Annotated in this window: 188 protein-coding genes (2 of these 188 running past the window's edge); 134 read left to right on the forward strand and 54 right to left on the reverse strand. The window is 46.3% G+C overall.

Annotated elements, in window-relative coordinates; translation table 11 throughout:
• The 3 genes from NST33_RS04720 to NST33_RS04730 form a co-directional block, all read left to right on the forward strand.
• Positions 1-708 carry the 3' portion of a fatty acid--CoA ligase family protein gene (locus NST33_RS04720; RefSeq protein ID WP_221818868.1) on the forward strand. 672 nt of this gene lie to the left of the window's left edge, so 708 of the gene's 1,380 nt are visible here — the last part of the coding sequence; its start codon lies beyond the left edge, outside the window; it ends in the stop codon at positions 706-708.
• A 175-nt stretch (positions 709-883) separates the two neighbouring features.
• Positions 884-1,201 (forward strand): transposase, encoded by a 318-nt coding sequence (locus tag NST33_RS04725; RefSeq protein WP_221818869.1) that lies wholly within the window; start codon positions 884-886, stop codon positions 1,199-1,201.
• Positions 1,202-1,212: 11 nt separating this feature from the next.
• On the forward strand, positions 1,213-2,076 hold the full coding sequence (locus NST33_RS04730) for an IS3 family transposase (protein WP_339306984.1): 864 nt from the start codon (positions 1,213-1,215) through the stop codon (positions 2,074-2,076).
• A gap of 167 nt (positions 2,077-2,243) precedes the next feature.
• Here the strand turns inward: NST33_RS04730 and NST33_RS04735 are convergent, their stop codons facing one another.
• Together NST33_RS04735 and NST33_RS04740 are read right to left on the reverse strand one after the other, a co-directional pair.
• Positions 2,244-4,016: an alpha-glycosidase gene (locus tag NST33_RS04735; RefSeq protein ID WP_221818870.1), complete on the reverse strand. Its 1,773-nt coding sequence runs from the start codon at positions 4,014-4,016 to the stop codon at positions 2,244-2,246.
• Positions 4,017-4,278: 262 nt separating this feature from the next.
• Positions 4,279-4,860, reverse strand: coding sequence for a hypothetical protein (locus tag NST33_RS04740; RefSeq protein WP_076213307.1), 582 nt, complete (start codon positions 4,858-4,860; stop codon positions 4,279-4,281).
• A 424-nt stretch (positions 4,861-5,284) separates the two neighbouring features.
• Between NST33_RS04740 and NST33_RS04745 the strand changes: the two genes are divergently transcribed.
• The 13 genes from NST33_RS04745 (at position 5,285) to NST33_RS04805 (ending at position 25,151) form a co-directional block, all read left to right on the forward strand.
• Positions 5,285-6,298: an iron-siderophore ABC transporter substrate-binding protein gene (locus tag NST33_RS04745; RefSeq protein ID WP_339306987.1), complete on the forward strand. Its 1,014-nt coding sequence runs from the start codon at positions 5,285-5,287 to the stop codon at positions 6,296-6,298.
• A gap of 97 nt (positions 6,299-6,395) precedes the next feature.
• Positions 6,396-7,409, forward strand: a complete 1,014-nt coding sequence (locus NST33_RS04750; protein ID WP_339306989.1) for an iron ABC transporter permease — start codon at positions 6,396-6,398, stop codon at positions 7,407-7,409.
• Positions 7,406-8,449, forward strand: a complete 1,044-nt coding sequence (locus NST33_RS04755) for an iron ABC transporter permease (RefSeq protein ID WP_339306991.1) — start codon at positions 7,406-7,408, stop codon at positions 8,447-8,449. The genes NST33_RS04750 and NST33_RS04755 overlap by 4 nt, the downstream gene beginning before the upstream one ends.
• A 13-nt stretch (positions 8,450-8,462) precedes the next feature.
• The gene (locus NST33_RS04760; protein ID WP_339306993.1) at positions 8,463-9,284 is read left to right on the forward strand and encodes an ABC transporter ATP-binding protein; all 822 of its coding nucleotides are present in this window, start codon (positions 8,463-8,465) and stop codon (positions 9,282-9,284) included.
• Positions 9,285-9,864: 580 nt separating this feature from the next.
• On the forward strand, positions 9,865-10,881 hold the full coding sequence (locus NST33_RS04765) for a hypothetical protein (protein ID WP_339306995.1): 1,017 nt from the start codon (positions 9,865-9,867) through the stop codon (positions 10,879-10,881).
• A gap of 85 nt (positions 10,882-10,966) precedes the next feature.
• The gene (locus NST33_RS04770; RefSeq protein ID WP_339306997.1) at positions 10,967-12,331 is read left to right on the forward strand and encodes a diaminobutyrate--2-oxoglutarate transaminase; all 1,365 of its coding nucleotides are present in this window, start codon (positions 10,967-10,969) and stop codon (positions 12,329-12,331) included.
• Between the two features lie 11 nt (positions 12,332-12,342).
• Positions 12,343-13,758 (forward strand): MFS transporter, encoded by a 1,416-nt coding sequence (locus NST33_RS04775; protein WP_339182262.1) that lies wholly within the window; start codon positions 12,343-12,345, stop codon positions 13,756-13,758.
• A complete protein-coding gene (locus NST33_RS04780; protein WP_339308608.1) occupies positions 13,736-15,523 on the forward strand; it encodes an IucA/IucC family protein in 1,788 nt (595 codons plus the stop codon). Before NST33_RS04775 ends, NST33_RS04780 begins: the two co-directional genes overlap by 23 nt.
• Complete coding sequence (locus NST33_RS04785; RefSeq protein WP_339306999.1) at positions 15,498-17,480, forward strand: IucA/IucC family protein; 1,983 nt, start codon at positions 15,498-15,500, stop codon at positions 17,478-17,480. Before NST33_RS04780 ends, NST33_RS04785 begins: the two co-directional genes overlap by 26 nt.
• A complete protein-coding gene (locus tag NST33_RS04790; protein ID WP_339307001.1) occupies positions 17,477-18,253 on the forward strand; it encodes an aldolase/citrate lyase family protein in 777 nt (258 codons plus the stop codon). The genes NST33_RS04785 and NST33_RS04790 overlap by 4 nt, the downstream gene beginning before the upstream one ends.
• Positions 18,250-19,563 (forward strand): type III PLP-dependent enzyme, encoded by a 1,314-nt coding sequence (locus NST33_RS04795; RefSeq protein WP_339307003.1) that lies wholly within the window; start codon positions 18,250-18,252, stop codon positions 19,561-19,563. The genes NST33_RS04790 and NST33_RS04795 overlap by 4 nt, the downstream gene beginning before the upstream one ends.
• The gene (locus tag NST33_RS04800; RefSeq protein ID WP_339307005.1) at positions 19,523-21,370 is read left to right on the forward strand and encodes an IucA/IucC family protein; all 1,848 of its coding nucleotides are present in this window, start codon (positions 19,523-19,525) and stop codon (positions 21,368-21,370) included. Before NST33_RS04795 ends, NST33_RS04800 begins: the two co-directional genes overlap by 41 nt.
• A 298-nt stretch (positions 21,371-21,668) precedes the next feature.
• Complete coding sequence (locus NST33_RS04805) at positions 21,669-25,151, forward strand: glycoside hydrolase family 2 TIM barrel-domain containing protein (protein ID WP_339307007.1); 3,483 nt, start codon at positions 21,669-21,671, stop codon at positions 25,149-25,151.
• A 266-nt stretch (positions 25,152-25,417) separates the two neighbouring features.
• On the opposite strand, the gene sstT is transcribed toward NST33_RS04805, so the two are convergent.
• Positions 25,418-26,647 carry a serine/threonine transporter SstT gene (gene sstT, locus NST33_RS04810; RefSeq protein WP_237176813.1) on the reverse strand — a complete coding sequence of 410 codons (1,230 nt, stop codon included), beginning with the start codon at positions 26,645-26,647 and terminating at the stop codon, positions 25,418-25,420.
• Between the two features lie 503 nt (positions 26,648-27,150).
• Between sstT and NST33_RS04815 the strand changes: the two genes are divergently transcribed.
• From NST33_RS04815 to NST33_RS04845, 7 genes are all read left to right on the forward strand, one after another.
• A complete protein-coding gene (locus NST33_RS04815) occupies positions 27,151-27,495 on the forward strand; it encodes a PadR family transcriptional regulator (RefSeq protein ID WP_237176811.1) in 345 nt (114 codons plus the stop codon).
• Positions 27,482-28,372: a permease prefix domain 1-containing protein gene (locus tag NST33_RS04820; protein WP_339307009.1), complete on the forward strand. Its 891-nt coding sequence runs from the start codon at positions 27,482-27,484 to the stop codon at positions 28,370-28,372. The genes NST33_RS04815 and NST33_RS04820 overlap by 14 nt, the downstream gene beginning before the upstream one ends.
• A 352-nt stretch (positions 28,373-28,724) precedes the next feature.
• On the forward strand, positions 28,725-29,555 hold the full coding sequence (locus NST33_RS04825; RefSeq protein ID WP_339307011.1) for a DUF4183 domain-containing protein: 831 nt from the start codon (positions 28,725-28,727) through the stop codon (positions 29,553-29,555).
• Positions 29,556-29,637: 82 nt separating this feature from the next.
• Positions 29,638-29,922 (forward strand): DUF4183 domain-containing protein, encoded by a 285-nt coding sequence (locus NST33_RS04830; RefSeq protein ID WP_339307013.1) that lies wholly within the window; start codon positions 29,638-29,640, stop codon positions 29,920-29,922.
• A 255-nt stretch (positions 29,923-30,177) separates the two neighbouring features.
• Complete coding sequence (locus NST33_RS04835) at positions 30,178-31,431, forward strand: WXG100 family type VII secretion target (protein ID WP_339307015.1); 1,254 nt, start codon at positions 30,178-30,180, stop codon at positions 31,429-31,431.
• An 18-nt stretch (positions 31,432-31,449) separates the two neighbouring features.
• Positions 31,450-31,929, forward strand: a complete 480-nt coding sequence (locus NST33_RS04840) for a hypothetical protein (protein ID WP_339307016.1) — start codon at positions 31,450-31,452, stop codon at positions 31,927-31,929.
• Between the two features lie 212 nt (positions 31,930-32,141).
• A complete protein-coding gene (locus NST33_RS04845; RefSeq protein WP_339307018.1) occupies positions 32,142-35,279 on the forward strand; it encodes a DUF3427 domain-containing protein in 3,138 nt (1,045 codons plus the stop codon).
• A 435-nt stretch (positions 35,280-35,714) separates the two neighbouring features.
• Here NST33_RS04845 and NST33_RS04850 read toward each other — a convergent pair whose 3' ends face one another.
• Positions 35,715-35,999: a helix-turn-helix transcriptional regulator gene (locus NST33_RS04850; RefSeq protein ID WP_339307020.1), complete on the reverse strand. Its 285-nt coding sequence runs from the start codon at positions 35,997-35,999 to the stop codon at positions 35,715-35,717.
• A gap of 257 nt (positions 36,000-36,256) precedes the next feature.
• Between NST33_RS04850 and NST33_RS04855 the strand changes: the two genes are divergently transcribed.
• The 8 genes from NST33_RS04855 (at position 36,257) to NST33_RS04890 (ending at position 52,513) form a co-directional block, all read left to right on the forward strand.
• Complete coding sequence (locus tag NST33_RS04855) at positions 36,257-37,144, forward strand: DUF4007 family protein (protein ID WP_339307022.1); 888 nt, start codon at positions 36,257-36,259, stop codon at positions 37,142-37,144.
• Positions 37,145-37,146: 2 nt separating this feature from the next.
• Positions 37,147-40,623 carry a hypothetical protein gene (locus NST33_RS04860; protein WP_339307024.1) on the forward strand — a complete coding sequence of 1,159 codons (3,477 nt, stop codon included), beginning with the start codon at positions 37,147-37,149 and terminating at the stop codon, positions 40,621-40,623.
• 4 nt (positions 40,624-40,627) lie between these two features.
• On the forward strand, positions 40,628-41,503 hold the full coding sequence (locus tag NST33_RS04865; RefSeq protein ID WP_339307026.1) for a hypothetical protein: 876 nt from the start codon (positions 40,628-40,630) through the stop codon (positions 41,501-41,503).
• 136 nt (positions 41,504-41,639) lie between these two features.
• Positions 41,640-43,484 (forward strand): hypothetical protein, encoded by a 1,845-nt coding sequence (locus tag NST33_RS04870; protein WP_339307028.1) that lies wholly within the window; start codon positions 41,640-41,642, stop codon positions 43,482-43,484.
• Entirely contained in the window at positions 43,474-45,018 is a 1,545-nt protein-coding gene (locus tag NST33_RS04875) for a hypothetical protein (protein WP_339307030.1), read from the forward strand. The genes NST33_RS04870 and NST33_RS04875 overlap by 11 nt, the downstream gene beginning before the upstream one ends.
• Positions 45,015-50,339, forward strand: coding sequence for an FtsK/SpoIIIE domain-containing protein (locus NST33_RS04880; RefSeq protein ID WP_339307032.1), 5,325 nt, complete (start codon positions 45,015-45,017; stop codon positions 50,337-50,339). Before NST33_RS04875 ends, NST33_RS04880 begins: the two co-directional genes overlap by 4 nt.
• A gap of 13 nt (positions 50,340-50,352) precedes the next feature.
• Positions 50,353-51,618, forward strand: a complete 1,266-nt coding sequence (locus tag NST33_RS04885; protein ID WP_339307034.1) for a DUF262 domain-containing protein — start codon at positions 50,353-50,355, stop codon at positions 51,616-51,618.
• Between the two features lie 16 nt (positions 51,619-51,634).
• On the forward strand, positions 51,635-52,513 hold the full coding sequence (locus tag NST33_RS04890; protein WP_339307036.1) for a protein kinase: 879 nt from the start codon (positions 51,635-51,637) through the stop codon (positions 52,511-52,513).
• A gap of 303 nt (positions 52,514-52,816) precedes the next feature.
• Here the strand turns inward: NST33_RS04890 and NST33_RS04895 are convergent, their stop codons facing one another.
• The 3 genes from NST33_RS04895 to NST33_RS04905 are packed head-to-tail and all read right to left on the reverse strand — an operon-like array spanning position 52,817 to position 55,792.
• Complete coding sequence (locus NST33_RS04895) at positions 52,817-53,575, reverse strand: MerR family transcriptional regulator (protein WP_339307038.1); 759 nt, start codon at positions 53,573-53,575, stop codon at positions 52,817-52,819.
• The gene (locus tag NST33_RS04900) at positions 53,550-54,476 is read right to left on the reverse strand and encodes a DUF2268 domain-containing protein (RefSeq protein ID WP_339307040.1); all 927 of its coding nucleotides are present in this window, start codon (positions 54,474-54,476) and stop codon (positions 53,550-53,552) included. Before NST33_RS04900 ends, NST33_RS04895 begins: the two co-directional genes overlap by 26 nt.
• A gap of 59 nt (positions 54,477-54,535) precedes the next feature.
• Positions 54,536-55,792, reverse strand: coding sequence for an MFS transporter (locus NST33_RS04905; RefSeq protein WP_339307042.1), 1,257 nt, complete (start codon positions 55,790-55,792; stop codon positions 54,536-54,538).
• A gap of 276 nt (positions 55,793-56,068) precedes the next feature.
• On the opposite strand from NST33_RS04905, the gene NST33_RS04910 reads away from it, so the two are divergent.
• Together NST33_RS04910 and NST33_RS04915 are read left to right on the forward strand one after the other, a co-directional pair.
• A complete protein-coding gene (locus NST33_RS04910) occupies positions 56,069-57,367 on the forward strand; it encodes a galactokinase family protein (protein WP_339307044.1) in 1,299 nt (432 codons plus the stop codon).
• A gap of 227 nt (positions 57,368-57,594) precedes the next feature.
• Positions 57,595-57,876: a hypothetical protein gene (locus NST33_RS04915; RefSeq protein WP_339307046.1), complete on the forward strand. Its 282-nt coding sequence runs from the start codon at positions 57,595-57,597 to the stop codon at positions 57,874-57,876.
• Positions 57,877-57,978: 102 nt separating this feature from the next.
• On the opposite strand, the gene NST33_RS04920 is transcribed toward NST33_RS04915, so the two are convergent.
• Both NST33_RS04920 and NST33_RS04925 read right to left on the reverse strand, forming a co-directional pair.
• Positions 57,979-58,515 (reverse strand): hypothetical protein, encoded by a 537-nt coding sequence (locus NST33_RS04920; RefSeq protein WP_339307048.1) that lies wholly within the window; start codon positions 58,513-58,515, stop codon positions 57,979-57,981.
• Positions 58,516-58,656: 141 nt separating this feature from the next.
• Positions 58,657-58,986 carry a hypothetical protein gene (locus tag NST33_RS04925; RefSeq protein WP_339308609.1) on the reverse strand — a complete coding sequence of 110 codons (330 nt, stop codon included), beginning with the start codon at positions 58,984-58,986 and terminating at the stop codon, positions 58,657-58,659.
• Between the two features lie 101 nt (positions 58,987-59,087).
• On the opposite strand from NST33_RS04925, the gene NST33_RS04930 reads away from it, so the two are divergent.
• Complete coding sequence (locus NST33_RS04930) at positions 59,088-59,459, forward strand: hypothetical protein (protein WP_339307050.1); 372 nt, start codon at positions 59,088-59,090, stop codon at positions 59,457-59,459.
• Positions 59,456-59,959: a hypothetical protein gene (locus NST33_RS04935; RefSeq protein WP_339307051.1), complete on the forward strand. Its 504-nt coding sequence runs from the start codon at positions 59,456-59,458 to the stop codon at positions 59,957-59,959. Before NST33_RS04930 ends, NST33_RS04935 begins: the two co-directional genes overlap by 4 nt.
• A gap of 83 nt (positions 59,960-60,042) precedes the next feature.
• Here the strand turns inward: NST33_RS04935 and NST33_RS04940 are convergent, their stop codons facing one another.
• Genes NST33_RS04940 through NST33_RS04950 form a run of 3 tightly spaced genes read right to left on the reverse strand, consistent with a single transcriptional unit; the run spans position 60,043 to position 63,798 of the window.
• Positions 60,043-61,206, reverse strand: a complete 1,164-nt coding sequence (locus NST33_RS04940; RefSeq protein WP_339307052.1) for a Ger(x)C family spore germination protein — start codon at positions 61,204-61,206, stop codon at positions 60,043-60,045.
• Positions 61,203-62,705, reverse strand: coding sequence for a spore germination protein (locus NST33_RS04945; RefSeq protein ID WP_339307053.1), 1,503 nt, complete (start codon positions 62,703-62,705; stop codon positions 61,203-61,205). The genes NST33_RS04940 and NST33_RS04945 overlap by 4 nt, the downstream gene beginning before the upstream one ends.
• Positions 62,677-63,798, reverse strand: coding sequence for an endospore germination permease (locus tag NST33_RS04950; RefSeq protein WP_339307055.1), 1,122 nt, complete (start codon positions 63,796-63,798; stop codon positions 62,677-62,679). The genes NST33_RS04945 and NST33_RS04950 overlap by 29 nt, the downstream gene beginning before the upstream one ends.
• A 195-nt stretch (positions 63,799-63,993) precedes the next feature.
• On the opposite strand from NST33_RS04950, the gene NST33_RS04955 reads away from it, so the two are divergent.
• From NST33_RS04955 to NST33_RS05055, 21 genes are all read left to right on the forward strand, one after another.
• Complete coding sequence (locus NST33_RS04955; protein WP_339307057.1) at positions 63,994-64,887, forward strand: NAD(P)-dependent oxidoreductase; 894 nt, start codon at positions 63,994-63,996, stop codon at positions 64,885-64,887.
• Positions 64,888-65,165: 278 nt separating this feature from the next.
• Positions 65,166-65,897, forward strand: coding sequence for a nuclease-related domain-containing protein (locus NST33_RS04960; protein ID WP_036606252.1), 732 nt, complete (start codon positions 65,166-65,168; stop codon positions 65,895-65,897).
• A 266-nt stretch (positions 65,898-66,163) separates the two neighbouring features.
• Positions 66,164-67,054 (forward strand): hypothetical protein, encoded by an 891-nt coding sequence (locus NST33_RS04965; RefSeq protein ID WP_339307061.1) that lies wholly within the window; start codon positions 66,164-66,166, stop codon positions 67,052-67,054.
• A gap of 227 nt (positions 67,055-67,281) precedes the next feature.
• Positions 67,282-69,057 carry a histidine kinase gene (locus tag NST33_RS04970; protein WP_339307064.1) on the forward strand — a complete coding sequence of 592 codons (1,776 nt, stop codon included), beginning with the start codon at positions 67,282-67,284 and terminating at the stop codon, positions 69,055-69,057.
• Positions 69,054-70,118 carry a response regulator gene (locus tag NST33_RS04975; protein ID WP_339307066.1) on the forward strand — a complete coding sequence of 355 codons (1,065 nt, stop codon included), beginning with the start codon at positions 69,054-69,056 and terminating at the stop codon, positions 70,116-70,118. Before NST33_RS04970 ends, NST33_RS04975 begins: the two co-directional genes overlap by 4 nt.
• A 271-nt stretch (positions 70,119-70,389) precedes the next feature.
• The gene (locus tag NST33_RS04980; protein WP_339308611.1) at positions 70,390-71,307 is read left to right on the forward strand and encodes an ABC transporter permease subunit; all 918 of its coding nucleotides are present in this window, start codon (positions 70,390-70,392) and stop codon (positions 71,305-71,307) included.
• A 13-nt stretch (positions 71,308-71,320) separates the two neighbouring features.
• Positions 71,321-72,190 (forward strand): carbohydrate ABC transporter permease, encoded by an 870-nt coding sequence (locus NST33_RS04985; RefSeq protein ID WP_036606256.1) that lies wholly within the window; start codon positions 71,321-71,323, stop codon positions 72,188-72,190.
• A 60-nt stretch (positions 72,191-72,250) separates the two neighbouring features.
• A complete protein-coding gene (locus NST33_RS04990; RefSeq protein ID WP_221818916.1) occupies positions 72,251-73,906 on the forward strand; it encodes an extracellular solute-binding protein in 1,656 nt (551 codons plus the stop codon).
• A gap of 343 nt (positions 73,907-74,249) precedes the next feature.
• Positions 74,250-74,696 (forward strand): tellurite resistance TerB family protein, encoded by a 447-nt coding sequence (locus NST33_RS04995; protein WP_221818917.1) that lies wholly within the window; start codon positions 74,250-74,252, stop codon positions 74,694-74,696.
• Between the two features lie 35 nt (positions 74,697-74,731).
• Positions 74,732-75,325 carry a TerD family protein gene (locus tag NST33_RS05000; protein ID WP_221818918.1) on the forward strand — a complete coding sequence of 198 codons (594 nt, stop codon included), beginning with the start codon at positions 74,732-74,734 and terminating at the stop codon, positions 75,323-75,325.
• 91 nt (positions 75,326-75,416) lie between these two features.
• Positions 75,417-75,992, forward strand: coding sequence for a TerD family protein (locus NST33_RS05005; protein ID WP_221818919.1), 576 nt, complete (start codon positions 75,417-75,419; stop codon positions 75,990-75,992).
• Between the two features lie 93 nt (positions 75,993-76,085).
• Positions 76,086-76,667, forward strand: a complete 582-nt coding sequence (locus NST33_RS05010) for a TerD family protein (protein ID WP_221819295.1) — start codon at positions 76,086-76,088, stop codon at positions 76,665-76,667.
• A gap of 25 nt (positions 76,668-76,692) precedes the next feature.
• Positions 76,693-77,949, forward strand: coding sequence for a TerD family protein (locus NST33_RS05015; RefSeq protein WP_339182368.1), 1,257 nt, complete (start codon positions 76,693-76,695; stop codon positions 77,947-77,949).
• Between the two features lie 136 nt (positions 77,950-78,085).
• Positions 78,086-79,288 (forward strand): HpcH/HpaI aldolase/citrate lyase family protein, encoded by a 1,203-nt coding sequence (locus NST33_RS05020; RefSeq protein ID WP_076213453.1) that lies wholly within the window; start codon positions 78,086-78,088, stop codon positions 79,286-79,288.
• A gap of 67 nt (positions 79,289-79,355) precedes the next feature.
• Complete coding sequence (locus NST33_RS05025) at positions 79,356-80,651, forward strand: phosphoribosyltransferase family protein (protein ID WP_339185335.1); 1,296 nt, start codon at positions 79,356-79,358, stop codon at positions 80,649-80,651.
• A complete protein-coding gene (locus NST33_RS05030; protein WP_339182371.1) occupies positions 80,648-81,799 on the forward strand; it encodes a cysteine protease StiP family protein in 1,152 nt (383 codons plus the stop codon). Before NST33_RS05025 ends, NST33_RS05030 begins: the two co-directional genes overlap by 4 nt.
• Entirely contained in the window at positions 81,799-82,647 is an 849-nt protein-coding gene (locus NST33_RS05035) for a hydrolase (RefSeq protein ID WP_339185337.1), read from the forward strand. The genes NST33_RS05030 and NST33_RS05035 overlap by 1 nt, the downstream gene beginning before the upstream one ends.
• Complete coding sequence (locus tag NST33_RS05040) at positions 82,648-83,697, forward strand: ATP-grasp domain-containing protein (RefSeq protein ID WP_339182372.1); 1,050 nt, start codon at positions 82,648-82,650, stop codon at positions 83,695-83,697.
• Between the two features lie 266 nt (positions 83,698-83,963).
• Entirely contained in the window at positions 83,964-84,728 is a 765-nt protein-coding gene (locus NST33_RS05045; RefSeq protein ID WP_339182373.1) for a hypothetical protein, read from the forward strand.
• Positions 84,729-84,739: 11 nt separating this feature from the next.
• Positions 84,740-85,843, forward strand: a complete 1,104-nt coding sequence (locus NST33_RS05050) for a toxic anion resistance protein (protein ID WP_036606281.1) — start codon at positions 84,740-84,742, stop codon at positions 85,841-85,843.
• A gap of 138 nt (positions 85,844-85,981) precedes the next feature.
• Complete coding sequence (locus tag NST33_RS05055; protein ID WP_339182374.1) at positions 85,982-86,548, forward strand: hypothetical protein; 567 nt, start codon at positions 85,982-85,984, stop codon at positions 86,546-86,548.
• Positions 86,549-86,611: 63 nt separating this feature from the next.
• Here NST33_RS05055 and NST33_RS05060 read toward each other — a convergent pair whose 3' ends face one another.
• From NST33_RS05060 to NST33_RS05070, 3 genes are all read right to left on the reverse strand, one after another.
• On the reverse strand, positions 86,612-87,274 hold the full coding sequence (locus tag NST33_RS05060) for a hypothetical protein (protein ID WP_036606285.1): 663 nt from the start codon (positions 87,272-87,274) through the stop codon (positions 86,612-86,614).
• Positions 87,275-87,287: 13 nt separating this feature from the next.
• Positions 87,288-88,634 (reverse strand): arsenic transporter, encoded by a 1,347-nt coding sequence (locus NST33_RS05065; RefSeq protein ID WP_315371678.1) that lies wholly within the window; start codon positions 88,632-88,634, stop codon positions 87,288-87,290.
• Between the two features lie 191 nt (positions 88,635-88,825).
• Positions 88,826-89,557 carry a hypothetical protein gene (locus NST33_RS05070; protein WP_339182376.1) on the reverse strand — a complete coding sequence of 244 codons (732 nt, stop codon included), beginning with the start codon at positions 89,555-89,557 and terminating at the stop codon, positions 88,826-88,828.
• Positions 89,558-89,901: 344 nt separating this feature from the next.
• Here NST33_RS05070 and NST33_RS05075 point away from each other — a divergent pair, with 344 nt between their 5' ends.
• The 4 genes from NST33_RS05075 (at position 89,902) to NST33_RS05090 (ending at position 95,439) form a co-directional block, all read left to right on the forward strand.
• Complete coding sequence (locus tag NST33_RS05075) at positions 89,902-90,954, forward strand: CotH kinase family protein (protein WP_339307071.1); 1,053 nt, start codon at positions 89,902-89,904, stop codon at positions 90,952-90,954.
• 244 nt (positions 90,955-91,198) lie between these two features.
• The gene (locus NST33_RS05080) at positions 91,199-93,007 is read left to right on the forward strand and encodes an ABC transporter ATP-binding protein (protein WP_221818926.1); all 1,809 of its coding nucleotides are present in this window, start codon (positions 91,199-91,201) and stop codon (positions 93,005-93,007) included.
• Positions 92,988-94,826 carry an ABC transporter ATP-binding protein gene (locus NST33_RS05085; RefSeq protein WP_339307074.1) on the forward strand — a complete coding sequence of 613 codons (1,839 nt, stop codon included), beginning with the start codon at positions 92,988-92,990 and terminating at the stop codon, positions 94,824-94,826. The genes NST33_RS05080 and NST33_RS05085 overlap by 20 nt, the downstream gene beginning before the upstream one ends.
• Before the next feature lie 277 nt (positions 94,827-95,103).
• Positions 95,104-95,439, forward strand: coding sequence for a hypothetical protein (locus NST33_RS05090; protein WP_339307076.1), 336 nt, complete (start codon positions 95,104-95,106; stop codon positions 95,437-95,439).
• Positions 95,440-95,541: 102 nt separating this feature from the next.
• Here NST33_RS05090 and NST33_RS05095 read toward each other — a convergent pair whose 3' ends face one another.
• Entirely contained in the window at positions 95,542-97,146 is a 1,605-nt protein-coding gene (locus NST33_RS05095) for a bifunctional UDP-sugar hydrolase/5'-nucleotidase (protein ID WP_339307078.1), read from the reverse strand.
• A gap of 273 nt (positions 97,147-97,419) precedes the next feature.
• Between NST33_RS05095 and NST33_RS05100 the strand changes: the two genes are divergently transcribed.
• From NST33_RS05100 to NST33_RS05120, 5 genes are all read left to right on the forward strand, one after another.
• On the forward strand, positions 97,420-98,403 hold the full coding sequence (locus NST33_RS05100; RefSeq protein ID WP_076213496.1) for a phosphate/phosphite/phosphonate ABC transporter substrate-binding protein: 984 nt from the start codon (positions 97,420-97,422) through the stop codon (positions 98,401-98,403).
• 175 nt (positions 98,404-98,578) lie between these two features.
• On the forward strand, positions 98,579-99,376 hold the full coding sequence (gene phnC / locus NST33_RS05105; protein WP_062837418.1) for a phosphonate ABC transporter ATP-binding protein: 798 nt from the start codon (positions 98,579-98,581) through the stop codon (positions 99,374-99,376).
• The gene (phnE, locus tag NST33_RS05110; protein ID WP_036672541.1) at positions 99,373-100,224 is read left to right on the forward strand and encodes a phosphonate ABC transporter, permease protein PhnE; all 852 of its coding nucleotides are present in this window, start codon (positions 99,373-99,375) and stop codon (positions 100,222-100,224) included. Before phnC ends, phnE (NST33_RS05110) begins: the two co-directional genes overlap by 4 nt.
• Positions 100,221-101,027 carry a phosphonate ABC transporter, permease protein PhnE gene (gene phnE / locus NST33_RS05115; RefSeq protein ID WP_101314703.1) on the forward strand — a complete coding sequence of 269 codons (807 nt, stop codon included), beginning with the start codon at positions 100,221-100,223 and terminating at the stop codon, positions 101,025-101,027. The genes phnE (NST33_RS05110) and phnE (NST33_RS05115) overlap by 4 nt, the downstream gene beginning before the upstream one ends.
• Before the next feature lie 363 nt (positions 101,028-101,390).
• Positions 101,391-101,594: a hypothetical protein gene (locus NST33_RS05120; protein ID WP_339307081.1), complete on the forward strand. Its 204-nt coding sequence runs from the start codon at positions 101,391-101,393 to the stop codon at positions 101,592-101,594.
• A gap of 96 nt (positions 101,595-101,690) precedes the next feature.
• Here the strand turns inward: NST33_RS05120 and NST33_RS05125 are convergent, their stop codons facing one another.
• Together NST33_RS05125 and NST33_RS05130 are read right to left on the reverse strand one after the other, a co-directional pair.
• Positions 101,691-104,438, reverse strand: coding sequence for a DUF5689 domain-containing protein (locus tag NST33_RS05125; RefSeq protein ID WP_339308614.1), 2,748 nt, complete (start codon positions 104,436-104,438; stop codon positions 101,691-101,693).
• Positions 104,439-104,699: 261 nt separating this feature from the next.
• The gene (locus NST33_RS05130) at positions 104,700-105,176 is read right to left on the reverse strand and encodes an RNA polymerase sigma factor (protein WP_076213502.1); all 477 of its coding nucleotides are present in this window, start codon (positions 105,174-105,176) and stop codon (positions 104,700-104,702) included.
• Positions 105,177-105,391: 215 nt separating this feature from the next.
• Between NST33_RS05130 and NST33_RS05135 the strand changes: the two genes are divergently transcribed.
• The 8 genes from NST33_RS05135 (at position 105,392) to NST33_RS05170 (ending at position 118,034) form a co-directional block, all read left to right on the forward strand.
• Positions 105,392-106,105: a response regulator transcription factor gene (locus NST33_RS05135; RefSeq protein WP_036606313.1), complete on the forward strand. Its 714-nt coding sequence runs from the start codon at positions 105,392-105,394 to the stop codon at positions 106,103-106,105.
• Positions 106,102-107,568, forward strand: coding sequence for a HAMP domain-containing sensor histidine kinase (locus NST33_RS05140; protein WP_339182393.1), 1,467 nt, complete (start codon positions 106,102-106,104; stop codon positions 107,566-107,568). Before NST33_RS05135 ends, NST33_RS05140 begins: the two co-directional genes overlap by 4 nt.
• Entirely contained in the window at positions 107,565-108,728 is a 1,164-nt protein-coding gene (locus NST33_RS05145; RefSeq protein WP_339182395.1) for a hypothetical protein, read from the forward strand. Before NST33_RS05140 ends, NST33_RS05145 begins: the two co-directional genes overlap by 4 nt.
• Positions 108,729-108,947: 219 nt before the next feature.
• Positions 108,948-109,631, forward strand: a complete 684-nt coding sequence (locus tag NST33_RS05150) for an ABC transporter ATP-binding protein (RefSeq protein WP_221818935.1) — start codon at positions 108,948-108,950, stop codon at positions 109,629-109,631.
• Between the two features lie 18 nt (positions 109,632-109,649).
• Positions 109,650-111,020 carry an ABC transporter permease gene (locus NST33_RS05155; RefSeq protein WP_221818936.1) on the forward strand — a complete coding sequence of 457 codons (1,371 nt, stop codon included), beginning with the start codon at positions 109,650-109,652 and terminating at the stop codon, positions 111,018-111,020.
• A 28-nt stretch (positions 111,021-111,048) separates the two neighbouring features.
• The gene (locus NST33_RS05160; RefSeq protein ID WP_339182398.1) at positions 111,049-112,125 is read left to right on the forward strand and encodes an efflux RND transporter periplasmic adaptor subunit; all 1,077 of its coding nucleotides are present in this window, start codon (positions 111,049-111,051) and stop codon (positions 112,123-112,125) included.
• Between the two features lie 570 nt (positions 112,126-112,695).
• Positions 112,696-115,140, forward strand: a complete 2,445-nt coding sequence (locus tag NST33_RS05165) for a glycoside hydrolase family 6 protein (RefSeq protein WP_221818938.1) — start codon at positions 112,696-112,698, stop codon at positions 115,138-115,140.
• 557 nt (positions 115,141-115,697) lie between these two features.
• On the forward strand, positions 115,698-118,034 hold the full coding sequence (locus NST33_RS05170; RefSeq protein WP_221819300.1) for a rhamnogalacturonan lyase: 2,337 nt from the start codon (positions 115,698-115,700) through the stop codon (positions 118,032-118,034).
• Between the two features lie 202 nt (positions 118,035-118,236).
• On the opposite strand, the gene NST33_RS05175 is transcribed toward NST33_RS05170, so the two are convergent.
• Positions 118,237-118,863 (reverse strand): histidine phosphatase family protein, encoded by a 627-nt coding sequence (locus tag NST33_RS05175; RefSeq protein ID WP_221818939.1) that lies wholly within the window; start codon positions 118,861-118,863, stop codon positions 118,237-118,239.
• A 181-nt stretch (positions 118,864-119,044) separates the two neighbouring features.
• On the opposite strand from NST33_RS05175, the gene NST33_RS05180 reads away from it, so the two are divergent.
• The 5 genes from NST33_RS05180 (at position 119,045) to NST33_RS05200 (ending at position 125,704) form a co-directional block, all read left to right on the forward strand.
• Positions 119,045-120,061 carry an AraC family transcriptional regulator gene (locus NST33_RS05180; RefSeq protein ID WP_339307085.1) on the forward strand — a complete coding sequence of 339 codons (1,017 nt, stop codon included), beginning with the start codon at positions 119,045-119,047 and terminating at the stop codon, positions 120,059-120,061.
• A gap of 283 nt (positions 120,062-120,344) precedes the next feature.
• Positions 120,345-121,196, forward strand: a complete 852-nt coding sequence (locus NST33_RS05185) for a PRD domain-containing protein (protein WP_221818941.1) — start codon at positions 120,345-120,347, stop codon at positions 121,194-121,196.
• 197 nt (positions 121,197-121,393) lie between these two features.
• Entirely contained in the window at positions 121,394-123,235 is a 1,842-nt protein-coding gene (locus tag NST33_RS05190) for a beta-glucoside-specific PTS transporter subunit IIABC (protein WP_221818942.1), read from the forward strand.
• A 27-nt stretch (positions 123,236-123,262) separates the two neighbouring features.
• The gene (locus NST33_RS05195) at positions 123,263-124,027 is read left to right on the forward strand and encodes a ChbG/HpnK family deacetylase (RefSeq protein ID WP_221818943.1); all 765 of its coding nucleotides are present in this window, start codon (positions 123,263-123,265) and stop codon (positions 124,025-124,027) included.
• Positions 124,028-124,198: 171 nt separating this feature from the next.
• Complete coding sequence (locus NST33_RS05200; protein ID WP_339307087.1) at positions 124,199-125,704, forward strand: alpha-glucosidase/alpha-galactosidase; 1,506 nt, start codon at positions 124,199-124,201, stop codon at positions 125,702-125,704.
• A 190-nt stretch (positions 125,705-125,894) separates the two neighbouring features.
• Here NST33_RS05200 and NST33_RS05205 read toward each other — a convergent pair whose 3' ends face one another.
• Positions 125,895-126,266, reverse strand: coding sequence for a hypothetical protein (locus NST33_RS05205; RefSeq protein WP_339307089.1), 372 nt, complete (start codon positions 126,264-126,266; stop codon positions 125,895-125,897).
• Between the two features lie 167 nt (positions 126,267-126,433).
• Between NST33_RS05205 and NST33_RS05210 the strand changes: the two genes are divergently transcribed.
• The 7 genes from NST33_RS05210 to NST33_RS05240 all read left to right on the forward strand — a co-directional run bounded on the left by NST33_RS05210 (position 126,434) and on the right by NST33_RS05240 (position 131,412).
• Complete coding sequence (locus NST33_RS05210) at positions 126,434-126,793, forward strand: PadR family transcriptional regulator (protein ID WP_221818946.1); 360 nt, start codon at positions 126,434-126,436, stop codon at positions 126,791-126,793.
• Positions 126,790-127,485, forward strand: a complete 696-nt coding sequence (locus tag NST33_RS05215) for a permease prefix domain 1-containing protein (protein WP_339182409.1) — start codon at positions 126,790-126,792, stop codon at positions 127,483-127,485. Before NST33_RS05210 ends, NST33_RS05215 begins: the two co-directional genes overlap by 4 nt.
• Complete coding sequence (locus tag NST33_RS05220; RefSeq protein ID WP_339307091.1) at positions 127,482-128,039, forward strand: DUF4825 domain-containing protein; 558 nt, start codon at positions 127,482-127,484, stop codon at positions 128,037-128,039. The genes NST33_RS05215 and NST33_RS05220 overlap by 4 nt, the downstream gene beginning before the upstream one ends.
• A gap of 132 nt (positions 128,040-128,171) precedes the next feature.
• On the forward strand, positions 128,172-128,942 hold the full coding sequence (locus tag NST33_RS05225) for an amino acid ABC transporter substrate-binding protein (RefSeq protein ID WP_237176757.1): 771 nt from the start codon (positions 128,172-128,174) through the stop codon (positions 128,940-128,942).
• A gap of 112 nt (positions 128,943-129,054) precedes the next feature.
• Positions 129,055-129,714 (forward strand): amino acid ABC transporter permease, encoded by a 660-nt coding sequence (locus tag NST33_RS05230; RefSeq protein ID WP_221818950.1) that lies wholly within the window; start codon positions 129,055-129,057, stop codon positions 129,712-129,714.
• 33 nt (positions 129,715-129,747) lie between these two features.
• Positions 129,748-130,503: an amino acid ABC transporter ATP-binding protein gene (locus NST33_RS05235; protein ID WP_339182415.1), complete on the forward strand. Its 756-nt coding sequence runs from the start codon at positions 129,748-129,750 to the stop codon at positions 130,501-130,503.
• A gap of 567 nt (positions 130,504-131,070) precedes the next feature.
• Positions 131,071-131,412 carry a DUF4190 domain-containing protein gene (locus NST33_RS05240; RefSeq protein WP_237176756.1) on the forward strand — a complete coding sequence of 114 codons (342 nt, stop codon included), beginning with the start codon at positions 131,071-131,073 and terminating at the stop codon, positions 131,410-131,412.
• A gap of 124 nt (positions 131,413-131,536) precedes the next feature.
• Here NST33_RS05240 and NST33_RS05245 read toward each other — a convergent pair whose 3' ends face one another.
• Together NST33_RS05245 and NST33_RS05250 are read right to left on the reverse strand one after the other, a co-directional pair.
• Positions 131,537-133,723: a YhgE/Pip domain-containing protein gene (locus NST33_RS05245; protein ID WP_339185341.1), complete on the reverse strand. Its 2,187-nt coding sequence runs from the start codon at positions 133,721-133,723 to the stop codon at positions 131,537-131,539.
• Between the two features lie 76 nt (positions 133,724-133,799).
• Positions 133,800-134,378: a TetR/AcrR family transcriptional regulator gene (locus tag NST33_RS05250; RefSeq protein ID WP_062837398.1), complete on the reverse strand. Its 579-nt coding sequence runs from the start codon at positions 134,376-134,378 to the stop codon at positions 133,800-133,802.
• 650 nt (positions 134,379-135,028) lie between these two features.
• Here NST33_RS05250 and NST33_RS05255 point away from each other — a divergent pair.
• The 3 genes from NST33_RS05255 to NST33_RS05265 all read left to right on the forward strand — a co-directional run bounded on the left by NST33_RS05255 (position 135,029) and on the right by NST33_RS05265 (position 136,861).
• Positions 135,029-135,289, forward strand: a complete 261-nt coding sequence (locus NST33_RS05255; RefSeq protein WP_100528578.1) for an AbrB/MazE/SpoVT family DNA-binding domain-containing protein — start codon at positions 135,029-135,031, stop codon at positions 135,287-135,289.
• 2 nt (positions 135,290-135,291) lie between these two features.
• Positions 135,292-135,690 (forward strand): PIN domain-containing protein, encoded by a 399-nt coding sequence (locus NST33_RS05260; RefSeq protein ID WP_221818954.1) that lies wholly within the window; start codon positions 135,292-135,294, stop codon positions 135,688-135,690.
• Positions 135,691-136,084: 394 nt separating this feature from the next.
• Positions 136,085-136,861 carry a hypothetical protein gene (locus NST33_RS05265; RefSeq protein WP_339307094.1) on the forward strand — a complete coding sequence of 259 codons (777 nt, stop codon included), beginning with the start codon at positions 136,085-136,087 and terminating at the stop codon, positions 136,859-136,861.
• Positions 136,862-137,038: 177 nt separating this feature from the next.
• Here the strand turns inward: NST33_RS05265 and NST33_RS05270 are convergent, their stop codons facing one another.
• Entirely contained in the window at positions 137,039-138,775 is a 1,737-nt protein-coding gene (locus tag NST33_RS05270; protein WP_221819304.1) for a HAMP domain-containing methyl-accepting chemotaxis protein, read from the reverse strand.
• A gap of 457 nt (positions 138,776-139,232) precedes the next feature.
• Between NST33_RS05270 and NST33_RS05275 the strand changes: the two genes are divergently transcribed.
• From NST33_RS05275 to NST33_RS05285, 3 genes are all read left to right on the forward strand, one after another.
• On the forward strand, positions 139,233-141,191 hold the full coding sequence (locus NST33_RS05275; protein WP_339307096.1) for a CotH kinase family protein: 1,959 nt from the start codon (positions 139,233-139,235) through the stop codon (positions 141,189-141,191).
• A 371-nt stretch (positions 141,192-141,562) separates the two neighbouring features.
• A complete protein-coding gene (locus tag NST33_RS05280; RefSeq protein WP_339307098.1) occupies positions 141,563-143,251 on the forward strand; it encodes a methyl-accepting chemotaxis protein in 1,689 nt (562 codons plus the stop codon).
• Positions 143,252-143,286: 35 nt separating this feature from the next.
• On the forward strand, positions 143,287-143,931 hold the full coding sequence (locus NST33_RS05285) for a Vat family streptogramin A O-acetyltransferase (RefSeq protein WP_339307100.1): 645 nt from the start codon (positions 143,287-143,289) through the stop codon (positions 143,929-143,931).
• A 340-nt stretch (positions 143,932-144,271) separates the two neighbouring features.
• Here NST33_RS05285 and NST33_RS05290 read toward each other — a convergent pair whose 3' ends face one another.
• Both NST33_RS05290 and NST33_RS05295 read right to left on the reverse strand, forming a co-directional pair.
• Complete coding sequence (locus NST33_RS05290; RefSeq protein WP_036606368.1) at positions 144,272-144,544, reverse strand: HU family DNA-binding protein; 273 nt, start codon at positions 144,542-144,544, stop codon at positions 144,272-144,274.
• Positions 144,545-144,647: 103 nt separating this feature from the next.
• A complete protein-coding gene (locus NST33_RS05295; protein WP_017690333.1) occupies positions 144,648-144,848 on the reverse strand; it encodes a cold-shock protein in 201 nt (66 codons plus the stop codon).
• Positions 144,849-145,017: 169 nt separating this feature from the next.
• On the opposite strand from NST33_RS05295, the gene NST33_RS05300 reads away from it, so the two are divergent.
• From NST33_RS05300 to mglC, 7 genes are all read left to right on the forward strand, one after another.
• On the forward strand, positions 145,018-145,920 hold the full coding sequence (locus NST33_RS05300) for a tyrosine-type recombinase/integrase (RefSeq protein WP_339307102.1): 903 nt from the start codon (positions 145,018-145,020) through the stop codon (positions 145,918-145,920).
• 332 nt (positions 145,921-146,252) lie between these two features.
• Positions 146,253-147,986 carry a response regulator gene (locus tag NST33_RS05305; protein WP_339307104.1) on the forward strand — a complete coding sequence of 578 codons (1,734 nt, stop codon included), beginning with the start codon at positions 146,253-146,255 and terminating at the stop codon, positions 147,984-147,986.
• Positions 147,983-149,806 carry a sensor histidine kinase gene (locus NST33_RS05310; protein WP_339307106.1) on the forward strand — a complete coding sequence of 608 codons (1,824 nt, stop codon included), beginning with the start codon at positions 147,983-147,985 and terminating at the stop codon, positions 149,804-149,806. The genes NST33_RS05305 and NST33_RS05310 overlap by 4 nt, the downstream gene beginning before the upstream one ends.
• Positions 149,787-150,959 (forward strand): substrate-binding domain-containing protein, encoded by a 1,173-nt coding sequence (locus tag NST33_RS05315; protein ID WP_339307108.1) that lies wholly within the window; start codon positions 149,787-149,789, stop codon positions 150,957-150,959. The genes NST33_RS05310 and NST33_RS05315 overlap by 20 nt, the downstream gene beginning before the upstream one ends.
• A gap of 171 nt (positions 150,960-151,130) precedes the next feature.
• Entirely contained in the window at positions 151,131-152,192 is a 1,062-nt protein-coding gene (locus tag NST33_RS05320) for a galactose ABC transporter substrate-binding protein (RefSeq protein WP_036606548.1), read from the forward strand.
• 74 nt (positions 152,193-152,266) lie between these two features.
• Positions 152,267-153,772 (forward strand): sugar ABC transporter ATP-binding protein, encoded by a 1,506-nt coding sequence (locus NST33_RS05325; protein ID WP_339307110.1) that lies wholly within the window; start codon positions 152,267-152,269, stop codon positions 153,770-153,772.
• A 15-nt stretch (positions 153,773-153,787) separates the two neighbouring features.
• Positions 153,788-154,807 carry a galactose/methyl galactoside ABC transporter permease MglC gene (mglC, locus tag NST33_RS05330; RefSeq protein WP_339299534.1) on the forward strand — a complete coding sequence of 340 codons (1,020 nt, stop codon included), beginning with the start codon at positions 153,788-153,790 and terminating at the stop codon, positions 154,805-154,807.
• A 240-nt stretch (positions 154,808-155,047) separates the two neighbouring features.
• Here the strand turns inward: mglC and NST33_RS05335 are convergent, their stop codons facing one another.
• Entirely contained in the window at positions 155,048-155,383 is a 336-nt protein-coding gene (locus tag NST33_RS05335; protein WP_339307112.1) for a hypothetical protein, read from the reverse strand.
• A gap of 415 nt (positions 155,384-155,798) precedes the next feature.
• On the opposite strand from NST33_RS05335, the gene NST33_RS05340 reads away from it, so the two are divergent.
• Entirely contained in the window at positions 155,799-157,214 is a 1,416-nt protein-coding gene (locus NST33_RS05340) for an ATP-binding protein (RefSeq protein WP_221819310.1), read from the forward strand.
• A gap of 325 nt (positions 157,215-157,539) precedes the next feature.
• Here the strand turns inward: NST33_RS05340 and NST33_RS05345 are convergent, their stop codons facing one another.
• The 7 genes from NST33_RS05345 to NST33_RS05375 form a co-directional block, all read right to left on the reverse strand.
• Positions 157,540-159,372 (reverse strand): ABC transporter ATP-binding protein, encoded by a 1,833-nt coding sequence (locus NST33_RS05345; RefSeq protein ID WP_339307115.1) that lies wholly within the window; start codon positions 159,370-159,372, stop codon positions 157,540-157,542.
• Positions 159,365-161,155, reverse strand: coding sequence for an ABC transporter ATP-binding protein (locus NST33_RS05350; protein WP_339307117.1), 1,791 nt, complete (start codon positions 161,153-161,155; stop codon positions 159,365-159,367). The genes NST33_RS05345 and NST33_RS05350 overlap by 8 nt, the downstream gene beginning before the upstream one ends.
• An 83-nt stretch (positions 161,156-161,238) precedes the next feature.
• Positions 161,239-161,673: a MarR family transcriptional regulator gene (locus NST33_RS05355; RefSeq protein WP_339182447.1), complete on the reverse strand. Its 435-nt coding sequence runs from the start codon at positions 161,671-161,673 to the stop codon at positions 161,239-161,241.
• 267 nt (positions 161,674-161,940) lie between these two features.
• Positions 161,941-162,888 carry an iron-hydroxamate ABC transporter substrate-binding protein gene (locus tag NST33_RS05360; RefSeq protein WP_339307119.1) on the reverse strand — a complete coding sequence of 316 codons (948 nt, stop codon included), beginning with the start codon at positions 162,886-162,888 and terminating at the stop codon, positions 161,941-161,943.
• Between the two features lie 60 nt (positions 162,889-162,948).
• On the reverse strand, positions 162,949-163,965 hold the full coding sequence (locus tag NST33_RS05365; protein WP_339307121.1) for an iron ABC transporter permease: 1,017 nt from the start codon (positions 163,963-163,965) through the stop codon (positions 162,949-162,951).
• Between the two features lie 2 nt (positions 163,966-163,967).
• Positions 163,968-165,041: an iron ABC transporter permease gene (locus NST33_RS05370; protein WP_339307123.1), complete on the reverse strand. Its 1,074-nt coding sequence runs from the start codon at positions 165,039-165,041 to the stop codon at positions 163,968-163,970.
• Between the two features lie 99 nt (positions 165,042-165,140).
• Positions 165,141-166,871 (reverse strand): AraC family transcriptional regulator, encoded by a 1,731-nt coding sequence (locus NST33_RS05375; RefSeq protein ID WP_339307124.1) that lies wholly within the window; start codon positions 166,869-166,871, stop codon positions 165,141-165,143.
• A gap of 496 nt (positions 166,872-167,367) precedes the next feature.
• Here NST33_RS05375 and NST33_RS05380 point away from each other — a divergent pair, with 496 nt between their 5' ends.
• Both NST33_RS05380 and NST33_RS05385 read left to right on the forward strand, forming a co-directional pair.
• Entirely contained in the window at positions 167,368-168,369 is a 1,002-nt protein-coding gene (locus NST33_RS05380) for a Gfo/Idh/MocA family oxidoreductase (RefSeq protein WP_339307125.1), read from the forward strand.
• A 20-nt stretch (positions 168,370-168,389) separates the two neighbouring features.
• Positions 168,390-169,013 carry a pyroglutamyl-peptidase I gene (locus NST33_RS05385; protein WP_339307127.1) on the forward strand — a complete coding sequence of 208 codons (624 nt, stop codon included), beginning with the start codon at positions 168,390-168,392 and terminating at the stop codon, positions 169,011-169,013.
• Between the two features lie 836 nt (positions 169,014-169,849).
• On the opposite strand, the gene NST33_RS05390 is transcribed toward NST33_RS05385, so the two are convergent.
• The 3 genes from NST33_RS05390 to NST33_RS05400 all read right to left on the reverse strand — a co-directional run bounded on the left by NST33_RS05390 (position 169,850) and on the right by NST33_RS05400 (position 172,138).
• Positions 169,850-170,692 carry a 1,4-dihydroxy-6-naphthoate synthase gene (locus NST33_RS05390; RefSeq protein ID WP_036672450.1) on the reverse strand — a complete coding sequence of 281 codons (843 nt, stop codon included), beginning with the start codon at positions 170,690-170,692 and terminating at the stop codon, positions 169,850-169,852.
• Complete coding sequence (locus NST33_RS05395; RefSeq protein WP_339307129.1) at positions 170,689-171,594, reverse strand: futalosine hydrolase; 906 nt, start codon at positions 171,592-171,594, stop codon at positions 170,689-170,691. Before NST33_RS05395 ends, NST33_RS05390 begins: the two co-directional genes overlap by 4 nt.
• 325 nt (positions 171,595-171,919) lie before the next feature.
• Positions 171,920-172,138, reverse strand: a complete 219-nt coding sequence (locus tag NST33_RS05400) for a hypothetical protein (RefSeq protein ID WP_221818977.1) — start codon at positions 172,136-172,138, stop codon at positions 171,920-171,922.
• 683 nt (positions 172,139-172,821) lie between these two features.
• Here NST33_RS05400 and NST33_RS05405 point away from each other — a divergent pair.
• The 11 genes from NST33_RS05405 (at position 172,822) to NST33_RS05455 (ending at position 184,756) form a co-directional block, all read left to right on the forward strand.
• A complete protein-coding gene (locus NST33_RS05405; protein ID WP_036606399.1) occupies positions 172,822-173,211 on the forward strand; it encodes a GntR family transcriptional regulator in 390 nt (129 codons plus the stop codon).
• Positions 173,204-174,106 (forward strand): ABC transporter ATP-binding protein, encoded by a 903-nt coding sequence (locus NST33_RS05410; protein WP_339307131.1) that lies wholly within the window; start codon positions 173,204-173,206, stop codon positions 174,104-174,106. The genes NST33_RS05405 and NST33_RS05410 overlap by 8 nt, the downstream gene beginning before the upstream one ends.
• Positions 174,081-176,135 carry a hypothetical protein gene (locus NST33_RS05415; protein ID WP_339307133.1) on the forward strand — a complete coding sequence of 685 codons (2,055 nt, stop codon included), beginning with the start codon at positions 174,081-174,083 and terminating at the stop codon, positions 176,133-176,135. Before NST33_RS05410 ends, NST33_RS05415 begins: the two co-directional genes overlap by 26 nt.
• A gap of 286 nt (positions 176,136-176,421) precedes the next feature.
• The gene (locus NST33_RS05420) at positions 176,422-177,525 is read left to right on the forward strand and encodes a hypothetical protein (RefSeq protein WP_339307135.1); all 1,104 of its coding nucleotides are present in this window, start codon (positions 176,422-176,424) and stop codon (positions 177,523-177,525) included.
• A gap of 80 nt (positions 177,526-177,605) precedes the next feature.
• Positions 177,606-178,625 carry an alpha/beta hydrolase gene (locus NST33_RS05425; RefSeq protein ID WP_339307137.1) on the forward strand — a complete coding sequence of 340 codons (1,020 nt, stop codon included), beginning with the start codon at positions 177,606-177,608 and terminating at the stop codon, positions 178,623-178,625.
• Between the two features lie 52 nt (positions 178,626-178,677).
• Positions 178,678-179,211, forward strand: coding sequence for a nickel-responsive transcriptional regulator NikR (gene nikR / locus NST33_RS05430; protein ID WP_339307139.1), 534 nt, complete (start codon positions 178,678-178,680; stop codon positions 179,209-179,211).
• A 284-nt stretch (positions 179,212-179,495) separates the two neighbouring features.
• The gene (locus NST33_RS05435) at positions 179,496-181,154 is read left to right on the forward strand and encodes an ABC transporter substrate-binding protein (protein WP_339307141.1); all 1,659 of its coding nucleotides are present in this window, start codon (positions 179,496-179,498) and stop codon (positions 181,152-181,154) included.
• Positions 181,155-181,196: 42 nt separating this feature from the next.
• Positions 181,197-182,192, forward strand: coding sequence for an ABC transporter permease (locus NST33_RS05440; RefSeq protein WP_339307143.1), 996 nt, complete (start codon positions 181,197-181,199; stop codon positions 182,190-182,192).
• On the forward strand, positions 182,189-183,196 hold the full coding sequence (locus NST33_RS05445; RefSeq protein WP_339307145.1) for an ABC transporter permease: 1,008 nt from the start codon (positions 182,189-182,191) through the stop codon (positions 183,194-183,196). The genes NST33_RS05440 and NST33_RS05445 overlap by 4 nt, the downstream gene beginning before the upstream one ends.
• 2 nt (positions 183,197-183,198) lie before the next feature.
• Entirely contained in the window at positions 183,199-184,155 is a 957-nt protein-coding gene (locus NST33_RS05450; protein WP_339307147.1) for an ABC transporter ATP-binding protein, read from the forward strand.
• Positions 184,145-184,756: an ATP-binding cassette domain-containing protein gene (locus NST33_RS05455; protein WP_339307149.1), complete on the forward strand. Its 612-nt coding sequence runs from the start codon at positions 184,145-184,147 to the stop codon at positions 184,754-184,756. The genes NST33_RS05450 and NST33_RS05455 overlap by 11 nt, the downstream gene beginning before the upstream one ends.
• A 183-nt stretch (positions 184,757-184,939) precedes the next feature.
• Here the strand turns inward: NST33_RS05455 and NST33_RS05460 are convergent, their stop codons facing one another.
• Positions 184,940-186,133 (reverse strand): MalY/PatB family protein, encoded by a 1,194-nt coding sequence (locus tag NST33_RS05460; RefSeq protein WP_339307151.1) that lies wholly within the window; start codon positions 186,131-186,133, stop codon positions 184,940-184,942.
• Between the two features lie 410 nt (positions 186,134-186,543).
• Here NST33_RS05460 and NST33_RS05465 point away from each other — a divergent pair, with 410 nt between their 5' ends.
• Positions 186,544-187,236, forward strand: coding sequence for a stalk domain-containing protein (locus NST33_RS05465; RefSeq protein WP_339307153.1), 693 nt, complete (start codon positions 186,544-186,546; stop codon positions 187,234-187,236).
• A gap of 131 nt (positions 187,237-187,367) precedes the next feature.
• On the opposite strand, the gene NST33_RS05470 is transcribed toward NST33_RS05465, so the two are convergent.
• Entirely contained in the window at positions 187,368-189,377 is a 2,010-nt protein-coding gene (locus NST33_RS05470; protein WP_339307155.1) for a S9 family peptidase, read from the reverse strand.
• A 394-nt stretch (positions 189,378-189,771) separates the two neighbouring features.
• On the opposite strand from NST33_RS05470, the gene NST33_RS05475 reads away from it, so the two are divergent.
• The 6 genes from NST33_RS05475 (at position 189,772) to NST33_RS05500 (ending at position 193,953) form a co-directional block, all read left to right on the forward strand.
• Positions 189,772-190,329: an STM3941 family protein gene (locus NST33_RS05475; protein ID WP_339307157.1), complete on the forward strand. Its 558-nt coding sequence runs from the start codon at positions 189,772-189,774 to the stop codon at positions 190,327-190,329.
• Positions 190,330-190,372: 43 nt separating this feature from the next.
• The gene (locus NST33_RS05480; RefSeq protein ID WP_339307159.1) at positions 190,373-191,239 is read left to right on the forward strand and encodes an aldo/keto reductase; all 867 of its coding nucleotides are present in this window, start codon (positions 190,373-190,375) and stop codon (positions 191,237-191,239) included.
• 218 nt (positions 191,240-191,457) lie between these two features.
• Positions 191,458-191,844 (forward strand): GntR family transcriptional regulator, encoded by a 387-nt coding sequence (locus NST33_RS05485; protein WP_026081254.1) that lies wholly within the window; start codon positions 191,458-191,460, stop codon positions 191,842-191,844.
• Positions 191,837-192,535: an ABC transporter ATP-binding protein gene (locus NST33_RS05490; protein ID WP_339307161.1), complete on the forward strand. Its 699-nt coding sequence runs from the start codon at positions 191,837-191,839 to the stop codon at positions 192,533-192,535. The genes NST33_RS05485 and NST33_RS05490 overlap by 8 nt, the downstream gene beginning before the upstream one ends.
• Entirely contained in the window at positions 192,532-193,272 is a 741-nt protein-coding gene (locus NST33_RS05495; protein WP_339307163.1) for a hypothetical protein, read from the forward strand. Before NST33_RS05490 ends, NST33_RS05495 begins: the two co-directional genes overlap by 4 nt.
• A gap of 180 nt (positions 193,273-193,452) precedes the next feature.
• Positions 193,453-193,953, forward strand: coding sequence for a hypothetical protein (locus NST33_RS05500; protein ID WP_339307165.1), 501 nt, complete (start codon positions 193,453-193,455; stop codon positions 193,951-193,953).
• 144 nt (positions 193,954-194,097) lie between these two features.
• Here NST33_RS05500 and NST33_RS05505 read toward each other — a convergent pair whose 3' ends face one another.
• Together NST33_RS05505 and NST33_RS05510 are read right to left on the reverse strand one after the other, a co-directional pair.
• Positions 194,098-194,982 carry a WYL domain-containing protein gene (locus NST33_RS05505; protein ID WP_339307167.1) on the reverse strand — a complete coding sequence of 295 codons (885 nt, stop codon included), beginning with the start codon at positions 194,980-194,982 and terminating at the stop codon, positions 194,098-194,100.
• Positions 194,930-196,285, reverse strand: a complete 1,356-nt coding sequence (locus NST33_RS05510) for a WYL domain-containing protein (RefSeq protein WP_339307169.1) — start codon at positions 196,283-196,285, stop codon at positions 194,930-194,932. Before NST33_RS05510 ends, NST33_RS05505 begins: the two co-directional genes overlap by 53 nt.
• A gap of 262 nt (positions 196,286-196,547) precedes the next feature.
• Between NST33_RS05510 and NST33_RS05515 the strand changes: the two genes are divergently transcribed.
• The 3 genes from NST33_RS05515 (at position 196,548) to NST33_RS05525 (ending at position 201,567) form a co-directional block, all read left to right on the forward strand.
• Positions 196,548-197,348 carry a nucleotidyltransferase domain-containing protein gene (locus NST33_RS05515; protein ID WP_221818998.1) on the forward strand — a complete coding sequence of 267 codons (801 nt, stop codon included), beginning with the start codon at positions 196,548-196,550 and terminating at the stop codon, positions 197,346-197,348.
• A 59-nt stretch (positions 197,349-197,407) separates the two neighbouring features.
• Positions 197,408-198,892, forward strand: a complete 1,485-nt coding sequence (locus NST33_RS05520) for a 3' terminal RNA ribose 2'-O-methyltransferase Hen1 (RefSeq protein ID WP_221818999.1) — start codon at positions 197,408-197,410, stop codon at positions 198,890-198,892.
• A gap of 65 nt (positions 198,893-198,957) precedes the next feature.
• Entirely contained in the window at positions 198,958-201,567 is a 2,610-nt protein-coding gene (locus tag NST33_RS05525) for a polynucleotide kinase-phosphatase (RefSeq protein ID WP_339308617.1), read from the forward strand.
• A gap of 140 nt (positions 201,568-201,707) precedes the next feature.
• Here NST33_RS05525 and NST33_RS05530 read toward each other — a convergent pair whose 3' ends face one another.
• Entirely contained in the window at positions 201,708-202,100 is a 393-nt protein-coding gene (locus NST33_RS05530; RefSeq protein ID WP_221819000.1) for a RidA family protein, read from the reverse strand.
• A 276-nt stretch (positions 202,101-202,376) separates the two neighbouring features.
• Between NST33_RS05530 and NST33_RS05535 the strand changes: the two genes are divergently transcribed.
• A complete protein-coding gene (locus NST33_RS05535; protein WP_036606446.1) occupies positions 202,377-202,628 on the forward strand; it encodes a hypothetical protein in 252 nt (83 codons plus the stop codon).
• A gap of 61 nt (positions 202,629-202,689) precedes the next feature.
• Here the strand turns inward: NST33_RS05535 and NST33_RS05540 are convergent, their stop codons facing one another.
• Positions 202,690-203,610, reverse strand: coding sequence for an AEC family transporter (locus NST33_RS05540; RefSeq protein ID WP_017690279.1), 921 nt, complete (start codon positions 203,608-203,610; stop codon positions 202,690-202,692).
• Positions 203,611-203,731: 121 nt separating this feature from the next.
• On the opposite strand from NST33_RS05540, the gene NST33_RS05545 reads away from it, so the two are divergent.
• From NST33_RS05545 to NST33_RS05555, 3 genes are all read left to right on the forward strand, one after another.
• Positions 203,732-204,247, forward strand: coding sequence for a mismatch-specific DNA-glycosylase (locus NST33_RS05545; RefSeq protein ID WP_339307171.1), 516 nt, complete (start codon positions 203,732-203,734; stop codon positions 204,245-204,247).
• Positions 204,248-204,506: 259 nt separating this feature from the next.
• Positions 204,507-205,082 carry a sigma-70 family RNA polymerase sigma factor gene (locus tag NST33_RS05550; protein WP_339307173.1) on the forward strand — a complete coding sequence of 192 codons (576 nt, stop codon included), beginning with the start codon at positions 204,507-204,509 and terminating at the stop codon, positions 205,080-205,082.
• The gene (locus NST33_RS05555) at positions 205,060-206,685 is read left to right on the forward strand and encodes a hypothetical protein (RefSeq protein ID WP_339307175.1); all 1,626 of its coding nucleotides are present in this window, start codon (positions 205,060-205,062) and stop codon (positions 206,683-206,685) included. Before NST33_RS05550 ends, NST33_RS05555 begins: the two co-directional genes overlap by 23 nt.
• A 235-nt stretch (positions 206,686-206,920) precedes the next feature.
• Here NST33_RS05555 and NST33_RS05560 read toward each other — a convergent pair whose 3' ends face one another.
• Positions 206,921-207,979 carry a LacI family DNA-binding transcriptional regulator gene (locus tag NST33_RS05560; RefSeq protein WP_339307177.1) on the reverse strand — a complete coding sequence of 353 codons (1,059 nt, stop codon included), beginning with the start codon at positions 207,977-207,979 and terminating at the stop codon, positions 206,921-206,923.
• Between the two features lie 114 nt (positions 207,980-208,093).
• Here NST33_RS05560 and NST33_RS05565 point away from each other — a divergent pair, with 114 nt between their 5' ends.
• Positions 208,094-209,413: a glycoside hydrolase family 125 protein gene (locus tag NST33_RS05565; protein ID WP_221819004.1), complete on the forward strand. Its 1,320-nt coding sequence runs from the start codon at positions 208,094-208,096 to the stop codon at positions 209,411-209,413.
• A 306-nt stretch (positions 209,414-209,719) separates the two neighbouring features.
• Here NST33_RS05565 and NST33_RS05570 read toward each other — a convergent pair whose 3' ends face one another.
• A complete protein-coding gene (locus NST33_RS05570) occupies positions 209,720-210,775 on the reverse strand; it encodes a Gfo/Idh/MocA family oxidoreductase (RefSeq protein ID WP_339307179.1) in 1,056 nt (351 codons plus the stop codon).
• 48 nt (positions 210,776-210,823) lie between these two features.
• On the reverse strand, positions 210,824-211,711 hold the full coding sequence (locus NST33_RS05575) for a sugar phosphate isomerase/epimerase (RefSeq protein ID WP_076214488.1): 888 nt from the start codon (positions 211,709-211,711) through the stop codon (positions 210,824-210,826).
• Between the two features lie 129 nt (positions 211,712-211,840).
• On the opposite strand from NST33_RS05575, the gene NST33_RS05580 reads away from it, so the two are divergent.
• Complete coding sequence (locus NST33_RS05580) at positions 211,841-212,737, forward strand: AraC family transcriptional regulator (RefSeq protein ID WP_339307181.1); 897 nt, start codon at positions 211,841-211,843, stop codon at positions 212,735-212,737.
• Positions 212,738-212,889: 152 nt separating this feature from the next.
• Here NST33_RS05580 and NST33_RS05585 read toward each other — a convergent pair whose 3' ends face one another.
• Positions 212,890-213,573, reverse strand: coding sequence for a serine/threonine protein kinase (locus tag NST33_RS05585; protein WP_339307183.1), 684 nt, complete (start codon positions 213,571-213,573; stop codon positions 212,890-212,892).
• Between the two features lie 414 nt (positions 213,574-213,987).
• Between NST33_RS05585 and NST33_RS05590 the strand changes: the two genes are divergently transcribed.
• Positions 213,988-214,905, forward strand: a complete 918-nt coding sequence (locus tag NST33_RS05590; protein WP_339308619.1) for a PD-(D/E)XK nuclease family protein — start codon at positions 213,988-213,990, stop codon at positions 214,903-214,905.
• 166 nt (positions 214,906-215,071) lie between these two features.
• On the opposite strand, the gene ald is transcribed toward NST33_RS05590, so the two are convergent.
• A complete protein-coding gene (gene ald / locus NST33_RS05595; protein ID WP_339307184.1) occupies positions 215,072-216,205 on the reverse strand; it encodes an alanine dehydrogenase in 1,134 nt (377 codons plus the stop codon).
• Between the two features lie 189 nt (positions 216,206-216,394).
• Here ald and NST33_RS05600 point away from each other — a divergent pair, with 189 nt between their 5' ends.
• Positions 216,395-218,065, forward strand: a complete 1,671-nt coding sequence (locus tag NST33_RS05600; protein ID WP_339307186.1) for a PucR family transcriptional regulator ligand-binding domain-containing protein — start codon at positions 216,395-216,397, stop codon at positions 218,063-218,065.
• Between the two features lie 59 nt (positions 218,066-218,124).
• Here the strand turns inward: NST33_RS05600 and NST33_RS05605 are convergent, their stop codons facing one another.
• Positions 218,125-218,415: a hypothetical protein gene (locus NST33_RS05605; protein WP_221819011.1), complete on the reverse strand. Its 291-nt coding sequence runs from the start codon at positions 218,413-218,415 to the stop codon at positions 218,125-218,127.
• A 319-nt stretch (positions 218,416-218,734) separates the two neighbouring features.
• Here NST33_RS05605 and NST33_RS05610 point away from each other — a divergent pair, with 319 nt between their 5' ends.
• Entirely contained in the window at positions 218,735-220,804 is a 2,070-nt protein-coding gene (locus NST33_RS05610; protein WP_221819012.1) for an ATP-binding protein, read from the forward strand.
• Between the two features lie 47 nt (positions 220,805-220,851).
• On the opposite strand, the gene NST33_RS05615 is transcribed toward NST33_RS05610, so the two are convergent.
• Positions 220,852-222,561: a sigma 54-interacting transcriptional regulator gene (locus tag NST33_RS05615; RefSeq protein WP_221819013.1), complete on the reverse strand. Its 1,710-nt coding sequence runs from the start codon at positions 222,559-222,561 to the stop codon at positions 220,852-220,854.
• Positions 222,562-222,798: 237 nt separating this feature from the next.
• Here NST33_RS05615 and NST33_RS05620 point away from each other — a divergent pair, with 237 nt between their 5' ends.
• A complete protein-coding gene (locus tag NST33_RS05620; RefSeq protein WP_221819354.1) occupies positions 222,799-222,954 on the forward strand; it encodes a hypothetical protein in 156 nt (51 codons plus the stop codon).
• Between the two features lie 137 nt (positions 222,955-223,091).
• Here the strand turns inward: NST33_RS05620 and NST33_RS05625 are convergent, their stop codons facing one another.
• From NST33_RS05625 to NST33_RS05640, 4 genes are all read right to left on the reverse strand, one after another.
• The gene (locus tag NST33_RS05625) at positions 223,092-223,967 is read right to left on the reverse strand and encodes an SDR family oxidoreductase (protein ID WP_221819014.1); all 876 of its coding nucleotides are present in this window, start codon (positions 223,965-223,967) and stop codon (positions 223,092-223,094) included.
• Positions 223,968-223,996: 29 nt separating this feature from the next.
• Entirely contained in the window at positions 223,997-224,476 is a 480-nt protein-coding gene (locus NST33_RS05630) for a hypothetical protein (RefSeq protein ID WP_221819015.1), read from the reverse strand.
• A gap of 127 nt (positions 224,477-224,603) precedes the next feature.
• On the reverse strand, positions 224,604-225,161 hold the full coding sequence (locus NST33_RS05635; RefSeq protein WP_221819016.1) for a MarR family transcriptional regulator: 558 nt from the start codon (positions 225,159-225,161) through the stop codon (positions 224,604-224,606).
• A 165-nt stretch (positions 225,162-225,326) separates the two neighbouring features.
• Positions 225,327-226,250 carry a proline dehydrogenase family protein gene (locus tag NST33_RS05640; protein ID WP_339307190.1) on the reverse strand — a complete coding sequence of 308 codons (924 nt, stop codon included), beginning with the start codon at positions 226,248-226,250 and terminating at the stop codon, positions 225,327-225,329.
• Between the two features lie 293 nt (positions 226,251-226,543).
• On the opposite strand from NST33_RS05640, the gene pruA reads away from it, so the two are divergent.
• Both pruA and rpoN read left to right on the forward strand, forming a co-directional pair.
• Complete coding sequence (pruA, locus tag NST33_RS05645) at positions 226,544-228,091, forward strand: L-glutamate gamma-semialdehyde dehydrogenase (protein WP_076251309.1); 1,548 nt, start codon at positions 226,544-226,546, stop codon at positions 228,089-228,091.
• Positions 228,092-228,177: 86 nt separating this feature from the next.
• On the forward strand, positions 228,178-229,482 hold the full coding sequence (gene rpoN, locus NST33_RS05650) for an RNA polymerase factor sigma-54 (protein WP_339307192.1): 1,305 nt from the start codon (positions 228,178-228,180) through the stop codon (positions 229,480-229,482).
• A gap of 122 nt (positions 229,483-229,604) precedes the next feature.
• Here rpoN and NST33_RS05655 read toward each other — a convergent pair whose 3' ends face one another.
• Positions 229,605-230,686 carry the 3' portion of an aspartate ammonia-lyase gene (locus tag NST33_RS05655; RefSeq protein ID WP_221819019.1) on the reverse strand. Its footprint extends 352 nt past the window's final position, so only the last 1,082 of its 1,434 coding nucleotides appear in the window; the start codon falls outside the window, past its right edge; its stop codon occupies positions 229,605-229,607.

The following is a 230,686-nucleotide window of genomic DNA, read 5'->3' on the forward strand; positions in this document are numbered from 1 at the left end:
AATCTGTTGCTGCTGGGCAGAAATGATGAGGGGTATGATCTATCCAGTCTTGAAGTTGTGTCATACGGATCGGAAGTGATGCCAGAATCCGTACTGGCAGCTTGGAACCGGAGATTTCCACAACTAAGGACGATACAAGCCTATGGCATGTCTGAACTGGGCATTCTGCCAACCCGCTCCAAAGAGCCAGGCTCGTTGCTGTTTTCCATTCAAGACGAGGGAGTCAAGTACCGGGTAGTGGAAGGAGAATTGCAGATTCATACAGCAACAGCGATGATTGGATATCTGAATGCACCATCGCCCTTTACAGAGGATGGGTGGCTGCGAACAGGTGATGAAGCTGTGCTGGAAGAGGGATACATTCGTATTCTGGGACGTCGTTCCGAGATCATTAACGTAGGGGGACGGAAAGTGTATCCTGCCGAGGTCGAGGGTGTTCTGGAAGAGATGGAATGTATTGAAGCGGCCGTAGTTTCGGGAGATCACAGCGGTATCATCGGTCAGAGGGTGAAGGTGACGATCCGGCTGGCTACAGAATGTACTCTCACCGATCTGCGGCGATCCATCTGGGAATATTGTCGGGACAAGCTGCCTTCATACAAGATTCCGCAGAAAATCGTAATTACACAGGAAGCTCTCGTAAGTTCAAGAATGAAAAAAATACGAAAACCAATGACTTCGACACCCTTCGCCTCGGCTGGGAAATAGGTCGCTGCCATCAATGAGTTTTATCTCAATTGAATCGCTATCGCTAACGAACCTCAAACATCGTATTGAGGGGATAATTAAGAAAAGTAAAACCTAACGAATCTCATGGAGCTAGAATAAAAAGTGGACACCCGTTAACGGACGGAAGGATAATAAGACTAACGGAGGTGTCCACATGGGAGAACAGCGGCAACGATATAACGAAGAATTCAAGAAACAAACGGTCAAATTCATTCAAGAGCAGACGAAGACACTTGGAGATTTGGCAGAAGAACTCAACATTCCAAAAAGTACGTTGCACCAATGGATGAGTAAGTACCGCGAACTAAAACATGAGCCTGTTGCCAGCGTAGATCGAGTGAAGGAACTGGAAGCAGAGCTCCAAGAGATGCGCCGGTTGCTTCAAGAGAAAGAGCACACGCTTGCGGATACACAAGAAAAACTGGCGATTGTAAAAAAAGCAGTGCACATCTTCAGCAAACCAAAGAGCTAAGATTTCAGTTTGTGGAAGACCATCGCTCCGAGTTTTCTTTGGAGAAGATGTGCAGAACCTTTCAAGTGTCACGGAGCGGATATTACAGATGGCGAATGGACCGAACCAGCAAGCGGCAGAACCGCAAAGACGAGGTCATGAAGCGTATTCGGTATCATTTTTACGACCACCAGATGCGGTGTGGAAGCCCTAAAATTACGTATCTGCTCCATTTAGAAGGGTTGCGAATCTCTTCCCGTACCGTCAGTATCTACATGCGTCAAATGAATCTACGTTCTGTGGTCATGCCCAAATATCGCGTTCAGACGACGGATTCCAAACACGACCATCCCCTTGCGCCAAATACGCTGAATCAGCAATTTAAAACGTCCAAACCGAATACGGTATGGGTTACCGACATCACCTACATTCCTTGCCGAGGAGGTCGTCTATATCTCGCCAGCGTTCTGGATTTGTGCACACGTGAAATTGTAGGCTGGCGTCTATATAACCATATGGAAACCAGTTTGGTGATGGGTGCACTGGAGGAAGCTTACAAGGCCAAACGCCCTGCTCCGGAATTTCTCCATCACTCGGATCGCGGCTCTCAATACACGTCAAAAGAAAACGTGGAGCAACTAAAATCATACGGAATGGAATCAAGCATGAGCCGACGAGGAAACTGTTATGATAACGCCTGTATTGAGTCATGGCACAGTATTTTAAAGAAGGAACTCATTTACTGCAACCCTCGTTTTAAGACGCCGGAGGAGGCTTATACTGCCATCTACCAGTACATTGAGTTCTATTACAACCGCAAGCGAATGCATGGCGCGCTAGGGTATCTTTCCCCTGCTCGTTTTGCGATGAAATTTACGGACAAACCCGCGGCGTAGTGTCTACTTTTTTGACATAGGTCCAATAAGGTCTCTCTGATTCGTTAGGATATGACGTATAAGATGCATCAGACGTATAAGATGCAGGAGAGGCTGTTCCCCGGTCGTCAATATGACCTAGGGGACAGCCTCTTTGAAGTTATTTTCCCTTGTTAGCCGTATTCATATCAGGCTTTCGCGGGTTGTTTGGCCTCCATTTGCAGTAAGGAGAATCCGTATGCTTCCAGATCGAGGGTCAGTTTATTTTGCCGAGCTTCCACGGTGTTTGATGTGAACAGATTTCGCCAGACGTTACGATCTGCCAAAGGGAGTTCAAGGGTACACGGCTCATCACCCGCATTCAGCACAAGAAGCATACGCTCGCCCGAATTCGAATCCAATCGTTCAATGGCAAGACAGGGATCTCCGGCTTTTGCATATACAATCTTCAGTTCCGTGCTGCGCAGGGCAGGGTGCTGTTTGCGCAGGGCAATCGTACGGGTGAAGAATTCCAGAAGCCCGCGGTTCTGCTTGGTCTCATCCCACTCCATACACTTGCGGCAACCCGGATCATATCCGCCATCAAGTCCCACTTCGTCTCCATAATAGATACATGGTACACCTGGATACGTAAGTAGTAACGTAACGGCAAGCTTCATCTTGCGCTCATCTCCATCACACAAGGACAGCAGTCTGGGTGTATCATGACTTCCAAGCAGATTGAAGGCGGCTTCCGTTACAGGCTGTGAATAGGCTGCAAGCAGTTTGCCGATCTCATTGGCGAATCCAAGTCCATCGAGCTTGCCATGCACCGTATAGTCCAATACCGAATTGGTAAACGGATAATTCATCACGGCATCGAACTGGTCTCCCTGAAGCCACATGAGCGAGTCATGCCAGATCTCACCAAGCAAATAGGCGTCAGGCTTGATGGCTTTTACCGTCTGACGGAATTCGCGCCAGAACTGATGATCCACCTCGTTGGCTACATCGAGCCTCCAGCCGTCAATGTCCATCTCTTCAATCCAGAAACGTCCTACCTCCAGCAGATATGCCTTCACCTCAGGGTGTTCTGTATTTAGCTTCGGCATAAGCGGTTCAAAGGCAAAAGTGTCATAAGTCGGTATGCCATCCTCCACACGTGGCGGCCAGTCCTTGATATAGAACCAGTCTGCGTAAGGGGAAGAGGCTCCATTCTTCATGACATCGACAAAAGGAGGGAACTCTCTGCCGGAATGGTTGAACACCGCATCCAGAACGACACGTATGCCGCGCTGATGACAGGCGTCCACGAACGCCTTGAACTGTTCATTGGTTCCAAAGTGAGGATCAACTTTCATGTAATCGCCTGTATTGTATTTGTGATTCGTCGTGGCCTCGAACAGCGGACAGAAGTAAATGGCATTGATGCCAAGCTGACTTATATGATCCAGATGATCCAGCACACCTTGGAGATCACCGCCGAAGAAGTTCACCGGTGTAGGTTTTCCTCCCCAGGGTTCTGCATTTTTGGGACTGATGGATGGATCGCCATTGGCATAACGTTCAGGGAAAATCTGATAAAACACAGCGTCCTTAACCCAGGCAGGCGGTTCAAAAATGTCGACTGGATTCATAAATGGAAAATCAAAGAATTCAAGTGGATGATCAGGCAGCGCCTGCTCGAATCCGCGTTCTGTCATCCAGACCGATTCCTCTCCCTGAATCAGTTGGAATCCATACCGCAATCTGCGATAGGGAGGTGAAGTCTCGGCTTCCCAATAATCGAACATTTCATCCCGGGCAAAGATGTGCATAGGGATATGTGTGATCGTCCGATCCCAGGCATATTTGTCACCGGTAATGGCAATCACCGCATCCAGATCCCCACGTTTGGACCGAAGTCGGAGGTGCATAGTCGAGCGGTCATAAGCATAAGACCAATTGAGTTTGGGGCGGTGGTAGATGGCTTCAAGAATCATGTAAATCACTCCTCGTCAGATGATGAAATTCAGATAAAAGCGGCCATTAAACGCAAAAAAGGCACAACCTCAATTGTTCACGAGGTTGTACCTTTCGGCAGCATAGCCTTTTGATTATAGTGCTATTATACGAACTAACTCAGCAAAAGAAAACACTTTTTTTCCTTAAATTTCAAAAATTCTTAAAAAGGATAAAACGATGATTCCATTCACACGTGAACGCCAGAATAGTGCAGTCTGACGTTATACATGTGTGGCTGTTTTACATTTGGTAGCCGAGTTTTTCGCCATAGGCTCTGATTTCAGCATGGTATTGTTGAATGCTTTTGATTCCTAATGCAATCTTGTCATTACCTTGTTTAAGCAGCTTGCTGTTTACTTTCGTTTTGGCAACAGACTTTTTGAACAATTGATATCCTTCAAGCTGAGCATAGCTGCCTTTGATCAGTTTGGCATGGATTTTTTTCAGTTCAGCGTTCTCCGGTTTGATCTGTTTCAGCATGGAGACATACTTGGTGTAGTTAGGGATAGCTGTATTGTTCAGTTTCAGATAGAAGGATTTGCGATTGGAAGATGTGATGTACGTGCTGCCACCCACTGCATTCAACGCTTTCTTCTCGTATACGGCAGGATCAGTCAATGCATCCAGATAGTTGAGGAAATCTTCTTCTTCGACTGTAGGAATCGGTTCTTGTTCTGACGTGTCAACTTCTTCATAGTATTCGTCTTCCGAATATGTAGTGGTTGAGTCATCCGCAGCAGCGGCATAGGACCCTGCAGGTGCGAACACCCCGCCGAGCAATACAAAACTCATAATAAATGATAAAATCCAAGATTTTTTCACGTTAAAAATTCCCCTATCTATAGATGTGATTTTATTCCAATGGATAATCTAACATAGTACGACAAGAAATTACAGGAATTGTTTTACAGTTGACTCATCAGTTAAACGCATATGAATGAATAATGATTCACTATCCAAAAGGACATGTATTAGATGAAGCTACAAGTAAGAAGAGAAATGTGCATGTTAAGTTATAGAGAAAAAATTACATATATGGTTTATGTGGAGGCGTATTGTATTCATATATATTGTATTGGTTGGGTTAATATATCTTTATTTGATGTTGTTTTATGAAGTTACAGAGTTCGACAGGGAGTGAGAAGTTTTTCCAAATAAAATGCTTGTATAATGATTTCATCTCCATTACAATACAATTGATAATGAGATTCAATATCAATTAGGTAAAAAAGGGGAGACGGATTTCATGTATAAAGTAAAGAAAAAGCTATATATTTATGCAGCACTTATTCTGATGATTTCACTACTTGCTGGTTGTGCTTCGGGTGGAAGTGCCGAGACAACGAATACGTCCAGCCAAGCTGCAAGCAGCAATGAGAGCAATAATGAAAGTGATACAACCGCCAGTGCGACTGAAGATCAGACCCGAGTGATCAAACATGCCATGGGCGAAACCACAATCAAGGGAACCCCGCAAAAGATAGTGACACTGTTCCAGGGTGCAAATGATGTCGTTGTTGCACTTGGCGTGAAACCGACAGGCGTGGTGGAATCATGGGTTCAGCAGCCGGTATATGAATATCTGAGAGCAGATCTGGATGGAGTAACCCAAGTGGGTCAGGAATCCCAGCCCAATCTGGAGGAGATCAACAAGTTGAAACCGGACTTGATTATTGCTACGAAGATCAGACATGAAGAAATCTATGAGCAACTGTCGCAGATCGCACCAACGGTAGTGACGGAGACGCTTTTTGACTGGAAAGAAACGGTGAAAACTGTTGGGGAAGCGATGAATATGGTTGAGCAATCGGATAAATTGTTGTCTGATTGGGATGGCCGTGTAGCTGATTTTAAAGAGAAAATGGGGGATCGTCTGCCGATTGAAGCAACCATCACGAACTTTAGAGCCGATCAGGTTCGTATTTTCTACATGGGATACGCAGGTAAGATTCTGAAAGAACTTGGGTTCACGAGACCTGCGGGACATGACGCAGACACATGGGGAGTTGAATTGACTTCCAAAGAAAACATTCCGGATATGAATGCAGACATGATCTTTAACTTCAACTCAGGTACAGAAACCGATGCCATTCAGAAAAATTATGATGATTGGACCAGCAGTCCACTGTGGAAAAACCTTGATGCAGTCAAGAACAACCAACTGGTTCAGGTCGATGAAGTGGCCTGGAACATGGCAGGTGGATACACATCGGCCAACATGATGCTGGACGATCTATATAAGCAGTTCAACCTGAACTAACTAACAGGAGCAGGACCTGCCATGCACCAGGACATTCGTTAACGAAGTGTATGGGCAGGCAGGTCTTTTATCATTTTACAGATGAAAGAGTGAGAGTATGTTTCCCCTTTTTACAAAGGCAAGCGCCAAGATCTATGGACTGGCTGGTTTATTCATATTATTTCTACTTGCTTGCCTAGCCAGTATGATTCTGGGACGTACACATATCACGTTTCAGATGGCATGGGAAGCACTGCAATTCTATGACGAGAGTTCTGTGGAACATGTGGTTCTGCTGACGGAACGGTTGCCACGTACAGTTATTGCTGCCGTTGTGGGAGCAAGTCTGGCCGTGGCGGGTGGACTCATGCAGGCATTGACACGTAACCCGCTGGCATCGCCAAGTGTGTTCGGGATCAATGCCGGGGCGATCTTTTTTATTGTCATTGCCATTGTTGTATTGTCCGTATCTTCGCTAACCACCATGATGTGGTTTGGTTTTGCAGGGGCTGCCGTTGCGGCGGCAATTGTATATGGGCTAGGTTCCCTCGGTCGTGATGGCCTGACACCGATCAAAATTGTACTGGCGGGTACGGCTATCTCAGCATTGTTTGCCTCGTTCACACAGGCCATTCTGGTGCTGGATGGAACCGGATTGCAGGATGTATTGTTCTGGCTTGCCGGTTCAGTTAGCGGGCGGACATTGGATATGTTATATCCTGTTCTGCCTTACATGACAGCCGCAGCTATTGTCTCTTTGTTCATGGGCAGAGCCATCAATCTGTTGTTGACGGGTGATGATATCGCCAAAGGCATGGGACAGAATGTACTTCTGGTCAAGGTGCTCATGGGAGTGGTTACGGTATTACTGGCGGGTGGTTCAGTTGCCGTAGCCGGTTCGATCGGGCTCGTTGGTCTGGTTGTCCCACATATCATGCGTGCACTGGTGGGCAATGATTACCGATGGCTCGTTCCTTACTCTATTGTAGGGGGAGCGATTCTGCTGTTGTCTGCGGATGTGGTTGCAAGGCTGGTGATTATGCCGCAGGAAGTTCCACTTGGTGTCATGACTGCACTGATTGGCGGACCCTTCTTCGTGTACATTGCCCGCAAGGGGGTTACGAAGATATGAGGAAGCTGTTGACTTTCCGCAACAAAAAAGACACCGTTTCGGTGCAAATGGAACGAAAATCATTGGTTGTCATTGGTATATGTATCCTTCTGTTCTTAGTGGCAGGGGTTGTCGGTACCAGTGTGGGTAGTGACTTTATCTCTCCGCTGGATGTGCTTCGAACGATATTCGGTCTGAATGAAGGGGAGCATGACTTCGTCGTGCTGACCTTAAGACTGCCACGGGTGTTATTATCTCTGCTCGTAGGAGCAGCCCTCGGTATGTCTGGCGCACTTCTGCAAGGTATTATCCGTAATCCGCTGGCCTCACCGGATGTGATCGGCATCACCGGCGGTGCGGCCGTTGCAGCTGTAGGTTTTGTTACGTTGCTGGGTGGAGCGGTAAGTATCAAGGTGTTGCCATTGTTCGCCATCGCTGGTGCAATTGTGACGGCATTGATCATCTACGTGCTTGCCTGGAAAAAGGGAGTCAGTCCGATCCGTCTGGTGCTGATCGGGATTGGAGTATCGGCCATTACCGGGGCTGGGACGACCTTTATGTTAATTCTTAGTCCGTTCTACACGGCAGGTCAAGCCTATATCTGGCTGACAGGAAGTATATACGGAGCGTCGTGGACCGATGTCCAAACGATTCTACCGGTTATCGTGATTGTTGTACCGCTGGCAATCTGGTTCGCTCGCAGTCTGAATGCACAGGAGTTCGGGGATGATCTGGCCACAGGGCTGGGTGTAACTGTGCAGCGGCATCGTTCAGCGTTGTTGTTATGCAGTGTATTGCTGGCGGGAATTGCCGTTGCGGTTGCGGGAACCATTGGGTTTGTTGGCCTAATCGCTCCACACATAGCCCGGAAGCTGGTCGGCCGGATGTTTGGCAGTATGCTGATTGTGTCTGGACTAGTTGGTGCTTTGCTTGTATTTGCTGCAGATCTCATAGCTCGTACAGCCTTCCTACCGCTTGATGTTCCCGCAGGGGTATTCACCGCAGGCGTAGGCGCACCGTTTTTCCTGTATTTGTTGTTCAAGAATCGAAATCAGTTTTGAGGAGGAGAGAGCTGTGAGTATTCTGGAAGCCAAGGAGCTTACGATCTCCTATGGAGCAGATCCCATTATTGAAAATTTAAACCTGACCATTCCGAAGGGACAGATTACCGTCCTGATTGGCAGCAACGGCTGTGGTAAATCTACGCTGCTGCGTACGATGGCTCGGTTGCTGAAATCCAGCTCCGGTTCGGTGCTGCTGGATGGCGAAGAGATTGCAAAGTTGCCGACCAAGGAAATTTCAAGACGCATGTCCATCCTGCCACAGGGCCCGACCGCTCCGGAAAGCTTGACGGTGAACCAACTGGTTAAGCAAGGACGTTATCCACATCAAACATGGCTGAAGCAATGGTCACGAGAGGATGAGCGTATGGTCAAGCTGGCACTGGAGTCCACACATCTGACAGAACTCGCGGATCGGCCTGTGGATGCACTGTCCGGTGGACAGCGTCAGCGTGCCTGGATTGCGATGACACTTGCGCAGGGTACCGAAACGCTACTATTGGATGAACCTACAACCTATCTGGATATGACACATCAGATTGATATCCTCGATCTGTTGTTTGAGTTGAACGAACGGGAAGGACGCACGATTGTCATGGTACTTCATGATCTGAATCTGGCATGTCGTTATGCGCATCACATTGTGGCTGTTCACAACAAGTCCATCTACGCAGAAGGTAATCCGGAAGATATTGTTACACAGGACATGGTCCGTAAAGTCTTCCAGATGGAGTGTGAGATTGCAGTTGATCCACTCTTTGGCACACCAACCTGTATCCCGCACGGACGGGGAAGGAAGCTGAATGGGGAACAGCGTTATACACAATTGGCTTGAAGATCAACAAGTCCGCTTTTGATTCGTTCAAAAGTTATTCAAAACTCCACATCAACTCCATTGTATGATCATACAGATGACAAATTAGGCAAGCCGTTGGTAAAACCATGTCCCAGGCTTGCCCGGTTTGTTGTGCCTATTATTCGATAAAAGCATACCTGCATCGACTCAAACCCACACTAAATTAAATCTTATTTTTCCTTAAAAGTTTATTATTGACAAAATAAATCGAATTGCCATAAAATAGATTTTATATGATATTGATAATCATTATCAATATTAAATTACAATAAAAATTGATGAACGTATGAGCAAAATAAGTTGAATTAATCATTTACATGCGACGGAGAGGACAGAAAAAACCTGAAAAAGCGGAGCTACAAGCTTTCTGCAAGAAAGCTGCTTCGTAAGCATAAGCTTCGCCTTTATCACCGGATTTCCCCTTTGTATAAGGGATTCAAAAAATCTGGTGATAACAGCGATTGGAAGGTTGTTCTGTCATTGTAGTTTCGGTGTAAATAATCCTTAATTCAACTTATATAGGAGCGAGTACCTTCATTCGAATCGAGGAGGATTTTCAGTGTTTCCGAAAGGGATTCATAATCTGCAAAACCGACTCATTATAAGCAAAGCGAGAGAAATGGGCATCACCTGTGAGCCACTTCTTGAGGGATGCGAAGATTTTCTGAAGCTGTCTGTAGGGGACAAGCAGATCATCATTAACAAAACCAGATCTCATCGTCTGCCGTTAATCGCTGGACTGCTCGCGAAGAACAAGCAGGCATGCAATATGTTGCTGCATGAGCAGGGGATGCCTGTACCATCGTTTATCGTGATCCCAGAGATGGGGAGCAATGCAGCAGCTTTTCTGAATAGATACCGCTCCATTGTGGTGAAACCGCTGGATGCGAGCAGCAGCATGGGCGTGACTCTGGATGTGCGTACCGAAGATGAACTGAAGGCAGCCATTCATCTTGCGAGTGTCCACGGCAGCAGCATCATGTTGCAGCAATATGTAACCGGAATCGATTACAGAGTGCTGATCATTAACGGTGAAGTGGCGGCTGTGAACCAGTATCGGCCTGTCTATGTCGAGGGAGACGGAACTTCAACCGTTCGGGCATTGATAGAGCAGTTGAATCAGGATCGAATCGAGATGACGCACATTGGCGAGTATGAAGCGTTCCCCGAGGTTAATGCAGAAGCGGAACGACTGCTGGAGGTATTACATGCACAAGGGACAACACTTGATGAAGTTCCTGCCGCGGGAAAAGAAATCGAGCTATACGATCTCCGCAATTCTGCCGCCGGAAAAATCAGTGAATTCTACAAGGATTGTACCGAAATTATTCATCCTGAAAATGCCCGAATGATCACTCAGGCGGCAAAGACTCTTCAGATCGATGTAGCAGGGGTCGATGTTCGTTGTTGTGATATCCGCAATCCAATCTCTAGAGAACAAGGGGGCATCCTGGAAGTGAACGCCTTGCCAGATATGACACACCACGTCTTTCCCCATGGTGGAACAACTCGTGATGTGGTTCGGTTATACCTGGAATACCTGTGTCAGGAGCAACTTGAGCATAAAGGAATATAGCTGATAACAACGGATAAAAGATGCAGAACGAGAAACACAGGCAGCAGGTTCAGCCTGAATCGATTATAAGGAGCGTTAGAGGGCTATGTCAGTAGAGGTGCAAGAGGTGCAGACGGAATATCTGAAGCTGCAAAATGAGAAGGAATCCAATGCAAGATCGTACCCCAGACATTTCCCGCTAGTCATTAGCAAGGCCCATGGGGTGAAGATTACCGATACGGAAGGCCGCGTATTCTACGACTGCCTGGCTGGTGCAGGAACATTGGCGCTGGGACATAACCATGACACGGTGATCAACGCCATTCGCGATGTGCTGGATCAGCAGATTCCGCTACATACACTGGATTTGGCAACACCGCTGAAGCTTTCATATATGCAAGAACTATTCTCCATTCTTCCGGAAGAGATGCGAGATAAAGCCAAGATTCAGTTCTGTGGTCCAACCGGGGCCGATGCGGTAGAAGCTGCCATTAAGCTGGTCAAACATGCTACAGGTGGTAAATCCATTCTTGCTTTTCAAGGTGGTTATCACGGTTCGACCCAAGCGACGATGTCGATGAGTGGCAACCTGAGCAAGAAACAACATCTGCAAAGCCTGCTACCGGATGTTCATTTCCTGCCGTTTCCTTATGAATACCGCTGCCCATTTGGTGTTGGTGAAGGCATGACGGCCCGGTTGAGCGCACAGTATATCGAGAACCTGCTCGATGATTGCGAGAGCGGTATTGCCGCACCGTGTGGGGTCATTGTGGAGACGGTACAGGGTGAAGGTGGAGCCATTCCGGCAGATATTGAATGGCTTAGGGAGCTGCGCCGAATCACGGCAGAGCGAAGCATTCCGCTTATCATCGACGAAGTGCAGACAGGCATCGGACGGACAGGGCGAATGTTTTCGTTCGAACATGCCGGGATTGTACCTGATGTAATCATCTGCTCCAAAGCAGTTGGCGGAAGTCTGCCCATGTCTGTCGTCATCTATAAGGAAGAGTTGGATCAATGGCAACCTGGTGCACACACAGGCACGTTCCGTGGCAATCAACTAGCCATGGCAGCGGGACTTGCGACACTTCGTTATATTCGGGAACAGGATGTTTTACACAACGTGCATCTACGCAGTGAGCAGTTCATGAATCAACTGAATGCAATGAAAGAGCGGTATGCAGAGATTGGTGATGTGCGAGGTAGAGGACTGATGATTGGCGTTGAGGTGGTTGATCCAATGGGACGCAAGGATCGTCTGGGTCATTATCTGCCTAATGGTGCGCTGGCTGAGTCTATTCAGCGTGAATGTTTCAAGAATGGATTAATTGTAGAACTGGGCGGGCGTCATTCAGCTGTTGTTCGTTTTCTGCCGCCGCTGAATATTACGGAACAAGAATCGGGTGCAATCCTTGCGATCTTTGAGAAATCGGTAGCTGAAGCGATTGCTTTAGCAACGGCTGCATGTTGAAGCTATCCCTGATGAAGAGGCATGCAGTATTACTCGCGATTCTGATCGGTGCCTTTTCGCTGGTGCTGACCAACAGTGCATTTAACCTGCTGCTGCCTTATTTTGTGCAATATTATCAGATCTCTACGACAGCAGGAGGATGGATCATCGCGCTGTACATGCTGGCTATGACGTTAACAATGCCGCTGGCTTCCCTGATTGTGGACCGACTAGGGCGTAAGCAGACGTATATGTTGGGCATCAGTATCTATGGACTGTTCTCGGTAGCAGGTGCGTTGTTTTATCACTCTATTGAAGTACTGTTGCTGGTTCGTTTCATGCATGGCGTTGCCGCGGGGCTGATGATTCCGTTATCCCTTGTGCTGTTGTTTGATGTATACGGCCCGGAGGTACGAGGGCGAATTACCGGAGCGTGGGGTTTGCTGCTTATGCTCGCTCCGGCTGCCGGACCAACACTGGGGGGCTTCATCATTCAGTATGGACGGCTTGAAATGTTGTTCTGGCTTAACGTGCCACTGGCTATATTCTCGTTGATCGGGTGCGGTCGAGTCATTCAGACCTATATCCCTGCCCGTAGGAAAAAATGGCATCCATCCAGTGTCATGCTGCTGATCAGTGCTGTAGGTGCTCTTAGTCTGGGGGTACAGTTGTACGCGAGTCCAGTTGTGGTGGTATGGGTACCTTGGCTGCTGATTGCACTGGGTGTGGGATTACTCATTCGTTTTATCCAGACAGAGAACGGTCGCAAGGAACCATTGATCCGATACCAGTTGCTGCGGCGTAATGCCGTCTTTCCGCTGACCGTGCTGATCTCGACGATTCAGGATTGTGTGATGTTTGGCGTGATCTTTGCATTGCCATTGTTGTTCCAGGATGTCTTCCACTTGTCACCAGCCATGTCCGGTGCGCTGTTCATTCCCTTATCCATCTGCACAAGTCTGTTCATGTGGATTGGCGGCAGCTTGCTGGACCGAGGTCGGTCCATACATTTTATCGCATGGGGCACGTTGCTGGTGTCGATATCCATTCTGTCGTTTGCGGTTCTACCCATGGGAGCATCGATCTGGATCATCGGTATGCTCATGGCGTGCCGGGGAATTGGCGTTGGTCTGTCAGGCATGAGTATCTCTGCTATTGGTTTACAGGCTTTACCGGAGGAAGACATGCATGAAGGCTCGGTGTTATCGACCACAATTGAGCGGCTCGCTTCTTCGTTTGCGGTGATGGGCTTGACCCTATATTACGATATGCGTTGGCAATGGCTTGCCGGGGCAGGAACGTCCATGGAGATGGCCAAATGGGGAGCGCTCAAAGAGATTTGTATCGGACTTGGCTGCGCCATACTGCTTACACTTCCCCTGGTCTTACTTATAACCCGAAAGAAGGTTGGCATCATTGTTCGAGATGGAAAACAAGCTCCGGTCTGAGGCTGAGCAGCAGGCCCATGAACATTCATGCAAACTGCTGATGAACTGTTACATCCGTGAGCTTGCACTAGAGAAGGAAAACGATATTCGGATCAATCCAAATACGCTGACGTACGCTGTTGCTTTTCAAGCCAGCGGGGTGACGGTGACAGGACGCTTGTCTTATTACTCTGCCATGGGGGAGCATGAATACCTCAGCATGGAATCTGGCAGGGAAGTGGTGCATTATCGTGACCTTGTTCGTTGGATCACATCTGAGCTAAGCGGGAATGGGAAACAGGGAGCGAGTTCGGACCAACATGGAATGAAGAAAAGTGTGATGGAAATGAAGCGTTCACTTGAGGTGGATATTGCACATCCAAAGGGCGAGAATACGAATCGTGTAGATGCGACGTATGCCAAAGATTTTGCACAAAAGGTAGATAACAGTGTCGGTAACCTTACGTTGTATATCGAACAAGCAGCCGGTCTCGACATCCACGATTATCGCACATCGGAACAGTCACTGTTGTATGGTCATCCGTTTCACCCTTTCCCGAAGAATTCCAAAGGCTTTAGCGAGCAGGATGTTCAGAACTACAGTCCGGAGTTACGGACATCGTTTCAACTCTGTTATATCGCCGTGAGGCAGGACGTCTACGTGCAGGAATGGGTGGATGATGAGGCGGTAATGGATTTGCATGATCTCCTGCGGAGCCATGTGGAGCCTATTTTAAAAGAAAAAAGTGGAATGTATGGGCTGCTGCCTGTCCATCCATGGCAATACGCATACATATCACGGTTGTCAGAGGTACAGCACTATATTCGAGATGAAAAATTAATCCTACTCGGTAGTGCGGGGCCTACCGTCTATCCAACCTCTTCGGTCCGTACAGTTTATGTTCCCGAATGGAACTGCAATATCAAGCTGTCACTGAATATGCAGATCACCAACATGATTCGCACTAACAGTGCTGAGCAGATGCGCAGAACACTGGATGCCTCCAAGTACGTCAGGCAGCATGACTGCTTCGGCGCCGAACCGAACACGTATATTGCGTATGAGACAGGTGTTGCGACTTGTGCTTTTGAAGATGAAGAGTTAACCAGTCTGTTTACGATAGCTTATCGGCCCATTGAGTTTGATGTCGAGAATACGTATGTCTTATCCAGTCTAGTAGAAGCACCGCTTCCCAGGATGCGGTCGAGACTGATGACGATGCTGGGTGGTGGACGTGACATAGCTGAGCGTTGGTTGGATCGTTATCTGAAATGTTCTCTGCTGCCGATTGTACGGGCGGCGGGAGAGAAAGGTATTCATTTTGAAGCTCATTTGCAGAATACCCTTGTGACCTTAAAGGATGGGTTGCCTGTTGATTTTATCGTCCGCGATCTGGAAGGGGTCAGTGTGGATGAGGAACTTATCCTTGAGCAGGATCGTGCTGCGTCCGATTTATTATTTTATTCGCGAGAGAAAGCCTGGGCGCGGACTTCTTACTATTTTATCGTCAATCATCTGGGTTCTCTAATTCATGCCATGGCGCGAGATGTGAACGTATCCGAGGAGCATTTCTGGAAACAGGTACGTGAGGTACTTGTAGATGAACTGGAACGAACGGGCAATGCATATGTGCAACATCTGCTGACAACGGATGCTTTTCTGGCCAAACAAAACTTGGTGAGTTGTCTAAGAGGGATCAGCCAGACCCCGGCCTACGTGCCGGTGAGCAATGTAATGAAACGAATGGGGAGTGAAGTACGTGGGAGTCGTGGGATACAGGGCTGAAGCAGGCGGCAGGACAGAAGCAGTCTACGTGGGTGTACAGGAACGGATCATGCGGCAGACGTTGGAGGCGATGTGGTTCGAAGGCATTCTGGACAGTCATGTAAGTGGGAGCGAATGGCGAACCGAGGGACTTACATCGTCAGGAAAACCTGTGGCGTACACATGTGAAGCCGAACGGAAGTTTTCATTTGGCCGGGTGAAGGTGAAGAAGGGTTCGATCCAAAGAGAAGGCGTACCTTGCACCGATCTGGATCTGTTTTTGGAAGAAATGGTGTTGAATGCTTTGAAAGGTGCAAATGTCACGGCTTTTATCCAGGAACTGCTCGAAACGATGGCAAAGGATAGTCAGTGCCGGGCGATATTACCTTCGAACATTCCGAGTGAGGATCGGCATTATGATGCGCTTGAAAGTCATATGACTGACGGTCATCTGTACCATCCGAGTTATAAGTCGAGGCTGGGATTTTCTTTGAAAGACAATCTGGCCTATGGCCCTGAATTTAACACGGAGGTTGCATTAGTCTGGGTTGCTGTGAAAAAAGAATTGGCTCAGACCGCTGTATCCGCAGGGTATAGCTCTGAAGAATTGGTAGGGCAACATCTGACCGTAGAGGATATGCAGCGATTTCAACAGATCCTGCAACAACAAGGTCGTGCGGACATGGGCGAAAACGTCAACGCATATGCGACGAGTGCAGATCAGCTTGAGAGCAGTGCCGAGGTTGGTGAAATAACAGCGGTTCAAGATAGCTCAATAGGCTCTAGCGTTGGCAGCAAAGACAGCAAGGTGGATGGGGAAATGGGAGGTTCTGACGCGGATGATCGCTATGTGTTCATTCCAGTTCATCCATGGCAGTGGGAGCATCAGTTGGAGTCGGTATATGCCCGTCAACGGATGGATGGGGACATCGTGTATCTTGGACTATCGTCTTCGCCCTATCGTGCGCAGCAGTCGATCCGTTCACTCTCGAACCGGATAAATCCGGAAGCCCCTTACATCAAGCTGGCCCTCAGTATTACCAACACGTCGAGTACGCGCATTCTGGCACAGCATACAACCCAGAACGCACCGCTGATCAGCGATTGGCTGGAAGAACTCATTCGTGAGGATGAGCTGTTGCAACAGGTGCAGTTTGGCATTTTGAAAGAAATCATGGGACTGTCATTTCGTTATGAGCAGTTGCCTGCAACCCAATATGGACGGGCCTACGGTACACTCGGTGCCATCTGGCGGGAGAATGTTTCTGTTCACCTGAAGCAAGGTGAGACGGCATGGCCGCTGAATGCGTTGATGTTGGTGCAGCCCAATGGTGTTCCGTTTATCCAGGATGCTGTAGAACGACATGGTGTGGAAAAGTGGAGCGAGGCCCTTGTTCGCACAGTTACACTGCCGATTATTCATCTGCTCTATGCACACGGGATTGCGCTGGAATCTCATGCTCAGAATATTATTTTGGTACTGGAAGGCGATCTGCCGAAACGAATCATTATCAAGGATCTGCATGATGGTGTCCGCTACGTACCGGATCAACTGATGTACCCGGAAAGGGCACCGAAGCTGAACCCCGAGCCGGAAACCCATCGCAAGTTCAATCGGTATTCCTTCATCTATGCGGGAGATGTGTCGGAAGTCCGGGACTATACGTATGATGCATTCTTTTTTATCTGTATGACGGATATTGCGCTGGCTTTGGAGAAGTTTGGGTTGTCGGAGGAAGCGTTCTGGCAGCTGTGCGCAGGTGTAATTGTGGATTATCAGCGAGAGCACCCGGAGTACAAGGAGCGCTTCGCTGCATTTGACCTTTTTGCCGAAGATGCACTGATCGAAGAGATGACCAAGCGCCGTCTGTATGGGGATGGGGAGTTATATTTCCGCAAAGCGAGCAATCCGCTCAAGATATCGAAGGATGCACTTGAATCAAAGAGAACACCCGAGTTAAAGGGAATCGTCGAATGAGAATTAACACGCTGAAGGAAAAAATTGCACGCAAACAGCCCGTCTATGGCCTTTTTGTATCCATACCACACCCGGTGATCATTGAGATGATCGGACATGCGGAATATGACTTTGTCATTATTGATCTGGAACATGCCGCAATATCGATGGAGCAGGTGGAAGAGTTGGTCCGTGCGGCGGAACTGGTCGGCCTAACCCCGCTGGTTCGGATCTCGAAGGTGGAGAGAGCGGAGATTCTTAAGGTGCTGGACTGTGGCGCACAAGGTATCGTCATTCCGCATGTCGAGCAATTGGAGCAGGTGGAGGAAGCGGTTCGTCACGCCTACTATCATCCGGTTGGTATGCGGAGCTTGAATAGCGGTCGTCCCGGTGTATTCGGGAAATATCCGCTCACGGGATACATTGGGGAAGCGAACGAACAATTGATGGTTGTACCCATGATCGAAAGTGTGGAGGGCGTTCGGCAGAGTGCACAGATTCTGTCTCACCCTCAGGTGAGTTTTGTATTGGAAGGGGCGGCGGATCTGTCGCAATCACTCGGTGTGCCATGGCAGACTGAGCATCCGGATGTGAGACGTGCGCTGGATGAATTGCATGCTACCGCCCAGCAGTGCGGAATACCTTATGCAACGGTCACCAGAGGTGTGGAGGATATGTCGCTCTGGGCTGAGCGGGGAGTACATATATACGTGCTTGGTGATGATCGGAATACGGCGTTTCGGGCATATGCCCAAAAACGGAATGACTACAGGGATGCGGGTGGGCAGATATGAAACCTAGTGTATGGCATGCGATTGATGAACTGCAACGCGGGATGGAAGAACCGGTATGTGCGTACGTTTACGACCTGGCTGGCATTCAGGAACAAGTACGTCAGATGTTAGGCTGTATGCCCGGAAACACACAGTTGTTTTACGCCATCAAGGCGAATCCAGATCCGCGCATCATTGAGGCGTTGCTTCCATTCGTGAAGGGCTTTGAAGTGGCTTCAATTGGAGAGGTGCTGAAGGTTAGAGATGTAAGCCGAGAGGTTCCGATTCTGTTTGGAGGTCCGGGTAAAAAGGAGAGCGAACTGCGTTTGGCGATGGAACATGGCGTGAGCTACATTCATGTGGAGAGTCTGTTGGAGCTGCGGCGCATTATTGCGATTGCGAAAGAGAGAGCGATGGAGCAGGTGCATGGGAGCAGGCAGAAGGAAGAGTGGGAGCAGAATCCGGAGCAAGCGCAGGAAGTGCGCATACTGCTCCGAATCAACCTGCGAAGCAGTACGCTACCCCAGGCGAAGATTGTCATGGGCGGTGGGCCGAGTCCTTTTGGCATCGATGAAGAGGCGGTGGAAGAAGCCATCGAACTCATTCGTGTGGAAGGCGCGGGTGTGGTTCGGTTAAGCGGGTTCCATTTCCATTCCTTGTCCAACAATATGGATGCCAGGCTGCACGCCGAGATGATTGAGCTGTATTTGCAAAAGGTGGAGCAGTGGCAGCAGCAGTATGATCTACCTGTGGAAGTGGTGAATGCAGGAGGTGGATTCGGTGTCACGTATGATGGCAGTCCCGGATTCGACTGGCCATTATTCACTTCTCTGCTGGAGCAAAGTGAAGCCAGACAGCGCCTTGTTTCACGCGGAGGCCAGCTGTATTTTGAATCGGGTCGACTGCTGGTGGCAGACCACGGATATTACGCAGCAGAGGTTACGGATATCAAAACTTCTCATGATCAGTATTTTGCCGTGTTAAGGGGAGGTACGCATCACAATCGTCTGCCTGCTTCATGGGGACATAACCATCCATTTCAGATTATGGGGACAGACCGTTGGAAGCATTCATTTGCCCGGCCAGAGGTAAGAGGTCGTCGAGTCCATATCGTAGGTGAGCTATGCACACCCAAAGATCGCATGCATGCTGATGCGGAGGTAGCATTGCTGCGCGTGGGAGATATTATTTTGTTTGAAAAGTCTGGAGCTTATTGCTGGACCATCTCGCATCATGATTTTCTGGGGCATCCGCACCCGGCATTCCATTATTTGACGGAGGACAATGATCATGTCAACACTGATGAAGCGTACCAGTCTGCAAGCCGCTGAACGCCGGATTATGGCGGATCTGATGAACGCCTTCTTGTCGGAGCAATTGCTTCCATTAGAAGGTTATTCGTTCAATGATTTTGCTAAGGCCCCTGCACCGTTCCGTCGATTGTATAAGGAATATGACAGCGAAGAGCACAATCATAATGTAGCTTCTCGCTATAGATTACACACTCAAGGCGTGCTGTGTTTGGTTGAAACAGGAGTAAGACAGGGGACTCAATGGGTTCAGGGTTCACCAATCTACGAGGAGAAACCAGATGGAAGCTGGGTTCTCCTTGATTCTCCGGTAGAGGTTGGACGTGCCGTGTTACAGAAGGCTTTGTCGGATGAGGCCTATGCGCAGCCCGGAGTGGCGGAGTTTCTTGCTAGTCTGGACATTGCTGTGGAGCAGTATGCTCTGGGCTGGGAACAAGTCCAGTATCTGTCCACCAACGTCCCAGCTTCTGCTTATGAATGGTTTATCAAGGGGGAGCGCGTTGCGGCATTACGGGATCGTCCATTTCACCCATCGTCCAAAGCCAAAGTGGGATTCAATGCAGAGGATGTCACACGGTATGCAGCGGAATTCGGGAAGGCGATTTCGCTGCGCTGGGTGGCTATACGGTTGGATGCAGTGCAGCAAGGTTGCGAAGATGGGATGTCCATTTTGGACGTGTTAGACGATGTTCAGCGTGGAGTAGTGGAAGCCGAGTTTACCCGCAAAGGGATCACGTTGGACGAATATCTGCCGATGCCTGTTCATCCATGGCAATTGGAACATGTGATCCTGCCCCGTTTCACTGGAGAGGTCGAGGAAGGCAGCATTGTCGTATTGGATGTAGAAGGGGGCGACGTACAGGCCACATCCTCTCTGCGCTCGATGGCTCCGTCAACCGAATCTACCCTAATGTTCAAGCTACCGGTTAGTGTGCTGTCGCTGGGGGCAGCTCGCTATCTTCCGGTAGTGAAGCTGCTGAATGGTCTTGCTGGAGAACGGATGCTAAGGCAAGCTGTAGCTTGTGACGAGACGTTGAAGGACAAGGTGTATATGTGCGAAGAGCAGAACTGGTGGGGTTTCATGCCGGAATCCATGGGACTGTTCGATGATCATCCCCGCCACCTGGCTGCACAGATTCGTGTGTATCCCTCTGAGTTGTTGGATGATGATTATAAAGTCATTCCAATGGCTGCACTGGGTGTGAATCTGGAAGGGCATCATCTATTGACGGACATTCTGGGTGATAACCCGAGCAGTACGGACGTGGTAGATTTCTACAATAATATAGCTACGACGTTCTATGATATCGTGATGCGTTTGTTCAAGGTGGGCGTTGTACCCGAGATTCATGGTCAGAACTGCTGTCTGGTGTTACGGGATAATCAGGTAAAGGGTCTTTTGTTCCGCGATCATGATTCGGTGCGTTTGCATCAGCCTTATCTGGACAAGCATGGCATTGCAGACCCTGCCTACCATATTCGACCTGGCTACTCGAACAGCTTGTATAATGAGACGGTTCAGAAGCTGATCTTCTATGTGCAGTCTTTGGGGACGCAGGTGAATCTGGCTGCGATCATGAAGGCATTGAGCGAGGTGTATCACATTCCGGAAACGAAGTTATGGGAGATCACAGAGCAGGCTTGGAAGGAAGCGCTGCAACATGTGCAGCTTCCCGAATCCGATCGGGCCGAGCTCGCTCATGCGATATTCGAGAGCAGGGAGTGGCCCGTGAAGTTAGTTGTCCGTCCGCTGCTTGAAGCGGATGGGGTGCCAGGCGCGATGCCATCGGGCAAAGGCATAGGGTGGAACCCTTTTTACAAGGGATAGAGGTTAAGTAGTGTTGAGAGAAGAAGTGGCGTGCTAAAGGATTGATATAGAAGGTGACCCGTTAGACGGGTTGCCTTTTTGGTTTGTGGTTATTGAGTTCGAATGCCAGAAGGGAATAAAATGTTCATCATTATGGCTAAAAAATCTTGCGAAATGGAGGTATAGGGAAGAGACTGGTGGTATAATCGGGTTATGTGTTACAGTCATACTTGAATACTTCCGAAAAGGTTTTCGTAAAAAGCGATATTTAGTGTTGTAACCGTAATCATAATTTATTTCAAGAAAGTGAGAATCTACCATGAATCAGAAGAGACTTTTTAATGATGGATGGCAATTTGCGAAAAGTAAGCTGGATGTTACGGAACCTGCGGGTCTGGTATATGAACCTGTGGAACTCCCCCATGATTGGCTGATATATAATACGCTCGAACTGTATGAAGACAGCATTGGATGGTACCGTAAGACGTTCCACTACACGAAGGATGAGCAGCAGCTTTTGCTCTGTTTTGATGGCGTATACATGGATTCTTCGGTGTATGTGAACGGGCAGTTGGTTGGGGAGTGGAAGTATGGCTATTCCGCTTTTGAGCATGAGATCACGAATGCACTAGTGGAAGGCGACAATGAGATTGTAGTCAAAGTGGTGCATCAGAGCCCGAACAGCAGATGGTATTCCGGAGCCGGAATCTTTCGCCATGTGTGGCTGAAAACGAGAGACCGTAACCATATTGTAACGGATGGAACGTATGTATCGATTCAGCAGCAGCCGGATGGCTGGCAGGTGGAAGTGGATACCGAGCTCAACCTGGAACAGAATCAGCAGGCAGAGCTGGTGCATACGATCTTGTATGAAGGTCAGGTGGTGGCATCCAGCCAAGCGAATGTTACGGCTTCGGTGGTTGAAGAAGCGGTTGCAGCGACAGATAGCCAACAACTTATTGTTGTGAATCCTAACCTGTGGAGCCCGGATGCACCGCATCTGTATGAACTGGTGACGGAGCTGCGATTGACCTCGGATGATCAGGAACATCGGACAATTGAATCGGTATCACAGCGCATTGGATTCCGGGATATCAAGCTGGATGCCAATGAAGGGTTCCACCTGAACGGAGTCAAGATGAAGCTGAACGGCGTGTGTGAACACCATGATCTCGGTGCGCTGGGAGCTGCTTTTAACCTGACGGCATTGCGTAGAAGATTTGTTTTGCTCAAAGAAATGGGTGTTAACGCCATCCGCACCGCACATAATATGCCTGCCAAAGAGTTCATGGAACTTGCGGATGAGATGGGTATGCTGGTTGTGTCTGAAGCCTTCGATATGTGGGAACGTGCCAAAACGCCATACGACTATGCGAGATTTTTCCCAGAGTGGGTGCATACCGATGTGAAGAGTTGGGTGAAGCGCGACCGTAACCATGCCAGCCTGATCATGTGGAGTATCGGGAATGAAATCTATGATACCCATGCGGATGAGCGTGGACAGGAAGTAACCCGGATGCTGATGGATTATGTGCTGGAGTTTGATCCAAAAGGCAATGCAGGTGTGACGATTGGTTCCAACTACATGCCATGGGAAAATGCACAAAAATGCGCGGATATTGTGAAGCTGGCAGGCTACAACTACGCGGAAAAATATTACGACAAACATCATGAAGAACATCCAGATTGGATCATCTATGGTAGTGAAACGTCTTCTGTGGTACAGAGTCGTGGTATCTATCACTTCCCATTCGAACAGCCGATTCTGGCAGATGATGATGAGCAGTGCTCGGCTTTGGGTAACAGTACGACGAGCTGGGGTGCGAAGTCGGCAGAATACTGCATTTTGGCAGAGCGGGATACGCCTTATTCACTGGGCCAGTTCCTGTGGACCGGATTCGATTATATCGGAGAGCCGACACCGTATCATACGAAGAATTCGTATTTTGGACAGCTGGATACAGCAACGTTCCCGAAAGACTCCTATTACATCTACCAAGCGGCTTGGACGGATTATAAGAAAAGTCCGATGGTTCACTTGTTCCCTTACTGGGATTTCAGCCCGGGTCAGATCATTGATGTACGCGTGTGCAGCAACGCACCGAAGATTGAGCTACAACTCAATGGTAAAACGATTGGCACGTACGATATCGATCATGCCAATGGAACACAGCTGTCTGGCTGGTGGAAAGTGCCGTACGAAGAGGGCGAGCTGAAAGCGATCGCCTATGATGAGAACGGGCAGATCATTGCAACCGATGTGCAAAGATCCTATACGGATGCGAAGAAAATTCGTCTGCAAGCAGATCGGGAGCAGCTGCAAGCGAATGGTACAGACCTCATTTTTGTAGAAATTGATGTGGAAGATGAGGCGGGTAATCCGGTTCACAATGCGAACAATCGCGTACAAGTTCAGGTGACGGGTGCAGGACGATTGCTGGGTCTGGATAACGGGGACAGCACGGACTACGATCCATATAAAGGTTTGAGCAGAAGACTGTTCAGCGGCAAACTGATGGCGATCATCGGAGCGACGAATGAACCTGGAACGGTGCGGATTGAAGTTTCTTCCGAAGGGTTGGAAGGGGCTGTAGCTGAGTTTGAATCGCGTATTGTGGATGCGGAACTGGTTGATGAGAAACTAGCGAAAGCTGTCTTCATGAACAATGAAGAACGTCCGGTGCTAACGGGGAATGCTCAGGAGATTCCTTTGCGGAAAATTGAGATCATCAGTAAAGCAGGACAGTTGCTCGATCCATCTAACCCGGAGCTAGTCGTAACCGCCAAGCTGTACCCGGAGAACACTTCCTACCGTGATATCGAGTGGGCTGTTGTGAATGATGCGGGGATCGAGTCCAACATTGCCAAGGTGGAAGCTGTTCAAGCAGAAACGGGCGACAACGGTGAGCATCAACATGCGGTGAAGGTATCGGCTATAGGTGACGGAGAGTTCCGTCTTCGCGCAACCAGCACCAACGGTACGGATAAAACGAAACTCATCTCCCAGCTGGAGTTCAAGGCGGAAGGTCTCGGCACAGCATACAAAGATCCATACGGTTTCATTACGGGCGGACTGTACGATTACACCAAAGGTGAGGTTGGTAACGGCAACGAACGTGGGGTAGCGACAAGTCGCGACGGAGAGACGCATGTAGGCTTCCGTAATATTGACTTCGGACCATACGGCTCCGATACCATTACGATTCCTATTTTCACGCTATCTAGTGAGGATTACTTCATTCAGATTTGGGAAGGTATGCCGGATGAAGAAGGAAGTACGATGATCGCGGATGTGGTGTATGACAAAGAGTCCATCTGGAATGTATACCAGGAAGAGACGTACCAATTGTCCAAACGTCTTAGCGGAATTACGTCGATCTGTTTTGTACTGAAGCAGAAGATTCATATTAAAGGCTTCTCCTTCGAACGTCAGAGTCGGGCCTTCGAGCAGAATGCGGCTGCATCCTGTGACCATCTCTACGGAGATACGTTTAAAATTGAGGGTGACCGTGTTGAAGGTATCGGGAACAACGTGTCGTTGGAGTTTGAAAACATGGACTTTACGGCAGAAGGCACGTCGAAGCTCGTGATCTACGGCCATTCACCGATTGATAAGAATACGATTCATATTCGCTTCGCAGGTGCGGACGGACAGAGCAACCAGCTGGTTGAGTTCACACAGTCGAGTGGATACGAAGAACGGGTGTTTGAGCTTGAACAGGTGAAAGGTGAACAGAAAGTAAGCTTTATCTTCCTGCCAGGCAGTCAGTTTGACTTCGGCTGGTTCCGATTCGAGAAGTAGAGTACAGATCAATCCCCTTCAAGTAAACGGTGTTCGTTCAGAACATGTGGTTACTTGAAGGGGATTTTTTAATAATGTGTAACGCTGATGCAAGAAACGGAGCGCTCATGCCTTCTTCTATGGAGAAAAAATGTTGCAGAAGTTATTGTTCCATTTTACGTTGTAATGAAGAAATCCCCTCGGGTCCACGGTGTTGATCGCATGTCATCATGTGATCTTTTTTCACTGTAACCAGGAGGGGATATGGTAGGCCAACTGCTGTTGGTTTAGAGTTGAACTGCTGTTTTCTTACCTTCTTTACGTTTCTTAGCGTATTCTGCTGTAGCGGTAAACAAGACATCCGAGGATGAATTCAGGGACGTTTCAAATGAGTCTTGCAACACTCCGATGATGAAGCCAACCCCAACGACTTGCATCGCAATATCATTCGATATGCCGAACAAGCTGCATGCCATAGGAATAAGAAGAAGAGAGCCACCCGCCACGCCCGAGGCACCTGTAGCAGCTACAGCGGATAACACGCTGAGAATCAGCGCTGTTCCAAAATCCACTTGAATACCCATCGTATGAACAGCTGCAAGGGATAAGACCGATATGGTAACGGCTGCCCCCGCCATATTAATCGTAGCGCCCAACGGGATGGATACCGAATACGTATCCTTGTCCAATCCTAACTTTTCACATAATCTCATATTGACTGGAATGTTCGCCGCAGAACTTCGTGTAAAGAATGCCGTAATTCCGCTTTCTCTTAAGCACTGAAAGACGAGGGGGTATGGATTCTTACGAATGTTCAGATATACGATTAGCGGATTGACAACAAGCGCGGTGAACACCATACATCCAACAAGAACGGAAAGTAATTTGCCGTATCCCAACAAAGATGAAAGTCCGCTTGTTGTAATGGAGTCAAAAATAAGACCCATAATTCCGAACGGTGCAAACTGGATTACCCATTTCACAATCTTCGATACAGCTTCCGAGAATTGAGTAATCAGGTTTTTAGTGTTATCACTCGAGCTTTTGAGAGCAACACCTAGCAGCAAGGCCCAAGCCAGAATACCGATATAGTTAGCGTTCATCAGTGCACTTACCGGATTATCAACCAACTTCAATAACAAGCTCTTCAGGACCTCAACAATGCCATCAGGTGGAGTCAATTCTTGCACATCCGATACCAATGTCAATGTAACCGGAAATAGGAAACTTGCCACAACCGCGAGTAGCCCAGCCAGAAAGGTACTCATAACGTAAAGGACGATAATCCTTTTCATATTGGTTTGAACACCTTTTCGATGGTTGGATATAGCGGCCATCACCAAAAGTAACACTAAGATTGGAGCAACCGCCTTTAATGCTGAGACAAATAAGGAACCGAAAAGTGCAATTCCTGTTGCACCGGGCACGATCAGGGCCAAGACAATCCCCAAGACAATTCCTAGTAAAATTCGTTTAATAAGACTCATTCGGTTCCATTTCGTTAATGCCGTTCTCATCCATATTCCTCCGAGTTTCAATATAAAATCTTATCAAGCAACGCATCGTCGCTGTAATGGAGCATAGCGTTAGTTTATCACGGAATTTGTCTCTTGTGTGGTGTGGTAATATTTGTATTATAGATTGTCCCATCCCCCGCTGTCCTTCTGCAAGCCAGAAGACATTTACATAATATGCACTAATGCGTAACTATGAAGTGCAACACCTACTGAAAATAAATAAAAATGGCCCATGGCGGGATTCGTGTAGAATGAATTCACCACAACAATCGTACCGATGGTCGGCATACGGTCTCTTTCAAAATGAAGATTTCGCCCATTCACTCGATCTAATGAATCACAGACCACAAAAATGCTTGGGTTGGAGAATCCTCACGAATCTTTTATAGAAGAACTGTCGCCTTTCATATGACAATCCGTTCAAAAGAAAAGGATTGTCGTGTTGCTTTTTACAATATTTGTTTGTTATACTTAACTACATAGAATTGCATAGTAGGTGGTGTGTGAAGCTGAGAAACGAAATGATTAAAGGATACATCGATGGAATTGTACTGTCTGTACTGAATAAGCAGGATGCATACGGATACGAAATATCCAGAACGGTGAATGACGAGACCAATGGTCAGTTTGATCTAAAAGAAGGCACACTGTATCCAGCACTGAAACGTATGGAGGCTAATGGATACATAGAGGGTTATTGGGGAGAGGCAATTAATGGACCACGGCGGCGATATTACCGAATCACCACGGATGGCCAAACTCAGCTCAATACATTGAGGACATCATGGACGGAGAACATCAAGATTATTGATATATTCTTGGGAGGGGATCTGCATGGAAGTCATTGAACAGTATTTGGATCAAGTACTTCGATTTACGTATTTAACGAAGAGGGAAAAGTCTGAGTGGAGAGAAGAAATGGCCGCTCACCTCTATTCCTCGGTGGATCATCTAAAGTGCCAGGGTTTGGGAGAGACGGAGGCCATCGAACGTTCCATTCAACAATTTGGCTCTATCTCAGAACTGCGCCGAACGGTAACCAAAGAAACGTATGGATTCAACATGAAAATGATTTTTGGCTGTGCCTTAGCAGGTTTGCTCCTATTCATTGTAACACTGGTGGGTGGACTAATCGCGAATCGATATGGTGTACATAATCGGTATATTGAATTAATGCCTATTTTTTGGATTACGGTGTGTGCGCTAGGTGCCTGTCTTGTATTTACACGCAAACGTGTGGATCGCCTTTGCCTGCTATCTGTGCCCCTGTTATTCAGTTTAGGGTATCTGCAAGCTTATTTTCAGGTGATGTATCATTATTGGGGTGAAGGACTTACGTTTAATATGTTTGAAAAGTTATTTTTTAGTGGCGTGCTCCATACATCTGGTGGATTGGAGTCCACCTTATTCGCCTCTATGTTCTTGGGTGCACAGGCACTCATTATGTTTGCGATAAGTAAAAATAAGTATATATCCATTCTTCCTTTTGCCTTCTCCATCGTGTATACCTTTGTTCATATGCTGATGTTTAGTCTCTATTATGTATTTTTCGCCTCAGAACAGTTCAGTTCCGCGGTAACTCAGGGGTACAGCGTTTTCTTGAATGGGAATATGCAGCGATTGGTGGAGATGGGGATGAGTTTGATCATGGCAGTAGCGTTGTTTGTAGTATTCCAAGGCTGGAGCTATTGGACGGCAAAAAGAAAGTTGAGCTCCGCTTCATAAGGGTATTCCGCTTCCCTCAAAATTAAACAAGGAAGCCATGCTGGTAAGACAAAGGACAACTATAGCAGGACTCTTGTCTTTTTTATTGGGCTTTCCTCATAGTTATTCGCACACTCTCCGAATGTGCTAAGGACATAGTATAGGGCATATATACTGTGTGCCTTGGCCTAAGGAGATGACCATTTTGAAGTATCTGAACAAGAGGACAGCCACCCTCAACAAATTAAGGCCCAGTCGTTCTACGTTGAAATGTAGAAAAAAACACTTGGGAAAACGAAAGAAATGCCATATTATCCGTAGATCTTATCGGAGAAAGCGCTGCTCACTGAAGCGTCCATTAAGATCACAGAAAATGGCCCGTGACAAAAAAGTCATTGCATTACCGAGAGGGGGAGGCAGCAACCCGGTATGCTGTGAGCCCGCCCCCCAGCTCGCTCCGTTGAGACAGCATGAATTGGAGACTGTGAGTCTCCCTGGAACGCAAGGTGTGGCAGATGCCCAGGGCCCTGCCGGATCTCACGGTGAGCCGGGTCAAGCAGGGCTTCCGGGAGCGCAAGGCCCCGCAGGCCCTCGAGGTGAATCAGGGCAACGGGGAGTTCCTGGAGCGCAAGGCCCCGCAGGCCCTCGAGGTGAATCGGGTCAACCCGGAGTTCCGGGAGCGCAGGGTCCCGCTGGTCCTCAGGGTGAACCGGGTCAACCCGGAGTTCCCGGAGCGCAGGGTCCTGCAGGTGCTCAAGGCGAACCGGGTCAACCGGGAGTTCCCGGAGCGCAAGGCCCGGCAGGCCCTCAAGGTGAGCCGGGTCAACCGGGAACTCCCGGAGTCCAAGGACCAACGGGTCCCCCAGGTGAGCAAGGTCCGCCGGGCACCGTACCCGGAATTGAAATCATTCCTACGGCAAACCGCTACTTCTATTTTCCGGAAACCGATCTGGATTTGTCGGCCTCGGTTATAATTCCTGCCACAGCATTCACGAATGACGATGGCGGCAGCATAACCGAATTTGCCGGGGTTGGAATTACTAGTTTCAACAATCTTTATATAAACGGGATCGTCCAACCAGGAAACTCATACAATGTAAGTGCGGAGAGGTTGTTTTTTTCGTCACAAAATGGTGTGATCTTTGCAGGGACACCTATTATCATCGAGATAATTATAATAACAGCCAATATCATAAATGGTTAAAATTGGTTTTAGTTGCTGGTTCCTTTGCCTTCACTACTCCCAAACCTACCACATATACTATGTTAGGTAGGAGGTGAGAGACATGCCACTTGTGACACCATTTCAGAACAGTTTAAGATTTGCTGCAACCATTGGTGATGGGACCGGCACTGGGGCAACATTTGCCATTGCTGCGACTGCTTTTACAAATGACGCTGGTGTAGCTGCAACCACATTTCCAGGCACCTACAACTACTACAATCTTTATATTAATGGCCTTATGCAAACAGCAGATACATCCTCGGCTACCACTACTACAATTACAATTCCCGGTGGAGATGCATTAAATGATGGAACTCCAATTGTTGTACAATTTGTAGTGTCTTAAAGAAGATTTAATCCTACTGTATCGTTATCTTGTGCGACTTCTATCTGTGATAGAAGTCTTTCTTTTTGTACAAGATACCCAGTCGACTCAACGGCATTCATCCATGCATTAATGTGCAAAAATAGTTACCTAGGGATGTTGCCCAACGACCGGATAACCTCTGAGGAAATGATCCTTCCGTTTGATTCCAATCTTCCTTCTTACTTGTTAAAATTTAGGTACATAAACTACGGTCAGGTTGGTGGTGAAAAGTAAATGCAGCGAATCGAGGTACATCCCGATCTATTGGAGGAAAAGGCCCGGTTGGTCCAGCAGAAGAAACAGGAACTGGAGCGAATGGTCAGGGAGCTGGAGAAATCCATTTATATGTTGCAATCTGAGTGGACGGGTGTGACAGGAGAGCGTTTCTTCTGGGATTTCATGCAGGTGAAAGAAGTGTTCCCGACTACACTCGGGCTGTTGGACGAAATCCAGAAAGAGTTTACGTTTATCGCCATGAACTTCAGAACAACGGATGGCACAGGAGAGGTTGCGCTATACATTCCAGAGGAGCTAAAGCGAAATTTCGCTGTAGGGCTGCTTGATAAATCAGTAGGAGAAACATTAACAGGAATGGGCCAGACGGCAGAAGCTTTCTTCTCTAACCCGTTCAGTACATTAAGCAGTGTGGCATATGCCATGACAGTGGGCAAAGTTGTAGACGTTGGGCGTGGTATTCAGTTTGCATGGGACACCGCCTGGGGCACGGGAACGGCGCGGTCTGATATAGAACAATTTGTGGAAGAGCAGAAGAAGCAGATCGATGAGAGTGGAGCAGGGTATTACGGTGGAGCGATGACAGGTCAGGCCCTGGCATATGTTTTGTTTGGCAAAGCTTTTCGTTCAATGGATGACAAGCATACCGATCTGGGTGGATCGGGTGGAAGTAAGTCGGGGCATGGGGAGAATGGCTCACATAATAAAGAATTTACGTTTATTACAGACCCCGGAGAAATGAAGAAATATATTACACCTCCTAAAGATGGATTTCAGGCGTATCTTGAAAGAAATTATATTGAAATTAGAACAAAAGGAATTGAGGATGTACCTATTATTGCTAAAAATACAGGGCTGACAGAAGAGCAAGTTACTAACATGAAAAGACATCTATTCTTGAGCACTTATAATTTGTCCATAGAAGGTAAACCGTATAAAGAAAACTACTTTCAAGCCGACGGGGATATAGCATATGCTTGGAAGAAAGCTCAAAACGGTGATCTTAATGAAGCTGAGAAGGATTGGTTTAAGACATTAGCGAATCATGAATTGAGAGAAAAGGAGTTAATGAGTGAAGGAATGCCCCTGAGGGATCGGACGACTTGGAGCGCGGAATTAGAGACATTTAAAATAGATACAGAGAAAAATGCTCATGATAAAGCTGCTGTAACAGCTCCCAATCCTCCGCCTTTTCCAGGTTACGATCCTAGTAAGGATTTTGGTAAGTACTATGATGATAAGATTGATTACTAAATGTTGAGGTGAAACAGAATGTTATTGGAAAATGCAGTATCCAAACTAAATAATATAAATTGGGCCTTAGTAGGTACTGTTATCTCTGAGGAGGATACTAAACTCGGATATGAATTCCTCAGAAGAATGGCTCAGTTTTATAAAGCGGAGCAGCTGAAGCCTATGCCACCTGCATTTACAAATGTGGCGAAACTGCTAGGGGATCACGGAGAGGAATTAGATATTTCAGCTTATTGTAGTTCAGAGGCTGTTGCATATTTGAATCAAAACTCCTATGTGAAAAGAATATTTGAATACTATTTACAGTTGGCGAAGTACGCAGAGAATACTCCGAGCATCAGTCAATATCTAGACATATATGAACCGTTAATTAAACTTTTTGAACGGGGCGGTTCTTTTACCATCAAACCACTCTCACTAGAAATTATAAAAGTCTCACATTTCCCATTAAATAATTGGTATGAAAAATTTGTTGAGAAAGATCCGATTGATATTTAATAATCTGTAGATCACTAGGCTAACATTTCGCATAATCGTATTCATAGAGAAGCATTTCTACCAAACGAAAAGTAGAGGTGCTTTTTCTATGAAATCAAACAATTAATGAAATCTTCCACAGATTAGTCGATAATATAGAAGAAGCAATTTTTAGCTCACCATATACATAAAGAACTATCCACAACCATCCTACACCCACACGAGGTACATTCATGAAACAAGGCATATATGAACAGCTTATCAACACAATCACCAGACAGGAGATTTCGGCGCTGGACCCGGATGTGTATCACATTGGGACCGAGAAGCTGGATGCAGAGGAAGCGCGCAAGCTACTGTCCACGTATTTGGCGGCGGTGACCCGGCGAGCGCTCAAGATTGTACGGGAACAGACAGAAGATAAGACAGCAGTGTTGGCGCAGATCCGAACGTGTAATGAGATTATTGCTACGCTGAAAGGCACGCTTGGGGAAGAAGAATACAACGAATTGCAACTGGACGAGCAGGGGGAAGTCTTGACTCATGTGTATTCCAAACTGAACAGCATTCGTGCGGTCCGGGATACCAAAATCGTTCGTCCACATACACCTATCTCCCAAAGTTCTTTGTTCACAGGTGCAAAGTCCGAACCGAGTATGTTACTGGAGCTGCAAAAGGAGATCGTGACCGCCGATCGGATCGACTGGTTGGTGTCATTTATCAAGTTCAGTGGGCTTCGCCTGCTGCTGGAACAGCTTCAGCAATTTACAGCGGGTGGCGGGAAGCTGCGGATTATCACGACCACGTATATGGAAGCAACCGACCTCAAAGCTATTACCGAACTTAGCAAATTACCTAACACAGAAATCCAGATTTCCTATGATACCAAAGTGACACGACTGCACGCCAAAACGTACATTTTTCACCGGGATACTGGATTCACTACAGCCTATGTCGGCTCCTCTAACCTGTCCAACCCGGCGCTGACCAGTGGTATGGAGTGGAACCTCAAGGTGACGGAGAAGGATTCACTCGACGTGCTGCGCAAGATTGAAGCGACCTTCGAGAGTTACTGGAATGACCGCGAATTTACGCGATATGTAGCTGAGGATGATGGCCATGAGGCACAGTTGAAGGCGGCTCTGAATCGCAAAAAAGATCCGTCCAACCACTTTCACCTCGACATCCAGCCTTACGATTATCAAAAGGAAGTGCTGGAACAGCTGGACGCCGAGCGTACGCTGTATGGACGAATTCGCAACCTAATCGTCGCCGCCACAGGCGTTGGCAAAACGGTCATTTCAGCCTTCGATTACAAACGATTCCGTGCAAGCCATGCGGGAGCAAAGCTGCTTTTTGTCGCCCATCGGGAAGAAATCTTAAAGCAAAGCCGGGATACGTTCCGGTATATCCTGAAGGATATGAACTTTGGCGAGCTACATGTGGGGAATTACCGAGCAGAGGCGCTGGACCACTTGTTTGTTAGTATTCAGAGTCTCAACTCCATGAAGCTGACGGAGGTCACCAGCCCAGATTATTACGATTACATCATTGTGGATGAATTCCACCATGCCGCTGCGCATTCGTACCAGAAGCTGTTGTCCCACTACGAACCTAAGATTTTGCTAGGGCTTACTGCCACGCCTGAACGGATGGATGGCAAAGACATTACCGCCTACTTCGATCATACGATTGCCGCCGAGATCCGTCTGACTGATGCAATTGACCGCAAGCTCCTGAGCCCTTTTCAATATTTTGGCGTCACCGATACTGTCGATCTATCCCAGGTGAAGTGGTCGCGTAAAGGCTACGACCTGAACGAACTGGACAAGCTCTACACTCATAACAAAATCCGTGCCAACCAGATCATCCAAAGTCTGAACAAATACGTAACCGATCTGGACGATGTGAAGGGACTTGGGTTCTGCGTAGGGGTGGATCATGCGATGTACATGGCAAAAATATTTAACGAAGCCGGCATTCCATCCATGGCCCTGCATGGCAGGTCGAACGAACAGGAGCGTCATTCTGCGAAAGGACAGCTGGTGAACGGGGAACTGCGCATGATCTTTGTCGTTGATCTGTACAATGAGGGCGTGGATATCCCTGAGGTAAACACCATTCTGTTCCTGCGTCCTACCGAGAGTCTGGCCGTATTCCTGCAACAGTTGGGACGCGGACTGCGGATGGCAGATGGCAAAGAGTGCCTGACCGTGCTCGACTTCATCGGGCAAGCGCATCAGGAGTACAGGTTCCAGGATAAGTTCCGTGCTCTGATCGGCGCCACCAAACATTCCATCTCGTACTACGTCGAGAACGGCTTTTCGAACCTGCCACGCGGCACGTTCATTCAATTGGAAAAGCAAGCGAAGGAATATATTATGCGCAACCTCAAGCAGATGAGTCGTAATCGCAGAGCGCTGATCCAGAAACTGCAAACGTTCCAGCAAGACACCGGACTGCCACTGACCTTGGCTCATTTTGTGGAACATCACGGGATGACACTGGTTGAATTCTACGGTGGACGTACAGGGAAAAGGTATTTCCGCGGTATGTTGGCCGAAGCTGGATTAACACCACCTATCCAAGATGAACACGAGGAGTATATCCGCAGACTGCCGTCTGTGCTGACGATCAACTCTCGAAGCTGGCTGACGTTCCTGATCGACTTTATTGAAAAAGGCAAAGAAGCAACCACCGCCGATGAACGGCGCATGTTGATCATGTTCTATTACACCTTCCATCGGGCTGCGCCTGAGAAACTAGGATTGAGCAGCATCGAGGAGGGAGTACAGCGTGTACTGTCTTGTGGGGCATTTCGAGCAGAGCTTGTGGATATTTTCAAATATAATCTGGCTCATCTGCGATTTGTGGATAAAAGTAATTCGTTCCCATACACTTGTCCACTGGATATCCACTGTGTGTACTCCATCGACCAAGTGCTCGCCGCCTTTGGCTACTGGAACGCTGAGCAATCACCCGCCTTCCGTGAAGGAGTGAAGTATTTTGCCGATGAACAGACGGATATTTTCTTCATTACGTTGAACAAATCGGACAAAGATTTCTCACCCTCAACGCTGTACGAGGACTATGCGATTAATGAGCGTTTGTTCCACTGGCAGACTCAAAGCAGGGTGTCAGAGCATACAGCTACCGCGCAGCGTTATATTCAGCATCGTGAGACAGGTAATCGGATCGTGCTGTTCGTGCGGGAGTATAAGGAGGAGCATAACTATACGTCTCCGTTTGTGTTTCTGGGCGAAGCGGATTATGTGAGTCATGAGGGAAACAAACCAATGAGCTTTGTGTGGCGACTAAGGGAAGAAATGCCTGCGAAGATGGTGGCGGTGGCGAATAAGTGTATTGTGTGAGAGGTTAGTCATAACGGTAATATTTCTAAGTAATGCATCTGATGTAATAGCAAAATTTAAAAATGAGTTTGACTTGGAATCAGCACAAACTATTCTAAATTGTGGTGGTATTCTTATTCCCTTTTTTGTTCTATCGGTGATAATATTGAGTACCCTTTCTTGTTTTGGATGGATAGGATTTATTCTTGGTATTATTGTTACATTTTCATTGATGATTCTTGGTATAAATTTAAACTCGAAATTTCATCAATTACTGTATGATTTAAGGACAGGGTCAAATAAATGAGTATTAAAGATCTCAATTTTGAAAACCGAGTGTAAAAGAACAAGTTTAGATAAGTGATTTGCTTTCTACTCTACTCTACGAGCAGTACATAAAAATTCAATTGTGTCAGCGGTTACTATCTAGTATTTAAAGGAAGAAAAACCATAAATTTAATTATTTGTGGTTGTTTTTCTTTTATAGTATGAGTCTTCGAATAAATAGAATAACTCCGAAACAGAAAGTTCTAGTGCGCTTGAAAGAGCCAGTATTTTAGATAAGGAAGGGTTTTTGTGTCCTCGCTCTATTTCGCTTACATACGATCTGTCCATATCAGCTTTCAAAGCCAGATTTTCTTGGCTGATATTAAGTTCCAACCGTCTATTTCTGATTATTTCCCCAAAGATGACTAGTTCGATTTCCAAGAGCACAGCTCCTTTAATTTGACTAATATTCAACCTATCATAAAAATTTTACGGAAATTATGTCAATAGGCTATAGCCTACATAGATAGAGAGTGATATAATTTTGATGTCTATAGCCTACAATAATAGAAAGGTTTGAAGGATGCTTTCCAAAAGAAAAGTAATCAAAATTAATCGGTTCAAGAATGTATGTTCCTATTAAATGTTGTCTATGTTGGTTGAACTAGTGTATAATCATCCCTGGAAGGTATTAACCAGGGATGAATCCCATTTGAAAGGAAGTATCATGTATGGCATACGCAAGGCATCAAAGTTTCTACATGAGAGATAAATGGCTTAGTAAGGGTTTGAAATCAGTAGAAGATAATAGTCGTTTCTTTTACAATGATGATTCTTTTGAAAAAATTGGCCTTGGTAAAAATATGGTTGAAGCCTTAAAATATTGGCTTTTTGCTTTTGGAGTTATAGAAGAGAATATTGAAGAAGGTCTGAAAGTACATTCTCTTACAAGTTTAGGACATTTGATCTGTGAGTTTGATAGAGTGTTGCAACATAACGTTACTTTATCAATTTTACATTATAAATTAATTTGTAATGATAATGATCAATCTACAGTATTTGATTGGTTTTTTAATACCTATAAGGAAACAGCTTTTAAAAAAGTGGACTTAAATTCTTCATTTGAAACTTGGGTTTCTTTGAATGAGATTAAAGAGATCTCTGATAAATCACTAAAAAGAGATATTGATTGTTTGATTCAATTTTATACAAAGCAGCCGAATGAACTTGATCCTGAAGATGTTACGTTCAGCCCGTTTTCGAAATTACAGCTGTTAAAAATTGAATCTTCGGTTAGTGAAAGAGAAACCATAAAAAAAGTTTCTCCAGATATTGAAACTATAGGCGTTAATGCTCTGTATTTTGTGCTTCTTGATTACTGTCATAAAAACAAGATCGAAATAGTGAGTATAAATGAAATTGTTAACGAAAAGTATTTGTGGGGTACTACATATAATTTGTCTCGAAACAAGATTATAGAGGCTTTAAATGTGCTAACTAATCATGACAAGTATCCGGTACAATACGTTCGAACTAACAATTTGGATTATATAAAAGTTGCTAAGATAGAGCCAATGGATTTTTTGAATGATGAACTTGGCAAGAGAGTGGTGTTGTAAATATGACTTTTAAAACTAGTGTTAACATTAAATTTGATATAGGCAATACTGAATTCATTAAAAGGTATATATCCACCCCATCTCATGCAGAGGCTATTAATGGGATTATTGAAGGTCTTACTAAAGAAGATGCAAATCGAGCGCATATTTTGGTTGGCCCGTATGGAACAGGGAAATCTTTATTAGCAAATATAATTGCAAGCATGGTTTCTAAATCAGTATCTTCAGAGGATGTCAATTCACTTGTTAATAAATTCATACAAGTAGATGACAGTACCGCTCATCATATAAGTGAGGCATCTCAATTAGAGCGTCGCTATCTTCCTATTATACTAAGTGGGAACGAAGGACGGTTTAGACAATCCATACTTTCAAATCTACTAAAAAAGCTACATGAAGAAAACATACATGTAACCTTACCTGGAGTAAGTTCAAAGGTAATTGAAACGATTACTAGTTGGAAGCAAAGTTTTCCTGAGACATATAGTTTGTTCCATACCAGATTACTTTCGGAAGGTAAAGAAATTGAACCTTGGATTACAGAAATAAATAAACAAAATGAGGAAGAGATCTTCTACTTTTCTAAATTATATTCTCAATTGACTTCTGGTGCTTCTTTTGACATTGATTACAATCAAAGTTTTATGACTCAAATAGAATATGTTTTAAAAATACTACACGAGAATAATATAGGTGTGTTCATTGTATATGATGAGTTCGCGCGATTCTTACAGGGACTAAATGATTCAAAATTTAATGAGGCTATGCAAGATATTCAAGACCTCGCTGAGATAGCCAACCGCAATGAGTTAATACATCTATTGCTTGTTACACATAAAGGTCTTCGTCAGTATTTTAGTGGTTTAGGCGAAGAAGCAATCAGTGAATTTCAGCGCATTGAGAAGAGGTTTAGACAATATTTCATTAAGAACGATCAAGCTACGTTTCTTCGTTTGGCTGAAATTGTTATATCTGAGAACTTAAAGCATAAGCCTAAAATTAGTAATGAGTTGTTTAAATATAGTCGCGACAAATTAAGAGAATATCCTTTATACCCAAGCTTAAACCAGACAGAAAAGGAAAAATTGATCTTGAAGGGAATGTTTCCCTTACACCCAGTCTCTCTATTTATGTTGCCGCAGTTGACGAGCGTATTTGGACAAAACGAGAGAACATTATTTACTTTCTTGGAAAGTCAAGATAGTGGTGGGTTCCAAAATCACATAAATAAAACGGATAACTATTATTTGCCGCATCAATTATTTGATTACTTTTTCCCTGATTCGAGAGATATAACTTCCGAGGAATTAGCTGGACACTTTTTACTGTTGAAAAAGGCTATCGCGAGAATCCCAAGTGATCTTCTGGAACAGGAGTTAGCTATAAATTTAATAAAGTTCGTATCACTTTGGAATATCTGTGGATTACAGTCTGAAGTAAGATTGACGGATGAGTTGATGTCATTTGTATTTACTGGAAATCATGCAGACTTAGAATCAGTTATTCAAATATTAAGTGATAATAAAATACTCAGATACAATAGAGTGAGTAATTACTGGGAGTTGTTTGCAGGTAATTCCGTTAATCTACAGGAAAGAATAGAGTCAGACAAAGCCTCTTTGCAAATTAATGAAAAAATACAAAAAGAAATATTGTTCAGAAATTTAAGCAAAAAATATTATTTTCCTCAACAATATAATGATACTAAAGGTATGACACGGTTTGCTTCAGTACAGTTCGTATGTGACTTAGATATTCTAGATTACAAGAGTATAGTTGGACAACAAGCTGCTGACCTTACTATTCAATATCTATTGCTGGGTTCCGACTATCATAACAATGAAAAATTTGAAGAGATTTTGAGGATAAGTAAAGAGAATGGTACCCTCTTATACTTACATTCTAAGCCCTTAGTGGTTATTCAAGAGGAACTGAAAAACATTTTTGTGTTAGAGCAACTTTTGAAAAATAAAGCATTTATTGAAGAAGACAAAGGTATTAAAGAAGAGATAATTCTTCTGCTCAATGAATCAAAATTTATGGTTTCTGATTACTTGGATGAAATAGATACCTTTTCAAAAGATTCATGGTACTACAACGGTGAAAAGTTGAGCTTTATAAACGATGTGGCGTTGGGTGATTTCCTTTCAGAAAAGTGCCATGAATTATTTAGATATACACCGGTCATTCTTAATGATTCGTTTAACAGGACTGTCATATCGTCCCCCCAGAAAAATGGTGCTATTAAATTAATTGATCTAATGATGGAGAAACCCCGTGTTGATAGGTTTGGCATTGAGGGTAATGGCCCTGAGTATAGTATATACGCGTCAGTGTTTAAAAATAATGGGCGGTTTGACTTGAATATAAATAATGCCGAGTTTCAAAATATTAAATACGAGCCCTATGCTGTTCTAAGACAGCGTTTAATAGAATTATTGGATCATAAGCCGTATGGTGAATTTAAAGATATTATTAATTTGTTTACAGACTCGCCTTTTGGGATCAGAAAACCAGTTGTACCAGTTTTGATAGTGGCGATGTTAAGTGATAGGCTAAGTGAATTTATGTTGTACAGCAATGAGATGTTTGTACCAGGGCTTAATGGGAATAAACTTTTTGAGATCATTGTAGAAATAGGAGCAGGTCAATATCAGTATAAGTATGAAAGAATTGATGAAAAGCATATTGATTTCTACAGGAAAATCGAAGTGGAGTTTTCCAATTCCACAGAGGGAAGACTTGTTAATAAATCTCGGACTATTTTTATCGCTGGAACATTACTAAAGTGGTATAGGTCTTTACCGAGGTATACGCAGCTATCAAACAGTGTTGACAATCAATTTAGCTGGTTTAGAGAGTGCATCCGTCGCTCGGAAATTAGTCCACAAGAAAGTATGAAAATGCTGTTTGAAAAATTTTATGATGACTTCGATAACATGGTTGCTATAAAAGCTTATGGAGAAAGCCACATTAATGTAGTAGGAAAACAAATCGAAGATAATATTTGTTCTATTATAGGAGTAAACAATTTCAATGAGCTCTCTGGGTGGCTTGGGAAACACGATTTGAATAAAAATCCCAGAAACAATCTATTAAACTCTCTAAACAGAGCCCTACACAACGAAAGCGATCTCGAATCTGGATGGTTCATACGTTTCGTAGAAATGTATGTAGGTGTACGGCTTGAAGATTGGTCTGATGCCACATATGATATTCTTATTAATCAATTGAACCAAGATATTTTAGTTTTAGCGCATGATTCCAAAGAAGATATAATAAAAACGGATGAAGGAATTCCAGTACAGATTGGTCATAGTAAAAAAATAATAAATGAAGTAGACTTATCTGTTAAATCTAAAGTGATGTATGATAATTTAGATAGGCTAATTAGTGTTACAAAAAAGAGTGTTTCTCGGCAAGAATTAGAATTCGTAGTTTACAAAATATTCGAAAAATATGTAAGTGACATGGAGTGAGGAAATGGACGAAAATAAAAAAAGAAAAGTCCATGTGGCTATGTTCAGTGGCGGAGCAGGAAGTGCGTACGTAGCACATCATATGGTTCAAACTTATGGTAAAGAAAATTGTGTTTTGTTTTTTACAAACACCTTGTGGGAAGATGAAGACAACTATCGATTTATGCAAGAGGTAGCTGATTATATAGGGATAGAAATTACCCAGAGGATTGATGGTAGAACACCAGAAGAGGTGTTTCATGAAACTCGATTCCTAGGAAATGCAAGACTAGCAAAATGTTCTGAAGAACTAAAAGTAAGACAAACGATTATATTTTTAGAAGATGAACTTAGAAATGAACAAGATATAGAGCCTATTCTTTATTTTGGCATAGGCCCTCACGAAAGTCATCGAGCCGACAATTTAAAGGACTTTTATAGCCACTTTCCCTTGGAGCCTATAGAAACTAGATTTCCTTTGATAGAATTATTTAGAGAAGATCTTGATGCAAAAGGTATTATTCAAGAAGAGTGGGGAATTAAACTCCCAAGAATGTATACTATTGCTGAACAGTTAGCTGAAGAAAACAATGAGAATGCTAAGATTTTGCTTAAACACAATATTAAAGGTTTTTCTCATGCAAATTGTGCAGGGAAATGCGTTAGAGGTGGTTTCCAGCATTATGCTATACTTTATGCTATCTGGCCTGAACGTTATAAAGAACAGGAAGAGATGGAAGAACGTTTTAGAGATTCCTTCAAGAAAAATGTGTCAATTCTCAAGAAAAACGCTGGTCCCTACACATTAAAAGAGTTCAGGGAAAAGTTAGAATCAGAGGGATTTGAAAAGTATCTATTTCAAGAGGATGCTGATATTCCTTGTGTTTGTTCATTTTCATAATAGCATTAAAGTCTGGTTATTCTACTACCAGACTTTTTTTGTTTTCTTATAATGTTAGATTCTTGTATAAAAAGGAAATTCATTTATAATGAATGTAGAGCAAAAGTAGTGATTTTTCAGGAAGGAGTAGTACATAATGACTATTATACGATCTGAATGGATCAGTTTTTTGAGGCAGTATGGTCCAATACCACGTAATGATAATATGTATGATGAGGCAATCCATAGGATAATTAGGCGAAAAAAAATAGATCCAATAATTGTTGAATCCGTTTATCTAAGTGAACTTGTTGAAAATTTTAAATCTTCTAATCCTAAGTCTGTAATCCTAACAGGTACGGCCGGGGACGGTAAAACATATAACTGTAGGGAAGTTTGGTTGTCGTTAAACGGTTCGCTACAAACTTGGCAAAATGACGATAAAATAAAAGAAGTATTACTTCCAAGCTCCAAGAAATTATATATTGTAAAAGATCTAAGCGAACTGAGAGATGAGGAAAGAGGAATCTTAAAGTTATTTGTTAATTCAGTTCTTAATTCTGATGATAGCAACGTTTTTTTAATTGCTGCTAATGACGGGCAATTGATTGAAGCGTGGAAACATATTGATTCTGACCTTGAGACAGAGCGTGTAAAACAATGCGTAGAGGATTTGCTTGTTTCTGAGCTGAAAGAAATGATTGGTTATCATTTAAAGTTATACAATCTTAGTCAAATAAGCGCGGCGACTCTTTTTCCACAAATCGTAGATGTGGTACTAGAACATCAGGGATGGAACGATTGTAATAAATGTTCTTTAAGAGAGACAGATGAAACGGATAAAAATTGTCCCATTTGGGAAAATCGTAAAAGACTTGAAGGTTTCAAGGGCGACAAACTAATCCGTTCAAGAGTTACTGATCTGTTGGAGTTATGTGAACTAAATGGTGTACACCTTCCAATTAGACAATTGCTTCTTCTAGTATCAAATTTGCTGTTGGGTCACCCAGAGGCTAAAGATCGACTGATGTCATGCTCTGATGCAGTAAAAATAGTGGACGATAATAAAACATCGCTTGCAAGTATTTATCGCAATGTTCTAGGTGAGAACCTCACAGAGAGACGTCGTGAGTCAACAGATGTATTTGCTACATTAGGTAGATTTGGAATTGGTTATGAGACGAGCAATACCATTGATAATATTTTAATTTTTGGCGAAGATGATCCTGATCTCAATATGTACTATGAGGAACTCGTACTTAATGATTTATACTACGGTGCTGACCAAACATTTCGCGCGAATCAAAAGGATTATTTAGAAGGTATTGTAGATAGTGGCGAGAGTTTTTTAAACTCGCTTCAATCTCAGAGACAAAGATTGTTCTTTGTAATTCCAAGAGAAAAAGAGGAGGAACTCAAACTTTGGCATCTTACAACCTTTCAATATGCCGGTGAATTTTTATCTGACGTGTACAGAGTCGCAGCTAAAAATGGCAAAGTCATGTCACAGATAACTTCGAGAATTTCTCAAGGGTTAAATCGGATTTTTACTGGGTTATTAGCAAAGAACAATGACGAACTGATATTAGCGACATCCGGTAGTCACTCACAGGCTAAAGTTAGTAGAATTTTTGAAGAAAGAATTTCTGTTCCTAAAAAGCGCGGTGAAAATGTGCAAATTAGAATGAACGATATTGGAAAGCTTGTAGTTGAAGTAAAGCTATCACCTTCAATTGCTCCTGTAGAATTGCCGTTAACATTAGTTCGATATGAGTTTTTGTCAAGGGTGGCAGAAGGGGCTTTGCCCGGCAGCTTTTCACGAGAATGTTATGAGGATATTCTTGGTTTTAAGAGTAAAATACTGAAAAATTTAGGACTTCGTCGTAAATTGGATGAAGAAGATATCGTTGATGAAAGTGATCTTTCATTTAGCGTTATCTGGCTTAATCAGGATGGTTTGATAGACGATAAAATCGTAGAGGTAAACTACAATGAAGAATAGACTCCCCCGACCAACTCAAATTGATTCAGATATGTGGGTTGATGAGGCTATTTGGGGACATCGCTTATACGATGAGCAAACTCCATGGCTATGTTTTATGGAATTTTTAAATGTGCTTCAAGCTGAACTAGACAAAGGAAGAGCATTTTTTGAAGTTGAGCCTAATAAATTGGCCTATTTGCCTCAATCAAGACTATATTTGCGAAACATTTTGTTTAATAACCCTCAATTAACATTAATAGCTAGCAGGTATAAATATGATAATAAAGAAGCATGGTCACAATGGTACGAAGTGATGGGAAAGGGACAGGCTGGAATTGTAAATGCAGATTTTTCATATTTAGAGAATCGTTTTCCTAAATTTGAAGATTTTTCCTTAGTAGTTCAATTTCTAAGAGAGACAACTATAGAAGGAGATAACAATAAACGATGGAGCTCTCAATTTATTTTTCCATATGGACCCAAATGCCTGTACGAAGATCTAAAAGTTAAAGAAAATAAGACTCCCACAAATGACAGAAGATTTTTCGGTAGAACGGGCGAGCTTTTATACTTGATGTTGACGAGAAGCGGAAAAGGCCCCAGATTACTTGAAAACTTACAAAAAAGTGTTTTAAACCCAGATAATAAATTTAATCGTCTTGTAGCTGCATTAGAACCTACTGAAACAGTAAACTCTTCTACTGTGAAGCCAGGGGGCTATCTACCTTATTTATCTCTACCAGAATATCAAGCGCTTGCAGATGATTGGTTGAGTTTATTAGAGAGTGACATTCCGAACTATGATGCAATTCCTCACCTTGTTAATATAACAGGGTTGCACATGATTATATATAGTTTAAACAGAGCGAAGGCTGTATTAGAAGATGACCAAAAGTTAACATTTATATTAGAGATCGTATCACCTAAGAAAACAATTGTCCGGGAGCTATCATCTGATTTATTTACAGAGCACAATAATCTCTCGCGGAAAACAATAGAAGTTTATATTAGACAGATTGTTTATACAGAAGAGTGGGGGCAAATAACAGATATTAGTGAAGCAATTTCATTGTTGAAAAATGCATATTCATGGCCTAAAGACAATAAAGAAAGTGAAATAGAGTCTGCAAATTCGCCTGAAGACGTGATAAATAAATTTGTATCTGCTGCTATAAACAGACATAAACAGCACGTCGATAAGTTTCATAGTGTTTGGGGTAAGGAGATTGGACTTTCTTCCAGAAGAGGTTCAAGGAGGCTTAGGTATGCTCCTCAAGATACACTATTAAAATCTTTAGTATTATGTGTTGTTCCGAAAAGAATGGAATTTCAAGACTTCTTAGAAAAGTTGTATGAGAAATACGGATTCATTATTGGTGATAAGCAGGCACTTGCCCTTACGGAAGCTGGTAGAGCAGATTTAGAAGCCTTTTCTGACAATGCAAGACGACTCGAACAACGACTTGCTAGTATGGGATTATTACGGAGATTGTCTGATGCTTGTGCATATGTTGAAAATCCCTTCGGCATTCAGGAGGAAATAAATAAATGAATCAATTAGAATTAATTGGACAAGTAGCAACAGAGTATCTACGTCGTCAGTTACACAATAGCCAATCTGAAGAAGGTATAGCACGTTTCTTATTAGATAGACTTACAGGCGATCAGGTGTCGTATATCTGTAAAACAATTAATCAGGATGTTTCACTTTCATCAACATTAGCCATTAAAGTTCCTAGGAAACTAGTTGAAGGCAGTGGTTTACCTACTGAAATGGTTACTGACGAGAAGACCACATTTTGGAGAAATGCTTCATGTAATAAACCTGCTATTTTGCTAGCTAATACAAATGATGATCAAGGACAATCTCTAAGAGATATTGCAAGAGTTGGAGCGGGTGATTTAAAGAGTCAACATGAAATTTGGGTTCAGGTAGCAAGCAAAAATCTACCATTAAGTGATGATCAAAAATGGTATTGGGAACAAGCGTTAAAAGGACTACAGCAAGCGAATGAGTGCAGCCTAGAGGAATTTAGTGAATTTATAGTAAAGGTTCGTGAAACAATTGACGAAGATAGTGTCCCTGTAGTACGAGCACTTGGTTGGGCATTGCCAGCTCTTCGTATTCCTCGTGACTCATTTTATTTCGATGCTATTCCTGAAAAAGCATTAGGTCACGCTAATCGATGGAAGAAAATGTTTGTGAATGCATATACCAAAAGATCCTGTTATTTATATAAGCAACATCCAAATCGACAAATTATTGAAAATAGTGATATTCGGACATCTTACAATAAGGTAAAAAGCCAAATTGATCCATCCGTTCAACCCATTATGGAGTTGTTCATTGAGTCTGCTATCAATTGGTCTACTGCTGCAGAAAATCTTGCAGAGTTAGAATGGGAGTCTGATAAAGTAAATTTGTTATTTTTTGAGTTAAAGCCAATGAAAATAGATTTGGCTGAAAAAACTTGCCAACTTTATGAAGATGAGTTCCCCGAAACTCTTACGGAAGATGAATTTACCTATTTGAATGATTTCAAAGAACGGTTTAAAAAACGGCAAGTAAAGGAAGCTACAGAGGAAGATAAGGATTTTTACGATAAACATCGACAAAATTTAGAGACGGATAAGGCTTTAAAAGCTGAGTGGGATCGGTTTGTTTATGGCAAAGCGATTGAATGCACTGATTTCTTAGTTGGACTATTAGATGCAACTGAGAGACTTTTTGCACAGTGTGATAGTTCTACTGGGGAAAAGAAACTGAGAATTCGAACCCAGAAGACAACTAGTAGAAAGTCTTGGTTGGATTTAAATGAAGATGTTGGTTTGTTTTTTTGCAATGCATATAGAGGGTTAGAAAAGCTAACAAATGATTGGCAAGTGATTTGGGATACGTATAATTTATTTGAGTACGATCACTTAGTTTCAGAGTCAAAACAGAGAAAAAATTACAAAAAGAATATATCAACTGCTAAATCTGCTGTTCAAATTGGATTTTATCTCGAGTTAACTTATCAAGACTTGAAAGGAGCTAAACAAAAAAATGAAGTTAAGCTTATTTGGCAAGGTAATCCGTTAGAGATTGGTCTTGAACTGTATGATGATCTGAGAAGATTAGCTGAGAATCCGTTTTCCTATTCAACCGTTTCACAAAATCCAGTAAGTAAAAAGGGGAAACTTCAAGGACTATCTTTGAGTGATGTAGGTACAATACAAGCGGTGTTTGGTCAAAATAGGGGATCGCTAGTTGGGGTGTATAATAAAACGACAGATTTAGAAAAGTTAATCTTAAAAAATTTGAAGAGTTCATTTGAAGAAGAGAGGCTCTCGCAAAAGGACTACGCTGTGCTTATAGAAGTATGGACAGAATTCTCGAATATATATAGACAATCTATCAGTAATTGGCTGAAGGATGGTATCAGCTCAGATTCAATGATTGAACAAAGTGTGTTGTATGATAAATTCTTACTTTCTCTTCAAGAACACGCGGTGGGAGATTTGAATCGGATTAGTATAATGCAACCTGTTATGAGTATCGGAAACGTTAGGGTCGACGGGGATAAAAACAAACCAATGACTATAGTAGCTCCATGGCACCCGATGCGTATGGCAGAAAAATCTGTGAAAGCTCGACAAGTCATTGGATTAATTAATTATGTATTAACTACAGATCAAGTAGACTTTGGAGATCAACGATTATTCTTTACAGACCTTAAAGAAGAAATTATAAGTCCTTACTATCCGGAGGTAGCAGTCGGTTATAAGGGACAGGAACCGGTGCTTCTTGCAATTACGGATTCTAAAAATGATTACAGCTTAATGGAATACCCGGTACGTGAAGATGCTGATACACAGACTAATGAAGACCCTAAAGAAGCAAGTAATAAGCTGCTGAATCTTGTTGAACGTTATTTAGATTTACAACCTCATGAAAAAACCAATTTAAGTATAGTATTGTACAATTGTGACTCTACAAGACTACCTGAAACTATTGTGAATTCAATTGCTACGATGCATGAGGCAGAGGATGAAGTTCGTTGTCAAATTATATTAAGACATCGTGACACGAATAAATTAAATGAATTGTACATGAAAATGATTGAGAATACGGATAGTGATGCGGATTCTTTTGTAGCAAGTGAAGTGACTCGTGACTTTATGGCCCGTTTGCGTGTGGGTGTAATGGCACATGAAGCCACCTCATTAGATACAAAAGAAGGAAAACAAGCCGATATCGTTTTTCTTCAAGACGTGATTTCAAGGCAAGCTAATCTAGAATGGGATGAAGTAGAGATTAGGCAGATTCCAGAACTTCTCAATCATTACCCTCCTCGATGGGCGAGAAGAAGATCTACAGGCAAGGATGAGCTCAAATCTACCGTATATCTAACATGTCCAAGTCAACCTTCTGTAGGATGGTCGTATCTTTCAGCAGTTTATTCTGTAGTAAGAGGTAAGGATGTTGCTCCAGGAAGATACTTCTTACCAGCGAGACAGATATCCTTTCAAAATGAAAAAGTTAAAGCTATTTTCGATGAGGCACATAAGTTAGGTGAGTGGGTCGTAAACTATGACGAACTACTAGAACGCAGACAACTAAAGAATCTAGGCGTTAAAGTGATAAAGTACCAACACAACAAATCTCACGGTTCTAACATAGTTGTCTCATCAAAATCGCAATTAAACTTGCTTAATGTACTAGTAAAAAGAAGACTGTACGCTTTAAATCTTGGTTTAGCAGATACTGAGCTAGTTGAGCTTACTGATCGCTTCATCGAGGATGCCAATTCAATCTCGGGTGATATCGTACTTCGTGCTGCAAAGCGTGGTGTATTTGCAGGTGAGTTAATTGGAGTGGTGTTAAGTAAAGCGATCCTCCAATCTGAGATGGAGAAAGAACAAACGGCAGGTTGGTTTTTCTTAGATGATTACGCAACTTGGCTTGGACAAAAAGAGGAACAAATTGCGGATATATTAGCTCTGGCACCTAAATTGATTGATAATAGGAAGCAACTACAGGTATTTATATCTGAGGCGAAGTATGTCGATGCAAGGGGTGTATCTGAAGCGAAAAAGAACTCTTCAAAGCAGTTACGTGATACTGTATCTAGAATGGACAATGCACTTTTTGGTGATCCAGGAAGGCTTGACCGCGATTTATGGTTATCAAGATTAAGCGATATGTTGAATGATGGTATTGAACTACCTCCTGGGGCCCCATTTAATGTTGAAGAGTTAAGAGAGGGTATTCGTAATGGAGAGGTACCTATTGAGATTAAGGGATATTCTCATGTATTCTTGTCCACTTTGCCTGATATTGCACTGGACAGCGAAAGAGTTCCTATTACTAATGCTAAAAAATGCTACCAGGAAGTGTTTACTAGGGATTTAGTACGAGAATTAGTATTGGCATATCACAAAAGAGAGTCTATTATCTCAATTCGTGAGAAATTGGATGATAGTAAACCTTGGGAACTATTCGAAGCCAAGCTACCCGCTCCGAGAATCAATTATGTTGCTGCTAGTAACAATGGTGACATTTCGAATCGAGGTGTTGTACCTGATAACTCAGAATTTGAGAAAATGGGAAGAAGTTCTGATGAATCCTCGGAGAAGACTGATGAGGGTAATAAAGATGTTAATCAAGTAGAAAAGAATAATATAGATAATTTACCAGCTGAAAAACAATCAGTTGTTGGAAGTAATACTGATATATCATGGGCAAGTCCTCAATTAGCTAATTGGATTCAGCAAAATTCCCAAAGTACTGAAGAAAATAGTGAAAATCAAGCATGGGTTAATGAAATGGTAAATAAACTAAGGCTGGCACTAATAAGTTATAACTTGCAAGCGAAGGTTATTGGCAACCGGTTAACGCCAAACGCTATAGTAATAAGATTTAAAGGCTCGGATCAATTAAAGGTTGAAGATATCGAGAAAAGAAGATCTATGCTTCTTACTACGCATGCTCTTGATGTAATAAATATCATGGCTCAGCCAGGAGAAATTGTTGTTTCTTTGGCCCGAGCAAATAGGCAAAGTATCTCGTTAGCTGATGTATGGAAAGTAAGAAAGGTACAGAATAATGCATCCGGTCTAAACATGAGTTATGTCATTGGTGTTAAAGAAATTGATGGTGAACTTCTTTATTTGAATCTAGGTGGAGAGTTTGAAGGTGGAGCCCAACATGCACCACATACCCTTATTGCTGGTGCAACGGGTAGTGGTAAGTCAGTTTTACTCCAAAACCTTATACTCGACATCTGTATGACGAATAACAAGGCTATGGCGCAAATTTATTTAATTGACCCTAAGTACGGCGTTGATTATATGCATCTTGCTGATCTGCCTCATCTTGTTGAGGGTATTATTGATGATCAGGATAAAGCTACGCAGGTACTTGAAGATCTTGTGGAAGAGATGAATGATAGATATCAGAAGTTTAAAGAAAGTAAAGTGAGCAATTTGATAGACTATAATGCCAAAGTATTGGACGGGGAAAAGCTTCCTCTTATCTTCTTAATTCACGATGAGTTCGCAGAATGGATGCTTGTTGATGAATATAAGAGCGCAGTGTCTTCTATTGTTCAACGTTTAGGAGTAAAGGCTCGTGCTGCGGGAATACATTTAATTTTCGCGGCTCAGCGGCCAGACGCAAACGTGCTGCCAGTTCAGTTAAGAGATAATCTAGGAAATCGGTTAATATTGAGAGTTGAAAGCGTGGGGACCTCGGAGATTTCATTGGGTGAAAAGGGCGCGGAGAAATTACTTGGAAAAGGTCATCTGGCGGCAAGGCTTCAGGGGGAAAGTGGACTTATATTTGGACAAGTTCCTTTTATTGACTTAAGTAAGCTTCCATTATTATATTAAGGATGGTGATAAAGTGTTTTGGACACCTACTAATCAAAGTATTGCAGATTTAAGAGATTGGGCTAACTCCAATACTCTTGAAATTACTCCAGATTTTCAAAGAAAAGAAGTATGGTCAAGAGCTGCTCAAGTAATGTTAATAGATTCTATATTAAAGAATATTCCTATGCCGAAAATAATTGTTCATTCCATAATAAAAGATGGAAGAGTATATAGAAAAGTGATAGACGGGCAGCAGCGTATAAAATCTATTTTGTCTTATCTTAAAGATGAGTATTCATTATCAAGCCCATATGAAGGTCCTTACGTAGGATTGAAATTTTCACAACTTCCTGAAGAAGAGGGGAAACAAGTACAAACAGCATTTTTGTCTTATTTAATTGATTTCAATGAGTTGAAAAATGCAACTGATGAGGATGCACGTGAGATTTATTCAAGGCTAAATAAATATAATATTCCTCTTAATAAACAAGAATTGAGAAAAGCTGATTTCCCAGGAGAATTTTTGAATTTATCTGAATTTAAAGCAGAGTTACCTTTTTTTGATGAGTCAAGAATTTTTACACCTGCGAATAGCAAAAGAATGGGGGATGTGGAGTATATTTCTGAGCTTTTAGCTGCAACAATTGATGGCCCGCAAGAGAAAAAGGAATCATTAGATGACTTTTATATTAATTATTCTGTTTGGGATGATGCCCACCGCACGAAGATAGATAGTGAATTCACAAATGTAATTAAAGATATCGAATATATATTCGATGTGAATTATAAAATATCTACTACGAGATTTCGTCAAAAATCCGATTTTTATAGTTTGTATCTAGCTATATTAGAACTACGAAGAGAAGAAGAAATAAAAAATGATATAAATACAGAATTTAGCTTAGAAAATAGAGATCTGACCTTCTTAAGGAGAGATCTAAAAATATTAGATGAATTCACTGCCCCAGAATCAGATGTTGAGATTTTGTCGGAATATGCAATTAAATGTGTTTCACATGCAAATTCTTTGGCGAGTAGAAGATGGAGAAAAGATTTTCTGAAGAATATTTTATCTGGAACGTATAAAGGACTTGCCCCTGAGGGTCGTGTTAAAGAGGAATTAAAAAAAATGCTATTTGAGGTTATGTGCGCACTTGGACAAGAAAATAGTTGTTCATTATGTAATGTTATAATTGATTCAGATGAAGATTTAGATAACATAGATTTGACTTGGGACTCAGATACTCAAGTATTTCAGGCGTCAAATTCCAATTTGACACATAAAAAGTGTAACTAGATGGAGGTGATTTTAAATGGCGGAGATGATCACTCTATTCTTAGAGCAAAATAGAAGAGAAGTATATTACATTCCCAATAGAATTGAAGATGAGAACGGGAGAGTCTATGTAGTTGATGCTGAAAAGTTAGGGAACGGCGGAAACGCAGTTGTTCATAAATGTGTGGATTACGTAACAGGGGAAGAGTACGCAATCAAATTTCAATTATCTCTCAAAACTAAAAGGATCAAAAGATTTATGAATGAAATAAAATTACTACAAGAAGTAGAGCATGAGCAATTGATAAAATACATTGCTAATGGGAAATGCATTGGTAAATATAAAATAAATAAACAAGAGAAGAATAAGGAAATTCCATTCATAATCATGACTTTAGCAAATAAAAATTTGAGAGATTTTTTGCTTGAGCGAGAGGAGATTGATTTCTCTGAATATATAGCACAATTTCAAGGATTAGCGGCTGCTCTGGCAGTAATACACAAAAAGGCGATACACCGAGACATTAAACCTGAAAATATACTGGTATCTGGTGAAACTTGGTTATTAAGTGATTTTGGACTCTGCAAGTTCCATGATGCGGATGAAGAGGAGGATTTAACAGGAGACAACGAAAACATTGGACCTAAGTTTTGGATGTCTCCTGAAGCACTTAATAGAACTATTGGGAATAAAGATGAAATTATGAAATGTTCGGATGTCTACCAACTTTGTAGTGTGTTTTGGTATATCGTGAATAAAAGACACCCATCGGGAGTACTTACAAAAGATGATTGGCTTGGGCCAGAACACATCTTTGATGTCATCTATAACTCCTTATCGCATGATCCAGGCAAGAGACCTCATGATGGTGAGAGTTTATTTTTGAAATTATGTGAAGCAACGCTAGCAGGATAGGTTATGTTTACATAACTTTATAATGATAGTTTAACAATCATCTTCGGTAGTTAAAATGCCAATGAGTAGTAGTAAACTTGGGGGGGGGGGTTGCATAATTTGAACGCTTTTCAGCTCTCAAGATTTAGAAGGATAAAAGCCAAGGCGTGCGTTGGATTACTATAATCAATGATCGACAAAGCTTAATCTGAAACTGATTAAACCCGGGTACACTATGTATCCGGGATTTGTAGGTTGACGCTATTTATCACGTTAGATTAATGTGATAGTAGTCTCCTCGCAGTCACAAGTTAAGACTTTTTCTTACTCCCCCACATAAACCAAAATAGCTCGATACAAAAACCTCAAAAAATCCCCATCACCAAACTGATCAAAATAACCCGCATAGCGGCGATCGGTCGTATAGGCTTCTGCAATACACCTCAGAATCTCATCATCACAGACCATAAATTGTTCCAGACAACCCTTCCATTCACGCACTAACGCTTGGACCTCACGAGAAGCAGGGGACCGATCCTGATGCTTCGCCAATTCCCGAAATACCTGCTCCATGTTGATCGAGAACTGCTGGTAGGCTTTTTCTTGCTCTTCCGCAGACAGCTCGCTCACATTAGCTTCAAATTCCTGATATTTCTCGGTGTCTCCATACACAAACTTTGCCTCAGATTGATACTGCTCTTCGATAGACAAAATGGAAGAGTCGTCAAACAGATGAAGATGAGAGATATCTTTCCCATCCACATACTCGTCCAACTGGTCGATGATGGTTTCGAGCTTTTGTTTGCGTTGAACGAGTGTACTGCGATGTTCTCTCAGAATATCTTTTTGTTCTTCTTTGGAAAGTTGCATCATGGCTGCAATGTCTTTTAAGGAGAAATTCATTTCTTTGAACAGAAGAATTATTTGCAGATTCCCCAGTGCCTCTTGATCGTAATACCGATAGCCATTGTCTTCGACTTTGCTCGGTTTCAATAGATCCGTTTTATCGTAATAATGTAATGCGCGCTTGGTGATGCCGGTAATCTGAATGATATCTTTAACGGTGAAATAGGGTGTCTTCATTCCAAAAGTCCTTTGTTTCAGCAAGGATGACACTTGCCGGAGTGATGGTTGCTTTGGTAATCGGTGTACCTGTTTTGTGCAGATAATATTGAATTAAGTGATAACCGCAGGCATAGCCAGCCGCATAGGGCATACCTACGGGCGTGAAATTTTGCATGATGGCAAGTTCATCGCCGTATAGATACGGATTGATCTGGTCAAAACCGGTGACATGCAGCTGGTCTTTCATTTTTGGCTTGATAACGTTATTCAAAGTCTCCAGTTCCGTTTTGGCTACCCATGGGCCTAGCAACTCCTCTCCATACAGGGATGTCGCAAAACTCTCGGCCAACCCCTCGCTAACCACCATCTCCCCAAGCGTAATCTGTGGACTCCACTGGATATATTGATATCTCACATTATGATTGCACTCATGGGCTAACACGGATTGGATACGAGGTAGAGTATACCCATTGGGGATCAGGTTCGCAATAATGTAACCCGGGATTCCACCGTCTCCGCTGATACCTTCGTTCATCATGAGTGAAGGGCTATTCTTGTCGCCTAATAAAATCGTGTATAGATATTCGGAGACTGATAGCTCAATCCCGTGATCTGTAAAGGTGGATAAACTTGTACGAACAGCTTCATGACACTGTTGCCAAAATGCTTCGGACGAGATCGCTGCTAACGATGCTTTAATCTCAGGTGTGATATCTGCGGGAGCGATATTCATAAAATTATTCATCATAATCACATCGAAGCCGTGAGGCTCTTGAGAGCGAAACGGGATCTGTTGAATGTTCCATTTGTTCATGAATGGACTCATCATTCGCTCGCGGTATAACTCCAATTTCTCATCGGGTGCAGCCTGGATGATCTCTTCATAGATTTGATCTGAACGTAACGCGGTAATCTTCATCCTTAATCTCTCCTTCGTGTAAGCTTGAGATCATTATCAAGTATGACCTAACGTAACAGTCAAGCGTTGATGTTACGCTGCTGGCTCTCTGAATGATTCTGCATCTTCATAGCGAATATCAGAGCAGACAGGATGTAGATCAGGCTTAACAAGAGATAAGGGAGTTGCAGCGAGAATACGCGATCAAAAGTCGTTTCACTAATTCGCACCAATAATCCGCCGAGAAGCGTACCAATGGCACTGATCCCAAAGGACAAAAAGCGAAACACACTTCCGACCCGGCCAAGCATCTCATTAGGAACGGAACGTTGCAGGATGGAGGAACGGGTAACATTGTAGACAATAATGAAAAATGCAGCACAGAAGTACAGTCCGCCTACCATATATGCATTTGTAGTTAGACCCACCACACCGTAGATGATTCCCATGCACAAAATGGAGGAGATAATCAATTGTTTTGTACTCCATTTCTTACGCATATAAGCAACAGCCTGGCTCCCTACAATGCTGCCGATTGTTGCAATGGAGATGAGAATACCAAATGCAAAAGCATCCAACTGAAGCACATCTCGTACAAAGAAAATCTGAGTAGCCAGAATGATCGAATACATCAGCGTAATGGTGACAGACAGAATGGCTAGTCCGCGGAGAAAACGATCATGATAGACATATCGAATACCGGACCACATCTCGCGTTTCCAATTCTTCATCGGGCGAACTTCCTTCTTGGTTGTTTCCGTATCCCCTGGGTAGAAGTTTCCCTTCAAACTGATCAAAAAGAGCAGAGCAATAACAGCTGTTACAGCGTCTATGGCAAAAGGAAAAACAATATGCAGGGTGATAATGAACCCTCCCAGGGCAACGCCCAGAATATCACTTGTGATTAACTGTCCAGCGGTGAACTGCCCATTCGCTTTCTCCAATTTACTTTGATCTACCAGTTGTGGGATTACCGTCTGCACCGTACTGTCGAATACAACTCGGCTCAGGCCAATCCCAAACATGAACAGAGCCAGAATCGGAATGCTCACCCATCCTCCCCAGATACATAACGTCAGGACAAGCAGAAGAATCATTCGCGTAAAACCTGCCCCAATCAGCATATGTTTGCGTGAGTATCGGTCGATGAGAACACCCACGGGCAGACTGAAGAGTAGCCAGGGTAAACGAAGTGCCGTCATGGTGACAGAAGCATACAGCGTATCGCTTGTAAGGGTTGATATGAGCCAAGGAACCGCAGCAAGTGTAAGTCCATCACCCAAAAATGTAAGCGAAAATGCACCAAATAACTTGGTATAATTCGACTTGATTTTCATCGTTCCCTCCATCAATAAGATGTTAAGCATAGCAACTTTGAGGTTGGAAAATAATGTGTTTTCACATAAACCAAATTTAAGTTATTCTAAAATGGTTTTCAATCCTATTTTTACAACAAATAACTTCACAAAACGCTTACAAACTTTCAATTCTACCCTACCTTTTCCGCTACGAAGCTGAGATAATGGGAGAGGAATAAGGCATGAAACAGACACAACAACCATGTTCACCAACAGTCTAAAAATAAAAGCTGCATATCCATAGGAGGATTATTAATGACGACACAACCATTGAATCTGATCCAATCCACGGAGGGCCAAGCGTTGCTTGCCCAAATGTATGGACAATCACAAGTAGAGGAACAGACTGCACGTTACACAAAGCTGAACGCAACGTTTGAAGAGTACTTCGGCCCGCAAGAGGGAAGCAAGTTGTTCAGCGCAGCAGGACGCAGCGAGATTGGCGGCAATCATACGGATCATAACCATGGTAAAGTGCTGGCGGGCAGCATTACGCTGGATACGATTGCAGTGGCAGCACCAACTGCGGATTCGGTTATTACCTTTTATTCAGAAGGTTATGACAAGAAATATGTAATCGATCTCACGGACCTCACGCCAAATACGGAAGACGATGGCACAACAGCATTGATTCGCGGTATGGCTGCGGGATTTGGAGAATTCGGATATAAGGTAGGCGGCTTCCAGGCGTATCTCTCGAGTAACGTGTTTTCGGCATCAGGGGTGAGTTCCTCGGCGTCATTTGAGATGCTGATCTGTACGATTTTGAATCATTTCTATAACGATGGAGCATTGGATGTTGTGACCTTGGCCAAGATCGGTCAGTATGCGGAGAATCACTATTGGAACAAACCTTCCGGTCTGTTGGATCAGATGGCTTGTGCGTACGGCGGACTCATTGCTATTGATTTTGAAAATCCCGCACAGCCTGTCATTGAACCTGTTCAGTGGGATTTCCAACAAAACGGCTACTCATTGGTCATTGTGAATACGGGCGGTAACCACGCTGATCTGACAGAAGATTACGCTGCTGTGCCATATGAGATGAGAGCGGTTGCTCAGGCACTGGGCAGTGAGTATGTTCGGGAAATTACTGCAGACGCCATCTATGCCAACCTCAAGAAGGTTCGTGAAGCTGCTGGGGATCGTGCCGTGCTGCGTGCACTTCATTTTCTGGAGGAAAACAATCGTGTCGATGGTCAGGTTCAGGCGTTGCGTGATGGACGTTTTGCTGATTTCTTGAAACTGATTACGGCGTCTGGTAACTCGTCATGGAAGTGGTTGCAGAATGTATATCAGAGTGGTGCTGTGAAGGAACAAGAGATTGGCATCGCGCTGGCACTGACCGAGAATTATCTGCAAAACCTGGGTGACGGCGCTTGTCGTATTCATGGTGGAGGATTCGCAGGGGTTATTCTGACGATCCTTCCAAACGAAAAAGTAGAAGAGTATATGTCATGGATGCACGACATGTTGGATACGCCGATTATCGTCGTTAATGTACGTGCACAAGGCGCAGTATGTCTGAATGCTTTGATCGCTAACGCGGGCTAAAAAGCACTTAGATAAATAGTTCAATATGATTCAACGAAGTCCGGGCCATGCCCGGGCTTTTTGGGTTTTTCATTTTTTGATAAACTCCAAACTTTGAAGGTCCTTGCTGTGTTATTTAAGTAGTGGTTTAGTTAGGTTGGTAGTGACTAGAATACAGGCGTACTAATGATGGTTCGATTAGGCGAAAGGCTGTATCTCAATAATGTACTCATGGGAGGAAGGATCAGATGATTACACCTACAGTGGCTGGTCAGGAAGAGGCTCAATTATACGAGGAGTTGCGGCGTGCGATCGATGAATTCGAAGAGGGCGAGCAGCGGCAAAAAGTTCTGAATCGAATGATCAGACAGCTCAGGTTCGCCAAGTGGCGGAAAGATCGGATGCGCAAGGTCGATGCATACTGCCAAAGGATCAAGCCCGCGACACTTTGGATCATCCTAGCCACAGGTGCACTTACGCCGGTCTTGTTATTTAGCGTGTTCATCTGGGTGTCGTTGTGGGTGGAATGAATCTGTAGCGAAGAGAGATACATTATGAAGTTAATAAAAAGAACCGTTAACCATCGGATTATCGTATTCCGACTGTAACGATTCTCTGAACTATCTTTAGGGTTAGTGGGACATTTGCGTAGATTTACCGTCTAAAGATTGCACTTGTCCCTGAATATACTGGTGGTAATCGCGGAAGCTGCTGATGTGATGCAAGGAATCGGAATTCTCGGACTGAATCTTAATTTTACCGTCCTGAGGCAAAGTTTTCATCTCAGCAATGACGGATTTGGAACCTTGGATATCACCGGACATCTCCTGGATTCGCTGTAATAATGCGGGATGCCCTTCGTGCTGGAGCATTTCAGCGAGGGGTCTCATTTCCTCCAACTTTTGGCTCGACCGTTCAAGCGTAGTCATCACTTTGTCTCCATCTATACTTGCGCTAAGCGAAACCATCCGGTGAATATGATCTTTCTCCATACGTTCAAGCGCCTCAAGGTGGGAAGCTTCCAGTCGTTGGGGATCGTTCCAACTTTCCGACCGAATAGTGTCATTTTGCTGCTGGGATGCATTATTCGCAGTGCCGTTACCACATCCCCATAACAAAGTTGAGCAAGTTAACACGGCTCCAACGGCGATGATACTTTTTAACCTCATGCTGTCACTCCTTCGATAATTTTCCTGAAGGTAGTATGAGCTATAATATCCAAAATCATGCTTCATCTGTTCATTTCTTTCCCATGATAACAAAGGCAAATAACGAGCTAACTGTATGTATTATTGCAGTTTAGCCGGATCTTATTTTTTTGGATTGCGGCTATCGATGAACCAACCCGGTCCTTCCACACTGATGACTTCCTGTGTGCCATAGTTATACGAAACGGTAATGTGCTCATCTTCGTGACCTGTTACATGACCATACAGGTACAAGCGGGAATGGACTGAACGGTCGTCAATATCATGACTCGTGATGACAAAGTCTGCGTCGTAATACTTCTTAATGTATTGGATGCTGACGGGTGTAGCTTTTTCAAGAATGTTTTGCTTATCTGATGTGGAAAGGCTAGAACATCCTCCTATTGAAAGTGTAAAAACAAGTAAGAATAGAGCCATAAGTTTTGTTTTCATCAAGCTTTAATTCTCCTTTTTGGTGATAAACTCTAACGACACTTTTATTCTAATTTTTCTGCTAGTACATTTGCAACGGTATGTAATGAGGTGAGAAGTTAATGAATCTTTATACTAATAACATCTGGCGCTGGACCATCAACCTTCTGTATCCTGCCATTATCTTTGCCTTTCAGAGCTGGGGGCCAATATTGGATTCATGGATTATGCCCATCTTGTTCGTCGCGCTGTTCTGCTTCCTGTGGAGCGATGTGAAAGACTTGTTCCTCTCGACTGGATTGACATGGTTTATTGCCATCCCATGCTGGTGGTATTACATAGAGCGTCCGAAACTAACGTTTGGTGCAGAACATTTTGCCGCACATCTATGGTTAATTGTACTTATGTATATTGTCTTTGTGCTCATTCCTCAGACCTTAATTCTGACTACTCGGTTGCGGGTAATGCATTATATTAGGGGGAAGCAAATATGAGTCGCATCAAAAGAATCAACAAGCCATACTTCATCTTCCTGACCTGGAATGTTCTTATGATCGGCGCTGTACGTGGATTAACCTTCCAGCATGAGCCCGGTAGAGGCGTATCTGGTAACGGGAATCTAGGGCTGTTGGTGTTATTTCCATCTCTTCTGACCTTTCTCATTCTATGTATCTGGACGACAACTTTGTCCAAATGGTGGTTATATGATCAGCGTCAGAGCTGGGGAGGAAGGGCGCATGCTTTCATACCACTGGTTGCTCTCCTACTGTGTATGTTGTCAGTCTTTCTGGAGTTACGTATCATGGATGACTTACGCATACAACTCAATGGATTTACGAATGATCCGAATTCGGCAGTATACCGTTTTGGTTGGCTGAACCAATACACGAACATACTGTTTTACAACGTGCCGATCCTGCTGTTCGGCTTGTCTTTCTCAATACTGACAGGCTGGCTGATGGAATGGAAACTTCGCAGCCATAGATCCGCATGATCCGATCTGCAAGCGAACGACATCCATTTACACAAATACCCCTTATCCGGCTCCAGACGGACAAGGGATGTTTCGTGTTCTTGCTATACTTTCCGTTTATATTTCCCTGTATACGGGATGGTGAGGTGGATTTTTAAATCCCGGATCGAGTCTTCGGTAAGCATCATCTTGCTCCCGTTGTTTGATAACTTACGCCAGAGTTTCGGATTTTTGCGATACAGCTTCTCCTGAAGACCGTAAATATCCACACCACGCTCAAGGCCGTGACGATAGGTCTGCATGATCTGCTCCCGCAACTTCACTTCACTAATCTGGATCATCTCTTCATAAGAGGTGGGCACCAGGTATTCGTACAGGGCGGTGAGGTAGTGGGCGTCAATGTTGAACGTAACGTCTTCACCCTGAATGACAGGTTTAATTTTGATCTTTGGCAATCCTACACTGAGTGCCCCATAGATCGTTCCATCCTTCTGCACAAGCAAGGGAGCACGCCGCATGTCCTTGATTAACCAGTGATAACCGGGAAGCTGACTGCGTGGAAAGTATTCAAAGTCATAGCCAGTCTTCTCGAAAAAGGCCCCTTCCACCAGAAACAAATCATGTTTCTTCTCATTCTCAGCCCACTGGGTATCGTTCAAGGCAAGACTCGGCAGATACGTCGTGGTAGCGGGATCATTATGTGTTGCTATGAGCTTAAAGCTAAGCACAGGCGGGTACAACGATTCTTCCATGTACGTGGGGAGTGGATTGTGAAGAATGCTGTCCAGTGGCGACATATTATAGATGGACGTTGCACTCAGGATTTCCTCCAGAGGCGCTCGTGTTCCATATACCCAAGTTGTATAACGGGATTCTGGAAATCGTCCCAGCATGTCGAACACTTCTTTGATATGTTTGCTGGTCAGCACACCTTCGGCCATAACGATAGCTGTCACATGCCCCCAAGCCATGTGTAATTGAGCCGTACGGAACAGTTCGTTCAGCGCTAGACTCATGGTTTTCCCCTCGGCATGTCCGACCCATACAGGCGGTGTATCTGCACTTTTGGTTGAACTTTCACTTTTGGCGACACTGGCAAAATCCATTGTTTGTACATACAGATGATACATGCCGTCCTTATAATCAATCCCAAATGCTTTGGCGTAGTCTACCTGTTGAATCTCAAAGGCACTCCAGCACCCACTCGTCATCACACACATCGATAGGCTTAACAGACCCAGCAAACATCGCTGTAACAAGTGTTTCATCGTCCGTTTCCTTTCTTGCGCGGTTCTTGAGTCTCAAGATAGACGGGTCTTCGTTTCCCTAACCCCTTTGGCAGTTTGAATAATGAAGCTATTGCTTGTTTGAAATGAAGGGGTGTTAACGGCGTGAGATATGGAATGCCAAATGATTTGAGATCGGTCAGGTAGATGAGGAACATAATCAACGACAGGATGAACCCATAGATGCCGAGGGATGCCCCCAAGACAAAACAAAGGAACCGCAGGATCAGCACAGAACTGGTCATGACCTGATTCACAATGGTTGCTCCAGCTACGACGGTAACTGCGATGATGACAATCATGAGGGGAGAGACCATGCCGGCTCGAATGGCGGAATCTCCGATAATCAGACCTCCAACGACAGTTAATGTCTGGCCGATGGCACTTGGCAAACGTACCCCTGCCTCACGGAACAGCTCCATCAGCAGCATAATGAGAAACATCTCCATTCCCGATTCCATTGGAAGTCCCATGCGTCCAACCGAGATCGTCGCGACTAGAGGAAAGGGGATCTGATCCATATGAAAGGATGTCAGCGCAATATAGAATCCGGGCAGGAACACGGTGATCATCAGGCCAAGAAAGCGCAGCATCCGTCCTACGTTCACAGCCAAGAAGGGAAAGCTGGCATCCTCCGGTGATTTGAGCAAAAGAAACAGATTGACTGGCCCAATAATAGCGCTGGGATTGCCGTCGACAATGAGGATAAAACGTCCGTTCAGGAGACATTCTGCAGCAAAGTCAGGCCTGCCCGTATAATGGGTGACGGGAAACAAAGTAATCTTCGAAGGCGACAGCAATTCTTCCAGTTCATTGGCGGTTAAGATTCGTTCGATCTCAATCTTACGCAATCGTTCCTGGACGTCTTCGATCAGCTCTGGATTTGCGATATTCTTGATATACATCAATGCCACCTTGGTTGCAGAACGTGTACCGATCAGTTCGATATTACAGGCCAGTTGGTTCGTACGCAGACGGGTGCGTATCAAGGCAACATTAACGGCAAGTGGTTCAATGAACCCATCTCTTGCCCCGCGGATCGAAACTTCGGTGGTCGATTCCTCCGGTGTCCGAGTAGGGATGTTAGATATATCAATACTCCACATGGTTTGCAGGGATGGTACACAGACTAACATATGACCTTCAAAAACACGGAGAGACATCAGTTCAGTTCCAAATGCGGGATCTTGCAGATCCATTCGGGTCCAATCCAGGCTGATGCACTTTTCAATGTCGGATGTACGGATAAAGTGTGTATTTTCATATGTTCGTCTGAGTTCCGGGAGAATAATATCGTAGATTGCTTCACTATCTACCATACCGCTACAATAGGTCATAAGGAGTTGCATCGGAGGTTCTCCGATCATATGACTATTGATGATGACATCATCAGATCCGGCAAAAAAGGTATTCAGGTTATGCTCGTTCATTCGGAACGGTTCAACTTCACGATTATTCTTGGGCTGGGCTGAGATCGGCACGTTCGGGAGCCTCCTTGTCCTTTTTGTGGATTAATGCAGCAATGGTTAATATCACGGTAACGATTGAGACATAGGCCAGCATGACCGGGAACTGAATATGATCCACGTAATAGTCGACGTAATCAATGCGCCACCATTGCATCGCCATGAAGCTCATGATGACGGTGATGGTGAGAATCGCGATATATCGTTTCTTCGGTCTGCGGAAATTCAGCAGATCCACGATGAGATACATGGATATAGCGACCCTTGCGAAGGAACCACTAAGCCACTGATAGATGGACAGAAAATCAACGTGTTGCAAAAGTTTGCCGATATTCACAAGTTTCCATTGCTCATAGGGACTGTTTCGTTGTTTGGCTGCTTCTTCGGGACCAAATTCCACGATGGCTCCGATGGTTGGTCCGATCGCCATACTGAGCATAAACACGCCAAGGATCAGAACGTGCCACCAACGAATTTTGCCTTTGACTTCATGTTGGAACAACATAAGAATCCAGATTTCCATAAGCCCGGCAAGAGAGTAGATCATGCCCCGCCACACGGGACCCATACCGTTCTCCATAATCGGGAACAATAGACTGTAGTCTTTGTATTTCATATTGGCGGACATTACAAAATAACCTAGCAAAATGACAAAGGGCAGCAGCAGACTGGAAGTCATCGCGATGGAGCGTATGCCTTTAGCCGCTGCCCACGCAGCAACCAGTGCTCCGCCACCTGCCAGAACATAGGGAGGTGTGAATTGAAGATACGTGGATACGGTCCAGTTGGTTGTCTCATACAACGTATGTATGCCAAGCGTGAACAGCAGAATGGAAGCGGAGATTCGGAAGATCCAGGAAGGGACCGCACCGAATTCTCGCGTAATCCAATCTGTTAATCGCTGTCCACGTACTCGCCGAATGATGATATACATCATACATAGAAACAACATGAAAAAAGGTCCTGCCGCCACGACAGACAACCATCCATCCCTGCCTGCTGCTTCGAGAATTCCTGGAATGGACAAGACATGGCAGACCAATCCGGCACTTAATAAAATGATGGAAAAGGACAACCAGATGGTAATCTGACCTTTTTCACGACTCATGCGAATCCTCCTTTCCAATGAAGGAAGTTTCCGTTAGGTTGTACAGCATACAGGAAGTTGATTCCTTTTTCAGATTTTTTCACAGAAAGCTGCAAGCGATATGGACGGACTCAGCAGAAAGCTTTAACATACAGATATAGCAATGTCGAAGACAAGCACTGAGCGAGGCATAGAGAAATAGGGAGGAAACCTACGATGACAATAACGACTAAGACACCTGGAGAGACAAAAGTTGGCTTTATTGGTACAGGCGTGATGGGTAAAAGCATGGCTGGGCACATCCAGAGAGCAGGGTATCCGCTGCATGTGTACACGCGAACTGCTGCCAAAGCGGAAGCATTGGTGAAGGAAGGTGCCGTATGGCATGACACACCAGGCAAACTGGCTGCTGCGTGTGATGTAATCATCACAATGGTGGGGTATCCGAAGGATGTAGAGGAGATTTATCTCGGTGAGGATGGGCTCGTAGCCAATGCCAAACCGGGTTCGTATCTAATTGATATGACGACCTCCAGTCCGTTACTGGCTGCACGAATCTTTGAAGCTGCGGAAGCCAAAGGACTGCATGCACTGGACGCACCTGTGTCGGGCGGTGATATCGGAGCGCAGAATGCGAAGCTGTCCATTATGGTTGGGGGTAGTTCGGAGGCCTTTGAAGCCGTTCGTCCGTTGTTTGAGCAGATGGGCACCAACATTGTGCTGCAAGGCAAGGCGGGAGCAGGGCAGCATACCAAAATGTGCAACCAGATTGCCATTGCCTCTGGCATGATGGGCGTATGCGAAGCACTTGCCTATGCCAAGACGTCTGGTCTGGACGCGGAGACCGTGCTGAAGAGCATTGCTACCGGTGCAGCCGGAAGCTGGTCGCTCAGCAATCTCGGTCCGCGCATGATCGCAGGCGATTATGAGCCTGGATTCTATGTGAAACATTTTATCAAAGACATGGGAATTGCACTGGAGTCTGCAAAAGCGATGGGTATGAAAACGCCCGGGCTGGCTCTGGCCGAATCCCTGTATCAGGAAATAGCGAATAATGGTCTGGATGAGAAAGGTACACAGGTACTCTACACCTATTATCTTCAGGCTTAACATCCAAGAGAACAACAGCGTAATACTTTTTCGATTCAGAAAAGATTGCGCTGTTTTTTTTCAATTTTGCAACTTGGTTATGCGTCTAAAGTCACAAAATTGGTTAAATGTTCATATGTACTTTGCGTATTGGAGAGATTTTGATCGTTTTCCCTTTATTTTTACCCCGCTTTATCCGACATAAGTAATAGAAGTTTACATAATGAATGTGTCAAAGGATGTTATTCCTCCTGTAATGGTCACCCGTAACCCACACTATAATAGAACGGAGCTTGCCCATGTTCAAGAAAATCCTGTCTCTGTTCAAGACACAACCAGAACTTGCGAACCAGATTACAGCCTCCGCTTCAGCGTTACCATCAACGACAACCATTCCCCCGCGTATGGTCCGTAGTAAGCGCAAGAAAAAAGCGGAAGGGGATTGGACACGCCAGCCGGAGGAGCCCAGTACAGCAGATCAGCTGATAGGTCTTCCAAGTCAATATAAAGTGCTGAACGACCTGCTCGTTACCAATCCGAAGTCACGCTCCGGTTATTCGCAGATTGATCATGTTGTAATCGGTCCGCGGGCAATCTTCGTGATCGAAACCCGAAATCTGACGACAGGTGAGATTCGCGGCGGAAGAAGAGAGGCCAATTGGTCGGTCAGCAGCAGCCGGGTCAAAATGTACAATCCACTCATGCAGCATCGTGCACATGTGGAAGCCATCCATGCACACCTCGGAGACTACAAAAGAGTACGTCTTGTCTCCATGGTGACCTTCACCAACCGTTGCCGCATCAGTGTTGATCCTGCTGTGAGGTATGTGAATTCGGATGAACTGATCATCTACGATCATGAATTGGTGGAAACGATTCAGCGGAAGACGGAACGACTTGAGAGTGAGGTTCCTGAAACCGTATTTCAAGAGAAAGATATTCAGGCGATCTACGCTCTGTTATCATCGGTCAATTCGACAGACCCTCAGATTCGGTCAGAGCATATGGAGAAGGCTAAAGGGATTAAATAATTACGTTTCACGAACACTGTTGTCCATACGGGCGACAGTGTTTTTGTGCTGCGGTGGTAGTTAATGTGGGCATAGTAAAAGGCTTTAGACACAGGTATATCGTCGTATACAACCGATTTTTAACTTATGATAGAATGTAGACCATGTCCAATTGTGTGAATCAAGCATGTTATATGAAAGGATATTTTTGTAAGTAAGTGTTCGAGTCTTGGAGCAGAGGTTAATGGTTCTCAGGAATATACATAGGATAAGGGGAAGATTATACGATGCAATGGAATTATACGATAAAGACGTTCACAGTCATGTTTGGTTTGGCAGCGATTCTGACAGCTTGTGGTGGTGGAGCGAAGGAGACGTCATCGCCGGAGTCTGCTTCCGGTACAAAAGTCGCTTCGTCAGAGACAAGCAGCTCGAATACTGCCGTAACAGAAACCGCAGCAACCGATTCGAATGGGAGTGAGCAGACAGGTTCAACTACAGAAGAATCTTCTTCCACTAATGATGGCAAGATTGGAAAGGACTCCACACTGGAAGAGTTGAAGCAGCAGTATGCCGATAAACTCGGTTATATCCGTATCCCGCTTACAGATCATCCAGTACGTCGAGTTAGTGAGGAAGGTTCAAAAAATATTAATGTCGCTAATTATAGCGATGCCGTTGTGGACATGAATGCAGGGGTGCCGATTCACTCCGATTCGCAGCGGTTGATTGATGATGCCTTTCCTTTTTTCACAACCGTACAAGCACCTGATGAATCTTATATAACTTGGGAAGAAGCAACCAATCTGGAGCGTGCCATGGTGAAAACACTGTTTATCGCCCGTGAAGGACTGCTGATTACCGAAGATGCGATGAAAAATAAGGATTATAACAGTACATCGTTCCAGGATTCCAAGGATTTCTTCAGGGTCACAGCGAAATTTGAATCCATGGCACCTGTTGCACAACATCCGCGTGACATCACGTTGAGTACGCTATACGACAAAGCCCACACGTCGTGGGGCAAGCTTGCTGCAATGGACCCGGAGCAGGATGAAGCGGCGTTTGCCGAGATGTATAAGACGACGAGAACCGATGCCAATAATGCCATGGGGTTGCTTAATGTTCTGTTGTCTACGAATGAGGAAGAACGGGTCAAAGAGATTTACGGGGAATAAAAATGCCGTGATTCAGAGTTAATCTGGATCATCCCGGTAACATGTCTGGATCACATGCCTTCAAACTCTGACTACCGATTGAAGCGGGGTCAGGGTTTTTCTGGTTTTTTCCAATAGGTGTATGATATGTTTTTAGGAGTAAGACATGTATGGAATATAGGTGAGGTGTGTAAAAGATGTGGTGGATGAACTTTTGTAAATGCTTTAAATTTAAAACGAAGCTAATCTTGTTTTTATCTACCGCAACGGTCTTAATCTCCGGAATCACAGGGTTGATCACCTATCGCATCCATATCGACCTGTTTAATGAAGAGGTCAGTCGCCAGTATAGTCTTACCGCAGAGCAGATTCTTGCACGTCTGGATTCCAGGGTACACGACATGTATAAAGTCACCGATTATATCACACTGAATCCCTCCGTAAAAAATGCCATCAAAGCACAGACCTCTGGCATCTCCTCCTATGATCAGATGAAGCTAGAAGATGAACTGGATGATCAGTTGTATCAGGTAAGGCTGGATGCACCGGAGATCATGGGGCTCCGCATATATGACCTGAAGGATAACATATTTAATCTCGGCGCCTTTGCTGGCTCATTTCAACAGATGGATCCTTCCTATCTGGCAGAGATGGTTCATAGACTGGAAGGAACGGGCGGCGAATATGGTTGGAATCGTTTGGGGCCGGATGCCTTCTTGCAGGAGGAACAATCCAATTGGATTCTGGCGGGACGATTAATGCGGTCTGTTGATCTGGAGACCTATGGCGTAATGCTAATTCTGTTTAACACCTCGTTGTTCGAATCGTATCTCAAAGATCTGCGACTGAATGAGGAAGTTGCTGTCTACTTATTTGACGCAGATGGTGAGCTTCTTTATGCCTTTCATAATCAGGATGCGGATCCACCACCACTTACCGAGCTAAGCCTAGGGGCGACGGAGATCAGGGACGAGCAGGGAACAACCCAATTGTATACGAAGCAAACGTCAGACAAAGCGGGCTTCACCCTGGTCAGCAAGGTCTCACTCGCTCAGATTCAGAACAAGGGAAAGATCATTGTAAAAGTTGCTGTGTTCTCTGCGGTAGCCAGCATATTATGCTCCTGGTTCATCATTACCGTAATTAGCGGCAGACTGTTGCGTCCACTTGCGAGTCTAGTCAACGCGATGAAAAGAGTGCGTGATGGACAGTTCGATACACGGGTACGGATCGAGACACGGGATGAGCTCGGTTTCATCGGTGAACGATTCAATGCAATGGCTTCCCGGATTGATACGCTTATACATGAAGTGTACGAGCGCGAACTCAGTGAAAAAGAAGCTGAACTCAAAGCTATTCAGGCCCAGCTGAATCCCCATTTTCTGTATAACACCTTGAGCATGTTTTTCTGGAAGTTCTATATGCTTGGTGATGAGAAATCGGCTCGCCTGGTCACTGCCTTGTCCGAGATGCTGCAGTATACGCTGGAACCCGTGCAGCAACTGACGACCGTTCAGGATGAGATGAAGCAAATAGATCACTACCTGCAGATTCAGCAGGTCCGGTATCAGGAAGCCTTGTCGATTGAAATTGCCGTTCCTGCTGAATTGTTTCGCTGTCAGGTGATCCGGCTGTTGCTTCAGCCCATCGTGGAGAATGTTTTTGTTCATGCCTTCTCGGACAAAAGGAACAACCGCCATCTGGAGATTCGTGGCTCGCGGCAAAACGGGCATGAAGGAGAGCCGGATCTGCTCATCATTGAAATTTCAGATAACGGCTGCGGCATGCACGCATCGGTCATTGAACGCATTATGACGCCAGTGGCACATGCAGATGAGGAACGTCAGCACATTGGCATGCGGAGTGTACTTCGAAGAATTGAGTTGATTCACGGTGAACCCTACGGTGTACAGATCGAGTCGACTGTGGGAGAGGGTACGCTAGTACGTCTTCGTTTGCCTTATCAGATCGGTGAGGACTCATGCCGGGAAATTCAGGTGACTGAGAGGAGTAGGTTCTGTTGAATGGACGTATGCTCGTAGTGGATGATGAAGCATTATTTCGTCAGGGTCTGATTCATCTGGTTCGCAATAATCCCCTCGGGTGGGAGGTCGTTGGGGAAGCGGCCGATGGAGAAGAAGCGATACAGGCTGTACACAGCTGCACACCTGATCTGATCATTACGGATATCAACATGCCTGTGATGGATGGTCTAGATTTGGCCGAACGCATACACGAGAGTGGACTGGACATTATGATTATCATTTTGACAGGTTATCGTGAGTTCGAATATGCACAGCGTGCCATCCGGTATGGGGCAATTGAATTTTTGTTAAAGCCGTTCTCGCTCGATGAAGCATGTCAGGTGTTACAAAAGGCACATGAACGATATCGCCGAAAACAGTCCGACATTCGAAGCAGGGAACAATACAGCCAAGTGGACCGTACCGAGAGACTACGAGAGGAACTGACTTCGTTGCTGCTCCACCATCAATTCGGATCAATAATGAATCGGATCGAGATGTTGCTAGAAGAAGCGTCCGGGATGAGCTTGTCACAAGGCAAAGCGGAGATTCATATGCTTATGAAGGTCATGATGGACTTACTGGTACAACAGCTTCAGCCTAAGGAATCCGGTGGTATGGACTCCACTGCCCCAGATCCACTGCTCTGGATTCATACCATACCTGAAGTCATCGCTTGGGCCAGATGCAAGAGCGAAGAGTGGCTGGATATGCTAATGCGGCTAACTCAGGAACAGCAGGATCATGTCGTTACACGAGTTATACAGTATATTGAAATGAACTATTCCAGCACATGTACGTTGCAGGCCGTGGCTGCCCATGTTCATGTGACACCCAACTACTTGAGCCATTTGTTCAAAAAAGAAACAGGACAAGGCTTCAGCCAATATGTCAGCAAGCGCCGAATCGATAAGGCGAAGCTGCTGCTGCACAGCACTCGGCAGAGCATGGCAGATATCGCGGAACTGACTGGGTTCGATAACTCCAGTTATTTTACAACCGTATTCAAACAGATGACGGGGGTATCGCCCCGTGAATATCGCAAGCAAGTAGCCAAGTGAAGTGCCCGGTAGCAATCCCCCTTGAACTACTGTAGGGTCCACAATTAAAGAGAAGCATTCTCTTAATATCTGTTCGTTTCCAAGGCAACCCCACCATGTGGGGTTATTTTTGTGTAGAAAATTATAAAAGGATCGTTAAATAACAAATGTTTACGCTTACATTTTTATCTAAAATACAACTATAGTACATCAACAGCAGAGAGGAGTGATGGATATGAAGGGGGAACTGACCGCAGGTCCGCCGTCTGGATTACAACCGCCGGACAGTGAGATGAAGCATCGGATTCGGCAGCAGCAGCTTCGACGATTCAAGATGAATATACCGTTAATCTTGATGTTTGTTCCGGTGATTATGTTCTACCTTACCTTTCGTTATGCACCCATCGGAGGGCTGGTCATGGCCTTCAAGGACTACAACTTCTATGATGGGCTGTGGAACAGTCCATGGGTGGGCTTTCAGCATTTTCAGACGCTGTTCAGTGATCCGCGCACGGTGGAGATTATTCGCAACACCTTCTTCCTCAGTCTGTTAAGCATCATTATCGGGTTTCCCATTCCAATTATTCTGGCCATTATGCTGAATGAAGTGCGAAACATGGCCTTTAAGCGAACGGTGCAGACGGTGGTCTATATGCCACACTTCTTTTCCTGGGTCATCATTGCGATGATGATCATGACGGTTTTCTCTTTGGAAAATGGGATCGTAAACCGCTGGGTCGAGGCCTGGACGGGAGCACCTTATCCGTTCATGTACAACAAGGGTTCATGGGTTGCGGTATTTGTCGGCTCAGGGATCTGGAAGGACATGGGCTTCAATGCCATCATTTTTCTCGCGGCACTAACGACCATTGATCCGAGCCAATACGAGGCTGCACAGATGGATGGGGCCAGCAAAATGCGTCAGATCTGGCATGTCACCCTTCCGGGTATACGCTCCACCATTATTCTTCTGCTGATTCTGTCGATGGGGCGGGTGATGGAGGTCGGATTCGACCAGGTGTATATGCTTCAGAATTCCAATGTCAATGAGATAGCGGATGTAATCAGTACCTATATCTACCGCACCGGTCTTCAGGGAGCACAGTTCAGCCTGACAACGGCGATGGGATTGTTCGAATCACTGGTTGCATTTATCCTCATTTTTAGTGCAAATTATATCGCGCGTCGATTTAACGAAGGTTTGTGGTAGGAGGGAGAACAGCATGAGAAAAACCAAAGGAGAAAAAGTCTTTTATCTAATCAATTATGTATTGTTGTCATTGGTTGCCGTTAGCTGTATCCTGCCCTTACTGAACATTGTTGCCTTGTCATTTAGTGATGCGAGAGCGGTTGTTTCAGGTCAAGTGGGGTTATGGCCCGTCGATTTCACTTGGTTCTCCTATCACAGCCTAATTACGGGAACGCCGATTCTGAATGCATTCTGGAACAGTGTGGAGATCACATTGATCGGTACAGGGCTCAGCATGGCGGTGACGATTATGGCGGCATATCCGCTGTCACGTAGACATTTTTATCACCGGCGCTTCTTTACGATGGCGATGGTGTTCACGATGATTTTTAACGGTGGACTCATCCCGACGTATTTGGTCGTGCAAAATCTCGGTCTTGTGAACAGTTACGGCGCGCTTTGGCTACCGGGCCTGGTGAGCACTTACAACATGCTGATTATGCGATCTTATTTTGAAAATCTGCCGGGGGAAGTGGACGAGGCTGCGCGCATCGATGGTTGTGGTGAACTGGGGCTTTTGTTCCGAATCGTATTGCCATTATCCAAACCTTTGCTGGCGACTATTGCTCTCTTTTACGGCGTGGGTTACTGGAATTCGTTCATGAGTGTGATGATTTATATCAATGATACGTCCAAATACAACATGACCGTGCTCGTCCAAAATATGATTATGTCCAATCTGAATGTACAGGATTTTACCGATCCAACGATGATATCGAATCTGACCCCGGAAGGCATCCGGGCAGCAGCTGTCATTGTGATGGTCATACCCATTTTGGCAGTGTATCCGTTCTTGCAGAAGTACTTCGTTAAAGGGGTCATGCTCGGATCAATTAAAGGTTAAAGCAGGCTGTGGGTTAACCCGCATGGGTTCATATTACAGGAAAGAAAGAGGGTCTTATCTATGGCGTTAACGATGAAGGCATGGATGAAGTCGGGTCTCGTTCTGGGCTTGATCGGTGGTTTGCTGGCGGGATGTACAGGAGGTAACGGTAGCGAACAGGCGGAAGGCGAAGGCAACAGGGGGAACATTACGTCAACGATCTATGATCGGGGCGCGGTCCCAAGCGGCATGGGTACGATCGAAGATAATATGTGGTCCAAGTGGATTAACGAGCATGGCCCGGCAAATGTAAAATATACAGCAGTTCCCCGCTGGGAGTCCCAGTCCAAACTTAATGTATTATTCGCTTCTGGCAGTGCACCGGATATTATTTTTGAATTCGGTACGCCCATCCGTAACACACTGTTTAATCAGAAACAGCTGATGCCGCTGGATGAGTTGATCGAGAACTCAAGTGTGGAATACAAAGCCTTGATGGAGAAATATCCCCAGCTCAAGAAGGCCGGTATCAAAAGCGATGGTAAGCTCTATGAAGTGGGACGTATGAACGAGGTGTTTCCACTAACGAGCTTCTTCATTCGGGAAGACTGGCTGGAAAAGTTGAATCTGGAGGTACCGACCAATGAAGAAGAGATGCTGGCGGTAGCCAAGGCCTTCACGGAGAATGATCCCGATGGAAACGGAGCTAAGGATACATACGGCATCGGTGGATTTCAGTTCGGCGATACAGCGGGTCTATTCCGCTATATGTACAACGCTAACTGGGTGAATGTGGAGGACGGGGAGATGGTGGTTGGTCCCAACAACATGAAAGAAGCCACGGCATTCAAACGTGCATTATATGAAGCAGGTGTGGTCGATAAGGACTTATTGACCGACAAGGACGGGGCCAAGGCGAAGCAGGATTTCCTGAACGGCAAAATCGGTATGTACGCGGCCATGACTTCGGATTATACCGGGTTTGCAGCGAAGGAACTGGATACACTGATGCAGAATGTTCCTGAGGCCAGATTAAAGGTCATCGCTCTGCCAACCACGTCCGTAGGACAGCACACGATGGTGTGGAATAACCCCGTTCAGATGACTGCAGCTGTGAATGCGCGAGCCAAAAATCCGGAAGCAGTTATGCAATATATCGATTTTCTGACCAAAACAGAGTCGGGCCGAACCTTCAAAAATGGATTTGAAAACACGCATTATACGTTAAACGATCAAGGCTGTCCGCGCATCTCTGATCAAGAGAAATACAAGCAGGAGATCAGCTGGGCAGGCGATTACGCCATGTTGTACAGCCGTCTGGAGGAAGGCAAATGCGGGTACACAGAAATGCTGTTCAGCGAAGAGATCCCGTCGCAGAAGGAAGGACTTCGACTATTCAAGGAAGCGCGTGAGGTATACATGACGGATCTTCCGGTGGGAGAGGGCGTTACCCATTCAGAACATATGCCGCAGCTACCCAAGGAGCTTCAGGTCAAGTTGACCAATGTGACAACAGCGATCAACGATATTTTTACCCGTTCCATCATTGGGGGAAGCAAATATACGATCGAACAGGCTGCAACGGAAGCACAGCAGAAGTGGGAACAAGGCGGTGGCCCGGAGATTGAAGCATGGTACAAAGACTGGTGGGGCAAGGAAAAGGATAATGTATTGGTCTGGGACGATTTCTATGAAATCTATGAACAGCAACAAGCTGATTTTGAAAAAGCAGAGTGAATTCAAGGATTCAAATCATTCATACGATTTATAATTTTGGTATTGGTAGAAATAAGCGCTCTGATCCCCTGATCAGAGCCTTTTTAGGTTTGGGCTTCAAATAGGGGAATATTTGACTGAAAAATGAAGTGAATAGAAAGTTCTCGCATTTCGCATGAAACTATATCCAGAACGATGCGTATCATAAGGTATTAATTGTTTTTAAATGTAGAATATTGCCGTATTTCAGAGTATAGTTAAGGAATAATTTAACTTATATTCAACATGATGTAGACATGAAAGTTACTGAAAAATCTTGAAAAGAATGTATGGAACACCAGGTTGAAACTATTGGAGGTTGAGTATGAGTTCATTTAAAGGCTGGTTAAATTCAACAAAACAAGGACTTGAAGAGCAAGTCAAAAAGTTTAAAAATAAAGATTTTATGGATGCCGTGGTTGCAGGGTGTGCACTGGTTGCTTTTGCAGATGGTTCCATTGACGAAGCGGAAAAGAACAAGATGGCCGGTTATATCAACCTGAGTCAGGAATTGAAAGTATTTGATATGGCTGAAGTGATTACACGATTCAATCATTATGTCGCGAACTTTGAGTTCTCTCCAGAGATCGGGAAGCAGGAAGCGCTGAAAGCCATTGGGAAATTCAAAGCCAAGCCGGATGTAGGGCGCGTTATTGTGGGTGTATGCAGTGCGATTGGTTCAGCTGACGGCAACTTTGATGATCAGGAGAAAAGAGTCGTTGCCGAGATATGCATCGTACTTGGACTGAACCCGAGTGAATTCAATCTCTAAGTAGCTATTTTACATATGAAGGGAGGTGAAAATCAGTGGCAAGCATTAATTTGGTCAAAGGACAGAAGATTGATTTAACCAAAGGCAATGCAGGACTTACTGAGGTGATTGCTGGTCTCGGTTGGGACCCGGTAACTGCCAAAGGTTTTTTCGGAAGAAAAAAACAAGCGGATGTCGATTGTGATGCATCGGCGATCATGTTGAATGAGGAAGGCAAGTTGGTTAAGGACTCCAACCTGGTTTGCTTCCACAACAAGCAAAGTGCATGTCGTTCGGTTATCCATTCAGGTGACAATCTAACAGGACAGGGAGACGGTGACGACGAACAGATCAAAATGGATCTGTCCTGTATTCCTGCTGATGTTCATAAAGTATTAATCGTTGTTAATATCTACGATTGTGTCAATCGCAAGCAAGATTTTGGCATGATTGAGAAGGCTTATATTCGTATTCTGGATGGTAAAAATTCCAGTGAGCTCGTGAAGTTCAATCTATCCGATAACTACACAGGTTCAACAGCGTTGATCTGTGGTGAATTGTATCGTCATGGAGGCGAATGGAAATTCTCGGCAATTGGAGAGGGTTCCCATGCGGTACATATCAACGAACTCGCTCGCAAGTACTCCTAAGTACAAGATTTAATCTAATTCGACAATTATCCTGATATTCATATGTAACGATAACTACAATAAATTATAAATAAGCGAGGATGATCATACGATGGCAATTAATCTCTCTAAAGGTCAAAAAATCGATCTGACTAAAACGAACCCAGGTTTGACAAAAATCACAGTAGGCTTGGGCTGGGATACCAACAAGTATGATGGCGGAAAAGACTTTGACCTGGACGTATCGGTATTCTGTGCCAATGCAAACGGTAAAGTAGAAGGCGAGAAAAACTTCATTTTCTTCAACAATCCACAAAATGAAAATGGTTCTGTTGTTCACACCGGTGACAACCGTACAGGAGATGGCGATGGTGATGATGAGCAGATCAATATCGACCTGCCTAACGTACCCGCAAATGTAGAGAAAATTGCATTCTCCATTACGATCTACGAAGCTACGGACCGTAGCCAGAACTTCGGACAAGTCTCCCGTGCTTATGTGCGAATTGTTAACGAAGCAAACAACGAAGAACTGATTCGTTTCGACCTGGGAGAAGACTTCTCCATTGAAACGGGTGTAGTTGTTGGTGAATTGTATCGTCATAACGGCGAGTGGAAGTTCAGTGCCATCGGTAGTGGTTACCAGGATGGATTGGTTGGATTAACACGCGATTACGGTTTGCAATAGGACGTACAGAGCGACTTACAGGATGGGAAGAACCGTCTCCTGGACGGTTCTCCTTTTCATTTAATCACATAACTTGGAAAGGTGGAAAAACAAATGACGATCAGTCTTGCCAAAGGACAACGTATTGACCTGACTAAGACGAATCCGGGCCTTACCCGTGTGGTAGTTGGTTTAGGTTGGGATACAAACAAATATAGTGGTGGAGTCGATTTTGACCTGGACGCTTCGGCTTTTTTGTTGTACGAAGATGGAAAAGCCAAAGGTACGGATGACTTTGTTTTTTACAACAATCCAAGCGGCGGTGAGGGTTCAGTGACACATACCGGTGACAATCGTACGGGTGAGGGAGACGGCGATGATGAGCAAGTTGTCGTTGACTTCAGCAAAATCCCTGCGCACATTCACCGGATCGGTATTACGGTAACCATCTATGATGGAGATGGACGAGGGCAGAATTTTGGACAAGTCTCCAACGCTTTTGTTCGTGTTGTAGATGCTGCAAGTGATCGGGAAGTGCTTCGTTTCGACCTCGGAGAGGACTATTCCACAGAAACAGCTGTGGTGTTCTGCGAGTTTTACCGTGCAGGTGCGGACTGGAAATTCCAGGCGGTAGGCAGTGGCTTCACCGGTGGACTATCTGCTTTATGCAAAAATTACGGACTGGATGCACAATAACTTGGCATAGAAAGGTGAGTCTGCTATGGCGATTTCTGTCGTGAAAGGCCAGAAGAGTGATCTGACCAAAACCAATCCGGGCTTGTCCCGTCTAACGGTAGGCATTGGTTGGGAGGCAGCCTCGGGTGTGGAGCTGGACACATCAGCATTCCTTCTGGGTTCAGACAATAAAGTGGCTGGAGATGAAGATTTTATCTTCTATAATCAGCCCTCTACCTCGTTCATCACGTATATGGATGGTGGACAGGTTGGTGGCGAGAAGAAACAATTCGCCATTGATCTTGTCAAAATCCCTGCCCGAATTGAGAAAATTGCCTTCAGCCTGACGATTCATGACGGTGAAGCACGACGCCATCATTTTGGACAGGTTCAGCATGGTTTTCTACGGTTTGCCAATGCAGCTACAGGTCAGGAAGTGATGAGATATGATCTGGGTAGCGGGTTTACAGTGGAGACCGCGATTGTCATTGGTGAATTGTATCGCCATAACGGAGAATGGAAGTTCAATGCAATAGGGTCGGGTTTTGCAGGTGGTCTGAATGCACTCTGCGCTAACTTTGGTGTAGATGTGGATGGTGGATCAGACGCTGCGCCAACCACATCAACCGTTCCCCCGACAGCTGCACCGATTCCACCACCCCCGGCATCCGTACCAGAACCTACGCCTGCTCCTGTGAATTCGATCAATTTCAGCAAAATTGAATTGAAGAAGAAGGGCGACACCATTAACCTCAAGAAAAATGCGGGGGGACTTGGTGAAATCCTGATTAACTTGAACTGGAATCAACAGGGCAGCAAAGGGTTATTTGGTCGCAGCAAGAGTGTGGATCTGGACTTGGGCTGCCTGTTCGAGATGAAGGATGGTACACGAGATGTGATTCAGGCCTTGGGACAGAGGTTTGGTTCACTGAACCGTTTCCCTTATATTGCACTGGATGGGGATGACCGGACGGGATCTGTTAAGACGGGAGAAAATCTGCGGATTAATGGTGCACGTATCTCGGAAATTGAGCGCATCTTGGTATTTACCTATATTTATGGTGGTGTGGCCAACTGGTCTCAAGTAGACGGTGTGGTAACCATCCAGCAGAAGGACGGCCCGGATATCATTGTCCGAATGAATGAATACGGGAGCCCGCTTGGCATGTGTGGCATCGCGATGTTACGCAATGTGAACAATGAGACATTCAGTATTGAACGAATTGTGCAGTTCTATAATGGGCATCAGGCGTTGGACGAGGCTCATGATTGGGGAATGCAGTGGGTTGCGGGAAGAAAGTAATCATTCGTATGTATTCATTCAATCCCTCCAGATTAGGAGGGATTGGTTTTTATGCCCCGACAGCTGGAATCAACTATTGCAGATTGGCTATTGCCAAAGGTGCGAGGAGGAGACAATCCTGAAATATTTTAACTTTTTGAGTCTGGAAGAAGAAGATACTTTATTTTTCTCTTCACCCGTCTCGTTCAATCACCGGACTTCCAAAGATCTACTGGCATATGCTGTTGGGGCTGCTTTATATATGCCCGCGACGCGCGCACATATCGCGGACGACATTATAAATGGTAAGCATGAAGGTCTGACGACCATTATTATTGATCTGGAGGACGCTGTAGGTGACGACCAAGTAGAGTTTGCCGAGCAGTGCCTGGTACAGCATCTAACTCAACTGATGACTTATATGGAGACAGGCATGCTGAGTCAGGATCAAATGCCTCTTCTGTTTGCTCGTGTACGTTCACCACAACAGTTGGAACGTCTGATTGATACGTTGGGAGAATTGGTGTCCATGCTGACAGGTGTGGCATTGCCCAAGTTTTGTGTGGGCAATGGAAGAGCCTATTTTGACCAGATCCGCAAGTATAATCAACGGAAACCGGATCATTATCCCGTTCTCTATGGAATGCCCATATTGGAAACGGCTTCAATTATATATCGGGAGACACGTTGGGAGACCTTACTGGGCCTTCGAAACATCCTCGATGAACATGTTGAATATGTGCTCAATGTACGCATTGGTGCGACCGATTTCTCAAGCCTGTTTGGACTACGCCGAAGTCCTGAATTGACCATATACGATATCGCCACGATCCGTGACTGCATCTCGGATATTATCAATCTGTTTGGACGAATGGACAAGCCGTATGTGATCTCAGGTCCTGTCTGGGAATATTTCAGTCAGCGGGAGCGCGTGTTCAAACCTCAATTACGACAGACTCCATTCGAAGAAACCCTGGGCAAATCAGGGCTGCATCTGAGAATGAAATATATTACGAACACAATGGATGGATTGATGCGTGAAGTCATGATGGACAAGGAAAATGGAATTGTTGGCAAAACGATCATTCATCCTTCTCATATTAAGCCCGTACAAGCGATGTACGTTGTTACACATGAAGAATATTCTGATGCCCAAGACATCATCGCCCGTAATGACGGTAGCCTGGGTGTGTTCAAAAGTAATTACTATAACAAAATGAATGAGATTAAACCACACTTGAGCTGGGCGAATCGAATTCTAATCCGATCACAAATATATGGGGTGTTACATGAACAGCAGCATTTTGTCGGGCTCTTGCCCAAACATGAGCAACAACACAACTACGTTCCCAATTCTTGATCAATTCAGTCTGAACGTTCAGGTTACACATAACCTGCTGCAACTTCCACTAGAATCTCTATTTTCCATGGCTGCACGAATCAATAAGAAACGTTCATTTCTGTTTGTAAGCAGACTGCTGGGCAAGCACATCCCGGTTAACCCGTATACCTCGCTTCTGAGCGGCGCGGCATTGGCTGTTCTGTTATATGAGCACCTGACTGAGGAGACGGAAGAGACCAAAGATCAGATCACCAAGTGGAAACGGGAAATGGTCGAAGGATTGATTGATCCCCAGCAAGCTCGGCAAGTGTACAACATGCTGTTGCAAGAAAGCTTGAGTTTGCCGGAAACGATTCGTTTTGTTGGTTTTGCCGAGACAGCGACAGCGCTGGGCCACAGCATGTACGAGATGTTTGCTGATCAAGCTTCCTATATTCACACCACTCGAGAATATGTTCCAGCGATGAATCCAGATATTCAATTTGAAGAAGAACATTCTCACGCGATGGCTCATCGTTGTTATGCGCTGGATCATGAAGCCTTTGCAGGAGAGGGCCCGATTGTTCTGGTGGACGACGAGATTACGACGGGCAAAACGACGTTGAATATCATTCGGGATATTCAGGCCAGATATCCCCGGAAGCAATATGTGATTGCTTCGCTGCTAGACTGGCGTACGGAAGCGGACGAACTTCGATTTGCCGAACTGGAAGCAGAATTGGGAATTACCATTACACCGTTAAGCCTGTTGAAGGGCCGTATTGAAGTGGTAGGTACTCCACAGTTGGAACCAACACAGCAAGATGAGCAGTTATCTCATTCTGCCGTAACGCTTCAGACTTCTACCGTTGCAGATGCCTTCCATCAGCTGCAAGCCACTTCCGAGGATGGTGAAGGTAAACGTAGCACAGCCAGCTACGTCCAGCATACGGGCAGGTTTGGTGTGCAATCCCGTCATAATAGCGTATTACGTCAGGAGGTTAGCCGGATTGCAGAACGACTTCGGTTGCAGCGTACGGGAGAACGGACTTTGGTGATGGGAACAGGGGAGTTCATGTACATTCCAATGCGTGTTGCTGCCGAGATGGGAGAAGGTGTGTGGTATCAATCCACTACCCGCAGTCCAATCCATACACATCCCGCTCCAGGATATGCTGTTCGTAGTGGTGCCGGATATGCCTCACCGGAAGACGCATCTGTTCGTAACTTTATCTACAACATCGCCCCGGGACAATATGACGAGGTTTTTGTTCTGCTGGAGAGACAGATGTCCGAAGAGCGAATGGAACCGATGGTGAAGGTACTGGAGCAGTTGGGATGCGGTCACATTCATATTGTGTATTGCGGCTTGCCAGAGAAGACAGGGGACAATGAGCAATGAACTTAACTACACTGGAGCTAATCAGACAACGTGAGATTCCGTCTCCCGAGCCGATGGGCAGTTATGATGCATCGGACGTTGTTTTCCTACTGAAGGATATCAGCCATGTGGATCTGGAAAAGGGAACGGGTGAACGGGAGCAGGCGATCCAATCCGGGGTTCATTATTCGGAGATGCTGCCCGTGGAATATCAGCCCACAGCCGAATACATCGAGCTGTTTCACCAGACGTTGGAACAATCCGCTGCAAGAATAGCACTTCATACCGCCATCGTGGCTGAGAAGATCGTAGAGCGCAGGGGCCTGAATCTTGTGCTGGTATCATTGGCTCGAGCGGGAACCCCTGTTGGCATCCTGATCAAGCGTTATATTGAATTGAAATACAAAGTGACGATTCCGCATTATAGCATTTCCATTATTCGTGGCAAAGGTATGGATGAGAACGCAATTTTATATATTTTACAGCAGCATGGGCTGGAAACAGCCATTCAGTTTGTAGACGGTTGGACCGGCAAAGGGGCTATTCGCAAAGTGCTGAAAGAATCCTGTGACCAAATGGAACGGACTTATGGCGTAAACCTCGATGATGATCTTGCCGTGTTGGCCGATCCGGGGCAATGTTCAGGCACATTTGGGACAAGAGAAGATTATCTCATTCCTAGCGCTTGTCTGAATTCCACCGTCTCCGGACTGGTGAGTCGTACAGTGCTTCGGGATGATCTGATTGGGCCGACAGATTTTCACGGAGCTAAATGGTATCGTGAATGGTCCTCTGACGATGTGTCGAACCAATACGTGGATACCATTGCACGGCATTTTCCACAGGTGATGAATCAAGCGGAACTTCGTACGGACGCCAATGTTATCGGTACTTCGGAAATCACCTGGAAAGGCTGGCAGGATATTGAGTCCATTCAGCAATCCTTTGGCATTGCTAACATCAATCTGATTAAACCTGGAATCGGAGAAACAACCCGGGTGCTACTGCGCCGGGTCCCTTGGAAGATTCTTGTGGACCGTCTGGATAATCCGGATTTGCAACATATCATGATGCTCGCCATAGACAGAAATGTGCCGGTTGAGGTATATCCGGGATTAACCTATTCCTGTTGCGGCATTATTCAATCCCTGGGAGGTGGCGGAGAATGATGATCTACGCAAGTGATCTGGACCAGACGTTGGTGTACTCCCGTCGTGCGCTCCGTATTCCCGAAGATACACCGGGACTTGTTCCCGCAGAGTGGATTAACGGCAAGTTGTCCGCTTTTATGTCAGCATATGCACTGGAGCGTTTGCAGTCTTTGCCGCAAGATATTGTATTTATGCCTGTGACGACACGTACTGTGGAGCAGTACCGACGCATTCATATTTTTCAGACCGAATGTATTCCGAAATATGCGGTGACGAGCAATGGTGGCAACATTATTGTTGATGGTCAGGTAGACAATGAGTGGAACCTGCATATTCGCTCTTTACTTCGTCAGCAGGCAGCCACTCCCGAAGAGATTCTGGATTTATTAGACGATGTACTCAGCCCGGAATGGGTGATTAATCAGCGATTGTGTGATGAGCTGTTCTATGCACTCTTGATCGAACGTGACAAGCTTCCAATGGAGCGTATTGCGGACAAGATTCGGGTGTTAGAGACGCTGGGATGGGAGAGTTCGATCCAGGGTCGGAAGCTCTATCTGGTGCCTTCGGCCGTGAACAAACGAGCTGCAGTGGAGCACATTAGGCAACGCATTGGCGATGTGGCTGTGATTGCTTCGGGTGATTCCTTGCTGGATCGCTGTTTGCTGGACTTTGCGCAGCATGCCATTGCTCCGTCCCACGGAGAATTACATGTGGAGAGACAGCGTGCACCTGAGCTGGTGCCGTATCAATTTACGGAACAATTCGGTGCTTTTGCAGCAGATGAGATTCTCGATTACGTTCACCGTATTCACAACGATCAACAGACTCAGCTAGACCATGCCGAGATAAGGGAGACCGTATAAATGAAAAAAATGAAGATTTACTTCAACCGTTGGTTCTCTGTAACGTATCATTATATGAATGCAATTCGGGACAATGAGGACGGCATGGAATTTGAGATCTACGGTACTCATCCTGATCCGGGACACATGGCATTACAGGGCTGTGATGTTGCAGAAGTTGAACCGCGTGTAACGGGTCGGGAATATGTTGATTTTTGCCTCGACTTTTGCCGTCGTCATCAGATTGATGTGTTTATTCCACGCTGGAACATGCTGGACATCAGCAGACATATCTCCTTGTTCGAAGAGATCGGTACACGGGTTATCGTATGCTCGGATACGGAATTGCTGGAACAATTGATGGAGAAAGACCGATTCTATGAATCAGTGCGTGAGAAAGGCATTATGGAGATTCCGGATTATTTCACGGTCAGTAATGCTGCACAATTCCAGCAAGCCTATGAGGCGCTGCGCGCAAGTGGACACGATGTATGTTTCAAACCATGTAATGGTGAGGGCGGCATGGGATTCCGGGTGATTAACAATGAACGTGATCCGTTGCAGGAGTTGTTCGGGTATGCGCTTAACTCGATTTCATATGAAGATGCCCTGCGTGCGTTCTCTTCTGCTCCGTCCTTTCAAAATGTCATGGTGATGGAGGTACTGGAAGGGTATGAATACAGCATTGATTGTCTTTCGGATCGCAATGGGAAACTTATAACGGCCATCCCGCGTAGAAAAGAAAGAGGACGTTTGCGTTTGCTTGAAGAAAACGAGGAATTACTGGCTATTGCCCGCAATGTGGCAGAGGTATATCGGATTCCTTATAATTTTAATATACAGATGAAATATCGCAAGGATACACCGAAACTACTGGAGATTAATCCGCGTATGTCGGGTGGGTTGCACATGTCTTGTCTGTCGGGCGTGAACTTCCCGTATCTGGCGGTCAAGTCTGCACTTGGCCATGATATTGGACCACTTCATCCGAAGTTTGGCCTTCTGGGAAGTCATATCGAACAGCCATTTATAATCGACGTTCAGAAGGTAAGCGGAGTACACCACGTCTAGCTGAGAATTTCCCTCAACATTGACACCTTCTGGATGGTTTTCTTACAATACGGATAAGAGGTATTCAAAAAGTCCACTTTTGATTACGAATAATGCCTTACGGCATCATCAGCATCGAATATGAAATTCAGCCGAAATGTCCGTTGCTCACGTAGTTTTCCTACGCTCCGCTACTCCATTTCTATCTTCATTCCATCTTCTCGGTACTGAAAACCAGACTTTTTGAATATGCACTTTATGTGTTGTTACAGGCAGGAGGACAAGTAATGTTACGGAAAACGAAGATAGGTATAGGCGCATTGGTCGGTTATGGTCTCGCGGCAATCTCGAGTCCCTTTCTACCGGATGTCATCACGTGGGCAATTCCAGCACTGGCAACTGTGGTCGGAGGATTGATTCCTTCACGTTCCACGCCACGTACACAGGTCCAGGGTTCGTCATCAGCCCCTGTACCCATTACAGATATCACAGATATCGGAAATGAACCATCCCGTTTGAATGGTGGACAAGCGCCGAGCGCAGTGCCAACAGGGGCAAGAGAAGCTTCTCCGGCACAGTCCCATTCGAGCTCCACTCCCGCACAACACGCGGGCTCAGAACAACAAGCGAAGCCTTCCCGGACTGAACCAGATCCTGTATTTGATCCGGTGATTGAGTACCTGGAAGTTCTGGAAGACATGATCATCTCCGAAGGTCAGAAGAACGAACTGGATAATGAGATCGTGGAGAAATCATTGGCGTTGTTTGCCCGTTTGCAGCGTGTGATTCCTTCCCTTCAGGAGCTGAACAACGGGGATATTAACCATACGGTGCGCAGACTGATTTTGAAAGACCTGAACGGTTTTATTAATCCATTTCTGCGTTTAAGTGGAGAAGCGAAACGCAACAATCGGCGTATGCTGCTGAATGGTCTTCGAGATGTAGATTCCAAGATATCGGATATTGTATCAACGATTGAACATAAAGACTTAATGGAGCTCCAGAACAAAGCGGAACTAATACATCAACGGTATAACAGCTCTGAATTATAGGAGGGATTGGCATGGCAACGGAATGGGCTCAGTTGAAGCAGGAAGATGAGCAACGGATTAATCAGGAAGCAACGCAGCTTATTCAGAAAGTGTCCCAAAGTGATCCGGCTCACCTGGATACCTTAATGGATGATATCGGCAAGTTGGGCGTGAAAACACAAGAGAGAGCAGGACAGACTCTCAAGCTGCTTGATCGTCCAGTCAATGAACTGATGTCCGGGAACCGGGCAGAGGTATCCAACATGATCCTGAAGCTCCGTGATGAATGTGAGAGTTTGCAGCAAAGCAAAAATGTGAGTTTTGTTGGGAAGTTGTTACGTAAAAGCCCGCTGAAAAACTACGTATACCGTTATCAATCCGTTCGCACGAACATTGATGCCATCATTAACGGGTTGCGTGACGGTAAGGATAACCTGGAAGAAAGCATCGTGAATATGCGTCAGTTGAAACGTTCTTCCATTCAGGAGATCTACAATCTGCAGACCAAAATTTCCTTCGGTAATCAATTGAAAGCATTGTTCGAAACCGAGATCGCCAAGCCTGAGAACGAGAATCGTAAAGCACATCTGGAGCGTGGGTTGCGCAAAGTGGTAACACGTACCCAATCCATGACAGAGATGATCATGCTGTACAATCAGGCGATCGCAGCTACCGACATCATTAATGATAACAATGACAAGCTGATCGATTCAGTGAATAATGCCATTGATAAAACAGCGAATCTGATCACCGTTTCGGCCATGATTGCCATGGCTCTTAATGATCAGGAGAAGGTCATTTCTGCTGTGGAAGCTACGAATAAGACGATTGAAGATCAATTTAAGGAGAACGCCAGATTGTTGAAGACAACAACAGAGAAAACGAATGAACTGTTGTCCAAACCGGCGATGTCCCTTGAAGCAGTCAATCAGGCAATGGGTGATCTGATGTCTGCGCTGGATCTGTCCGAGCAGTCCAATCGCCGGATTATCGAGAGCTGTAATGACTATACCAACAAGATGACAACACTTAACGCCAAAATGAGCGATCGACTGGGTCTGGAAGGGCCGAAGGCTGCTGCCATTCCGGAGAAAAACAAACCGGATTCCAGTGCATTAGGGTCTTTCCTGGATTAGGGTGAGACTCGCTGCATATCGTATCGACAGTGATACATGGTTTTATTTTCTACGAGGGACGCTGAGTGCGTCTCTTTGTTTCATTTATTTGATAGAATGAAGGTAAAATCTGGGGTTGTGCAAAGGAGCTTGCTGAACATGCTGGACTTTTCATTTGAGATTATTGATGAGACCAAGATTAATATTCAATACAAATATGGCAGTGAGTTCTTTAACTTTAACCTGTATTATGCAAACGGGGAGTGGACGCTGCATCCATTTGACGGCATACTGATCCAAAATCGTGAAATGTGCAGTCTGATTGTATCGGAGCTGCTCCGTAACAAAGATTTTCATGTCATGTTGGCCAAAGAGAAAATCATCTTATCCCAATTACGCACCAGTGTTAACCTCCAGTCCAATGAGCCGGATGAATGGGTTACAGATCGAAGAAACGCAGATTATTCCAGTCCTGATGATGAGTTGATGGATTACATAGGGAACCACAGTTTCGAAGACATATTACAGCTTGAGCAAGAACAGATTGAGGCCAGAGTGCAATTCTTCCAACAGATCATTCAGAGAATGTTTATGGAGGGACTTGGACCGGAAGATGCTGATTTTATCAAAGTTCAGGCTGTGATTCGGATATATAAAGAAACATATGATCGTCTTGGTGAGTTGAATGATGACTATCGGGGTGATCGTGGACGTAGAAGATGGTAGGATGTAAAGTTGAAAAAAGGTTCATCAGCCATAGGCAGATGAACCTTTTTGTTATTCTGATACTCAAGGGAGATGAATGGTTTGGATATGATCGGTATGCATAATTAAAGAAGTCCCATCTGCTTCTACCAACGCAAGCAAGTGGTTGTCTGCATTCTTCAATAACCCTGCTCGGTAAGGCTTGCAACCGAGGTTGAGTACAACAAGTTCACCTATCATTTTATGAAGTTGCTGATCGAGTGTACGGGAGAGTGACATGGACGAAGGTTGCATAGGGAAATGTTGCTTACTAAGAGAATAGGGTGTGCTGTTAGTAGGGGAAGGAATAATATATTTTAGATGATTAATGGAAACATAGATAGAATGATATAACGGAGAGTAGAACATAAAGTAGTCATTCATAATATTTGTAATATAACCATGCAATGTTTTCCCTCCGATGGAAATTTCACTGAAACGTCCACGGGCGTTCATCAGCATTTTGCGGTAAGAGATGTTGGTGTGATCCATCTCGGGGTCAGGTGTTGGCAAAACTATACTTGAATCATCTGCCGTATTGACATGCATGGATTGAACATGATGAAGTGGAATATAAACAAATCGCTGGTTTCCGTAGACTACAATCAGATCCTGGCCTACATCAATGATCTCACCCTGGATCGGTAGTTTACAGCCAGACAGCTCCAATTCGACGGATTTACCCAGCCAATGAGTAAGAAGTTCCACAGTATTCCTCCTCTCAATAGAGAATAGATGTCCAAATATATAGTGAAATTAGGCTAACAATTAGACTTATTGGTATCACAATAAAGGTAACTTTCATATACTGTTTCCAAGAGATTCGAATATGATGGGTCTTTAATATATACATCCAAATTAACGTTGCTAAGGTGCCAATAGGCGTCAGCAAGGCTCCGATATCACTTCCCAGAATGTTGGCAAGATACGCAAGATGCAGTTGAGATTCACTTAGTGGAAGATCTGTAACAGCAAAGGTCCCAATCATGACGGAGGGCAAATTGTTGAATAGATTGGAAAGCAGAGTAAGCATTAACCCCGACACAGCAATGATGCTGGCATTTCCTCCTTCTATTATAGGTTTCATCCACTGAATGATTGACGCGGTCAAGCCTGCGCGGTGAAGACTATCCACAATGACATAAATGCTGAAGGCAAAGAGTAGAATGTGCCAGGGCGTTTGTGTTATCACATCCTTGAGTCCAGTCCGGGTGCGATACCAACGCACAGCGAGCATGAGAATAACACCAGTAATTGCAACTACCTCCATACGTATACCGACTTGCTCAGCTAGAAAATATCCTGCACGGATAAATACAACGATACCAATACAGACACGGAACAGCCACCAGTCTACTTTATTCTCGGATTCAGTTGTCTGCAGCGGATGATATCCTGAACCTGATGAAGACTGTAGGGATACAGGGAAATGATGAATAACTTTGGGAATACTTCTGCGAAAATAATAGAATAGCAGTACAGTCATCACCATGATCGCAAGCATGGATGGCACAAACATCATCTGAGTATAAGTATTCAGATTTAAGCCAACCATTTGCAAAGCAATCAGATTAGCCAGATTACTAAGTCCAATTGGCGCACTGGAAGCCGTAGCGATTAGAGCACCGGAGATCAGGTAGGGTAACTGTTGATGCATTTTCAGACGAAGTATAGAACAGATTCGAATAATGATCGGAGTTGTGATCAGAATACTGCCATCATTGTTGAAGAAGATGGTCATGAGAAAACAAAGTAATAGAATTAGCCAGAACAATCGAAAGCCGGAACCTCTTGCTTTCTCAATCATATTCAAAGCGATCCAGCGAAAAAAACCGATGCTATCTAGAATAATCGACATGACAATGGTAGAGAGGATTGTTACGGCTGCACCAGATACGATCCCGAAGATTCCAACAATGTGAGCATAGCTGCTCACTCCAGTTAAAATAAGAAGAAGGGCGCCAAGCGAGGTGGGTATAGATTCATTCAATCCGCCGGGACGCCACATCAGGAAAATGACAGTGATGATAAAGACCCCGAAGGTTAACCACAACTGGTAGTCAGGCATTTACTGTGATTCACCTCCCAGGGGGAGAAGTCCTGACGAAGCCTGAAGCAGATGTTCATGGGATGGAGTGGGCCTTCCGGGTGTAACGATCCAGTAAAAAGGCACACCTATCAAGACTAATGCGACGAAGATCAACATGATAATTCCCCCCTTTAAGCTGGTAGATAACTTAAGTTGTCAGTTTATTTTATTTACTTCTTTTTATTGCCGGATTTGTTACCACGGGATTGACTGCCTTGGTTGCCTTGATTGCCTCGCGACTTGTTGCCACCTGACTTATTGCCTTGGGATTGATTTCCTTGAACTCGTTGCCCCTGAGAACGATTGCCTTGACTGCTCCGCGACTTGTTGCCGCCGGACTTATTCCCCTGAGCTTGGTTGCCTTGAGCTGCTTGGTTCCCTTGAGAACGATTGCCACGCGACTGGTTGCCTTGAGCCGCCTGATTACCTTGGGCTGCTTGGTTTCCTTGACTTGTATTATTACTGCTATTGTTGTTGTTCCCGCCACCACGTACGAGGGATACAGATTTCACATGTTGCATCGGAATACGAACAATCTCCTGATTTTTCAAAGTCATGATCAATTGGTTCTGGTTGGCATCGGCCAGGATGCCTTCGACTTTTTCAGGTCCTCCCCGGTTAATCTGAACACGGCGGAAGCGGAGTGCTTGCATAACGCCCAAAAACGTGTTGGAAGGAATAGGATTCCCCATGGCTGCATTTCGGTTACCACCGGAACGGCCTGTATCTGTTATGCTTTTGACATGTGATTCATTAACGTAGACAATTCCTTCTTTGCAGTTCATCGCCATATAGTCCCAGCGTACGTCCGTAAGTGTACCTTGTACTGAATCAGGTCCTCCCCGGTTAATCTTAATCTCTCTTCCCAACAAACCTCTTATTCCTTGACCATTCATAGACATTGTGTTTGACCCCTTCCATGATATAAGTTCAGATGGACAAAAATGGTGGATGTAACTATGATCCCTTCCATTCGTCATTCGTGTCTGTCTGTAGTTTAAGCATATGTGACATGCTTCTTGGAGGGACTAGCCAGTTAACTATATTTATACCATTTCGGCTATAATCTATGAAAATGATGTAAATTTATAGATTAATAACTCGATTTTTCCGCATTATGACAAGTGAATTGGGATGTGATAAGTATCAGAACTGTGCATTTGCCCGTACGACTTTCTGTGCATCTGCATAGGATGATGTAAGAGCCTACGGGCGAATCTTACAGGTACTCGAAAGGCGGATGGAAATGGCTCTACCTGTCTACCATATCAGCTTGTCTCCAACCGAATATCAACAGTTAACGTCCAATATATGGTCAGAGACATTTGTGAACAGCACGATGCAGATGGACGGCAAGCCGTTTCCGATCCGGCTTCGATACCGGGGAGGACATACACGCGGTTATCCCAAAAAATCATTTGAGATTCGTACATCCAGCCGGACGTATCATTTTAATGCGGAGTATGATGATCCTTCGTTGTTGCGTAATGCACTTTCTTTTCGTTTTTTTGAGTCGATTCGTGTACCCGCACCGTCTACACAACACTGCGTACTCTATCTGAACGGGCAGCTTCTGGGTGTATACCTGAGGATCGAAGGAGTGAAATCCTTCTTTTTTCGCCAAAGGAAAATCCCTGTGCGCAGTATCTTCTATGCGGTGAATGATCATGCTGGTTTTACGATAAATTCGGATTCCTCTTCAACAAGTACCGATCTATTGTCAGGGTACAGCTTAATTCGTGGCAAAAATGTGGATCGCACAAGGCTGCGTAACTTTATTCAGCAGTTGAACACTAAGTCCAAACTGGAATTGTTTCGTTTTTTACAGTCGAGGGTGGATACAGACAATTATTTACGCTGGTTAAGTGGAGCTGTACTTACAGGGAACTTCGACGGATTTCATCAGAATTACACATGGTATGAGAAAATCAAAAGCGGTAAATATGGCATCCTGCCTTGGGATTATGAGGGTACTTGGGGGAGGAACTGTTATGGAACACGAGTTGACCCCAATCTTGTTCGTATTCAGGGGTATAACAGACTTACTGGACGATTGCTGGCATTCCGCAGTTTCCGTCAGCAATATAAGAAGCTGTTGCGACAGCATCTGATGAATGCTTTTACAGAGAAGCGAATTATGCCCTTGGTGAATCGGTTACACAATGAGATTCGTGAAGATGTCAACAAAGATCCTTACATGAAATGGCCCATGGATGTATTTGCAGGTGAACCGGAAAGAATTCGCGAATATGTGGTGAAACGTCGGGAGTATCTAAGTGAAAAACTACATCAGCTGTAAGCACTTAACTAGCGCGGGGAGGGAGACCTTCCTTTTTTTACTGCCAAAATGAAGAGAAGTTTATTGTAATGGGAAAAGTAGGGTAATAAGAATAGAAGCGGCATTGTAAAATACGCTATAATAACCATATGTGTACATAGAAATGATTACATATTGGACGCTGTGGAGAAAACAACATGTCTAATGGAGGCTCTGAGCTGGAACGTGTTATCGGTTTAGGGTGCTCCAAGCCGGAGGAATGCTTATGATCAAGCTGTTGTACTACTTGAAGAAGTACCGAGTTGCCGCGATTGCAGCCCTGGTCATGATGTTAATTGAGCTTGCGGTGGAGCTGGCTCAGCCTTATCTGATCTCCAAGATCATCGATAACGGGATTCAGCAGGGAGACTTATCTGTCGTCTGGTTGTGGGGCGGTGTGCTGGTTGGTAGTGCTGTTGTGGCCTTTGCTGCCGGAATTGCGAGTTCGTTCTTTGCATCCCATGCAAGTCTGGGGTTCGGATACGATCTGCGGGAGAAGCTGTATGAGAAAGTGCAAACGTTCTCTTATGCCGTCTTTAACCGGTTCGCGACGTCGTCCCTGATTACACGATTAACGGGGGACGTGACCCAGGTTCAGGACACCGTCTTCATGAGTCTGCGCTTCATGACGCGTGTGCCCCTTGTGGTGATTGGTAGCATGATTATGGCAGTGATCGTGAACCCGAGGTTGGGTCTGCTGCTAGTTGTCATGGTGCCTGTACTGCTCATTGTTGTGGTGTGGATGATCAAAAAGGCAGCGCTGCTGTTCCGCAATGTGCAGCGCAGACTGGATGCCGTCAATGGAGTCATCCAGGAGAATCTGACAGGCATTCGGCTGATCCGTGTTTTCGTACGGATGGGCCATGAGATCGAACGCTTTGCCGGATTCAGCGGCAAGCTGATGAAAGGCACAATCTCCGCGCTGCGCCTGACGGAGACCACGATGCCGTTCATGCTGCTAATGATGAACGTTTGTATCATCGCCGTGCTTTGGTTTGGACGAGTCGACATTGCCTCCGGTAATGCAACTGTGGGTGAAGTGGTCGCCGTCATTAACTACCTGCTTCGCACAATTGGTGCCATGTCTGCGTTGTCATGGATTCTGGTAACCTTCTCCAGAGCAAGCGCTTCGGCGCAACGACTGAATGAAGTGTTTAATACGGAGGACACGTCGGAGACTGAACAGACGAAGTCGTTATCAACGTCTGCACCATCTGCTGGATCTATGAAATCTTCGCATTTTCCGAAATCTGTATACCCGGCGAAGAAACAGCGAGCTGTACAGGGAGCGGTTGAATTCCGCAGTGTAGGCTTCAGTTATCCGAATAGTGAAATTACAGTACTGGATAACATCACATTCACGGCAAAAGCGGGGGAGCGCATTGCCATTATGGGAGCAACAGGCTCGGGCAAGTCCTCGCTGGTGCAGCTTATTCCGCGGTTATACACAGAGGATCAAGGGAAGGTACGGATTGATGGTGCTGATGCATCAGAGCTGGATCTGTCCATGTTGCGTGGTGCGATTGGTTATGTGCCTCAGGAGGTTGTCCTGTTTACCGGTTCCATACGGGAAAATATTGCCTGGGGTCAGGAAGATGCTACCTTGGATGAGATCGTGGAAGCCGCAAAGCGCGCGCAGATCCATGAAACGATTGAGAATTTACCAAACGGTTATGATACATTGCTGGGTCAACGGGGAGTGAATCTCTCCGGTGGACAGAAGCAGCGACTTTCCATTGCACGAGCACTGGTACGTAGACCAAGGATTCTGATTCTGGACGATAGCACAAGTGCACTGGATGTGGCTACAGAAGGCAGACTGCTGGATGCGCTGGAAGAGTTGTCGTGTACCACGTTTATCATCACCCAAAAGATCAGTTCAACCACTTCGGCGGATCTGATTCTTCTGCTTGATGATGGACAACTCATTGGGCAAGGAAAACATGAAGACCTGATGGAATCGTCAGAGCTGTATCGTCGAATCCATGAATCACAATACGGGGAGGGTGCACAGCATGTTCAAAGCATTCATTGAGCCTTTCCGTCAGCCGCCACCGCCGATTGATCCGGAGACATTACGATCAGGTGGTGGTCGCAAACCCAAGGCACGGGCGAAGAACTGGTCAGGTACGCTTGGTCGTATCTGGACCTACCTGGCACGGCGCAAGGTTAAGCTGTCCATGGTACTGTTGATGGTGTTTGCCAGTTCCGCACTCGCTTTGCTTGGCCCCTACATGGTGGGGGTGGCCGTAGATGATTTCATCGCGGGCGAAGCCGGCGCAAGCTGGACTCGGTTTCTGATTGGATTAACTGCAGTGTATGTCTTGTTCTCTCTTACATCCTGGTTACAAAATATATGGATGATCGAAATTGCACAGGAAACCGTGTTCCGCATGCGGTATGATCTGTTCTCCCATCTGCACAAACTGCCGATTCCATTCTTCGGTAAACGCCAGCAGGGGGAGATTATGAGTCGGGTGACCAATGATATCGAGAATGTTAGCGGTACGTTGAATAGCTCGGCGATCCAGATTTTCTCGAGTGTATTAACACTGCTCGGAACGTTTGGGGTTATGCTCTGGCTCAGTCCGCTACTGACCCTGCTTACCTTTATCGTTGTGCCTTTGATGGCCATCGGCATGCGTTGGATAACGCGCAGAACGGGGCCGCTCTTCAAGGAGCGGCAGCGCAATCTCGGTGAACTTAACGGTTACATCGAAGAGACTTTATCCGGCCAGCGGATCATTAAGGCATTCTCGCAAGAGGAGCGGGTGATTCGTGGTTTTGAGGAACGAAATACCCGCATCCGGATTTCCGGTTTCTGGGCACAGACGATCTCTGGTTTTATCCCGAAACTGATGAATGGATTGAATAACCTGAGCTTTGCGATTGTTGCGGGCATCGGTGGTATTCTGGCGATTCAGGGTTCCGTTACGGTCGGGGTGATTATTATCTTTGTGGAATATGCCCGTCAGTTCACCCGTCCGCTGAATGATTTGGCGAACCAGTGGAATACGTTATTGTCCGCGATTGCGGGGGCTGAGCGCGTATTTGAGGTGCTGGACGAAGATGAGGAAGCGAAGGATGAAGGGGCAGCGATATCTCTGGACAAGGTAGAGGGAGCCGTTCGCTTTGACAAAGTATCCTTTGGATACGATGAAGGACGTAACATTTTGCATGACATCAGCTTTGAAGCCAAACCGGGTGAGATGATTGCCCTTGTCGGTCCGACCGGAGCGGGGAAAACAACTTTAATTCAGCTGTTATCCCGTTTCTATGATCCAACAGGTGGCACATTAACGGTAGATGGACACGATATGACCACCATTCGGCGTGAGAATCTGCGGTCACATATGGCATTTGTATTACAGGATTCATTTTTGTTTCAGGGTACGATTCGGGAAAATATTCGATTTGGCCGTCTGGACGCGACGGATGAAGAGGTGGAAGCAGCCTCCCGGCTGGCTAATGCCCATTCCTTCATTGTACGGATGAAGGATGGATACGACAAAGTGCTCCAGGCCGATGGAAGCGGCATTAGTCAGGGGCAGAAGCAATTACTCGCCATTGCCCGGGCAATCTTGGCAGATCCATCGATACTCGTACTTGACGAAGCGACGAGCAGTATTGATACCGTCACAGAGATCAAAATTCAGGAAGGGCTGCAACGTCTGATGCAAGGCCGTACCAGCTTTGTCATTGCCCACAGGCTGAACACGATCCGTCAGGCCGACCGGATTCTGGTGCTGAAGGATGGGCAACTACTGGAGCAAGGCTCGCATGATGCGTTGCTGGAACAAGGCGGTTTCTACAGCGAGCTGTATTACAGTCAGCTGCGTAAAAAGGCGCAATAGTCATTTTGGATAATATGTGACATGTATTAGAAAAAAACTTGTAGGTATGTAAAATGAGCAGGGATGAGGGCACGGTGCTCCTCACTTCTGCTCTTTTTGCATGTTTTATTGAATAAATTTGGGAAATGGAACTGTGATTGTATGTTAAAATAAGGATATATTGGAATAGGTCCGTTTTTGGAAGGTTGCCAGCGGTTTTGAAGCATGAGAATGAATTTTTACACGTATGCCTGTAGTCAGTCATGTGATGCATTAGAAGAGAGGAGGGCAATGCGGAATGGAATTCAAATTTGGGAATGCTGCTCTTCTTCTTCCCCCTTTACACATTACGATTATCGCAATCATTATTATTTTCATTCTAGTAAGGTGGAGCAAGCAATTAGAAACAAGACGTTTTACGGTTTTCTTTTACTTTTTGATTAGTACGTTCATTACTCCAATTTATTCTCAAAGTACAACAAATGGTGTCTTTGAACTATGGATCCCCGCAGGGTTTATTTTGGTTTTCTTTTATTTGATTCGCAGCGAAAGAAATCATCCATCTAAAATGAAAGCGAGTATCTTAGGATTTTCAATAGCGTTATATCAGTTAATTCTTCAATATGTCGGATAACGGGACAGGACAGGATAGGATAGGATAATTCAACAAGAACAAGTAAGCAATAGGTTGAAAACAAAAGAGCAGATCCTGATCACAGGACCTGCTCTTTCTCATTTAACTTCCAATAACTTTCCAGTTATTAGCCTGACCCACCGTTAACGGTTGATGTCTGCGGATATAATCCTCTACCAGTGCGGCCATGTCCGTGGCACCCTCGTGCAGTACCTTTTTGCCCGGATACATTGCATAATCCCCGCCGCCAGCAGCGCGGTAGCTGTTCATCACCACAGAGTACATGCCATTCATGTCCATTGGCTTGCCTTCATGTTCCAACTTCACAACTCGACTGCCTACAGGTTGGGAGATATCCAGCTCATATTCCATGCCAGCCCACATATCGTAATTATAATGTTGGGGTTTGGGTTCCATATAAGCCGGATTGACTGCCACCTCACCAGAAGCATTCACTTCAAAGTAATTTGCCGTTTGTTCCAGTGCCTCCCGGATATCCTGACCACTCAACTCCAGCACCGTCAGAGTATTAGGATAGATGAAGTTGGATAACACGTCCCGAACGGTGATGTGACTCCCGAAACCGCGAGCTTCTTCACTCAGCATGGCGGTATTGGAGAGCTGCGCTCCAGTCGCTTCCATCTGCACTTGATGTACAAAAGCAATGAATGGATGTGCCTTGAGTCGCAGAGCGGTAGCATTGGTGATGGATAAATCCCCAGCCACCTCGCCAATGGGTTGATCAAGCCATGATTGTGCCTCAGTTTCCAGCTCTTCCGTCAGTTTCATGACGGTTGCATCAGGTTCAACCTCATGATGTTCATCCAGAAGTAACAACCGAGCCTGCTTATCTGTAATCTGCCATTTCCCACCTGATGATTGTTCCAACTGAATGGATACATGCCCCGCACCATTTCCACTGAAGCCCGGCTGAATGACGGTTACACCATGAATATTAGCGGTAAGCTGACGATGCTGGTGTCCGGTAAGCAACACATCGATACCTTCGATGTCCCGGCAGATGGCATAGCCTTGATTTTCTCCAGTTAACCGTTCTGCGGGCTCGCCTGTCTCCAGATCACTCTCAAATCCGCCGTGATAACTGACAACCATTACATCTGGTTGTTCATGCTCGCGTATATAGCTAACCCATGTACGAATGGTCTCCAAGGCATCAAGGAACTGTAAACCCTCAATATTTTTCGGGTGCTCCCAGTTTGGAATGTAATGCGTAGTTGCGCCCAACAGGGCAATTTTGACGCCAGAAGATAAGGTTTTGATTAGATACGGAGGACCGAAGGCAGGTACATCTGGTTGCTCATCTTTTACAATATTGGCAGACAGCCAAGGGAAATTGGAAGCTTCAACTGCTCCGCGTAATAATGCCTGACCATAGTTAAACTCGTGATTGCCCATCACCGCAGCATCATAACCCAGTTCATTCAGTACTGTTATAAATGGATGCACTTCGTTTGTGGAAATCTGTGAAGCTGCATAAGAGGCCAAGGGTGATCCCTGCAGCAGATCCCCGTTATCCACCAGCATCAATTCAGGTGAACGTTCGCGTTCCTTACGAATCAGGGAAGCCAGCAGGGCAAGCCCAGCTGGGCGGTAGGCATTGGTGTTGTAATGAATGGGGCGGATGGCACCGTGCAGATCACTGGTGAACAGAATGTCGAAGCTTGCCGTATGGTTTATGGATGTCATTTTACAATCTCCTCTAATATATAAGTTCAGATATATGGAATTACCATAAAACGGAGAAGAATGAATAGCCTGAAGAACCGAAGCATACGCCGTGATCTCCGATGTTCTTCCTATATCTTCAACCATAATGAGCCTATTCTAACAGATACAAGTCGCGCTGACAGCCTGACAGGAAACTTTACAAAACTCCAAATTTCGTTTCACATCGCGCTAATATTTGGCAACTATAGTAGATAAGTACTGAAAAATAGAAACTCTTTGGAGGGTGTTCGTTTGAAGAAGTCTGCTTTATTTTTACCATTGTTGATTTTGGTTCTGTTTCTAAGTGCTTGTGGGTCTAGCAGTAGTACAACAGGTTCGGCTAACGGGGATAATTCGAGTTCGAATGCATCCGGTACGTCTACGGCAGAGACAGAGAAACCTGTCGAAGGTTATGTGCCAACTGAATTGACGGTTCAATTTGTTCCTTCCCAGAATGCAGATACGCTTGAAGCCAAAGCGAAACCGCTGGAGAAGCTGCTTGGTGACAAACTGGGTATTCCGGTAAAAGTCAGCGTATCCACCGACTACAACACAATTATTGAAGCAATGGCTTCCAACAAAGTAGACGTAGGTTTCTTGCCTCCGACAGCTTATGTACTGGCTAAAGAAAAAGGCGCTGCGCAGGTTATTTTGCAAGCACAACGTTTCGGTGTAAATGATGAGACAGGAGCTCCTACAGAGCAACTGGCAGATTCATATAAATCCATGTTCATTGTGAAAAAAGATTCGCCGATTCAATCCATCGAGGACCTTAAAGGTAAAAAAGTCGCTTACCAAAACGTAACGTCTTCCGCAGGTTATGTATGGCCAGCAGGTCTGTTGTTGGATAGAGGCATTGATCCATTAAAAGATGTAACACCTGTAACGTTGAAAGGTCATGACCAAGGTGTTATCGCTGTATTGAACGGTGACGTTGATGCAGCAGCAATTTTCCAAGATGCCCGCAACACGGTAGCGAAAGACTATCCGACTGTATTTGAAGATACACGTGTACTGGCGTTCACTGAGCCTATTCCTAACGATACCATTGCCGTTCGTACAGACATGAATGCAGATTGGACTGCGAAGATCAAACAAGCCTTCATCGATATCGGTAAAGATACTGAAGGTCACCAGATCATCAAAGAAATCTATACGCATGAAGGTTATGTAGAGTCCGATGATAGCAAGTTTGAGATCGTTCGCCAGTATGGCGAAAAAGTGAAAGGTGAATAATTCTGATCCAAAAGTAGTTCGGAATCTGTTCACTTTGTAGTAGCTTTCTTGGATGGGAACAGCTTAATCGTAGCAATGGACAGGCCAGTTCAGCGTGATCTACGCTGCGCTGGCTTGTGCCATTATAGCAAGGACTCATGTGTATGATCATTATGAATGAAAGAAGGATATTGTCATGATTGAGCTTCATAACGTTACCAAAACTTACGCTAACGGCACCAAGGGCCTGGATAATATTAATCTGAAATTTGAGCAGGGTGAATTCATTGCTGTTGTGGGTCTGTCCGGTGCGGGTAAATCAACGCTCTTACGCTCCATTAACCGACTGCACGACATTAGTGAGGGAGAGATTCTGATTAACGGAAGCTCCATCACGAAGGCACAAGGCAAACGGTTACGCATGATCAGACGTGACATCGGCATGATCTTCCAGAGTTTCAATCTGGTGAAACGGTCCAGTGTACTTCGTAACGTACTCGCTGGACGGGTTGGATATCATTCCACCATGCGTACCATTCTGGGTCGTTTTCCAAAAGAGGATATTGAACTGGCATTCACTGCGCTGGATCGGGTGAATATCTCCGAGAAAGCTTACTCCCGTGCAGATCAGTTGTCTGGTGGACAGCAACAGCGTGTGGCTATTGCCCGTGTACTGGCACAGGAAGCAAAAATCATTCTGGCCGACGAACCGGTTGCTTCACTTGACCCGCTTACAACAAAGCAGGTCATGGATGATCTCAAACGCATCAATCAGGACCTTGGGATTACCACCATCGTTAACCTTCACTTTATTGATCTGGCGAGAGAGTATGCGACCCGTATTGTTGGATTGCGAGCGGGCGAGGTGGTCTTCGACGGCCCGGTGGAAGAGGCAACGGATGAGCGCTTTGCTGAAATATATGGCAGACCGATTCTGGCTGACGAATTGTTGGACAAGCAGGCTGTGCATGAGCAGGGAGAAGTTGTGGTATGAAGGGGCAGTCCAATGTTCCACTTCAGAATTCAGGCGGAGTGGGGAAGGAACCTGGTTCCAGCCCGGCTCAGGTTGTGAATCGCCCAAAACCGCCTGGGCGTACGAAACATTTGCTCACCTTAGTGATCATTCTGCTCCTTTTGTGGGCCAGTGCCAAGCAAACGGATGCCAGCTTTACGGAGTTGTTCGAAGGTTTTCCCAACATGCTGGATCTGCTGAAGGAGATGTTCCCACCCCGGTGGAGTTACTTTGATAATATCGTGCAAGGCATGCTGGAAACGATCCGAATGGCCCTGATCGGGACAACCATTGGTGCGATTATTGCGATTCCAGTCTCGATTATCTGTGCCGGTAACCTGATGCCAAGTCGCTGGATCTACTATCCGGCGCGCTTTCTGTTGAACCTGATTCGGACCGTGCCGGATCTGTTGCTTGCTGCTTTGTTCGTTGCTGTGTTTGGTTTGGGGCCAATCCCCGGAATCTTGGCACTGGCTGTGTTCTCGATAGGTCTGATCGCGAAGCTGACGTATGAGACGCTGGAAACCATTGATCAGGGGCCGCTGGAAGCGATGACGGCTGTTGGTATGAACCGGATTCAGCTCATTGTATATGGCGTGGTGCCACAACTGGCTGCCCAGTTCACATCCTATGTGCTGTATGCCTTCGAAATTAATATACGTGCTGCTGCCATTCTGGGACTGGTGGGAGCCGGAGGGATTGGACTCTACTATGAGGCCACACTTGGGTTCCTGGAGTATGACAAGACCAGCGTAATCATTCTGTTTACCCTCGTCATTGTTCTGGTCATTGATTATGTAAGTACTAAGCTGCGGGAGAAATTGCTATGATGAAAAATGAAACAAGCCGCATCCGGCCTAAACCACGGAAGAACCCGCTACGCTGGGTCATTGTGTTACTGTTAATCCTTATGTATGCCTGGGCGCTTGCCGGTGTACCGTTTACTGGTTTCAAGGAAACTGCCGCTCAGATTATGAAAGCCATTGTAGCCGGAATTTTCTCACCGGACTGGGAGTTTGTATATTTGCCTGAGGGAGAAGACTTGCTGCGCGGACTGCTAGACACGTTGGCAATCTCCGTACTAGGTACTGTAATCTCGGCCGTGCTCTGTATCCCGTTTGCGTTCTGGTCTGCCCGTAACATGAGTGGGCATCGTTCCATCTCGGGTGCAGGTAAAATGGTACTCAGCTTTATCCGCACGTTCCCTGAGATTATCATGGCCTTGTTGTTCATTAAGGCAGTAGGTCCCGGATCGTTTGCAGGGGTACTCGCCCTTGGATTACACTCCATCGGCATGTTAGGCAAATTATACGCGGATGAAGTTGAAAATATCGACTATGGCCCATCTGAGGCGCTGCTTGCCTCCGGAGCCAATCGTATGCAGCAGTTGTGGTTTGCCATCCTGCCGCAGGTTATGCCTGGATTCCTGAACTATACGCTGTATCGTTTTGAGATTAATGTACGTTCTGCGACCATACTGGGTGTAATCGGAGCAGGGGGGATTGGTACACCGCTGATCTTCGCACTTAGCACACGGAACTGGCCGCGAGTAGGTATTATCCTGCTGGGTATTATCGTGATGATTACGATCATTGACTTGATCTCGGGATATATTCGTAAGAAGTTGGTGTAAGGGTTAATGTGGCGCTACGAATATACTAGATTAAGATAAGTGGATAGAGGAAGAAGAGAGGGCTATTCGGTGCCGGAATATTGGCAGGGATAGTCTTTTTTTGTGTCTGCAAATAAACAACGTTTTTTGTTGCTCACCTAACCGTTGAGGAATAAGAGGGTTCCAAGAATATGTATAAAATGATTGAATTATTTTCCAAATCCATGTAAAATTAATAGGTTTCTATATAAAGGGAATTAAGGGTATTAATATATCCCCCTCATAGATACCAATACAAGAAGTGATTTTTTTAAAGGAAGGTGACCTATGGAATTATTTCAATATATATGGATTGGGTTTATGATACTCCTACTACTATACAGAATGGTTTTTCAGAAGTTTAAAAAACATAACAGAGAAAATATTGGACTCAGTGTAATCCTGATTATTTTCACAGGAAGCAGTTATACGTTTACACAGATGAACTTGATTTTTGTCATTAGTGTTATCGCCGTGGCCGCTTATTTTGCTGTATGGAACAGCATTCTATTTGTTAGAAATGGATATGAGCCTGAACGTTTGAAATGAAAGAAAAAAACCGAAACCAGGTTGCCCTGTGAATCAGGCAATGTTGGTTTCGGTTTTTTAGTTGTTTGGTGAAACGTTAGGCTTCTTTACTGAGACTTAGCTAGCCAAAGGCAACGCTTTGGTTACTTGAACCGTAATCGTCTCGGTACTGGTTACGCCTGCGGCGTTGATCAGCTCAGCACGGTACGTGTACGTTCCGTTAGTGCGACCGGACAATTCAGTTGTAGCACTTTGAGAAGCTGGTGTTGCTGCGTTTAACGCTTGTGTATCAATCAATACATCATTCTCATAGAGACGGTATTCAGTTGCGTTTGTACCCCACCAGAGGTTCATGGATACGTTATAGTTGCCATCACCATCCCAATTGTTTTGGGACAACGTAGCTTTGCCTGGAGCAGCATTGGTTACTTGTACTGTCAGCACGTCACTGCGTGTTGTGCCTTTGTCATTGGTCAGCTCGGCTACGTAGGTATACGTACCGTTGGCTTTACCTGTAATAGCCGTTTTGGAGGACTGAGCCGATGGTGAAGCCGCAGTCAACTTCTGTGTATCGATTAGAACGCCGTTCTCATACAGTTTGTACTCGGAACCATTTTCGCCCCACCAGAGGTTCATGTTTACGTTATACGAACCTTCGAACAGGCCAGTGGTATATCCATTATCAGAAGAAAGCACCGGTTTACCCGGTGCCCCCGCAGCTGGAGTGGAAGGCACTTCGCCTCCACCTTGATCTTCAGCAGGTACAAAATCATTCAAACTTCTTGGTTTCAATTGATATACATCTTTGAAAATAGCGGAAATGCCTGTGATACTGATCTTGTCCCCTGCAACATAAGGGAAGGATGTATCTGTCACACCTGTACGGGTGTCTACACGGATATGTGTGCTTGTTCCGTCTGCTGCTACGGCGTCAAATTCAAAAGATCCAACGGGTGTAGCGCTGATGATATTCTCGATTGTTACATCCTTCAATTGAACCAGTTGACCTTGGTTCGCATCTGTAATTGCTGTAACTTCGATTGGAGCAGGTACGGAAGCTGTACCTGTTTTCTCAATCGCAACGATATCGGTAAGCTCGAACTCGCTGTTATAGATGGTTGTTGCTGCCGTTACTTTCACCTTGTCACCAGCATGGAAGCCGCTAGTATGCTGGAACACGTAGATTCCGGCAGTTTCATCTTGAAGATAGAAGGCTTGTCCACCAAATGCACCCGGCTCTGTCGTCACAACACCTTCAATCGTTACGGTAGTGCCAACGGCTTTGGTACGTGCTTCAGCAACGGTGATCGCTGCTGGAATCGGTCCTTCTTCTTCCGGAAGCTGTTCTGCTGGCACATTGCCAACAGTCACGGCATTGGTGATCAGGTTGCTTCCATTCAGACGCAGACGCAAGCTGGCAGCGCCAGTTGTACCTGGTTTGATGCGTACGTTCAGGTCTTTGATCGCACGACCTTTGCTGTCTGAGGTTACACTGAATGTGGAGCTATATCCGTACGAAGTCGGCCAAGTACCACTTTCATTCTGGATCATGGCGACCTGTGTTCCGCCAGTCAGATAGATACCGGCACTATAACCGGATACGGTTGTGTTGGGTGGCATGTTCTCCACAACTACACGAATCTGGAAGTCTTCTGCATTCGGAAGGGTATCCTGTTTCACGAAGCTGTAAGCAGCATTTGCGCTGGATGCAGGGCCACCGTAAGAACCAGCTTTGAACGTGGAACGATCGTACCACTTGTATCCGGCAGCAGGTGCGGCCCAAGGTTCAGCCTGTGGTTCTGTGGAAACAGCCGGCTCTTCGAATGGCAGCAGCGCTGTAGCTGTGTCCAGTTCAAGTCCGTTCACTTGAGTTAGATCAGTGTAGTTCTCTTGGGTAGCAAGCCAGTTTACGGTGTTCACGAGCAACACTGCATCATCGGCTTCTTTAAAACCGTCATACGTTGTTTTGCGTGTGCCTGTCTCTTCACGCAAGTATTTTGGTGATGCATCTTCTACCGGAGAGGAGTCACCGATGAAGGCAGCTTTACCTGCGCCCAGCTTGGATACAGCCACGTAAGGACCTTCTTCAATCCCGCCACCGTTGTAGACACCTTGGTCTACCGCGTTATTCCATTTTGCATTAGTTTTTGGCAGGTACACAATTCCTTTTGCCTTTTCCGGATCAGTGATTGCAAGTGTTGAACCGGCGTGCATGGCTACACCCGATACGCCTTCAGTGATGCCGAAGGCTTGATCTGCCGGTACGACGATATTAGCGTTGATATCGCCAAGTGCGTTATAGCGGAAACGTACGCCGAAGTTATCGGACAACCAGTCCGAGCCGGTTACATTTTGCATCGCTTCAGAATTACGCTCATCAGTGCTCATGCCTTTGGCCGGATCTTCGAATGCTCCCCGACGATAGCCGTTGATGACTTCAGAGCCATCCCAGCGGTTTTTGTTACGGTCGGCATTATAGTGATCTCCAACAAAGAAGATGCTGCCGCCTGTTTCAACATATTGTTTAAGTGCTGCTTGTTCGGATGTTTTGAAAGGAATTTGAGGCTCTGCAATAACGAATACGTTATACTCTTTCAGATCATCATAGGTAAATGGAGTTGTCTTGCGAAGTTCTTTGACATCGTAACCATCATTCGCGAGTGCATTCCCGAAGTCGGAGAAACCTCCATCAATCACCCAGTCTGCAGCTCCAGCCGTTTGGCCGTGAGAGTTGTCGAATAGTACTTTCTTACCTGCATTTTGGTTCACAATCTTTGCCTGGATGAACGGTGCCGGGTCTGTCGGTCCTTCCGCATGAACCGATGCATCTCCGTTCCATAATCCGATCTGAAGTGGCAAAGCCATGGACAATGCCAGGAGTGATTTTAAAAATACTCCTCGCATACCTGTTAATTTATCCAACCAAATCCCTCCCAAATATTAGTTGATTCATGAGTTCGTCCATATTCTACCACATGAAAATCTCACATAGTCATAACAATTTGTAAAAATTAACTCGATATTTGTAAAATTGGGTCTTTTGACATATCCATAGGTAATTCGATCCTGTCTTTATTTATCCAATCTACCTTCGTATATTGATTTCGGCATTAAAAAAGCCATCTCTTATGAGATGACTTTGGCCCGAATTCGATTGACGGCATGGAAGACAGAGGATTTAATCATACCTTCACTCCGATTCACCAGCTCTGCCGTTTCCTTAATGGAGTATCCATGGATGAGGCGAAGTTCTAATATTTTACGATGTTCGGTGTTGTTAATATGGGAAACAAGATCATGAACACCTTCGCTAATTTCAAGGTGGGATGTATCGACGTGGTGGGTAGGTACCTCCAGACGGCTGTCTCGTCTCAGTGTACGGGTCCGCCTGCGGAAGCTGTCCATCGCCAGGTTACGGGCAATGCGTTTGAGATAATAGAGAATGCGATCTTCAGGGATATCCACGGTAACGTTCATTAATCGAATGAAACAATCCTGTGCCAAATCTTCTGCATCTTGCGGTTGTTTGACGATATGGGATAGATACCTCGTGATTTCTGATTTATAGTTGATATAAGCTTCATTAATTCGTGTGCTGTTCATATGATGTGAATCCCCCTTGGATACAGATCAGGCATGGGTCCGGTCTGGTATGAGTCTCTTATGATCCAAGTATATCGGGAGGTTGTTTCCAAAAGGTTCAGAGTTGTATCGGAGTTGTAACATTTCGTGCTTCCCTCTATCCAAGCATACGGCTTGGGATACAAAATATAGGCAGATGAAGGAAATTCATAGAGCAGGGAGATTACGAAAGTATCATGAGACAAAAAGAGATTTTAATTATTGAGGACGAGGAGTCCATTCGCGATATTTTGTCCTATTCGTTACGTAAGGAAGGATTTGAGATCAAGGAAGCAGCTACGGGAAAAGAGGGCCTGGATCTGCTTCGGGATTCGAAGCCGGATCTGATCCTGCTGGATCTGATGCTGCCGGATATGAGCGGTTTTGATGTGTGCAGACAATTATCTGTGAACTCCAAGATACCTGTCATCATGATCACTGCGAAGTCGGACATGCTGGACAAGGTACTTGGCATGGAGCTTGGGGCGGATGATTATATCACGAAACCTTTTGATATCCGGGAGGTGGTTGCGCGCATTCGGGCGATTTTTCGCCGGATTGATCTCATCAGCGAGACACTGGAGAATCAGTCCTATGAGGTTGTAAGGCTAGGCAAGCATATTGAGATTCGCAAGGATGAACGGGAAGTGTGGAAAGACGGGGAACGGGCAGGACTTACGAACAAGGAATATGATCTGTTGTTATTTCTCGTGACCCATCATCGTAAGGTTCATACACGTTCTGAACTGCTGGACAAGGTATGGGGATTTGATTTTGCAGGGGATACCCGAACAGTGGACATTCATGTGCAACGGATTCGCAAGAAACTGGATAGTGGTGTGCAAGGCATTTCGATGATTGAAACGGTATTCGGTGTGGGGTACAAGCTGAATATTCAGGTACAGACATGAAGTGGACGATCCAGTTCAAAATGGTGGTGTTATTCTCTGTCATCGTCTTTATCGGATTCTCCGTTCTGCTGATTCTATCCAATAAGGTAGCTCAGGAGAATATGTACCGGGAAGTGCATGAGGATATGGTGCAATCCAAACGAAATCTGGACATCGCGCTGAATCAATACTTCCTGATCCATAACAAACGAATGAGCAGAGACTCGCTCGAAGCCGGAAGTCGCGAGCTCGCGGAGCAGATTGGATCAGCCGTTGGAGGGGAGATTACAGTATTTCGTCCTGATGCCTCGTCATACGGATCGGTGGGCAACGAGGTTAACGTGGCTAAGCAGTCTGACCATCCTGATATGGAAGAAGCCAAACACTCCCGAATCGCGTACACCACAGTTGTGGATAAAGGCCAGGTCACGGCCAGTCTGTCCTTCCCGCTCCAGATGGATCAACAATTGATTGGAATCGTACAGATGGAGAAGGATTATACGGATTTGTTCAAACGCAACCTTCGTTTTCAAAATACGATCAAGCTGTTCGCAGCGGTTATTTTTGTATTTTTATTTATCGCATCTATCTTTATTTCCCGGAAAATTACACAACCCATCCGTGTACTCACGAAACGTTCTGCCGAAGTGGCCCAAGGGAGTCTGAACGCAGACATCCAGATTACCACCAAGGATGAGATCGGTGAACTGGCTTCAAGCTTCACCGTCATGATTGATCGGATAAGGGAGCAGATTGATGTGATTGAGCGGGAGCGGGATGAAGTGAAACAAGTACAGGCGCGAAGCAAAGTCTTTTTTGACAATGTGACGCATGAATTAAAGACACCGCTCACGACGATTCTGGGATACGCCCAGATTTTGCGAGATAACGGATTCACCGATCAGGACTTTTTTGACAAAGGCATGAATTATATTATCAAGGAAAGCCAGCGTCTCAACACGATGGTTGCTGATATTCTGGAGGTGTCGGTCTCGTCTGCGGTCATTCAGGCGTACCGATTTGAACGTATAGATGTATCGGACATCATTCGTGAAGCTTGTGAGGACATGTCGATTAAGGCGGGCAAGTACAATATAGGCATCCATTATGAGCTGGAGGAACATCAGTATTTACAGGGAGATCGGGATAAGTTGAAGGAGGTCTTCCTTAACGTTCTGGATAACTCAATCAAGTACAGTGATGTGAATTCAATCATCGAGGTGCAATCTTTCCGGTTGGCTGATGTCATAGCTATCGTAATTCGTGATCAGGGAGAGGGTATTGGTGCTGAGGCACTTCAGCATGTATTTGAACCTTTTTACCAGGATAAAGAGATCAATAGGGCGGAGAAAGGCAGCGCGGGGCTCGGCTTGTCTATTGTGAAGAACATCGTTGAACGTCACGGAGGAACAGTGGAGATGAAGAGTATCATGCGTCAAGGGACACAAGTAAATATCAGTCTTCCGGGGGAAATGAACACATGAGACATCCCGGATTTTGGCGTAAAAACCGCGACAGATTGATGCTGTCAGGGCTGTTAATTGCATTTGTCAGCGGAATCTTCGGGATTGGCAGCCTGTTCAGTATCGCAAACCTCAAACCAAGAACCGTAATTTTGCCAGGTGAGCAATTCAATAGCCGTCTGGCGCCGCCACCGAGCAGCACAATTCAGATCGAGTCAGCTACCAAGATTCCAAATGACTTTCCGATCTTTGATTTTGAAGTGGTAGACCGGAACACGATTATATTAAATCAACTGGAATCTTCCTATTCCAGACTTCAGTTGTCTCTCCTGCATCTGGATGATAATGAAGTGAAGAGTATTGCGAGTAATACAGATTACGGTGTAGCGATCAGCCCGGATCACAAGAAGATCATATACTCCCAATACCGGGCGGGTCAGACGCTGAAGACGACGTATGAGTATGTGATTGAAAGCGGGGAACGTCGCAAGCTTCCGAACGACAACTCCTATTATAGAGTGTTTGTAGGGAACGAATCCTACATCGGTCAGGATGATCTCTTATTCAAACAAGTAGATCTGAGCCAGGGGACGAGTCAAGTCATCTACACATATGATGAGCTGATGGACATGTTCACAGGACCAAGACAAGGGAAAAGTTCGAATGATACGTTTATCGTGATGGATGTCTTGCAGGTTAGTGAAGACCTGAAACAGTTTTATATGCTGGTGATGCTAAAAGACAATTATGCCATCTATCGTGTATCGCTTGAGGACGAGCATGAAGTGATGGCATATGCTGCAATGGAAGACATTCAACAATTCAAGTTACTGAAAAGTGGTGACATGCTCATCCAGGGAACGATGAATAAGGTACAGGGGCTGTATCGGTATCGTGCAGCACAGGAGCAGTATGATCTGGTATTAAAAGGTTCCATCTGGAACTTCGAACTGGATGCAGAGGAATCGCGAATCGCATACTTTTACCCGATGGATAATCAGAATCAGAAGAATGAGTTGCATATTGCCTACCTGAATGACAGCAATCTTTCGTCGGATACGGTGATCTACCGCAATATTGATAACTTCATCAATCTGAAATGGAATGACGATGAGCTATTTGCAGTGGGCAGCACGATGGATAAAAGTGAGATGTACCGCTTTAGTTTTAGAGCCTGGTAAGCGGCAAAAGGTACAAGAATATTAGACCTTGGGTCTGGATGGAGCTGGCGATAGCTACTCTGCGGACAAGGTCTTTTTGTTTTGATATTTTACAAGTTGGATACAACTCCGGCCAGTCCGGATACATCTCGACCCTATAATAAAAGGGAATGTACGACGCGAATCTTTACATAACAACCTCTGTACATATTTAGTAAGTAGAAAGGAAGACATGTAGCAATGCTTCAAGTTGAACAGTTATCCCACTCGTTCCGCAATGGCCAGGGAACCGTGCCGGTTCTTCAAGATATCAACCTGACGATTGGAGAAGGCAAGATGGTGGCCCTGCTGGGCAGTTCGGGTTCAGGCAAGTCTACACTGCTTAATCTGATGGCGGGGCTGATGAAACCGGATCAGGGCAAGATTCTAATTGCTGGACAAGATATTGTACGTTTCAGTGAAAATCGCCTGGCGGAGTTCAGGCGCAATCATATCGGGTTTATTTTTCAATCCTATGAGCTGCTGTCCAATCTTACGATCCGGGAAAATGTAGAGTTACCCTTGGTGTTCATGGGTGTAAGCCCTTCGAAACGCAAAGCAAAAGCATTGAAGCTGTTGGAGCAGGTTGGACTGGGGGAAAAGGCAAGCTTATTCCCGTCCCAGTTGTCGGGCGGTCAACAACAACGTGTCAGTATTGCACGTTCGCTCATTACCGAACCTTCGGTGATCTTTGCAGATGAGCCGACGGGAAATTTGGATACCGAGACGGAGGAAGAGATCATTGCGATTTTGCAGCAGCTTAACCGGGATATGAATACAACCTTTGTGATTGTGACACATGAAGCAGAGGTCGCCGAGCAGATGCAGGTCGTTCTTACCCTGCAACATGGGATACTGGTCGAAGAAGCTGTAAGGAAAGTTTGAGGCAAAAGGAGAGGAAATGTGAGAATACGGGATGTAGCACGTATGGCCTGGGGACAGATCATTCGCAGAAAAATGGTCACTCTGTTGTGCATGATGGGGCTGTCCATCGGCTCTGCCGCCATGATCATTGCACTTAGTGTGGGGCAGTCCGTACAGACCTATAGCGAGAGAACATTAAACGACAATTACAAGATGGATGAGATTACGATTACGCCCAATGAAGGCATTCGTACAGGGAACGGCAAGGGGAGCGGTCAGACATCGAAGTTTGAACGGGGCGCGTTGACGTTGGAAAAGATCCAGATTATCCAAAGGCTCCCCCATGTGGTTGCCGTGGCTCCCATGTTAAAGCTGGATTCGCTGGAAATGGTGCTTCCAGATGGTCGCAGTACCTATGTTGAAGTCATTGGTACACAGCTCGAGACCCTGGGTGGGTTTGGATACAAGTATGCTGAGGGGCGTGGTGCGGAAGATGGTCGTATGGCGGTGACCAGTTATGGGACCGCATTCGGACTCGTAGACCCGAAAGTAACTCAGAAGTTATTCGAGCAGTTGAATGCTGATCCATACAACAATGCGCTTTTGGAAGAGTATATGGCGATTGCATCGAAGCAGGATCAGCTCGTCCAGCAGCATGTTCAATTTCGATATGAAGACTTTGTGAATGCAAGCAAAACCAGAATGAGCGGCTCCATACGTGTATCTGGAGAACTAATGAAACCCTCCAATATGGATGATATGACTGCTCAGGGTGACAAAAAAGTATATCTGCCACTCGATACAGCTCGTGCATTGCAGGATGAGCTTGGATTGCAACAGACAGACAATAGTTCGGCCAAACATCTTAACTCGGCCTTGGTCAAGGTAGAGGATAAACGCTATGTATCTCAGGTGGAAGAACAGATCCAAAAGCTAACGTTAAACACACAGAGCAATCTGTTCCAGGAGGAAGCGATGTCAGGTCAATTGGCGATGTACCAAAAAGCGGCATTGGGCATCGGTGGTTTTATCATGCTGCTGGCCTCATTATCCATTATTGTAGCAATGATTATGTCTACGCATCAACGGCGTAAGCAGATTGGTGTAATGAAGGTGCTGGGCGCAAATCTGTGGCAAATCCGCCAGATGTTTATTACGGAAGCAGCGATGCTTGGATTAATGGGCGGTGTGGCTGGTGTGGGGATTGCCTTTGCTGCCCTCGGCGGGGTGAACAGTCTGCTGGCGAGTCAGATGGCAGATCAGATGAATGGTCCGATGACCGTCGTTATTCAGCAGTCGGCTCTGCCACTGGGCATCGTTTTTGCTGTTCTGGTTGGCATTGTATCGGGTATATATCCGGCAATCAGCGCATCTCGGACCAATGCATTAACTGTGATCAAATCGATGTAATTTTATCAGCGAAAGGGAAATAGGGCACATGAAGAAATGGATTAAAATCATCATCACCGTTGTACTTTTGGCAGGTGCGGGGTACTGGTTATATGAAAAGTACAAGCCAAAACCGGAGGCACCTATAGAGATGCCACCCCCGATTACCTTTGATGTGACACAGGAAACGATGACGCAAACGATACAGGTGAAGGGGAAATCCGTATACACCGATCAGACGGATATCTTCGCTCCGTATGCTTCCAACATCAAGCAGTGGAACGTGAAAAGTGGTGAGCAGGTGAGCAAAGGCGATATCCTGTTCACCCTCGATACTTCCACGTTGCAAACAGAAGTTGAACAGTTGCAGAGTGATCTGGAGAAAGCCCAGCTGGAAAATAAGATGAATCAGGTTAGCTTGGATCAGGCGAATATGAGTGAGACGCTTGGCGTGACGGAAGAGGAGCGCAAGAAGGCATTTGCAGACCGGGAAGGCAAACGCCTGACGAATGAATTGAATCAAAAAGCATTGGTTCTCAAGGAGAAGGAGATACAGAAAAAGCAGGCAGTGATAAGTAAGTCTGTTGTATATGCTTCCGCTTCCGGTATATTTCAGATGAATGAAGAGGATAGCAAGACACGTGCGGTGACGGAAGGACAGCTGATCGGATCCATTACAAATATCAGCAAACTGAAATTTATGACGATCGTCGGTGAGGAAGAAATGTTCAGGCTCAAGGTGGGAATGCCGGTTAAGGTGCGAATGACAGCGCAGAAAGACCTGCAATTCACCGGGAAGGTGAGTAAGGTATCCAAATTCGCCCGCAAGAGTACCGATACGGACCTCAAGCAAGCTTCACAGTTTGACGTGGTCATTGATCTGAAGCCGGACGCCAGAATGTATGGAGGCGTGAGTCTGGAAGGCGATATCGAGACAATGCGGAAGGATAAAGTGACGGTAGTGTCCAGTCTCGCGATCATGCGGGATCAGACTGAGCCTTACGTACTGTTAGACAAAGGGAACGGACAGACCGAGCCGCTGACGATCCAGGCTGGAATGGAAACGGGGGACAAGACGGAAGTGGTTAGTGGGTTGAAACCGGGAGACATTGTCGTTTTACCGTAGACGTAGGAAACTATGAACAAGGCATTATATGTAATGACTAGCTAGACGAGCGGTCGATTCGACCTTGAAAAACACAAGGTTCATTGTGGCATATGGCCATGATGAGCCTTTACTGTGGTGAGGGGCAAGGGATGTTCAGATTCCTGCCTGGATTATGGAAAAAAATATAATTAAATTTATATAATTCAATTTACAGTAATATTTACATGTCGTATAATTAGAACATAAGGAGGTGACACCGAACATCATGTTTGTAGATGGATAGGCGAAGACCTTTTTTTTAACTGCTTTAAGAAAGCGCTTACCCGATTTAGGAATCAGACATCCCACAAGTCTTTTTTCACACTTCTTCATGTCTAACACACGTACAACCACACCCACCATATTATACTCATTCGCATGATTCGCCCTCACACACTATTTGTTTGCTCAAGATTCCAGTTATACAACCATTTCTTTTGGAGGTGATACAACCAACTCATCCGAACGTTCTCTTCGTGCGAAGCATCATAATGACACAGAGGATCAGACATGAGTACAACCCAATCTAACTAAAGGAAAGGTGGAACTATGAAGACTAAATTGAAAACCAAATCGAGAGGTAAGAAGATCCTGCGCAAAGGTGTAAAACAAATGCTTGCAGCAACGCTGCTCGCTGCGGGGATTTTCCCTGGACTGTCTCCAGGCTTGACTCAGGCCGCTGAAGCACATGTGGATAATCCATTTGTAGGGGCAACCGCTTATCTGAACGAGGATTATTCAGCTCTCGTGGATACATCCATTGCGATGACCAATGATGCATCGTTGAAGGCCAAGATGGAGACAGTCAAATCGTACCCAACCGCAGTATGGGTTGACCGGATTGCTGCAATCTATGGCGGGACGGACAACGCTGGTCGCAAAAGTGTAGAGCAACATCTGGATGCCGTTCTCGCTCAAAAGAAACCGGGTACGCCTATAACGGCTTCATTTGTTATCTATAACTTGCCTGGACGGGATTGTCATGCACTCGCATCGAATGGTGAACTTCCACTAACACAGGCAGCACTGCAGACATATAAAACAGATTATATTGATGTCATTGCAGATATCTTTGCAGATCCGAAGTATCAGGATATTCGTATTATTGCCGTCATTGAACCGGACAGTCTGCCTAACCTTGTGACCAACCTGAGTACACCAGCTTGTGGTCAAGCCAGCTCAACAGGTATCTATGAGGCGGGTGTGAAGTATGCATTGGACAAGCTGCACGCCATTCCGAATGTGTACAACTATCTGGATATCGGCCATTCCGGCTGGCTTGGATGGGATAACAACCGTTCTGCAGCAGTCGCGCTGTATACAAGTGTTGTGCAAGGGACAGCCGCGGGTCTGAGCAGTGCAGATGGCTTCATTACGAATACAGCGAACACCACACCGCTGGGGGAGCCGAACCTGTCTAACCCTGATCTCAATATCGGTGGACAACCGATTAAATCTGCCAAGTTTTATGAGTGGAATCCTTATTTTGACGAAACCGATTTCACCGCTGCGCTGTATGCCGATTTTGTACAAGCTGGCTGGCCAAGCAGTACAGGTTTCCTGATTGATACTAGCCGGAATGGCTGGGGCGGGGTAGACCGTCCAGCATCTGCTACGGGCAGCAACATCAACGATTATGTGAATACCGGACGTGTAGATCGCCGGGAGCATCGGGGGAACTGGTGTAATGCCAGTGGCGCAGGTATTGGTGAAGCACCTAAGGCTGCACCAGGACCAGCGCATCTGGATGCTTATGTATGGGTGAAACCTCCTGGTGAATCCGATGGCTCCAGCTCTGAAATTCCGAATAACGAAGGCAAAGGTTTCGACCGGATGTGTGATCCAACCTTCACAACGCGGGATGGTGTATTAACAGGTGCATTGCCTAATGCCCCAGTATCGGGCCACTGGTTCCATGATCAATTCGTGGCACTGGTGAAAAACGCATTCCCTGTACTGCCTGCCAGTAACGGTGGAGGCAACCCTCCGGGCGGAACAACAGCTCCGGCAGCACCAGCAGCATTGACGGCTTCTGGCGGTAATGCCCAGGTCTCCTTGACGTGGACTGCTTCCACAGGGGCTACAAGTTATAGTGTGAAGCGGGCACTGAGTGCATCAGGTCCATTCACAACAATTGCAGCTAATGTAAGTGGAACGTCTTACAGCAACACCGGCCTGATCAATGGTACAACCTATTATTATGTGGTAACAGCAACAAATGCAGTAGGTGAAAGTGTTAACTCTGCAACAGCAACAGCTACACCCGTTGCAGGTGTGACGGCGCCAGCAGCACCGACTGCTCTCACAGCAACCGCAGGCAATGCACAGGTGAGCCTGACGTGGACCGCTTCTACAGGTGCAACAAGTTATGATGTGAAACGCGCGCTGAGTGCATCAGGTCCGTTCACAACGATCGCCACGAATGTGAGTGGCACGTCCTACACCAACACTGCCCTGACGAACGGCACAACGTATCATTATGTGGTAAGTGCAGTGAATGCTGCAGGGCAAAGTGCCGATTCCGCTGTAGCTTCCGCGACACCTCAAAGTGTCGTTGTACCAACCAGTGATCTTGTCGTGCAATATCGTGCTGGAGATACCAATGCTCAAGATAGCCAGATCAAACCGTATTTCAACATCAAAAACCTGGGCAGTACTGCTGTGAATCTGAGTGATCTGAAGATCCGGTATTACTTCTCCAAAGAAGGCTCAGCTGCGATGGATTCTGCCATCGATTACGCTCAAGTTGGCGGAGCCAATATCCAGCGGACCTTCACAGATTCGTATGTGGAGCTGAGCTTCACATCTGGCGCTGGCAGCATTCAGGCTGGTGGACAGACTGGAGACATCCAGCTTCGCATGTACAAAACAGACTGGTCCAACTTGGACGAGACGAATGACTACTCCTTCGATCCAACGAAAACATCCTATCAGGATTGGAACAAGGTAACACTCTACCAAGGTGGAAACCTGGTATGGGGCATTGAGCCTTAAACTTTATTTGTAACTGTCTTAACCGCGATCCTCTGTGTGTTAGAGGATCGCGGTTTTTTGCTATGCATTACAAGAGTCATCTGGAAAAGGGATAGAAGAAAATCCGGAGATAACAGCGATCATAAGAACGATTCGTAACCGGAGCGGCTATCCCTCACAGTTGCAAGTACTTTTTTTCAAAATGTCTCCTATAAACACTGATTATTGATCGTTTTGGACGGATATTTGCCTAGGGTCTGGTAAGCAGGATGTCTATAATAGAACCCGATGGGCGAGATCACCTCGCTCGGATTGGAAAGAGAATGGAAGGGGGACCGTACTCTGGTAGTCGGGCAAGCTGATTTCTCTTTTTTAATTTTGTAAGCGTAATCATTGCGGGTTGAAACCTTCTTTCGAAGAAGGCCTCTATGAATTATCGAACGTCCAATCATTATCAATGTGTATATGCGTCACCTATTCTGTCTCAAGGAGCGTGAAGGTGGATGAACTCAGGAACAACAGCGCCGGTACATAAGGGATCGGTGTCAGGTCGACAATCAGGTCGCAGGAAGGCACGTATGCCACTTGCAGCCAAGGTGCTCTCTTCGGCACTCAGCGTAGCTTTGCTCATTGGAGGAACAGCTGGCGTTACGGGAGCGGAAGCTTCGAACGGTAATGGGGCGCCGGAGGCCAGCCTGCAATCACATAAGGGGGGCAGTCACGTGAAAGAGATTCAACTGGAATATCTGGATCGGGGTTTGGTGGCTGCATCGACATCTGAAGGTGTTTTTCTCAGTTGGAGATTGCTTGGTGATGAGGCCACAGGGTACAGCGACAACGGGCTGACAGGTACGGACTTCAACGTCTATCGTGATGGCAAAAAGATCGCTACCGTCACCGACAGCACCAACTATGTTGATGCCGCGGGTAAATCGTCTTCCCGTTATGAAGTGGCAGCGGTGAACAAGAAGGGCAAGGAAAGCAAACGCAGTGCATCCGTCAAACCTTGGGCGAACGGATATGTGGACATTCCACTGCAAAAACCGGCTGATGGCGTGACGCCAGCAGGAGAAGCCTATACGTATTCCGCCAATGACATGAGCGTGGGTGATGTGGATGGGGATGGCCAATATGAGTTTTTCGTCAAATGGGACCCTTCCAACGCCAAGGACGTATCGCAAAAAGGGTACACCGGTAAAACCTATATTGATGCTTACACCCTGGACGGACAATTGTTGTACCGGATCGACCTTGGGGTCAACATCCGTGCAGGTGCTCATTATACACAGATGCTCGTTTACGATTTTGACGGGGATGGCAAAGCCGAGATGATGTTTAAGACCGCTCCGGGCACAAAGATTATTAAATATAACAAAAAAGGAAAAGTAACCTCCGAGAAGTACATCACACTTCCCAAGCAGGATCGCAAGGCAGGGTACTCGAACGAAGATGATTATCGTTTAAGTGCGGATGGTTACTACGATCACGTGGTGGATATGTTCAAGAACTGGCATAAACATGATGAGGTTGTGAAGGGCAACTGGCCTGCGACATTGGAAGAGGCTTTTGGAATGGAGAAAAAGTATAACTACCCATTATCTCAGCAAGATGCCGAGAGCCTGGCCGACTACTTCATTGATGTGTATGCGGTAGAACGCAGTAACCGAAATGAGCTGCGCAAGTTTGAAGGTTTTATCGTGGATGGACCGGAGTATGTTACGGTATTTGAAGGAAAATCAGGCAAAGAGCTGGAGACCATTCCATATGAACCCGAGCGTCATGATGATGGTCTGATGTGGGGCGATTATGCCATGGCACGGATTGAACCGGGGAATCGAGTGGACCGTTTCCTGGCAGGAGTGGCCTATCTGGACGGCAAGAAACCGTCTGCAATCTTTGCACGCGGATACTATACACGTTCGACGATGGTTGCCTACAATTGGGACGGCAAGAAGCTGAAAAAGGAATGGAAAGTGGACAGCGGCTGGACGCCAATGAAGAACCCATTCAATGACGGACCGCATGGTGTGGATGGCACAGATCCGCAGTATGGCTCCATAACAACCCAGGGAGCGCACTATTTCAGTGTGGCGGATGTGGATGGAGACGGCAAACAGGAGATTATCTATGGCTCCGCTACGATTGATCATGACGGCAGCGTGCTGTACAGCTCCACAGACCTGATGCCTGCCGAGAGTGCTGCGCCGGGAACCATTGCCCGTCTGGGTCATGGGGACGCACTTCATGTGGCAGATATCGACCCGGATCGTCCGGGACTTGAGATTTTCATGGTTCACGAGGGCGGCCCGTGGGCGCCGTACGGCTATTCCCTGCGTGATGCGAAGACCGGAGAAGTGATCTACGGTGGATACACAGGGAAAGATACCGGTCGCGGCATGGTGGGGGATGTTGATCCGACTCGTCGTGGACTGGAGACATGGGCTGTAGGCTTGTGGACAGCTAAGGGTGAGAAAATCAGTGATCAGATGCCGGGAACGAATATGAATATCCGTTGGGCTGGTGATATGACGACACAGATCGTTGATGGTGCCATCGACGTCACACCTACAATCAAAGACTGGAATCGTGGCACGTTGCTGACGGCAACAGGCACATTGACCAACAATCACACCAAAGGTACACCTTCTCTCGTAGCTGATATCTTCGGGGATTGGCGGGAAGAGATGTTGGTGAGAACCACGGACAGTTCAGCGATTCGTATCTATCTGAGTACCGAGAAAACGGACCGCAAATTGTACACGCTGATGCATGATGCGATGTATCGTGTGGGCATTGCCGGACAGAACAGTGGATACAACCAGCCTTCCTATCCGTCCTTCTACATGGCATCGGATATTGACTGGTCCAAAGTAACGCTGCCTAAGTTTTACACGCCAGGTAAGGGTGGAAAGTAAGCAGACCGGATGAGCAATAGCAACATAACACATGTTCAAGATCAGGCTGTAACGTAAGGAAGCATCGTTAGTTTTGAGAGTTAGCATCGAAGCTTGGAAGCTCTGGAATCCCAATGTGTATAGCACATGGAGGTTTCAGAGCTTTCTTCACATTAGGATCTGCGAAACAGACCTTGGCGAGTTCCCAGCCACCCATGTTACGTCATTCTTTTACATCGTTGGAGTCTAAATGCTCGGTAGAAGCGAACGCTTTAATGGTGTAATTTCCTTGATCATAGATCAATGTGGTAATGGAGCACTCGGGGATCAATTGGTTCTGCATAGCTATAAAATTGGAATGCCAGACGTTAAGCTCGCCCTCGCTAAAGGTTTGCACCAGAAAATCAGTAATGAGTCCACCATGTGCAACCACAATAATGTTACTGTTCTCTGGCTCTTCATTAGCTAATGCGGTTAGGAGGGAGGCCAGACGTTCACCAGCCTGTTTGGCCGAGTCTCCCACGGCTGGAACGTAATCTGGATCAGACGTACATCGATCCCACATTGCAATGAATTCTTCGAATGACTGATCGGGGCAATCGCCCCAATTGGCACGTTCGCGCAGGCGAGGATCTTCGGTTATATGGGAATGGGTGTGGCGGGCAATCATATTTGCGGTTTCTTGGGCTCGTCGAAGTGGGCTGGTAAGGATTTTAGTAACGGGAAAGGTAGCTCTGGCAAAATGAAGTGCCGTGGCTTCGGCTTGTAAGACCCCTTCGGAAGTGAGGGAGACATCACCGATTCGTCGTTCTTTGAGACCATGTCTCACGAGATGATAGGTGGTACTCATGCGTGGAAACCTCCTTAAGTATAGATAATTTACACAGATAATTAGATGATATACTAATTATATATTTATCTAATTTAACAATGCAATAAAGCTTTTAACGAAGACAGTTTATATTCAACCTACGGAATTGTTACAATGGAGAAAATTGAGGATCGATCGTCGCAGGAATGGAGGCATGGACATGAGCATCAGAAAGCGTTGGACAGGAAGCCTGTACCAGGAGGCATTGCGAACAGAGGACTGCGGGCCGCGTTTCTACGCGTACTATTACAAGCAGTGGGACAACTATCGTATGTCCTATCACCATCATGATTCCACAGAGATCATGTATATTATTTCGGGAATGTGCCGGGTGGATGTGCAGATGTCGGATGGGAGTTCGGAGCAGACCGTTTTGAAAAAAGGGCAGTTCATTATGCTCGACGCAGGTGTCCCGCACCGTTTGCTGGTGGAAGATGGTGTCCCTTGCCGGATGCTCAATGTGGAGTTTGGTTTCTCCACCTCGTCTCCCGGACAGCTATCCATCCGCCAGCTTGCGCTGGAAGAGGAAGAAGTTCACACTCTACTCACTAATGCTTCGCCATATCTGGTACTGCCTGACCCGGAAGAGGTGTATCACATTATGAAAAGTCTGGTGTTGGAACTCGATCAGCGTGGTCTACTGGAGCAAGGAAGATCAACTGTGCCGATGAAGATCATTCCACCAGAGGAAAGGTTGTATCACCGCGAGGCGCGCAATCTCTCGTCCCCGGAACAGGGCATGCTGGTGCGTACGCTGTTTATCCAGTTGCTGGTCCGTGTTGCGCGTCTGCGCGGAGAAATGAGCCGGAGTGCGCCAGATCAGGCGGAGTTGTATGTCAAACGAACCATTGAATTCATGCATCACAATATGGATCGCAACATTCGGATGAAGGATATCGCGGCAGCCGTCAATCTGCATCCAGGTTATCTACATCGTATTTTTCGTCAGCACACGCAGCGCACACCTACCGACTACCTGACGATGCTTCGAATGGAAAAGGCCAAGATGTTGTTACAACAGTCCAATATTCCCATCTCCGAAATTTCAGACTATGTTGGTGTGGGGAGTCGGCAGTATTTTCATATGCTTTTCAAAAAGTATACGGGTAAGACACCTGTTCAATACAGGGGTTCCATGGAGCGAATAGAGTGGAGCTACCCGGAGGAATCGGAGTAGGCGCAACACCTGGGGCTGACAAGGCATGGTAGAAACTAAATGTTGAACTGAAAGGGTATTCATGATATCCTTTGTTCAGAAGTAACAGATTCGTCGATAATGTAGTGGTTAATCTCATATATTCAGGATTGTGACTGTTCGGCAGGCGATACCTAAATTGTTCGTAGTAGACATGAGTTGTACATGTTGCTGCTTCAATTTAGGTTTTTTTTATGGGAGATTTTTTTGAAGTTCTAATGGAATATTAATGGGATGAGCGTGTGATGAGTTGGGGGTGATGCAGATGAAGATCAGGAAAATCTTTAATAACAATGTGATTTTACTGACGGATGATAACGGGGACGAAATGATCGTGATGGGAAAAGGGATTGGGTATAACAAACATAACAGTGATGTGATTGATTTCTCGCAGGTAGAGAAAAAGTTTGTGGTTGAAAAAGCAACATCTGACAAACTGATGGGTCTGATTGGTGAGATTCCAACCGAACATCTGGAGTTATCGAATGAAATTATTGAATACGCCGAACAACAGCTTGCCCTCAAATTCAGTGATAACATCTACATCACCCTGACGGATCATATCAGTTTCGCGATAAGAAGGTTTCCAGAAGGCATTATTGTCAAGAATGCTTTGCTGTGGGAGATCAAAAAGTTCTATGCAGCCGAGTATGAAGTTGCCCTGAATGCGCTGAACATTATTGAACAGAAAACAGGTGTGAAACTGCCGGAGGATGAGGCAGGTTCCATTGCCCTACATTTTGTCAATGCACAGCAGCGAGGACAGGATATGAAACAAACCTATCAGATGACAAAGATTGTTAATGATTTGGCGAATATTGTGAAATATCATTTTGGAATTAAACTGGACGAAAGCTCGATTAATTATAGCCGTTTCCTCACACATCTGCGGTATTTTGCTTACAGAATTCTACATGATGAGTTGATTCCGGAAGAGAGAGATTCTTTGTATGATCATGTAAAGGACAAGTACCCCGAATCGTATGCGTGCGCCAGAAAGATTAGAAACTACCTGGAGATTAATTACGAGAAGAAAACAACGAATGAGGAAATGGTTTATTTCATGATCCACATTCACCGGGTCACGAACCGTGAGCAGGATCTGACGGAAGAATGAAGGAATACTGATACAACTATATATTAAGGGATTGTGACTGTTCGGCAGGCGAAACCTGAATTGAGGCTTGTGTATTGACTAAGGTCAGTAGACGAGCTTCAGTTCAGGTTTTTATTTTGCCATCGTAATATGTTATTCGAAATGATGGAGTCAAGACGTGAACTGTAGGAATTAAACAAATGTATGGGGGGAACAACATGGATCATCTCAAATTAGCACAAAACATTGTAGACCGCGTTGGAGGAAAGGATAACATTCAATCGCTGACTCACTGCGCTACCCGTTTAAGATTTGTCTTGAACGATAACCGAAAGGCTGATGCAGACATATTGGAAAACACAGCAGGCATCCTGAAGGTTGTTGAAAGCGGTGGGCAATTTCAGGTTGTTGTAGGTAATGATGTTTCCGAGGTGTACAAACATATCGTTGCCGAAGGGGAATTCGACGGAGCAGGGTCCGATGGAAGCTCAGAGAAAGAAAAAAGGAGCATCCGTTCAGCCATCTTTGGCCTGATATCGGGTAGTTTAACGCCATTAATCCCGGTATTTGCTGGAGCAGGGCTAGTTAAGGCTCTGTTAATTGTTCTTGAAAGAGCAGGCTGGATCGCTGTGGATAGTGGAACATACGCTATATTGGCTGCGGCGGGGAACTCGATCTTTTATTTCCTGCCGATTCTTCTCGGCATCACGATTGCCAAAGTTCTAAATGTGAATTCTTATGTGGCAGCGGCGATCGGGGCCGCATTGATGGAACCGAATTTTACGGCTTTGACAGCAGCAGGAAGCACCACTCATTTTCTCGGGATACCCGTATCGTTAATGAACTATGCTTCGTCGGTCTTTCCGATGTTTATCGCCGTTAGCATCTATGCGGTTTTGGAGAAGTTTTTGAAGAAAATCATGCACAAAAATGTGCAGCTGTTCGCAGTTCCATTCCTGTCACTCGTCATTATGGTACCACTAACAGCCATGTTGATTGGTCCATTCGGGCAATATGTGGGCCAATGGATTGGAAATATTGTTAATTTCCTGATTAACAGCAACTCTGTCATCGCAGGGACTATTCTTGGGGGTACCTGGTCTTTTCTCGTATTGCTTGGATTACACTGGGCGACGGTGCCTATTATTATGGGGAACCTAAGCGCTGGGGGAGATCTCATTGCACCCCTTGCGGCAACATCGGTAGCTGCTTCCATGGGTATCGGTCTCGGGGTATTCCTGAAAACAAAGGATAAAGATCTCAAGGCTTTAAGCGGCTCGTCTTTCCTTTCTGCAATTTTGTCAGGGGTTACTGAACCAATTCTGTACGGTATCATTCTGCGTTACCGCAAAACACTCATTTATCTGGTGGCCGCTGGAGCCATTGGCGGTGGTCTGATGGGTTATCTCGGCGTGAAGTTGGTTGTGTTCAATTTCTTCCTTAATGTGTTCACCCTGCCTGCTCAGAGTCCGATGTTGTATTACATTATTGGTGTATTGACTGCCATTGCGGGCGGAGCCTTGTGCGTGGTGCTGTTTGGCTACGAGAGTAAGAAAAATGATCGGGGGACTGAAGCTCCTGATGTACACACGAATGCAGCGATGGAAAGCTTGATTACCAGTCCGCTTGAAGGCACTGTTATTACACTTCGTGAAGTGGAGGATGTCGTGTTTTCCTCAGAGTCGATGGGTAAAGGCGTAGCGATCATTCCGTCCAAAGGTCAGCTGGTGTCCCCGGTAGACGGCGTTGTTTCTGTAACAATGAAAAGCGCACATGCCATTGCGGTTACTTCGGATGAAGGCGTCGAAATTCTCATGCATATCGGCATAGATACGGTGAGATTAAAAGGGAAGTATTTTACACAGAAAGTTCAGCAAGGTGACCGAATCCGTAAGGGGGAGGTACTGATTGAATTTGATCTGGATCAGATCCGGAACGAAGGCTTTAAACTGACGACTCCGATTGTTGTAACGAACTCTGATCAATTCCGCGTCATTACGCCGTTGCAGTCAGAAGGGACAGTTGCTGCAACAGACGAGCTGTTGTCTGTTCGATCATAAATGGATACAGAGAAGGGGAGGAGCAAAATGAAGCTGATTGTTAATGCAGATGATTATGGCATCACCATGAGAGTAAGCGAAGGCATCCTTCATGGGATGAAACAGGGTCTGATTACAGATACCTCGGCGTTGGTGAATTCGGTACATTTTGAGAAGAGTAGTGTCATGGCTCTTGAAGCAGGCATCACGGCTATGGGCGTTCATTTGAATCTGACATTCATGGCTCCGGTGCTGGAAGCATCAGCAGTTCAGAGTATCGTCGACAAGTCGGGTCGTTTCTATCGAAAACCTGGGCTTATTCCTGCATCCTATGATCCTGGGGAAGTGCGCACGGAGTTGAAGGCACAAATCGAGAAGTTTTTGGCTTCCGGATTGAAGTTAAATCATCTGGATACCCATCATGGGGTGAGTATTAAAGATACGCAAATTCTTGATTTGGTGATGGAACTGGCTCGGGAGTATAACGTTCCTATGAGAAGAGATGACCTCTTATCTGGCCAGTTTGAGGGGAAGCTGGCGGATGCAGGTATTCGGTCTACAGATAGGTTATGTGGTGATCCAGCTATGCCTTCTCTACAGGAATCATGGTTTCGCAGCGTGCTGGAGCAGTATAAGGATACAGAATATATCGTTGAAATTGCTGGACATCCAGGATATGCAGATGAAGAATTACGCAATATCTCATCTCTGGTAGATGAACGGGAGCACGATCTTGCTTTATTGATGAATCCAGCGTTGAAAGAATATGTGACAGAACAAGGTATTCAACTCATTAGCTACAGTCAGTTGTAGCAGAGGTACGGCTGTTTCATCGAGTCAGAAGATTAAGTTAGGATTTTTGACAACAAGATCATGAACAGGTCATGATTTTGATAACGCTTCCCTATTTGCGGTTGGTACAATGATTTCATGAAGAGAGTCATTAACCGAAGCGAAAGATTCGGATTAGGGGAGGACATAGGGATGTCGTTTAAAGTGGCGTTTATCGGGGCAGGAAGTATCGGATTTACACGGGGATTGTTAAGGGATTTGCTCACGGTACCCGAGTTTAACAACATTGAAATTGCGTTCTGCGATATTAACCAACACAATCTGGACATGGTGACTGAGCTGTGTCAGCGGGATATCCGTGAGAATGGATTGAATATTCAGATTCAGCCGACAACAGATCGGAAAGAAGCGTTAAAAGATGCGAAGTATGTACTGTGTACGATTCGTGTAGGGGGACTGGAAGCATTTGCAACGGATGTAGATATTCCACTGAAATATGGGGTAGATCAATGTGTCGGCGATACGCTGTGTGCAGGCGGCATTATGTATGGACAACGCGGAATCGCCGAGATGCTGGACATCTGTAAAGATATTCGTGAACAGAGCGCACCCGACGTGCTGCTCTTGAACTATTCCAATCCGATGGCGATGCTGACATGGGCTTGCAACAAGTACGGTGGTGTACGGACGATCGGACTGTGTCATGGCGTACAGCATGGTCATCATCAGATTGCGGAAGCTTTTGGATTGAAAAAGAGTGAAGTGGATATTGTCTGTGCTGGAATCAACCATCAGACCTGGTATATTCAGGCTTCTCATGAAGCTAAAGACCTTACAGGTGACCTGCTCGAAGCCTTCGAGAAACATCCGGAGTATAGCCGTACTGAGAAAGTGCGGATCGATATGCTGCGGCGCTTCGGTTACTACAGCACGGAATCAAATGGTCATCTGAGTGAATATGTGCCGTGGTACCGCAAACGTCCGGAAGAGATCAATGATTGGATCGACCTGGGCAATTGGATCAACGGAGAGACGGGTGGCTATCTGCGGGTATGTACCGAGGGGCGCAACTGGTTCGAGACTGATTTTCCTAACTGGATGAAGGATGAACCGATGCAATTCATTCCGGAAAAACGGGGCGAGGAGCACGGTTCATACATTATTGAAGGGCTGGAGACGGGACGTGTCTATCGTGGACATTTCAATACCGTTAATAAAGGAGTCATCTCCAACCTGCCGGATGATGCGATTATTGAAGCACCGGGATATGTGGATCGCAACGGCATCTCCATGCCACATGTAGGTGATCTGCCACTTGGTCCGGCTGCGGTATGTAATGTGAGTATTTCCGTGCAACGTCTTGCGGTTGAAGCAGCGGTGAACGGAGACGACAAATTACTTCGTCAGGCGTTCATGATGGACCCGCTCGTGGGTGCCGTGTGTAATCCGAAAGAGATCTGGCAGATGGTCGATGAGATGCTAGTTGCGCAGGCCCAGTGGTTGCCGCAGTATGGGGATGCGATTGTAGCTGCAGAAGCAAGACTTGCTGCTGGCGACCTTATTCCAACAAAGGAATATGAAGGTGCAGCACGTCTTAAGGTGAAAACGGTGGAAGAAATGAAACAGGATCGCGATGCAGCCAACAAAAACGCGGGTGAATCCGATAAAGGGAAAGATCGCGAGAAAGTGCAGCATTAGATAAAAATGTGTAAGGGCCTCTCCAAAATTGGAGGGGCCCTGTTTGCTTATATTTTTTTTCGACACCACGGATCACAAAGGCAAAAGAGGTATCACCCAAGGAAACCTGCGAATTTTGAGGGGAAGTCCAGCGGGCAAAGGCTCCATAATAATGAGTACCTTTTTCCTGCGCTAACTGGAATGAACCTTCTCACAAAGAGATGGGACGTGCCACTCCATTTACATATCCGACAAGAGTTAACTCGTCAGGTGGTACATTTGTACCCAGATGAATAGATATATTCTCGCCTACCAACACGGAGACAGGTACTTGACCTTCCAGCAGTTCCATATGACCTGCATAGTCTGCACACATACTTTCCCAGCAATAACTGCCCTGTATAGCAGGAATAGGAGTGCCACTTTCAGTCTGTATCACTGGTGTAGGCAGTTCCTGATTTTGTTTTAATTCCGTTTTGGCTTGATTTGCATTGGTTGTTGAGGGTGAGGCAGTTTTGTTTGTACCATGACTTGGAGTAGGGTTACAGCCGGATAATATAAGCAAAGTTGAAAGAAATAACAATGTGGTCAATGTTCTTATCGTATTGAAGAATTTTATTTGCAAGAGAGGAATGTTGCTAGTGTTACTCTTGCGATGCATATTTACCATGTGATACATATTACCTTTACAGACATAGTAATGTGTCTTATAGTATACACAGGACGGAAGAAAGTCGGTGAAACTCGTAGATGAATGTGCAAGTGATTAACAGTGATCTGATTCGGGGCAATATTGACCCCATCATTCTGAGTGTACTTATACCCGCAGATAACTATGGCTACAGCATTATTAAGGAGATCTATCGTAAGAGCGGAGAACAGTTTGAATTGAAGGAACCTACGCTTTATTCCAGTTTGAAGAGGCTGGAGAAGAGTGGATATGTGGAGTCCTACTGGGGGGAAGAGACGCAGGGAGGACGACGCAAATATTACCGAATTACAACGCAAGGCCTTGAAGCCTATAGAGAGCAGGTTCATGCTTGGCAAGCAGCCAAGGCACTGATTGATTGCATGATTGTCACTGGAGAAAAAGGAGATGAAGACCTATGAGATTGGAAGCTCGCATCACTCGTCATGTGAATCGTTTGTTCGCTCACGCACAAGATACATTAGACAATCGAGAATTAAAAGAAGAGATTCACAGCAATCTCGCTGCGCGGATTGACGATTATATCTCGCAGGGTATGAGTGAAGAGAAGGCGTTCCAGACCGCCATTCAGCATATCGCTGGTATGGATGAAGTGATGAGTGACCATCGAAGGGTACAACGTGTTCCTTACTGGACAGCGTTGTTGCAGTCTGCTCTGATTTATAGCCTCATAGCCTGGATCATTACCATTCCAATGAGAGTGCTGATGCAAGGCTCCGCCATAAACAATCTGCTTATGATCGTGAGTCTCATTGTTGGTGGCATGTATGTATTGTATCTGTTGATCAACAAGACGAACGATTCTGCAACTTCCGTGAAAACCACGGTTATTCGAATCCCTGCCTTAGTGCAGTGGAATCGCAGGATATGGTGGTTGTGGGCGGCATTAATACTCGTACTATGGGGAACGCAGGCAGCGTTGCGATTCGGAAGCAACATCTGGTTTAATCGACCCATTCAGGTGGATGGACCCTACCAGTTTGCTGTGATCGTCATTGCCTTTGCCATCCCGTTACTAAGCGTTATTATCCCTTTGGTAGTGCATCGGGCGTATCGGATCGTTAGTAAGTATGAAGTGAGTGATGCGTTATGAGAATTAGAAACATATGGATTATAACACTTGTTGTGTTGGGCATCATTGGCTTAGTGATTGTTGAAGGCAACGTTAATCCGAAGATCGAGGCGAAACAGGCTCGGTACGAGGAAGAGCAGCAGAATCCGCTGACACATGATTTTGCCGCTTTAGCCAAATATCGCAGTCCCTACATGGGTGATAATTCAAACCTTAGTCATCTGAATCAGGCTTTACCTTTACGTGAAAGATTGAATGGTTACCAACTGTACCCGGAGACGTTCACGGTCCAAGTGAATTATAGCTTGGATACGCGTGAGATGGATGCAGAGGAACTTGAGCGGATACTTGTATATAATGCGGTTGCGAACTTTGTTATGATTGATAATCTGGAGCAGATCGTCTACCAGTTTGAGAATACCAGCCATACCTTACGTCGTGAATCTGCCCAACAATGGACAGGTACGGAATTAAAGGAGCTTCAGAACCTGGAGCTATGGAATTCGACTGTACGCGAGAAGCTGGTAGAACCGGCACAAGTGAAAAAGGATTTTTTACAGATTGTTGACAATTAAGCTGCATGAAATAGAAGGAAATAGGCAAGAGACTCGACTCTTCTCCCATGCTATGTTATTATAAATCTCTGATAACGTGGTAACGAACTAAAGCGTTTGGGTTTTGGTTATAGACATGGAGGGGTTCGAGAGATGAGAAAAAAAGCGATTCTACTATTATTCATTAGTATATGTGTATTGATTGTGGCTGGTTGTTCCAGTTCCGCAAGCAAAGACGATAACACGATTGTTGTAGGAATTGATGACAAGTTTGCTCCAATGGGCTTCCGGGACGAGCAAAATGAAATTGTTGGTTTTGATATTGATTATGCAAGAGCTGCAGCGGAGAAAATGGGTAAAGAAATCACATTCCAGCCAATCGACTGGTCTTCCAAAGAATCAGAGCTGAACAGTGGCCGGATCGATATGATCTGGAACGGGTACACCATTACGGATGAGCGTAAAGAGAAAGTGCTCTTCACGAAGCCGTATCTGGAAAACAGCCAAGTAGCTATTACCTTGGCAGACTCGCCAATCACAAAGCTGGATGAACTCGATGGCAAAAATGTGGGATTGCAGGCGCTGTCCTCCGCGGCAGATGCATTGGCAGCAAGTCCTCTGAAGGATAAAGTGAAAGCTTCCGAATTTAAGGATAACGTGCTTGCACTGACGGATCTGAAGACAAAACGTCTGGATGCGGTCATCATTGATGAAGTGGTAGCGAGATACTACATGTCCAAAGAAGAGGGAACATTCAAACTGCTGGATGAATCTCTTGCACCGGAACAATATGGCATTGGTATCAAAAAGGGAAATGAAGAGCTTCTGAATCAGCTACAAAAAGCGCTGGATGAGCTGAATGCAGACGGAACAGCGGCTAAAATCTCCGCCCAATGGTTGGGTGAAGATAAGGTTCTGAAATAGGCAGGTTACACACCTGATATATAGTTAGAAACAAAACGGACCCCGTATTCCATGCTGGAGCGATTTATGCCCCAGAGGAATGCGGGGTTAACAGATTAGAGGAGACGAAACAATGAGTTGGGATTATTTATCGACCATTTTAAAACCGATGCTAGAGGGTGCGCAGACCACCATTTTCATGTTCTTGCTAGCGATCGTGTTATCTGTACCGCTTGGATTTGCGGTCACGCTTGCGATGAGAAGCCAGATTAAACTGCTGGCGTGGATTGCCCATACGTATGTATACGTGATGCGAGGAACACCGCTACTGCTCCAAATTCTATTCTTCTGCTTCGGTTTACCGTTGCTTCCGGTGATTGGAGAGTATCTGGTGTTTGATCGTTTTGTTGCAGCGGGGATTGCGTTCATCCTGAACTATGCGGCGTACTTCGCTGAAATCTTCAGGGGCGGACTGCTTTCCATTGATAAGGGGCAACATGAAGCAGCCAAGGTCCTTGGATTAACGAAGTGGCAGACGATGACCAAAGTCATTATTCCTCAGATGATTCGTGTAGTATTGCCTGCAACGGCCAATGAGTCCATTACGCTCATCAAGGATACGGCTCTGCTCTATGCCGTGGCTGTGCCTGAGCTGTTGTATTACGCCCAAGCGGCGGTAAATCGCGACATAAAGCTGTTACCTTTCTTCGTGGCGGCGGTTATGTATCTGCTCATGACACTTGTACTCACCGTGCTGTTCAAGGCACTTGAGAAGCGGTTTTCATTTGAATAAATTAAATCTGATCAATCAAAGGACTGTCTGCATATGACACATATAATAGAAGTAAATCAGTTGAGAAAATCATTCGGCACACTTGATGTGCTGAAACAGGTATCCTTCAACGTGGAACCAGGCGAAGTAATTGCCGTGATCGGGCCTTCTGGTTCGGGGAAAAGTACGATGCTGCGCAGCCTGATTCATCTGGAGGATATTTCGGGCGGAACGATTCGCATTCAGGATCAGACGTTGGTCGATAATGGCCGTTACGCAGGTGCCGCGGATATTCGCAAGATTACGGATCGCATGGGCATGGTGTTTCAGCATTTTAACTTGTTCCCGCATCTGACCGTACAGGCTAATCTGGAACTCGCACCGAAGACTTTGAAAAAAGAAAGTTCAAGCGTCATCAGGCATCGCAGTCTTGAATTACTTGGAAAAGTAGGGCTGTCGGACAAGGCCGATGCCTATCCGGCCAATCTATCCGGTGGACAGAAACAGCGTGTAGCTATTGCCCGAGCACTCATGATGCAACCGGATATCCTCCTGTTTGATGAGCCAACGTCGGCACTCGATCCAGAGCTGACCGGGGAAGTGTTACGTGTAATCAAACAACTGGCGCAGGAAAATATGACGATGTTAATCGTCACGCATGAGATGGGCTTCGCCCGTGACGTTGCGGATCGTGTATTTTTCATGGATAACGGCGAGATCGCAGAGGCGGGGCCTCCAGAACAGATCTTCGGCAATCCAAAGCTTGCACGTACCCGGACGTTTTTGCAGCGGGTGGAAGTGGAGAGGTAGAAGAAACCTCAAATTATATGATGTGAAAGAACGCAATCCGTTGATTAATAAGGGATTGCGTTCTTTTTTGAAATAATGGCTTATGTCCACAGGTATATGTTCCAGATCATCAATACAAGGGTCAACACGATATAAGTTACTACATTCCAACGTGTTCGCATTCGATAAGTGGTGTAACTCATGATTCCAAACAAAACAATACTAAAACATAATACAGCTACATTATTTCGATATAGAGCAATAGGTAGAAGCATCACAATCATAAGTATGTTCATTACTTTATCGATTTTCATCGTAGTGATCCCCCAAAGATATTCAGAAAAGTATTACGACTATAATAATATCTATATGTTAGAGGTATTCTTGGTTTATATCATCACACGGATAAACGGTTCTTAAATTCATATCCTTGAAGTACAATTTATAAGCTTGTGGATGTAGGTATATGTCCGGGGATGATGAGAATAAAATAAATCTAATGGTAATTCATAATTAACACAATATGGATATTATTTTTCCTAATAATTGATTATAATGAACATACTTAAAGAAAAGGGAGGATTTACCTTGGAACATCACGAAAATGATGTAGATCGTTATTATAACGACACATTGCCACCACCGCCTTATGTAGTACCAAAGACCAATAGCAAGTCGATTGTATCACTAGTTCTGGGGATTCTGTCCGTCACGATTCCTTACGTGGGAATTTTAATCGGAATCGTCGCGATTATATTTGCATCTTTAGCCTTCAAAGAGATCAGAGTTCGCATGGAGCAAGGCAGAGGATTGGCCATTGCTGGACTTGTTTGTGGAATCATCGGTACAGCGATGTATGTATTACTTATTTTGCTCGTGCTATTGTTTAGTTTCGCTATCTCAAGTTCTGAAATTTACTCTACATACTAGAAATATGAAGTTAGCAAACTTAGATTGTATCTAAAACTAAAAAAAGCAAAGGCGTACCTTAGCTCACATCTCCTGTAGAAGAGGATGGAGCTTAAGTATACACCTTTGCTTTTTATTTTACTTTTTACAGGTGAAGTGAGACTTCACTGCTGACGTTTGCGTTCTCCGTGGTATGAGGCATCAGGAAATACGTTAAGGTTCCTCCCAGGCCAATCACGGCGAAGATGCACAGAATACCAATCTGATCCCAAGCCACACCGAACTGTCCACTTGAGATAACTGCTTTATAACCTGTTACCGAATAGGTCATAGGCAGCCATGGATTAAACACTTTCAGCCAATTTGGAATCAGTTCGAGCGGGAAGGTGCCTGCGCTGGTGGTAAGCTGAAAGATCAGCATCAGAATCGCGAGGAATCGACCCGGATTCTCCAGCCAAGTCACCAGTGCCTGAATGATGTACATGAAGCTTAGACTGGTAACAAAGCTGAACAAGAGGAATAATGGAACGCTCTGAACATCCAGACCCAAGCCGTATAAGACCAGCCATGAAGCAAGTAGGGACTGCACTGCACTCATGAGTGTGAAAGCCAGCGTTTTACTCACAAAACAATTCCAGCCACTTGCCTCGCTAACCGTGCTGCCGCGTGTTGGCACAACCAATGTCGCAATCAATGCCCCGACAAATAGCCCAAGTGACAGGAAGTATGGCGAGAATCCTGTACCGTAGTTGGGTACCTCATTATATTTATGCTCATCGACCTGAACAGGCTCTGCATACATGGTTACCAGCTCATCCGTCTTTTTCACACTACCCGTCTGCTCAGCCGCTTCATTCAACTTGATGGCAAGTTCGCCAGAGCCGTCGGTTAATTTGGTAGTGCCTTCTTTTAATGTTCCCGCACCATCATCCAGCTTGCGGGAACCTTCGGTAATGGTGGTGATTCCGTCTGAAAGCTGGTTTATACCCGTAACCAATTGGCCTGCACCTGTATTTAACTGACTCGAACCTTCTGCAAGTTTGGCTCCTCCGGCTGCTGCTTCGGTCAACTTGGTGTTAAATTGTTGAAGGCCCGTTGCAAGCTGCGTATGTCCGGTTGATAATTGTGTTGCTCCTTGTAAAAGTTGCTGTTCACCCTGCACTAGCTGACTGCTGCCTTGATGCAGTTGCTGTTGCGCAGCCTGAAGGCTTTTGCTGCCTTCCACTAATTGCTGTCCACCTTGATAGACCTGTTCGCTGCCAGCGGCAACGGCCTGACTTGCTGCCAGTAATTGCTGAACAGCCGGGTTAGCGGCAAGATCGGGACTTGCTTCGGCTAATTGGGCAAGCCCTTGTGCAACGGCCTTGGCACCTTCACTTACTTTGCTGCTGCCTTCCACTGAGGTTTGCAATCCGGCTACCAGCTTCGCACTTCCTTGTTCGGAAGCTTCCAGTCCAGCATCCAACTTAGCCGCGCCTTCTTGAGCGGACTGAATACCTGCCTGTAACTGTTTGCCGCCAGTTTCAGCCTGCAATGCACCGTTACCCAGTTTCGTGCCTGCTGCCGCCAATTGGGACAATCCATCCGACAGGGAGCTGGCTCCTGCATGAAGCGTACCGATTCCTTGTGCCAAGGTAGCTGTTCCCTCTTTTAATGGTGCCATACCTGTTTCCAATTTGTCGGTTCCATCCGCCAGTTTGGACAGGTTCTTTTTCAAAGTAGAGGCACCATTATCCAGCTTGGCTGCGCCCTCGTTGATCTTGCTAGCACCATCTCCGGCATCCGATAAACCGCTAGAGATCTTCTCCACCTGATCCAGTAGCGTTTCGGTATACGATTCTGTGATTTTGGCAGCGACTTTGGAGCGAATTTGTTTGACCGCCGTGCCGCCAATCTGACCCGCGAGGAAGTTGTATCCTTCATTGGGTTCGTAGATAAGGTCGGCCGGCTCGGGGTGCTCATCCATCAGGGTTGTTGCTTTGGTGGAAAAGTCCTCTGGAATCACAATCGTCATATAATACGTGTTGTTTTGCATACCTTGTTCTGCTTGTTCACGAGTCACGAATTGCCAGTTGAAATCATCACTTTTTTTCAATTCATCGACCAGATTCTGACCGACCTCCAGTGATTTGTCATTGTAGACTGCACCCTGATCTGTGTTGACCACGGCTACAGGTAATTCATTCATTTTGCCATAGGGGTCCCAGAATGCGTTCAGGAACAGGCCGCTATACAGCACCGGAATGAACAGTACAACGAGAATTGGAATAAATACTTTTGGTTTCTTAAAGGCGGACTTCAGATCCTGCCCAAATACGTGGAATGATTTCATCATGTTCTCTCCCTATCCTTACGCTAATCCGTTTGTTCTATCTCTATTATGTGTTGAATCTAGTGCATGCCTTTCTCTAGGTGGGGGATAAGCCATTCTTGAGAAAGAGGCCCACAAAATCCTTGATCTGATCTTTGTGCAACGTTGGATGCGCTTTGTTCCAATCTGAGGTTAAGGTGACATACAGCTTCAGCAGGACAAAAGAAACCAGCTTGGGATCGTCCCTGCGAATCTGCTCTAACTCCATGGCACGGCTCACCTGACGCTCCAGATATTCGAGAATGGCTGTCTCCACTTTTTGCAGACCTTCTTTGGCCTGTGGTGTACCGAACTCGTTAACCTCCTGAAAGAGCTTGATCAACAGCTCATGTTCCTCACGATACTCCAGCAAAGAATCCATACTCATATGCACGTTATCTAGAAAGGAATTCTCTTCTTTCACCGTCTGCTCTGTAATCTGTCTCATATCCGCAATGATCGAGCGCAGAATCTCGCTGAACAGTTCTTCTTTATTTTCGAAAAAAGTATAGATCGTTCCCTTGCCCACATTGGCAAGTCTCGCAACCTGCTCCATCGTTGTGGCTTTGTAGCCAAACAGGGCAAAGGATTTCTCGGCAGAATCCATCACCTGTTGCCTTCGATCTATCGTTTTCATCGCATATACACCTCCTTGTAGGTTGAAAGGATAATGGTAAGGTAAGTCCTATATTGACCATTTTACTATTATGGTCAGTTGGTCGTTAACAACTGTAGCACTTGAACAGGGGAGCTAGATATGATCATTGTCATAAACGGATGGGACAGGTGCGAATGTGATGCTCACATGAAAACCCTGGGGGATTCGCACCTCAGAATTTGTCGAAATGGGCAAAATTGTTACCTTAAGGCAACACGTAGGCATAATGTGATTGAATAATGATATGGAAAGTCATAGAATAATAGTGAAAAAACGTGTTTTGGATGGCTCAAATCGTTAAAATACGTACTTTTTCGCTGTCGCACTCCGTATGGAGTGCGTGGATTGAAATATTGTCCTTAATGACCATGTTAATGGGAAATAACTCACATTAAAGAAGTACATTGGAACGGCAAATACCTACTTATGACTGGGAAGTTGAAGTTTATAATACACATGAACATGTAAAACAGCTTTGGGCTTACATATTGACGCTGAAATTACTCAGCATTAGAAATTCAATTCCAAATGACTATACTTGGAATGTATATTACTTGATGTAAAAAGTAATACTTGAACATTAAAGTAGTACATTGTAATATAGGTAATAGAGTAGGAGGTAGTAGTGTATGAGTATGTATGAATCAGGTAAGGTAACTTCGAAAGGACAAGTTACAATTCCAGTTGAGGTAAGGAAACAACTAGGTATAGCTACAGGCGACAAAATTATTGTAATTATCCAAAATGGCGAAGCAAAATTAGAAGTTAGGAAACAGAAAAAGTTAACTGATCTTGTAGGAATCTTAAAGACAGGGCAAGAACATGATCTTCAGGAAGCTAGGAAGTCAGCGATTGACTGGGTGGGGAACAGTTACAAAAAAGGGGAATAGCAATGGATTTTTTGGCTGATACAAACATACTAGTACGGTTGTTCACTCAAGACGATAAGGAGCAGTTTGAAAAAGTTTCTGAAATGCTAGATAGCGGAGATTTTCAGATAATTGTTTCATCACCAGTAATTATTGAAACATGTTGGGTACTGAGATCACATTACAAGCATTCTAATGTTGATGTAGGAAATGCCCTGTTTAGTCTATCGCAAATTGATAACATTATCTTTGAGGAAGATTACATGAAAGATGCGTTAAGGCTGTTTGTTGAAAAGGGTAACGTTGACATTGTGGACTGTTATCTTAGCGCAAAATCAAAAACAATTAACATGCCAGTAGTAACATGGGACAGTGATTTTAAGAAGCTGGGATGCGAGTATTACAAGCCAAATCAACTTTAAATGTTGTTTAGGTAATTGAAACCAGCGGTAGCAGTAACATTACAGTAAATAATGCTGGTACAAGTATTCTAAATCGTACTCTGTATGGAGTGCGTGATTGAAATTTTGGTAAGAGGACGAGAATGGATTTTGTATCTAACTGAGCTCCCATACCTGTAAAAAAACACAGATAGTTGTACTGTCTGTGTTTTTTTGTATAACGACGGATAGAACTACGAGTACCTGTTTTTTGAATGATACAGAGATGCAGCTTGCATGAAGTGCACCAAGGAGGAGCACATTGGCCCAATAACTGTTCCCTGTTCTTAGGCGTTTATTGAGTTGAATAGCTGATCGTAAAAAGCTCGTAACTAAGTCTTAGTTAAATCCGTCTAATAAGTTGAGGTGATTGAACATGAAACCATTTAAATATTGGAGCCAGCGCTTGAGTATACTTTTTGTTCTAGTCATTATTGTTGGCTGTGGAACATCGAATAAGGGTGAAATAACATCCAAACCCCAGGAAACGGATACGGAAGAAGTTTCAAAGGAATCAACGAAGCGATGCCCGGGAACCCTTGAATGGATTGATTTTCTAATGCTCAATAATATTACATATTTTCAAAACAACGAGGGGACCAAAGAGGTACCCGCAGAGCAAATTGGGGATAGGGTAGGGGAAGTGAGCTTCATGCTGAACGAGCATGCGTGTGCGGATCACGTGACCGAGAATGGTGATGCGGCATATCTTCCAATTGGAACTGTTATATATGAACTAAAAGGTTATAAGTCGCATTATCGCGTAGTAGCGAATAAAAAGGTTTACGAAGCAAAAGAAAATCCCAATGCTAAGACAATGGGAGACCTGATGGACATTGAAGACAAAGTGGAAAAAGTCAGCCTTGAAAGCGGGAACGATGGCAGCCCAATCGGTGACTTTCCCCAGGAAGCCGCATCCGAATTCATGAACGAGCTTTTGCTGTTGCGATATGTTGGCTTTGATGAGGTGTATAAGAAATCCAAGCATGAGACAGGGATTTTTTTACGTGTGCACCTTCAAGATGGAACATCTTTTCGAATGGTTTATTATCCCAAAGCGAATGCTTTCTCAGCAGGTGCATTTGGAACAGAAAAGATACAATCATTAATCGTTTCTCAGAGAAAAGAAATTAAAGCAGCTGCAGGATTATAGTGGATTGGAGGTTCAACAATCAGTTGATGACACCACTGTCTGTTAAATGATACCGGGAAGGTATAGAACCTACCCACCTAAGTTGGTAACAACAAAAAAACCAAGGCTTTGAGTGTAGTCACTCATGAGCCTTGGTTTTTACTGTGTCGTATTCTTGTTCTCTGTATCCTATTAATTCTATTCAGCGCGTACTTTAAAGAATGAAATCAGTTCTTGAAGTTGCTCGGATACAACCGAGAGCTCATCCGAGGCACTCACAATGGCTGCCATGGAGGCTTCCTGCTCATCAATTGACTGCTCAATTTGTTTACTGCTGCTTGCTGCCTTGCTGACATTGGCAGACAGTTCATCGGCCGTAGCAGACATTTCTTGTGTGCTTGCCGAGATCTCTTCAGTAGAACTGGAGATATCCTGAATCTGGTTTGCAACTTTATTCGTAGCAGTCAGAATATTCTCGAAGAATACACCAGTCTCTTGGGTAACTTCCAAGCCTTTGGTGACTTCCTTGGAACCCAACTGCATCGCCTCGGAAGACTGCATGATATCCCGTTGAATTTCTTCAATTAACTGTCGAATTTGCTTCGCTGATTCCTGCGATTGCTCTGCCAGGTTACGTACCTCGCCTGCAACCACGGCAAAACCTCTTCCTTCTTCACCTGCGCGGGCTGCCTCAATTGAAGCGTTAAGTGCAAGCAAGTTGGTTTGTCCGGCAATTTCCGTAATCACGTTAACAATGTTGCTAATCTGGTTCGAGTTATTTTCCAAAGACTGAATCGAGTTTGACGTATTTTGCACCGCACCGGAGATCAGGCGCATCTGTTCAATGACTTGTTGCATCACCACATTACCGGTGCTGGAGCGCTGCTCCATGCTGAGTGCTTCATCTGCCACATCGGCTGAGCTACTGGCGATCGTCTGTACTACCGTTGACATCTCTGTCATGGCACGTGCGTTCTCCACAGTGGCTTTGTCTTGTGACACCAGTCCAGTAGATATTTCTCGAATATTGGTGCTGATGGATTGAATGTTCACATTATTTTTCTCGGAAATGCCTAGTAGTTGTTTGGAAGATTCCGAGAGGTGATGCGAAGTATTCTGTACTTTATAGATGGTTGTATTGAATCGATGGATCATCGCATTGAACTTCTCGTTGATGATACCCAGATCATCTCGTCCGGTATCGATGGTTACGTCCAGATTACCCGTGCTGACTTCTTCGATACCTTTCATCAGATTGCGGATCGGAAGCAACGTTCTTTTCAGCAAAATGAATTGCAACACCATGAACAGGATCAGGAAACCGATCAGGAACATCAAACCGTACGTAAGCAGTTTGTTCAGACCTTTTGGAACGGCACTTGCATCTACATCGAAGTAAAGAGCAGCGTACATGGAGCCATCTGCGTTATTAATCGGATAGATCAGAGTGGTCCAGGTTCCGTACTCATCCGTGTAGAAATCACTGAAGGCAGGTTTCCCGTCCTTTTTCATCTGTTCCAGCACTACGACGTTATTCTCGGGCAGCGGGTACATGGCACCTGCAGGCAGATTACCTTCCTCGAATGGTTCCAACAGGTTCGTTGGAATCGCGATGATGGACGTTCCGTTTCCTTGCTCAAGTTCTGAACCGAAAATGTACGCTTGCGCGATGTTTGGATAGAATTCATGGATGGAATCAAGATAAGTTTTCATTTCCAGCTGTACAGGACCGGAGTAGCTTTTTTCCTTAGCCGCTTCTGCCACTTTGGCAGTGTCGAGATCGTCATACCATTTCTGGGTGATGACGGTAGCTTGGTCGTGCAACTGTTCAACCAAGATATTTTTTTGCAATTGATACGCGGCAGTAATCAGGATTACACCGATCAACATGATGCTGCCGAATGAAATCACCAAATTTTTGATGAAGAAAGGCATGGTACTCCAGCGAAGCTTATTAAACAAGATGGTTCACTCCTTCTACGATTGTGACGAAGGACTTATCCTGGGGGTTTACACGCTATGTAATTGTTGACTTAAAAAATGTAATGAGGTCCCTAAATATCTTTTCTGCTCAAATTCTCTTTTGTTTCTAAAAGCTTTTTGTAATGAGTTTTGCTATTCACGTATATGAACTCCAGGTAAGTTCTACTCTTCAGATATATCGTTATAAAGGCATATTAATGTTAGATAATTGCAATAAAATAGGACTTATGAACCGGTTCCAAGGTTATAATTGCGCTTTTTTTCATTATATTTCTTGTATGTCCATGAAAATTTCATAGTGATACATATCATTTATAATCGCGTTTAAGATTCACTAAAGGTTAGTCCCCTACCATGGTTACATAAGCCTCAGTAGCTTAATAGAAACCAAGAAGGAGGATTCATCATTTTGAATATTTTATTACGAAAAGTTACAGTAATGGCATTGTCCGTGACGATGGTAACGACATCTTTTGGGCTGATCGGAAGTCCGAATGCGGCATATGCTTCAGAAAGTACAGCGACAACCACGAGTGCAGGCGTGACGCAAGCTTATGAATCATTGTTCCAGACGGATAACGTCATAGATGTGAATGTAACGATTGATGATGCAGACTGGAAGAGCATGCTCGAAAGTCCGCTGGATAAGGATTATAAGAATGTGAGTGTGGAAGTGGACGGCAACAAGCTGGACAATGTCGGTTTCTCCACCAAGGGCAATCTGACCCTGAAAGCTGTAGCCTCAATGGAAGATTCGGACCGTTACAGCTTCAGACTGAAGTTTGATAAATACGATAAAACACAAAGCCTGCTTGGACTGGACAAAATGGTGCTGAACAATAACTACGCCGATCCGTCGTATATGCGTGAAGTTCTACACTATGAAGCACTGCGCAGCATTGGCATGGATGTACCAATGACGAACTATGTTAATCTGTACGTTAACGGCGAGTTTGTTGGTTTCTATACTGGCGTTGAAGCAGTGGATGATAGCTATCTGGAGCGCAACTACGGTGAGAATTACGAAGAAGGTGACCTCTATGATACGGATGAGAAGAGTTATCTTCAATACGAAGAGGGCAGTGACTACAGTACAATCACCAAAGACTTGGGTACGGATAAGGACAAAACCAAACTCAAAACCTTCATCCAAACACTAAATGAGATGCCAGAAGGAGAAAAGGGTGATATTGAAAGTGTACTGGACGTAGATTCGGCGCTTCAATATATTGCAGGCAACATGGTTTTTGGCAACTATGACAGCTATAACGGCGACAAAGGACACAACTACATGCTCTACAGTGATGCCGCTGGCAAGTTCACGGTTGTTCCTTGGGACTTCAACATGTCCTTCAACGGGTACTCGGGCGGAGGCGGACGTGGCACAACAACCGGATCAACCACGACTAACACCAATGCTACGAACGTATCTGTAGACGAGCCTGTATTGGGCATCAGCATGGAAAATGTACCGATGATCAATAACCTGCTTGCTGTGCCGGAGTATAAGGAAAAATATTTGAGTTACGTCAACGAACTGACGGACTACATGGAAGGCATTCAAGATCGTATTACTGTCCTTGCCGATGAGATTCGTCCTTATGTAGAAGCAGATCCAACGAAATTTTATACGACAGAACAGTTTGAATCCAACATCGCTTATTCTGCCAATGCAGATGCGGCAGGTGGTATGGGCGGTACACCACCAGAAGGATTTGAGGGAATGACCCCACCTGAAGGCATGGAAGGTATGACGCCGCCTGAAGGTTTCGAAGGAATGACACCTCCGGATGAAGCAACAGATCCAACAACGAATACAGGAAATACGCAGACACGCCCTGGTGGTAACTTTGGCGGCGGGGGCGGAGGTATGGGCTCCATGGCAGCCGGATCACTGACGACATTTGCACTGAACCGTCTTGCAAATCTGCAAGGACAACTCGGACGTGAAGTAACGCCTTTGCCTGAGAATTCGGAAGAGACAGGTTCGAATACTTCATCCGGAACAACCGACAAAACTATTACCGTAACACTCGATGGTAAATCGATCACATTCCCGGATCAGGACCCGCTGCAGCAAAATGGACGAGTAATGGTACCTGTGAACGCAATCCTCGAAGCAATGGGTGCAGAAGTGACTTGGGACAAAACGGCTAAGACGGTAACGGCGGTTCTGAATGATCAGACCTTTGTGCTCAAGGTCGGAAGCAGCACCGCAACCGTAAATGGAGAGACACTCGAAATTGATGCACCAGCGATCATTCAAAACAGTCGCACACTCGTTCCTGTACGCTTCATCTCAGAAGGACTGGGACTTACCGTGGACTGGGATCAAACCGCTGCACAAGTAAGCCTTACATCCAAATAAGAGATATCTTCTCAAGAGCAACGTTGTTGTATGGAGAATAAGAAAAGGGATTCGATGGTCAGATCGAATCCCTTTTTGCTCTGCTTTGTCAGGTTAGACGGAGCGAACATCCAGCAAAATCCGGCCTCGTTCATGTCTGGCCTTACTTTTGGCATGTGTTTGATTGGCTTCACTTAAAGAACATTCTTACATGATTACGGATAATTCGTAAAATATTAGGCTTCAACAAGTTATTTTTGTGATAAAAGTCACTGAAATATTATAAATATTGTGATCACTCCTACCGATAAGACTATAGTGATATTCGAAACGGATTCGAAATTGGCTTGAATATCCCCACAACTACATAGGGAAAAGGGTGGCTCACACACATGCCAAGCATGAGCATCGGTACCAAAATCAGTTTGATCGTTATCAGTATATTTATCACCTTCTCTTCAGCCGTGGCGGTAAGTGTAATCCTGGAGATGAGACAGGGGATTACGACATTTGCTACAGAGAAGGCAAAGCGAGATTTGGAGATGGCGAATAGTATCATTACATATAAGCATCCAGGAGATTGGGCCATTAAGGATGGACAATTATTCAAGGGAGATGCCGCGCTGGAAGGCAACTTTGAATTGGTGGATGAGATTGGACAAGCGTCTGGGGACACGGTGACGATCTTCCGAGGTGACGAACGTGTTGCAACAAATGTCATGGTGGACGGAAAGCGTGCTGTCGGCACGAAGGTATCGGACGAGGTCGCCCAGACCGTTTTGCAGCAAGGGGAAAAATACTACGGTGAAGCCGTGGTTGTGGGTCAGAAATATCAGACGGCCTATGAACCAATCAAGAACGCATCCGGAGACATTATTGGAATTTTCTATGTGGGTGCTTCTCAATCGTTAATTGATGTGATTATCTCCTCGTTCCTCAAGACATTCCTGATCGTATTCCTGCTTGCAATGTTGGTCGCAATTACCCTGATCCTGCTGTACGTTCGCAGGGTGAGAGTAAGAATCGAGCGGGTATCTGTGGCGATTAAACGTGCGGGGACGGGCGATTTCACACAGCCAGTTGTGGACAACATCCAAGACGAGATTGGCATGCTGGGTACGGGATACAATGAGATGAGAAGTAATCTCCAGGTCATCATTCAAGGCGGACTTCAAGCTGCGGAGAAAGCAGAGCATTCGACTGGACTGCTACTCAAGATTGCGGATCAAACGGCCAAAGAATCGGCGCAGATTGCATCCTCCGTTGAACAAGTGGCGCACGGAGCCGATAGTCAGACGATCAGTACAGAAGAAAATCTGCAGGCCATGGAAGAAGTGGCTATAGGTGTACAACGTATGGCGGACAAGGCCTCCAGTATCTCGGACTCTGCCTTGTATTCACGCAAACAGGCAGAAACCGGAGGTGAAGCGGTGCAACTTACCGTTCAGCAGATGTCTACAATTGAATCTTCCGTTACCACAACGGATGAAGTCATTCGTATGCTGGAAGGGAAGTCGGCACAGATTAGCCAGATGGTTTCCGCCATTCATGAGATTGCAAATCAAACGAATCTACTCGCCCTCAATGCATCCATTGAAGCGGCAAGAGCAGGGGAGCATGGCAGAGGATTTGCCGTCGTATCTACCGAGGTTCGTAAACTGGCTGAACAAGCTGGAGACTCTTCAGATCGTATTGAAGAACTGGTCGAAGCCATGGAACAAGATATGCAGCAATCGCTATCGGCCATGTCGAGAGTGAAGGACGAAGTACAGGAAGGACTGCGCTTGACCCGGGAAACGGAGCAAAACTTCAGCCTGATCCGGGATACAAACCTGCGTATTGCTACAGAGATTGAGGACATGGCTGCGACGAGTGAAGAGATGTCCGCAGGCGTGGAACAGATCGTGGCTTCTGTGCATGAGATCGCTCGCCATGCGCAGACGGCCAGTACCAATTCACAGCAGGCTGCAAGATCTGTTCATGAACAGCTCAAGTCGGTAGAACAGATCAAGGCATCTGCGGCTATTTTGTCTGATGTGTCGACAGAGCTCCAGACCTCACTTAGTCCGTTTAAGATTTAATATCTGTTACAATAGGGAAAAGGAGGGACTACAATATGGCCCCTGATAAAACAAAACTTTTCCCGAATGAGAATATCCGTACGGTATGTTATATTCAAAACCTGCCGCCGCGTTCCAACGTGGACATCGGTGATTATACCTATTATAGCGATAACACGAATCCGCCAGAGCAATTCTATGACCGGATACAGCATCATTATGACTTTATTGGTGATCGCCTGGTCATTGGGAATTTCTGTGCAATTGCGGAAGGTGTGACATTCATTATGAATGGCGCTAATCATCGGATGGAGGGTATGACCACTTATCCGTTCAACATTTTTGGTGGAGGATGGGAACGTGTGACACCTACACTGGAACAACTTCCATATAAGGGTGACACGGTACTGGGGAACGATGTATGGCTTGGACAAAATGTAACGATCATGCCTGGTATCACGATTGGAGACGGGGCAATCGTTGCCTCCAATTCAACCGTTGTTAAGGACATTGAACCCTATACGATTGTTGGTGGTAATCCAGCCAAGACTATTAAAAAGCGTTTTGACGAAGAGACGATTGGACTGCTGCTGGAATTGAAGTGGTGGGATCAGGATGAGGAATGGCTGGATACGCATTTGGAACGTCTTGTCTCTACATATGATCTCCAGATCTTGCGCGAACTACAGAACAGCAAATAGGATGGTTGTACATTGTGCATAAAAGATAAAAAAGCTGGTTCCCTGACGGAGCCGGCTTCCAAGCAAATCAGGCCCTGGACCGTTTTGAGCGGATCAGGGCCTCTTGTTGTCCAAGATGAAATGTTAATTTAGCGGGTGGGTGGTCGTAGGTTGCAATCAGACTGTACTGATGGGGGCTTTAAATGAGTATGAGCTTCTGTATGATCCGAGTTTGTCTGTTTGCCTGAATAAAAGTTAATGATATCATCAACGGTAGTAAACACGACATTTAAATCCATATTATCATTGTGTGTTTGAATAAAAACCTCTTTTCAATGGGTTGTTACGTTTGTTACGTGGTTTAATTTAAAGCTTCTTTCATGCTTAAACCTGCTGTGAATACAGGAACTTTACCTGCAGGTAGTTGAATTTCCTTGCCTGTTTTCCGGCTTCTTCCCGTTCTTGCCTCACGCTTCTGCACTTCAAATTTCCCGAATCCAACCAGTTGAACTTCTTTACCTTCTTTGAGAGCTTCGAGAATCGAGTCTAGTACAACGGTTACAGCTTTTTCAGCATTCTTCTTGGAGAAACCGCCAGCCTTAGCTACTTCTGTGATCAATTGTTCTTTATCCATGGGAATACCTCGCTTTCATTCTTGTGATGTGAAATCTTTTCTTTACTGTGCAACATATGTGTAAATAAAAAGCTGCCTTATTAATAAGGCAGCTTTCATATAATTAAAGTTTAGTAACGTTCTCAGCTTGTGGTCCACGGTTACCTTGAGTTACTTCAAATTGAACGCGTTGACCTTCGTCCAAAGATTTGTAACCTTCACCTTGAATTGCACTGAAATGAACGAATACATCTGTTCCTTCTTCAGTTTCGATAAAGCCGAATCCTTTATCCGCGTTGAACCATTTCACTGTACCTGTTTGCATGTGATTCCTCCAAAAAATAAGTTTTTAGCCGATCATTATGACGAGTATTATTGAAAAATTGACACTCACCTGGTGCATTTAAACCACGAACTTGATGTCCGCTAATGTATCGATTAATATGATAATACCATGTCCGCTAATATAAGTCAAGATTTGGAGGTATTTTCTAATGAATCAGTCATCAGGGATTTCGGTGCAGCGGGAACCGACGATAGAGGAATTCATACATATGCTTGCTAATGAGGGAGAATTGCATCCCAAAACCGTGAAGGAATATACAAGTGATCTGAAACACTTTATTGAATGGTACAAGGAAAGCACCATGCTTAGCGAAGAGTTCTCACTGCGAATTGAAGATGTGGATACATCCACTTTAGTCAGTTATCGTGAAGATGCTCACAACGTTATGTTATTGAAACCAGCCACCATTAACCGGAGGTTGATTACGCTGAAGCGTTTTTTCAAATGGGCTGTCTTGGAATCCAGGCTCAGTCATGACCCTTCCAAACCATTAAAATTCATTCCGGAAGACAAAGTAAGTCCACGCCGAATGACATTAGAAGAGGAGCAGGCATTCCTCGCGGCAGTGGAGTGCGGTAATTCCCTTCGTGATCAGACGATCCTGACCTTAATGTTTCACACAGGCTTGCGAACGATGGAGGTATGCAACCTCAAGCCTCAGGATATCGAACTTGGTAGACGAAGTGGTCACCTGACAGTGAGAGCCGATAAAAGCAACGTGCAACGTAAGATCCCTTTGAATATACAATGTGTTGTCATGTTGAATCAGTACTTATCTGATCTTGCTACCGATCCTGCTTACCTTTTTCCTTCAGAGAAGACAAACGATCGTTTAACGGAGAGAGCATTGCGACACCTGATTAAAAAAGTAATGATAACAGCAGGGCTAGAAGGATTGAGTTCACACGATCTGCGTCATCGTTTTGGCTACGTCATGGCTGAGCATACGCCACTGCACCGTTTGGCCGAGATAATGGGACACACCAACCCAGATACAACCATGATTTATTTTAAAGCATTAAGTACAAATCATCGTAAAGAACAAGAATGAAGTCTGAATTATAGTTACAATCAAAACACCTCTTATTAGAAGTACTTCGAAATTTTCCGTGTTTGTATTACTTTAACCTACCTTTAGCATTCATATACTATCCTTCACATTTCACTTAGGCACTGCCCGACAGGGTTGCCTTACCTCTAACAAAGAAAGCGATTACATATCCCTGATAATATTGTATATTATGATGGCAACCTTGGAGCAATCAACATGAGCCTTTGCATTTTGCTTCAATTCGGTGAGCCATAAGAAATCAAATGATTCACATGCTACATATATATTCTTTGCTAGGACATAAGGTTGTCATCAAAAGGAGGAATCCAAACATGTACCGGGTACTGCTGGTGGATGATGAAGAAGATGTGCGTGAAGGACTTGTTGTAGAGGTCGATTGGGAAGCGCTTGATCTGCGGATAGTCGGTTTGGCTGAGAACGGGCGGGAAGCATTGGAGATGGCGGAGCGGGTGGAGCCGGACATTGTGGTGACAGATATCAGCATGCCATTCATGAATGGTCTGGAACTTGCACAAAGATTGAGGAAGCGTAATCCACTCGTGAAGGTGGTCATTTTGACTGGATATGATGAATTTGATTATGCGAGGCAAGCCATCTCGTTAAGTGTGGATGAATATCTGCTGAAGCCATTCTCGGCAGGACATCTCACCGAACTGCTCACAAGATTGCGCGCCCAGATGGCGGCTGAAGTGGCTGAGCGTGAAGATGTACAGCAGCTGCGTGAGCACTATCATACCAGTTTGCCTTTATTACAGGCAGATCTGATGGCGACCTTGCTCCATCGGCAGAAATCCTCGACATATATTCATAGTAAAGCCAAACAATGCGGATTGGACCTGATAGGAGAACGCTATGGTGTGTCCGTATTGACACTGCACATGGATGGAGATGTACAGAAGGAGAAGTCTGAGGGAGTATTTATCGAGACCCCACAGCGAGATAACAAAACATCATCCGAGGTAGCGGATCAGTCTGAGATATTGGTTCCCGGAGGTTCCTTGCGTCAATCTGAGGATGCTGAGCTGAAACGCTTTGCTGCACTTAACATTGCGGCAGAAGTCTGGGCGGAGCATGGGGCTGGTCATGCCTTTATGCATCAGGAGACGATTGTCCTGCTCTATGTGGATCGTACGGGCGGTACAGATGGAGTGAAGCGGCAACAGAAAGCGTTGGAAAATGTGATGCGCAGCATCAACCACTATTTACGTATCCCGGCTACGGTGGGATCTGGTCAGATTGTCGATACACTCGCGGATGTGAATCATGCCTATGAAGATGCCCTGCTGGCATTGGATTATCGACTTGTGCCCGGAACGGATTCAATTATATACATCGCGGACGTGGAGCGACAGACAGCGGGCAAGCTGCGGTTCGACGAGTTGAAGCAGCAGACGCTGACACGTTGTCTGAAGGCGGGTACACAAGCGGAGCTGGAGGAAGCACTTGCGATCATTTTCCGGGAAATTACAGTGGAACACGGGCGAAGTGATATTCAGCTCTATTTAATTGAAGTATTAACAACAGTGTGGAAGGCAGCACAGGCATCAGGGGAAGCGATGGAGGACATCTTTGGTGCAGGGTTCCAGTTGTATGCGGATTTGTTCCGACTTCCGGGACTTACTGATGCACAGAAGAAGGTACGGGAAGTCTGTCTACTCGTACAACATCGCATTGCCAGCGGACGTCAGCATGTATACAAGGATATTGTCGAGCAGGCGTTAGTCTTCACCAAGGAGCATTATGCCGACCCGGACCTGTCCATTCAGAAGTTGTGCGGCCATCTGCATATCAGCTCCGGTTATTTTTGTGGCATTTTCAAAAAAGAAGTGCAACTTACCTTCCTGCAGTACCTGATGCAGATCCGAATGGAGGCAGCGCGTGAACTGCTTCGCTCGACAGAGCTGAAGTCATTTGAGATTGCGGAGCAGGTTGGCTTTGCTGAACCCAATTACTTCAGTTTTTGTTTCAAAAAACATACTGGCGTCTCGCCCAAAGAATATCGTAAACAGGCTTCTCAGACGGCAAGTGAAGGTTCGATCCGATGAAGTTTTTGTCCAGATGGGTGAAGTCCACGGGACCTCAATTACGCTCTCGTCTGCGTTCGTCCAGAGTCAGCAGTATCCGGTTTATTATTACGTGGTCCTTTTCCGTTTTCATCGTCTTGGTACTGACCATCATGGCGATGCTTCTGCATGACAAGTTCACGCAGGCTGCCGAGCGAAGTGCGGAACTGACGACGAGACAGATTGTGGATCAGGTCAGTTATAACCTGGAGGATTACGTTCGCAGTATGTCTCATCTGTACCGTGCCATTGAGGAACACATGCTGCGTGACGGGACATGGGAAGGGGAACTGGTGGATAAACAACTAGACACACTGCTCAGCAGTCGTGAAGATATCATCTCGATTACTCTGCTTGATTCCACGGGGAAATTGCTCAAGAACCGACCTACAGCTGAATTAAAACCAAGTGCCCATGTGACACAGCAAGGGTGGTTTCAGTCTGCGCTTCGTGTGCCGGATCACCTGAGTTTCTCGTTACCTCATATTCAGAACATGTACACAGGCCCATATAAATGGGTCGTTTCCATGAGCAAAGGCATAACGATACGGCAAAATGGTCAGGATCGGCAGGTTATCCTGCTGGTCGATATCAATTTCAAACAGATGGATGAACTGAGCCGTCGGGTCAGTCTGGGGCAACGGGGATATGTCTATATCATCGATGAGAGTGCGGGCAATATCGTGTACCATCCGCAGCAACAATTGATGTATATGGGACTCAAAAGCGAGAATATCGAACAGGCTTTGGTGGCTTCCGGCAGTTACGAAGATGAAGCAGATGGACAGAAGAGGCTGAATACCGTGAAATCCGTTGCCAATATCGGGTGGAAAATAGTCGGTGTTGCTTATCTGGATGAGATTATGACAACGCGTCAAGAGGTCAATGGATATCTCATTCGTGTACTGGTCGTTGTTCTGGTACTGGTCATTCTCGTATCCCTGTTTCTTTCCTCCAGTCTGACGCGTCCGATCCGGCGAATGGAACGTAAGATGAAGGCGGTGGAGCGCGGGGATTTCAACGTGGAGTTGCCTATTGAAGGGCCGCTGGAGGTGGAACGACTATCCCGTCGCTTCAACCTGATGGTCAATAAAATTCGCACCTTGATGGATGAGATCATCCATGAACAGGAACAGAAGCGGCGTCTGGAGCTGGAGGCTTTACAGGCTCAGATCAATCCACATTTTTTATACAACACCCTGAATTCCGTGGTGCGCATGGTAGGCATGAGCCGCAATGAGGAAGTGATCACGATGATCACATCTCTTTCGCGCCTGTTCCGCATAAGTCTTAGTCAAGGCAAAACGATTATCACGGTCAGGGAAGAGCTGGAGCATGCGCAGCATTATTTGACGATTCAGCAGATGAGGTTCAAGCGCAAATTCAACTTTACGATTAAGGCCGATGATACGCTTCTGGATTGCCTGACATTAAAGCTGGTGCTTCAACCCCTGATTGAGAACGCCATTGTTCATGGCATCGAGTACCACATGGACGAAGGAAGTATTGAGGTCGATGTCTATCATGAGGACAACAAGCTGGTGTTTCGCATTACAGATAATGGGGTCGGCATGACGGAAGAACAGTTGTCGGGATTATTGAGTGGTCGCCCTGTGGTCAAAAGCGGTGCAGGCTCTGGCGTAGCGGTACGCAACGTCCATGACCGAATTCGGCTTTATTATGGGGAGGGCTTCGGCCTTGAATTTGCAAGTGAGTTGGAAGAAGGTACCACGGTCTGGGTTCGGATTCCCATTCAATCGCAGCGTAAGGAGGGCGAGCCTGATGACAGACAACCAAGTTAATAAGAACAATGCCCATAGAGGTAAAGGATTGAATGTCCGTACATTTTGGGGGAAAATTGCTACGAGCTTTCCTGGAATCCGGGAACGTCATTTATTAACTCTGACAGTTGCAAGCTGCTGTCTGCTCATATGCAGTGCCTGTGGCTTATCGAGTCCCGATGCTACGGCAGCAACGCCACGTATTGCGCTGATTACGCCAGCTGGGACAGGGGAACTTGCGGAAGCTATCCGGCTTGGCGCCGAAGCGGCTGCCAAAGAGAGTGGAGCCGAACTGATTACCGTGGAAGCATACCCTTCCGATGGTGATGTGTACACGCCTGCCATTCTGGACTCTGCTGGAAGTCAGATGCAGGTCAAACAAGCAAATATCAATAGCCAAACGTTGTCTCGCAGTGCGCGAGAGCAGGCTCAAGTGGGGGCCGCCGTATCGGCTCTGAAGCAGGGGGCATCAGCTCTATTGGTTGATCCCCTAAGTGAGAAGGCACTTAGTGACATCATTCAGGAGGCACAGACAACAAATTCCGATGGAACCATTGTTCCTGTCATTGTGCTTAACGATGAATTTCCCGTGAAAGGCATCACCAGTTTTATCTCGATGGATAATGTTGAGGCGGGAAGACAGGCCGGCCAGGCTATGGCGGAGCTTCTGGAAGGGAAAGGGCATGTGGCCTTATTGGGCCCCGATCCTCTTAATTCTGGTCTGATTCAGAGAGAGCAGGGAGTTATGGAAGCCTTGGTACAGTATCCTGATATTCAAGTGGAACCCAAATCGATATGTAATACACGGGATGGATGTTGGCAGACTGCAAAGCAATTGCTGGACCAGAAGGAGGTGGATGGCTTCATTACTCTTCAGGAACCTGCTTCTCTGGGAGCAGCTGATGAACTGAATCGACGCAAATCTGCAGCCAAGGTAAAGATTGTTGGATTTGGCAGTGAACAACAGCAACTGGAGCAATTGCAAGAAGGGGTCTTTGATCATCTCATCGTCCAGAATGGATATAGTGCAGGTTATCTGGGATTGAATCAAGCCGTTGCGCGTCTGAACAATCAACAGGTGCAAGCGAGAGTGTTGCTGGAGACCAAGCTGGTTAGTACAGACAATATGTTCTGGATGGATAACCAGAAGCTGTTGTTCCCTTTTGTACAATAAAAGAGTGCCGGAACGAATGCTGAATGAAGAAATTAAGAAGTTTGTTAACTTGAGGAAGATTTCGATAGAACAGGTGAAGATATTGTATTCGAATTTAATGTAAACCCTTTCATAATAAAGACATCGGTGAAGCCGAATGAACTTGGGGGAGGTCATTAGGATATGAAGAATATGAAGAAAACGTGGATGACACTGTTGATTACGGCATGTATGGTTGTGGCGGCGGGGTGTAGCAGCGGCGGAGACAGTGCGGGTGGAAGTACGGGAACAGATACAGGAGGTCAGACAGCAGCCGGTACGGAAACGCCAAAGATTGGTGTTGCCATCTACAAATTCGATGATACATTCATGACGGGTGTACGTAATGCAATGACTGCAGCAGCGGAAGGCGTTGCGACTCTGGATATCGTGGACAGCCAGAATGCACAGCCGACCCAGAATGAGAAAGTGGATCTGTTTGTGTCCAAGAAATATAATGCAATGGCCGTGAACCCGGTGGACCGGACGGCGGCAGGGGTCATCATTGACAAGGCCAAGGCAGCGAATATTCCAGTAGTATTCCTCAACCGTGAGCCGGTAGCGGAAGACATGAACAAGTGGGATAAAGTGTACTATGTCGGAGCTAAAGCGGAAGAGTCTGGTACGATCTCCGGACAGCTGATTGTGGATTACTGGAAAGCACATCCGGAAGCAGACAAAAATGGCGATGGCAAACTGCAATACGTCATGCTGAAAGGGGAACCGGGCCACCAGGATGCAGAGCTTCGAACCAAATATTCGGTTCAAGCGATCCAGGATGCCGGTATCGAAGTGGAAGCACTGGCGGAAGACACGGCGATGTGGGACCGGGTGAAAGGTCAGGAGAAAATGCAGGCATTCCTGGCTTCCCATGGCGACAAGATTGAAGCCGTTCTCGCGAACAATGATGACATGGCGCTTGGAGCCATTGAGGCATTGAAAGCAGCCGGATACTTCAAGGATGGCAAATCAATGCCGGTGGTAGGTGTGGATGCAACAGCTCCTGCCATTCAGGCTCTACAGGATGGTACGATGCTGGGCACGGTACTTAATGATGCCAAGAATCAGGGTGCTGCCACGGTTGCTCTGGCTTCTGTCCTTGCCAAAGGGGAGACACCAACGAAGGAAAATACCAAATACGATATTACAGATGGTAAATACGTCTGGATTGCATACAAAAAGATTACAAAAGACAACATCGCCGACGCCCAATAACAGCACGAGACAGGGACGTCCGACATTCGGGTAGCGTCCCTTTTTTGCCGGTCATATGGAAGGGAGGAACCAAGATGGAGTCACCTTACCTGCTGGAGATGAATGGAGTTTCCAAAGCATTTCCGGGTGTGCAGGCACTAAGTCAGGTCACATTGAAAGTGAAACCGGGGACGGTTCACGCCTTGATGGGAGAGAATGGAGCGGGGAAATCCACACTTATGAAATGTCTGTTCGGCATGTATCACCCGGATGAAGGAACGATACGTATCGAAGGAAAGGATGTGGATATTCCGAATTCCAAAGCGGCCCTTCAGCAAGGCATATCCATGATTCATCAGGAGTTGAACCCGGTCCCGCATCGTCCGGTGATGGAGAATATCTGGCTGGGTCGTTTTCCAATGAGGGGAATACTGGTGGACGAGAAACGGATGTATACCGATACGCTGGCCCTGTTCAAGGACTTGAACCTGGATATTGATCCGAAGGCTCAGGCGGGAACACTGTCTGTTTCCAAGATTCAATCGATGGAAATCGCCAAGGCGGTCTCGTTTCAATCCAAAGTCATCGTCATGGATGAGCCAACTTCTTCCCTGACAGGCAAGGAAGTGGATCAGCTCTTCGCCATTATTAATGAACTGCGCAGTCGCGGCGTATCCATTATCTATATTTCACACAAGATGGAGGAGATCCTGACGATCTCGGATGAAGTGACGATCATGCGTGATGGTTTCGTTGTAGGAACTTGGGATGCTGCTGATTTAACAACAGATCTGATCATTACGCGTATGGTTGGCCGTGATCTGGACGAACGTTTCCCGGAACGGACGAACGTACCCGGTGAAGTGATATTAAAAGCCGAGGGTCTGACATCAAGCCAGCCCAAATCGTTTTGTGATGTATCCTTTGAGCTGCGAAAAGGTGAAGTGCTTGGCATTGGTGGCCTGGTTGGAGCACAGCGGACAGAACTGATTGAGTCCTTGTTTGGACTGCGTGGACTCGCTTCAGGTACGATTTCGATTCATGGGCGCAAGGTGAAGATTAACTCCCCCGCAGCAGCGAAGCGTCATAACATTGCGTTGCTCACCGAAGAACGAAGAGTCACAGGAATCTTCCCGGTGTTGTCGGTGTATGAGAACACGATCATTGCCAGTCTGGGGCGCTACCGAAATCGCGTGGGCTTGCTGGACGAGAAAAAGGGCCGCGAAGAGGCGCGTGAGCAGACGCAGAAGTTCAGAACCAAAACGCCTTCAGTTAACACGCTGATTCGCAACCTGTCTGGTGGTAATCAGCAGAAAGTTCTGCTGGCCCGTTGGTTATTGACCGACCCGGAGATACTCCTGCTGGATGAACCGACACGTGGAATCGATGTAGGGGCCAAGTTTGAGATTTACACCATTATTACGGAACTGGCTCGTCAGGGCAAAAGCATTATCATGATAAGCTCGGAGATGCCTGAACTGCTGGGTATGTCGGATCGCATTATGGTGATGAGCGAAGGGCGTCTTACCGGAATCGTGGACGGAGCCGAGGCAACCGAGCAGGATATTATGAGGCTGGCCGCGCAGCAGCGGATGGCTTAGTCAGGAGGGAAACAGATGAACACACAGATGATCAATCAAGTAAAACAATATGTAACACAACGCGCCATCTTTATTGTACTGATCCTACTCATTATTGGTATTGCGATTGCCGATCCGAATTTTCTGGCCTTCTCCACACTGCGGGACATCTTGCAGCAGTCCTCCACACGGGCCATTATTGCGCTCGGTGCAGCCTTTATCCTTGTCACGGGCGGGGTCGATCTGTCCGCTGGACGGGTGGTTGGTCTGACAGCGGTTGTATCGGCGTCGATGCTGCAAATTGACGAGTATGCCAACCGCTTCTTCCCCGATCTGCCCCATTTGCCGGTGTTGTTGCCGATTCTGGTTGGAATCACCGCAGGTCTATTCGTGGGTTTGGTCAATGGACTGATTGTTGCCAAATTACATGTACCTCCTTTTATCGCAACGCTGGGTACGATGGTTGCCGTGTACGGACTGAACTCCATTTATTTTGATACGGAACCCAACCAGTCACAGCCGATCGGAGGATTGAGACCCGATTTTACCGTCATTGGCTCTGGATACATTGATCTGGGCGGAGGTTATTCCATCCCGTATATTGTCCTCATTGCGATTGCGGTGGCATTAATCTGCTGGGTGATCTTTAACAAAACACGTCTCGGCAAAAACATGTACGCGATCGGTGGCAACATTCAGGCAGCGCATGTATCCGGGATTCATGTGGCACGTAACCTGGTTGCGCTGTATGCCATTGCGGGTGCACTATATGGTCTGGGCGGTGTACTTGAGGCAGCACGCACAGGTGGAGCAACAAACAATTATGGTAACATGTATGAGCTGGATGCAATTGCCGCATGTGTGGTAGGCGGCGTATCAACGGCAGGAGGTATTGGAACGGTACCTGGGGTTATGGCGGGTGTGCTGATCTTCGGGGTCATTAACTATGGTCTGACGTTTATTGGTGTGAGCCCATACTGGCAGTTGATTATCAAAGGATTGATCATTGTTGCTGCGGTGGCTTTTGACATCCGTAAGTATATGGCGAAGAAATAAGATGAGCCTCAAGAGGTTACACCAGTCACTCCGATGACAGAACAACCTTCTGATCGCTGTTATCCCCAGATTTTTTTGATTCCCTTCTAAAAGAAGTGAAAATCCGGGGATAAAGGCGAACGCTCCGCTTCTTCAGGTTATTTCTGTCCTCTACGTTGTTGTGTAAATAATTTGTTTATCTTATATGGAAAAGCAGCAAAGAAGCCAGCCCTCGGGATATAGAGAGCTGGCTTTAATTGTTTAACCATTGACCATCCAATCGATAACGGGGATAACTGGTCCAATGATGCATAAGAGCAACATGAATCCGGCGACGTTATAAGATACACTTGTGCCATAATGTGAACGATTTTTTTTGGCAAGCAAGAAGGCTGGAATCCAGAAGAGGGCTGCTACTACAAAAGGAATATGAAGTCCTTGAGTTCCATTGCTATAAATCGGTATGTTTATTAAGTTAAAAAGATAGTGACTGATCATAAAATTTGTTGTGCCCCATTGGAAATTAAAGGCGAGACCCATCAATAGTACGAGTAGAGAGAGCGTTCCGAGGCCCAGTGGTTTTCGTTGTGTTATCATGTGATATCCTCCATAAGAAAGTATTTATCCTAAATTAATCCATTAATGTATTGTACCACAATAATGATTTATGCGAAGAGGAATTGTTTCACTTTTGTTGATTACAATTACATCATATGTCCTATTGCCTTCATAATTTATACATTCGTGCGAATTTGACGAGCCTCCACTAATCGACAACATCAGCTAATCATAATCGATATAATACATGTACATAAGTTGTTTGATGTGAGTTTTATGTCAAAGGGGGCGAGGCTGTTTGCTTAGTTACACGATGAAAATGGTGATATTCCCGCTAGGTTGTCTGCTTGTCATTCTGTCCTCTTATGTTCTCAGGCTTACCCCTAATATGGCAATAATGTCACTTTCGGCGACATTATTGGTAGCAAGTATTTATGGGGAGAGACGATATCCTGTGCTGCGAAAATTTCAGTGGATTTTTCTCGGGATATTCCACTATTTCAGTGAACTGAACTGGTGCAACATGCTGTATTATATGCTCATTATTTCAATGATCCAGGACAAACCAAGGTTGGCACAGACCTTGCCGATTTCGTTGCTGCTTATGCTGCAATATACGTTGATTCGGCTTTCGTATGTGCCTGTAGATACATATGCTTTGCTGGTTTCGTTATTTGACCTGTTAACCTCGGTTGTTATCATTTTTTTGTATCATACCTTAATCAACAGTGAGGTCGAGAAGCGCAGGCTTCGGGAAAAGAATCGGTTCCTGACCCTGCATGATCCGCTTACCGGACTGTTGAATTACGAAGGTTACATGGAGATGTTACATAAGACAGTAGAAGAGCAACGGTCTTTTTTGCTTGTCCTTTTGAACGTCAATAACTTTAGCGGCTTTAAAAAAGATTCAGAAGATCCTTGGTGTACGGTAATCACAGGTACAGGCCAGATGATCAGCAATCATTTCACCGAAGCCTATGGCATATCCCGGTATGCAGGAGACCGATTTGCGGTCGTTTTGCCAGAGATACAGGATGTGGAAGAACGAATGTCGTCACTGCTATCCGTGCAGCTTCAAGGACTCCAGGTTAGCTACAGCATCTCTCTGTACCCTGAAATGTCAGATTCGTTGCAGCACTTTATGACGGTAGCCGAGGATAGGCTGCTTCAACAACAGCGCAGCAAATGGCTGAAAAATGAAGAAGAAGTATTTCGTTCCGAAAGACTGAGGGCTGTAGGTGAACTGGCTGCGGGTATGGCTCACGAAATTCGGAACCCGCTTACCGCAATTCGGGGATTCCTGCAACTGTCCCGTGGACAAGCGTTTAATATCGCGCCATGGTATGAAGTGATTATGGGTGAAGTGACGAGAGTAACCGATTTGACAGCTGAATTTTTGCAGTTTTCCAAACCACATGCCAATCACATGAAGCCTGAACATTTGGGTCACTGCCTTGAACGCGTGATGTCTTTGACCGAGTCAGATGCGGCATCCCGAGGGCATCAAATTACGCTTGAAATGACTAATGAGCCAGTTGTGATCATTATGGATCGAGATAAAATTGTGCAGGTATTGATCAATCTGATTCGTAACGCTTTTGAAGCAATGACTGATCCTGGTGAGGTCCATATGGATTTGTTGCAGGACGGGGACGCAGTACTCATTTCAATTACAGATACAGGAAGCGGCATTCCGGAAAATTCGCTATCCACCATCTTTAATCCATTTTATACAACCAAAGAAGAAGGTACGGGACTTGGACTTGCACTCTGCCAGAAAATCGTTCAGGATCACAATGGTAAAATTACCGTCCATAGCGAAATGGGGGTTGGCTCTACCTTCACGCTTCATCTGCCCATGGAGACGTAAATCGTATAACCACCCAGGGATACCAATAACATATTCATTAGTCAAAATAAAAAAACGCTGCTTGGGTCCTGAAAGAACCCCCATGCGGCGTTTAGTATTTCAATTTCAGACTATATTGGGTTGAACTAATCATTTAAACGTAACGGAGAGGACAGAAAAAACCTGAAAAGCGGAGCTGAAAGCTTTCTGAAAGAAAGCTACTTCGGAAGCATGCACCTCGCCTTTATCCCCGGGATATCCCCTTGTGAAAAGGAATTCGATAAAATCTGGGGATAACAGCGATTGGAAGGTTATTCTTTCATCGTAGTGTCTGTGTGAATAATCATTAGTTCGACTTATTGAGCTTTCCCTGATGTAACTGATAGTAGAATCCTTGTTGCTGCATCAACTCGTCATGGCTGCCCCGTTCAGCGATCTGTCCATCATCAATGACGAGAATCTGATCGGCTTCACGAATCGTGCTCAGTCTGTGGGCGATAACAAAGCTGGTACGGTCTTTCATTAAAGTGCGCATCGCATCCTGGATCTTCATCTCTGTACGCGTATCAATGCTGCTCGTTGCTTCATCCAGAATAAGAATGGCCGGATCAGCCAGAATTGCCCGGGCAATGGTCAGCAGTTGTCGTTGTCCCTGACTCAGGTTGCTTCCCCCGGAAATGATGGGGGTATCGTAGCCCTGTGGCAGTTTGCGGATGAACGAATGTGCATTCGCCAGCTCAGCCGCTTGTCGGATCTGTTCATCCGTTGCGTCCGGCTTGCCGTAGGCAAGATTGTCGCGAATGGTACCCGAGAACAGGTAGGCATCCTGAAGCACAATACCGAGTTGCCGACGGAGTTGATCCTTCTCCAGTTCCGAGATGTCACATCCATCAATGGTAATCTGTCCGCCTGTAATCTCGTAGAAACGGGGCAACAGGTTGATAATGGTCGTTTTACCTGCCCCGGTAGGTCCAACAAGTGCAATCATCTCACCAGGTTTTACAGTAAAACTAACCTTCTTGAGAATGTCTCGCTCCGCGCTATACCCAAAAGAGACGTCTTCAAATACAACTCTACCTTGAATCTGATCCAGCTGTTTCTTCTGTTCCTCTACGTATTCGCCAGGTGTATCCATAATGTGGAACACACGTTCAGCACCTGCGATTGCAGCCTGAATGAGATTGTACTGATTGGCTAGATCGTTGAGTGGCCGCTCAATCTGGCGGGAGTAAGCGAGAAAGCTGACGATCAGTCCAATGGACGTCATTTCATGATAAGCCATCCATCCACCTACAGAAGCGAGTATGGCAAACCCGATATTGTTCATCACGTTCATCGTGGGTCCAACTAAACCTGAAACGGTCTGGGCCTGTGTGCTGGATGTGCGCAGTTTCTCGTTCAGATTCTGAAAATGCCGATGTGCCTGATCCTGACGGTTATAGGCAGCAACGACTTTTTGTCCAGCAATGGTTTCCTGAGCATACCCATTAAGCTCACCAAGTAATTTCTGCTGGGCGGTGAAGTGTTTGCGTGTTCTCGACGCGATCAGGCGAGTGGCGATGGTTATCAAGGGTACAGTCACCAGACTGAGTAGGGTGAGCCGAACATCGAGTGCAAACATGATCGACAAGGAGCCAACGAACAGGATGGCACTGGACATCAATTGGGTTACGCTTTGATTCAGCGTTGTAGATACGTTATCGATATCATTAGTGGCTCGGCTCATCAGGTCCCCGCTTTGATTTTTATCAAAAAAGCTAATAGGCAGCTCTTGCAGTCGAGAGAACAACGCATGTCGCAGATCTTTGACGGTCAGTTGGGACACACCAATCATGACATAGGATTGAGCCCACATCAGGAGTGAGCCAAGGGCATAAACACTCAGCAAGAGGAGACATTCCTTCAGCAAACCCGCTGTTATTTTGGGCACGATATGTTCGTTAACGGCACGGCCGAGAAGGTAAGGTCCTGCCAGGTTAAGCAGTGTTCCAAGAGCCGTCAGCACTAATGCAGCAATAACTCCTCTGCGATGACGTCCCATGTACGACCATACCCGGATTAGGGCGTGGCGAGCATTTTTGGCTCTGACTTTGGGAACAGGTCCTCTGCCCGCAGGTCCGGGTCTTCCGATGGGAGGCACGACCGTTTGTTGTATGGAGGAAGATGCAGGTTTAGCCAAATTGAACATCCTCCTTCCGTTGCTGCGAATAATAGATGGCTTGATAGTGTGATGAATGAGCCATAAGGTCATCATGTGTGCCTCTGGCAACGATCTGTCCTTCATCAATGACATATATACAGTCTGCATCCTTCACGGAGGAGATCCGCTGTGCAATCAAAAAGGTGGTACTGTCTTTCATCAAGGATTGCAAAGCCTTCTGAATGCTCGCTTCCGTGCGTAGATCCACAGCACTGGTGCTATCATCCAGAATCAGCACTTCAGGTCGCATAAGCAGGGCGCGTGCAATGGAAATCCGCTGTTTCTGTCCACCGGACAGATTGACCCCGCGCTGACCCAGTTCCGTGTTATACCCATCTTTCAGTTTCATAATAAAATCATCCGCAGCCGCAGCTTGTGCCGCAGCATGCAATTCAGCATCCATTGCACCGGGCCGGCCGAAACAAATGTTATCCCGGATGCTGCCGCTGAACAGAATGGATTCCTGGAGCACAATGGACACACGGCTGCGAAGATCCTGAAGATCCCAGTGACGAACGTTCACTCCATTCACGAGCACTTCACCTTGCGAAGCATCATACAGACGGGGAATTAGCTGCACCAGCGAGGTTTTGCCTGAACCTGTAGAACCGATCAGAGCCACTTTCTCACCCGGGCGAGCCTTCAGATTAATTCCGGTGAGTGCATGGTCACCATCATAACGGAAAGATACGTCTCTGAACTCCACTTGACCGCCTGTGTGCGAGGGAAGAAAAGACGGTTGGTATGAGGACTGCTGACGTTTAGACTGATGTGACTGTACATTCCCGGAGTTATCGTTGTCGGTTCCCGATTGGATATCTGGCTCTGTATGTAACACCTCGTTGATCCGGGCAGCAGATACCTTGGCACGGGAGAAGCTCATCATCATCATGCCGATTGACGTGAGGGAAGAGAGTACAACCGTGACATAGTTGATAAAAGCAATCAGATCCCCGGCGGCAATATCGCCTCCCACTACCTGGAAACCTCCAAACCACAGCACCGCTACAATGGTAGCGTTCAGCATCAGGCTGAGCACGGGTGCGTTCAGCGTTACAATACGCCAGGCTTTGACGGCGGTTGTAGTGTAATCTTCGTTGGATTGCTTGAACCGTTTTTTCTCCAGACGTGCACGTGCAAACGCCTTGACGACACGAATGCCGGCAAGATTCTCCTGAAGCACGGCGTTGACCTGATCAAGCTTGATCTGCACACTGGCGAACAGCGGATAGGAAGCTTTTATCAGAATAAATAAAATAATAAACAGTACCGGTACTGTCGCAATAAGAATCAAAGCCAGTTTCACACTGATCGTAAACGCCATGATGATACTTCCGATGATCAGCATTGGCGAACGGATAAACATCCGCAGCAGCATCTGTACAAAGGTCTGCATCTGGGTAATGTCACTGGTCAGACGAGTGATCAGAGAACCTTCCTGAAACGTATCCAGATTGCGGAAGGAGAAGGTTTGAATATGGTCAAACAGTTCCTGGCGCAGATCTGTGCCGTATCCAACGGCAGCTTTGCTTGAATAGAGTGTACAGCCTGCGCCGCCAACCCAGCCGATTAACGCAACAAGTAACATGATCAGACCTGTGGTCACGATATGGGGCAGGTTCCCTGCAAGTACACCATCATCCACAATGCTGGACATCAGCTTGGGCTGGAGCAGGTCCATGGTAACCTCAAGTACCATGAGCAGCGGGGCGACGATTGCCGCCGACTTATACGGGGTCAAGAATCGTTTTAACGTCCACAATAGGGAATCACCTCAATCTTCATTGCATAAGTGAATCAATTTCATAATACCTCTAGCTGCTTCAATTGCGAGTCTGCATCGCCTCAGGATTCACGCAGGTTTTGGAGCATACGCTGTGCAAGTGCAGACATGATCCGGAGTTCTTCCGGTGTAAAATCTTTCTGGGCCTGCTGTTCCAACTTCTGAATCACTTCTCTCAATTCTTGTAGCGCGGATCGCCCCTGATCCGTCAGGTATACCCGCAGACTGCGCAGATCCTTCGGGTCTGCTTCGCGTCTCACATAACCGGATGATTCCATGCGCTTGAGCATGACAGTTACCGTTGCGGGACTGCGCTGAAGTTGTTCGGCCAGGTTTTTCTGGGATTGGCCATCTTTTCGTTCAAGCTGGAACAGCAAAGGGGGCTGCCCCGGGTATAACTCGGGGTGGTTCACAAGTTTCTCATGAACCTTGTAGCGTTTCAGTTTCACGAGTTCGGATAGCTGCCCCATTAACCGATCATTTTGGACTGGGTTCATATCATCTACTCCGTTCGTATCCTTTTAGTTAGTCGACTAAATAAATCTTAAGTTTGATTTGACATATCGTCAAGTGAATACAAGTCGTTAATTTTGGATTTAAGGTATTTCCAGGTCGATTGGCTGGAAAGTAAACAAGTAAAATAGATAAGAAAAAAACAAAAACCTCTGCTTTGAGCGGAAGAGAGTATGATAACTAACTCTGTTCCGGTCTCTAAGAGAGGTTTTTTGGTATTGTGACACGTTAAGTGTGGAGTGTAAGGAAAATCATTTTTTGGAGAACATTTCTTTGGCTTCATCCATGGCCATTTTATTACCGATAGATGAGTAATCCAGCCAAGGCTGTGCACCAATCGGGTAGACATGGCTGGCTTTGACTGCTTTCAGACCTTGCCAGATCGGATTGTTTTGCAGTTCCTTGAACATGGTCTGGGCTTCATCATCCGAATTCACAACTACAAAGATTGCATCTGCATCATAGTCCGGCAATATTTCACGGGAGACGACTTGATACGGTTTAGTCGAATCGATATCTGTGATCCCTTTGGCAGGAGTCAGACCGAGATCCTCATACAAAATGGGACCCATGGGACGGCGTGTACTGAACACACGTAATTCTTTGGCAGTAACACGGATCGCCATCACAGTACCATCATCAATCGTGTCATGAATCAGAGATTTCACTTCTTCCGTTTCGGTTGCGTAGTCCTGAATGTATTGCTCGGCTTCCTTCTCGCGATTCACGAGTTTGCCAATGTCTTTCAGATGGTCGCGCCATGTACCGTCATCCAGATTGAAGACATGCACCGGAGCAATTTTTTCGAATTTGGCAATGTCACCACCGGAGAATTCTTCGTCCAGATAGATCACATCGGGTTTCAGGGCAAGCAAAGCTTCCATATCCGGGTCTTTAACCGGACCAAGTGGTGTTGTATTTTGAAGTTGATCAGCAACATGGGACAGGAAGCCTTTAGCTTCACCACCAATAACGGAACCAACCGGAGTAATGCCGAGAGACAGCAGATCATTGGTCAGATGGATCGACATGGAGGCAATGCGTTGCTCTCCCGAACTTGAGCTGTTGTCTTGATTCTTGGTTGAAGTATCCGTAGACGAACCACCAGAAGCAGATGATGAATTATTGGTCGTTCCACAGGCTGCGAGCACAAGTACCAGACAGATACTCATGACAAGCATAAGATTTTTCTTTAACATGGGTAGTCACAATCTCCTTGAACATCTCTTGGATGTCTTATTTGTTTTTCTGAAAAAAGATCACTTGCTTCGTACTAACAGGTACAAAAAGTAAGGTGCACCAATCGCAGCAACCACCACGCCTGCCGGAATGGCATTAGGCTGAAAGATCGTTCGCCCGATCGTATCAGCGGTCACCAGAATAACCATACCGATGAGCCCGGCGGCTGGAATCAGATGCCGATGCATCGGACCAACAAGTTTGCGCGCCAGATGTGGCGCCGCCAGACCGATAAAGCCGATCCCACCAGCCATCGATACACTGACGGCAGACAAAGCCACGGCACAGAGCAGCAAAATAATACGCTGGGATCGGACAGGTGTCCCGATACTGGTTGCGGCAGCATCTCCAAGATTGAAGGCATCTAGTGTTTTGGATCGACTCCAAATATAAGAGATACATAACACCACCCAAGGAAGCAAAGCTTGCACATGAATCCAATCCCGGCCCCAGACGCTTCCTGCCAGCCAGCGAGCGGCAAAGGAATAAGTGTCTTCATCCAGACGCAGGGATAGATAGAGTGTTAACGCATGGAACCCGGCCGCTACCGCGATTCCCACCAGAATCAGCTTAATGGGTGATACGCCGTTGTGCCGATCATAAGATAACAGCATGATGATCAGGGCGGCAGCAACACTGCCTGCAAAAGCAAACAACGGGATCAGCAAGGCCACAGAACCATCCATCGTAAAGGAGAGACTAACAAACACCATTAGTCCAAATGCTGCCCCCGCATGTAATCCCAGAATACCCGGGTCCGCCAGTGGATTGCGGGTGATCCCTTGCAAGGCCGCTCCGGCAATACCAAGTCCTGCTCCAGCCAATACAGTTACCAGGATGCGAGGCAGTCGGTAATCAAACAGTACAATCTGATCATCCGAATTGCCATTACCAAGCAAAGTCTGTAACACAGCCATTGGGGAGAGACGAATGGTTCCGGTGTTCAGGCTGATCACAATAACGGCAATGGCGATGCAGAGCAGCGTGATACTGACGATGATCGAACGTTTACCTCGTGAAGGTGTATTAAAATTCATCGCTACAAGGCCCTCCTTTCTTTACGGGCCAGATAGAGGAAGAACGGTACACCGACAAAAGCGACCATAATGCCTACCGCGAGCTCCTCGGGCGGGTTCACGATGCGTGAGCCCAGATCGGCGAGCACCAGTAATATCGCTCCAAGCAGAGAAGACATCGGAATGATGAGTCGATAATCCACACCCACCAGTTTGCGGGAGATATGAGGGATGACCAGTCCGACAAATCCAATGGAGCCTACTGCCGACACGGACACACCAGCCAGCACAACAACCGCTGCAAGGGCGAGAAATCTCGTCCAGCGCAGGTTGATCCCGAGATTAATCGCCACTTCTTCACCGAGTGACATAAGCGATACACGCCGAGCAAGTGGCATAATCAGTATTAGTGTGGCGAGCAGCACGGGAAGAATCAGCTTGAGATGCCGCCATTCTATTCCACCGAAACCTCCCGCATACCAGAAGGCCAGATCCTGACTCAGGTCAAAATAAATGGCAACGCCTGTGCTGAGCGAGGTTAACATGGCTGCAATAACGGCTCCGGCAACGGTCAGTCTAATGGAATTCAGACCACCAGGTGCTGCCATTCCAAGCAGGAAGATAAGCAGTGTGCCCAGAACAGCCCCCATGAATGATAAAAACATAATCCAGCCGTATGGCAGTCCGGGCCAAAAGGCAAAGCTCAGTGCTACGACAAAAGTGGCTCCAGCATTGATGCCCAGAATGCCTGTGTCTGCCAGCGGATTGCGTGTAATGCCCTGCATTAAAGCTCCTGCAACAGCAAAGGAAGCGCCGATCATAACCGCGGCAAGGACACGAGGCAGCCGCAGCTCATGAATAATCTGATGTGGTGTCAAAGCCGGGTTGTACTGAAATATGGCAGCCCATACGGTTTCCAGCGTTAACCCTTTGGCACCTAAAGAGATTGCGACAAACATACTTAGCAGCAGTATGGCTATGGCAGACAAAAACGTCAGCCCAACAGTCACTGCAGATTTTCTTGAATTAGACGGACGATGTGGCAGTCCCGGATGTTGAATACGGGTCACTCCTTTGGTACCAACAACGTATTTCATTGTTATTGATTATCATTATCAATTAGTGATCATTATAAAATCTTAATTCAGGCCCGTACATGGCATAAATTAAGATTTTGGAGATGGACATTTTTTAGATTACAAAAGTGAAGGTTTGTTCGTCAATATAGAGAGCGCTTCCTCGAGCTGGATGTTGATGGAATATGGAGCATATACAACCCATGAGTTCCAGTCGATGAGATGTACACGTCCGTTTTTTACCGCAGGATGGCTGTTCCACAGTGGATTCGAAGCCATCTCTTTCAACAGTGTTGCCTTTTCATGCATAGAATTAATCGCCAGTACCAGCACATCTGCCTCCAGTCCGTCCCATTCTCCTGGTGTGAAGGGCAGCCAGTTGAATCCAATGCCGGGAGATTTGCCAGCCAGTTCGGTCTGAATACGCTGAGGAGCGGCCAGTTGCAAGGTTCGATAAAAGACATGTCCAAAGTTCCGATGGCTGTACATCCGTGGACCTTTAGGCGTTAACGTGCCAACGGCAACGGTAATGTTCCCGACCAATTCCTTGATTTTTTTGCGTGCACGCTCTGCCTTGCGTTCATGTCGATCCAGCCAATCTGTCGCTGCTTGGGTACGATCCACAATGGATGCAATCTGATGCAGATGACCGAAGACGTCTGTCTGGTTCCAGGGAATCGTGATGATGGGCGCGACATCGCCAATATGCTCCATGGCTTTGGCAGCTGCATTGTCCTTGGTCAGAATCAATTCGGGATTCACATCCAGGAAAGCCTGACGTCCCTGTTCCCAAGGTTCATAGGCGTGAAAGGGCAGCGTCAGCGATTTGGGCATATGAGGAAGATGGCCTTGGATCTGAGCTGCGCATGGCGTGATGCCAAGTGTCATCAGGTGGTCTGTGTATGGATAGGAGAGTGACACGATATTTCGGTGGACCTGCTTCGAATAGGAAGTTGGCGCATAACCGGCATGGTTTCGGAAACGTCGGCTGAAATAAAATTCGTCGCGGTAACCCACTTCACGAGCCACATCACGGATACGCAGATCGGAAGTGAGCAGTAATTCCTTGGCCCGGTTCATACGCAGATGAGTGATGTATTCAATCGGATTCTTCTGCATGCGGCTCTTGAATAGCTGCGAGTAATAGGACGGGTGCATGTCAGCCAGTTCAGCCAACTTTTCGAGCTTGATCTCGTGCATATAGTTTTCGCGCATGTATTGCAGGGTGGACCTGAGCCACTGTTCGGGTTCATCCTGCCCAGCCCCTACGTCAGTCTGGTCTTCTTGAGGCCAGAGCATATGTAACAGTTCCGTCAGGAAGAGCTGTGCCTTCAGGCCTGTTTCCATACCTTCATTGCTTAATTGTGTAAGCTGTGCGGCAATGCGCTGTATACCGTAAAATGGGCCTTGAATCCAGCCTGTAACAGGTGAACTGAGCTCACGTTCGTAGATTCGTCTGGCTTTTGTTTTCTCCGTAGCCCGATACAGATCAAAGTGAATCATATACAGTTCAATATCATGGTCATCATCACTAATCAGTTCAATTGCAGTTCCTGGTAGGGACAGGCAAGCTGATTTGCGAACCACGTGGGATTGGGTCCCATTCATGATCAGTTGGCCTGTAAATTTGTGCATGTATATGAAGGTATGATGAGCTAGCTTAGTTGTGGACCAGAGCCATTCCCCACGGGTTATAATATGTTCTGCCTGACGAAGTTCGATAAGGGTATCATTCAGGAATGCATCCAGATCTGCTCGGGTTGAGGATTCCTTTTCTGCATTGGGACTTGTCTGCTTATGCAACATGTGTGGATTCATGCCGCTGTGGGCGGTACCCGGGATGGTAGTCATGGTGTTATGAGTCCTCCTCTCTTTTGAACAGTTTAGGTAATGATTGAATATGGAACGCACTATATTTTCTCGGACCTGAACGTCTTTCTTGAACGTCTATTGATGCGTTTTGCATGATGTTATGATTACTGGCTGTCTTGTCAAAAGCGCGTTTGCAGTATAGTCAGATGTTTTATGAATAGCACAGGGTATATGATCCTGATCCTGTTATCAGATGTGATCGATAGTTTAACCAGATTGTCGTTAGTAATAAGTATGCTTAGGGACAAGAATTCTTGGCCAAGGTCTGCTGATAATCTTAGCAAATCTACTGGAGAATTGAAATGTATACAGATATGTTCGAGGCCCTGATGAGCTTGGATTCTATTGAAAGCACATAATCGAAATCGTTTTCTGACGTAAGCGTTTCTTTTTGGTAAAATAAAGGGGATAACATGTTGGCCTGATCAGAATCATGAACCTTTTCAACTCAAATTGCAGTAGGGAGGCTTTAAATATGACAGAAGTAGTGGGACAGGACAAAGTACGCTGGGGCATTATGGGCACGGGATGGATTGCATCCCAGTTTGCAAAGGATTTGGAACATGCCGGGAACGCGGAGAAAGCAGTGGTAGGTTCACGGACAGCGGGAAGTGCGGAGAAGTTTGCAGCTGAATATGGTTTTGCACGCGCTTACGGTTCTTATGAAGAGATGCTGCAAGATCCTGAGGTAGATATTATCTATGTGGCAACACCTCACCCTGTGCATAAGGAGAATGTAATGGCTTGTCTGGAGGCAGGCAAGGCGGTGCTATGTGAAAAGCCGTTTACGATGAATGCACGTCAGTTGGAGCAACTGGTGGAGACGGCACGGGAGCGTAACCTTTTCCTGATGGAAGGGATGTGGACACGCTTTTTGCCACCGATCGCTCAAGCCAGAGCATGGATTGCAGAAGGACGCATCGGTGAAGTACGTTTGCTCCAGGCAGACTTTGGATTCCGTGTCGGCTGGGAGCCGGAAGGAAGATTGCTTAATCCGGATCTGGGTGGGGGAGCTTTGTTGGATGCAGGAGTGTACCCGATTTCTTTTGCTTCGATGATCTTTGGCGAACAGCCCCAGCATGTATGGAGTACGGCCAATATCGGTAAGACGGGTGTGGACGAGCAGTTTTCCGTGTTGTTGTCCTATTCCGAGGGACGTTCTGCATCACTGAGTGCTGCCATTCGTCTGAATCTCAGCAATGAAGCAGTCATATACGGTACGGAAGGCAAGATACGTCTTCCTTTATTCCTGGCGGGCAAAGAAGCCTATCTGCATGTGAATGGTCAGGACGAGCCTGAGAAGTTCACGGATGATCGAACATGTATTGGTTATGCTTTTGAGGCAGAAGAAGCGGGACGTTGTATCTTAGAAGGTCGGACGGAGAGCCATACCATTAAACTGGACGAATCCCTGGAAATCATGAAGCTGATGGACACGATTCGGGGCCAGTGGGGATTACGTTACAAATCGGAGTAACAGACAGGAGCTGAGGTGTGATGGTGAAGATTCTGATATCCGGGTTTGAACCTTTTGGCGGGGATGCAGTGAATCCGGCGGGGACGTTAATGGATGCTCTTGCGAACGAAGTGATCGAGGGTGCTGAGCTAAAAACAGCACTGTTGCCCGTGCACTTTGATGAATGTGCAGACCTGCTGATCGCAGAGATGGAAGCCTATCGGCCAGATGTGGTCATCGCCTGTGGGCTGGCCAAGGGCAGAACGTCCATCACACCGGAGCGGATCGCCGTGAATGTCAAAGACATTCCGCCTGGCTCCTACGCGGATAACCAGGGACAGCGTCCTGTGGACGAGCCAATTGTAAACGGCAGCCCGGATGGGTTGTTCTCCACCTTGCCCATACGTGCCATGGTGAATGACATGTCGGCAGCAGGTATTCCCGCTGCCGTGTCCAATACAGCAGGTACATATATCTGCAACAATACAATGTACCGGGTGCTGGATTACATTCGAGTAGGGCAACTTCCGATCCGTGCAGGATTTGTACACTTTCCCGCCTCCACAGAGATGGCGGTGTTGCAGCCTTCTGTCCCGTCGCTGCCTATTCCCATGATGCTGGATGCGCTGCGGATCATGATTCGTACGGTTGTGGCTGATTCGTAGGGATGGTTCCGATTGTTCGGCTGCGGTTGCAGCAGATCGTAGGCGATGGTTGGTTGGATTCGTAGACCGCCGTTGCGAGAGGGAGAGCAGTGGGGTGGGATGATGGAGTACAGTAGGGTTCAAGATGACGCGGAGAGCGTGGAGTTGCATGGGTTTCTTTCCGCTTCGATCTTGGGTTGAGTAGAGTGTTAGATATGACTATAAATATGAAGTTGAATATAGAGTGAAAAAAAGAGCTGTCCCTCCGTCATAAGTCTGACGTTAGGGGACAGCTCTTTCTATTTCGTGTGTCATGTGTAGTGTAGTCCAACATGGTTAGTGAGGTCCCTAGTTTGCAGCAAGTATCTTGATGAAAGTTTTTTACCAAGTTAAAAATTAGAATCTAAAACCGCAACCACGAACCTCAAATCCGAAACCCGGTAAGGCTTATATAACTGTTGCTGGAAGGTAGGAATTCAGCAAAACAGGTACGGGGAAGTTAAAGGACAGACTCCGATTCGTGCCCTCCTGAATACGACCTTTACTACCCCTAAGTAACTAAGCTCTAAAAATAAAAGATGGCAAGGACATCGCCATCACCCTGGATACTAAGAAGTTTGTATCAAATGAACACCCTATACAGGACCCTAACGAAACGAGCGCACGCTATACGCCGAAAATCCGCACATACCAATTTCTAACGAATCGTAGAAGCGTTATTGTGTGGAATGAAGCGAGTTTGTCGGTGATATGAACGAATTTTAGCCGAATACGGTGTCTGAGATTCTTTAGAATTCTCATACCACGTTATTCGGCTAAATAAGGTGCGCTGGTTATAGAGCGTACAGATATAGATGTTAGATTCGCAACAGATCAAGGTCGAACTCAGGAACGAGTCCTTCTTTCATGGCGCGGCCAAGCAGTGCAGTGATTGCGCCGTAACCATCATCACCCAGGTTGGCGCTGAATTCGTTAACATACAGTCCAATGTGCTGTGCAGCTACGTCAGGGTCCATTTCTTGGGCATGTTCCATAACGTATGCTCTCGACTCATCCGGGTGCGCCCATGCATATTCAACCGACGCGCGTGCCCATCCGGCGAGGGCATGAGCATCCATGTTGCGACGTGCGATGATTGCTCCAAGCGGGATCGGAAGGCCTGTGTCGCTTTCCCACCAGTTCCCGAGATCTGTCATTAGTTTGAGATCATAGTTCTGGTACGTGAAGCGTGCTTCATGGATGACAAGTCCGGCATCGATCTTGCCGTCTCGCACAGCAGGCATGATCTGGTCGAATGGCATGACAACAATCTCGCCTACACCACCCGGAACATTTTGCGCTGCCCACAGACGGAATAATAGATATGCTGTCGAGCGTTCACTTGGCACAGCAACCCGTCGTCCAGACAGATATGCTGGATCGGTCGTGCCATTTGCGGTCAGAACCAACGGACCACATCCTCTGCCAAGTGCGCCTCCAGCAGGAAGCAGAGCATAGTCAGATAACACGTATGGCAGTGCTGCATAAGATATTTTCATCACTTCAGGTGTGTCGGGTCCATCGGGATTTGCCGCCAGACCATTGGTGATATCAATATCAGCATAACGGACATCCAGCTCAGGTGCGCCCGGGATCAACCCGTGTACCCACGCGTGAAAGATAAATGTATCGTTTGGACAAGGGGAAAATGCAATTTTCATGATGTAATAACCTCCCGTATAATGGAACTTGCAGCCTGAAGCGCATCGAGGGCATCCTTGATGCGCCAAGCGTCGCGGTCGCGTGGACCGACCGCGTTGGATATGGCCCGCAGTTCGAGTGCTGGCACGCCGAACTGCTGGGCAGCTGTTGCCACGCCGAAGCCTTCCATACCTTCGGCGGCGGCATCCGGCACGCGGCGCAATAGCTCTGCGGCCGTCTCCGCTGTTCCGGTCGCCGTAGACACGGTGACCGCAGTGCCTCCGCTGACAGCGAGCCCAGCCCGCTGCAGCTCATGGCGCAGGCGAGCGGCAAGCTCCGCGTCCGCCGCCACAATGGACGAGCCGAATCCGAGCTCGTCCACACTAAGGAAGCCGTCTGGCGTCTGCGAGCCCAGATCGGCGGCAACCATGGCGTCCGCTACCACGAGGGAGCCGACGTCCGCCCGGCCGGGGAACCCGCCGCCGATGCCGGCACTGATCACCAGCATGTAGGCTGGTGAAGATCCGGCTCCAGCAAGGGGCCCCGGCCTTGAAGATGTGGCAGATGCCTGTGCCACATCGGATGGGCTTGGCGTAGTGGAACCCTGCGCCAATGCCCTAGTACTTGCAGCCGCTACGGCATATGCCAATGTAGCGGCTGTTCCTGCTGCGGCTGAGGCTGGGCCAACGCCCGCAGTGATGACATCAAATCGTTCCGCGGCCGTATCTCCCAAACCACGGAGGACCGCATCTTTTTCCGCATCAACCGCAGTTACAATTAACACACGTTGTGATGAATTTGTTTGAACCGGACTTATATCTGAAGTGTTTATTTCCCCAGTTGAATCCCCGTGGTGTCCACTATTTTCGAATGATGCGTTTGATTTATTATTCTGATCTTCATCCTGTTTATGTTCATTCATCTCGGATTCTCCTTATGAGGTATTAGAGGCGTAGCATATGCCTCCATAGCATCGTACTTACAACAAGCTTTTAGCTACACTTCTTTGAGTTATTACTGCCTTGTTATTTCTGTGTAAATGTATAGTCCAACTTATATAAATGGAATTCGGGCATGTATTTGTCCACTACAAAAGGACATTCATCTTAATTTTGTCTTTCAAAGAGTGGACACTTTTCTTAAAAGATACTATATCCATCCAGGAATATGAAACACTACATATAGATGTTTTCAGATATAAAATTAAAAATGATCTATATGTAGAATATCAATTCCGAAGTGCTTTCTCATGTCCGTGTCCACCCTTTGAAAGACATATCTACAATATGTATGCTCAGTGCGGACAGCACGAGTTGGCCCTCCAAACGAACAGATAAACGACTAAAAAGGCTGAAGACTGCCCCAATCCAATCAACGCTAATCATATATCGACCTTCGGATGTTAGACCAACAGACCAAACGAATAACGGGTCCAGTCTACACTCGACCACTACATAATAGCTCATTTGTGCAAACCCGAATTTAAAGTAAATACACAGTCTTGCTAACTCTAATATAGCTGTCTGCTGTAAAGCTAACCGTTTGTGCAGACAATAGGTCTATAACGCAACACAACACAACACAACACAACACAACATATATAACGAATAACAGACCTAACAATCAATCAGATTAAACGCGCACAAAAAAGTAACAAAGACATAGTGATCACTGAACATAATTTTATCTCCATCATAACGGAAGGGGAAAGACCTGAACAACCTTTGCATGTAATTCTATCAAAAGTGGTCAAGCAAAAGGTTTTGGGTAGCCGTATCACTTCAAGTAGCCACATCTAGCCACTTCGCTTCAGATAGCCGTTCTGCCTAACCTCATGTGAATGCCATCTGATCGTGCCCCGTCCCAAGTCGAAATGAACTTGCTTCCAATCATTTGATATGTCAAATAAACCATATAACCTCTCTTTACTAACGTACTCCCAATAAAACAAGAAGTCAAAGTCAACGGTTGACAATCTGATTTAACTGTATTAATAATAGTAGTACAGTTAATACACCTAAGGGTTGAATACGTACAGCTGTACAACTTAGGTAATGCCTTTTTACACCTAGATAACTACACATACACCTCAGATACAGTCATTTAAACTCATAGGTTGTTTCACACATTTACAGAAAGGAGGTGCGGGATGTTCGAATTAGATGTACGCAGCCGTAAGGCGATCTACGAGCAACTAGTGGACAAAGTCAAAGAAATGATCGTATACGGTATTCTAAAGCCCGACGAGCAGCTTCCTTCCGTTCGTGCGTTATCCACGCAGCTGACCGTGAATCCAAATACGATTCAGAAAGCGTATCGTGAGCTTGAACGTGAAGGTTACATTTATTCTTTGCAGGGAAAAGGGAGCTTCGTATCATCGTCAGTGGAACATCCGAATGAAGCCATGAGAGATGAGATCAGAGAGTCTCTGGTGAAGTTGATTGCAGAAGCTTCGTATTCTGGTTTGACCAAAGCGGATATGACGCTTTTGTTTGAGGAAGCGATGGCCCGTATAGAGAAGGAGGAGCCTCATGATTGAGCTGAATCAAGTCGTCAAAGCGTTTGAACAGGAGAAGGCAGTGGATGGCGTAACGATGCACATACATAAGGGATCGATCTATGGTCTGCTCGGTTCCAACGGGGCAGGCAAGACATCGCTGCTCAAAATGATAGCTGGCATTTATCGTCAGGACAGCGGAACTATTCGTATCGAAGATAATGAGATTTATGAAAATATGGATCTCAAAGGCCGCACAATTTTTATGGCAGATTCACCCTACTTTTTCCCGCAATCTTCAATAACTCAGATGGCTGCATTTTATCGTTCGGTATATCCGCGTTGGAATGAGGAACGGTTCAAGCAACTGGCTACCGTGTTCAAACTGGATGTAAAACGTAAGTTACATCGCATGTCCAAAGGCATGCGCCGTCAGGCAGCTGTATGGCTGGGACTTAGCTGTATGCCTGAAGTGCTGCTGATGGATGAGCCGATAGATGGCCTTGATCCCGTCATGCGCCAGCAGATTAAAAACTTGCTGTTCCAGGAAGCAGCTGAGCGTCAAGTAACCATTGTCATCTCGTCGCACAACTTGCGTGAGATCGAAGATCTGTGTGACCATGTGGCGATTATGCACAAAGGCCGAATTATTGTAGAGAAGGATCTTGATGATCTGAAGGCCGATACGCATAAAATCCAGGTTGCTTTCCGCCACCCGGACCATGCCAAAGCCATGGATGAGCAGATTGATATTTTGCATCAAGAGAAACGGGGAAGTGTATCCCTGTACATCGTCAAAGGCAATCGACAACAGGTCACGGATCAATTCCGTGTACATGATCCGTATCTGCTGGATGTACTGCCTTTGACGCTCGAAGAAATCTTTATCTACGAAATGGAGGACGCAGGGTATGATATTCAACCGATTGTTCTGTAACCGGGGCATCCTGATCCAAAATTTCAGACAGCATGGATGGATAGGCATTTTATATCTCATCACATTGTTGTTCTCGTTACCTTTATATATTGGAACACAATATATAGAAGTGCCTCTGGAAATCACCAGTCTGTTTCAGGCCAATGAAATTCATCTGCTATTTGCGCTGACCTTTCCTGTCGCCATAGCTCTGCTACTCTTCCGTTATATTCAAACTGGTGCACCTGCGGACTTATACCACAGTCTGCCATTACAGCGTAAACATCTGTTAACGATGAATCTGTTGACTGGATATGTCATGATTCTGCTTCCGATCTGGATAACCACCGGGATTACCGGGTGGGTATGGGCGGTGCTCGATCAACCATCCTATATTTTCAGTGGTCATGATATCTGGATGTGGGGCGTGACGATGAGCATCTTCTCATTGTTTATGTTTACCCTGACGGTTGCCGTGGGAATGTGTATAGGCCAATCTATTCTGCAAGGACTTACAGTTTTTGGTCTAATATTAATTCCGGTGATCTTCTGGGGAGTTTATGAGCTTCATTTACAACGTTATTTGCTTGGCTTTACGTACAATAATTCGAGTAACTTTAACATGGAAAAAACATCCCTGCTCTTCCGAATGAGCTCTATGGGTTATTATCCTCCAGAATGGGGGGAATTGGTAATTTATGCGGCTATAACTTGTATACTCTTCGTGTTGTGTTATGTGCTGTATGCGAGAAGACATGTAGAGTCGGCGACACAAGCAATTACGTTCAGGATCGTCAAACCCATCTTCCGTTTTGGATTCATGTTCACATTGGTATTATTAGGAGGTGCCTACTTTACCAGAATTGCTCCTGAAGGATCAGGTGTATGGGGTATTTTTGGTTATCTGCTAGGTGGTGTGGTTGGTTATATTGGTGCTGAGATGATTATACGTAAAACATGGCTCATCTGGAGCAGCAGGTTACTCCCCCGGTTTGCAGTATATGGTATCGTGGCAGGATTAATTTTGTATATCCCTGTAGCCGATTGGAACGGTTACGCTAATAATGTGCCCTCAAAGGAAAATGTACAAATGGTACGACTGGGAGGAGACCATTACATCTATGTGAATGATAAAAGTGTAAAACTGGATGATAGCCCATTTTATTCAGATACTCCGGGTTATGTGGATGCTGTGCTTGCACTGCATCAGAAAATTGTGCACTCCGATCTGCCTTTGCTCGAAAGAGTACGTAATCAGAACAGCGGTCAGAACAGAAGCAACGATGAATATGTATTGATCGACTACCAACTCAATAATGGGAAAACGATGACACGTAGGTATCAGATTCCCGAAGAAGAATTCAGGCAGGAATTAGCAGAGGTAAAACAGTGGGAAGATTATAAATCAACGACTTATGACACCTATGCACTGGATGAAGATGTTCGCAGTATTGGTATTCGATCCAGTCTCAACTCGGAGCGTAAAGTATTCATTAGCGATCCTAAGCTGATTCGTGAATTCAAGGAACTTTTGAAGTCTGAAATACTCAATCAGACATATGAGGACCAGCTATCCTCATGGGAATCGTTCGCTTCGATAGAAGTCTATCAGGATTATCTTGATGAAGCATCTTCCAAAGAAAAGCTGGATCGACCGAGCCACAGTGTGAGTTATCAGTTTAAGGCAAGCTATGGCCGCTTGATGGAATGGATCAAACAGAACAATCTCTATGATCAACTTACGGTATCGGCTGAGGACATGGCTTCTGCCCAATTTGTTAAACAGGAGATTGATAATCCAGGTAAATACAGAATGGTGTATCCTGAGCCTAATTTTGTGGATGTAAATATCGATGGTAACAGACAGGTCGCTACCAAAAATAAAAAAATAATCAGCGATCTGCTACTGCGACAAAGAACCGGTTTTTACACCGATCAGGATACGGTCTACCAAATTAAGCTTAACTCGGTAAGGGGGTCGAACATCTATATGATGCTGAAAGAAGAGGATCTGACCGAGGAAATGAAAGCTATTTTGGTCAATCAATAAGCTGAGTTGTATCAGTTGTTAACTATAAGCGGGAAGGGTTCTCCCGTTGATCGAAAGTTTTATTCAACCAGTGAAACCAGATTTGCTTGACCAGAAACAGTGAATGGAATATATTAGAAAAAGGGAAGGTTCGAGTGACTCGTTCAATCGAATCTCATATGGAACGGCTTATGAGGGAAGCACCCGTAAGAGCAGGCAAATGCCTGACTTGCGGGTGCTTTTTTGTCGTTCGATGATTTCGTTGGCTATTCTGCTAAATATTTTAGAAGAAAGGGTGTAGAGACGCATGCAAACAGAAGCATGGAAGGAAACGATAAATGAACAGGAGGCCATGGTATGTTGTTCCCTATTGGAACGATCAAGCTCTCATAACTTCATAGAACATCACGGTTTAGTAGAAGAGAAGAAGGGGCGACAGCATATCGAAGATATATCTACAGAAGAAATAGCTTTAATGGAGACGAATGACATTCTATTCCCTTCTCCAATAGCAGGTAGCCATAGTCACATGATGGAACAAAGTAACGTTCGGCGTCAGCAATTGCCATCGTTGACTCATCTTATTTTCGGATCACGCCTGCTTATAGGGCTTGTGATTCTGTTCAGCGCAAGCACGATCTACTTTGCTTCTTCAGTGGAGGCTGCGGATATAGATCTTGGCGTAACCGCGCAAAAAGCATGGGACTCCGTATTGAACAAAGCCGATGCACAAACCAAGTTAACGTTGAAGCAAGCGTACGAGAAAGTGGGGAACTGGAAGACACAAGAGCAGGCTTGGGAACAAAAAATAAAGACACTTCATGCCGGAAATACCGCGGAATTGGAGCGATTACGTGTAGAAATAAGACAAACCGATGATGCGAAGGTCGCAGCTCTAACTGAAAAGGTAAAGCAAACCCAAGCCCGATATGAACCGCTATTCGCCCTCTATAGTTCAGTCAATCGACAGTTGGATGCAGCCAAAGCCATCAAAAACAAGGAATGGAGTACAGCAATCCGCACTCAGGCAGAGACGTTGAGACCCGTAGTGAAGCTTGCCAGAGAAGACATCCGGATCAAGAAAAAGGAACTTGCCGAAGCACGTAAACGGAAGAGCACTGAAATAAAACGTTTACGAGCTATGCTAGCAGGGGCCGACTCCGCGAAGAAACAGATTCAAACGGCTAAAAAACAGACGAGTCTGGCAAAAGAACGATATGCAAACGCCCTGCAACAGTTCAAACAGAGTACAAAACAAAGCCAAACGTCACGTGTACTCAGCTCATTGAACACCTTGGCGTCTGCAGCAGAGAAGTGGGCAGGCACAAAACAACATATCCACACACTGGAGCAAAAAGTATCCACTACGTATGTGAAAGTCAGACAGGAAATCGCCAAGAGACCCAAATAAGAGGAAACCCGGTCCTCTCCGCAACGTACACAACTTTAGGTGTAAAGACGCTTCGATGATGATGGAACGAGGTGGAACTATTGCAGTCCAAGTTGGAAACGAAACGTATGGGGGCCAAAGGTTTTAAACGTAAACGTTACTGGATTCCCAGCGTTGTACTAATTTTGATCATAGGTTTTATTGGGATTGGTACACAATGGACACCCAAAATAACAGTATTTTTATTAAAATCATTGATTGAAATTGCTAATCCAGACACTAAGGACACTATGCTCTCGGAAGGGATAACTCGTGTTGCGGATGTACCCTATGCAGACGAAGGGCGTAATGACAGTACGCTGGATATCTATTATCCTTCCGTAACATCGGAACCTTTGCCTGTTGTGTTGTGGGTTCATGGTGGTGGATGGGTCTTGGGTGACAAAGAGGACATCGCAGATTATGCCGTACAATTAGCCAAGCAGGGTTACGTTGTGGTCAGTATGAATTATGCGCTCGCACCGGATACGAAATATCCCACTCCCGTGATCCAGACGAATCAGGCTTTGACTTACGTGAAGAACCATGTCAGTGAGTATCAGGGTGACCCAAAAAAAATATTTCTCGCAGGCAATTCGGCAGGTGCCCAGATTGCAAGTCAGACTGCGGCAGTGGTGACGAATCCTTCCCTCGCCAAACTGATGAATATAACACCAGCCGCCCAGCCGGAAGAGTTGCGTGGAGTTCTTCTATTCTGTGGTCCTTACAATCTGAGTACAGTAGCGGAAACGGGATTTCCGCTTATACGGACATTTCTCTGGTCATATACCGGAGTCAAAACATTCGAAGACTATCCACGTCTGCATGAAATGTCGACCGTGCTTCAGGCCACAGCAGCGTACCCGCCTGCATTTATTACCTCAGGCAATGATGACCCATTGACCAGTCAATCGATTGAGCTGGCACAAGTATTGAAGCGCCTTGATGTTGAGGTGGAAACCTTGTTTTTCTCAAACTCATCAGAGAAGCTGGGACATGATTATCAATTTGATCTGGAGAGTGATGCTGGACAACAGGCGATACATTCGGCAGTACGATTCATGAAACAGTATAGTCGATGAGCAGACAAGTCTGTGGTACACTCGAAGCAAATGAGGGCGCAGGAGGAGAAGTATGGCAGATAAAGAAGATTTGACCCGGTTCGGGGTGGCGTTTCCTACACCTCTAATTGAGCAGTTTGACCACTATATTGAGGAACAGGGATACAAAAACCGATCTGAGGCTTTCCGTGATCTTGTTCGCAAAACATTACTGCAACCTTCTGCATTACAATCCGACCAGGATGTGGCAGGCACCATTGTGATGGTCTACGATCACCATATCAGTGATCTTCCCATTCGTTTGATGGAGCTGCAACATGAGGCGCATCATGACATCATTTCCAATATGCACGTGCACCTGAACCATGACCAATGCCTGGAGGTAATTGCCGTACGGGGTAACCTGGAACGATTGCGTCATTTGCATCAACAGATCCAGGTACAAAAAGGTGTTTTGTATGCGGAGCTGTCTGTGACTTATGTGGATGAACTCAACAAACTGGCTCATGCTCAGAGTCGTCAGGATGGCAATCCGGATCAAGGCCTGGATCACAATCACAGTGCGGGTCAGCATGGTCACAGCCATCATCATCGATCTGCGGAGTAAGACAAATACGAGTGTAATTTCTATGAAAATATAACAAATCTAAAAAAACAGATTATTGGTTAAATGCCAACGTCTGTTTTTTTTGTTTGTTATAATACCTGACTTTATAGAGAGCTACAAATGCTCGGTTATATAACTTTTTAATTATTAATTCTGTAATTTGAAAAAATATGGATTATGAAGTTAACTTTGTTGACATATGATTTATGTTTTGTGCTACAATTTCTCTAAAAAGTAACACGAAAAAGTGATTGCAGCACAACTTTAGAGGGGGAACGACCAGAATGGGCAGATTTTCATGGAGATGGGGAAAACGAAAAGTTAGAACAGGATTAGGCATCTTGCTTGTATGTTCCATTGGTTTATCAGGTTGTGCACAGGGCACAGCGCCAACAGCTTCATCAGTAGAGGATGGACGATCAGGTACAGCCTTAACCAAAGACGAATTGGTGCTGGCCGTTGGCACCGAGCCGGAAGGCGGGTTTGATCCAACAACCGGATGGGGGCAATATGGGTCACCACTTTTCCAGAGTACCTTGCTGAAGCGGGATGCCAAGCTACAACTGGTTAACGATCTGGCTACCGCATACTCAGTTAGTGAAGATGGGCTGACCTGGACGGTTACACTCCGGAATGATGTAAAATTCGCTGATGGGGAGCCACTTACGGCTGAAGATGTAAAATTTACGTTTAATACGGCTGCTCAGAGTGGGTCTGTGATTGATTTGACGAATATGGCTGATGTGCAGGCACCCGACGATAGCACGGTTATATTCACATTGAAGTCGCCGCAGTCTACATTCATCAGTCTGCTGACGACACTTGGCATTGTACCTGAACACGCCTATGGCGCTGATTATGCGGAACATCCAGTCGGATCAGGACCGTACAAGCTGGTTCAGTGGGACAAAGGACAACAGGCTATCGTTGAAGCCAATGAAGAATATTACGGTAACAAGTCTGCATTCCACAAACTCACCTTCCTCTATCTGGATGAAGATGCAGCCTACGCCGCTGCACAGGCAGGTACGGTGGATATCGCTGCTATCCCGGCAGCGTTTAGCAAGCAACAGGTGAATGGCATGAGCTTAGAGGCCGTGAAAACCGTAGATAACCGGGGCATCATGTTCCCCATGCAACCTGCTGGTGCCAGGTCGGGCGAGGGTCTTCCCGCAGGGAATGATGTGACATCTGATCTGGCGATTCGCCAAGCGGTGAATGTTGTGATTGATCGTAAGGCTTTGGTTGAGGGTGTACTGGAAGGGTATGGTCGTCCGGCTTATTCCGTTAGTGATGATCTGCCTTGGAGTAATGCGGAAGCTGTATTTACGGATGCCAATCTCGAAGAAGCGAGGCAGATTCTGGCCGCTGGTGGCTGGGTGGATGCGGATGGTGATGGTATCGTCGAGAAAAACGGCGTGAAGGCCGAGTTCAATCTGCTTTATTTTGCAGGTGATTTAACAAGACAATCTCTGGCACTGGCTGCTGCGGATATGGTAGCCCAGGCGGGAATCAAAATCAATGTTGAAGGCAAAAGCCGTGAAGAAACAAAAAAGCTGGCTTTCTCCAACGCTGTGTTATTTGGTTGGGGCAGTCATGATCCACTAGAGACGTATAACCTCTATAGCAGTACTCATAAAGGAGAAGGGTATTACAATGTGGGGCTGTACAGTAATCCTGTCGTGGATTCTTGGATGGACAAAGCCCTTCAGGCAACAAGTGAAGAAGAGGCATTGCCGTTCTGGCAGAAAGCGGAATGGGATGGAACAACAGGTTTCAGTTATCAGGGTGATGCGCCATGGGCATGGCTCGTAAATATAGATCATCTGTATCTGGTTACGAATGGACTGAACATTGGCGAGCAGCAGATCCATCCTCATGGTCACGGCTGGCCGGTGACAACCAATCTGGAGGAATGGTCCTGGGATAACAGTACAAAGTAGGAAACGTAACGGTAGCTTTAGCCTGAATTGGGGAGAGATTGGATGACAGGCAGGAATGGATGGGCCAGATTTGTTGGTTTTAAAATGTTGCGACTTGTATCTCTATTGGTTGGAGTCAGTGTGTTGTCTTTTATATTAATGCAATTCTCTCCTGTTGATCCGATCGAAGCCTACATTGGTGGAGACATGATCCGGGTAAGCGCCGAACAGCGCAGTTTAATCGAAGAACGTTGGGGATTGAATGAATCTCCCGTGGAACGATTACTAACCTGGGGACAAACGCTGATTCAGGGAGATCTGGGGACATCAATGATTTACAGACAGCCTGTAGCGGATATTATCCAGGAACGGTTCATGAATTCTGTTGCGCTTATGGCTGTGGCTTGGATATTATCCGGCATCATTGGTTTCACTCTTGGTGTAGTTGCTGCCATGAGACGGAATTCGAAGCTGGATCGCCTGATCTGTTGGTATTGTTATACGCTGGCCTCCACGCCGGTATTCTGGATTGCGCTGTTGCTGCTGATGGTATTTGGGGTGTGGCTTGGATGGCTTCCAGTTGGCCTTGGGGTACCCGCAGGAATGTCAGCTGATCAGGTCACATGGGGAGATCGAGCTATTCATATGATTCTGCCAGCGTTGACCCTCAGCTTGACTGGGGTAGCTTCGATCGCTTTGCATACACGCCAGAAGCTCATGGATGTGCTGGAGTCAGATTATATTCTGTTTGCGAGAGCGCGGGGTGAGCGTGGATTTCAGCTGTTCCGTCGACATGGGTTCAGACATGTTGTTTTGCCAGCCATCACGCTGCAGTTTGCTTCGTTCAGTGAACTGTTTGGTGGGGCTGTGCTTGCAGAACAGGTATTTTCATACCCCGGCCTTGGTCAGGCAACGGTTCAGGCGGGGTTGCGCGGTGATGTTCCACTGCTGCTCGGACTTGTGATGTGCAGTGCGATCTTTGTTTTTACAGGTAATATGGTGGCCGACATTCTGTATCGCTTGATTGATCCACGGATGAAGGAGGAGCTGATGTCATGAAGCAGACGGTAGAACGCTCCTCCGAACAGACGGCAGAAACAGCCGAAGCACAGAAAGTGAAAACTGCGAATCAAGAGGTACGGTACAACATTAATACAGGGTCTCTACAAGCTGAGACAGGAACAGGGGCAGGAACAACACGCCAAAAGAGAAGAAGGTACATGGGTGTCAGCAATCAACGTTTCCGAAATCCTCGCCAAAGAGCGGTGATCTGGGGAAGCCTCGCGGTGATCTGGATTGTCATCGTGTGGTTGACGGGCAGGCTGCTTCCGGCTGGTTCTACGCTGACTTCATTAATGGATCGGAATATGGCTCCAACCTGGGCGCATCCATTTGGCACAGATTGGATCGGAAGAGATATGTTCATGCGTACGTTAAAAGGATTGGCAACCAGCATTCAAGTTGGTTTGCTTGCAGCTTGTGGTGGCGGACTGGTCGCACTACTGCTTGGACTGGGGGCGGCTTCTAGCAAGGTTGCTGACCGGGTAATCTCATGGATCATCGACCTGTTCCTGAGTGTGCCACATCTGGTATCGCTGGTCATGCTGGCCTTTGTATTCGGTGGAGGTCTGGCAGGAGTGGCGGCAGCGATCGCGCTGACGCACTGGCCGAATCTGGCACGGATTGTAAGAGCGGAGATGATTCAACTGAAATCCGCAGAATACATTCAGATTTCACACAAGTTGGGTCAATCGCGGTTACAGATTGCGGTGCAGCATATGCTGCCACATCTGGTCCCGCAGCTGTTCGTGGGCGTACTGCTAATCTTTCCCCATGCGATTCTGCATGAGGCAGCCATTACGTTTCTGGGGCTGGGATTGTCCCCGCAACAACCGGCCATCGGAATTATTTTGTCCGAGTCGATGAGATATTTATCTGCTGGCATGTGGTGGCTCGCCTTTTTCCCGGGACTGGCATTGTTACTGGTTGTTCGTGCGTTTGATGTATTGGGCAATAGTCTGAAGACATTAACGGGTACGGGTAGTTCAAGGGAGGTGAGGTAAATATGGCTCTTCTTGATATTGAGGGAGTGTCCGTGTCATTTCGGCGCGCTCGTGGTTGGTTTGGGCATGAACAGACGTATGTCATTCAGAATCTGGATCTTTCCATAAACGAGGGCGAGATCGTGGCTGTTGTAGGCGCGAGTGGATCGGGTAAAAGTGTTCTGGCACAGGCCATCATGGGCATTCTGCCCACCAATGCCAGGTTGGAGGGGCGTATTAGCTATAGTGGCGAGCCTTTGACTCTAGAGCGGCAGCTTCAACTGCGTGGTGATGAACTGATGTTAATCCCGCAATCCGTTAGTTATTTGGACCCGTTGATGAAGGTGGGAAGGCAAGTTCAGCCGGTGACCCTGGATTTGGGACGGAAGCGTAGGTTCATGAATCAAACTCACTTGAAAAAGACGGAGCAGGAGCTGACGGATCGTTATCATCTTCCTCAAGGAACAGCCGGGAAATACCCGTTTGAGTTGTCCGGAGGTATGGCAAGGCGGGTGTTGATGGCTACAGCGACCTCCGGTCATCCAAAGCTGATCATCGCAGATGAGCCAACACCAGGCATCCATCCCGAAGTGCTGGCCGAGACAATGAAGCAATTTCGTGAACTTGCAGATCAAGGTGTAGGCATTCTGTGGATTACTCATGATATCACGACCGCCCTGACGGCAGCGGATCGCATCGCTGTATTTTATGCGGGGGCCAATGTAGAGACGGCGCAGGTGGATGATTTTAAAGGGAATGGAGAACGTCTGCGTCATCCATATACAAAAGCGCTCTGGAATGCGTTGCCGCAGAATGGATTTCAGCCACTCCAAGGCTCCCAGCCGTTGGCAGGTCAAGAGATCACTACAGGCTGTGCATTTGCTCCCCGATGTAATGCAGCAACCGCTGTATGTATCGATGAACGTCCAGAGCTTCGTAAGGTACGGGGCGGAGAAGTGAGGTGTTTCCATGTCACTTGAAGCACGGGAGGCAAGTTATCGTTATGATCAGAAATCATGGGTATTCCAACAGATGAACATACAGGTGCAACAGGGAGAAGTGGTTGGCTTGTGGGGACCAAGTGGCTGTGGAAAAACAAGCCTTGGACGCATCCTTGCAGGATATGCCGAACCTGTGGCAGGGCAAGTGCTACTGGATGGGAGACCACTCCCTCGTACAGGAGTATGTCCGGTTCAGCTGGTGTTCCAGCACCCGGAGAAAGCTGTGAATCCACGCTGGCGAATGCGTCGTGTACTCCAAGAGGCAGCTGTGCAAGATGAGCAGTTGCTCGAAGCTTTGGGTATTCAGCAAACCTGGTTGGACCGCAGACCGAGTGAATTATCCGGTGGAGAACTGCAGCGTTTCTGTGTGGCGCGAGCACTCGGTGCATCGACACGTTACGTGATCGCAGATGAGATGACAACGATGCTGGATGCGATCACTCAGGCACAGATCTGGCATACCGTGATGGAAGTGGCTCGCCAGCGTGATCTGGGATTACTGATCATAAGCCATGATCGAGATTTGCTGAACAGGTTATGCGACAGAATGACACCGATGCCGATATCGATGTCACTGTAATTTTAATTATGTTCAATAAATAAAAAGATTGAATACAAAAGGGTGCCCCTTGTGGAGTCGTTGACCATGAATGTGAGTCATGGACTTGACTACGGGGCACCCCTTTTTCTATTTTGACAAATATTCGTCATTTAACGAACAGTACACGTTCTGTTCGCAACGTACATAGATGTAACTGACAGTTTATTTGCCCGACACATTGCTGACCAACACAGATAACCTGCGCATCGCCTCTTCAACCGTAGAACGTGGACAGGCTACATTAATACGCATGAACCCTGTACCCTCTGTTCCAAAGAAGCTCCCGTCATTGAAAGCAAGCCCTGCTTCATGAAGCAGCATGTTGCATAGTTGTGCATGGGGAATATTCAATTCCCGGAAATCCATCCATAACAGATAGGTTGCTTCGGGCAGATGCATTTTGATCTGTGGCATGTGTTCCGTAACATACTGTTGTACATACTCCATATTTCCACGGATATAGGCAAGGCACTCATCCAGCCATTCCTCGGCCCCATTGTATGCAGCTTCGGTTGCCACAGCTCCCAGTGTACTGATACTGGCAAGTCCCATCGTTTTTACACCCTGCGCAAACGATTCTCGCAACTTGGCATTGGGGATGATGATGTTGGATGTGCAGAGGCCAGGAATGTTGAACGTTTTACTTGGAGCCGTACAGATGATACTTAGATCAGAGACGGCGTCCGAGATCAGGGTCAGTGGTGTATGGGTTCCGCGCTGATGAACAAGATCGGCATGGATTTCATCTGAAACCATCAGTACGTTGTATTGCAGACATAGTGACGTAAGCCCTTCAAGCTCTTCACGAGTCCATACACGTCCAACCGGGTTATGAGGACTGCACAGAATCAGCATTTTGACCCGACCGGTCTGCAAGCTGGATTCCAGTTGTTCCAGATCCATCGTGTAATGACCGTTATTCTCTACTAAAGGATTGGTGATCAGTTCACGGCCCTGACCACGTACTACTTCATAGAAGGGAGCATACACCGGGGTTTGGATGACCACTGCATCTCCCGGTTGAGTGAATCGTTGTACAGCAATGCTGAGTGCGGGCACAATACCTGGAGTGAATACAATCCAGTCATCGTTAATTTTCCAGTTGTGGCGCCGTTCCATCCAGCCTGCAACAGCTGCATGATACGCTTCAGTCCGTACTGTATAACCAAAAATCCCGTGCTCCATCCGTGTTTGCAGGGCCTGAATGACGGATGGTGGAGCAGCAAAATCCATATCGGCCACCCACATCGGAAGCGCATCAGCAGCGCCGAAGATATCCTCAAGCGCATCCCATTTTTCTGATCCGGTAGAGATCCGGTTAATAGACTGGTCAAATGTACTGTTATTGTTATTCATCGTATTTAATCCCCCTAGAGTTCCGTTCCTTCGACCACAAATCGACAAATAATTATCTAATACATTGGTTAATTTCGCAACTGTTGTGCGTGTATAATTAGCTTCATATGTATGGTCCGGATTTCGGGACTTTATTCATATAAGAACAACTTAACTAGCCAGAGAACAACGGGCATACGACAAAGACTATTTTTGTACGCCCTTGGTCCTGTTTTGTCCATTTATCGTTTACAACCTCTTGTCAGATGCTATTATATTGCTAACATTTGGTGGAACAACGGGCTGTTATCCGAATAAGCTCGTACCCATACATGATGAGCATAACTACATGAGTCTTTCGCGTACATCGAGCGATCGCTTGAATCGTATTATGCATAAGGCTGACATTTGAACTCAGGAGGCGTTTAGGGATGAAAAGCAAAAAGTGGTTGATTGCTGCGGGTGTGTTTGGCATGGTGTTAACCGGATCGGCAGGTGTATATGCAGGTACACAACTTGAGACAATCAAAGCTTATCTGAACCATGGGCTCGCCATCGAAGTGAACGGACATAAATTTACACCGACAGGTGACCAGGGCAAAAAGCTTGCGCCAATTACATATCAAGGCAGTACATATCTCCCCGTTCGTTCGATTGCTGATGCGTTGAAGACCGAAGTGAAGTATGATTCCCAAAACAATAAAGTAAGCATCGGCTCTTCGAGCTCTTCTGGTGGGTCAACATCCACAGGCAACAGCGGATCAACATCACCATCCACAGGCACGAACACACAGGCGTCAGGCGTGAAGTCCAAGTATCTGCCAGCAGATTTCCCGTTACCGAAGGATGCAAAGGCAATCAGCCTCATTGAAAGCAATGTAGACGGCGACAATAAAAAAGTCGTGCTCACGTACACGACCAAAGAATCTTTGCTGACCGTTGGAACATCCTACAAAGACTACTACCAGACCAAAAATCTAAGCCAGAACACGCAGGATATCCAGGCAGACGGCTTCAGCATCGTGGGTCGTGAAGATGGCAAATATGCCGTAACCATCACAGGTTCGGTGTCTGCAACCAACAAGGATCTGAATGAAATCACCGTAGTGTGGGGCGAAGAGTAATCTTTCCTTCTATAAAAAAGTGAACAGCCAAAGCCGCCCGTTGAATTCATAACAGATTTCATTGGACGGCTTTTAGGGTTGAATCCATATCTGGTTATATACTCTGAATTAATAGTCTAAATATTAGTCCGTTACAGGTAATCGTTAAACCATCCGGCAATATGCTCCAGACGGCGTACCCTCAGATGAGGATGACCTCCACGGGACAACTCATGGTTGGCGCCCGGGAAACGAACGAGCCTTGTGGTCTGCTTACGCCGTTTCAACGCAATGAACAACTGCTCGGCCTGTTCAATCGGACACCGGAGATCTTGTTCGCCATGCAAAATGAGCAGCGGCGTGTTCACGTTGCCGACATAAGCGAGCGGAGAGTGCTTCCACAGTTTTTCCGTGTCATCCCACGCGTTACCGCCAATCTGGTCTTCCGTGAAGAAATATCCAATGTCACTTACACCGTAGAAGGATAGCCAATTGGAGATGGAACGCTGGGTAACTGCAGCCTTGAAACGATCCGTGTGCCCGACAATCCAGTTGGTCATGAAACCACCATAGCTGCCACCGGTTACACCCAGCCTGGATTCATCAATGAACTCATATTGGGACAGCGCATGATCTACACTTTCCATAAGATCGCGATAATCGCCACCGCCGTAATCTCCACGACAGGCGTCTACAAACTGCTGTCCGTATCCGAGGCCACCGCGTGGATTGATATATATAACAGCGTAGCCTTGTGCGGCGAGAATCTGGAACTCGTGCATAAATGTAAAACCATACATCATGTGCGGGCCGCCATGAATCTCCAGAATGGTCGGGATTTTGACTCCGTCGACCATACCATGAGGTTTCATGATCCATCCTTGCAACCGCAGGCCATCCGAGGAATTGAACCAGAAGGTCTCTGGCGTGCTGAGATGGATCTCATCCTCAAGCTGTGGATTGCTACGGGTGAGCTGAATCGGCTCTACTCCGGGATTTTCTGGTTGCTCATACACATATAGATCACCAGGATTTTGCGTATCGGCTACAGCAGCAACGATTCGCCCGTTGTCCAACTCTGCAAACTGATAAATCTCCCGTTCGTCAGGCCACATATAGTCGGCACTGCTGCCGTCTCGTGCGAATCTGGCGATGCGGACACTACCATGTATGGTTGCTAGACACAGGATGGAGGAACCATCCCGGCTGAATACAGGCCCTGTGGTTGTCAGATGTGATCGCATGTCGCCGACAATGCTGTGATTCAACTGTACGTCCCAATCGGTGCTCAGACATACGAGCTCACCACCTGATACCGGAAGGGTGTACAGCTTCACAAGCGTGGCATTTCCATAGGAACGGTCACTGGCGAGCAGTGCAATGGATTGTCCATCCGGTGCAAAGGCCAGCCGGCTGAACGTATATCCTTCCGGGGTCAACTGCTGCACATCCGATCCGTCTGCCTTGGCAAGGTACACATGATTGGTTAGGGTGTAATCGTTATGATCCTCGCCATCTTCGGGCAGCTGGGCAATCCATGCAATGGATCTTCCGTCCGGTGACCAAGCGTAGTCTCCAACGTCATAATGACCTGTAGTTACAGGGAGTGGTTCCACATCGATCGGTGCGAGAGCGAAGAGGTGGGAACGTCTACCGTTCCATAATCCGCTGGCATCTGATTTCATGCGAATCCGGTCTACGACATGTTCTTGCAGCAGTTTAGGTCCATCGTCTATAGGATCTGTATGTTCTGATTCCTCATCTCCGCTCATATCCACGGATGATTTCACAAGCAAAGTATGACCATCCGGTGACCAGAGCAGGGAACTGACGCCATGTTTCAGGTGACTGATTTGCTGTGCTTCTCCGCCATCTGATGCGATAATCCACACCTGGGATTTCCCATCAACCTCTCTTAAAAAGGCCAATTGAGACCCATCGGGCGACCAGGCAGGGGAATGATCCTTCTCACCAGAGGTAAAGGGTCTGTCCTTTCCACTCCCCAGATGCAGCAGTCTCAGGTGAGAACAATAACCGTCACGTGCTTCATTCGTTTTCCGGCTTACATATACCAGTTGTCCGCCTTGAGGGGACGGAGTTGGATCATTAACCCATGTAATCTGATAAAGATCTTCCGATGTTATGCCGCGCAGACTGTTCATTGTTTGTCCTCCCACCATGAATTAGAATTGGTTAATTTCCTAACCTTTCCATTTATATTAACGGAAAGCAAGGGACAGGACAATATGACTAAGGATGGGAGGGGAGACATTTATAACAGCGATCGGAAGGTTGTTCTGTCATCGGAGTGGCAAGTGTAAATATTCTTTGTTCAATTCATATAGGTGTGTTAAAAGGATTTGCTCGAAGGATGACGAATCCTATTGTTGAATAAGCGCAGAAATGACGAAAAACGGTCTAAATTTAATGTTTAACATTGGTGAATTTGGTTTAATGTACAATGCAATTCCTGTTCTACATTCAGCTATTTGGTTCATAGCCATTCGTTTATATAGAACTTGTATGATTCAGTCACAATGGAGGAGGAACGTCACGTTGAGCACATCCTATGAGCAGCATGTGGAATATCCAAGCCGGAAACGAATGGCGTGGCTTACGGCAGGGGCGGCACTCTTTGTGGCAGCCGGATTTTTTTTGATTTTTGATCGTTCTTCAGTTACGAATGATTCCATCCTTTCGGATGTGATTGGACTTCTTTCCATTTTGTTTTTTGGGCTATGTTTCTGCTACAGTCTGGTAAAGATGATTAAGAAGGAACCTTCTTTCGTAATCGATGAGGATGGGTTTGTAGATGCATCTTCTTATACCGCAGGGGGAGCAGTGGCCTGGAAAGACGTTGAGAATATTTTTATGTATGAATTAATGGGACAGAAAATGATCGGGGTAAAATTGCGGGACGAGAAAGCCTTTCTGGATCGCCAGAACGGGATGAAACGCAAATTGATGACGGTCAACAGCAATATGGTCGATGCGACCATCAGCGTTGCCCAAAGTAGCCTCACAGTGCCACTGGATCAATTGTATATCATGATGATGAGCCACTGGAGACATGTGAGTGATAACATGATGTATGATTCGTATAATCGTCGTTAGAGAGGTCAGAACGTCCATAAGTCTTCAGAATGGAGGAATATAGATGATGCATGGTAATCCAACACGCACGATTCTACTTCCGGATGGAACTGCCCTGCCTGCGATAGGACAAGGCACATGGAACATGGGAGAGAAGCAATCCAGCCAGAAAGAAGAAGTACGGGCAATGCGTTCCGGTATTGAACTGGGAATGACCGTGATTGATACGGCGGAGATGTATGCAGAAGGTGGGGCAGAAGTTGTTACGGGAAAGGCCATCTCGGGCCATCGTGATGAAGTTTTTCTCGTATCCAAAGTATATCCCCATCATGCAGATCGCAAGCAGATGATTACGGCCTGTGAGCGTAGTCTCACGCGTCTTGGTACAGATCGTCTGGATCTGTATTTGCTTCACTGGCGAGGGGGAGTACCGCTCGAAGAGACGGTTGAGGCTTTGGAACAATTAAAGCAATCCGATAAAATCCTTCGCTGGGGTGTATCAAATCTGGATACAAGGGATATGCAGGAGTTATGGAGTCTGCCGGAGGGGTCTCAGTGCATGGTGAATCAGGTGCTCTACCATGCAGCTTCGCGTGGTATTGAACATGATCTGCTTCCCTGGATGCGGGAACGTAGCGTTCCTGTAATGGCGTATTGTCCCCTGGCTCAGGGTGGCAGACTTCGAAGTGAATTGTTGGAGCATCCAGTCATTCAGGATATTGCACAGGATCGAGGAGTTACGACTTCGCAGATCGCATTAGCCTGGGTGATCAGGGATGGAGATGTGCTGGCGATTCCCAAGGCGGTACAGCTGAATCATGTGGCAGACAATGCAGCAGCAGTGAATATCGTTTTGACACAAGAGGAACTCGCCCGTTTGGATGAGGCATTTCCTGCACCTAAAGGTAAGGTACCTTTGGATATCGTGTAAAATAGATGAAAATACGACTAATAAGTCATGCGGAGCAGATCTACCCGATCTGCTCTTTTTTGTGTCCATGTATCTATACAAACCTACTCCAATAAACAGATAGCCGAAGCTTCCGCAGGACCAAAGCAAAAATAGGTTTTAACAAATGGGCTTTACAACACTATTTCACTAGTGTACTATGTAACTAACACACCAGTACAGAGAGGAGCGAGAGCTTTGTGACTATGGAATTTGATAACAATTTACCAATCTATCTGCAGATCATGCAGTACATCAAAAGACAGATTGTAACCGGGACACTTCAGGCAGGTGACAAAATTCCTTCGGTTCGTGAACTGGCGGCTGAACTACAGATCAATCCCAATACAGTACAACGGACATTTCAGGAGCTTGAGCGGGAAGAAGTGGTTGAAACCAAACGGGGCTTGGGCAGATACGTAACCAGTGAGGAGCGGAAGATTATGACGATCAAAAAAGAGATGGCCGGTGAATTGCTGGAACGCTTTCTGACCGGAATGCAGGAACTGGGGATCGAAGAGCAGGATATCTTATCCATCGTAGCCGATGCCGTTGCGGAAGGAAAGGGAGGAACAACGCATGAGTAACATCCTTGAACTGAACCAGATCAATAAAACATATGGCAATAAGAAAGCGCTCAGTAATATTACACTGGATATTGCTCCAGGACGTATTGTAGGTCTGCTGGGTAGCAACGGTAGTGGAAAAAGTACGCTCATGAAGCTGGTTGCAGGTTTGTTGCATCCGAGCAGCGGAACAATTCAAGTCACAGGTAAGCCTGTTGGGCTGGAGACGAAGGCGTTGGTTTCATTTATGCCGGATCGTCCATTAACCGAAAAGTGGATGAGAGTGCGGGATGGGATTGCGTACTATCGCGATTTCTATGCTGATTTTGATGAGGAGAAGGCGCGGGAGATGCTGGACTTCATGAACCTTGTCGAGAGTGACCGGGTACGGCATCTGTCGAAAGGGATGAATGAACGACTACAACTAACACTGGCACTTTCTCGTAAGGCTCGTTTGTATTTGCTGGATGAACCGATTGGCGGAGTAGATCCGGTTGCACGAGGCAAGATTCTGGATGCGATCGTCAAATTCTATGATGAAGACAGCAGTCTCATCATCTCCACGCATCTTGTGAATGATATCGAACGGATTTTTGATGAAGTTGTCTTTATTCGCAAGGGCGAGCTGGTGATGCGGGAAGAAGTGGAAACGCTCCGTCTGAAATATGGGAAAAGTGTGGATGAGATGTTCAAGGAGGTCTATGCGGAATGATGACATTATTGAAGTATGACTTTAGAAGGAACTGGAATACTCTGCTGGCTGGGCTAGTTATTTTGATTATCGCTCAAGTGGGGCTGTCCCTTTTCGTGTCTGAGGTCACAGGGATTGTGCTTGGCATCATGGGTTATGTTGGAGTTGGTGTGGCTATTTATGTGAAAATGATCAAAACATACACATCCAATATCCGCTCTTATAATCGCCGTCTGTTACCCGTAACGGGCCTATCACATGTGTTGTCTCCTTTGATCTTTGGAGCTCTTTGCGGGTTGGGGTTAGTCATTATATTCGCGACTCATGCCTATATCTATATCTCAATGAAGCTAAGAATGAACATGGCTAGCAATATTGACCTTTCGGGTCTGCATGTCTCGGATTATATTAGTTTGTTGCTGTTTAGCGCATGGGTTATGGTATTCATGACCGTCATCATCTTCCTTTCGATCTCGATTGCAGGCAGCTTCCGTTGGAGAACTGGGCCATGGATCGGCATCGTTGCATTCTTGGTCCTCGTTAATCTGCTTGGCTGGTTGGAAAATATCATTACGACAGGACGTTTTAGTCCAAATGAAATGTTCCGGTACACGGAAGAAAGTACAGGGATCTCGATCACAGCCAATGGCGTATTATGGTCGGACGGCATGTGGGGAAGCATTGTATTTGAAGTTATTGTGGCGGTCATCTTGGTGTGGGCTACCATTTACCTGAACAACAAAAAAGTCGAAGTCTGATAACAGGATAACTTGAACGTGATGCGAGCAACCAGGGTTGCTCGTTTTTTTACATCCAGTAATAATCCATTTTTTGAATCCACTACCATTAATTATACGTATATATAGATATATTGTGTGCTCGATGCGAGATTAAGTTATAGAGAACAAAAGGATATGTAAGGGAAAGGAGAAAGCGTTATGGAACTATACTTCAGGGATAACTTTTTTAACGCAGGTTACACCGAGATTATGAATCCAAATCAGGAACAGGCAGGGCATCTGGATTTGAAAAGTGTCTTTGGTTCTTCGCTCGATGTATCGGATAACAAGGGATTGGTCTGTAGCGGCAAATTTGGCATGTTAACGAATCGTTGGGATATCACTGCAGCAGATGGGAGACATCTGGGTGTGCTTCGGGCCAGGTTCAGTTTCTTTAGTAAAAAGTATGAATATGACGCAGGATCACGAGGTACATATGATGTGTCTGCTCCAGCATTTTCGCAGGAATATGATATAAGCGGCAGTGGTGGCCGCATCGTGGCCAGTTTCCGTCGCACCAGCGGCTGGTTTAGTTCAGGGGCATTTGTATTAGATAACCAGTCGGAACAACTGGACACGTATGAATTAATTGCAGTGGTCATGGGCGTGCACGCGATTAATAAAAGACGGAACTCGGCTGCCAGCAGTGGCGGAACGTAGTTTAGGCGCAAGTATACCAAAAAGGTTTGGATGAGATTCTCCAGACCTTTTTTTCGTATATAGATATAGATATAGATATAGATATAGATATAGATATAGACTTGGCTTTTGAGCAATAGTTATGGTTAACCCAATCTTACAAAATCATTGACCATCTGCTTTCGCAAGGGAGCCTTCCTCACGTTGGCGGTGCTGAACTTCATTGGAGTGTTCGGAATGCATAGCAGGATCTTTTTCCGCATAACGGGCTAATGCCTTCGCAGCTGTTTCGGACATCCGCTCCCGCAGCACTGTGTGGTCAGCGATTCGAACCCGTTTGCCGAGAAAACGCATTTTGGATAAGACGTAATCCATCTCATTGCGCGGAACGGTTAGCTCGATCCGATATGTCTCCTCGGCTTCCAGGTACTCGACCTGCTTCTCGAAGCAGGAGAAGGCATAGAGGATTCGGGACAGCTCCTGATTGAATTCGGGCAGGACTTCAATGGTGATGGTCGTCTTACGCTTCTCCGTTATCGCAGCAATTCGTGCAGTATAGTCAGAAGCGGTATCCGGCTCAACCTGCTGGGCTTCCACGGTAACGATGCTGTGCAGCTTGGTGGACATGAGTTTGTCGAAGCGAGGGGCGTACCAGAGCACATACCATTCTTTTTTGACCATGGAATACTCCAGTTTATAAGGGAAGCCGAATTCATCCTGACTCGTGCGTCCATTGCGGACGCGACCGATCAGTCGAAATCCCTGGTGATGAAGAATGATTAATCGTAACCGTCTAAGAAGTGGATGAGAGACACTGTTTTCTTCGCTTTTGGCTTTCTCGGTCAGGTAATCCTGAAGGTTCAGGTCCTGCTCATCATGAAGCATATTGTGCATTTTATCCAACGTTACAGGACTCAGCGCTTCTCTCGCAGCAGGGTGATTCAGCATCATACGAAGCCAGGCCCTTTCCTGTGAGGTCCAGGTGAACAGTCCGGTTTCATTCAATCGCGTCATCATCTGGTAATTGAACATCTTCTCGAACAGGTTCATAATATTCCGCAATCTCCTTCCATTCCTTGATCATCTCCTGGCGTAGTCTTTGGGGCGCGATTATCTCGCAGCTTGAGCCAAAACTCCGCAACCACGGTTTGATCTCGGTGGTACCATTGACCTGAATTTCGTAGAGAAAGGTATGGTCTGTTTCGGGTATAATCTTGCCCCATTGACCTTGCAGACGAACCCGATCCAGAATAAAATTGCGCTGACCACGCTCCGGGTGGAAAAAGCGAGCTTGAACCGTCACGGTATTGCCCGTATCCACGAGCCAACTGTAGCGACTGATGTCAGTCCAATGTTGCTTCAATTCGAGCATATATTCTTCTTCTATTGAATCTTGTTCCTCCAGCTGTGTGATGCCTTCCATGCGGAATTTCACAAAGCCGCGGCGACCCTGATATCCAATCACATACCAACGACCATACTGATGGTCATAGACCACTTCTAGGGGTACAATCCGGTTGGATCGTCCGCCTGCTTCCCGTTCAAAGCGTGGATTCGTATTCTGTGAACTGTAGCTGGATGGTTTTTTGGGTGAAAAGTACAAGAACTGCACACGTTTGCGCTGGCGAATCGCACCAAGCAGCGTGTAGAGATGAGCTTCATCCAGGATACGAGAATAATAGTGATACTTATAGATATAGGGCTCGGTAGCTTCTTCTTGCGGATAACTTGCCTTAATGGCTTTCTTCAGACTATCCCGCAATAAGTACCCTTGTACGGATGGAACCTGAGTGTTCGCCATCATATCTACAAAATCATATAACTCCAGCTGTTCCTCCACCGTTAATTCGGTAAGGACATCCTGTTGCAAGGCATATCGATATGGTCTGCCACCGGGCTCCTTCCGTATAACTCCAACCTCTTCCAGATACTTCAGATCAGAGCGAATGGTTTTCTCGTCAGGTAACGCCAGATCTTCCGGCAGATCAGCACAGCAGGCATCCAGCAGTTCCATTGCGGTCAGTGCTTTATCTTGTAAGGTATGCAGAAGGACAGAAAGTCGCTGAACTTCAGTCTCTTTCATCGACTTGGCACGGAAGAGGAAGAGCAACATAGGCTCTGCCGACTCCCCGTATTGGAAGCGAACGAGATCTGCCATTTCCCGGCCTGCTTCGGCACTTGAGCGTTGGTCGGCGACGGTCTGCATGATTTCTTTTAATCTGCGATTGGTTTTATCAAAGGTATGTACGGATATGCCAAGCCGCTCGGCATATTGTTTGCGGTTATATGCACCGCTTGTTAGGGATAACATGCGTAAGAACTGAATTTCTTTGTCAAAACTCTCTCTTGCCATGAACATTCACTCCTTGTTATCCCTTCATTGTAGCAGGATGAGCGGCAGGTTTCATTTTAAACTTATGAAGGTAAATGATAATTTAATGAGTTATGGAAGTGATTCGTCGCCATACTTCTGCCATGTTCGTATGATCATGCTTGGGTCATAATGAGGTTATGAGCGAGGAAGGGCAACACGTTTAATCGATCTGGTGAACAATGCGAGAAGGGAATAGGAATCCATGATCCATATTGTAATTTTTTAAAAGGAGGCGACTGACATGACTCATGTTCATGAAGAAATGAGAGATACGATTAGACAACAGCTGAAGCAGATTGAACAGGAGGAGCAAGTTCGGATTATCTATGCCTGTGAATCCGGCAGTCGGGCTTGGGGATTTCCTTCCCAGGATAGTGATTATGATGTGCGTTTTCTGTATGTAAGACCACTGGAATGGTACTTGTCGATTGAGGATAAAAGGGATGTGATCGAACGCCCGATCAGTGATCAGCTCGACATCAATGGTTGGGATCTGCGCAAGGCCTTGAAGCTGTTTCGCAAATCCAATCCACCGTTACTGGAGTGGCTGCAATCCCCGATTCAGTATGATGAACAGTATAACGTGGCACAGCATATCCGTGCACTGTCACCTTTGACCTTCTCGCCCAAGTCCTGCATGTATCATTATCTGAATATGGCAAAGGGGAACTTCCGGGATTATTTACAAGGTGAGCAGGTGAAGATCAAAAAGTATTTCTACGTGCTTCGTCCATTGCTCGCTTGTGGCTGGATTGAACGTTATGATGCAATGCCACCGATGGCATTTGAAGAGCTGGTGCAAGAACTTGTACCTGCGACTACACCGCTATATACGGAGATTCATGAATTGCTGCGCCGGAAAAAGGCGGGCGAGGAACTGGATCTGGAGCCGCAGTTGCCCGCAATACAAGCTTTTTTGGCGGAGAAGATCGAGCATTTTGAACGAATGGCCGGCAAGATGGATAATGAGCAAATTATTGAATTTGAAGAATTGGACCGGATTTTTCGATTTGCATTGCAAGAGGTATGGGGAACTAATTAGGGCTTGATGACAACGGAAATCGTGAAAGAGAATGGAATTGATCCGAAGGAGGAGAATTGATGCATCTGATCTTGAAAGCAAGCGGCGCTGACGTGGGGGTTGTATCCCATTTGTTAGCGAAGAATCCGCTGAATATATATGACCGCGTAGACAAAGGTGTGCGTGTAAGAATGGTGTACACTGCGGCTACAGAGAACGAAACAGAAGTACTGATTCATGCCGAGCCTGATCCTGTGGATCTGGTCAGAGGTACACCTGATGGGTATGACATAACGCAATATATTAACGATCGTGAGTTCGTGACCAGCAGTCTGTTCTGCTCCTACATACGTGCGGCGCTCGGGACGGCCTTGAATGGTAAGCCGAAGGAAGACTATGTGCAGTGGGTGAATCATGCCTTTGAACTGGAACTGAAATTTGGCCCAGTGGCTTCCGATCTGCCCGATAAGGTTGTGGAGGAATTATTCTCGCCATTAGGATACTCCGTTTCGGTGGAACGAGGAGAGCTTTCGTATTCATTTGATCTGAAAAATAGAAGCACGGTTCGCCATATCATCCTGCGTGGTCGTAACACGGTACAACATGCGCTGCGTCAGCTCTTTCTGCTGATTCCAGTGCTGGATAATTACAAACATTATTTCATCAGTGAAGATGAGATCGATAAAATCAAACGATATGGTGAAGGGTGGCTGGATGCTCACCCACTGAAAGAACTCATTGTGAAGCGTACGTTGCGTTTTGCCGAACTGATCCGACAGTATGAGCGACAAGAGGGTGCTTTGTCTGCGTCTTTTGGACAGGAGAGAGGAATAGGCCACATCTCGGAGGCGGTTATTCAGGAGGTTAACGTGGAACATCGAGAAGACGGAGAACAAGAGCAGCGTGGGTCCGAGTCTGTTAGCGATGGCAGCCAATCAGAACCTCCTGTGAGGTTAAACGAGTTGCGTTATCGTGCAATCACAGATGTGGTTGCAGCGTTACCAGTGAAACGGAGCATTGTAGATATGGGAGCAGGGGAAGGCAAGCTATCTGCCCGATTGGCGTACATTCCCGGTGTGGAGTCGATTCTGGCCGTTGAACCTTCGGGCCAGTCACGACTTCGGGCCATGGAGCGCTTCGCGAAGCTCGAGGGTCGTTCTGGAGTGGTGGCTATGCCGGAGCCGATCATCGGTTCATTGTTTTATTTTGACGAGCAGATGCAAAACCAGGACGTTATGATTCTGTGCGAAGTGATTGAGCATATTGAGGAATATCGTCTGAACGGAATTATGGATACAATCATGAACGAATATCAGCCAGATGTGCTGTTGGTCACTACACCAAACAAGGAATATAACGAAGTGTATGCAATGGAGCAGGAAAGCTTCCGTCACCATGATCATCGCTTCGAGTGGACCCGTGCGGAACTGGTTTCCCGGTGTGAGGAATGGACGCAACAGGGGAACTATGCCTATGAAATTAAGGGCATCGGTGAGCATGCAGAAGGCTATGGACAACCTACCCAACTGGTCATTTTTGAGCGGAGAAAGGAGAGTCAATCATGAGTAAAGAAAAGGGTTCTCGCGAAACAACTGGTGCGGGCAGAGGACAGCAGGATCGGAAAAATGGGATGGAGGAAAGACAACGTGAGATTCGTCTACCCCATGCAGGTATCGTTGTTCTTGTCGGCCCGTCAAACAGTGGCAAAAGTACGTTGCTGGATCGTCTCGTTGCAGAAAGCGTCATTCGCCGCACGGAAGGCGTCTCATCCGATCAATTCCGCATGCTGGTTGGAGATGATGAGTATGTGGATTGGAAACACCGTCCCCGCAGCGAAGCGGATGTGATCTATGCGGAGTATCAGCAAGTATCGGCCAAAGCATTTGAAGCGATGGAGGCGATGCTAGCAACCCGCTGCCGTCTGAACAAGTTGACCTGGGTCGATGCTACACATCTGTATCCCGAGGATCGCGAGAAAGTGATTCAGGTGGCAAGGAAAGCTCATGTTCCCGTGATTGCTGTGGTGCTGGATATCCCTGAAAAAGAACTGCTGGAACGTGATGCCCGACGGGATTATCCGCGTGGGCGTCAACGGGTGAAACAACAGGTGCAACAGTTCAAGCGCACATTGCGCTCAATCCGTGAGGATGGCTTTGATGCCAGTTATGTGCTGAAGCAGCCGGATGAGATTACATTTGTCCGCACATCCAATCCGCTGGTGATTGATATGGGTACAGGTATTGATATCATCGGAGATATTCATGGTTGTTACGATGAAATGATGGAATTAATCGTCCGTCTAGGGTATGTTGACGAGGATGGGACTGGTCTGTACCGTCACCCCGAAGGACGCAGATTAGTCTCCGTTGGTGACGTAACGAGCCGTGGGCCAGAATCGTTAAAATGCCTGTTGTTCTGGCAACGACATTGTGCCGCCGAGCTTGCCTACATGATTGACAGTAACCACGGTTGGAAAATTGCGCGTTATCTGGATGGTCGAGACGTGACACTGAGTCATGGTGACGAACGGGTGGAGATGGAACTGCTTCAGCTTGAGCAGGAGCAAGGTCAGGAGACAGCAAAACGAGTACGTGCAGAGCTAAGGACCTTTCTGCTTGATGCACCATCTCATCTGGTCTTTTCCCGCAACGGGGTAAGACAAGTGGTTGTTGCACACGCCGGGATTCGAGATCATTTTATCGGAAAACAGTCCAAACGCATTCAGGATTACTGCCGATATGGCGATGTGGAAGGTACGGATGAGCAGGGTCGGCCTGTGCGCAAGGATTGGTACGTGGATCACAATTCGGGTGAATGCATCGTCTGGGGACATGATCCCCGTCCATATCCTACGATTGTGAATGATACGGTCAACATTGATCAAGGTGTCGTTTTTGGTGGCATGCTCACTGCTTGGCGAATGCCAGAACGTGAGGCAGTCAGTGTTCCGGCGAGGCAGGATTATGCTGGAGATCCAGATAGTCCATTAAAGCGCTGGGAACAGCGGCGTTTTGCTCCGCCCAACATACGTAAGTTCAAGGAGGGTTTCACGGTTCAAACAGCATCCAAGCTTGATGTGTCTGTGCACGGTGAGGTGGCGAAAACGGCAATTGATACGTTTTCCCATTATACTGTGCCGCTGGAAGAACTGATTTACATCCCGCCTACGATGAGTCCTCCGCCGGGTGTATGCTCCGTAGAGGGATACTTGGAGCATCCACAGGATGCGTTCCAATATTATCGCTCACAGGGCGTTACCCGTATGGTTGCCGAGAAGAAACACATGGGCAGCCGGGCCATTTTGCTTCTTTTCCGCGATGAGCAAGCTGCGGTGCAGCGAGTAGGCCGACCGATGCTGGGGAACATTGTGACCCGGACGGGCCGATCCTTTTTTGACCCTTCGACAGAGCAAGATGTGCTTTCCAGATTACATGCGGACTTGACCGTAGACGGTTATTTTGAGCGTCATCAGACGGAGTTTGTATTGCTCGATGCGGAGATTGTACCTTGGAATCTAAAGGCGCGTGAGCTGATTGCTTCACAATATGCACATGTGGCTGAAGCCTCTATGATGGATCGCTCTACGGTGCTGGACAAACTGCGCGAAGCTCAAGCAGCAGGTCGTAACGTAGAGGAGTGGTTGCAGGAAACAGTAGGTAAACTCACTAATGCCGAAACGTTCCGCGATGTATTCCAGAAATACTGCTGGGATGTGGATGATATCGGGGACATTCGGATTGCGCCGTTCCATACACTTGCACATAGCACGGGAGCATTTTGGGAGCAAACCCATGAATGGCATTTGGAACAAAACCGTGAGTTCGCCCGTATGTCGACCTTGATGATGGAGACGGAATATCGCGTGATCGCAAGTGAGGCAGATGAAGCGGATGTCATTCGTTGGTGGGATGAGATTACGGCGGAAGGACATGAGGGAATTGTGATCAAACCTGAAACGTTCCGCGCCTGGAACGGAAATAAAATCATCCAGCCTGCGATTAAAGTACGAGGACGTGCATATTTGCACATCATCTATGGTATGGATTACCTGGCACCCGAGAATCTGTCCCGACTTCGTAAACGTAAAACATCCAAAAAAGAACGCCACGCCTTAATGGAGAGTGCTTTGGGCATGGAGGGGATTGAGCGCTTTATACGCAGAGAGCCAGTGGAGCGAATTCATGAATGTGTGCTGGCAACGCTATCACTGGAGTCGGAGCGGGTAGACCCGCGTTTGTAAATTGTTTAATAAAAAGAATAAATGATGAAGCAGGTGCGGATTTTATCCGACCCTGCTTTTTTTGTGTGTATGAACTTCGTTAAAGTGAATACCTCATCAGGTCGTTTTTCTTAGTGCTGGAGCGTTAGGGATTTTCCGAATCAGTTGGTATGAGCAACGGCGCGAATCTCGATCAGTTGATGAGGGAAGGCCAGACCCGATGTCCCAACCATCGTAACAGCCGGACGATGAGTACCAATGTACTCTTTATACACGGCAACACATGGCTCAAGATGCTCCTGCGGATGAACTAAGAAAATCTCCAGTTCAGCAATGTTCGACTTGGTTACATCGAATGCGGCGAGCACACGATCCAAGTTATCGAGTGTCTGGCGAACCTGTGCTTCAATATCATCGACACCAATAAACGTCCCCTGCATATCATGTGAAAATTGTCCTGCAATGTAGATCGTACCGTTAACACTGTATCCCTGAGCCACACTGAATGCCTCTTCCCACGGGACACCGTGGCTATATATTTGAGCTGTAGACATATATTTCTCTCCTTTGGGAATTCAAGATAAGGTTAGTATAAACGGAGAAAAACGACTTGGGCAGTACGCACTTTCATGACAGTGACTATCCATTAGGATAGTGTAAACACGGTGTTTGTGAGCCTAACGACTCATTCCAGAGAATCTTTATATCAGGATATTTAATTTAGGTATAACTAACTTAAGTCCTATATCCTTCCACTAGAATCTGGGTAATAATGATAGTAGGCAAGTAGTTAATGGAATCTCAGAACGTAACGATAGGGGGTAACCTGTATGGCATCCGTGATTCTGCTGGTGAAACAGACGGAGGACGATGAGAAGGTTATTTATCGATTCGGACCAAATGAGCGAAAGATGGGGCTCATTGAGATGAATAAGATCAAGGAAAGTGTGAAGGAACTGGAACCTGTCCAGGTGGATGGGGTAAGCCCGAGTTTTTTCTTTAACCGAGCCGCGCAGCGACTGGTACGATGTTTATTCAGGGAAGGCGGCAAGTTCCCGGAACGAACGACGTTTGAAACATAGTTTCAGCACCGCAAAAATAAGTCCACAACCCTGCTCATGGGTCATGGACTTATTTTTCATTTTAGAACGTTTTGGCATAAGAAATCAGTGCTGTTATCGTAATGATGTTAAGCAACGTTGAGATCAGCACCGTCTGGGCTGCAAAATCGGGTTCGTTATCGTATTCTTCCGCAAGGATGGATGCGTTGACACCGGTCGGCATACCCGAAGCGATAATGAGTGCCTGTGCAGCGATACCTTCCAACCCAAGCAGAAGCACAATTGAAATGCCGATAGCCGGGCCAATCAGAAGACGCAAAAATGTGCTAATATACACATCAAGACGGTACAGTTGAATTGGATATTTTACAATCTGTGCTCCGAGTGTCAGCAGCGCCACGGCAACCATACTTTGCTGCGCATAGGTTAGCGGCATGGACAGGAACGTAGGCAAGGGAACCTTCCACATGTGTAACAGAATCCCCAGCAAGAGCGCATATGGAACGGGCATTTTAAGAAATCCAATAATCACCGCACGGTAATTACCTTTGAGCTTCGCGCCCTGAATGGACAACACGCCATAGGTGAACGTCAGTAATGCCTGCAAAGACATGACCAGTGCCTGAATGGAAGAGGCGAGTGGATCGCCACGGAATACCAGTGCATTGATGGGCAGTCCATAGTTGCCTGCGTTATCCAGCATAATACTGTTGTTGAAGGCAGCCTTCATGCCTTTATTCATCCGAAGCGAGCGCGCAAATACAGAACCTACAATATAGAGAATTAATACATATATCGCGTAAAAGAGTGTCACGGTCCCAAGCAGTTCGCCCGACATATCCGAGTGGTACATGCTCATAAAGACGGCTGCGGGGGTAATACAATAGAAATTGATTTTGGCGAGTGTGTACAAGTCCAGCTTGAACACCTTTTGCATCCAGGACCCGACGGCGATCAGGAGAAAGACGGGCAGGACGACTTCAAGCATGATGTCTGCAATCATTAGTTCAGCTTCCTTTTTCATGAAAATTTCAATCCGATTTCGAAAATACTTTGCTTATTATATCATTTTATACACACACGAAAGATGTAATTAGTTAAAAAAGATAAGGGGGCTTCCCATCATGATTCCAGATCATCTGGATGTTGGTTTATCGATATTGTTTATTGGTTTCAATCCGAGCATTACGTCTGGAGAGACGGGTCATCATTATGCTTACAAAGGAAACCGGTTCTGGCGCATCCTTGAACGGTCGGGATTAACCCCGCGTTTATATGATGCACAGGAGGATGGAGAGTTGCTGAAGCTGGGATATGGATTCACGAATATTGTGGCCCGGCCCACCAGAGGTATGGAGGATATTACGAAGGAAGAGTACGCAGAAGGACGACAGATTTTACGGCAAAAGTTGGAGAAATACCGACCGGACATCGCTTGTTTTGTCGGAAAAGGTGTATACACCCAGTACAGCAAGCGTACCAAAGTGCAATGGGGATTCCAGGACGAACCGGTCGTCAAGGAGATCCAGGAGTTCGTCGCTCCATCGTCCAGTGGACTCGTGCGTATGTCGATGGATGAGATTGTGGCGATCTATTCACAGCTTGCTGATTTTGTCGGGGAGAAGAACAGGGAAGATTAAGAGACAAATAAGACAGGAAAGGTAAGATAGCAGGAAGAGGTTACCACGGAATGTGTGATTCGGGTTGCCATAAAATTCACCACGAAACCTGTAGAGAATGTGCAGCGGCGATCACAATATGTTGGTACGCAGAGTTCACCCAGTCGGCTTCGCCGATGAGGGCGAATTCTTTTTTTTGGATAAAGTGAGAGGTTTCGGGAACGGCTTCCGTCTATATAGTACAGAACCATGCATGGAAGCTGTAGAGAAGGGGGATTACATGACTCAACAGATACCGGAGGAGGAGCTTATTCAGCGCATTGTTGCAGGGGATAAGCAGTTGTTCTCCGTGCTAGTGGATCGATATAAAAATAAAGTCTACGGCATCATGCGCGGAATGGGCGCGAGTCATCCGGATGCACAGGATCTCGCTCAGGATACGTTCATTCGTATCTATCGTTATCTCCCGTCGCGGCGGGAGGGAAGCAGTTTCTCGTCGTGGGTGTACACCATTGCGGTGAATCGGATGCGGGATTTTATACGGGAAAAGAAACCCGTCATGTCTCCGGTCGATCAGGGGATCGAACCTGTCAGTAATGAAACACCTGAAAAGCGTGTGCTGCATAAAGAGATGCAGCGTGAAATATACCGCCAGCTCGAACAGTTACCTGAATCGTATCGCCTGGTGTTATTACTGAAGTACACAAACGAGTTGAGCTATGAAGAGATTGCAGACATTACAGGTATGAGTTCAACCAAAGTGCGCAATGCCCTTTATCGCGGGAAAAAAACGCTGAGGAAGCTAATGGAACGCAAAGGAGGTTTAGCCACGTATGAAGCCTATTTCAAAGGATGAAGATCGGTTGTGGGAAGAGCATTTGTACCGTGAGGAGCCGGACGCAGATTTTACGCTTAAGGTCATGCAGAAGTTGGATGGCGTGTCTATGGAAAGTGGAGAAGACGAGCATCCATTCGTGAAAAAATCCATGAGAACGCATTGGATGCGTCGGACTGGAATCGCCGCAGCGGCAGTTGTGATTCTTGCCGGAGGAGCCTGGTTTGCTTTTGACCGTACAACAGAGCCACCCTCCCCCTCAGTGAGCGCTGTGGATCGCCCTCCGCTACCGAATATGCCTGTGCCGGAAGCATTGAAATATTCCTATTTTGCGGATGATTATAAACGTCTTAAACCTCTTGGACTTGTGGTTAATCCGAATCTACTTATTGAAGATCAAGGATACAAGCTCAAGATTGAAGATGTGCTGGTGGATCGTTCTCAAATTGTAATGAGGCTGCAACAAACAGCACCTGATGGAACCGGAATGTCAATTTTATATCCTGAAATGGGAAGAATTCATGTCACTGATGAAACGGGAAGAGAGGTTGCGACCCTTGCAAGGGATACCAGAATAAGCAGTGGCTCTCTTGACAAATTTGTATTTCAGTTTCACAAAGATATTCCTGATCAGGTGTTCGTGCGTGGAGAATTAGGACATTTAAAAGTAGGAGTGTTCTATAATTTTGTGACAGAGTCATATGAGGATAGAGACGTTACGGTGGATTGGAGTTTTAAATTCAGCATCGACATGACCAAAGCCAAATTAATGGCTGTTGAGGCTCCCATGAACAACACCTACACTACTCCTGAGGGCTTGAAACTAGATATGACACAGCTTGTACGCACGCCAAACGGGACCCGTCTTGACATGAACATCAGTCTGGAAGATCAACTTCGTGCCAAAGTCGGAGAGAATTGGGCGGATGATATGGATTTAATGTATCATATCGAAATTCCAGAAACGAATGAGTATCGAATTTTTAACGAGAACAGAACCAATGCCCGTCAAGCCAAATTTCGGTTCCGAGATATGAGTAGATTGAGTGAGAATAATGATGGTCAGATGAGGCTTTCTGAGACATGGGACCCTGCTTATGTTACGGTGGATGCGAAGAAAATTCGCTTTGTCCTCGATGGCTACACCATCCCGGTGTGGGAGGAGAAGTCCGTGGAAGTGGATTTGGAAAAGATGCGTAAGGATGCTGAATTCTACACCTACGTACTACAGTTTGAACAATTTGGAGATGAAGTTTTATTTTCCAAATACAATTATTGGCCAGTGCAGCAATCATTAAAGCTACCTGAAAGAAACTTTGAAGGGACCTCTTCTCTTGTTTTGGAGGGATCAGGGACTTTCCAAAATGATATTAACGGAGATCAATGGGTGGCTATAGATCATGAAGGAAAGGAGTATCCCGTTGAAGTGATGGGAACTACGAATCAGCCTAATAAAAACAATGAAGAATACATCGTAGATGATCTCAGGTTGATTATCCATGGTTTTAAAAAAGAGAATGGAACGAAATTCACTTTGAAACGAACCGCAGTTAACCGAGAGGTCCGTGATGTGAATTGGGAAGTGGATCTTCCGTCGTACGATAGCCTGCCTTGGCTGAAATAACCAGTAGTACAATTCTCAGACATAAAGTAAATGAAGCTTCGAATGGATGTATAAGGATGGGTGGATGGATCAGTAGATTTAAGTGTAAATGTACAGGAATATAAGGATATAAGCCTAATATACGAAAAGGCCCTGCATAATGGTATGCGGGGCCTCTTTTGTATGTACCAGATTCACGGAGACAGCAAGTACATAACAAATCCATCTTCAGAAAAGTGCAGTTACCCTTTCCGAATTATGCCGATTCCCTTGGAATCAACGTGGTCGATAACATAACCGTCTCTTTAGGCGTCCCAGGGCGTTCAATCCGGCGCTGTAAAGCCTCCACCGCACGTTGCCCAAGCTCCTCTTTGCACAGATTAACCGTGGTCAGGGGCGGGGAGGACGTAACCGCAGAATGTACATTGTCGATACCGATGACAAGGCAATCTTTAGGCGTGGAGATGCCCATCTCCTGTAATTTGTGCATCCACTGCAAGGCAATATCATCATTAACACCGATCCAGGCATCAGGGCGCTCGTCATCTGGCATATTTTGAATTGTAGTAGCCAACGGGTTAACCCATTCGCCGTTCTCATAAGGAATATTCCATTCCCTGAAGCTGGTAGTGTGACTGGTGTCCACATGAAAATGGTTCAGAGCCAGTTCAATGCCGATCTTCCGCTGCGCGAAGCTGGCAGCACGACCATCATCTGTGATAAGGCCGATCCTTCGGCAATTCATAGACATTAGATATCTAGCCACGGTGATGCCAGCTTCCAGATTATCATGGCTGATTGTATCACAATTCAGCAATGGTTCCTGATGATCTACCAGAATAATAGGCCGACCGGTCTGAGAGAGCCGTTGCAGAACTGTATGAGGAAAAGCCCCCATGACAATAATCCCAGCACATCGTTCCCAGTCCAAATGAGGAGCAATGGCTTTTTCGGGAGAGGTGTTCTCGTCCGTCACTCCGAGTGAGGGAGATACAATCGCATGATGCCAACCGCGCTCATTACAGGCGGAGATCATGCCTGACAGAACACGTTGCCAGTAGTGGGGTTCACCGCGGTTGAGCTGATTCATGCATATGAGAGCGAACGGTGGATCGGACGGATCTGCATGGTTTGCAGCAGGAATATTGTTAGCACCTGGAGTACTTTGGCGATATCCTAAAGCACGAGCGAGTTCCAGAACTCGTGCGCGTGTTGCTTCACTGACACCCGTCTTGCCACTGAGTGCGCGGGAGACGGCATATTTGGATAATCCGAGCTGGTCAGCCAGCGTCTGAATGGATACTTTGCGTGACATATCATTACTCCTTCATTTGACGATCATCTTCTGACACAGTACACTTACAAATAATAATGTTATTATAATTTATCATAACAAAAATAACAATAGAGTTGTAAGGAGACGACATCCATGGAACAGTTCAGATTACCGAAAATCCCTATGCCACAACTGGAATTGCCACAAGCTGTGCAGGATATTCTTACTGAGGCGGACGAGCGTTTGCAACATCGACCGAGATTGCTTGCTCAGTTTCGCAATTGTTTTCCGAATACACTGGAAACGACCACGAAGCTGCTGGATGATGGAACAACCTTTGTGATTACAGGGGATATTCCCGCGATGTGGTTAAGGGATTCCGTAGAGCAGGTCATGCATTATGTTCCGCTTGCCAAGGGTGACGAGAAGTTGCAGCGTATTATCGGAGGCCTAATCAAACGGCATACGTTCTATGCTGATATGGACATCTATGCTAATGCATTCAATGAAACGGCGAATGGATGGCATTGGGATGCCAATGATGAGACGGAGATGTCACCTTGGGTGTGGGAACGGAAGTTTGAACTGGATTCCCTCTGTTTCTCTATGAAGCTGGCTTATACATATTGGCGGGAGACTGAACTTACAGATATATTCGATGAGCGCTTCAAGAAAGTGATGGAGAATATCGTACACCTGTGGGAGACAGAACAGCATCACTCAGAGCGTTCACCTTACCGGTTCATGCGCCGTAATTGTCCAGCCCATGATACGCTGCGTAATGAAGGATTGGGTATGCCTGTGAATTACACGGGGATGATCTGGTCCGGATTTCGTCCGAGTGATGATGCCTGTGATTTTCATTATAATATTCCGGCGAACATGTTCGCTGCGGTAACCTTGCGCCAGATGGGGGAGATCGCGAAGTGGGTGTTCAGGGATGAACAACTGGTAAGCCGGATGGCTCGTTTGGAAGAAGAAATACGACATGGTATTGCCCTGTACGGTACTTACCGTCATCCAGAGTATGGGCAGATTTATGCCTATGAGACGGACGGTTACGGTAACTTTTGTCTGATGGATGATGCGGGCACGCCTGGGCTGATGTCCATTCCGTATATCGAATATGCTTCGATTGAAGACAGGGTGTATCAGAACACACGTCGATTCATTTTAAGTAAGGAAAATCCGTTCTACTATGAAGGGAAGGTAGCCAAAGGTATAGGTAGCCCTCACACCCCTCCGGGATACATCTGGCATATGGCGCTATCCATGCAGGGTCTGACCGCAGACAATGACGAGGAGATGCTAGCGATGATTGAATTGCTGGAGAACACGGATGCGGGTACTGGATATATGCATGAGGGCTTCCACGCCGATGATCCAAACACGTTCACTAGACCATGGTTTGCTTGGTCCAACAGTCTGTTCTCGCAGTTAGTGTACAAGGCAATGAAAAAAGGAATTCTTTAAAATGATGAAAGTTCAAAAAAAACTCACTGCTCGCGAAGCAGCCGTTCCGGTTACGAATCGTTCTTTTGATCGCTGTTATCCCCGGATTTCCTGATCGACTTTTGTAAAGTCGAAATCCGGGGATAAAGGCGAACGCTTTGCTTCTTCAGAATCGATTTCGTTCCCTGCACTACTTTTACTATCGAGCGCGACTGTTTTTGAACGATATCATTTTTAGAATAGGTGAGTAGGTAAAAAAACAAGAAAGCCCAAACTGCTGACTTTGCAGTTTGGGCTTTGCTTATGGTGAAATATACAGGTGCTGCGCTATGTGTTTTTCAGTAGATTGGCGATGAAGACTTTCTGGCCTGTGCGTGCGCTTTCCAAGGAAGCGAGGACCATGGCCATGCTAAACTGGTTATCGCTGCAATCGGTCTCAGGCAGTCGGCCGGATTCCAGTGCGGCGAACATGTCTTCGAGACAGCCGTGATGACCTGTTTTGTCCATGACAGGCAGTTCCGCTTCAATCCGCTCACTTGGCTGGAAAAAGGATGGTTTGCCGTCAGCATCCAGGCTTTGCGCAGTAAGCACCTCAGCATAGATGTCATCATGACCATCCCAGATGGCGGTTCCTTTTTCACCGATTACGCGCCAGCTTGCTTCCCATGATGTGGGTACACCTTCTGCGCACCAGGATCCGCGATAGTTGAATACGGACCCGTCGGACATCTCAAATATACATAACGCCATCGCATTGCCCTGATACCAGGAACCTGGAGGATTGAACTCATGGCAGTATACCGATACCGGGTTGGCTCCGAGAATATATCGTGCCTGATCAAACGTATGTATCGCCATATCGAGCAGCAGCGGACTATCCATCAGGTCTCGGAATCCGCCGAAGTGTGGCCCGAGGAAAAAGTCGGCTCCGGCATAACCTACCTGCCCTATAGCTCCGCCGGAAATGAGATGCTGATAGGCGCGGATACGCGGATCGAAACGGCGATTCTGCATGACGGCTTGAATGCGTCCTGTGCTGTGAGCGGTTTGCACAATATCTGTGCAGTCGGAGAAGGACTCCGCAAGGGGTTTCTCGCCAAAGACATGACACCCTTTCTTCAGCGCTGTCATGGCAATGCCGTAATGACTCGCCGGAATCGTGACATCGAACACGATATTTGCACCGGTCGCTTGAATGGCCTCGCGGATATCGGTGAACGTAGGACAGGTGAGACCATGTCTTGCAGCGAAAGCAGTGGCTGTCTGTTCATACAGATCAACCAGCCCAACGATTTCCGTATCCGGTCTTTGCAAGGCATAGTCTGCCCACGTATTGGCCATGGCGCCACAGCCAGCGATAATTACCTGATAAGCATGACTCATCGTCTCATCTCCTTCGCATGGATTGTGTTATACAGCTCGCATGGTTTCCTATACTGGATTTGGCACAAAATCGCCGCCGCGGCATTGTTTCAAATATCGCAAAGCATGCACCTGTCCGGTCATTTCGAGTTCGTCTTTGTAGACGGGATCATGCCAGCCTTCAATATCAATCGTGCCCTGATAACCGTTCTGACGCAGAATGGTGATAATGTCTGCCCAGTTGTTATCCCCGAAGCCGGGTGTGCGGTGCCAGACAAATTCACGTGGGCCATGCACGCCGTATTCCTTGACAATATCCCAGGCAATCGTGGCATCTTTGCCATGTACGTGGAAGACTTTATGAGCCCATTTGCGTAGCTGTGGAATAGGATCAATCAGACTGGACATTTGATGGCAAGGCTCCCACTCCAGGCCTACATTTTCATCCGGAACAGCATCAAACATCATCTCCCAGGCCGTCGGATTATGGGCGATGTTCCAGTCGCCTGTCTGCCAGGTGCCACCCATATCACAGTTTTCAAAAGCAATGCGTACACCCCGGTCTGCTGCCCGGCGTGCCAGTTCGCCAAACACTTCCTTGAACCGGGGGATGGACTCGTTAATGGGTTGATCGGTCAATCGTCCGGTGAACCCGGAGACGATATCCGCACCGAAGAGTTGTGCGTGATCAATCACCCGCTCCCAGCTTGCCAGTGTATCGGCGTTGTCTCCGGCTCCCGTTAGCGGGTTACCAAATACACTCACCGCGGAGATGACAATGCCTTGTTCGTCCACAATTTCACGGACACGTTTGGCTGTCTCTGCCAGGTCCAGATCACCAGTCGTTTGCCAGAAGGTCAGGTTAAATGATTCGAAGCCGTGTTGCATGATCTGCGGGATAACGCGGACGGCGTCCTGCCCGCCTACAAGGGTACCGATGCGTAATGATTTATTCATGGTTGTATTTCACTCCAATATTGGCTTATAGTACTTCGTGACACACTCATTATAGCCGTGGATTAACGGGATGGCTCTAAACAATCTTGTGTAATAATAGTCGGATCTTGTGAAGAGGGGGAAGAAGTCGTGCTGGATCTGAAAGCGCTTCACGAAAATACCCGAATTGATCATAAATCGCATCCGTTTCAGCTGTTCCAAAATCGGTGTTCAGATATGAAAGCGGAAGAATGTATTCTGTATTTGCATTGGCATGAACACTTTGAACTGATTGTTATGCGCAAGGGCAGTGCGCTGTTTCATATTGATAGCAAACCTTATGTGGTTCGAGCAGGTGAGGTCATCATCATTCCTGGAGGTACACTGCATGTCGGATATGCTCTGGATGAGGGGGATGTGCATTATGATTCCGTTGTGGTCAACCGTGCACTGTTCCATGATTTCACTCATGATCCTGTACATGAGCAATATGTCGCGCCGTACTTGGAAGGAAGGGTGAGGTTTCCGGTCAAACCGGCAGAGGAAAACACAGCCTGCACAGGCTATTATTCTTTGCTGAATGAAGCTGTGGAGGAAATGGCATTACAGCCCCCGGCTTATCAGCTCGTGGTGAAATCCAAGCTGCATGCTTTGTTCACCCTGCTTGCGCGTACCTTTATGCCGCAGCAGCTACCGGATAAAACGGTCGGATCGTATTTTCCAAACCGCGAACGCTTCAAACAGTTAATTGCGCAGATTGAAGCGGACCCTACAGGTAAGATGTCTGTTACGGAAGCGGCAAGTCATGTGGGATTGAATGCGTATCACTTCTGCAAAATGTTCAAAAAGCTGACCGGACGTACCTTTGTGGAATACGTGAACGGGTGCAGGATGAGTGAAGCAGAGCAACTGCTGCAAGGCAGCAGTCTGACCATTACGGAGATCGCCGCCAGAGTTGGCTGCGACAACGCCAACTATTTTACGAAATTATACAAACAATACAAGGGCATGACCCCCTCGCAGGGACGTGGAAGAAAAGAAGATTGAGCACGACCAGTTTACCAGTAGTCTCGAATAAAATGTCTATAAAGATGGTTGTGACCCTATGAGAATAACCCGGATAAAGGCCTCTTCAAGGCTATTATCCGGGTGGTTTTGATTCAATAATATCAAGACAATTATCTACGTGTACAACGTGCTCATTTCATAAATCTGGAGAACAATCTATTCGCTTTCTTGGCGAGGTCGTCCATTTTGACATTGGCATGATCGAGTTGATTGTATCCCCATTTGATCGTTTGCAGCATGCGTGGAGATATGGGCGTTCCTTTGATTCGTGGATAGATGTTGTGATAGGCCCAGACCAGATGCTCCCAGCGATTGTCATTGCCGTCTTGAATATACTCGGAGACGTCAATTACTTTCCCGCGTCCGTTCTGGAGGATTACATTTTTCAGATGAATGTCACGAGGGTTCAGCCCGCGGCTGCGAACGGCTTCTCGCGCTGCGTCCACATCGAGCATGACCTGCTCGGGGACGGGGATTCCTTTTTCCAAACATTCCAGCAAGGTATCCCCAGGTTCAAAACTGATCACGAGTACATTCCGGCCGCTGCCATAATAGGTAGGGAAGTATGTCAGGCCTTTGAGCTGCTCGTATACCTGTTTTTCATTTTCGAGTTTGTCCAAGGCATGATCCGAGTACATCTTGAAGGCATACTGCGGCAAGCCGTCATACATAAATACAGCCGCGTCTGTACCTGTGCCAATGCAATTCAATCCTTCTACATCGCCGATGATGTTCACGAGCTCATTCCGGTCGCTTCCGATGACTTGGATCTGTTGTAATGCTTCTTCCGCCTGGAACCAATCCGGTCGATTCATGGGTAGTGCCTCCTTTTAGGATATGCCTGTACAATTTTTTTATAAAATAAACACGTTCTACAATCGAAAAAAGACTAATTAGCGTGTCTGGGGTTCGTTAGTTTCCATAAAACCTCATAATCCACGTGATAAGGTGTGTGAGATTCGTTAGCGCGGGCCCCCACTGGCCCTGGGTTAGACCCATACTAACATCCCGGTCTGGGATTCGCTGCCCTCTATGGAGTATATTAAGCGTTCTGCTCCGCAATTTCATCTTTTGGTGATGTTACTATATAAACGATACGGATCGAATCGGAAACGGTTGCGTCAGAAGAAAATAACGGAAGCATGCTTGCGGCAATGTTGCCCGGGCTTTATACTGTGAGCATTAAGGGATCTCATGCAGATCCGGCATACAGAAAGGCAGAATACCTTATGGCACAATACCCGCAATGGTCTTATTCGCAGTCGCGGGCGAGTATGTTCGATGAGTGCCTGCGCAAATATTATTATCATTATTACGGTGCCCATAACGGCTGGAAGGCAGACGCTGCTGATGAGATGCAGGTTCGTCTGTACCGTCTGAAACAGCTCAGCAATCTGTACCTTGTCTTCGGGGATCTCGCACATCGGATGTGTGAGTCGGCGGTACGCAGCAGGGAAGAGGGCAAGGATAAACCGCGTGAACACTTTCTGGAACAGACGATACGCAAGCTGCTGAATCAGGCGTATGTGGAATCCATGGATGTGGATCAGTGGCGGCTGAACCCCAAGAATCGCACGATGCTGTCGGAGATCTATTACGGGGATGATACGTTGAATGACCGGATTGCCACGATTAAGGAACGGGCTTCGGCCTGTGTCAGCAACCTGTACCAGACGCTTACGTGGGAGGACTTGTCCCGGGCAAGTACGGACATTCTGGAGATTGAGAAATGGGATACCATGATGCTGCACGATACACGCGTGTATGTGAAGATGGACTTATTGTATCGGCGCAGTAACGGCAATATTGTCATTGTGGACTGGAAGACGGGCAAGGAAGATGACTTCTCCGATCAGCTAATGCTGTACGCATCCTATGTGAGAGAACACTACCGGGTTCCCTTGGAGCAGATTGAGCTGCGAGTGGAGTATCTGTTAACCGGGAAGCACCGAGAATTTACCGCAACGGAAGAGGATATAAGGAAGGTAGAGGAGAACGTAGGCCGTTATATCGAGGAGATGCGATCCTGCGTGGAGGATGAGTATTATAACCGTCCCAAGGACGTCACCTACTTCACAGCGATGCCTTCGCACCGGTCCTGCCGGGATTGCAACTTCCGCGAAGTGTGCAGTGAGCGAGCAGTTTGAAGCGCCAAAAACCGGAGCAACCTAAAGGCCTTATACCAACCAACAAGCTATCCTATGTGAAAAAAATCAAGAAGCGCAAGCCGGGAACATCATCTGCCCGACTTGCGCTTCTATTGCGTTCCACAGGCCTGGCAACAAGGCGCCGGGTGGAACGATCATATCAAGATTACTGGACAGCGGCGGTATTCTCCAGCGCCTGACCCGCCGGAACATAGGCATGCCCGAGATCCCGGGCGACCGCCTCATACGTGATGTGTCCATTCAGCACGTTGACCGCGCTGCGAATGGACGAACTGCTGCGAATCGCGGCTGCTGCACCGTGGTTGGCCAGCTGCAGCGCATAAGGCATGGTGGCGTTGGTCAGCGCCACCGTGGACGTCCGCGGCACGGCGCCTGGCATGTTCGCCACCGCGTAATGCACGACGCCATGTTTCACATAGGTCGGTTCATCGTGGGTTGTGATATGATCAATGGTCTCAACGATCCCGCCCTGATCAATCGCCACATCCACAATGACCGAACCCGGTGCCATCGTCTTAACCACTTGCTCGCTGACAAGTGTTGGCGCCTTGGCGCCCGGAATCAGCACCGCACAGATCAACAGATCTGCCGCAGCAACAGCTGTTGCAATGTTGGACGGGCTGGATACCAGCGTCTGGATCTGATTGCCGAAGATATCATCCAACTGGCGCAGACGATTCAGATTCAGATCAAGGATGGTCACATCGGCGCCAAGACCAATAGCAATTTTGGCTGCATTTGTTCCAACTGTACCGCCACCAATAATGACCACTTTCCCCCGACTGACGCCTGGTACACCGGACAACAGAATGCCTTTGCCACCTTCCGTTTTCTCCAGTAGTTGTGCTCCGATCTGGGAGGCCATGCGGCCTGCAACTTCACTCATAGGAGTTAGCAGGGGGAGGGTATTGTTAACCTCCAACGTCTCATAGGCAATAGCCGTTACCCGACTTTTAATAAGGGCTTTGGCAAGATCCGGTTCCGCTGCGAGGTGCAGGTATGTGAACAGAATCAGGCCCGGACGAAAATATCCATATTCACTGGCAAGTGGTTCTTTCACCTTGATGATCATATCGGCTTCGGTCCAGACTGACTTGGCATCAATCCGAATCTCGGCGCCCGCAGCTTGATATTCATGATCCGTGAATCCACTACCGATCCCCGCGCCTTGTTCAATCAGTACCTGGTGACCGGCTCTGATGAAATCAGCAGCCCCGGCCGGAGTCATTGCTACACGATTCTCATTGTTCTTGATTTCTTTGGGAATTCCGATTCTCATCACCATGCACCTCGTCCATTTATTGGTTGTTAGATTATACTACAAGTTTATGACTTGAATAATCGTTTTGCACCTTACTTCATGTCTAATTTTTAGGAATCGAACTCAACATATTGTCGAAAAAGACTGTTCAGGACATTTGTCCATAGATTATAATGTAAGAAAAAATAACACAAAGAGGGATCGATATTGCGAAATGACCGTGTGTTTACGATCAAAGATATCCTTGCACGTCCAGTATTTGGCCGAGCACGACTAGCGGCAGGGAAGGATGGAGTGAACCGTCAGGTTGGTTGGGTTCATGTATTGGAGATTACAAATGTATCTCCATTCGTAAGCCCTCATGATCTTATTTTATCCACTGGACTGTGGCTTCAATCGGAAGAAGGACGCGAAGAGTATCTGCTTCAGCTCATTGGCAGTGAGGCAGCGGGGCTATGTGTGGAGTTTGGTACCAGCATATACGGAATCCCGGAAGAACTGATTGAACTGGCGAACAGACACCAGTTTCCGCTGATCGTATTTGAACAACCGGTCCGTTTTGTCGAGATTACACAGGATATTCACTCTCTGCTCATTAATCATCAACACCAGTTGCTGAAAAGTCTGGAAGCATACTCCCGTCAGCTTCAGCAACGAACATTACAGAGTACGGATATGTCTGCTGTGCTGAACCTGCTGCATGAGTATGCTACCAAACCGGTGGTGTACATTTCGTCCATGGAGCCAGGCAGTTTTGTGCCCGAACTTGTTCCGGAGATGGAACAGGCCATCTATACCTGGTATGAGCATGAGGTAGAACATCTGGATTTGAATGATTCAGATACCGAATTATGGTTCCACATCGAGGAAGAGAAGGCTCTGCTGTGTCATCCGGTCGTCTGTTTTGGCCAGGTATTTTCGGCTGTAGGCATGATTGTGCATCCCGCAGCTCCAGTCGAATATCTCAAGTTGTTGCTCGACTATACAGCGAAGGCGGCGGCAGCGCTCACGCTTCGTTCCCAGTTTCTTGAGGAGAAGATGGTTCGCAATCAGAATGAACTGATCCAGGATCTGATGAATGGCAACATCCATCAGGAGGAACAGGCTCAGACTAGAATGGGGCTTCGTTTGCTGGTGAAGGGACAGTACTGGTTTGCAGGAGGGGTCATCGAGATTGAGCATCGACTGAAGGGTACAGGCCGGGAGAGAATGGAAGCCAATCATCAGGATGTTCTTGTCCTGCTGCGTTCCTTGCTCAAGAAGAACAATCTGCCTAGCCTGATTATGCTGAAGAACAACCAGGTATATCTATGCTGTGCGAAGGAAGCGGTAACGGCTGCTGCACGTCATCAACTGCTGCGATTGCTGGAGGGGATTGCCCAGGACGTGAAACGGTTTGCCAGTCGTAACTTGAAACAGGTTATGATTCATGTGGGATTTGGCAAGTTACGCAACCGTTTGACCAGCCTGCCGGAGAGCCTTCAGGAGGCCTATCAGGTGATCGAAGTTTCAAGATCGGTAGATCTGATGGAACATGTTCACTTTTACGAACGTATGGGTATATATCAAATGTTAAAAGCGTTACCCCAATCCTTCCTGCAACCCTTTGTCCAGGATCACCTGGGTATGTTGATTGAACATGACCAAACGCATCACCTGCGATTGGTGGAGACGTTGGATGCGTACCTGCAGAACTTTGGTTCCAAACGGGATGCAGCTGCCCAGTTATTTATTCATCGGCAAACGTTGTACAACAGACTGGAGAAGCTGGAAGAACTGATGGGTCCAGGTTACATGGATCAAGGGAGAAGAATCTGTCTGGAGATGGCGTTACTCGCGCACGCGATGATCGAGAATGGGCAGTGGCAATCCTCTTGATGGGGTGAAAGGGATGTAAGACAGACTGTGCACCCATCTTACACTACCTTGAGCACAGTCTAGCAGTTTTTACTGATCCGCCGAGTCCGTTGTAACGAGGCGGGAAGGTGTTGCAGGGTAGGAGTGGAGCGTCGGCCCCGATATAGCTTCGTTTGACCGGAGGATGGTGCCAGTGATAAGGAAGAAGGTGCAGCCAGCCGATACGGGGGGGATGACCGGTCAGGGCGTCCTTCCGGTTCTGCGTCGTTGTCCTCCATTGAAATGCCACTTTGGTGTAGCCATTCATTAAGTCGTTTGGGATTGATTCCGAGTTGTCCGCTCAGATTACAGATATCGAGGTTTATTCTCACACAAATCCGCCTTTCCTGGAATATCGGGCTGGTAGTAGGGTATGAAAGGGAAGCATGAATTCGAGATCAGTAAATGCTCATGTAACATGTTGATTGCAGTTTGATCGGCGGAATGATCCATTATGATAAGAAATAATGCAGAGGCGTTTATGTATACCTTGTTATACGTTTCCATGTCCGCTGTTTTGAATATTTCCATTAAATTGGCTTTTAACAAGATTCTATCACTTCACATGCAATTGCGCGTCTCAATATAGTCTCAATTTTGTGAGAGAAAAAAGTATATTAAAAGTACCAGTATCTAGTACGGAGGACATATATGGGAAACAGTAGTGAGGCAAAATACGACAAATATGTTGAGGATGGCAAACGTTTCATTGGTCGAACCAAGGAACTGACGACACTGGAGCGGTGGTTCAATCATCCGGAAGCCCCATTAACCATATTTTCAATTACGGGCATGGGAGGCATTGGTAAATCTTCCTTGCTTTCAGAGATGTTATCTGTCTCTCGGGATCGAGGTGCGACGGCAATATGGATGGATGGTCGATCATGTGGGGCAACTCCTTCCGTTTTTATGGATTATTTGTCCTCTACATTAGGCTTGGAAACAATGGATAGTGAAGGATACCCGCGACCATTGAGTCTGCTGAGAGACACATCGATCGAGAAGAGATTGGTCCTGGCCGTGGATAATTATGAAGAGCTTGCTCTGTTAGAAAGCTGGTTCATGGAAGTCTTTGTATCCAAACTTCCGTTAAGAGGGATACTTGTCATTCTTGCATCACGCCCGGAACTGGCGTCCACCTGGCGGACACATCCCCGATTACATCAGAGGTTTATACAGATGAGGCTTCAACATTTCACAGTGGATGAGATTACGGAATATATCACGTTGGCAGGCTTTCTGGATCAGGGGATGGCAGGTACCATTACACGAATGACCGATGGACATCCGCTGGGGCTGGCCCTTGCTGTAGAAGCTGCGGATCAGAGGAGGAATCTTCCACAGTCCGAATGGGCTGAGCTATCACACATGATCAGTGCACGATTATTATTGGAACTGACGAATTCCCATCTACATCCCATGGTGGAGGTACTGACACTGATTGAGACAGCCAATCAGGAATTGTTATCATCTGTCCTGGACATGACTGTGACGCAAGAAGACTACCACATGCTGAGACAGATGTCGTTTATCCGTTCCAGTCCGGATGGTCTTGGACTGCATGACATGGCCAGGGTGCATCTGCTCCGGGATTTTCGACAGCGTGAGCCACATCGGTTGCAGACAATGCGTATCAAGATTGCGAAGCTGCTGAAACCGCTACATGAACACGCAGGGGCTCATGAGCGTCGTCAAATCGCCCGAAAGATGCTGCTGCTCTGTCAGGAATCCATGCTTCAATACCGCAAGTACGCAGACGTGTCTCGTGATTCCCTGTTCTCCCCTCTTGAGACGATGAGAAAAGAGGATCTGCCCGCTCTGCACAGCTTGTTACAGCAATGGTGCGAGTACAGCGTGGAACCATGGCAGGCTGTGTCCTACGGTCCCTTCCTGGATGAGTTGGCACACCGTTTTCCCGAAGGAATCGTATTAATGCGTGACAAGCTTGGGGAGACAATCGCCATGTTTATCACGGTACTTGTACATAGGGGTAGTAGTGAGCTGCTTTTGAAATATTTTCCGAATGAGATGCAGGAATGCTTCACTCTACAGGAGCTTGAGAATGACCCCGATCAGAGTGATACTCACTTTGCATTGCTGGCTGCGGCAAGAGATGATGTGCCTGGTTATACACGAGAAGAACTGGTGGGATACATGGCACTTGATCGACTATCTCTACTGGGTGATGGTGCGAGAGCGATGCTCGTTGCAACGAATCCTCACCTGAAACTATTTTTGCAAAGTATTGGATTCCAGATGCGAAGAATCCGCACTCGTGTCTGTGACAGATTCGAGGACCGGGCGGACATACTTGATTTGGATTTGCGTAGCGGGCAATTCGGAGAGTGGGTCATGTCTCTGCTTGATCCGAAATCAACAGAAGATCGTATACAGCCGGAAACAACAGAAGTGGATGGTGTTATCTGGACTGAACAGGATGTTCGCAAGATGTTGGGGGATCTTCGTTCCCCGGGAGAATTGCATGAATATGCTGACAGGGTTAGAGGAGTAAAGGATGGAATCCAGTTACAGCTGTATGTCATGGATCTGTTGGAAGGCAGAGTGCATGGCCTATCTCCACAGGATCAGATGCTGTTATACGCGGCCTACTGGACGCATGCTGGCAATCCAACTGCCGCAGCCCAGACGTGTTCCATGAGTCGGGCGACATTCTATCGCCATCTCAGAACAGCGCTGACTCGCTTGGCGCGGATTTTGTAGGGTTCTATTCGTTCATCATACCGATAATGACGACAAGAAGAGGCTGGTCATAGACCAAGCCTCTTCATGCGGTTATAGAGTGTTGCCCTGGAGATGCCAAGTTGCTTGGCGAGTGTTCGTTTGTTGCCACCTGTTGCTTTCAGATATTGAATTAGAAGTTGCGCCTCATAGGTGTCCAATTTTTGCTGGTAGGTAACACCCGAGACAAGTTCGGAATCATTCGAGGGATCTAATTCGTCCACATTTGCAATGGATCGAGGTTCTGGTTCTGCTCCCGCCGAATCCTGACGTTGCTGATTTTCGTTGTTGGCATATGAATGAATTCCGGATGTCAGTTGAACTTCGGACTGTTCATGCATGGTGAGGGAAGTGAGGGTATCAGGCAGGTATTCCTGCTTCACCTCACCATCTGTCGTCAGAATGGTCAGGCGTTCGATCACATTTCGTAATTCACGTACATTGCCTGGCCAATCATATTGGAATAGCAATTTGAATACTTCGGGTGGAACCAACTCAATATGACGGTTATACAGCAATGAGAATTCTTGAAGGAACGTTTGGGTTAATTCATATAGATCTTCCTTGCGCACACGCAGAGGAGGGATGACAAGGTTAATGACATTCAGCCGATAGTAGAGATCTTCTCGGAATTGATTGCGGGCAATCATACTCCGTAGATTCTGATTGGTTGCTGCGATAATCCGGCAGTCGGCCTGCTTCATTCGCGTTCCCCCCACAGGAAAGTAACTCTTCTCCTGCAACACCCGAAGCAGTTTCACTTGCAATTCCAATGGCATCTCACCGATCTCATCCAGAAAAAGGGTACCCCCTTCGGCAAGCTCGATCTTGCCCTTTTTGCCTTTGGGATCCGCTCCGGAGAATGCGCCTTTCTCGTAGCCGAATAATTCACTTTCGAACAAGGAAGCGGGAATTGCCCCGCAGTTAATCGCGATGAACGGTGCCGTCTGCAATTCACGAAGATCATGAATGGCTTTGGCGAATAACTCCTTGCCTGTGCCACTCTCCCCGAGAATAAGTACGGTTGCTGAGGTGGTGCTGATCTTGCGAATGGTCTCCAAACACTGGTGAATCACTGTGCTGCTGCCTTTGATGCGAGCAAAGGGATCTGTGTCAGGACGCAGTCTGGCAACGGCTTTTTCCAGATGTTGGACTTTGGATGTCATATGTAATAGTTCCTGATGTAATCGAATTTCAGTTGTTATATCCACTTCGGCAGCAACTGCACCAACAATATGTCCATCCAGTTGGACAGGACGAGCATTAATCAGGGCGAACAGGTCGGGCCGTGGCTGATGCTGTTTGCGATAGACCGTTTCGCCGGTATACAACGTCTTGAGAGACTGAAGTCGATCAGGCGGAAAAAAGTCTGCCGCAGGCTGTCCGATAATATCATTTTTGCTGATCGAAAAAACATGCTCCGCGCCAGTTGTCCAGTAGGCCACCTTGGCATCTTCATTAATTAATGTCAGAGCTGAACCCGCTGTCTCCAGTGTGGTCTCAAAATAAGCTTCTATTAGGCGATGCGCATGCATCATGGCATGCAGGACATCGGATACCACGATATATCCCAGTACAGGACCTTCATCCTGAATGAACAGATAAGAAGATGTGTCGAATAAGGAGATGGCATCTACCAGCGATGTCGATGAAGGGATACAGGGGGTGGGGGGGACTGTATCCAGAGTACCCATATCCGTGCGCAATAAAGACATTAAATCTGGAAGTAAATGTTTCATCGGTATCACCTCAGTTTGGGCATAACTTTCAGAACTGTACCTGTTACAAGGAACTCTTATGGTCGGAGTAGATGGAAATATTTGAGTGAGATAGTTAACCATAGTATAGCTTTCAAAGTGAAGTGTGTATAGATTTTTTGACATGAATCATACATAAGGCAATCGGAAATCGTGGTTAATGTTGTTTTTGTAATGCTGGGGACTACGCGGTGTTTTTCATCGTTGCCCAATCCAGGAATGATCATTATCACTGCTGCATCAAGTGATGTACTGACATTACGGAATCATTCCAGTGCATCGGCAGTTGATCTGCAGACCCTGGCAGGCGAAACACAGATCAATGCGAATGCCTCTATCCTAATGCTACAATTTAAGTGGTTAACTTTTGAATAATAAATGGGTGTGTCCAGAAAAATAGACATTTAAAATTGTGGTTCTCTTTAAAAACATTATTATCGCCTATGATTCCTGTAGATCTCATAGTTGTTTGTCCATAATTCTTTATGACTTTTCGTTATTGTCTAACTTGGTTACAGTCTCGGTTTAAATGCATCTCGATGCTCTCTCAGGAATGCATCAAGTGAGCGCGGCGCTCTGCCAAGCAAGCGTTGAACGGTATCCGTCGGCTTCTCTGGCACAACGGTAGACATCGTCTGAATTTCCACCACGTGGTCTGCAAGCCAAGGAGGCATCTGTCCATGTTCGATCAGATCCGTTCGAAGCTCCTCGGGTTTGAGGTTGAGGAATCTGATCGGCCGATTGAACAGGGTGGACATTTTATCTGCAATCTGTGCATAAGTGAATGCTTCGGAACCCGTCAGCGTATAGATGCGGTTCACTGGTTTGTCTCTAGTCAGCACTTCTGTGGCAATATCTGCGATGTCTCGGCAATCAATGAAGTTGCACGGGGAATCTCCAATGCAGCCGAAGAATACATCTTGGGTTGTAATGGTTGGTGCGAGTCGGAGCAGATTTTGCATAAAAGCATAGGGGCGCAGCATTGTATATGTCATCCCGGATTTCACTAGAGCTTGCTCAATTTGTTCATGCCAGCCTGCTACAGTTACTGGTGAACGTTCGTCATATGCGGGGCTGGATATTTTGACGACATGCTCCACTCCCTCTTGTGCAGCCATCTGAATAATGGATGTCTCTAGTTCCACTTGTTTAGGGTTGTTGGATAACGCTAGAAATAGTTGACTGGTACCCGCCAAAGCTCTGCGCATGGATTCGGAATCATTTGCATCGGCAGCACAGATTTCAATCCCGGACAACGCCAAGTCCGCCATTTGTTGACGAAGCTTATCCGGCTTTCGACTTACTGCCCGAACGGGAATACCTCTTTCCATCAAACGTCTCAAAAGTGCATTTCCAATCATCCCTGTTGCTCCAATAATAGTAATCATGTTTCAATCTCTCCTTATAATGAACTTGTTTATTTGATAATGTAAGCTCGCCAGCGCCATGTCATGATCGTACAAGCTATTGCACCGGACAATGGAAAATCGAACCCAATATGATCCAACCAAGCCCATGAAGAACTCGGGTTTACGATCTGCAATACATTAGAAATCCCCCACGCCGCCACCAAGCCAAACCCTGCGCCTGCAAGTGCCAAGCAGCCCACGACAATGATCCGGGGTGCTTTCGCCACCCACCGTGTGCGGTTCTTACGGTTACGAAGCCAGAGTCCGGCCCATAGAGCCATAAGCAGAGACGCCCCTCCAATCGTTGTTAAAGCTCGTAACTGAAGGACCTTATCAGCGGTAACGATTCCCCCGATGCTTGCCATGATGGCAGGAGACAAGTAGGCCGGAATTAATTCACGCCACAGTACAAAAGGTTTTGGGGGAGGATTAGCGGCTCGGTTTGGATAAGCTTCCTCGGAATGAATGGGGTCATTAAGGTTAACCATATCACTACTCCTTTTTTGTTTAGAGATCACTGATTTGCTTTCATCTATATATAATTAGGAGCCTAACTATATGGGGGTGAAAATGGGCTAGTTGAACTAGCCCGGTTCACCTTTCTTTGTTATGCTCCTAGGATTTTGGTTCGGAGAAGTCGTGTGACTCATCTGTAAGTGCAGTAATACCTTGTGTTACACGCCCCAGCAGGTTGAGAAACACACTCCTTTCCTCGATCGTAAGTAATCCGACCATCGCTTCCAGTCTGGCAAAATGTTCCGCAGCCATATCCGTTAGCTTCTTCGCACCTTTGGCGGTCAAAATGACTGACTTCTGACGACCATCAACAGAACTGGTCCGACGAGCAACCAGTCCGTCGCGTTCTAAAATCTCGATTAAACCAGTTACGGTAGCACGGGTTACACCCAGATTTTCCGCCAGTTGGGAGGGCAGTTCTTCTCCTTCGTGATCTTCAAGATCTGCCAACAGACGATATCGCCCTGTCGATAAACCAAATCTGGAGAAATGGATTTCCGCAGCATGCCCAAGTTTGGCTCCTGCTACCATCAGTCTGGATGCGACAAGCACGGCTTGTGCATCCACGTCTAATTGATAGCGATCAACCTGACGCTTCGTTTGTACTAACGAAGGGATGAGGTACATATCAGTTGTTGATTTGTTTTGATTGTCCATGAACATAGTATGGTACCTAACTATATAGTTGTCAACTTTTGTTTAGACCATTCGTCAAGTTGGATGCTCTCGTAAAGTGTTCGCACAGAAAAAACCATGTGCCGCCAGAAAGAAAGAGACAACATGGTTTTCTTTTTCATATATATTGATCCGGCCGGAAACTAACTATCGGAACATATTCTTAACGACCATCCAGAGATTAGCCGGTTTTTCGGCCAAACGGCGGGTATAGTACGGATACCACATGGTGCCATAAGGGACGTAACAGCGAATGCGATATCCTTCTTTGGCGAGACGTTCCTGTTCGCTCATGCGCAGACCATATAACATCTGGAATTCAAAGGCATCCGGCGAGATCCCCCGATCCTTGGCGTATTGTTTCGTCCAGTTAATGATGTGATCATCATGCGAGGCAACCGCAGTGTACACACCCTGATCGAGGTGATTACGAATCATTGTTTTGAATTGATGAATGACTTCAGAAGTACTCTGATAGGCGACTGATCCGGGTTCTTTGTAAGCACCTTTAACCAGACGAAGTCGAATGCCTTCCCGAATCATATCACGTGTATCTTCTTCCGTGCGATGCAGGTAGGCCTGCAATACTGTGCCAGTATTATGCAGTCCTTCCGAGTGCAGTCTTCGCACAATATCCAGCGTTGCTTGAGTAAATGGACTATCCTCCATATCAATTCGGACAAATAGATCATGCAATTTGGCTTGTGCGGCAACGGTACGGATGTTTTGATAACCCTCTTCCGGGTCAAGTGCGAGGCCCATCTGGGTTGGTTTCAGCGAGACGTTGGAGTCTGCGCCTTCACGTGCAATGCCTTCTACCAGTCGTACATACTCATCCCTGTACAATGCAGCTTCGCTCAGGCGGGTGATGCCTTCGCCCAGATGATCGAGCGTAGCCATAATGCCTTTATTATTGAGTATGTGGATCTCTTCGAGAGCTTCTTCCAAAGTGTTTCCTGCAATAAACTTGCCTGCCAGCTTCTTACCATATTTAATGGACAGGTTCTCTACAGCTTTGTTGCCTGCCACGGTTAATAAGGTTTTACGATATATTTCCGTTCCCACACTCATTTTCGTTTCCTCCTTCAGCATTGTGCATCCTTAATTCAAGCAAGAAACGTGCCAGATTTGGCGATGATCTATTATTTTTCATGGAAATTTTCTGTTTAAATTGAACTTTGAAGGTTGTTCTGTCATCGGAGTGGGCAGTGTGAATTTTCTTAAGTTAAATTTAACGAGAAAAATATTTCAATTCCAACCGGAGTTGGCACGGATTTTGCTACATATATTTGGTGATGAGTAACATGCAAAATAATTCAGGCGAGCAGCCAGCGAATCCCACATCCTGAAGGAGGAATCATTTGATGAATATCCCTTTTGTTAACGAACCATTCACACCTTTTGCGGTCCAGGCGAACCAGGAAGCATTTGAAGACGCACTTCGTCAGGTAGAAGCTGAACTTGGGCAGGAATACCCGATTATTATTGGTGGGCAAAAAATAACAAGCAGCCGCACGTTAACTTCCGTGAACCCCGCAGCCAAGAATCAAGTTGTCGGAACGATCCATCAGGCAGATCAGGAATTGGCCGAAAAGGCCATTCAGACAGCGGCGGAGACATTCCACACATGGAAACATACCGACCCGAATGAACGGGCTCGTTATCTATACAAAGCAGCTGCCATTATGCGTCGTCGCAAGCATGAGTTCTCTGCATGGATGGTCTATGAAGCTGGCAAGACTTGGCCTGAAGCCGATGCGGATACAGCGGAAGCCATTGATTTTATGGAATTCTATGCACGGGATATGCAGCGACTGAGTGAACCGCAGCCCCTCGTGCGGATTGCAGGAGAAGATAATGAACTGAGTTATATACCGCTGGGTGTGGGTGTTGTTATTCCGCCTTGGAACTTCCCACTGGCAATTATGGCAGGCATGACCTCTGCTGCACTGGTATCCGGCAACACGGTGGTATTAAAGCCGGCCAGCACAACTCCGGTGATTGCCGCGAAGTTTATGGAGCTGCTCGCAGAAGTTGGCCTGCCGGATGGCGTCGTGAACTTTTTACCAGGACCAGGCAGCGAAGTGGGCGATTATCTCGTGGATCATGCGCTCACCCGGTTTATCAGTTTCACCGGTTCCAGAGATGTAGGACTGCGAATTAATGAACGTGCAGCACGTACAGCTCCAGGTCAGAAGTGGATCAAACGAGTTATTGCAGAAATGGGCGGCAAGGATTCCATCGTAGTAGACAGCGACAGTGATCTGGAACTCGCGGCAGAGTCCATTACCGCTTCGGCATTTGGTTTCTCAGGACAGAAATGTTCGGCGTGTTCCCGCGCCATTATTCATAAGGATGTATATGATGAAGTATTGCAAAAAGTGATTGAACGGACACAGAAACTGACGATGGGCAGTCCACTTGAAGTTGGCAGTCAGGTTGGGCCCGTTATCGATGACAAGGCCTATGCGAAGATCACGGAATATATTGAAATCGGCAAGGGTGAGGGGCGTCTTGTGCACGGTGGCGGTACAGGGAACGTTGAAGGTTATTTCATTGAACCAACCATCATTGCCGATGTTGACCCGAAAGCCCGAATTGCTCAGGATGAGATTTTTGGACCTGTGCTTGCGTTCATCAAAGCCGAATCTTTCCAGGATGCTTTGGATATCGCCAATAATACGGACTATGGTCTGACCGGCGCGGTGATCTCACGTAATCGTGAACATCTGGAACAGGCAAGACGCGAATACTTTGCGGGTAATCTGTATTTCAACCGGAAATGTACCGGAGCACTGGTGGGCACACATCCATTTGGCGGATTTAACATGTCAGGCACGGATTCCAAGGCAGGTGGAAGAGACTATCTGCTGTTGTTTACCCAGGCGAAGCTGGTATCGGAGAAATACTAGACAGAAACTCATGATCCGATCAAAAACTTCTTACATTCGCTTGAATAGTATGCTATTATCCCTGCAACGTATAAGGAGGGTAACGGATGTTAGGTGTTCAGTTGGTACAGGAACAACGTATTCGGCTGTCCATCACGCCGGAGATGAAACAATCCTTTCATTTGCTAACCATGTCTGGCCAGGATCTGACCCGTTACTTGCTGGATGCGGCGGAGGAAAATCCAGTACTTGAGCTGGAAGAACAAGCTGCGCCTCTCGCCCGGATTCCGCGGCGAATGGATCAGCGCAGGTATGATTCCTATGATCCGTTGCTTCAGGCCAAAGGTGCCGAACCTACTCTGGAACAATTGCTGATTGCGCAAATTCGAGTGATGACAATTTCAGACGAATTGGAAAATATGGCCGTATATTTGGCAGGGTGTGTTAATGACGATGGTTATCTGACGGTTGAACTGCCAGAGGTGCAAGCAACACTTGAGCTTCCGATGAGCAAGATTGCAGCTGGGCTGGAGCTTCTCCAATCGCTGGACCCTGCTGGTGTAGGGGCGCGGAATCTGCAAGAATGTCTGTTGCTCCAGATTAGACGTGATCCATCAGCCGCGCTGAATGCGGAGCGGATGGTGGAAGCCGGATTGGAAGCGCTGGTTCCTTTTCACCCAGGTAGAACAGGGAGTCGATTAGGCATGACTTCGCAGGAAGCTCAGACTGCCTATGACTATATTACACGTCTCGATCCCAAGCCCTGTCGATCCATCGGATGTACAGAACGGCCACATTACATTATTCCGGATGCCATTGTCGGATTGCGTTACGGTGAGGCCCATTTTAACCTGCATGCAGCAGGTAACCCTCGTGTATCGATGAATGATGCGTGCTTCCACTGGATCAGGGAAGAGGCTCCGGACGCAATCTGGTCTACCCGCGTGGCAGAGGCGAGGGCTATCATTCGGAGTGTACACTTGCGGCGCAAGACTTTAGTGCGTGTGCTGGCGGCAGTGATGGAAGAGCAGAAGCACTTTTTGCTCAAAGGCCCATCCGCACTAAAACCACTTAATCTGGCTGTTATTGCAGAGAAGATTGGCATGCATGAATCAACGGTAAGTCGTGCGGTGAACGGTAAATACATTGAGACCCCACATGGGGTATATGAACTCAGGGCTTTTTTTGCCTCGGGAATCAGTACAACGTCAGGGGATAAAACATCAGCATCAGTGGTAAAACGCAGATTAAAAGAAATCATTCGCACGGAACAGGCTCAGCGTCCATACTCGGATAGTCGTTTGGCTACACTGCTCGCCGAGGAAGGGATTGTCATCTCCCGCAGAACGGTTGCCAAGTACAGGGAGGAACTTCAGATTCTGCCTTCCCTTGAGCGTAAACGGTGGGCTTAATCGAATAGCTGGCGTCTTATCTTCTCTGAATACACAAGAACCCCCGCAAACCGGATGAACGGTCTGCGGGGGTTCTTGTTAATCATTCGTGTATGGGTTGCTGTACCAGTTTTCCTGATTACCTACAAACGTTCCATATTACGCAGGAAGTGTTCTCCGGCAATCCCTGGTGTAGTCATCTGTTCCGGATGAAGAATCTCTTCCAGTTCTTCCGGTGTGAGCAATCCGCGTTCCAGAATAATCTCTTGCAAGGAAAGTCCAGTCTTGAGCGCTTCCTTCACGATGGAAGCTGCTACATTATAACCTAAATGCGGGTTCAACGCCGTAACCACACTGAAACTTTGGTTCATGATTAATTCACAGCGCTCACGGTTAGCTTCCATCTCTTCAACTGCATAACGCGTGAAAACATCGATGCCGTTATTCATAATTTTCAGCGATTGCAGCAAGTTAAACGCAATAACTGGTCCCATGACATTCAGCTCGAATTGACCGGCTTCACACGCCATACAGATTGTATGGTCGTTCCCCATCACCTGGAAGGATACCTGGTTAATGACTTCCGCCATAACGGGGTTAACTTTGCCCGGCATAATGGACGAACCTGGCTGACGTGGTGGCAGGCGCAATTCATTAAATCCTGCACGCGGACCCGAAGCCATCATGCGAATATCATTACAGATTTTGGAAAGGCTAACCGCACATACCTTCAGCGCTGCTGAAAGTTCCAGATAGGCATCTGTGTTCTGCGTTGCATCCACGAGATCCTCAGCTGTTTGTAGTGGAAGTCCGGTAACATCAGACAGGTGCTCTGTAACCTTGACGATGTATTCGGGTTTGGCATTAAGTCCTGTACCTACGGCAGTTGCACCCATATTAATGGTAAGCAAGCGGCGATTGGCGAATTCAAGACGCTCAATATCCCGTCCGATTACACGGGCATAGGCTCCGAATTCTTGTCCAAGGCGAATAGGTACGGCATCCTGAAGATGGGTACGGCCAACCTTGACCACATCGTTGAATTCCAGTTCTTTTTTACGGAATGCATCCTGTAGTCTTTTCATGGTAGCGAGTAACGTCTCCGACAGTTGGTACGCCGCAATGCGCAGTGCTGTAGGAACCACGTCATTAGTAGACTGGGACATGTTCACATGATTATTTGGATTGCAATGGAAGTAGTCTCCCTTGCTTTTCGTTAACAGTT

The organism is Paenibacillus sp. FSL L8-0435, assembly GCF_037965655.1.
GTDB lineage: Bacteria > Bacillota > Bacilli > Paenibacillales > Paenibacillaceae > Paenibacillus.

Coding starts and splice junctions, on each gene's coding strand:
- NST33_RS05220 (WP_339307091.1), top strand. CDS start 127,482: ATGAGAATTAGAAACATATGGATTATAACACTTGTTGTGTTGGGCATC.
- NST33_RS04895 (WP_339307038.1), bottom strand. CDS start 53,575: ATGAAGACACCCTATTTCACCGTTAAAGATATCATTCAGATTACCGGC.
- NST33_RS05410 (WP_339307131.1), top strand. CDS start 173,204: ATGATTGAGCTGAATCAAGTCGTCAAAGCGTTTGAACAGGAGAAGGCA.
- NST33_RS05010 (WP_221819295.1), top strand. CDS start 76,086: ATGACGATCAGTCTTGCCAAAGGACAACGTATTGACCTGACTAAGACG.
- NST33_RS04910 (WP_339307044.1), top strand. CDS start 56,069: ATGACGACACAACCATTGAATCTGATCCAATCCACGGAGGGCCAAGCG.
- NST33_RS05465 (WP_339307153.1), top strand. CDS start 186,544: ATGAAAAGCAAAAAGTGGTTGATTGCTGCGGGTGTGTTTGGCATGGTG.
- NST33_RS05160 (WP_339182398.1), top strand. CDS start 111,049: ATGAAGAAATGGATTAAAATCATCATCACCGTTGTACTTTTGGCAGGT.
- NST33_RS05190 (WP_221818942.1), top strand. CDS start 121,394: ATGGATCATCTCAAATTAGCACAAAACATTGTAGACCGCGTTGGAGGA.
- NST33_RS05560 (WP_339307177.1), bottom strand. CDS start 207,979: ATGTCACGCAAAGTATCCATTCAGACGCTGGCTGACCAGCTCGGATTA.
- NST33_RS04775 (WP_339182262.1), top strand. CDS start 12,343: ATGAAGAGGCATGCAGTATTACTCGCGATTCTGATCGGTGCCTTTTCG.
- NST33_RS05250 (WP_062837398.1), bottom strand. CDS start 134,378: ATGAAAACGATAGATCGAAGGCAACAGGTGATGGATTCTGCCGAGAAA.
- mglC (WP_339299534.1), top strand. CDS start 153,788: ATGAACACACAGATGATCAATCAAGTAAAACAATATGTAACACAACGC.
- NST33_RS05415 (WP_339307133.1), top strand. CDS start 174,081: ATGATATTCAACCGATTGTTCTGTAACCGGGGCATCCTGATCCAAAAT.
- pruA (WP_076251309.1), top strand. CDS start 226,544: ATGAATATCCCTTTTGTTAACGAACCATTCACACCTTTTGCGGTCCAG.
- NST33_RS04845 (WP_339307018.1), top strand. CDS start 32,142: ATGAAACAAGGCATATATGAACAGCTTATCAACACAATCACCAGACAG.
- NST33_RS04985 (WP_036606256.1), top strand. CDS start 71,321: ATGAGAAAAACCAAAGGAGAAAAAGTCTTTTATCTAATCAATTATGTA.
- NST33_RS05260 (WP_221818954.1), top strand. CDS start 135,292: ATGGATTTTTTGGCTGATACAAACATACTAGTACGGTTGTTCACTCAA.
- NST33_RS04870 (WP_339307028.1), top strand. CDS start 41,640: ATGACTATTATACGATCTGAATGGATCAGTTTTTTGAGGCAGTATGGT.
- NST33_RS05515 (WP_221818998.1), top strand. CDS start 196,548: ATGACTCATGTTCATGAAGAAATGAGAGATACGATTAGACAACAGCTG.
- NST33_RS05555 (WP_339307175.1), top strand. CDS start 205,060: ATGAAGCCTATTTCAAAGGATGAAGATCGGTTGTGGGAAGAGCATTTG.
- NST33_RS05180 (WP_339307085.1), top strand. CDS start 119,045: ATGAGCATCAGAAAGCGTTGGACAGGAAGCCTGTACCAGGAGGCATTG.
- NST33_RS05285 (WP_339307100.1), top strand. CDS start 143,287: ATGGCCCCTGATAAAACAAAACTTTTCCCGAATGAGAATATCCGTACG.
- NST33_RS05470 (WP_339307155.1), bottom strand. CDS start 189,377: ATGAACAGTCTGCGCGGCATAACATCGGAAGATCTTTATCAGATTACA.
- NST33_RS05385 (WP_339307127.1), top strand. CDS start 168,390: ATGGTGAAGATTCTGATATCCGGGTTTGAACCTTTTGGCGGGGATGCA.
- NST33_RS04930 (WP_339307050.1), top strand. CDS start 59,088: ATGAATCTTTATACTAATAACATCTGGCGCTGGACCATCAACCTTCTG.
- NST33_RS05235 (WP_339182415.1), top strand. CDS start 129,748: ATGACACATATAATAGAAGTAAATCAGTTGAGAAAATCATTCGGCACA.
- NST33_RS05550 (WP_339307173.1), top strand. CDS start 204,507: ATGACTCAACAGATACCGGAGGAGGAGCTTATTCAGCGCATTGTTGCA.
- NST33_RS04995 (WP_221818917.1), top strand. CDS start 74,250: ATGAGTTCATTTAAAGGCTGGTTAAATTCAACAAAACAAGGACTTGAA.
- NST33_RS05620 (WP_221819354.1), top strand. CDS start 222,799: ATGATCATTATCACTGCTGCATCAAGTGATGTACTGACATTACGGAAT.
- NST33_RS05045 (WP_339182373.1), top strand. CDS start 83,964: ATGTTACGGAAAACGAAGATAGGTATAGGCGCATTGGTCGGTTATGGT.
- NST33_RS05245 (WP_339185341.1), bottom strand. CDS start 133,723: ATGAAATCATTCCACGTATTTGGGCAGGATCTGAAGTCCGCCTTTAAG.
- sstT (WP_237176813.1), bottom strand. CDS start 26,647: ATGAGAACGGCATTAACGAAATGGAACCGAATGAGTCTTATTAAACGA.
- NST33_RS05335 (WP_339307112.1), bottom strand. CDS start 155,383: ATGATAACACAACGAAAACCACTGGGCCTCGGAACGCTCTCTCTACTC.
- NST33_RS05630 (WP_221819015.1), bottom strand. CDS start 224,476: ATGGTTAACCTTAATGACCCCATTCATTCCGAGGAAGCTTATCCAAAC.
- NST33_RS05055 (WP_339182374.1), top strand. CDS start 85,982: ATGCTGGACTTTTCATTTGAGATTATTGATGAGACCAAGATTAATATT.
- NST33_RS04900 (WP_339307040.1), bottom strand. CDS start 54,476: ATGAAGATTACCGCGTTACGTTCAGATCAAATCTATGAAGAGATCATC.
- NST33_RS05195 (WP_221818943.1), top strand. CDS start 123,263: ATGAAGCTGATTGTTAATGCAGATGATTATGGCATCACCATGAGAGTA.
- NST33_RS04725 (WP_221818869.1), top strand. CDS start 884: ATGGGAGAACAGCGGCAACGATATAACGAAGAATTCAAGAAACAAACG.
- NST33_RS05040 (WP_339182372.1), top strand. CDS start 82,648: ATGAAAAAAATGAAGATTTACTTCAACCGTTGGTTCTCTGTAACGTAT.
- NST33_RS04735 (WP_221818870.1), bottom strand. CDS start 4,016: ATGATTCTTGAAGCCATCTACCACCGCCCCAAACTCAATTGGTCTTAT.
- NST33_RS04920 (WP_339307048.1), bottom strand. CDS start 58,515: ATGAGGTTAAAAAGTATCATCGCCGTTGGAGCCGTGTTAACTTGCTCA.
- NST33_RS05545 (WP_339307171.1), top strand. CDS start 203,732: ATGATTCCAGATCATCTGGATGTTGGTTTATCGATATTGTTTATTGGT.
- NST33_RS04905 (WP_339307042.1), bottom strand. CDS start 55,792: ATGAAAATCAAGTCGAATTATACCAAGTTATTTGGTGCATTTTCGCTT.
- NST33_RS05050 (WP_036606281.1), top strand. CDS start 84,740: ATGGCAACGGAATGGGCTCAGTTGAAGCAGGAAGATGAGCAACGGATT.
- NST33_RS04820 (WP_339307009.1), top strand. CDS start 27,482: ATGGAAGTCATTGAACAGTATTTGGATCAAGTACTTCGATTTACGTAT.
- NST33_RS04955 (WP_339307057.1), top strand. CDS start 63,994: ATGACAATAACGACTAAGACACCTGGAGAGACAAAAGTTGGCTTTATT.
- NST33_RS05280 (WP_339307098.1), top strand. CDS start 141,563: ATGCCAAGCATGAGCATCGGTACCAAAATCAGTTTGATCGTTATCAGT.
- NST33_RS05150 (WP_221818935.1), top strand. CDS start 108,948: ATGCTTCAAGTTGAACAGTTATCCCACTCGTTCCGCAATGGCCAGGGA.
- NST33_RS04840 (WP_339307016.1), top strand. CDS start 31,450: ATGTTATTGGAAAATGCAGTATCCAAACTAAATAATATAAATTGGGCC.
- NST33_RS05490 (WP_339307161.1), top strand. CDS start 191,837: ATGAGTAACATCCTTGAACTGAACCAGATCAATAAAACATATGGCAAT.
- NST33_RS04780 (WP_339308608.1), top strand. CDS start 13,736: ATGGAAAACAAGCTCCGGTCTGAGGCTGAGCAGCAGGCCCATGAACAT.
- NST33_RS04855 (WP_339307022.1), top strand. CDS start 36,257: ATGGCATACGCAAGGCATCAAAGTTTCTACATGAGAGATAAATGGCTT.
- NST33_RS05170 (WP_221819300.1), top strand. CDS start 115,698: ATGCCACTTGCAGCCAAGGTGCTCTCTTCGGCACTCAGCGTAGCTTTG.
- NST33_RS05405 (WP_036606399.1), top strand. CDS start 172,822: ATGTTCGAATTAGATGTACGCAGCCGTAAGGCGATCTACGAGCAACTA.
- NST33_RS04795 (WP_339307003.1), top strand. CDS start 18,250: ATGAAACCTAGTGTATGGCATGCGATTGATGAACTGCAACGCGGGATG.
- NST33_RS05085 (WP_339307074.1), top strand. CDS start 92,988: ATGTTCAAAGCATTCATTGAGCCTTTCCGTCAGCCGCCACCGCCGATT.
- NST33_RS05575 (WP_076214488.1), bottom strand. CDS start 211,711: ATGAATAAATCATTACGCATCGGTACCCTTGTAGGCGGGCAGGACGCC.
- NST33_RS05145 (WP_339182395.1), top strand. CDS start 107,565: ATGAGACATCCCGGATTTTGGCGTAAAAACCGCGACAGATTGATGCTG.
- NST33_RS05420 (WP_339307135.1), top strand. CDS start 176,422: ATGCAAACAGAAGCATGGAAGGAAACGATAAATGAACAGGAGGCCATG.
- NST33_RS05175 (WP_221818939.1), bottom strand. CDS start 118,863: ATGAGTACCACCTATCATCTCGTGAGACATGGTCTCAAAGAACGACGA.
- NST33_RS05500 (WP_339307165.1), top strand. CDS start 193,453: ATGGAACTATACTTCAGGGATAACTTTTTTAACGCAGGTTACACCGAG.
- phnE (WP_036672541.1), top strand. CDS start 99,373: ATGAAGGGGCAGTCCAATGTTCCACTTCAGAATTCAGGCGGAGTGGGG.
- NST33_RS05590 (WP_339308619.1), top strand. CDS start 213,988: ATGGCACAATACCCGCAATGGTCTTATTCGCAGTCGCGGGCGAGTATG.
- NST33_RS04830 (WP_339307013.1), top strand. CDS start 29,638: ATGCCACTTGTGACACCATTTCAGAACAGTTTAAGATTTGCTGCAACC.
- NST33_RS05080 (WP_221818926.1), top strand. CDS start 91,199: ATGATCAAGCTGTTGTACTACTTGAAGAAGTACCGAGTTGCCGCGATT.
- NST33_RS05310 (WP_339307106.1), top strand. CDS start 147,983: ATGAAGTTTTTGTCCAGATGGGTGAAGTCCACGGGACCTCAATTACGC.
- NST33_RS05165 (WP_221818938.1), top strand. CDS start 112,696: ATGAAGACTAAATTGAAAACCAAATCGAGAGGTAAGAAGATCCTGCGC.
- NST33_RS05495 (WP_339307163.1), top strand. CDS start 192,532: ATGATGACATTATTGAAGTATGACTTTAGAAGGAACTGGAATACTCTG.
- NST33_RS05510 (WP_339307169.1), bottom strand. CDS start 196,285: ATGGCAAGAGAGAGTTTTGACAAAGAAATTCAGTTCTTACGCATGTTA.
- NST33_RS05290 (WP_036606368.1), bottom strand. CDS start 144,544: ATGGATAAAGAACAATTGATCACAGAAGTAGCTAAGGCTGGCGGTTTC.
- NST33_RS05215 (WP_339182409.1), top strand. CDS start 126,790: ATGAGATTGGAAGCTCGCATCACTCGTCATGTGAATCGTTTGTTCGCT.
- NST33_RS04790 (WP_339307001.1), top strand. CDS start 17,477: ATGAGAATTAACACGCTGAAGGAAAAAATTGCACGCAAACAGCCCGTC.
- NST33_RS05540 (WP_017690279.1), bottom strand. CDS start 203,610: ATGATTGCAGACATCATGCTTGAAGTCGTCCTGCCCGTCTTTCTCCTG.
- NST33_RS05435 (WP_339307141.1), top strand. CDS start 179,496: ATGGGCAGATTTTCATGGAGATGGGGAAAACGAAAAGTTAGAACAGGA.
- ald (WP_339307184.1), bottom strand. CDS start 216,205: ATGAGAATCGGAATTCCCAAAGAAATCAAGAACAATGAGAATCGTGTA.
- NST33_RS05400 (WP_221818977.1), bottom strand. CDS start 172,138: ATGAGCTATTATGTAGTGGTCGAGTGTAGACTGGACCCGTTATTCGTT.
- phnE (WP_101314703.1), top strand. CDS start 100,221: ATGATGAAAAATGAAACAAGCCGCATCCGGCCTAAACCACGGAAGAAC.
- rpoN (WP_339307192.1), top strand. CDS start 228,178: ATGTTAGGTGTTCAGTTGGTACAGGAACAACGTATTCGGCTGTCCATC.
- NST33_RS05140 (WP_339182393.1), top strand. CDS start 106,102: ATGAAGTGGACGATCCAGTTCAAAATGGTGGTGTTATTCTCTGTCATC.
- NST33_RS05200 (WP_339307087.1), top strand. CDS start 124,199: ATGTCGTTTAAAGTGGCGTTTATCGGGGCAGGAAGTATCGGATTTACA.
- NST33_RS04925 (WP_339308609.1), bottom strand. CDS start 58,986: ATGAAAACAAAACTTATGGCTCTATTCTTACTTGTTTTTACACTTTCA.
- NST33_RS05455 (WP_339307149.1), top strand. CDS start 184,145: ATGTCACTTGAAGCACGGGAGGCAAGTTATCGTTATGATCAGAAATCA.
- NST33_RS05075 (WP_339307071.1), top strand. CDS start 89,902: ATGGCTCTACCTGTCTACCATATCAGCTTGTCTCCAACCGAATATCAA.
- NST33_RS05030 (WP_339182371.1), top strand. CDS start 80,648: ATGAACTTAACTACACTGGAGCTAATCAGACAACGTGAGATTCCGTCT.
- NST33_RS05585 (WP_339307183.1), bottom strand. CDS start 213,573: ATGAATCGACCGGATTGGTTCCAGGCGGAAGAAGCATTACAACAGATC.
- NST33_RS05315 (WP_339307108.1), top strand. CDS start 149,787: ATGACAGACAACCAAGTTAATAAGAACAATGCCCATAGAGGTAAAGGA.
- NST33_RS04750 (WP_339306989.1), top strand. CDS start 6,396: ATGTTTCCCCTTTTTACAAAGGCAAGCGCCAAGATCTATGGACTGGCT.
- NST33_RS05125 (WP_339308614.1), bottom strand. CDS start 104,438: ATGGCTTTGCCACTTCAGATCGGATTATGGAACGGAGATGCATCGGTT.
- NST33_RS05210 (WP_221818946.1), top strand. CDS start 126,434: ATGAATGTGCAAGTGATTAACAGTGATCTGATTCGGGGCAATATTGAC.
- NST33_RS05090 (WP_339307076.1), top strand. CDS start 95,104: ATGGAATTCAAATTTGGGAATGCTGCTCTTCTTCTTCCCCCTTTACAC.
- NST33_RS05480 (WP_339307159.1), top strand. CDS start 190,373: ATGATGCATGGTAATCCAACACGCACGATTCTACTTCCGGATGGAACT.
- NST33_RS05370 (WP_339307123.1), bottom strand. CDS start 165,041: ATGAAATACGTTGTTGGTACCAAAGGAGTGACCCGTATTCAACATCCG.
- NST33_RS05460 (WP_339307151.1), bottom strand. CDS start 186,133: ATGAATAACAATAACAGTACATTTGACCAGTCTATTAACCGGATCTCT.
- NST33_RS05505 (WP_339307167.1), bottom strand. CDS start 194,982: ATGAACCTGTTCGAGAAGATGTTCAATTACCAGATGATGACGCGATTG.
- NST33_RS05135 (WP_036606313.1), top strand. CDS start 105,392: ATGAGACAAAAAGAGATTTTAATTATTGAGGACGAGGAGTCCATTCGC.
- NST33_RS04915 (WP_339307046.1), top strand. CDS start 57,595: ATGATTACACCTACAGTGGCTGGTCAGGAAGAGGCTCAATTATACGAG.
- NST33_RS04860 (WP_339307024.1), top strand. CDS start 37,147: ATGACTTTTAAAACTAGTGTTAACATTAAATTTGATATAGGCAATACT.
- NST33_RS05570 (WP_339307179.1), bottom strand. CDS start 210,775: ATGAGTCATGCTTATCAGGTAATTATCGCTGGCTGTGGCGCCATGGCC.
- NST33_RS05035 (WP_339185337.1), top strand. CDS start 81,799: ATGATCTACGCAAGTGATCTGGACCAGACGTTGGTGTACTCCCGTCGT.
- NST33_RS04770 (WP_339306997.1), top strand. CDS start 10,967: ATGTCAGTAGAGGTGCAAGAGGTGCAGACGGAATATCTGAAGCTGCAA.
- NST33_RS04990 (WP_221818916.1), top strand. CDS start 72,251: ATGGCGTTAACGATGAAGGCATGGATGAAGTCGGGTCTCGTTCTGGGC.
- NST33_RS05300 (WP_339307102.1), top strand. CDS start 145,018: ATGAATCAGTCATCAGGGATTTCGGTGCAGCGGGAACCGACGATAGAG.
- NST33_RS05025 (WP_339185335.1), top strand. CDS start 79,356: ATGGCTGCACGAATCAATAAGAAACGTTCATTTCTGTTTGTAAGCAGA.
- NST33_RS05320 (WP_036606548.1), top strand. CDS start 151,131: ATGAAGAAAACGTGGATGACACTGTTGATTACGGCATGTATGGTTGTG.
- NST33_RS04835 (WP_339307015.1), top strand. CDS start 30,178: ATGCAGCGAATCGAGGTACATCCCGATCTATTGGAGGAAAAGGCCCGG.
- NST33_RS05440 (WP_339307143.1), top strand. CDS start 181,197: ATGACAGGCAGGAATGGATGGGCCAGATTTGTTGGTTTTAAAATGTTG.
- NST33_RS05225 (WP_237176757.1), top strand. CDS start 128,172: ATGAGAAAAAAAGCGATTCTACTATTATTCATTAGTATATGTGTATTG.
- NST33_RS05270 (WP_221819304.1), bottom strand. CDS start 138,775: ATGCCTTTCTTCATCAAAAATTTGGTGATTTCATTCGGCAGCATCATG.
- nikR (WP_339307139.1), top strand. CDS start 178,678: ATGGCAGATAAAGAAGATTTGACCCGGTTCGGGGTGGCGTTTCCTACA.
- NST33_RS05265 (WP_339307094.1), top strand. CDS start 136,085: ATGAAACCATTTAAATATTGGAGCCAGCGCTTGAGTATACTTTTTGTT.
- NST33_RS05360 (WP_339307119.1), bottom strand. CDS start 162,888: ATGTTAAAGAAAAATCTTATGCTTGTCATGAGTATCTGTCTGGTACTT.
- NST33_RS05070 (WP_339182376.1), bottom strand. CDS start 89,557: ATGTCTATGAATGGTCAAGGAATAAGAGGTTTGTTGGGAAGAGAGATT.
- NST33_RS05565 (WP_221819004.1), top strand. CDS start 208,094: ATGGAACAGTTCAGATTACCGAAAATCCCTATGCCACAACTGGAATTG.
- NST33_RS05445 (WP_339307145.1), top strand. CDS start 182,189: ATGAAGCAGACGGTAGAACGCTCCTCCGAACAGACGGCAGAAACAGCC.
- NST33_RS05395 (WP_339307129.1), bottom strand. CDS start 171,594: ATGAATGAACATAAACAGGATGAAGATCAGAATAATAAATCAAACGCA.
- NST33_RS05615 (WP_221819013.1), bottom strand. CDS start 222,561: ATGAAACATTTACTTCCAGATTTAATGTCTTTATTGCGCACGGATATG.
- NST33_RS04965 (WP_339307061.1), top strand. CDS start 66,164: ATGCAATGGAATTATACGATAAAGACGTTCACAGTCATGTTTGGTTTG.
- NST33_RS04960 (WP_036606252.1), top strand. CDS start 65,166: ATGTTCAAGAAAATCCTGTCTCTGTTCAAGACACAACCAGAACTTGCG.
- NST33_RS04935 (WP_339307051.1), top strand. CDS start 59,456: ATGAGTCGCATCAAAAGAATCAACAAGCCATACTTCATCTTCCTGACC.
- NST33_RS05450 (WP_339307147.1), top strand. CDS start 183,199: ATGGCTCTTCTTGATATTGAGGGAGTGTCCGTGTCATTTCGGCGCGCT.
- NST33_RS05120 (WP_339307081.1), top strand. CDS start 101,391: ATGGTTTTTCAGAAGTTTAAAAAACATAACAGAGAAAATATTGGACTC.
- NST33_RS05230 (WP_221818950.1), top strand. CDS start 129,055: ATGAGTTGGGATTATTTATCGACCATTTTAAAACCGATGCTAGAGGGT.
- NST33_RS05355 (WP_339182447.1), bottom strand. CDS start 161,673: ATGAACCCAGTCCAAAATGATCGGTTAATGGGGCAGCTATCCGAACTC.
- NST33_RS05305 (WP_339307104.1), top strand. CDS start 146,253: ATGTACCGGGTACTGCTGGTGGATGATGAAGAAGATGTGCGTGAAGGA.
- NST33_RS05530 (WP_221819000.1), bottom strand. CDS start 202,100: ATGTCTACAGCTCAAATATATAGCCACGGTGTCCCGTGGGAAGAGGCA.
- NST33_RS04940 (WP_339307052.1), bottom strand. CDS start 61,206: ATGAAACACTTGTTACAGCGATGTTTGCTGGGTCTGTTAAGCCTATCG.
- NST33_RS05625 (WP_221819014.1), bottom strand. CDS start 223,967: ATGATTACTATTATTGGAGCAACAGGGATGATTGGAAATGCACTTTTG.
- NST33_RS05185 (WP_221818941.1), top strand. CDS start 120,345: ATGAAGATCAGGAAAATCTTTAATAACAATGTGATTTTACTGACGGAT.
- NST33_RS04800 (WP_339307005.1), top strand. CDS start 19,523: ATGTCAACACTGATGAAGCGTACCAGTCTGCAAGCCGCTGAACGCCGG.
- NST33_RS04865 (WP_339307026.1), top strand. CDS start 40,628: ATGGACGAAAATAAAAAAAGAAAAGTCCATGTGGCTATGTTCAGTGGC.
- NST33_RS05095 (WP_339307078.1), bottom strand. CDS start 97,146: ATGACATCCATAAACCATACGGCAAGCTTCGACATTCTGTTCACCAGT.
- NST33_RS05610 (WP_221819012.1), top strand. CDS start 218,735: ATGGGAAACAGTAGTGAGGCAAAATACGACAAATATGTTGAGGATGGC.
- NST33_RS04745 (WP_339306987.1), top strand. CDS start 5,285: ATGTATAAAGTAAAGAAAAAGCTATATATTTATGCAGCACTTATTCTG.
- NST33_RS05005 (WP_221818919.1), top strand. CDS start 75,417: ATGGCAATTAATCTCTCTAAAGGTCAAAAAATCGATCTGACTAAAACG.
- NST33_RS04950 (WP_339307055.1), bottom strand. CDS start 63,798: ATGAGTCGTGAAAAAGGTCAGATTACCATCTGGTTGTCCTTTTCCATC.
- NST33_RS05390 (WP_036672450.1), bottom strand. CDS start 170,692: ATGAAAATTGCATTTTCCCCTTGTCCAAACGATACATTTATCTTTCAC.
- NST33_RS05640 (WP_339307190.1), bottom strand. CDS start 226,250: ATGAGTGTGGGAACGGAAATATATCGTAAAACCTTATTAACCGTGGCA.
- NST33_RS04875 (WP_339307030.1), top strand. CDS start 43,474: ATGAAGAATAGACTCCCCCGACCAACTCAAATTGATTCAGATATGTGG.
- NST33_RS04880 (WP_339307032.1), top strand. CDS start 45,015: ATGAATCAATTAGAATTAATTGGACAAGTAGCAACAGAGTATCTACGT.
- NST33_RS04805 (WP_339307007.1), top strand. CDS start 21,669: ATGAATCAGAAGAGACTTTTTAATGATGGATGGCAATTTGCGAAAAGT.
- NST33_RS05065 (WP_315371678.1), bottom strand. CDS start 88,634: ATGCCTGACTACCAGTTGTGGTTAACCTTCGGGGTCTTTATCATCACT.
- NST33_RS04980 (WP_339308611.1), top strand. CDS start 70,390: ATGAAGCATCGGATTCGGCAGCAGCAGCTTCGACGATTCAAGATGAAT.
- NST33_RS05015 (WP_339182368.1), top strand. CDS start 76,693: ATGGCGATTTCTGTCGTGAAAGGCCAGAAGAGTGATCTGACCAAAACC.
- NST33_RS05535 (WP_036606446.1), top strand. CDS start 202,377: ATGGCATCCGTGATTCTGCTGGTGAAACAGACGGAGGACGATGAGAAG.
- NST33_RS05525 (WP_339308617.1), top strand. CDS start 198,958: ATGGAGGAAAGACAACGTGAGATTCGTCTACCCCATGCAGGTATCGTT.
- NST33_RS04825 (WP_339307011.1), top strand. CDS start 28,725: ATGGCCCGTGACAAAAAAGTCATTGCATTACCGAGAGGGGGAGGCAGC.
- NST33_RS05375 (WP_339307124.1), bottom strand. CDS start 166,871: ATGACTACCATCCCGGGTACCGCCCACAGCGGCATGAATCCACACATG.
- NST33_RS04890 (WP_339307036.1), top strand. CDS start 51,635: ATGGCGGAGATGATCACTCTATTCTTAGAGCAAAATAGAAGAGAAGTA.
- NST33_RS05365 (WP_339307121.1), bottom strand. CDS start 163,965: ATGAATTTTAATACACCTTCACGAGGTAAACGTTCGATCATCGTCAGT.
- NST33_RS05255 (WP_100528578.1), top strand. CDS start 135,029: ATGAGTATGTATGAATCAGGTAAGGTAACTTCGAAAGGACAAGTTACA.
- phnC (WP_062837418.1), top strand. CDS start 98,579: ATGATTGAGCTTCATAACGTTACCAAAACTTACGCTAACGGCACCAAG.
- NST33_RS05295 (WP_017690333.1), bottom strand. CDS start 144,848: ATGCAAACAGGTACAGTGAAATGGTTCAACGCGGATAAAGGATTCGGC.
- NST33_RS05325 (WP_339307110.1), top strand. CDS start 152,267: ATGGAGTCACCTTACCTGCTGGAGATGAATGGAGTTTCCAAAGCATTT.
- NST33_RS05380 (WP_339307125.1), top strand. CDS start 167,368: ATGACAGAAGTAGTGGGACAGGACAAAGTACGCTGGGGCATTATGGGC.
- NST33_RS05635 (WP_221819016.1), bottom strand. CDS start 225,161: ATGGACAATCAAAACAAATCAACAACTGATATGTACCTCATCCCTTCG.
- NST33_RS04755 (WP_339306991.1), top strand. CDS start 7,406: ATGAGGAAGCTGTTGACTTTCCGCAACAAAAAAGACACCGTTTCGGTG.
- NST33_RS05130 (WP_076213502.1), bottom strand. CDS start 105,176: ATGAACAGCACACGAATTAATGAAGCTTATATCAACTATAAATCAGAA.
- NST33_RS05520 (WP_221818999.1), top strand. CDS start 197,408: ATGCATCTGATCTTGAAAGCAAGCGGCGCTGACGTGGGGGTTGTATCC.